Genomic DNA, 230686 nt, shown 5'->3' on the forward strand with positions numbered 1-230686 from the left:
GGTGTAGGAGATGCCGTGCTCGCTCTGGAGCCGGTTGCGGACCGAGTCCCGGGCGACCATCTGGTTGACGGTGACGTTCTTGCCCACCCCGCGCAGGAAGTCGACCAGGGTCAGGTCCTTCGTCCAGTCCCAGTTGTCGACGAAGGTCGTGCCGTGGGTCCCGTCGGGGTCGACGATCCGGGCGATCTGCTCCTTGATGGCGGCCACGTTGGTCCGCAGGGTGTCCTCGTCGAGGAGGTTCCGCTCCTCGGAGCGGCCGCCGGGGTCGCCGATCATGCCGGTGGCCCCGCCGGCCAGGCCGATGACGTGGTGCCCGGCGTCCTGGAGGCGCCGCAGGACCAGCAGCCCGATGAGGTTGCCGAGGTGGAGGCTGTCGGCGGTGGGATCGCAGCCGTAGTAGGCGGTGATGGGCCCCTCGGCCAGCCGGGCGGCGAGGGCGGCCCGGTCGGTGGTGTCGTGGACGAGGCCGCGGGCCTCGAGGTCGGCGAGCACGTCGGCGGTCACCGGGCCAGTCTGGCCGCCGGCGCCCGTCTGGACGCACGGCGACCGCCCGGGAGAGGCTGGGCCGGTGACCGCTCCCGCCGAGGCCCCTCCCCGACCCGGGTCGCCCGGGCCCGACAGCGGCCGGTTCCACACCGCCTGGGTGGTCGCCGGCGTGGTCGTGATGCTCGCCATCGTCCTCATGTGGGTCTGGATCTTCAGCGGCGCCCCCCGGAAGCTCAACCCCGACCGCGTCGCCGACCGGGGCTGGGCCGAGCGGGCCGAGGAGACCTGCGCCGCCACCCAGGAGCGGATCGAGGAGCGCTCCGCCGCCGCCGGGCGCCAGGACACCTCCGCCCGGGCGGACGCCATCGACGCCTCGACCGACGACCTCGAGGCCATGCTCGCCGACCTGGCCGACCCGATGCCGGAGACCGCCGAGGACCGGGCCGTCGTCGAGCCCTGGCTGGCCGACTACGCCCAGCTCCTCGAGGACCGGCGCGACTACGCCGACGCCGTCCGGGTCGACCCCGACGCCCGCTTCCTCACCACCGAGAAGTTCAACGACCCCCTCGACCGGGTGGTGCAGACCTTCGCCGAGGTCAACGACATGCCCTCCTGCGTCCCCGCCGGCGACGTGGGCTGACGCCCGCGCGCCGACCCGAGGCCCTACTCCCCCAGCTCGCGGGCGACGGCGAGGCCCCGGTGCACCAGCCGCCGGGTGCTGGCGTCGGCGTCGACGGCGTCGAGGTCGGCGTCCCCGGTGACCCAGGTGGCGCCGGTCGACTCGTCGTTGTGGGCGACGACGGCGTCGGCCCGGGCGAGGAGCAGGAACCGCAGGTCGTGGTGCACGTGGAAGGAGCCGTCCGGGTAGGCCACGTCGTGGACGTCGAGGTCGACGGCGGGCAGGACCGGGCGGAGGCCGGCCAGGCCCGTCTCCTCGGCCGCCTCGCGGCAGGCCGCCGCCAGCAGGTTGCCGTCACCGTCGACGTGGCCGCCGGGCTGGAACCACCGCCCCAGCTTGCGGTGGCGGAGGAGCAGGGCGCCCCGGCCCGGGGCCACGACCACCGCCGAGGCGGTGAGGTGGTCCGGCAGCGAGCGCCGGTCGAGGGGGTCGTCGGGGCCGTCGCACAGCGCCAGGACCCGGTCCCGCACCCCGTCGAGCGCGGCCGGCAGGACGGCCGCGGCCACCTGCTGGCGGGCCAGGTCCCGGTCGTCGGGTCGGGGCGCGACGCGGGGGTCGTCGGGGGCGAGGGCCTCCCAGGCGGTCTCGGTCATCGGCCGAGCCTGGCAGGTCGGGGCACCGGGCTCAGCGGGGCCGGCCCGACACGTCGGGCTGGCCCGGGAGGTACCACCGCCACGGCAGGTCGGCCCCGGCGGAGAGCCCGATCCGCGGGCTGGTGGCCGGGGCGACGGGGAGGGGGGCGCCATCGGTGGCGAGGGTGACGGACCGATCGGCCCGCACCAGGTCGGCGCCGTCGTGGGTCCCGTCGATCCCCAGCGCCTGGCAGAGGCGGGCCGGCCCGGAGGTCAGGTCCCGGTCCCGGCGGGCCTTGGGGCGGGCGGCCCGGATGGCGTCGAGCCCGGCCACCGGGGCCCCGGCCCGCAGGAGCACGGCCCCGGCCTCGCCGGCCGGGCCGCACACGACGTTGGCGCACCAGTGCATCCCGTAGGAGAAGTAGACGTAGAGGTGGCCCGGCGGGCCGAACATCACCTCGGTGCGGGGGGTCGGGCCGCGGTAGGCGTGGCTGCCGGGGTCGTCGGTGCCGCAGTAGGCCTCGACCTCGACGATGCGCACGACCCGCCCCCCGTGCACGAGCAGGGTCCCGAGGAGGTCGGGGGCCACCTCGAGGGGGTCCCGGGCGTAGAACGACCGCGGCAGCCGGCGGCGGCGGGCCACCGGGTCAGGCGTCGAGGTCGCCGGTGGTGGCCCACCAGACGACCCCTGGGCCCCGCACCCGGCACCGCTCCCGCTCGTCGGGCCGGACCAGGACGGCCCGCCCGGCCCCCAGCTCGACCCGTTGGTCGCCCACGCTGAGCAGCGCCGGGCCGCCGGTGGCGACGGCCAGGGCGGGCCCGGGCCCCACGGGGGCGGGCATGGCCCGGCTCCCCGCCTCGAGGCGGTGGAGCGTGATCTCGGGCACGGGGGGTTCGTAGCGGCGCACGCCGAGGCCCACGCCCTCGCCGGGCAGGTCGACGACGGTCGCCCCGGGCGGGGCCAGCAGGTCGACCAGGGCCGAGGTGTCGACGTGCTTGGGCGTCAGGCCGCCGCGGATCACGTTGTCGGACGCCCCCATGAGCTCCACGCCTGCGCCCTGGAGGTAGGCGTGGGGCACGCCGGCGGGCAGGAACACGCCCTCGCCCGGCACCAGCTGGCGCAGGTCGAGCAGGAGGGGGGCCAGGGCGGTGGGATCGCCCGGGTAGGTGGCGGCGAGGCGACGGGTCCAGCTGCGGGCGTCGTCCCCGGCTCCGGCCCGGGCCGCGGCCGCGGCCAGCACGGCCCGCTCCTCGTCGGGGGCGGTGAGCAGGTGGACCAGGGCCCGCCGGGCGTCGGTCTGGTCGACCACCAGGTCGGCGAGGGTCTCGGTGTCGGGGCCCAGGGCCCGGAGGCGGGCGGCGGCGTCGGAGCCGGGGCGGAAGCCGACGAGCACCCACGTCGGGACCACGGCGACCAGCACCTCGGGCTTGGCGTAGGGATCCTTGTAGCTCCGGTCGGGGGCGTCGAGGGGCCGGCCCTCGTCGTCCTCCCGGGAGTAGCCGGCGGCGGCCTGGTCGGGGTCGGGGTGGACCTGGATGCTCAGCGGCCCGCCGATGGCCAGGACCTTGAGGAGGAACGGCAGGCGGGGCCCGAACCGGGCCAGGACCTCGGGGCCGAGGAGGGCCTCCGGGTCGTCCTCGACGAGGCCGTCGAGGGGGCGGCCGTCGGCGGTCGACGGGGCGGCCGGGTGGGCGCCGATCCACAGCTCGGCCTGGGCGTCGCCGGTGCGCGGCGCCCCGACGTGGGGGGCGAGACCGTCGACCGGGCCCCAGGCGTAGGGCTGGATGCGGTTGGCGAGACCGAGCACGGGGCGAGGCTAGGGCCCCGCCGAGGCGGGGACGGGGTCCGACGGGATGGTCCATCCGGCGCGGGCGGGAGCGGGTCGGGGGCCCGGCGCGGGACGCGCCCGGTCAGGCCGGGCGGGGGACGCCGATGGCGTTGACCTCCGGCAGCATGTCGGTGGCCAGGAGACGGTCCACGACGGGGACCAGGAGGGCGTCGAGGCGGGCAACGGCCTCGGCGCCGAGGGCCGTCCACGGTCGGAGGGCGGCGCGGTCGGTGGCCTCCTCGACCTGGGCCCGCAGGGCGCGGCCGGCGTCGGTGGCGGCCCCGTCGCCGTCGACCAGGCCCCGCGCCGCCAGGTCGGCCTGCGCCGCAGCCCACTCGTCCGGGGTCCAGCCCCGGACCGCCTGGACCCGCTCGGGCGTGAGCGGGCCGTCGCCCACGGCGAGGACGCCGGCCTCGAGGCCCGTGATCCCGGCGGCGACCCACGCGGCGATGTGGCCGTCGCCCCGGTGCTCGCGGAGCAGCGTGGTCGCGTGCCACATCTCGGCGCGGACGCCGGCCGGCCACGGCGCGGCGGCGTTGGCCGCGAACAGGGCCCGCCCCTCCCCCGTCGCCGCCTCCGCGGCGGCGCGCAGCAGGGCGGTGACCTCCTCCTCGTCGGGCCCGACCGGGCCCAGGGCGGCGTCGAGGGCGGCGACGGCACCCGCGACGCGCACGGCCAGTGCCCCCTCCGGCGTGATCCGCTCCCACACCGACGGGATGGCCCGGTTCACGGGAGCGGGCGCGAAGCCGAAGAACGTCGCCTCGACGACCTCGGGCGGGCACGGGGCGAGGGGGGCGGCGCGACCGGCGAAGTAGCCCCGCCAGAACCCCGGCACCCCGGCCTGCGCCCAGGTCGTCGTCACCTCGGGGGCGAAGTAGGTGACGGCGTGGATCGGCTCGTAGAGCGTCCAGAGGCGGCGGGCGACGGCGGTCTCCATCCGGGGAGCCTGGCACCGCCCGATCGGCGCGGCGAGCAGGATCGTGCCGTCGTGGGCCCGGCCCGCCGGCCGACGCCGGGCGGTGCCGGGCGTGGTCAGCCGGGGCCGACGCCGGGGAGGTCGGGGACCACGGCGGTCCCCTCGAGCGGGGGCGCCGCCGGGCCCCGGTCGAACCGCGGGAGGGTGGCGTGGACGATCGGGCCGACGGTGAGGGCGAAGACCACGGTGCCGACGCCGACCGAGCCGCCCAGGGCGAACCCGCCGACCAGGGCGGCGAGCTCGATGGCGGTGCGCACGACCCGCACCGAGTGCCCCCGAGCGGCCAGACCGGTCATGAGGCCGTCCCGCGGGCCCGGGCCCAGGCCGGCACCGATGTACAGGCCCAGGGCCACGCCGTTGAGCGTGACGCCGACGACCAGGAACGCGACCCGCGCCACCAGCCCCGACGGCGACGGGAACACGGCGATGGCGGCCTCGATGGCCAGCCCCACCACCACGGCGTTGGCGATGGTGCCGATCCCGGGACGCTGCCGCAGGGGGATCCAGAGCAGGAGGATGACGGCCCCGACGGCGATGACGACCCACCCGAGGCCGACGCCGACCCGCTCCGACACGCCCTGGTGGAAGACGTTCCACGGGTCGAGGCCGAGGTCGGCCTCGACGACCAGCGCCAGGGCCAGGCCCAGCAGCACCAGGCCCACCACGAGCTGCCCCAGGCGCGCACCGAGGTCGGGATCGTGGCGCACCGTCCGACCCTACGGAGCCCGGTGCCCCGCCCCGCCCCCGATTGGCCCGCTGATCGGCCCGCGCCCGGCAGGATGGGGCCACCCGAGGACGAGGAGTCCCCATTGCCGGTCCTGCCCACCGCCGCCCGGTCCCCCGCGATCTGCCCCGACTCGAACGCCACCCGTGGCCCCGTCGCCGTCGCGCTCCACGTCGTCTGACGGGGGCTCGCGCCGGCCTCGCCGGACGGCCGTCCCCGTCACCGCCGGCGACGTCGGCGACGTCGAGGGCCGCAGCTTCCGCAGCAGCGGCCAGACGGTGGTGTGCGCCGTCATGGCCGTGCTCTGGCCCCTGGTCCTGTGCACCCTCGCGATCAGCGCCTTCGACGAGCCCGTCCTCGCCACCGCCCTGGCGGCGGGGGGGATCGTCGGGTGCGTCCTCTACGCCCGGGCCGCCCAGATGCGGCTCGACGTGGACGAGGAGGGGATCACCGTCGTCGGCCTGCTCCGCTCCCGCCGGGTGCCGTGGGACGACGTCGTGGGCGTGGTCGCCGGCTACGAAGGCCTCCGCGTGCTGGTCCCCGAGGGCAAGGGCCCGGTCCTGCACAGCATCAGCCGGACCCGCCGCGCCGTCACCCTCGGGGTGGCGTGCTGGGCCGACGCCGTGGCCGAGCGGCTGACCGAGGAGGCCCGCGCCCGCCAGTCGACCGCGACGGGGCCCTCGTCGGGGCGGCCGACGGGATCGGTGGGGACGTGAGCGTCGGTGAGACCCTGGGGGATCGCGTGCCGGTCGGGGGCGACGAGGATGCCGTCGTCGACACCTTCGTCGACTGGGTCACCGACCGAGGTCTGACGCTGTACCCGGCCCAGGAGGAGGCCCTCCTCGAGGTGGCCACCGGCGCCCACGTGATCGTCAACACGCCCACCGGCTCGGGCAAGAGCCTGATCGCCATCGCCGCCCACCTCGCCGCCCTGGCCGACGGGAGGCGCACCTTCTACACGGCCCCGATCAAGGCCCTGGTGTCGGAGAAGTTCTTCGAGCTGACCGCCACCTTCGGCGCCGAGCGGGTCGGGATGATGACCGGCGACGCCGCCGTCAACGCCGACGCCCCGATCATCTGCTGCACGGCCGAGATCGTGGCCAACATGGCCCTGCGGTACGGGGCGGCGGCGCCCATCGGCCAGGTCGTGATGGACGAGTTCCACTACATCGCCGACCCCGACCGCGGGTGGGCCTGGCAGGTCCCCCTGCTGGAGCTGACCGACACCCAGCACGTCTTGATGTCGGCCACCTTGGGCGACGTCACCCGCTTCGTCGACGACCTCGAGCAGCGGACGCAGCGCCCGGTCGCCGTGGTCCGCTCGGGCGAGCGCCCCGTGCCCCTGGTGCACGAGTACCGGCTGGCCCCGATCGTGGAGACGATCGAGGAGCTGCTTGCCACCGACGCCGCCCCCGTCTACATCGTCCACCCGACCCAGGCCGGCGCGGCCGAGCGGGCCCAGGCCCTGATGAGCCTCCGCCTGTCGACCCGGGAGGAGAAGGACGCCATCGCCGACGCCATCGGCGACTTCCGGTTCGCCGCCGGGTTCGGCCGCACGCTCAGCCGCTTCGTGCGCAACGGCATCGGCGTCCACCACGCCGGGATGCTCCCGAAGTACCGCCGCCTGGTCGAGCGGCTGGCCCAGACCGGCCTGCTCAAGGTCATCTGCGGCACCGACACCCTCGGCGTCGGGATCAACGTCCCGATCCGCACGGTGCTGATGACGTCGCTGTCGAAGTACGACGGCACCCAGACCCGTCTCCTCTCGGCCCGCGAGTTCCACCAGGTCGGGGGGCGGGCGGGACGGGCCGGGTTCGACACCATGGGCCGGGTCGTGGTGATGGCGCCCGAGCACGCCATCGAGAACGCCCGGCTCGAGGCCAAGGCGGGCGACGACCCCAAGAAGCGCCGCAAGATCGTGAAGAAGAAGCCGCCGGAGGGGATGGTGTCGTGGGGCGAGCCCACCTTCACCCGCCTCGTGGGGGCCGATCCCGAGCCGCTGACGTCGCACCTGACCGTGACCCACTCGATGCTGATCAACGTGCTCGACCGGCCCGGTGACGGCCGGGCCGCGCTGCGTCGCCTGATCACCACCAGCTACGAGAGCGAGGCCGAGAAGGAGGCGCACCTGGCCCGGGCGGCCGAGATCGAGGCGTCCCTCATCGAGGGGGGCGTCGTCGAGGAGCTGCCGGCGCCGGACGAGCGGGGGCGGACCGTGCGCGTCACCGTCGAGCTCCAGCCCAACTTCGCCCTCGACCAGCCCCTCGCCCCGTTCGCCCTGGCCGCCCTCGAGCTGCTCGACCCCGAGTCCGACACCCACGCCCTCGACGTGGTCTCGATCATCGAGGCGGTGCTCGAGGACCCGCGCCCGGTCATCGCCGCCCAGCGCAAGGCGGCCCGCGACGCGGCCATGACCCGCATGAAGGCCGAGGGCCTCGACTACGAGCAGCGCATGGCCGAGCTCGACACCATCACCCACCCCCAGCCCCTGGCCGAGCTGCTGGTGCCCATGTTCGCCGTGTACCGGGACAGCCACCCCTGGGTCGCCGACACCCCGCTGCGACCCAAGGCGGTGGTGCGGGAGATGTACGAGCGGGCCATGGGCTTCGGCGACTACGTCCGCCACCACGGCCTGGCCCGGACCGAGGGCATGGTGCTGCGCTACCTCACCGACGCCTACAAGGCGCTGGTCAAGACCATCCCCGAGGACGACAAGACCGAGGAGCTGGTCGACATCACCGAGTGGCTGGGCGAGGTCGTCCGCCAGACCGACTCGAGCCTGCTCGACGAGTGGGAGGCCCTGCGGCACCCGTCCGACCTCCCCGAGGGCGCCGCCCCCGCCGACCTCGTCGTCGACGAGGGCCCGCCCCCGGTGACGCGGAACCGCCGGGCCTTCACGGTGCTGGTCCGCAACGCCCTGTTCCGCCGGGTCGAGCTCCTGGCCGCCCAGCGGTGGACGGCGCTGGGCGAGCTCGACGGCGACGACGGCTGGACCGCCGACCGCTGGCACCAGGAGGCCCAGGCGTACCTCGCCGAGCACCGGAGCATCGGGATCGACGGCGACGCCCGCAGCGCCCGGATGCTCCTCGTCGACGAGCACCCGGACCGGTGGGAGGTCCAGCAGATCCTGGCCGACCCCGACGGCGAGCACGCGTGGCGCCTCCGGGCGGTCATCGACCTGGCTGCGTCCGACGCCCTGGGCGAGCCCGCCGTGCGGGTGCAGGGCCTGACCGAGGGCTGAGCAGGGCGCACGTCACCCTGAGCGGTGAAGTGGCCACACAAGGTGGCGGAAGCGCTCACGAACACCGGCGGGGGACCGATCAGGGGCTGAGACCGGCGCCAGGGATGAGCGTCCGGGAAGCCAGGAGCCCCGCCTTGTCTGCCATCGCTGCACCCCACCGCACCCGGACCGCCCTCTGGACGGCGCTGGCCCTCGCCTGCGCCGGCCTCGTGGCCTGCGAGCCGGCCCCGGCCCCGGCCCCGGCGCCCGCCCCGGCGGCCCGGGTGGCGCCGGCGGACATCGACACCTTCAGCGTGTCGGCCCAGCCCACCGCCACCCGCGGCAACGACGTCGTGATGCGGGTCATGGACAGCCAGGGGAAGCTCAAGATCGGCTACATGTCGTTCCCGGTGGCGGCGGCCGACACCGCGTCGCTCACCGCCCGCCTGTCGTTCGTGCCCCGCCAGTCCGGGTTCGCCCTCGCGTTCCACAACTCCGCCTCCTTCACCGAGAACACCACCCACGAGACCCGGCCGGTCATCGGCAGCCGGGTCGGCGCCGTCGCCACCACCGTCGCCGGCACCCGCCAGACCGTGACCCTCACCGGGGTGCGCGTCGCCCGGGGCCGGGCCTACCTCGCCGTCACCACCTCCAGCCCCTACGAGCTCGAGATCGTCTCCTCCGAGGGGGCGGGCACCACCGGCACCGCACCCACCCTCGAGGTCGGCGCCGCGACCCCGCCCCCCACCCCCGTGCCGGCGCCGGCGCCCACGACCACCCCGACCGGCCCCGACGCCTGGAACCTGTCCTGGTCCGACGAGTTCGACGGCACCCGCGTCGACACCACCCGGTGGAACATCTACGACGAGGGCACCGCCTGGGGCAGCGTCGAGTCCCCCAAGGCCTCCACCTGCCCGAAGGCGTCGAACGTCTCGGTCACCGGAGGCGTCTTGACCATGCGGACCCGCAAGGCCAACGGCGCCTGCGCCGGCGGCCAGGCCCAGACCGGCGCCGGGATGAACACCTGGGGCAAGTTCGAGCAGGCCCAGGGCCGCTTCGAGGCCCGGGCCCGCTGGTCCACCACGGGCAACAACCTGTGGGGCGGGTTCTGGACCCACGGCAACGGCGGGTACGGCTACGACAAGTCCATGGGCTCCGAGATCGACATCTTCGAGTACATCGGCAAGACCGCCGAGCCCAACATCAGCCGCTACAAGCCCGCCATCCACTTCAACTACACGTGCGACCCGAAGTGCATGCAGAACGTCCCGATCACCGGCCATGACGTGACCCAGTGGCACACCTACGCCGTCGAGTGGGAGCCCACGGTCCCCGGTGACCCCACCAGCACCCAGATCCGCTTCTACCAAGACGGCGTCCAGACGGCGCAGTTCGACCGCTTCGGCGCCTGGCAGGTGAACCCCAACGGCACCAAGGTCTTGGTGCAGCAGGGCGGGTGGACCAACACCAACGGTCCCTTCCCCACCCCGTTCGGTCCCGACCGGGCCCACCGGATCATCCTGTCGGCCTGGGTCGGGGCACCGGGCCTCGACGCCGCCACCGTCGCCCGCGGCTACGACCCACCCGGGGGCGTGGCCGACTTCCAGGTCGACTGGGTCCGCGTCTACGAGCGCTGAGTCACCCCTGCCGCGCTGACGCCGCGACGCGCGAGGCTCTCCGCCCGTGACCGGTTCACGGGTGCGGATCGAGAGGGACGACGAGCTCGACGGGCTGGTCACCGTCACGCTCGACCGACCCGAGAAGCTCAACGCCCTCGACATCGCCCTCCACGACGAGCTCCAGGAGGCCCTGGCCGCCCTGGAGGTCGACCACGCCGCACGGGTGGTCGTGCTCACCGGGGCGGGGCGGGCGTTCTCGGCCGGCGCCCAGCTCGGCGACCGGCGCCCGACCCCGCCGCTCAACGACATCGACCGACGGGCCCGCGCCCACCTCGGTGGGCGGACCTGCGAGCTGATCGACCGGCTGCCCCAGGTCACCGTGGGGGTGGCCAACGGGCTGGCCGTCGGCGGGGCCGTCGTCCTCCTCAGCTGCTGCGACCTCCGCCTGGCGGCCGAGTCGGCGTGGTTCTCCATCCCCGAGGTCGAGCTGGACCTGCCCCTCACCTGGCAGGCCCTCCCCCGCCTGATGCGCGAGCTGGGCCCGGCCCGGACCCGGGAGCTGGTGATGGCCTGCGAGCGCTTCACCAGCGCCCAGGCCCGCGAGTGGGGCTTCGTCAACCACGTCCACCCCGACGCCGAGCTGCCGGCCGCGACCCGGGCCCTCGTCGCCCGGCTCTTGTCGAAGGACCCGTTGGCGCTGGCCTCGACCAAGGCCGCCTGCGCCGCACTGGCCAACGCCATGGTGCCCAAGGAGGTCACCTGGAGCGACCCCGAGCTGATGCTGCTCGCCTACCGACAGGCGTCGCTGCGGGCCCGCTCCCCGGGCTGACGACCGTGCGACCGACCACGACACCGCGGGCCCTCGTCGTCGCCGCCGCCCTGCTGGCCGCCGGGTGCAGCTCGGCCCGCGCCGCCGAGCTCGGCGCCGTGGTGCCGGACCTGCCGGGCGCCCCGACCCTCGCCGCCGTGGCCACCGCCCGGGCCGCCGCCCTGTGCACCGCGACCGACGGCGAGGCCCCCGCGCCCCCGGCCGAGGCCTACGACCAGGAGACGTGGGCCGAGGTCGCCGAGCTCTCCGGCCGGGCCCGCGTCGGCGACGACGGCGAGGGGGCCGCCGTCGCCCGGGTCCGCGACCGATGGCGGGGCGACGCCCCCCTCGGCCAGGCGCGGTGGGACCACGTCGCGTCGGCCACCGCGACCTGCGCCGGCGATCGCCTGGCGACGATCACCGTCCTGGCCCGGGCACCCCGGGCGGCCGACGCCGGCGCGTACGGTGCGCCCCGCCACGCCGCCGACGAGGTCGAGGTCCGGTCCGGCATCCGCTACGGCGTCGCCCCCGGCCTCGACGGCCGCCCGGTCGACCTGGTGCTCGACCTCCACCTGCCGCCGGGCCGCGAGGGCGCGGCCCGGCCGACGCTCGTGCTCGTCCACGGCGGGGGCTTCGCCGCCGGGTCCCGGGCCCGCCACACCGACGAGGCCCTCGCCTACGCCCGGCGGGGCTTCGTCGTCGCCACCATCGACTACCGGCTCGACCCCGGGGCGGGCGCCTCGCGGGCGCGGCTGCGGGCGGCCTCCGCCGCCGCCCTCGACGACGGCATGGAGGCCGTGCGCTGGCTGCGCGCCCACGCCACCGAGCACGGCATCGACCCCGACCGCATCGCCGCCCTCGGCGCCTCGGCCGGTGGCCAGCTCGCCCTGTCGCTGGCCCTGCTCGAGGACCTCACGCCCGGCGGCCCGATGGCCGCCGTCTCCCCGAGGGTGGCGGCGGCCTTCTCCACCGGCTCGTACCTCGTGCCCGTCCCGGGCGTGACCTCGCTCGGCCCCGACGACGCGCCCGTGCTGCTCCAGCACTTCGCGAGCGACACGGTCACCGGCCGGTCGTGGACGCACCCGACAGCGACGTGCGCAGCCGTCCGCCGGGCCGGGGCGACCTGCGACCTCGTCCTCAGCGAGGGCGCGGACCACGTCGTCGGCCTCGGCCCCGACAGCGCCATCGCCGACGAGATCCTGGCCTTCCTCGCCGTCCACCTCCGCCTGGACGGGTGAGCGGACCGGCGCGCTCCAGCTCGGGCGGCGCTCCGGGGACGCGACCGCCCCCATCCGCCGCGAGGGGGCGAGGGGTCAGCTGATCGGCGGGTGGAGGTGGGCCCAGGGCTGGGCCTCCTCCAGCTGGGCGGCGACCCGCAGGAGCAGGTCCTCGCGGCCGTAGGCGGCGACCAGCTGGACGCCGACGGGGACGCCCTCGGCGGTGCGGTGGAGCGGCAGGCTGATCGCGGGCTGGCCGGTCATGTTCCACGCCGGCGTGAACGGGACGAACGCACCGGCTCGGGCCAAGGGGGCGATCGGGTTCGCCGGGTCGTTGGCCATCGTGCCGAGCGGCAGCGGGACCTCGCCGAGGGTCGGGGTGACGAGCAGGTCCCACCCGTCGGCCCACCACTGCTGGGCCCGGCGCCGGAACGCGGCCGAGGCGGACAGGGCGGCGGCGAGGTCGGTGGCGGAGAGGCCATTGGCGAACTCGGCCTGGACCCAGTTCACCGGCTCGACCTCGTCCTCGGTCATCGCCCGCCCGAGCAGCGACTCGCAGGCGGCGATGCCCGTCGCCATCCCCGTGGCCCAGAGGGCCAGGAACTGGGAGCTCACCGAGGGATCGGAGAGGGCCTCCGGGAAGGCGGGCTCGACGTGGTGGGCGAGCGACTCGAGCAGCGCCCCCGCCGCTCGGGCCGCCTCGGCGCAGGCGTCGTCGATCGTGCCGTCCTGGGGGTGGTGGTCGAGGAGGCCGATGCGCAGCCGACCGGGGTCGGCGCCGACCTCGTCGCCGTAGGGACGCGACGGGGGCGGGGCGATGACGGTGTCGCCCACGCCGGGTCCGTGGGTCGCGTCCAGGACGGCGGCGGTGTCCCGGACGGTGCGGCTGACGCACAGCTCAACGCCGAGGGCGGTCTCGTCGCGGTAGGGGCCCACGGTGATGCGCCCCTGGCTGGGCTTGAGCCCGACCAGGCCGCAGCACGACGCCGGGATGCGGATGCTCCCGCCGCCGTCGGAGGCGTGGGCGACGGGGACCATCCCGCTGGCGACGGCGGCGCCCGCGCCGCCGCTCGACCCGCCCGGGGTCCGGTCCGGGGCCCACGGGTTGCGGGTCGGGCCCCAGGCGACGGGCTCGGTCGTGGGGAGGCTGCCCAGCTCGGGGCTGTTCGTGCGGCCGGCGATCACGAGACCGGCGGCCTCGAACCGCTCGACGAGCGTCGTCGAGCGCGGCGACGTCGGCGCCTCGGCGCGCAGGGCGGCGTTCCCGTTGGAGAGCGGGCGCCCGACCATGTGGGCGTGGAGGTCCTTGAGGAGGAACGGCACCCCGCGGAAGGGCCCTCCGGGGAGGGCCGGGTCGGCGGCGGTGGCCCGGGCCTCGTCCGGCCAGCGGAAGGTCAGGGCGTGGATCTGCGGGTCGAGCCGCTCGATGCGCTCGAGGGCGGCCTCGAGCAGCTCGCCCGGCGTGACCTCCCCCTCGGCCACCAGGGCGGCCTGGGCGGTCGCGTCCATCCACTGGGTCTCGTCGGCGAGGCTCACCGGCGCAGTGTCGCACCAACCCGCCACCGGCGCGGACGGCCGTCCCGGCCGCCCCACGCCAGACCTGACGACCCGTCAGCAATCGGACCGCGTCCTGCCTAGGGTCCCCCCATGCGCGCAGTGCGGGTGGTGAGGCACGGGGAGCCCGGTGACGCCATCGAGGTGCGCGACGACGTGCCCGAGCCGGACGTGGGTCCGGGGAAGGTGCGCGTCGCGGTCTCGGCGGCGTCGCTCAACTTCGGCGACATCGCCCGGTGCCGAGGAGGGGTCGCGGCGGTGATGGCCGAGCCGCCGTTCACCTTGGGCATGGACGTGTGCGGGGTCGTCGACGCCGTCGGCGACGGGGGCGACGAGGGCCTCGTGGGCCGGCGGGTGGTGGGGATGGCCGACATGTCCCTCGGCGGCCTGGCCGACCTGGCCGTGTGCGGCACCGTGTTCGACGCCCCGCCCGGCCTCGACGACGTCGAGGCCGCCTCCTTCACCCTGCCGTTTCACCTCGGCTACCTCGCCCTCCACGAACGGGCGGCGCTGCAGCCGGGCGAGCACGTCCTCGTCCGCTCCGGGGCCAGCGCCGTCGGCACCGCCGCCATCCAGCTGGCGGTCGCCGCCGGGGCCCACGTCGTGGCCACCGCCGGCTCGGCCGACAAGGCGACGCTCTGCTCGGGCCTCGGCGCCGAGCGGGTCGTCGACCACAGCCGCGACGACGTCTTCGACGCCGTCATGGAGCACACCGACGGCCACGGCGCCGACGTGATCTTCGACCCCATCGGCGGCGACGAGACCGAGACCATGTGGACCTGCGCGGCCCGGGGCGGGCGCTACCTCCCGGTCGGGTTCAACGACGACCCCGAGTCCGGCCTCACCGGCCGACCGCTGCGCAAGGTCTCCATGGCCAACGTCTCGGTCGTCGGGGTGGTGCTGGCGTACCTCGACGCCCCGCTCGACTTCCGCCGGTTCGGCATCAACCCCTTCCCACCGTCCACCGGCCGGCGCGTTCACGCCGCCCTCCTCGACCTGGTGGAGCAGGGCGCGATCCGCGCCGTCGTCGGCCGCCGGATCGGGCTCTCCGAGGTGGCCGCCGCGCTGGAGGACCACGCCGCCCGCCGGACCGCGGGACGGACCGTCGCCGACCTGGCCCGCGAGGGGGCGGCATGACGGGGGCCGACGAGCTCATCGCCCGGGCGGTCGAGGCGACCGGGCTCGACGACCTGGGACCCGACGGGTACCGCGAGGGCCTGGAGACCTACGTCGCCGCCCTCGCCGAGGAGGCCCGGCTCAACGACCTCGGCCGGGTCGCGGTGGAGAGCGCCGTGGTCAACGCCCTGGCCAACCGGCTGCGCGTCGTCGCCCACGTTCGGGCCCACCCCGACGTGGCCGAGCAGGAGATCGAGTCGCCCCTCGTGGTGATCGGCATGTTCCGCGCCGGCACCACGTTCCTCAGCAACCTGCTCGACCAGGACCCCGGCAACCGGGCGCTGCTGCGGTGGGAGGCCGGCGACAGCGCCCCGCCGCCGACGCCTGCCGACCACCGGGCTGGTCCGAGGGTCGACGCCGCCCACGCCGAGGTCGAGATGCTCGAGGCGCTCAACCCCGCGGTGCGGGCGATCCACCACGAGGACGCCGACGGGCCGACGGAGTGCATCGCGGTCATGGGTCAGGACTTCAAGAGCCTGTCGTGGGAGGCCATCGCCAACGTCCCGACCTACGGCGCGTGGCTCCGGGAGGCCGACGCCCGCTCCGCCTACGAGTACCACCGGCTGGTGCTGCAGGTGCTCCAGAGCGGGGGCGTGCAGGGGCGCTGGACGCTCAAGAGCCCGCACCACTGCCTGGCCCTGGAGGCCCTCACGGCCGTCCACCCAAGCGCCCGGCTGGTGCTCCTCCACCGGGACCCGGTGGTGCTCTCGGCCTCGGTGTGCAGCCTCATCTCCACCCTGTCGGGGACCTTCACCGACGCCGACCACCAGGCCTACATCGCCGAGCACTGGACCTCGATGCTCGAGGAGTCGATCAGCCGGATCGAGGCGTTCCGCGCCGCCCACCCCGAGCACCCCGTCGTCGACGTCCACTACGCCGACCTGGTGGGCGACCCGGTGGGCACGGTGGGCGCCCTGTCCGATGCCGTCGGGACGCCGTTGTCGGCCGCCGGCGAGGCGGCGATGGCGGCCTACGTCGCGGCCCACCCCCAGGGCGCCCACGGTCGGCACGGCTACGACCTGGCCACCTACGGCCTCGACGAGGGCCAGCTGCGGGGGCGCTTCTCCGCCTACGTCGAGCGCCACGGCGTCGCCATCGAGGTGCCGGGCCGCGGTTCATGATGGTTCCCGGGCTGCCGACAGGGGCAGTCACGAGCGCCGCCCCGGCGGCGTCTGACCGACGGTGAGGGTGCCGAGCATGTACGAGGAGGGAGCGAGGTCCACCGCCGTCCCCCCGCTCGACGCCCGCCTGGTCGACATCTTCCTCGACCACACCGACGACGTCGTGCTGATGTTCGAGGGCGACGGCACGATCACCTGGGCCAGCCCGTCGTCGCAGCGCGTCTTCGGGGTCCGGCCGGCCGAGCTCCTCGGACACAACGGCATGGACATGATCCATCCCGACGACCAGGACCGGGCGTTCTCCGCCGTCAGCAGCATCCCCTCGGTGGGCGACACCACGCGGGTCGAGCTGCGGATCATCGACCCGGCGGGCCGGATCCGGTGGGTGGAGGAGGTGGTGACCAACCTGCTCGACGAGCCGGGGGTCGGGGGCGTCGTCGGCCACCTCCGCGACATCACCGAGCGCAAGGAGGTCGAGCGGGCCGTGCTGTTCCAGGCCTCCCTGCTCGACGCGGTCGGGCAGGCCGTCGCCGCCCGCGACACCGATGGCGTCGTGATCTACTGGAACGAGGCCGCCGCAGGCCTCTTCGGGTGGACCGCCGAGGAGGCCCTGGGTCGGCCCATGCGCGAGCTCATCGTCCCCGTCGACGCCCAGCGGGCGGTGGCCCAGCGGGAGGACGTCGAGCACCTGGCCGGGCGTCGGTACAGCGGCGCCGTCGACGTGATCGGCAAGGACGGCCTCCCGATCCCGATCCTCGTGACCGCCGCTCCCGTCCACGACGAGGCCGGCAGACTGGTCGCGACCATCGCCGTCGCGACCGACCTGACCGACACGATCGCCGCCCAGCGGAGGGCCGAGGAGGACCACCGCCGGCTGGCCGACGCCCAGGCCTCCGCCCACCTCGGCAGCTTCGAGCTCGACCTGGCGACGGGCGAGCTCCTCGGCTCCGACGAGCTGTGGCGCATCCTGGGGCGGCCGCCCGGCCGCCTCGACCGCCTCGAGCACGTCCACCCCGAGGACCGTGACCGCTTCCTGCGGGCCCTGGCCGAGGCGACCGAGGGCCGCAACGACGTGGCCTGCACGCACCGCATCGTCCGTCCCGACGGCGTGGTGCGGTGGGTGGTGTCCCGCAGCAGCCAGTTCCACAGCTCGGCGTCCCGGATCCTCTCCGGCACGATGCTCGACATCACCCAGCGGCACGAGGCCGAGCGGGCCCTGCTGCACCAGGCCACCCACGACCCGCTGACGGGCCTGGCCAACCGACGGCTCTTCGTCGACCGGCTCGAGGCCGCCCTCGACGCCGAGAGCGCCGGGGCCGGGGCGACCGCCGTGCTGTTCGTCGACCTCGACGACTTCGGGTCGGTCAACGAGCGGATCGGGCACGTCGACGGCGATGGCGTCCTGCGCCAGCTGGGCGAGCGCATCGCCGGCACGGTGCCCGCGGGAGCGACGGTGGGCCGCCTCGGCGGCGACGAGTTCGTGATCTGCGTCCCGTGCGGTGGCGCCCAGGCGGCCGTCGCCGTGGCCTCGGCGGTGCAGGACGCGATCCGCCGGCCGACCGTCGTCGGGGGCACGACCCTGGCGCTCGACTCGAGCGTCGGCGTCGCCCTCTCCGGCCCCGGCCGCCAGGCCGAGGCCCTCCTCCGCCACGCCGACATGGCCATGTACGCGGCCAAGCAGGCCGGGCGCGGCCGGTGCGAGGTCTTCGACGACGCCCTGCACGACCGGGAGGCTCGGCGGGCCGACCTGGTCGTCGAGATGCGGGCGGCCCTGGACTCCGGTCAGATCGTCGCCCACTTCCAGCCCGAGTTCGAGCTGGCCACGGGCACCCTCTTCGGGTTCGAGGCCCTGGCCCGATGGGTCCACCCCGAGCGCGGCGTCATCGGTCCCGACGTGTTCATCCCGCTCGCCGAGGAGGCGGGCCTCATCGGGGCCCTCGGCGGACAGATGTTGGTGAGCGCGTGCCGGGCCGTGGCCCGCTGGCGCGAGCGCCGTCCCGACCTGGCGCTGACCGTGGGGGTCAACGTCTCGCCCCTCCAGCTCGCCGACCCGTCGTTCCCCGGCCAGGTCGAGGAGGCGCTGCGCTCGTGGGGCGTCCCGCCGGCGTGCGTCTGCATCGAGGTGACCGAGTCGACGCTGATGGACGTGGCCGTGGCCTCCGACGCCCCCCGGCGGCTGACCGACACGGGCGTGCAGGTCGCCATCGACGACTTCGGGACCGGCTACTCGTCGTTCAGTCGCCTCAAGCACTTCCCGGTGCGGTTCTTGAAGATCGACCAGTCGTTCGTCTTCGACATCGGCCTGCGGCCCGAGGACGACGTGATCGTGACCACGATGGCGCGGATGGCCCGCTCGCTCGGGGTCGAGGTGATCGCCGAGGGCATCGAGACCGAGGCCCAGCGGACGTTCCTCGCCGCTGCAGGGTGCGAGTACGGCCAGGGGTACCTCTGGAGCCGTCCGGTCGAGGAGGGCGCGGCCACGGCCCTGGTCGACGCCCACCCGCGCTCCGCGGACGCCTGAGCGTCGCTGTCAGGGCGACGACAGCACGCAGAACTCGTTGCCCTCGGGATCGGCCAGGACGACCCAGCTCACGTCGCCCTGGCCCACGTCGACGCGCGTGGCCCCGAGGGCCAGCAACCGCTCGACCTCGGCGTCGCGGTCGTCGGGCCGCAGGTCCAGGTGGAGGCGGTTCTTGCCCTGCTTGGGCGGGGCGCCCTCGCCGAAGAGGAGCCCCGGGAGGCGGTCGGGCGCGGGCCGGATCTCGTAGTCGCCCCGGCGGTCGTCGACGACGACCCACCCGAGGGCGACGCGCCACCACTCCCCCAGGGCGACGGAGTCGACCGAGTCGACGATGACCTGCTCCCACTCGAGGCTCATGGACCGAGGCTACGACGACGCCCGACCCCCGCCCGTGGGGTTTGGGCCGGCGGGTCGATCAGGCGGCGCGGTCGAAGAGCGCCTGCAGCCCGGTGATCTCCAGGAGGCGGCGGAGGGTGGCCGATGTCCGGACCAGCGAGACCGATCGCACCTCGGGCTGGCGGTGCAGGGAGGCGAGGGCGTGGATGCCGGCCGAGTCGCAGAAGCGCAGGCGATCGCAGTCGAGCACGATGTCCTCGCTGCCCCCGTCGACCAGGGTGCGCCCCACCGCGATCAGGGTCGGCGCGCTGCCGGCGTCGAGGTCGCCCTCGAGGCGGAGCAGGGCGGTGTCGTCGGCCGACAGCACCCCGATCGTCAGGCTGGCGGCCGTGATCTCGACACCGGTCTGGAGGCGGGCCGTCGGGCTGTTCAGGGCAGAGGCTGCGTCCACGCAGCTCCTCTCGGGGAGGCGGAGAGCTCTGGTCTGAACCCGGACCGCCAACCTACGCCGGTTCCGACGCTCCCGACCAGCGTCCGATCGGGTGATAGCCGCCCGCCGCCCACGGGTCGGGCCCCCGTCGTCGGTGGACATCAGATACCCCTGGGGGTATGCTTCCTCCATACCCCCCTGGGTATGTGAGAGGAGATGTGGCCATGGAGCTCACCGAGGAGCTGGTCGACCCCCCGCCGGACCTGGCCCACGAGCCGCTGACCGACCCCGACAGCCCCCGCGCCCGCGGGTGGTTGGCCCGGGTCGGGCGGTTCTCGGCCCGACGCCGACGGTCCGTGCTGGTCGCGTGGGCGGTCCTGACGATCGCCGCCGCCCCCCTGGCCCTGACCCTCACCTCGACCCTCTCGGGTGCGGGGTGGGACCCCCAGGGGACCGTCGCCGGCGAGGTCCGCGACGAGCTGCGGGAGGACTTCGCCGCCGTGGGCGCCGAGGCTGCGGTGGTCGTGTACCGCCAAGAGGCGCCCATCGCCGACGACCCCGACGGCTTGGCCGCCCTGATCGCCGACCTCCAGGGCGCGCCGGGTGCGGTCATGGTCGTCGACACCCTCGCCCAGCCCCCCGAGGCGGGGCTCGTCGCCCGCGACGGCCGGACCGCCCTCGTGCCCGTGGGCCTCGAGGCAACCGAGGACGCCGAGCTGCCCGAATCGGCCGCCGACCTCATCGAGCACGTCGACGGGCTGACCCTGCCGGCCGGCGCCGAGGCCGAGGTCACCGGCGAGTGGCCCGTCTGGAGCGACTTCAACGAGTCGAACGAGCAGGCGCTCCACCGCGCCGAGCTGCTCTCGGGGATCCCCAGCCTGATCCTGCTGGTGGTGGCGTTCGCCTCGGCGATCGCCGCCGGCCTGCCGCTCTTCCTCGCCGTCGCCGGCATCGCCGTCGCCTTCGCCGCCCTGAGCCTGCTCACCGCGGTCACGCCCCTGTCGGTGTGGTCGATGAACTTCTCGATGATGATCGGCCTCGCCGTCGGCATCGACTACAGCCTGTTCATCGTCTCCCGGTACCGCGAGGAGCGCGAGGACGGGTGGGACACCGCCGACGCCCTGGCCAACACCCTGTCCACCGCGGGCAAGGCGGTGTTCCTGTCCGCCCTGACCGTCGTGCTCTCGCTGGCTGCCGTCTTCGTCGTCCCGATCATGGTGTTCCGGTCGATGGCCCTCGGGATGATCCTGTCGGTGGTCGCCACGGCCATCGCCTCCCTGACGCTGCTGCCCGCCCTCCTCGCCGCCCTCGGCGACCGGGTGCTGGTGACCCGCGGCCACGACGACCCCGACCGGGCCGCCATGGGCCGCTGGCAGCGCTGGACGGGCTGGGCCCTCCGCCGCCCGGTGATGGCCCTCGTCCTGGGCCTGTCCCTCCTCCTCGCCCTCGCCGCCCCGGCGCTGGGGATGCGGCTCGGCATGCCCGGCGCCCGGGTCGTCGACGAGGGCCGCTCGAGCCGGGACGGCTACGAGATGGTCGTCGAGTCCTTCGGACCGGGCGCCGCCGCTCCCCTGCTCATCACCGTCCCCGCCGCCGAGGCGGAGGCGGTGGTCGACGTCGCCCGCGAGGATGCCGGTGTGGTCGACGCCCGGGTCGTGGCCGAGCCGGCCGAGAGCGGGCGGACGGTCGTGCGCGTCACCCCGGCGACCGCCGTCGACGACCAGGCCACCAGCGATCTCGTCGCCCGCCTGCGCACCGCGGTGGCCGACGCGTCACCGGACTCCCTCGTCGGTGGTCCGGCGGCCCAGAACCACGACCTCACCGGCCTGCTCACCGGGCGCGCCCCCGTCGCCATCGGGATCATCATGGTCGTGGCCTTCCTCCTGCTGCTCGTGGTGTTCCGGAGCCTGCCGATCGCCATCGCCTCGGTGCTCTTGAACCTCGTCAGCGTCGCCGCCAGCTTCGGGTTCGCCACCCTCGTCTTCCAGCACGGGTTCGGGGCCGGGCTCATCGGGATCGAGCACCAGGGGTTCGTCGACGCCTGGGCGCCGCTGTTCTTCTTCGCCCTGCTCTTCGGGTTGTCGATGGACTACCAGCTGTTCCTGCTGGCCGGCATCCGGGAGCGCTACGAGGAGACCGGCGACCCCCAGGCCGCCGTGCGTGACGGCACGGCCCGGACGGGGCGGCCGATCACCAACGCCGCCCTGGTGATGATCGTGGTCTTCATCGCCTTCGGCGTGACCGGGCCCATCCCGCCGACCGAGCTCGGCATCACCCTCGCCCTCGCCGTCCTGCTCGACGCCACCGTCGTGCGCATGCTGCTCGTGCCCGCCCTCCTCGGCCGGCTCGGCCAGCGCGCCTGGTGGTTGCCCGGATGGCTCGACCGCCGCCTGCCCGTCGTCAGCTTCGACCACTAGCCCACCAGGAGATCACCGTGCTCTTCCGCCAGTACCAGCTCCCGTGCCTGTCCATCTTCAGCTACCTGATCGGGGACGAGACGACCGGCCGGGCCGTCGTGGTCGACCCTCAGCGCGACATCACCGCCTACCTCGACGACGCCCGCGCCCACGGACTCACCATCGAGCGGGTCATCGAGACCCACTTCCACGCCGACTTCCTCTCCGGCCACCTCGAGCTGGCCGAGGCCACCGGCGCGGCCATCTCCTACGGCGACGAGGCCCGGGCCGACTTCCCCATCGACCCCCTCGCCCAGGGGCAGCGGATCGACCTCGGCGACGTGGCCCTCGAGGTCCGCCACACCCCGGGCCACACGCCGGAGTCGATCTCGGTGGTGGTGTGGGAGCACGCCGACGACGACGAACCGTGGGCCGTCCTCACCGGCGACGCCCTCTTCGTCGGCGACGTGGGCCGGCCCGACCTGTTGACGTCGGTCGGCTGGACCGCCGACGACCTGGCCCGGCGCCTGTACCGCTCGCTGCACGACCAGCTGCTGACTCTCCCGGACAGCACCCGCGTCTACCCGGCCCACGGGGCCGGGTCCGCCTGCGGCAAGTCGATGTCCGACGCGGTGTCGTCGACCATCGGCGAGCAGCGGGCCACGAACTACGCCCTCCGCCCCATGAGCGAGGACGAGTTCGTCGAGGCCGTCACCCAGGGCCAGTCGGTCGCGCCCCTCTACTTCGCCTTCACCGCCGACTCGAACCGCCGCCTCCACGAGCTGCTCGACGAGGCCGACCCCCCGGCGCCCCTCACCGTCGACGACGTCGAGCGCTGCCTCCGGGACGAGGCCGTGGTCATCGACGGCCGGGCGCCCGAGGCGTTCGCCTCCGGGCACCTGCGCGGCTCGGTGAACGTGGGCCTCGACGGCCGCTTCGCCGAGTACGCCGGCGACGTCCTGCGCCCGGGGCAGCCGGTCGTGGTCGTGGCCGACGAGGGCCGCGCCGCCGAGGCCAAGATCCGCCTGGCCCGCATCGGCTTCGATCGGGTCCGGGGCGCCGTCGTCGACGTCGAGCGCCTCCTCGCCGAACGACCCGACCTGGCCGAGCGCTCCACCCGCCTCGCCGCCGCCGACATCGCCCAGTGGCGCGACGACGAGCCCGGCCTGCAGGTCGTGGACATCCGCAACCCCGGCGAGCAGGAGGCGGGCGTCGTCCCGGGCGCCATCCGCATCCCGCTGGCCCGGTTGCTCGACGACCACGACCAGCTCGACCCGGCCGCACCGACCGTCGTCTACTGCGCCGGTGGGTACCGCTCGTCGATCGGCGCCTCGTTGCTGCGCTCGAAGGGGTTCGCCCACGTGGCCGACCTCCAGGGCGGCTACGACGCCTGGGCCGCGGCCGGGCTCCCCGTCGACAAGGGTGCGGTGACCTCATGAGCACCGACGCCCTCCCCCGCGCCACCGTGACCGAGGCCGCGCACCGCCCGGCGGGCTCGGTCCTGCTCGACGTGCGCGAGGACGACGAGTGGGCCGAGGCCCACGCCCCCGACGCGGTCCACGTCCCGATGGGCCGCCTGACGCTCGACACGGTCCCCCCGGGCCGGCCGGTGTACTGCATCTGCCGATCGGGCAACCGCTCGGGCCGGGTGGTGGCCGCCCTGGTCGCGGCCGGGATCGACGCCCGCAACGTCGCCGGGGGCATGCAGGCGTGGGCCGCCGCCGGGCTGCCGGTCGTGACCTGACATGGACCTCCGCGGGCTGCTCGCCTCACCGCTCGGCTTCCTGATCGGCCTGTCGCTCGGCGCCCTCGGGGGCGGGGGCTCGATCCTGGCCGTGCCCGCCCTCGTCTACGCCGCCGGGCAGAGCCCGCGCGCCGCGACCACCACGAGCCTGCTCCTGGTGGGCATCGCCTCCATCGTCGGCCTCCGCCCCCACCTGCGGGCCGGGCGGGTCCGCGTCGCCACGGGCCTGGCCTTCGGCGCCGCCGGGATCCCCGGGTCGCTGCTCGGCTCGGCGGTGAACCAGCGCCTCGACCCCGACCTCCTGCTCCTCGGGTTCGCCGGGCTGGTGCTCGTGGCCGCGTGGCGGATGCTCACCGGGTGCCCGACGTGCACGAAGTTGGGCGAGGACCTCGCCACCGGTGCGGCCGACGCCGGCGGCGGCGTCGCCCTCGCCTCCCGCCGCGACGTCGCCACCCGCGTCGACGTCGGGAGGGTCCTCGCCATCGTCGCCGCCGGCACCGCGGTGGGGTTCCTCACCGGCCTGTTCGGCGTCGGGGGCGGGTTCGTGATCGTGCCCGCCCTGACCCTGCTCCTGCGCATGAACATGCCGACCGCCATCGGCACGTCGCTCCTCGTGATCGGCGTGAACTCCGCCGTCGGGCTGGCCGCCCGGATCAGCACGAGCTCCATCGAGTGGGGCGTGACGCTCCCGTTCGCGGTGGCCGCCATCGCCGGCGTCCTCACCGGTGGCCGTCTCGCCGGGCGCCTCGACCCCGAGCGCTCGCTCCGGTGGTTCGCCGGACTCCTGGTGGCGGTCGCCCTGTACACCGCCGCCGACGTCGTCCTCGGCTGAGGAACGGTCAGACGGCGGCGGCCATGCCGTCAGCCCACGGGGCGCAACCGCCGACCGGTGCCGGGCGCATGAGGGGATGGCCCTCGGTTCTCGGTACCGATCGTGGACGACCGCCGCGTGATCGGTACCGAGAACGGCCGGAGTGACGGTCGACCCGGTTCCTGGTACCAATCGTGGATCACGGCGGCGTGATCGGTACCAAGAACGGCACGGAGTGGTGCCTGGAGCATGATCGGAGCACGCGTCTCGCCGACCGGGGCCAGGCGCGTGATCGGGATGGGCCGTTCGTCCGGACCGAACCCGCGTCGATCAGCGCTGGCGCACCACGCCCATCCGCGCCGCCTCCAGGCACCGCGTGACGTCGCGACCGGTATCAGCCCGGCAGGGCGTCGAGCGCAGCCGTGAGCTGGGCGGCCGCCGTGGCCGCCAGCTCGGCGAAGGCCGGGTCGGGCATCAGCTCACGAGGGTCCACCACGCTGATCCGGGTGCCGCCGGACGGGTCGGGCTCGAGCACCACGTTGCACGGGAGGACCAGGGCGGCCGACGGGTCGAGCTGCAGCGCCTCGTGGGCGAAGGTCGGGTTGCAGGCACCCAGGATCTTGAGGGCGGGGCGGTCGACGTCGAGCTTGGCCTTCAAGGTGGCGGCGACGTCGATCTCGGTGAGGACGCCGAAGCCGTGGTCCTGCAGGGTCGCTCGGACGGCGGCCTCGGCCTGGTCGGCGGGGAGGGGGACGGTGGTCTCGATGGCGTGCATGGTGGTCACTTCCTGTCGACGGTCGGGGCGGGTGGTGCCTCAGCAGGTGCGGTACCCGCAGGGTCCACGGCGGGGCGCGACACCGTCGGCGGCGTCACCGCACACGAGGGAACGGCACCGCGCCCCCTCTGGACGGCGAGGAGCAGGAGGGCCGTGAGGCCACCGGCGATCCAGCCGGCGGCATCGTCGCCGACCAGCGTCGCGACGCCGAAGGCGACCACGGTCGCCGGGAAGAGTGAGGCGGGCGACCCCGCAGGTGCCCACCTCAGCGCCGAGCACCGGTGCGGGATCCGAACCACCGGCGCCGGGGCCGGGACGGGGTGCCGTCGGTGGCGCACTGGCAGCGCCCCTCGGGGGCGACGTCGCCGAGCACCTGCTCGACGTGGAGGCCGCAGCCGGCGTAGGTCGGACGGTGGCAGGTGGGGCACGTGACTCGTCTGCACATACCCCCCAGGGTATCTGGCGACGACCGCCCGCGCACCCTTTCAGCGCAGGGTGAGGAAGAGCTCCTCCATGTCCTCCACGGTCATCCCGTCGGCGGCGGCCTCGTCGGGCTGGGCCAGGCAGTGCCGCATCCCGGCGGACATGAGCCGCAGGCCCGTGCGGTGGAGGGCGGCCTGGACGGCGGCCAGCTGGGCCACCACGTCCTTGCAGTCCGAGCCCTCGTCGATCATGCGCTGGACGCCGCGGAGCTGACCCTCGGCGCGCCGCAGGCGCTTCTGCACATCGTCGGTGACTTCGTCGGGGAACCTCATGCCTCCAGGATATACCCCCAGGGGTATAAATCGGCGCCGTCCGACCGCCTTCGGTCGCGACCCCGGACCTCACCGGGGGGTGCGCCGTCCGGCGATCGCGGCGCGGAGGTCGGCGTCGGAGGGGACCCGTCCGGCGACGACGACCTCTCCGTCGATCGCCAGCGCGGGGGTCCTCATCACCCCGGCCGAGGCGATCGCCACGGGGTCGGTGACGTGCCCCACCTCGGCGTCGACGTCGAGGTCCCGCAGGGCGAGGACGACGTGCTCCTCCAGCGTGCGGCAGCGGGCGCACCCTCTTCCCAGGATGTCGACCTTGCGGAGGATGCTGACCACCTCCTCGCGCCCGATGCTCAGGCGCTCGTCCCAGGAGAGGTCGCCGGAGGCGTCGACGAGCTCGCCGTGCAGCCGGGTCTCGAACACGAAGGGCTCGACCCACCGCTCGAGCCGCAACCGGCCCAGCACGGCGCCGGCCACGACCGCGATGGCCAGCCCGGAGCTGACGTACAGGGCGGCCGCCTTCCACCCGAACGACCCGAAGAGCAGGACGACGGCGACCTCGTTCACCAGCGGCGCCGCGATCAGGAAGCTGAACGTGACCCCCAGGGGGACACCTGCGGTGACGAAGCCGATGAAGATCGGGACCGCGGAGCACGAGCAGAACGGCGTCACCACGCCGAGCCCGGCGGCACCGACGTGACCGGCTCCCCGCCGTTGACCGCCCAGGAGGGCCCGCGTCCGCTCGACGGACATGAACGTGCGCAGCACGGTGACCACGAAGATCACGCCCGACAGGAGCAGCGAGATCTTGGTGACGTCGTAGAAGAAGAAGTGGACCGACGAGCCGAGACGGGACGAGAGGTCGAGGCCGGCGGCGTCGCCCACGACCCAGTGCCAGAGCGGGGCGTTCACCCGGTAGGCCACGGCCCACGCCACGGCCGCCACCGCCACCGGGCCCCAGCGCCGGACCGCGGCCGAGCGATCGTGGCGATCCCCTTGGGGTTCACCGCTGACGGTGGGCGTGGCGTCGACGTGCTGCACGTGACCTCCGGACCTCGGTCCTCCTCGATCGTCCTCCGCCACCGGGGGGCGGACAGGGCCGAAGGTCATCGTCTCGGGTGATGGCCCGACGCGTGCCGCTCGACGCCGGGCGTGGCCTACGGTGCCCCCGTGGCCGAGGTGCACCACGGGGCCCCGACCCTCGCCCCCCTGGCCCGGGGCTCGGTGTCGCTGCGCCTCTACCCCTGCGGCGACCCGACACCGGCGGTGGTCGTCGACGAGCTCCGCCACCAGGCCGCGCTGGCCTCGGCCCACGGCTGGGACGGGGTGATGACCAGCGAGCACCACGGCGGCTTCGCCGGCTACCTGCCGAACCCGCTCCAGCTCGCCGGGTGGCTCCTCGACGCCATGCCCACCGGGTGGGCGGCCGCCTGCCCGCTGCTGCTGGTGCTGCGCCCGCCGGCGCTGGTGGCCGAGGAGGTCGCGTGGCTGGCGGCCGCCTTCCCCCGCCGCGTGGGCCTGGGTGTGGCCGCCGGGGCCCTGGCCCAGGACTTCGAGATCATGGGCACCACCACGGCCGAGCTGGGGCCCCGCTTCACCGCCGCCCTGGAGGCGCTGGCGCCGATGCTCGTCGGTCGCGCCCCGGGTGCCCTCTCCGGGGACCCGGCCGTGGCCGCCTGCGCGGCGACGCCGATCCCCCTGGTCAGCGCGGCGATGAGCCCGGGTGCCGTCCGCCGGGCGGCGCGGGTCGGCGCCGGCCTCCTCTTCGACTCGCTGGCCCCGGCCGAGCGCTGCCGCGTCCTCACCGACGCCTACCGGGACGCCGGCGGCACCGGCTCGGTCGTCCTGATCCGCCGGGCCTGGATCGGCGCCGCGCCCCGCGCCGCGCTCGACGCCCAGGTCGACGTCTACCGCAGCTACGCCCCCACGGCGGCCCAAGCGGGGTGGGACCAGGACCAGCTCGTCACCGTGGACGACCCGGCCGAGGTCGCCCAGCGCCTCGCCGACGTGGCCGCCCAGGTGGGGGCCGACGCCGTCAACCTCCGCCTCACCGTGCCCGACGTGGCGCCCGAGGCCGTCCGCGAGCAGATCGGCCGCCTCGGCGACGAGGTCGTGCCCCGCCTGCGCGCCGCCCTGTCGACGGCCGTCTGACCGTGGACGGCCCACCCGCGCTCTTCGTGGGGACCTTGGCATCGGCGCGCCTGGCCGACGCCCTCGGGGTGCGTCACGTGCTCCGCCCGCCGGCGCCACCCCCCGACCGGGGGTGGGCGCCGACGGACCACCCCCTGCTGGAGACGTGGCGGTCCGAGGTCGAGGCCGGCCCCCAGGCCGCGGGCGTGGTCGTGTGCACCTGGGCCGACCCCCCGAGCCCCGCACCGCTCGCCACCCTCGAGCCGGAGGCGTGGCGGACCCAGGTCGAGTGGCCCACATCCCTCTGGTTCACGACCGTCGTCGCCGCCGCCGGCCGCTGCCGGGACGGCGGCGCGCTCGTGGTCGTCGTCGAGCGGCCGGCGACCCTCGACGCACCGGGGCACGCCACCACGGTCGTCGTCAGCGACGGCCTGGTGAACCTGGTGCGCTCGCTCGCCGCCGTCGAGGGCGCCCGGGGGGTCCGGGTCAACGTCGTCACCACCGAGGTGCACACCGCCCCCGACCCGCTGCTCGGGGCCGCCCCGCCGCTGTCCACCTTCCCCGGCCGCGTGGGGGTTGAGGTGGCGGGGGCCGTGCGGCTGCTGCTCTCCCCCGACGCCGTCGGCGTCACCGGCACGGCCCTCGCGGCCGACTGCGGGCGGGGATGATGCCGCGGTCGATCCTCGTGACGGGGGCCTCGGGCGGGATCGGACGGGGCATCGCCCTGGCCTGCGGGGCGGCGGGGTGGCGCGTGTGGATCGCGGCGCGACGAGGTCCCGAGGCCGCCGCCGTGGCCGACGAGGTGACGGCGGCCGGGGGCGAGGGGCACGCCATCGTCTGCGACGTGACCAACGACGACTCGGTGGGCGCCGCCCTCGCCGCCGCTGCGGGCGACTCCGGCGGGCTCGACGGCATCGTCCACAACGCCACCAGCGCCTTCTCCTCCCACGCCGGACCGATCGGCGGCATCACCCTCGCCGAGCTCGACGACCACGTCGCCGTCGCCTCCCGGGGCCTGTACCTGCTGGCCCGCCACGGTCTCCCCCTCCTCGCCGCCCGCGAGGGCGCCATGGTCGTGATGACCTCGGAGGCCGGCTTCGAGGGCAAGCGGCTGCTGGCCGCCTACGCCATGGTCAAGGCCCAGCAACGGGCCCTTGTCGCGGTGCTGGCGCGCGAGTGGGGCCCGCTCGGCGTCCGGGCCAACGCCGTCGCGCCCCTCGGGTGGTCGCCGGCGATGGCCGACGCGTTCGTGACCGACCCGGCGATGGAGCAGCGGGTCAGGGGACGGATCCCGCTCGGACGGCTCGGCGACGCCACCGACGACATCGGCGCCGCCGTCCGCTTCCTCCTGAGCGACGATGCCCGCTTCGTCACCGGCCAGACCCTGATGGCCGACGGCGGCAGCTGCCCGACCTCGTGACCAGGCGGCCGCCGGCGGCGGCGTGACACAACGGTGACGCGCCGCCCCACCCGTCCGGGGAGCGCCCGGTCACCATGAACCACATCGTCAGCCGCATGCGCACCAGACCTCGGGCCGTCCTCCTCGGCATGGCCATCCTCGCCCCATCTCTGCTGGGCTGTGGGGGTGACAGCGACCCGCCCGAGACCCAGCCGGCGCCCGACGTCTCGACCTTCGAGGCCGGCCGCTTCGAGGACCTCCCCCTCCACCCCCGCTCCGACGCCGTGGGCCCCCGCAGCGAGACCGACGGCGTGATCACCCGCAGCTTCCGCACGCGGGGTGCCACCGCCGGCGAGGTGGTCGCGTTCTACGCCGACGTGCTCCCCGACCAGGGGTGGACGGCGGTCGGCGCCATCGAGGAGACCGGCCCCGCCGCGCACCAGGGGGACTGGACCACCGATGGCTGGTCCCTCCGGGTCAGCGCCACCGATGCCGAGGGCCTCGACTTCGGCGGCGAGAGCAGCACCGAGGTGGTGACCCAGTACAGCCTGGTCCTCACGCCCACATGACCACGGCCGCGCCCCGCCGCCCCGCACCCCCGAGGGCGCACTGAGGTGGCGACGCCCCCGGCCGGGCCGACCCGACGCCAGGTCCTCGCCGCCGGCTTGGGGGCGGCCGGTGCGGTGGCGACCGGCGGCGCCCTCCGCGAGGCCTGGGCCCTCCTCGGGCGGGAGGACCTGATCCCGGGCGAGCCCCCGACGCTGCGGCTCGAGCCGGAGGACTGGGTCACCACCGACGACCGGCTGTCGTTCGCCGCCATCGGCGACAGCGGGAGCGGTGGGCGCCAGGCGATGGCCGTGGCCGAGCGGATGGCCCGCACCTACGCCGTCGAGCCCTTCGGGCTGGTCGCCCTCCTGGGGGACATCTGCTACTACGGCTCGATCGAGGACCGCTTCGAGGACGTCTTCGTCCGGCCCATGGCGCCGCTGATCGACGCCGGCGTCGAGTTCCAGCTGGCGGTGGGCAACCACGACGGCGGGCTGCACTACGGCGACGAGAGCCTCCGGGAGATCGAGGCGACCCTGGACCGGCTCGGGACGCCCGCCCGCTACCACAGCGCCACCCGCGGCCCGGTCGACCTCTTCTTCCTCGACTCCAGCGAGCCCGGCATCGCCGAGGGCGGGACGCACACCCAGCTCGAGTGGCTCGACGACATGCTGGCCAGCGCGACCAGCCGGTGGAAGGTGGTCGCCCTCCACCACCCCCTCTACTCGTCGGGTCGGCACGGGTCGACCGAGCGCCTCCAGGACCTGGTCGAGCCGATCCTGGTGCGCCACCACGTCGATCTCGTCCTCGCCGGCCACGACCACCACTACGAGCGGACCGTCCCCATCGACGGCATCACCCACGTCGTCAGCGGGGGCGGGTGCAAGACGACCGGCGTGCGACCCCGGCGGTTCACCGCCGCGGCGGCGTCCACCCTCGAGTTCGTCAAGCTCGACATCGTCGAGGATCGCCTCGTGGGGCGGGCGATCCGACCGGAGGGCGACGTCATCGACCGCTTCGAGCTACGGGCTCGCGAAGGCCGGTGAGACGGTCGGTCACGACCACCGTCGAGGTCCTGCTCACGGGGCTCGACGCCGGGGTGATCCTCGCCCCCAGCCTGGTCCTCGCCGGCGCGGCGCAGTCCGGGGGGCTGCCCGACTCCCACGGGCTCGACCTGGTCGTGGCCAGCGCCGTCATCGCCTGCGTGCACGCCGCGGTGGTGTGGCGGCGCCTGCGGCGGGAGGTCGACGAGGCCGGGCGGGTCGTCGACGTCTGGATCGCCGCCCTCGACTCGGTGGTGATCCTGGCGTTCGGCACGACCCTCCTCCTGCTGCTCATCCTCGGCGGGTTCGCCGAGCAGCACGCCGCCCTCGTGAACGAGGGGTGGCCGGTGCTGGGCCTGTGGGTCGGGGTCCAGGCCCTGGCCGTGGCCATCTCCGAGATCAGCGGTCGGGCGGTGTTCCGGTGGCTGGAGCCTCGCTCGCCCGGTCCTCCATGAGGGTGACCTCGGCGGAGAGGTGGTCGACGGTCGCGTCCTCGAGGCAGCCCTCCAGCTGGCGCCGGTCGGAGCGGTCGAGGGCCGGGCGCAGGGTGAAGCGGAACCGACCGGCACCCAGCTCCTCGACACCGGCGCTCGTCACCGTGGCGGCGATCTCGGCCTCGCAGTAGCCGACGAGGGGCCGGACCAGGGCCGGGAGCGCCTTGCCGGAGCCGGGCCGGTGCGACGCCTCCAGCTCGACCCGCAGCCGGCTGTCGGGGTCCTGGGTGGTGTGGCGGCTCTTGGTGGCATCGGCCAGGGCGACCAGGCCCACGGCGACGACGAGGACGGCCGCGCCGCCGGCGACGATCCGAGCGAGGAGACGGCGGGCCACTCAGCGCACCATCCGGTCGCCGACGAGGAGGCGGAGGTCCGGATCGTCGAGCGCCGGGAGGTCGTGAGCGAGGAGCTCGGCCTCGTCGGCCACGAGGGGTGACGCCGGCAGCGCCACCGTCGCCAGCGAGCCGGCCAGCCGTCGCTCGCGGCGGGCGGTGACCGTGTGGCCCGCCACCTTGTCGATCACCCAGGCCGCACCGGACAGCACGATCCCCCCGCTCACGACGAAGGTGATGAAGACGTTGGTGCGGGTGAGGGTCTCGTCGAGCCAGCCGAAGCGGTCCTTGGGGGCACGGGTCCGGCGCAGGCGGTCGAGGACCACGGGATCCACCTGCTGCTCACGGTGGTCGAAGCGCTCGTCGAGCTGGCGCAGCTTCCGCAGCAGCACGACGCCGACGAGCGCCACCTCCGCCCCGATGAACACGAGACCGCTGAACTGGGCCCGGGTCCACTCCCAGCGGTAGAGGTACACCCCGGCGTACCCGCCGGCGCCGAGCAAGGTGGCCACCAGGGCCAGCCACGCGACCTTCTTCATCGGTCCTCCTCGTCCTCGTCGCTCGATCGCACCTCGCCGGCACCCCCGTCGACCTCGACCTCGTCGCCGTCGACGAGCTGCGCGGTGGCGTCGGCGTACCCGACCACGGTCGCCACCCCGGCCTCGCGTGCGAGGATCGCCAGGTGGGCCAGCGGGCTGCCCGTCTCGGACACCAGCCCGGCCAACCGGGGCAGGACGGGGGCGAGGTCGGGCCGCAGGGTGCCCACGACGAGGACGGACCCCGACGGGGGATCGTCGGCATCGTGCGTGACCAGGCCGCGGCCCACCCCTCCCCCGGCTCCGGTGGCCTCGCCTCGGACGCCGGGGCGGCGGAACGCGATGGGAAGGCCACGGTCCGAGAGGCGGAAGACGCCGGGCAGGGGCTCGACCTCGTCGGCCGGCTCGGGGTCCGCGTCGAGGATGTCGGCCCGGCCGAGCAGCGCCACGCTGGCGTCGGCCCACCGCAGGTGGCGGACGGCCTCGACATCGCCGATCGATCCGGCCCGGTCGAGGCGTCGCCCGACCTCCCACGCCGCCCGGGCCGAGAGCTCCTGGTACCAGCGGACCCGCAGGCGGAGCGCCTCCCGGAGGATGGCGCCCCGATCGGCCTCCTCGCCCGAGCGGGCCATGGCCGGCAACGAGGTCTCGAGCCGGGGCAGCGGCGAGCCGCCGACCCGAGGGGCGGTGAGGGCCAGCACGACGGGGTTCTCGGCGATGATGCGGCGATCGTCCCGGCCGTCGCGGCGGGCCTCGCCCAGCACCCGCATGGCGACCGACACGCCCGTGAGCTCGGGGGCGGCCGGGTCGACCACCAGGCCCATGAGGATCTCGTGGGCGTGGAGGGAGACCAGGGACGCCCGACACCGCTCGACGAGGGCCACCAGCTGGCGGTCGCTCAGCGACCCGACGCCGTCGACGGCGCGGAGCCGGTCGTCGGCCCGGTCGACCACGTCCCGAGCGAGCTCGGGCAGGGCGGCGCGGAGCCGCCCGACCCGCCAGGCCGAGGCGACGGCCCGCGTCCGCCCGACCACGTCGAGCCGGTGGTACCAGCGGCGGCGGACGGGCGGCTCGTCACCGGTCGCCTCGAGGTCGACGGCGACTCGGCCGCCCGGCGCCACGACGAGAGGGCCGTCGAGCGCGTCGCGCCTCCTCGTCCCGGCCAGCACGAGCGCCTCCCGCATCGCCTGGTCGAGCGGGGGGACCCACAGGTCCCGCTCCAGACGGCTCAACGGCTCGGGGAAGGTCTCGGCCACCGGACCCGGCCCGTACAGGGGTCCTCGGGGCACGCCCCGCACGACCGTCGTCACCGGGCGGCTCTGGAGCAGTCGCACCCGGCCGGTGCCGTCGACGAGCCACTCGACGTCCTGGGGCGCACCGAAGGCGGCCTCAGCCGCCCGCGCCAGCGCCGCCAGCTCCCGGCGGAGGCCCTGGGGGAGGGTGGCGTCGTCGCCATCGTCGGTGCGGGAGCCCTCGAGGTCGAGCTCGTTGCGGGTGCCGTCGACCTCACCGCTGACGACGGCGTCGGGGTCGTCCGCCGCCACCACGACGAGGCGATCGCTCCGACCGGTCACCGGGTCGACACCGAAGAGGACGCCCCCGGCCCGCGAGGGGGTGTAGGGCTGCACCAGCACGGCCATGGGGTCGTCGGCGCCGGCCGAGGAGTCGTCGTCGGCCACGACCTGGCGGGAGGCGAGCACCTTGCCCACGGCCGTGACCAGCTCCTGCGGGCCGGCGACGTCGAGGACCGATGCGAAGCGGCCGGCCATCGACGAGGCCGCCTGGTCCTCGACGGGCGACGAGGACCGGACGGCCAGCGACTGCTCGCCGAAGAAGGCGAGCACCTGGTCGAGCGCTGGGTGCTCGCCGAGCGCTGCCCCCCCGTCGACGTCGGCGACGAAGGTGGTCGTGAGGACCATGCCGTCGAGCACGGGCAGGCCGGCGGCGGCGGCGACCGCCAGCGCCGCGGCCTTGCCCCCGACGAGGTCGGGGTCGTCGCCTCCGGGGTCCCGCAACCCCACGACCGAGGGCCCGATCCGAAGGACCGCGGCTCGCCGAGTCCTCATCGGGCCGTCCATGGTCTCCGTGCGATGCCCCGATCGGGTCCCGCCAACCCCGGTTCGGAGCGCTGTGACCTGATCGTGACCGGGCCCTCCTGGTGCGACGACGACCGAGGGGGAGAACGCGCCCCATGTTCGAGGATGCGATGGAAGCGGTGGGCAAGGCGATGGACGCCGCGGGGGTCGCCGTCATCGTGGTCGGCGTCGTGGCGGCGGGGGCGACGTCGCTGTGGCAGCTCCGCCGCAGCACCGCCGCGGAGGTCTACCGATCGCTGCGCCAACGGGTCGGGCGGGCCATCCTCCTGGGGCTCGAGGTCCTCGTCGCCGCCGACATCATCCGGACCGTGGCCGTGTCCCCGACGCTCGAGAGCGCCGGCTCGCTGGCCATCATCGTCGCCATCCGCACCGCTCTGAGCTTCAGCCTCGAGGTCGAGCTCGAGGGGCACTGGCCCTGGCAGGCCCAGGAGCAGGGCCGACGCCCGCGGACGACCCCCTCGTGACCGAACCGTGACCGCTGCGGCCGTTACGGACCCCGCCGAGGGGCGAGGGGTCTGACGTACCCGACGAGAGGACATCACGATGGCGACGACGACACGACACCGAGAACGACCAGGGCAGGACGGGGGCCACGGTCCCGACAGGAAGCGGACGCTCCTCTGGGTCGCGATCGCGGTCGCGGCCCTGATCGTCATCGCCGTCATCGGCTTCTTCGTGCTCGGCGGGGACGCCGATGCCGACGTCGACGTCGACACCGACGCCGACGTGGAGGCGCCTGACGTCGATGTGGACGGTGGCGAGACTCCCGACGTGGACATCGACGGTGGCGACGCCCCGGACGTCAACGTGGACGACGGTGGCGATGCCGACGCCGACGCAGGCGGGTGACGGTCTGACGCCCGGCGGGTGAGGGCCCCGGTGGACCGAACGAGGCCGGGGCCCACCCGCCGGCGTGGATCGCCGCCACCCGAGCCCGACCGGAGGCCCGCTCAGTCGGTCGGGTGGCGGTCCGGCACCACCAGGACGGGACACGAGCTGCCCCGCAGGACGCGGTGGGAGACGGACGGCTCGATGAGGCGGGCCAGGGCGGAGCGGTCGTGGCTGCCCACGACGATGAGGTCCACGTCGTGACGCTCGGCGGCCGCACAGATCTCCTGGCCGGGATCCCCGATCACGACCTCGATCTCGGCGTCCGGGACACCCGCAGCCTCCGCCTCGTCGGCGAGGACGGCCGCCTCGTCGACCTCGGATGCGGGCTCGACCTCGAGCGTCAGCGGGGCGACGACCCCGAAACCGGGGGTGGACGCCAGCCACGGCACCGGCACCTCGGCGACGTTCACCACCAGGAACTCGGCGCCGCTCGGTCCCAGCAGGCGGACGGCGGTCCGCGCCGCCTCGAGCGACGTGCGGGTGTGGTCCATGGCCACGAGGACCTTCATCGTCCGGCCGAGCGGTCGGGGGCGCAGCGCGCCGGTGCAGTCATGACGCACCCCTTCCCGGCGCGGCACGTCCTCTCCGTCACACCTGGGTCACGAACGCCCGCCCATCGGCGGTGACGTCCAGCGCCCCGGTCGCGCACCCCTCGCCCAGCCTCGACCTCCACGCCACGTGAGGCCTTGGCGTCGCCGCGGCGGCCCCGCAGGGGTCAGCGGGCCGGGGCCGGCGCCCACGCGCCCCGCCCGAGGAGGCGGTTGGCCAGGGCCCGGGCCATCCCCGTCGCCCGCTTCTTCGCGATCTCGGCGTTGGGTCCGGACCAGCCGCCGTCGACGGTGTCGCGGAAGATCAGCAGCCACCGGTCGAACGCCTCGGGGGTGAGCGGCGAGCGCTCGTGGACCTTCCGGTGGGCCTCGATGGCGTCGATCTCGTAGCCCGGGGCGTACAGGAGAACGTGGTTCCAGTAGTCGGCGATCGATCCGATCAGGGCCTGCCAGTCCACGTGGCCGGGACCGATGGTGAAGGCCGGCGCCAGGAGGTCGTCCTGGACGACGTCGGCGTACTGCCGGGTGACCATCTCGAGGATCTCCTCGGGTGAGTCGAGGTCCCGTCCCCGGTGCTCCCACGGCGCGTCCCGGTACCGGGCGCGGACCGGCTCCTCGGCCGGGCCCGGCACGAGGGGCGCAGCCGGCTCCCGGTGGAACTGGACGAAGAACCGGGCGTCGGTCGACGGGTCGACCTCGTGCCCGAGCCCGGGCGGGATGACGATGTGATCACCGGCCTCGAGGCGCTCGTCGCGCCGCTCGTCCCCCTCGATGTCGGCGTAGCGGACGCTGCCGGCCTCGACGTGCAAGGTGGCCCACACCGTGGTCCGGTGCGAGCGGGCCAGCGGGCCGGGGAGCGTCTCGTCGTCGAACACCGGTGTGCGGCGGCCCTCGACCAGCCCGACCGGGAGCAGCACGGCGCTCACCAGGGCCCCGCCTCGCCCGTGACCGCCCGGAACAGCACGTTGTTCTCCAGGTGCACGTGCCGGTGGGTGTCGGCCTCCAGGTGCTCGAGGCGCTGGTAGAGCATCTGGTAGCTCGCGCACCCGTCGCTCGGCGGCTGGTACCCGGCGGTCGCCTCCCGCAGGTCACGGAGCAGCTCACCGGCCCGGTCGTGCTCGAGCATCATCACCCGCACCGGGTTCGCCAGGCTCCCGAACGGGAACGTCCGCTGCCCGTCGGCCCACTCCCTGATGGCGGGGAAGAGCACCGTCTCCTCCTTGGCGAGGTGCGGGACGAGGTCGTCGCGGATCTCGGTGACGAGGGCGGCGACGCGCTCCAGCTCGGGGTGGCGGGACCCGTGGACGTCGCGGACCTTCTCGGCCAGCGCGACCAGCAGCGGGAGCTCCTCGTCGAGGTAGCGGTGGTGGGTGGCCACGATGTGGTCGACCAGGGCGGTCGGCTCCAGGCGGTCAGCGCCGTCGTCGACCTCGGCGACCACGGCGTCGACCTCGGCGGCGACCGCCACGGGGTCGAGCCCGGCCTCGAGGGTCGCCTCGGCCAGGGTCCGGTGCCCCTGGCAGCAGTAGTCGATGCCCAGGCGCTCCAGCACGCGAGCCCGCGCCGGGCGCTCGGCCACCAGCTCTCCCAGGGGGCGATCGAGCGATCCGTGGGAGGCGTCGATGGTGGTCACAGGGCTCTCCAGTCCGAACGCCGATGCGTTCTTCTAGCGGTCAGCAGAAATACTACGGTGGCCGGGCGACCCGCCCCAGGGCCGAAGGTCCCGAGCCCCACCCACCGGGCGGGCCCGGCGGCACCTCGGGCCGCCACGGCTGTGATCGGCCCGGGGGCGATCGCTACGGTCGCCTGTTCCTGTCCTGCATCTGAACGAGGGTCGCCGCGGTGATCGACGAGAAGCTCGAAGAGGTCTACGCCGACGTCCTGCGCCGGAACCCGGGTGAGCCCGAGTTCCACCAGGCCGTGCGTGAGGTCCTGGAGTCGCTGGGCGTGGTCGTCAGCAAGCACCCGGAGTTCGCCCGGCAGAAGATCATCCAGCGCATCTGCGAGCCGGAGCGCCAGATCATCTTCCGGGTGCCCTGGCAGGCCGACGACGGCGAGGTCCACATCAACCGGGGGTTCCGCGTCGAGTTCAACAGCGCCCTCGGGCCCTACAAGGGCGGGCTCCGCTTCCACCCCAGCGTCTACCTCGGGACCGTCAAGTTCCTCGGCTTCGAGCAGACCTTCAAGAACGCCCTGACCAACCTGCCCATCGGTGGCGGCAAGGGCGGGTCCGACTTCGACCCCAAGGGTCGCTCCGACGACGAGGTCATGCGGTTCTGCCAGAGCCTGATGACCGAGCTGTACCGCCACCTGGGCGAGTACACCGACGTCCCCGCCGGTGACATCGGTGTCGGGACCCGCGAGATCGGGTGGCTGTTCGGCCAGTACAAGCGGATCACCAACCGCTACGAGTCCGGTGTGCTCACCGGGAAGGGCACGGACTGGGGCGGTGCCCTCGTCCGCAAGGAGGCCACCGGCTACGGGGCCGCCTTCTTCCTCGAGGAGATGCTCACCGCCAACGGCACCGCCCTCGACGACCGCACCTGCGTGGTGTCCGGCTCGGGCAACGTGGCCATCTACGCCATCGAGAAGATCACCCAGCTCGGCGGGCGGGTCGTGGCCTGCTCGGACTCCGACGGCGTCGTCTTCGACCCGGCCGGCATCGACATCGGCCTGCTCAAGCAGGTCAAGGAGGTCGAGCGCCAGCGCCTCACCGAGTACGCCGAGGCTCGACCGGGCGCCACCCACCAGGCCGGGGGGTCGATCTGGGACGTCCCCTGCCAGGTCGCCGTCCCGTGCGCGACACAGAACGAGCTGTCCGGTCGCGACGCCCGGATGCTGGTGTCCAACGGGTGCATCGCCGTGGCCGAGGGCGCCAACATGCCCTGCACGCCCGAGGCGCTGCGGGTGTTCACCTCCGCCGGGGTGCTCTTCGCCCCCGGGAAGGCGGCCAACGCCGGCGGCGTGGCGACCTCCGCCCTCGAGATGCAGCAGAACGCCAGCCGTGACCGGTGGACCTTCGAGCACACCGAGACCCGCCTGGCCCAGATCATGAAGGGCATCCACGCCGCCTGCTTCGAGACGGCCGAGGAGTACGGCGCCCAGGGCGACTACGTCAAGGGTGCCAACATCGCCGCCTTCCAGCGCGTCGCCCAGGCCATGGTCGCCTTCGGCCTCGTCTGATCGCCGGGGGCGGCCCGGCGGTGGGGGCCGGGCCGCCCGGAGCGGGTCACCCGTAGAGGGCCCGGGGCCGCTGGAGGCAGCCCATGCAGAGCTCGGCGTCGGGCACCAGCTCCAGGCGCTCGACGGGCAGCGGCTCGCCGCACGCGGCGCAGCTCCCGTAGGTGCCGGCGTCGAGCCGGCCCAGGGCGTCCTCGAGCGACATCCGGGCGACCCGGTGGGCGTCGGCCTCGGCGCCGACGGGCACGCCGGCCGCCTGGCGCTCGTTCGCCTCGATGGCGGCGACGAGCACCTCGCGCAGACGGATCAGGGCATCGGGCTCGATCGGTGTGGGTCGGTGGGGTGCGGTCATGGACACGGGGATGCTCCTCGGTGGTGGGATCGGGTCGGGACGGGGTGTCGACGGGGCCCGCCCCGCCGGCGGGCGGGGTACGGCACCGGTCGGAGACGAGGCCGGGGCGCTGCGTCGGCGGGACGGACCGTCTGGCTCTGGCGGCGCCGGACGCGGGCCGTGACCGCGCCCAGGGCGCCGAGGCCGGCCAGCGGCTCGTCGCGGTGGCAGGTGCAGCGGCGACCGCGGGCGACCGACCACGTCGCGGCCATCACCGTCGCCACGACCAGCAGGACGATGATCTCGTTCGGCACCATCACCGCACCGCCTCGAGGATGCGCCGGTCGGCGTCGCCACCGACGTCGGCGTCGGAGGAGCGCTCCGAGGGGGACGGGGCGGACGGGAGGGTGCGGTGGTCCGGCGCCAGCGCCGCCCGTCCGTGGTGGGCGAGGAAGCCGTCGGGGACGACCACGACGCTCCCGCCGGCCCGGGCCAGCCGGTCGGTCAGGGGGCGGTCGGGACCGGTGGCGACCTGTGGCCGGGCCCCGTCCTCGACGAGCAGGACGTGGTGGGCACCGGGGGTCGCAGCCCGCACCGGAGCCAGCCCCCGGACGGCGGTGCCCCGGTTGACGGCGAGGGCGAGGCTGACCATTGCCGACCGCTGGCGATCGTCCAGTGCCCGCCGCAACGTGCGCTGCGCCAGCGCCGCCAGCGTGGCGGCCGACGTCTCGGAGTGGTCGCCGGCCAGGGTGCCGACGACCGGGCCCCGGTGGCCCCGGTCGAGGAAGGCCCGGACGATCCGGTCGTCGCCGGCGACGACCAGCGGCGTCCGACCCGGGAGCGCCGCCCTGACCAGCAGGTCGGCCCGGGCCAAGCCGATGTGGAGCTGGAGCCCGAGCGGGTCCCACGGCGGCCTCGGCTCCCACAGCGTCGCTCCGTCGGAGCAGATGAGGCGGGCGCCGCCGGCGGTGAGGCGGAGGATGGCGAGGCGGCCGAAGCCCCACGTGGCCTCGATGATGCCCTCGTAGGTGGGCGCCGGCCCGACGATGACGCGATCGGTGACGGCGTGGTGCAACACGACGGTGCGGCCGTCGTCGCTGCCGGCGACGAGGGCCACGCCCTCACGGGCGGGCGCCCGCGCCACCCGGTCGGCCAGGGTCCAGAGCTGGCGGACGACGCGGGCCCGGGCGGGTGACGGCGGCACGGCCCGCGCCAGGCGGCGCTCGGCGCCGCTCACGTGGCGGGCGAGGCGGCGCCGGTCGCCGCTGCGCAGGTGCGCCGCCGGCTTGGTCGCCATCGCCACGGTGACGACGGGCGTCGACGGGTGGCTGCGGATCAGGGGCCCGACGACATCGTCGTCGGTCGGTCGGGGGGTGCGCGCGAGCGCCATGGCTGCTCCTCGGGACGAGACGGACACCGGCGCAGCGGGCGATGGGCCCGCGCGCCGTTCACTCGACACCGGGCGCGCCCGTCCGGCGCGCCCTCGTCGGTTCCACACCTGCCGTCGGCGGCCCTGCGGGCGGCCGACGGAGGCTCAGGTGCGGGTGGGCGGCGCGCCGAGGAGCAGCGAGCGCCAGTCGGTCCGGCGCTCGAACGCGGGGATGATGAACCCCCGATGTGAGCACGCAGCCGTCGCCGTCATGGCCTCGACCATAGCCCCGCCTCCCGCGAACGGCGCCCCTCCGCAGGATCCCGCCGCGGCGCTCACCGAGCGCGTCGGCGGATCAGGTGAGGCGTCGGTCCCCGGGGTTCACCACCCGCAGCCACCGGAAGCCGTAGCCCTCGAGCTCCAGCTCGACCCGACCCCGGGCGTCGAGCTCGGTGGCACCGTCGCAGAGCTGGTCGACCAGGCGGGTCCCCTCCGGCTCGTCGGCGAGCTGCAGGGGCACCGTGCACGCCTCGGCGCCCAGGTTGTGGACGGCGATGGTGGAGGCCCCGTCGTGGCTGGTCCGGTGGGCGAGCACCGACCGGTGCGGCTGGTCGAGCACCTCCATCGCACCCCAGCCGAGCTCGGGCGCCTCGCGGTACCGCTGGGCCAGGAGGGTGACGAACCGCAGCAGGGACGACGGGTCCCGCCGCTGGGCCTCGACGTTGACGTGCTCGGGGCCGAAGGCGCCCTCGACGACGGGTGCGGCGAGCCGGGAGGGGGCGGCCTCGGAGAACCCGCCGTTGCGATGGGTGTTCCACTGCATGGCCGTGCGCACCGCGCTGCGGCCCTCGGCCGAGAGCTCCTCCCCCATCCCGATCTCCTCGCCGTAGAACAGCACGGGCGTGCCGGGCAGCGAGAACAGCAGGCTGTACACCATGCGGATCCGGCGAGGGTCGCCGTCGAGCATCGGGGGCAGGCGGCGACGGAGGCCGCGCCCGTAGATCTGCATGTCGGGGTCGGGCCCGAAGGCGGCGAAGACCTCGGCCCGCTCGTCGTCGTCGAGCTTGTCCAGGGTGAGCTCGTCGTGGTTGCGGACGAAGGTCGCCCACTGGCAGTGCCTCGGCAGCTCGGGCCGGTCGCGCAGGGCCTCGACCAGAGGCTCGGCGTCGGCCCGGGCCAGGGCCAGGTAGAGGCGCTGCATGGTGATGAAGTCGAAGAGCATCGTGAGCTCGTCGCCGTCGTCCCCGCCCACGAACTCGTACTGCTGGTCGTGGGCGAGGTTGACCTCGCCGAGCATGATGGCGTCGCCCTGGCGGCGGCTGAGGAACGCCCGCAGGGTCTTCAGGTACGTGTGGGGGTCGGGGAGGCTCTCGTCGTGCAGCTGCGCCGTCTCGATGAAGAACGGCACGGCGTCGACGCGGAACCCCGACACGCCGAGCGAGAGCCAGAAGCCCATCACCTTGGCGATCTCGTCCCGCACCGCGGGGTTGGAGACGTTGAGGTCGGGCTGGTGGCGGTAGAAGCGGTGCAGGTAGTGCTGCCCGGCCTTGTCGTCCCACTGCCAGATGCTCGTCTCCTGGTCCGGGAAGACGATGTCGGACGGCTTGGTCGGCGGCGGGTCGTCGCTCCACACGTACCAGTCCCGGTAGCGGGAGCTCCGGCTGGCCCGGGCCGACCGGAACCAGGGGTGGCGGTCCGAGGTGTGGTTGACGACGAGGTCAACGATCACCCGGATGCCACGGTCGTTCGCGGTGCGGAACAGCTCCACGATGTCGCCGTGGTTCCCGAGGCGGGGGTCCACCCCGTAGAAGTCGGTGATGTCGTAGCCGTCGTCGCGGTCGGGCGTCGGGTAGAAGGGCATCAGCCACAGGCACGTGACCCCGAGCTCGGCCAGGTAGTCGAGGCGCTGCACGAGCCCCGCCACGTCGCCGGTGCCGTCGCCGTCCCAGTCGAGGAAGGTCTCGACGTCCAGGCAGTAGACGACGGCGGTCTTCCACCACAGGTCGCTGGTGTCGGTGATCTTCACGGGCGGGTCACCTCCAGCTCGGGGAGCACCCGTTCACCGAAGGTGTCGATGAACTCCCTCTGGTCCTGGCCCACGTGGTGGAGGTTCACCATGTCGAACCCCACCTCGGCCAGCTCCTCGATCCACGCCACGTGGCGGGCCGGGTCGCTCGAGATCAGGACGGTGCCGTGCATGTCCTCGGGCCGGATCCGCTCTCCGACGAGGTCGAAGGCCTCGACGCTGTCGGTGTCCCAGCTCACCGGCGGGCCCACCACGTTCGTCCGCCACTGGTCGTGGGCGATGGCGAGGGCGGCGTCGTCGTCGGCGGCGTAGGAGACGTGGACCTGGACGGCCATCCGACCGCGACCGCCGTTGCTGCGGTAGGCGTCGACGACCCGGCGGAGCTGCTCGACCGGCTGGTTGACGGTCACCAGGCCGTCGGCCCAGCCGGCGACCCACGCCGCCGTCTCGACCGACACCGCAGCCCCGATGAGCGCCGGCGGCTCCTCGGGGAGGGTCCAGAGCCGCGCCCGGTCGACGGTGACCAGGCCGTCGTGGCTGACCTCCTCGCCGGCGAAGAGGGCCCGCATCACCTCGACGCACTCCAGGAGGCGGGCGTTGCGCACCTCCTTGCGGGGCCATCCGTCCCCGGTGATGTGCTCGTTGGACGCCTCCCCCGACCCGAGCGCCACCCACAGGCGCCCCGGGAACATGGCCGACAGCGACGCCGCCGCCTGGGCGATGATCGCCGGGTGGTAGCGCTGCCCCGGAGCGTTCACCACGCCGTAGGTGAGGCCGGTGGTGGCGAGGGCGGCGCCGAGCCACGACCAGGCGAACCCGCTCTGGCCCTGCCGGGCGCTCCACGGGGCGAAGTGGTCCGAGCACATGCCCGCGGTGAACCCGGCGGACTCGGCCCGTTGCACCGCCTCCAGCAGCGCAGCCGGGTGGATCTGCTCGTGGGACGCGTGGAAGCCGACGATCGTCATGGGTCCTGCGACTACCCGACGATCGCCACGCTCACCCGTTCGGCCGGCGCGGGGATGACCTTCGGCCCTGCCGGGGACCCTCGGCGGGGGCCACGATCGGGGTGGAAGGAGGAGGTCGACGTGCGAGGTGCGATCAGCGCATCAGCCAGCACCATCGGCCCACGACCCCCTCGGCCGGTCCGGTGACGGCGCCCGCCTCCAGCCCGTCCCGACCCGTCGGGCGACGGACCGTCGTCATCGCCGTCGCCGTCGTCGCCGCGCTGCTCCTCGGGGCGGCGCTCGTGGTCGTGATCTCCCGGGGCGACCCCGACGCCGAGCGCACGACCCCGCAGGGCGACCAGCCGACCACGGCGCCGGCGTCGGACACGACCGAGGGGACGGTCCCGGGCCTGCGGTTCCTCCCCGAGGACGTCCCCGACGATGGCTCCCGTGCCCCGCTGACCGGCCTTCCCGTCGCCGACCCGCGCACGCTCGACCGCCCTCTCCTGGCGATCAAGGTCGACAACCTCGACGTGCCCGGGGAGACCGCCCGACCGCAGACCGGCCTGGCCTTCGCCGACGTCGTCGTCGAGGAGGTGGTCGAGGGCGGGATCACCCGGTTCGTGCTCCTGATGCACTCGACCGACCCGCCGCCCGTCGGCCCGATCCGCTCGGCCCGCACCACCGACGTGCACCTGCTCCCCGCCTTCGGCACGAGCCTCTTCGCCTACTCGGGCGGCAACCCGGGGGTGCTCGCCGCGGTCCGCGCCGCCCCGGCGATCCTCGACCGCGGTGGCGAGTCTCCTCCCGCCTACGTCCGGGTGCCGGACCGGTCGGCCCCGCACGACCTCTACCTGCGGACCGAGGTGGTCTGGGGTGACCCGGGCGTCGCCACGCCGCCGCCACCGCTGAGCGACTTCCGTCCCCGGGGCGCGCCGGTGAGCGGCGGCGAGCCGACCGGCGGCGTCGCCATCGACCACGGGGGCATGGCCTCGAGCCCGATCCGCTGGGAGTGGCAGCCCACCGTCCGGCGGTGGGTGCGGTACCAGCGGGAGTCGGTCCACGTCGACGGTGAGGGCTACGCCGTCGGTCCCCGCAACGTCGTCGTGGCCTTCACCGACTACCGCCCCAGCCCGGCCGATCCGCGGTCGCCGGAGGCGGTCACCGTCGGCGCCGGCGAGGCGTGGATCCTGATCGACGGCAAGGTCGTCACCGGCCGGTGGGAGCGGCCGACCGAGGACTCCCCGTTCTCGCTCCTCGATGCCGCCGGCCGGCCGGTGCGGCTCTCCGCCGGCCGCACGTGGATCGAGCTGGTCGAGCCGGCCGCGGCGACGCTGCTGCCGGCGGCCTGATCCCGTGTCGCGCCCCCGGCTCCCTCCTCGCTGGTTCATCCGGGCCTTCTGGTTCGCCCACCGCCGCGTCGTCCGTCTGACGGGTGGCCGCCTCGGTCTGTGGCGACCGAAGCCGGGTGGGTGGGGAGCGCTGCGCCTCACCACCGTGGGTCGGCGGACAGGCCGCGACCGCAGCGTCCGGGTCGGTTACATCGAGGATGGGCCGACCCTCGTCACCATGGCCATGAACGGGTGGGGGACGGCCGAGCCGGCGTGGTGGCTCAACCTCCAGGCCCACCCCGACGCCCGGGTCGAGACCCGCGACGGACCCCGTCTCGTGACCGCCCGGGCGGCGCACGGCGAGGAGCGGGAGCGACTGTGGTCGTGCTGGCGGGAGATCGACGAGCACCTCGATGCCTTCGCGGCGCGCCGTCCGACCAAGACCGCCGTCGTGGTGCTCGAACCCCGCGCCTGACCATCACGAGGACGACCGGCAGAGGCGCGAACCGGCGACATCTCCGACGCTGCGACGCTCAGCCAGCAAGACCCTCGTTGGCCATCGCAGGTTGCGATGGGTCGCAGGTGCGCGGCCCGCCCCCTGGGCTGGCCTCAGCGCCGGGCGGGCACCCCGGCGACGACGTCGGTGACGGCGGCCAGGTCGGCCTCGATCCGGGCCTGCGCCTCCGGGGTCAGCCCCAGCGCCGCCTCCCAGTCGTGCAGCGCCTGGTTCACGGCCTCGGCCTTGGCGCGACCGACGTCGGTCAGCTCCACGATGATGCGCCGCCGGTCGCGGGGGTCGGGGCGACGCGAGACCCAGCCGGCGGCGACGAGGCGCTCGATGGTGAGGCTCATCCCGCCGGTGGTGCGGCCGAGGATCGCGCACAGCTCGACCGGCGACGAGCGCCCCCGCCGCATGAGCGCCAGCACCAGGTAGTCCGAGACGGTGATGCCGTGGGGTTCGACCAGGTCGTCGAGGACCCGGGTCACGAGCATGTTGAGCCTCACCACCCGGGTGAGCAGCCCCACCTCGATCTCGGGGATGCCCGCCTCGGCGGACCAGGAGCTCACGGCTCGATCCCGAACCGACCGAGACCGAACGCCTCGACGGCGTTGCCGCGCAGGAAGGCGACGGTGTCGGCCTCGTCCATGCCGGCGGTGGCGCAGAGGCGGTGCGCGACCTGGCGCGAGCGGGGCCAGGTGCCGTCGGCGTGGGGGTAGTCGGTCTCGAACAGGATCGACCCCATCCCCACCGCCTCCCGGGAGCTGAGCCCGTGCTGGTCGTCGAAGATGCAGCCGTAGACGCGACCGGGCACGTACGAGCTGGGCGCCCGGGGGAGGTCGACGCCGCCGACCCCGTCGCGCCACACGATGTCGGCCCGCTCGAGCAGGTAGGGCATCCACCCGATCTGGCTCTCGGCGTACACGACCTTGAGCTCGGGGAACCGCTCCAGGGTCCCGGAGAAGATCCAGTCGCACAGCGAGCCCTGGGCGTTCTGGGCGCTGAGCGCCATGCTCACCGCCAGCGGCGCGTCGGGGGAGGTGGTCGGCATCTGCGACGACGACCCGATGTGCATCGTCACGGTCGTGGCCGTCTCCTGGCAGGCCCGCCACAGCGGGTCCCACGCCCCTGAGTGCATGGACGAGAACCCGAGCCGCGCCGGGTTCTCGGAGAAGGCGATGGCGTAGGAGCCCTTCGCCGCGCACCGGCGCACCTCGTCGGCCGCGAGGTCGGCGTCCCACAGCGGGATCAGGGTGAGGGGGATGAGTCGGTGACGGCCCGCCCCGCCCGACCACTCGTCGATCATCCAGTCGTTGTAGATGCGGATGCACCGGAGGGCGAGGTCCTTGTCCTCGCGCTCGGCGAAGCCCTGGCCGCAGAAGCGAGGGAAGGTGTTCGGGAAGTTGACGGCGGCCTCGACGTGGTTGGCGTCCATGTCGACGAGGCGGGCCGCCTGGTCGTGGGCGCCGTCGCGGAAGTCCTCGTAGATGGCGGGCACGTTGACGACCTCGGCCTGCTCCATCCCGACGGGGGCGTGGAGGCGGCCGGTGGGCATGGCGAGGTCGTCGTAGAGCCAGACGTCGCACCACTGCCCGTCGGGCGTGCCCCGCTCGAAGCCGTAGTGGCCGCCGGTGAAGGACAGCGTGACCCGCTCCCGGGAGACCCGGGGGCCGCCGTCCCGCAGCGAGGCGGGGAGCTCGCGCTGCCACAGGTCCCGGGGCTCGAGGATGTGGTCGTCGACCGAGATGATGCGGGGCAGGTCCTCGACGGCAGGGGTGACGGGCATGGTGCTCCTCGACGGATGGATCGCTATGTGCCAAGTTACTTTCCACACACCTACCTGTCACGGAGCCCCGATGAGCGACGACCGGCCCGGTCCCCTGATCTCCTCGATCGACGAGCACCCGTGGACCGAGGTGAAGGCCCAGTCCCACGACGGCCGCCGGACCTCGGTCTGGGAGAAGTTCCTGGAGTGGTCGCCGGCGCGCCTCGTCGTCTACGCCCGCTACGACCCGGGGATGGTCGTCGAACGCCACGGGCACGCCTCGGACCACTTCGTGTTCGTGGTCAGCGGCGAGCTCACCGTCGGGGACCGGGTCTGCTCGCCCGGCACCCACATCAGCCTCGAGCAGGGAGCCGTGTTCGGCCCCCTGGTGGCCGGACCCGAGGGCGCCACCCTCTACGAGATCATGTGCGGGGACCCGCGCGCCGTCCCCGCCGACCCCGAGGGCTTCGAGCGCCTGCTGGCCGAGCGCGGCATCGAGCCCCTCCCCAACCCCCCGGTCCCCTGGCCCACGTGGCTGGCCGACCGCACCGACGGCGACCCCGGCGCTCCCTGATCGGCGGAGGCCGGCCGCTCAGCCGGCGAGACGGTGGACGGTGACGTCGTTGGGACCGGTGCGGAGGAGGGCGTCGTCGACCATGACGACGACCTCGGCGCCTCCGTCGGTGGGGACGGCCGGGGCCACCGCGCCCACGACGCCGTTGACGGCGACGGCGAGCTGCTCGCCCACCAGGTCGGCGGCCACGCCCAGCCTCACCAGGGCGGGCACCCGGGTGGGATCGTCCGCCAGGTCGTAGCGGCTGGGATCTCGCAGGGTGGCCTCGACCGGGCGCAGGTCGGCGTCCGCGCCGACGTCGGTGCCGACGAGGTCGGCGTGTGGTCCGATGCGCCAGAAGCGCCCCGCCCCCGACCCCCCGTCGAGGAAGCGGTCGACGGCGGCGTCGGCCACGCTCTCCCGGCCGGTCTCGGGATCGATCGAGATGGGGTCGAGCGACGCCACCCCGAAGGCGTGGACGTCGGCGCCGTGGAAGGGCTTGGCCTCGTCGTCCCGCCCGGCGCCGAGCGCCGACGTGCCGTCGATCTCCCAGGGGATGTCGACGTCGAGGACGTCGGCGATCGTCGGGAGGACGTCGACGGTCAGGACGTTGGCGTCGCTGACGCGGCCGTCGCGCTGGCCCGGCTCCTTGACGAGCAGCGGTACCCAGGCCAGCTCGCCGAGGGTCGGCTCGGTGAGGGGCTGGCCCTCGATGCCCCGGATGGGCCGACCGGCGTGGAAGGAGATGCCATGGTCGGCGGTGAGCACGACGAGCGCCTCGTCGTAGAGGTCGCGCTCGCGGAGCGTGGCGAGCAGCTCCCCCACGAGGCCGTCCAGGTAGGCCACCTGCAGCTGGAGGCGCTGGCGGGCCAGCGTCGGGAACCACTCCTCCTCGGCCCAGTCGTCCTCGATGCGGCCCGAGTCGGCCGCCGGCGGCTCGTAGCGGGCGCCGGAGGGCAGGTACCGGTAGGGCACGTGGGGCAGGAGGATGTGGAGGTAGTGCAGGGTGGCCGAGTCGTCCTCGAGGCCGTCGAGGAGCTGGCGGAACCGGCTCGGTTGGTTGATGTGGAAGTCGGCGAAGACGTCCTCGCCCGATCCGGCGGCGTCGGCCTCTGCGTCGACGTCGGCCTCCGCCTCGGCCTCGGCCTCGGCGTCCGCTTCGGCCTCGACGAAGCCGGCGGTGACGTCGCCGGCGTCACCGGAGAGCGACAGCCGGGCCCGCATCACGTCCACGGCATCGCCGAGGAGCGACCCGGACCCGACGGTCGCGGGCGGTGCGTCGACCTCGCACAGGTCGGTGGGGCACAGGCGCGTGGTCGACTCGGTGACCTTCATGGCGTAGGTGTCACCGAGGAGGGTGAAGAGGCTCTCGGGGTGGTCCGACGCGAGGGGCGCGGCCCCGTCCCTCGGCATCGTGCCGGTGGCGATCGACGACACCGCGTAGCCCGTCGAGCTGCTCACCGCGGTGGTGTTGCGGAAGAAGGTCGAACCCGCGGCCAGCTCGGCCAGGTTGGGGTACAGCTCGTCGTCCACGGTGCCGTCGGAGCGCATGATGGCCGTGAGCGGCAGCTCGTCGAGCACGAGCATCACGACCGGGGCCGGTGACCCGACGGCGGTCCGGGCCACCTCGACGTCGTCCCCGGCGACGAGGGGGGCGGTGTCGGAGGCGAAGAGGAACAGGGCGACGAAGGCCACCGGGGCGACGGACGCGAACCGCAGCCACAGCCGGGCCGCCGCCGCCCGGGCGACCAGGACCGTGCCGAGGACGGCCCCGACGACGGCGAGCGCCATCAGCGGCCACCCGCTCACCAGGCTGCGGCCGGCCTGCACGGCGAACACCCAGACCAGCACGGCCGCGATGGCCAGGTGGACGACCCTCCGAGCGATGCCGGAGACCAGACCCACCGTCGCCTCGACCAGCCACAGCGCGAGGGGCACGGCCCCGGCGACGAGCAGCGCGAACCGCACGATGTCGGCGGCCTCGGCGTTGCGGAAGACGAACTGGCTGGGGGTGCGCCCGAACAGGTCGAGGACGGGCTGGGCCACGGCGAAGCCCGACAGGGCGAAGATCTCGACGAAGGCGGCGCCCTCGCGTCGCCACCACGAGGGTGCCTCAGTGGCCTCGGACCCGGACGGACGGAGCCCGCTCGATGGCTCGTCCGGCCCCCGGTCCGCGACGAGAGTCACCGCAGGGTGCAGCGGTAGAGCGTGCGGGTGCCCGACGGCAGCGTCTCGCTCTCGGCCACGTCGAAGCGCCGGCGCAGGGCCAGCTCCCAACCCTCCCGGGTGTAGTGGTCGAAGAGGCCATCCCGCTTGCGGGCCAGCAGCCGGGCCGCCATCGGGTCGTCGCGGTGCGGGAGCTCCACCACCAGGGGGGCGCCGAAGTCGGCGAGGAGGTCGACGATCTGGCGGAACGGCACCGTGTTGGAGAGGGCCAGGTGGTGCACGACGGCGAGGGCGAGGACCAGGTCGGGACGGACGCGCTCCACGAACGGTGGGCGCTCCCGTCCCCGCCAGCCGAGGCCGGGCGAGGGGTCGGCCAGGTCGAGGACCAGGGGCAAGATGCGGTGCTCGGCGGCGGACCGCAGGCGCCGGTAGAGGCGGTCGACGACGAGGTGGTCGGAGTCGACGGCTACGGCGGAGCGCGCCCCGGCGTCCACGGCGAGCTGGGAGAAGCGGCCGTCGTTGGCGCCGAGGTCGAGCACCGTCGCCGGGCGCTGCTGGGCGACGGTGCGGGAGACGAAGGCCTCCTTGGCGGCCAGGTCGCCGTCGGTGTAGTGCGACCGATCTCCGTAGTCCGACCAGGTGGACTCGTCGACGTCCCAGCGCAGGGACTCGACCGTCTTCTGGAGGTTGTCGAGCTGGGCGTCGAGCACCTTGGGGCCGAAGCCGGCGCGGGTCATCTCCACGTCGAGCCGGGACCCGTCGGCGTCGTGGTCGGCGTAGCGGCGCTCGGCCCGGGCGTGGAGCGACACGTGGACCGCCAGCCGCCGGTCGAGGCGCTTGCGGCCCCGGATGAGCGCCGCCACCTCAGCGGGGTGGATCCCCTCGAGCGACCCCCGCAGCCACGGCTGGAACGGGATGCCTCCCACGGCCTGGACGACGAGCGGGTTCAAGAAGAGCTCGCAGAACTGCCGGTAGCCCGGCCACGGCTCACCGGCGCGCAGCCGCTCGAACGATCCGACGTCGATGAACACGGGGCGGGCCCCGTCGAACTGGACGTTGTAGGGGGTGGCGTCCTTGGTGATGCACCCGTCGCCGAGGAGCCGGCGCGCCACCTCGATCTGCAGCACCGCGGCGTCGCGCAGCATCCCGAAGCTCCACTCGAAGGGGTAGCTGATGGGCGTGATGCGCCGGTGGTGGACGACCTCGGCCCACTCGTCGCCGAGGTCCAGGCTCCGGCGCTCCTCGGTGGTCAGCACCCGGGTGGCGACGACCTTGTGCTCGTCCTCGAGGGCGGCCAGCGCCCCGGTGGTCCGGGCCGCCGCCAGGTCCTCGGCACCGGCGGCCGTCAGGCCCCGGTAGACCTCGCCGTCGACGATGAAGACGCGCGACAGCGGGTCGCGGAACGACCCGGGATCAGCGGCGTCGCCCTCACCGGGGGGGCCGGTCAATCGGATGGCTTGGAGCCGACGAGCTCCTCGCGCGCCCGGTCCGCCTCGGCCCGCCGCTTCTTGGAGAACAGGCCGAGGAAGCGGTTGCTGTACATCCGGAAGAGGACTCCCACGCCGGCGGCGCCGCCGGCGAGGGCGGCGATGATCATGGTGCCCGCGCCGGCGTCGAGATAGCTGAGCATCACGGGACACTACCGCTGCTCGCAGCGCTGCGAGCCATCGACCGTCCGGCGCCGTCTCCCCGCCGTTCGCGCCCCGTTCACGGCACGGCGCCGGTTCAGCCGTGGAGGGTGGGCCGGTACGTGAGCTCCTGGGTGTGGCCGTCCAGGGTCCGGGTCTCGACCAGGTCGAGGTCGAAGTCGGCGGCACCCCGGAAGATCGGGTCCGTCCCCGTGGTCCCCGTGATCACCGGGAAGACGGTGATCTGGACGCGGTCGACGAGGCCGGCGGCCATCAGCGCCCGGTTCAGCGACAGGCTGCCGTGCGAGCGCAGCGGGACGTCGGACTCCTCCTTGAGCCGGGCCACGACGTCGACGGCGTCACCGCCCACGATCGTCGCGTCGGGCCAGTCCAGCGGCACCTGCAGGGTGCTCGAGACGACGGTCGCCGGCAGGGCCCTCATCCGGTCGACCCACGGGTCCCGCACCTCGGACTCCTCGGTGCTCGAGCCGATCATCTCGATGAACTGGCGGAGGGTCGTGGCCCCGAAGACCATGCGCTGCTCGGGGCCGTACAGGGCGAGGCGGCGCTCGAGCAGCTCGGGACCCTGCTTGCCCCAGTAGCCGCCCCAGTCGCCGGGCTCGCGGTACGAGCCGTAGCCGTCGAGGCTGGCGAAGACGTCGAAGGTGTAGGTCGCGGTCACGGTGATCTCCTGGTGCGCATCGGGCGGGCCCGCCGGGTGCGGTCCCTGACCTCTCCACGAACGGACCCGGCGGGGATCGACAGGTCGGATCGCCGATCATTCCCGCCGGCTGTCGATCGCGTCGATCGCGATCGTGGTGGGTGTCGTTCACCGCCGGCCTGGTCCCGGCGTCGACACCGTCTCGGTCAGCCGTCGTAGGCGGCGGCCACCTTCTTGGGAACGCACATCCGCCAGGCGTCGACGAGCAGCTCCCGCAGCTCGTCGAGGTCCAGGGCCTCGAGCCGGACGCAGACCCACCGGAACCGCATGTCCGAGGGCCGGGGCAGGAGGAACTTGCCGGGCTCGGACTCGACGAGCGCCTCGCGCTCCTCCTTCGGGAAGCCGAAGCCCATGATCGTGTCGTCCTCGTAGAAGGCGGCGTAGACGAGGCTCCCGACCCGGAACCGCACCGAGTCGCGGACGGACGCCTCGTACGAGCGAGGCAGGGTGGCCGCGATGGCCCGGGCGTCGTCGATCGTCACCCCCATCGGCGGCGCAGCACCTCGGCGGTGCGGTCGTCGGCGGGCAGGAACGCCTCGAGGTGGAGCTCGGCGAGGGTCACGTCGACCGCGGTGGCCAGCGACGTGAGCGTGGTGATGAGCCGCAGCTCACCGTCCCGGGAGGCGAGCTCCAGGGGGACCGAGAAGCCCAGCACCTCGGCCTCGGCGGCCAGCGGGGGGAGGTAGCCCTCCAGCTCGTCGAGCAGTGCCTCCAGCGCGGGATCGGGGCTGCGCACCAGCTGGGCCCGCATGCTCTCGGTGATGTGCCGTCCCCAGGCGGGCAGGTTGCGCACCCGTGCGGCCAGGCCGTCGGGGTGGAGGGCGAGCCGCCACACGTTGACTGGCGGCGCGAGCAGGCAGGGGTCGACGTCCTCGTGGAAGACCTCGAAGGCCCGGTTGGCGGTGACCAGGACGCCGTGGGGACGCACGACCATCGCCGGGAACGGGAGGTGGCCGTCGAGGATCGCGTCCAGCGCCCGGCGCACCGGACGGAGGGCGTCGTCGTCGAGCGGGGACTCGGGGAACGCGGGGGCGAACCCGGCCGCCACGAGCAGCTCGTTGCGCTCGCGCAAGGTGAGGTCCAGCGACTCGGCCAGGCGGAGCACCACGCCGCGACCCGGGCGGGAGCGACCCTGCTCGACGAAGCTCAGGTGGCGCTGGGTCGTGCCGGCGCGCACCGCCAGGTCCAGCTGGCTCATCCGGCGGGCCGTGCGCCAGCGACGCAGGACGGTCGGGAAGTGGCTCATCGACGGACGATCTTCGGCCATGGCGGGACCCGGTGCGATTCCCTCGAGGGAGTTGCTGGCCGCGACTCCCCCGCGGACGATGCCCCCATGACCGACACCGCAACCGTGATCGACCAGTACAACGCCGCGTTCCTGGAGCGGGCACCCGAGAAGCTCGTGGACCTCATCGCCCCCGACTGCGTCATGGAGGGCACGGGCCCCGCCCCCGACGGCAACCGGTGGTCGGGCTACGACGAGTGCCTCGCCGGCTGGCAGGGGCTGGCGACCGACCCCGCGATCCGGTTCACCGTCGAGGACGTCGACGTCCACGGTGACCGCGCCGTCGTCCGCTGGCGGATCGCCGGGGCGGAGGGCTACCGGGGCGTGAACCTCATGCGCATCCGCGACGGCAAGATCGTCGAGGCGCTGGGCTACGGCAAGCGGCCCTAGCCGAGCACCACGGTCACGACCAGGCCGCCGCCCGGGCGGGGGGTGAGGTCGAGGGTGCCGTCGTGGGCCGTGACGATGCTGTGCACGATCGCCAGCCCGAGACCGACGCCGACGTGGGCGTCGGTCCGGACGCGCTCGGTGCCGCGCTGGAACGGCTCGGTCAGGGTCGGGAGGAGCTCCGGCGACACGGGGCGCCCGGTGTTCTCGACCCGGAGCACGGCGGCCCCCTCCTGCGGCTCGGTGTGCACCGTGACGGTGCCCCCGTCGGGGAGGTTGTGGACCACGGCGTTCTGGACCAGGTTCGTGACCATCCGCAGCAGCAGCGCCCGGGACGCGACCGTCGGCGTGGGCTCGCCGGTGACGTCGAGCGTGGCGCCACGCTCCTCGGCGAGCGGGAGCAGCGCCTCGGCCACCTCCTCGGCGATGAGCGAGAGGTCGACCGGTTCGCGGGTGAAGCTCCGGCGGTCGCTCCGGCTGAGCAGGAGGAGGGCCTCGGTGAGGTCGATGGCCCGGGCGTTGACCGTGTGGAGGCGCTCGATGAGCTCGCCCTGGTCCCGCGTGGGGTCCTGGCGGGCGACCTCGAGGAGCGTCTGCGAGATGGCCAGCGGGGTGCGCAGCTCGTGGGAGGCGTTGGCGGCGAAGCGCTGCTGCTCGGCGACGTGGGCCTCGAGCTGCTCGAGCATGGCGTCGAAGGCGTCGGCCAGCTCGCGGAGCTCGTCGGTGCGACCCTCCAGCTGGATCCGGTGCCCGAGCGACCCGGTCGCGGCCAGGCGGGTGGCCTGGGTGATGCGCCGCAGCGGGGCGAGCATCCGCCCGGCGAGCGTCCATCCCCCGACGAGGCCGAGCACCAGGAGCAACGCCAGGGCCTGGAGGGCGCGCGGGGTGAAGGCGCGCTCGAGGTCGGACCGGCTGGGGACGTGGGGGCCGGGCCGGCCGGGCTGACCGCTCGCATCGAGCGGTCCGACGACGATCGTGTGGTCGGGCACGTAGCGCAGCAGGAACACCCGGACCACGGCCAGGAGGATGACCCCGGCGACGACGACCAGCCCGGCGTAGCTGAGGGTGAGCTTCATCCGGGCGCTGAGCCCGCGGGGCCTACCCATCGACGTCACCCGCAGTGCCGGGGGCGGAGCCGGTGTCGATCCGGTAGCCGACGCCGGGCACGGTGGCGATGACCCAGGGCTCGCCCAGGCGCTTCCGCAGGGCGGACACGGTGATGCGGACGGCGTTGGTGAAGGGGTTGGCGTTCTCGTCCCAGGCCCGCGCCAGGAGCTCCTCGGCGCTGACGACCCCGCCCTCGGCGGCGACGAGGACCTCGAGCACGGCGAACTGCTTGCGGGTGAGCGCCACGTAGCGTCCGTCGCGGAAGACCTCCCGACGGAACGGGTCCAGCCGGACGCCGGCGATCTCGCTGATCGGGGGACGGGCGTGGGCCCGCCGCCGGTCGAGCGCCCGCAGCCGCATGACGAGCTCGCGCAGCTCGAACGGTTTGGTGAGGTAGTCGTCGGCGCCGAGCTCGAACCCGGACGCCTTGTCGTCGATCCGGTCGGCCGCGGTGAGCATGAGGATGGGATGTCGTGGCCGGAGGCGACGATGTGCCGGGCGACCTCGTCACCGGAGGGGCCGGGGATGTCGCGGTCGAGGACGGCGATGTCGTAGGAGTTGATGCGGAGCAGCTCGAGGGCGGTGTCGCCGTCGCCGGCGATGTCCGCGGCGATCGCCTCCAGCCGGAGGCCGTCACGGACGGCGTCGGCCAGGAAGGGCTCGTCCTCCACGATCAGCACGCGCATCCCCGACCCTACGTAGCCCGGGATATCGCTGGCATATGGGTTCCCGCCGGTCCGCTGCGGCCCGGAGCCGGCTCACGGCTGCATCCTCGGGTCCTCGGTCGGGTCGGCGTACGTCGGGGGGCAGCCGTCGTCGACCGCGGCGGGGTGGAGCTCGAAGTGCCAGGGCTCGTTGGCGTAGGTCGGGCACAGTCCGTGGGCGGCGCCGTGGTCGGCCAGCCAGGCCGCGCCCTCGGGCGGTCCGACGTCGACCGCGTCCCCCGAGACGTGCCGCGACGTCTCCGGGGTGGCGACCCACCGTGCCGCCTCCTCGGGCGAGCCGTGCTCGTCGACCGCCTCGTCCAGGAGTCGCTGCTGGTGCTCGGCCGATCGCCAGCCGCTGTTGACCAGGATCCCGACGCCGTCGGCCTCGGCGGCCGTCGCCGCCCGCTGCAACGCGTCGAGGAGGTTCGGGTCGAGCCGGCCGACCGCCGGCACCTCCTCGTCGAACACCGAGACCGCCGCCCCGTCGGGGATGACCCCGTCAGGGTCGGCCGGCGGGGCCGGGCCGGTCGCGCGGGTGCCGCCGGTCGGCGCGCCCGGCCGCGCCGGCGCCCACACCGCAACCCCGCCGCGGCGGTCGCCGCCGCCGTCGGCGGATCCGAGCGACGGCAGGGCCACCGATGCGGCGAGGGCGGCGCCGAGGAGGGCGAGGAGGACGATCCGGGGCGCCGAGCGGGCGGGCGCGGGCGGGGCGGCGCGGTGCTCCATGCCGCCAGTGAGGACCATGCCCCGTTGCGACGGCATCGGTGGTTCTCCATACGCCGGCGATACACGCCTTCCCCGGCCAGGAGCGCGCTCCGGCCAGGAGCGCGGTCGGGGGCCACGACGGGCCAGCCCCGTCGAGGCCCGGGACCACGTGGTTCCCGGCCCAGGGAGTCGGACCGCCTGCCGGTGCCTGGCACCGGTGGGCGGGTCCACCCTCCGGCTCAGCCGCCCTGGCGGCCTCCGGCCTCGTCGGGGGCGAAGAGGTGGACCATGCTCGCGGTCTGGCTGCCGGTGGCCACGAGAGCGCCGTCGGGCGTCCAGGCCGTGAAGCGCCCGTGGCCGTAGCCGGCGGCGGCCAGCTCGCCCTGCAGGTCGAGGAGCAGCCACTCGGTCGGCGGGAGGGCGCCGAAGCGGAGGGAGTTGTCGAGGCTGAAGCCGCCGCCCATGCGGCCGACGGCGTGGGCCAGGGCCGGGGGCACCATGTCGGCCAGGTAGGCCACGCCCGCCGGGGTGAGCTCCTCGATCCCGCGCAGGCGCGCCCAGAGGCGCAGGGTGCCGGAGGGCGGCGCCTCGCCGAGCGGCGCCGCCCTCCGGTACTCGAGCCGGCGGCCCTCGCCGACCCAGTCCTCGTCGGCCGGGCCGAAGGGCATCGGGGCGCTGTCGTCCGGGGGCGAGACGGCCGGCATCGGCACGTACTGGCCGGTGAGCCCGCCGGGGCGGGGGTGGGCGGTGGACCCGAGGGCGCAGAAGGTCAGCCGGTCGCCCACGTGGGCCCGCACGTCGAGCTGGGCGATGCGCCCGCCGAGGGCCAGCTCGGTGGTCTGGAGCTCGATGACGTCGCCGACGTGGGCCGGGGCGATGAACTGGGTGACGACCCACAGGGCGTCGCGCTGGGTCGCCGCTTCCATGGCGAGGACCGACGCGGCGACGCCGGTCCCGCCGTAGAGGGCTCCGTCGACGCGCGCCAGGGCGGGGGTGAGCGTGAACGAGCTGGCGCCCGCCGTCGTCCCCGGGCGAAGGGGGATCAGCTCCTGGTCCCCCGGTCGCGGGTGGGTCGTCTCTGCGGGGGTGACGACCTCGGTCACGTGATCAGGGGGTCGCGGGGCAGGCCGAGGATGCGCTCGCCGATCTGGTTGCGCTTGATCTCCGACGTCCCCCCGGCGATCGACATGCCCCGGTGGATCAGCACCATGAAGTTGCTCATGGCGGCGGCACCATCCATGAACGGGACGTCGGCCCCGTGCAGGGCGGTCTGGATGGCGACGGCCTCGTGACCCAGCTCGGAAAGGATCAGCTTGGTCATGGCGCCCTCCGGCCCCGGCCCGCCACCGGCCACCGCCCGGAACACGCTGCGCAGGTTCAGCAGGCCCATGCCCTGCTCGGTGGCGGCGTAGCGGCCCACGCGCGCGGCGCCGCCAGCGAGGCGGTCGGGGTGGGCGTCGAGCAGGGCCACCAGCGCCGAGGCCGGCGTGGCCATGCCGCCCTGGCCGCCGCCGATGCTCACGCTCTCGTTGCCGAGCGTGGCCCGGGCGACGGTCCAGCCGCCGTCGACGGGCCCGACCACGTCGTCGTCGGGGACGAAGACGTCGTTGAAGAAGACCTCGTTGAACTCCGAGCCGCCGGTCGTCATCTTGAGGGGCCGGACCTCGACGCCCTCGGCGTGCATGTCGACCACCACCATGGTGATGCCCTGGTGCTTGGGCACGTCGGGGTCGGTCCGGACGGTGGCGAAGCCCATGCCGGCGACGTGGGCACCGGAGGTCCAGACCTTCTGACCGTTGATCTTCCAGCCGCCCTCCACCCGGGTGGCGCGGGTCTTGACGCCGGCGGCGTCGGAGCCGGCGTCGGGCTCGCTGAAGAGCTGGCACCAGATCACGTCCTGGTCCAGCGCGGGCCGGACCCAGCGGGCGACCTGGTCCTCGGTGCCGAACTGGATCAGGGTGAGGATCACCCAGCCGGTGATGCCGTACGCCGGCTTGGTGATGCCGGCCGCCTTGAGCTCCTCGGCCACGACGAGCTGCTCGACCGGCCCCGCGTCGCGGCCGTAGGGCTTGGGCCAGTGGGGCATCACGTAGCCGGTCTCGATCAACCGGGTCCGCTGGTCCTCGGCCGAGAGGCCCTTGATCTCCTCGGCGAACGCCCGCACCTCGGCGCGGATGGCGTCGGCCTCGGGGGGCAGCTCGACGGCCTTGGCCCGCGTCACGCCGGCACGGGTGAGGTCCGTCAGCTCGGCGGCGACGGCCTCGGGGTCGAGGATCGCCAGCAGGGTCGTGGCCCGGCGCATGAACAGGTGGGCGTCGTGCTCCCAGGTGATGGCGATGCCGCCGTGCACCTGGGTGCTGAGGTTGGCGCACAGGTCGGCGGCCGGGGCCGCCAGCGTGACGGCCACGGCGGCGGCGTAGGTGAGCTGGTCACCGCCGGTCGAGGCGGCCCGGGCGCCGTCCCACACGGCGCTGGTGGCCAGCTCGGTGGCGACGGCCATGTTGGCGCAGTGGTGCTTGACGGCCTGGAACATGGCGATGGGCCGACCGAACTGGATCCGCTCCTTGGCGTACGCCGCGGCCATGTCGGTGCACTCCCGGGCCACGCCGACCGCCTCGGCCGCCAGCAGCAGCCGGGCCAGGTCGACCAGGGTCCGGCGGGCGCCGGGGATGACGGTCGCCGCCGCCCCGTCGAGGGTGACGCGGGCCGACCGGCGGGTGGGGTCGAGGTTGGCCGGGACGTCGACGGCGACACCGTCGCCGACCGCGACCACGGCGACGTCGTCACCCGCCGGGATCAGCAGCACCTGGGCCAGCCCCCCGCCCAGGACGGCACCGGCGTCGCCCGACGCCGTGGCCCCGTCGACGGTCACGGTGCCACCGAGGGCGACGGCGCCGGTCAGCTCCCCGCTGACGAGCCCCGGCAGCAGCCGGGCCCTGGTGTCGTCGTCGGCGACCGCCGACAGCACCGCGCTGGCGATGACGGTCGGCACGAACGGGCCCGGCGCCACGGCCCGGCCCATCTGCTCGACGACCACGACGAGCTCCTCGATCCCGAAGCCCGAGCCACCGTGCTCCTCGGCGACGTGGAGCCCGAGCCAGCCGAGCTCGGAGGCGTCGGACCAGGACGAGGGCAGGCCCTCGTCGGCCCCGTCCAGCAGCTGGCGGGCCTCGGCCCGGGCGCCGCGCTTCTCGAGGGCGGAGCGGGTGACCGACTCGAGCTCGAGGTGGTCATCGGTGATGGCGATCGACATGGGGGTCTCCGAGGGCTACTTGGGGGCGAAGCGCTGGCCGGCGTCGAGACGGATCGTGCCGCCGTTCAGCATGGGGTTCTCGACGATGGCGGCGACGAGCTTGGCGTACTCGCCGGGCCGCCCCATCCGCTTGGGGAAGGCGGCGTCCTTGGTGAGGGCGGCCTCGACCTCGTCGGGGATGCCGGCGGTGAGGCCGGTGGCGAAGAGCGACGGGGCGATGGTGACGGCACGGATGCCGAGCGACCCGAGGTCGCGGGCCATGGTGAGGGCCATGCCGGCGATGCCCGCCTTGGCCGCGGTGTAGGCGACCTGGCCGATCTGGCCCTCGAAGGCGGCGATCGACGCCGTGTTGATGATGACGCCGCGCTCGTCGTCCTCGGGCTCGTTGCGGCTCATGGCGTCGGCGACCAGGCGGCTGATGTCGAACGCCGAGATGAGGTTGAGCTCGATGATGCGGCGGAAGTCCGCCAGCGGGTGCGGGCCCTCCCGGGTGAGCGTGCGCTTGGCGATGCCCCCGCCGGTGGTGTTCACCGAGACGTGCACGCCGCCGAGGGCCTCGACGGCGCCGGCCACGGCGGCTGCCGTCTGCTCCTCGTCCATGACGTTGCACGCGAAGAACGGTGCGTCGAGCGCCTCGGCCACCTCGGCGCCCCGCGACGTCGGGAGGTCGACGATGGCGACGTCGGCCCCCCTCTCCCGCAGCAGCTCGGCGCTGGCCTTGGCCATGCCCGAGGCACCGCCGAAGACGATGGCCTTCTTGCCCTGGATCTCCATGTCAGCGTCCCCTCCAGACGGGCGTGCGCTTCTCGACGAACGCCATCGATCCCTCGCGCGCGTCCTCGCTGGCGAACACGGAGGCCTGCAGCTCGGCGTGGCGCGCCCAGACCTCGGCCGCCGGCTCGAAGGCGGCCCGGCGCAGGAGCTCCTTGGTCGCCTGCACGCCCAGCGGCCCGTTGGCGGCCACCCGCTCGGCCAGGGCGACGGCGGCGTCGAGGACCTCGGCGGCGGGCACGGCTGCGTTGATCAGCCCGAGGCGGACCGCCTCGGCGGCGTCGATCGGGTCACCGGTGAGGGTCAGCTCCAGCGCCTTCGCCAGCGGGATCCGCCGGGAGAGGAACATGCCGCCCCCCGCCGCGAACAGGCCCCGCTTGACCTCGGGCAGCCCGAAGCGGGCGTCGGCGGCGGCGACCACCAGGTCGCACGCCATCAGCAGCTCGAACCCGCCGGCGAGGGCCGTCGCCTGGGCCGCGCCGATCACGGGGGTCGCGGCCTCGCCGCGGGACATGAAGCGCCCGAAGGTGGCCATGTGGGCCTTGTCGTCCTCGCTGGGCGCCAGGTCGCCGCCGGCGAAGGCGGCCAGGTCCATGCCGGCGCAGAACGACCGGTCCCCGGTGCCGGTGAGGACGACGGCGCGGACGTCGGGGGTGGCGTCGGCCTCGCCGATGGCCCGGCCGATGCCGGCCATCACGGCGCCGTTGAGGGCGTTGCGCTTGGCGGGGCGGTTGATGCGCACGACCAGGACAGCGTCGCGCCGCTCGGTGATGACCTCGGGCTCGTCGGGGGTCTCGGGCATAGTGCCGTTACGCTAGTCGGTACAGATCAGGGGCGTGGGGCCCCGGCATTCGTCAACTCTTCTGACGCTCGGCGGTAGCCTCGTGACGATGGCCACCGAGGGCGTCCGCCCCAGCTCCCGCGCCGCCCTGGTGGACGCCGCCTTCGAGGAGTTCTCCACCAAGGGCTACGAGGCGGCCACCGTGGCGGGCATCGCCGAGCGGGCCGGCGTGACCACCGGTGCGGTGTACGCCCACTTCTCGGGCAAGCTCGACCTCCTGATCGCCACCGTGGGCCTGGCCCCGGTCGAGGCCATCCTCCGCACCGCGGGTGACATCGCCACCCTCCCGTGGGCCGAGGCGTCGAAGGTGATCATCCGGTCGATGACCACCCGCCCCGACCGGCGCCGGCTGCTGCTCCTGGACGTCATCGTCGTCGCCCGCCGGGACCCGCAGGTGGCGGGGATCCTCCAGCGCGGCCTCGGCCGGTACCTCGACGCCATGACGACCACCAACGACGAGGCCGTGGCCCACGGCCTGATCGAGCCGGCGGTCAGCACCGACGACCTGGCCCGGGTCATGGCCCTGCTCTCCATGGGGATGCTGGTCTTCGCCGCCCTGGAGGAGGCGCCGCCCTCCGACGTCGCCTTCGCCCGCCTGGCCGACCTGCTGCTCCGATCGGCCGGGTCCGACGACGACCGCTCCCCCGCCCTGGCCCGGGTGCGGACCCGGGCGGCGGCGGTCGACGAGGCGCGCCACTCGCTCCACGCCGGCATCGCCGAGGCGGTGGCCGAGGGCCACAGCCTCCGCCAGGTGGGTGCCGCCGCCGGGATGTCCCACGAGCGCGTCCGCCAGGTGCTCCGCCAGGCCGACACCCGGGGCGACGAGCGGGTCGCGGGCCGGTCCGCCTCGCCCGGCGACGGTCCCTAGCGGACCGCAGGGCGCCGGCGGAGGTCGTCGGGCCCGATGACCGCAGGGAGCGGTGTCGGAACGACATTCCATGGTCGGGGGGCCGCACTCCTCCCCCGCTGCGGCGTCTCGAACGAGCGGGTCGGGGCCGACGGTCAGCCGACCGCCTCGCCCTCGACGAGGACCCGGCGGCGGCCGTCGCCGGGGGGCGTGACCGGTCGCGCCATGCCCGGGGCGGCGACGGCCGCGGCGACGGCGAAGGCCGCACCGACGGCGAAGGCGAGCGGGAACCGGTCGAGGTCACCGGCGTAGAGCGAGGCGAGGATCGTGATGCCGAAGACCACGCCGAGCTGGCCGGCGAGGCGCTCGGCGGCGCCGGCCATGCCCAGGTCGCCCTCGTCGACGGCGTCGGCCAGGGCGGTGCTGATCGCCGGCCGCAGCAACCCGTAGCCCGTCCCCTGGAGGACGAACCCGCCGACGACGACCATCGGCAGCGAGTCGAGCGCCGAGCCCGTCGCCAGGCCCGCCATGCCGAGGCCGAGCACGACGCAGCCGGCGAGGGCCGAGAGCCGGGCGCCGACCCGGGCCGTCACCCGGCCCCCGACGGGTGACATCACGGCGAACAGCACCGGCCGGATGCTGAGGATGGGCACGGCGCTGGTGAGCGAGTAGTCGAACTGTTGCACCACCAGGAGCGAGGCCAGGAAGAAGCCCCCCATGTACGAGGCCCCGGTGAGGAGCGTCACCACCAGGGTCGAACCGGTCGACCGGGCGCGCAGGAACGCCAGGGGCACCAGCGGCGCGGGGCTCCGGCGCTCGACGCCCACGAACGCGGCCAGCCCGGCCACCGCCACCGCCGAGAGCGCCAGCGTCCAGGGGCTGAGGATCCCCCACCGGCGTGCCTCGCTCGCCACCACCAGCAGCGGCCCGATGCCGATCGCCAGGCTGGCGGCACCCGGCACGTCGAACCGGGCCGCCCGCCGGGGCGTCTCGCGCAGGATCGCCCACGAGGCCGCGACCGGCAGCACCATCAGGGCCGCCTGGAGGAGGAAGAGGGTGGGCCAGCCCAGCACGTCGATGGCCGGGGCCCCGATGGTGAGGCCGACGACGGGGGCGCCGGCCGAGATCATCGACCACCAGCCCATGGCCTTGGCCCGGCGCTCCCCGACGTGGACCGCGTTGATCAGGGCCAACGAGCTCGGCATCGTGCTCGTGCCGGCGATCTGGCCCAGGGTCCGCCAGGCGATGAGGGCGGGAGCGCTCGTCGCCGTGGCGCTGAGGGCGGTGAAGGCGACGGCCAGGGCGAACCCGGTGAGGAAGACCCGCCGGTGGCCGTGGAGGTCCCCCAGCTTGCCGAGGATGGGCAGGGCCAGCGCCGAGCCCACCATCGGCAGGGTCAGCACCCAGGCCAGGGTCGTCTCCGTGCTGCCGAGGTCGTCGGCGATGGTCGGGATCGCCAGGGTCAAGATGGTGACCGGGAAGGTGGTGGCGAAGAGGCCCGACAGGGCGACCAGGAGCACGGCGCGGGGGTAGCGGCCGCCCTGCTCGATCCGCGCTCCGATCCGCGTCCGGACCGCCGAGGGCCGAGGGATCCGGTCGGGCCGGGGCCCTCCGCCCGAGCTCATGCGGCGGCGGCGGCTCGGCGGGAGGTCACGCTCCGACGGTACGACGCCGCCGCCGTCGCCTCCCAGGTCACACGACGCTGAGCTGCACGGTGATGTTGCCTCGGGTGGCGTTGGAGTAGGGGCACACCTCGTGGGCCTGCTCGACGGCCTTGCGGGCGTCCTCGGCGGAGGCGTTGGGCAGGCTGACGTCGAGGTCGACGGCCAGGCCGAACGGGAAGGTCTCGGTCGAGCCGAGGTGCACGGTGGCCGACACCGCGGAGTCGGCCGTGTCGATCCCTCCCTGGGCGGCGACGAGGCGGAGCGCGGAGTGGAAGCAGGCGGCGTAGCCGGCGGCGAAGAGCTGCTCGGGGTTGGTGGCCGCACCCGGACCGCCCAGCTCGACCGGCAGGCGGACCTCGGCGTCGACGAGCCCGTCGTCGGAGGCGACGTGGCCGTTGCGGCCGTCGCCGGTGGCGTGGGCGGTGGTGCTGTAGAGGACGTTCATCTCGGTCATGCCCCGCACTCTATTGTGCACAATTGGATTGCGTGCGCGATAATCTCGGCACCATGGCCCGCCACCCCCAGCTCGAGCTCGACCTCCAGCTGTGCTTCCCCCTCTACGCCGCCTCCCGCGCCCTCACCCGGGCCTACGGCCCCCTCCTCGAACCGGCCGGCGTGACCTACCCCCAGTACCTCGCGCTGCTCGCCCTCTGGTCCGGCCCCGGGAGCCAGACCGTCGGCGAGCTGGGCCGGCGCCTCCGCCTCGACTCCGGCACCCTCACCCCCCTGCTCAAGCGGCTCGAGGGCGCCGGCCTGGTGACCCGCCGGCGCGACCCCGACGACGAGCGCCGCGTGGTCGTCGCCCTCACCGAGGCCGGCGACGCCCTCCAGGACGACCTGGCCCACGTGCCCGGCGCCCTCGTCGAGCAGCTCGGGCTCACCTTCGAGGACGGCCTCGCCCTCCGCTCGCTGGTCGATCGGCTGATCGCCAACCTCGATGCCGCCGCACCGACCACCCCCGCCGACCCCCAGGACCCCTCATGAGCGACGACCGCATCCGCACGATCGGGCGGTGGGCGCTGGGCGGCGCCCTCGTCGTGGCCGGGACCGGCCACCTCACCGCCCAGCGGGAGGAGTTCCAGGCCCAGGTGCCCGACTGGTTCCCCGTCGGGGCCGACGCCGTGGTGGTCGCCTCGGGCGTCGTCGAGATCACCCTCGGCCTGGCCCTGCTCCTCCTGCGGCGCCGGCGCACCGCCGTCGGGTGGGTCGTCGCCGGCTTCTTCGTCGTGATCTTCCCCGGCAACGTCGCCCAGCTGGTCGAGGGCACCGACGCCTTCGGGCTCGACAGCGACCTGAAGCGGGCCCTCCGCCTGCCCTTCCAGCCCGTCCTGGTCGCCTGGGCGCTCTGGTCGACCGGCGCCTGGCGGGAGTGGCGCTCCACCCGCCGCTGAGCGCTCAGCGGTCGGGCGCGAACGTCGTCAGGTCGCGCTCGGCGTCACGCCGGCCGGCGTCCCGCAGACCGCGGCGTGCCGGTGCGACCCGATCGTCAGTGGCCGGTGTGTCCTCCCGCCATGTCCCAGCACGGGTCGTCGTGCGGCGCCGGCCCCCCGGCGAGGAGGCAGGGGTGGTGGTTGACGAAGACGTCGGGCTCATGGGTCCAACCGGGGACGATCCATGCGTGGACCATCCAGTAGTCGTCGAGGTGGAGGTTCACCCCGTTGAGCTGCGCGCACCCCTCGTCGGTGCGGCCCTGGCCGCGGAACTCCACGGTGTCCCGATCGAAGCAGAGACGCGGGTGGACGTGCCACCAGTCGTTGCCGCCGGCGAAGCCGGCCGGGGGGTGGCCGTCGACGGACCTGACGTACCACGCCATGCCGACCAGACGGGCGGCCGGCCCGTTCCCGTCGTACATCAGGAACTCCGGCTGGGCGGGATCGAACGTCTCGTCGATGATGCTGCCCTCGAGCACCGGCTCGAGGGGGTCGAAGTCCGGGTCGTCGAAGTGGTGGGCGCCGAAGTCCTGGACCCGCACGTGATGGGTGCCCATCCCGGCGACGTACGGGACGACCTGGTGGAAGCCGGCCGCTTCGGCCTCGCCTGCGGTGGGCCACTGGTTGACGTACGCGAGGGCGGCGTCGAGCTGCACCGAGACGGAGATGCAGTCGTCCCAGGAGAGCATGCCCTTGGTCTGACCGTCGTAGGCGCCGCCGTCGTCGTCGCCGTGGCCCCCGGCGTGGCCGCCGTCACCGCTGGAGTGGCACCACCACGGGCGGGTGTCGGGCGACGTCTCTCGGTGCTCCTGCGCCGCGACGTAGTACTGGCAGCTGGAGGCCACCAGAGCCACCGCGGCCGCCACGCAGGCGATCGGGATCGAGCGGTGGGTGCGACGTCGTCGGAGCATCGGGCTGCCCTTTCGTTCCTCGCGGTGTCGCGACGGTACCAACAGCCCGCGGGCCGGTCCACCGTCTGGGCGTTCCACGATCCGCCGTGACCCCGACCGTGACGGACAACGGGTCCCGCGGCGGTGATCGACGAGTGGGCATCGGCGACCTCCGGGGCCCTGACGGTCGGGTCAGCGGGGCCAGTCGGGGGCGCGCCGCTCGAGGAACGCGGTCATGCCCTCGACCATCTCGGGCGACCGGATGGCGTCGGCGAAGAGCCCGACGTCGGCGGGGCGCAGCTGGCCGTTGAGGTCCTTCTTGACCGCGGCCCGGGCGGCCGGTCCGGTGCGGGCGATGCCGTCCAGGGCCGCGGTGGTGGCCGCGTCGAGCTCCTCGTGGGGCACGACCCGCCCGACCAGACCCATGGCGCCGGCCTCGGCCGCGTCGACCTCCCGGGCGGTGAAGAGCAGGGTCTTGGCCCGGGGCAGCCCGACGGCGGCCACCAGCCGGGAGACGAGGAAGGGGTCGGGGATGCCCCGGAGGAGCTCGGGGGCACGGAACCGGGCCCGGTCCGAGGCGATGGTGACGTCGCAGTGCAGGGCCAGGACGAGGCCGCCGGCGTGGGCCAGGCCGTTGATCCGGGCCACCCACACCTTCGAGCACCGCTCGATGTGGCGGAACGGGAACTGCTCGGTGGGGTCCCACTCGGCGGCGAGGCCCTCGGGGTCGGCCGACTCCCCGGACATGTCGCCGCCGGCGCCGAACCACTCGTCGGTGCCGGTGAGGCAGACGGCGTCGAGGCCCGCCTGCTGGTCGGCCCAGGTCGCCGCCCGCTTCAGGGCCCGGTACATGTCCTGGGTGAAGGCGTTGCGGCGCTCGGTCCGGTCGATGCGGAGGTGCAGGACGCGCCCGTCGAGGTGCACCGCCAGGTGCGGCGAGCCGAGGTCGGGGGCGGCGAGCGGGAGGTCGGCGGCGGGGCTCACAGGCCGTAGATGCGGGCCGCGTTGGCGTGCAGGACCTTGTCGAGGACGTCGTCGGGCAGGCCGCCGAGCGCCCGGGTGGCGTAGTCGCGCGGGCGCTGCGCCGGGGTGCGGGGCCCGGGGTGCTGGCACGTGGGGTGGGGGTAGTCGGTCTCGTAGAGGATGTTGTCCGGGTAGCGGCGGAGGGCCTCGACGGCGGCCTCCTCCTCGAACCAGAAGCACCCGTAGATCTGGCGCTGGAAGTACTCGCTGGGCAGCAGGTCGTACTCGGGGTGCTCGTCGCCGACGCCGCCGTTGCGCCACTGCCAGTCGCAGGTCTCCAACATGGCGGGGATCCAGCCCACGCCGGACTCGACCGACACCAGCCTCAGGTCGGGGAAGCGGTGGCAGACGCCCCCGAAGATGAGGTCGGTCACGCAGCGGATGTTGTCGAGGAAGATGAGCGACGACACCTTGGCGAAGTTGGTCATCCACCCCATCTCGGCGACGTCCTCGAACTGGGTGCCCATCGACCCACCACCGACGTGGAAGCTGACCGAGAGGCCCGCCTCCTGGGCCGCCGCCCACAGGGGGTCCCAGTGCCGGTGGGCCAGCGGCGGCATGCCGTGGTCCGACGGCTGGTTGCAGAAGTTCACGGCGCGGTGACCCTTGGCGTGGCAGCGGTGGAGCTCGGCCACGGCCAGGTCCACGTCCCAGAACGGGAGGGCCGTCACCGCGACCAGGCGGTCGGGGGCGACGCTGGTCCAGTCGGTCAGGAAGTCGTTGTAGGCCTGGACGCAGGCCAGGGCCAGCGAGCGGTCCGAGAGCGTGGTGAAGTACCCGTTCCCGAACCCGCCGACGTTGGGGTACAGGACCTGGGCGTCGATGCCCTCGGCGTCGAGCAGGGCGACGCGCGCCTCCGGCTCGTACATCGACGGGGCGATGTCGTCGTAGGTCTCGGGGATCGACGCCGGCAGGACCCCGTCCCACCCGGCCATCGAGTAGAAGCCGGGGGCGCCGATGAAGCCGCCGTCGGCCATCCACACGTCCTTGCCGTCGATGCGCTCGATGTGGGGGACGCGGTCGTGGAGGCGGGCGGGCATGCGGGACGTCCACACGTCGGCCGGTTCGGTCAGGTGGGTGTCGACGTCGATGACGCGGAAGCGGTCGAAGAGGTCGGTCATGGGGGCTCCGGTGTCGGGTCTCGTCGGATGGGGTGGTGGTCAGGTGCCGACGGGCCGGTCGGCGATGGTGCCGTCGGCGCGCAGGCGGTCGATCTCGGCGGCGTCGAGCCCGAGGAGCTCCCGGAGGATCTCCTCGGTGTGCTCGCCGAAGCACGGCGCCGGGCGGTGGGCCCAGCGCTCGACGCCGGTGAGGCGGAAGGGCTGGGTCGGCAGCGGCAGGGGTCCGGCGACGGGGTGGTCGACGGTCTCGTGGTAGCCCCGGGCCCGGAGCTGCGGGTGCCGGGGCACGAGGCGGGGGTCGCGGGTGGGGGCCGCGGGCACGCCGACCGCGACCAGCTCCGAGACGGCGGCCTCGACCGACCGCGGTGCCGCCCAGGCCCGGATGACCTCGTCGATCCGGTCGTGGGCCACGGCCCTGCCCCGGTGGTCGGCGAGGGCGGGGTCGGCGGCGAGGCCCGGCGTCCCTCCGTCGAGCACGGTCGCCAGCGCCCGCCACTGCTCGTCGGTCTCGACCGACACGGCGAGCCAGGCGTCCTCGGCGTCGGTGGGGTACAGCCCCTGGGGCGCGGCGCCCGGTGAGCGGTTCCCGTCCCGCTGGAGGACGATGCCGTGGGCGGTCCACTCGAGCACCGGCTCGGCGGCCACGGCGAGGGCGGAGTCGAACATGGCCGACTCGACGTGGGCGCCGACCCCGGTGCGGTCGCGCTCGGCCAGCGCCGCCAGGGTGGCGACCACGGCGTGGAGCCCGCCGTTGGGGTCGCAGGGCCCCCGCTGGATCCGGGGCGGCCCGTCCAGGTGGCCGGTGAGCCAGGCCAGCCCCGAGGCCTGCTCCATGTTCTGGGCGAAGCCGGGGCGGTCGGCCCACGGGCCGTCGAGGCCGTAGGCCGGCATCCGCACCAGGATCGCCCGCGGGTTGGCCGCCCGGATGGCGTCCCAGCCGAGCCCGAGCTTGTCGAGCACGCGCGGGGTGAAGTTCTCCACCACCACGTCGACGTGCTCCACCAGGCCGAGGGCCAGCTCCCGGCCCCGCTCGCGGCCGAGGTCGAGCACCAGGCCCCGCTTGGCCAGGTTGACGGTCAGGAAGTAGTTGCTCAGCTCCCACCAGCGGTCGCGGTCGGCGAAGGAGGCACCGACCATGCGGATGCCGTCCATGCGGTCGGGTCCCTCGACGTGGATCACGTCGGCCCCGAGGGCGGCGAGGAGGGCGGTGGCCGCCGGGCCCGCCCACCAGGCGGTCAGGTCCAGGACCCGGAGCCCGTCCAGCGGGCGGCCGGCGAGGTCGGGTCGGGTCACCTCCGGGGCGCGCGACGGGGTCCGCCACGTCGGCGGCGACGCCGCTGTCGACGGGGGCGCCGGCGCCGGGCCGGGGGGCGGGGCGGGCTCGCCGTCGATCAGCCACGGCCGGCGGGGCGCCCGCCCCCGCCCGCTGGCGAGGTCGACGAAGCTCGACCGGGCCGCGGTGTGGTCGAGCTCGGTCACGGTGCGTCCGTCGCACACCGGCGCGACCGGCACCCGCCGCTCGACCGCCAGGGCGAGGATCTCGGCCGAGGTCCGCTCCCCCATCCACCCGGCGACGACCTCGTGCCACTCCTCGGCCCGGGCGAGGCGCTGGCCGATCAGCATGTACTCCCCGCTGTCGGCCAGGTCGTCGCGCCCGATCATGCGGAGGAACCCGTCGATCTGGTGCGGGGCGTTGGTGTTGAAGCCGATCCAGCCGTCCGCCGTCCGCTCGATCGACGGGATCTCCCGGTTGCGCACCGGCCCGACCGGTTCGGCCTCGGCCCCGGACTGCACGGCGTGGAAGACGTCGAGGTAGTTGCTGGCCCCGAGGTTGGCCACCTCGGCGAGCGACAGGTCGACCAGCCCGCCCGGTCCTCCCGCCCGCCGACCCCGCCAGCAGCAGAGCGCGACGGCCGCGGCGTAGGTGCCGGCCAGCCACTCCGAGGTCCGCCCGCCCATCTGGATCGGCTCCTCGTCGGCGGCGCCGCGCACGGCGAGCGCCCCGCTGTCGGCCTGGAGCGTGAAGTCCGTCGCCGGCCGATCCCGGTCGGGCCCGTGGAGCCCGTAGGGGGTGATGGCCACCACCACCAGGCCAGGTTCGCGGGCGGCGAGCTCCTCGACCACGGCGCGCTCGTCGCCCACCGGGCTGGCGAGCACGACGTCGGCGCCGAACCCGGCCATGGCCTCGGCGTCGAGGGGGCTCTCCGGGGCGACGGCTGCCTGCCCCTGGCGGAGGTACTCGAAGAGGGGGCCACAGCCGTCGACCGGCTCCGGGCCCTGCGTCCACGACCGGAAGGGGTCGCCGCCGACCGGCTCGACGTGCACAACCTCGGCGCCCGCCTCGTGGAGCAGCAGGGCGGCGTACCCGCCGGGGATGCCCGAGGACAGGGCGAGGACCCGCGGGCCGTCGCCAGCCATCACGTCGATCCTCCGGGCGTCTGCATCCGGGGTCGGACGGTACGGACCGCCAGGGTGACGGTCGACACAAACCGGGCCGTCGGTCCGCATGGTGGACCGACGCTCGGGGGCGGCTTCACTGGCGACGTGCGCAGCGTCGCCACCGCCCTGCGGATCTTCGAGGTCATCGCCCGCCGGCAGCCGATCGGGCTCAGCGCCCTGGCCCGGGAGCTCGACGTGCCCAAGTCCACCGTCCAGCGGGGGCTGGTCACCCTGGCCGACCGGCGCTGGATCGTCCAGGACCTCCTCGGCCAGGGGCGCTGGTCGGTGTCGGCCCGCCTCGCCGTGCTCGCCGAGCCGGAGCCGACCCTCCAGACCGCCCGGGCGATCGCCCGCCCCCTCCTCCCCGGCCTCCGGGACCGCACCGGAGGTCCGGCCGCCCTGTTCACCATCGACGGGGACCGCATGGCGATGCTCGACGGCTACGCGGGCATCGTGGCCGACCTCGAGTCGCAGCGGGGGCCGTTGCCCATCCACGCCAGCGGCGCGGGCCGGGCGATGCTCGCCGCCCTCCCGGTCGCCCGTCAGCGTCAGATCGTCGCCCTGCTCGAGGAGCGGGGCCTGACGGCGTACACGCCCCTCACGGTCACCGACGGCGCCACCCTCCTGGCCGCGATCGGCGAGGCCCGGCGCGAGGGGTGCGCCATCGTCGTCGACGAGTACCTGCCCCGCGTCGCCACCGTCGGCGCCGCCATGACCGGACCGGACGGTCTGCCCATCGCCGCGGTCGCCGCCATCGTCACCGCCCCCTCCCCCACCCCGGCCGAGCTCCGCGCCGTCGGCCGGGAGGTCGCCGCCGTGGCGACCACCGTCTCGCGCCAGCTCACGGCCCCGTGACCGATGAGATCGGTGCGCGGGGATCGTCCGACCCATCGCCGACCGACACGAGGAGCGTCGACGTGGACCTGACGACAGACCGCTGGCCCGTGACCCGATGACCACCGTCCACGCCAACGGCGTCGCCCTCGGCATCGAGTCGTTCGGGGCCGAGGACGACGCGCTCGTCCTGCTCGCCGGAGGGACGACGATGCTCTCCTGGCCCGACGCCCTCTGCGAGCGGCTCGCCGCCGGCGGGCGGCGCGTGGTGCGCTACGACCTGCGCGACAGCGGAGCGTCGACGACGGCGGACCCCGACGCGCCGAGCTACACCCTGCGCGACCTCGCCGCCGACGCCGCCGCCCTCGCGACCGCCCTCGGCGGCACGTCCGCGCACCTCGCCGGCATCGGCGTCGGGGGGATGGTGGCCCAGGTGGCCGCTCTCGACCATCCCGGCGCCTTCTCGGCGCTCACCCTGGTCGGCACCCGCCCGGTCGCGCCGGGGCCGCCCGACGACGACCTCCCCGACCACGACCGGGCGACGATGGGCCGGCTGTTCGCCCGCCCGATGCCGGACTGGACCGACCGCGACGCCGTCACCGCGTTCGCCGCCGCCGGCGCCGAGATCCTCGGCAACGACCCCGCCGTGGCCCGCTCCGTCGCCGGGCGCATCTGGGACCGCACGCCCGACACCGCCGGCCCGGTCCAGATGGCCAACCATCTGGGCATGGTGTTCTCCACGCTCGACTGCACCCCGCGCTGGCGCGAGCGCCTGCCCGGGATCGACGTCCCCACCCTCGTCGTCCACGGCCTCCGGGACCCGTTCTTCCCCGTCGGCAACGGCGAGGCCATCGCCCGCGAGATCCCCGGGGCACGCCTCCTCGTCCTCGAGGACGCCGCCACCGCCATCCCCGATCGGGCGGTCGGCGAGGTGGCCGAGGCGATGCTGGCCCTCGGGTAGTGCACGTCCCGCGACCGGGGGCCGGGCCGGGGTCCCGCCCGAGGGTCGATTGCCGGACCCGGGATGGCGTGGTCAACTGGAACGAGTGGGTGGATCGACCGGTGAGGGCGTGACCGCCACCGGTCCGGGACCGGTGGTGACGATCCTCGGCACCAAGCTGCACCCGCCCCGACGGCGCCCGACCCTCGTCGGGCGGCCCCGGCTCGAGGCCGCCACCTCCCGCAGCGCCCACTCTGCGCTCACCCTGGTGTCCGCCCCCGCCGGGTTCGGCAAGACCACCCTCGTCGCCGACCGTTGGGGCGAGGGCCCGAGCACGGCGTGGCTGTCGCTCGATCGCGGCGACGACGACCTCGTCCGGTTCTGGACCTACGTCGTCGCCGCCCTGGCGACGGCGGCGCCGGACCTCAGCGATGACGCGACCGGCCTGCTCGGAGCACCCGGCACGCCGATCGAGGCCGTCGTGGCCACGCTCATCAACGACCTCGAGACCGTCGCCTCGGAGGTCGTCTTGGTCCTCGACGACTACCACGTCATCGAGCAGGTCGAGATCCACGACTCGGTGGCGTTCCTGTTCGAGCACCTGCCGGTCCAGGTCCGGGTCGTGATCGCCACGCGCTCGGACCCCCCGCTCCCGTTGGCGGCGATGCGGGCCCGGGGCGAGCTGCTCGAGATCCGCGCCGCGGACCTCCGCTTCACCGCCGACGAGGCGGCGTCGTACCTCAACGGGGCCATGGACCTGGCCCTCGGGGCCGACGACATCGAGGTGCTCGGGGCCCGCACCGAGGGGTGGATCGCAGCCCTCCAGCTGGCGGCGCTCTCGCTGCAAGGCGGGCGCGACCCCACCGCGTTCATCGCCGAGTTCGCCGGCGACGACCGGTTCATCCTCGACTACCTCGCCGACGAGGTGCTCGAGCGCCAGACCCCCGAGATCCGCCGGTTCCTGCTCGAGACCTCGATCCTCAGCCGGCTCACCGGTCCGCTGTGCGGGGCGGTGACGGGCCTCGACGGGGCCAAGGCCACCCTCGACGGCCTCGATCGGGCCAACCTCTTCGTGGTGCCCCTCGACGACCGACGCACCTGGTACCGCTACCACCACCTCTTCGGCGACGTCCTCCGCGCCCGGCTGGTCGACGAGGACCCGGGCCGCGTCCCGGAGCTGCACCGCCGCGCCAGCGACTGGTACGCCGCCCACGACGAGCCCCACGAGGCCATCGCCCACGCCCTCGCCGGCGGCCGCTTCGACCGGGCCGCCGCCCTCATCGAACGGACCGCCCCGGCGATGCAGCGGGCCCGCCAGGAGGCGGTGCTGCGGCGATGGCTCGAGGCCCTCCCCCGCGAGGTGTACGCCGACCGACCGGTCCTCACCGTCTTCCTGGTGGGGGCGCGCATGGCGACCGGCGAGGCGACCGGGTGCGACGAGCTGCTCGACCGGGCCGAGGCCCGCCTCATCCGGAGCGATCCCCCGCTCGTCGAGAGCGAGGTCGAGCGCCGCCGCCTGCCGGCCATGGTGGCCGTGCACCGGGCCGGCCTGGCCCTCCTCGCCGGCGACCTCGACGGGACCGTCCGCCACGCCCGCCGGGTCCTCGACCTGGCGAGCGACGACGACCCCCTCCAGCGGGGCGCAGGGTCGGCGCTGCTGGGCCTGGCCCACTGGAGCCGGGGGGACCTCGACACGGCCCGCCAGCGCTACGTCGAGTCGGTCGCGTGCTTCGAGGCGGGCCGGTTCCTGCCCGACGTCATGGGCTGCTCGATCGCCCTCGCCGACATCCAGACCACCCAGGGCCGCCTCCACGACGCCCAGCGCACCTTCGCGTCCGCCCTCCGCCACACCGCCGACGAGCCCGGCCTCCGCGGCGCCGCCGACATGCACGTGGGGCTGAGCCTGCTCGCCCTCGAGCGCGACGACCTCGTGGCCGCCGCCCAGCACCTCGACGCCAGCGCCGAGCTGGGGGAGCACAGGGGCCTCCCCCAGCACCCCTACCGGTGGCGGGTCGCCGCCGCGCTGCTGCACCACGCCCACGGCGACGACGACGCCGCCCTCGAGCTGCTGACCGAGGCCGAGCGCCTCTACGACACCGACTACTCGCCTCGCGTGCGACCGGTCAGCGCCATCACCACACGGGTCCGGATCGCCCGGGGCGACGTCGCCGCCGGTGAGCGGTGGGCCGCCGCCCACGGCCTGAGCGCCACCGACGAGCCGACCTACCTCCGGGAGCTCGAGCACATCACCCTGGCCCGGCTCCTGCTCGCCCGGGGGACGATCGACGCGGCCGAGGAGGCCGTCGGCCTGCTCGGCCGGCTCCTCACCGCCGCCGAGCAGGGCGACCGCGGGGGCAGCAGCATCGAGATCCTCGTGCTGCTGGCGGTCGCCCACCGCGCCGCCGGTCGTCGGGACGAGGCCGTCGGTCCGATGGAGGTGGCCCTGGCCCGGGCCGAGCCCGAGGGCTACGTCCGCACGTTCCTCGACGCCGGGAGCGGCGCCATCGACGTGCTCCGCTCGCTCGACGGCACCTCCGGGCGACGAGCCGCCCGGCTCCTCGCCGGCGCGACGTCGGCCGTGACCCCCGCCCGGAGGCGGTCAGCCGGACCCGACGAGCTGAGCGAGCGCGAGGTCGACGTGCTCCGCCTCCTCCGCAGCGACCTCAGCGGCCCCGACATCGCTCGCGAGCTCCACGTGTCGCTCAACACGCTGCGCACCCACACCAGGCACATCTACACCAAGCTCGGCGCCACCAACCGGCGCGAAGCCGTGAGCCGGGCCGCCAGCCTGGGGCTGTGACCGGGACCCCGACGGGGGCCGAGGACGATCACCGCGAGGATCGCCAGATCATGTGATGTGGGCTCACCAGGCCCGTCCCTACGTTCACCCGGTGCCCCCCGATCGCCCCTCCCCCGAACCGTCATGTGGGCGACCGACTGCTGAGGACGCCCCCGCCGAGCGCTACGAGGTCCGCGTCCGCGGGCGGCTCGGGAGCCGGTGGGCGGCGTGGTTCGACGGGATGACCCTGATCGACGCCGGCGACGGCACGACCGTCATGCGCGGCGCACTCGTCGACCAGGCCGCCCTGCACGGCCTGCTCGAGAAGCTCCGCGACCTCGGCATCACCCTGCTGTCGCTCACCCGCCTCGGGCCGGACGCGCCGCCCGAGCGCCCCGCCCTCCCACCTGACCAGACCGGTCCCACCCCGCCAGGAGCAACCCCATGATCACCGTCACCGGACTCACCAAGCACTACGGCGCGCGCACCGCCGTCGACGACCTGACCTTCACCGTGGCCGCCGGCCGCGTCACCGGCTTCGTCGGCCCGAACGGGGCCGGCAAGTCGACCACGATGCGGATGATGGTCGGGCTCACCCGTCCCGACCGGGGCGAGGTCCGCTACGACGGCGTCCGCTACGCCGACCTGCGCCACCCGGCCCGGGTCGTCGGGGCCGTGCTCGACGCCCGCAGCATGCACCCCGGTCACACCGCCCGCAACCACCTCCGGGCCATGGCCGCCACCAGCGCCATCCCCGGCTCCCGGGTCGACGAGGTCCTGGCCGACGTCGGCCTCGAGTCGGCCGCGGGGCAGCGGGTCGGCGGGTTCTCGCTGGGCATGCGCCAGCGCCTGGCCCTGGCCGGCGCCCTCCTCGGCGATCCCCGGGTCCTGCTCCTCGACGAGCCGTCGAACGGCCTCGACCCCGACGGCATCCGGTGGCTGCGCCACCACCTCACCGACTTCGCCCGCCGCAGCGGCTCGGTGTTCGTGTCGAGCCACCTGATCAGCGAGCTCAGCATGTTCGTCGACGACCTCGTCGTCGTCGGCGGTGGCACCCTGCTGGCGGCCGAGACCCTCGCGGCCGTCACCGCCCGCCAGGCCGCCACCGTCGTCGCCGAGACGCCCCGCCCGGCCGACCTGGCCCGGGTGCTCGCCGGCCCCGACGTCACCATCGAGACCTCCGGCGACCGACTCCTCGTCCGGGGCGCCACCAAGGCGACGGTGTCCCAGCTGGCGTTCGAGAACGGCATCCGCCTCGTCGGGCTCAGCGAGATCGCCCCGTCGCTGGAGGAGACCCTCCTCGCCCTGACCGGGGCGTCGGCCGAGTTCGCCTCCGCCTGACGCGGCCCCGCCCCACCCAACCCACCGACCCGACAAGGACCCCGACCATGCCCACCACCACCGCACCCACCCCGTGGATCACCGCCGACCACTCGGCCGTCCGCACCCGATCCGACGACGTCCGAGCCATCCCCGCCGCCCTGCGGAGCGAGTGGATCAAGCTCACCGCCCTCCGGGCCAACACGGTGATCCTCGCCCTGACCGCGGCGATCAGTGCCGTCATCGCCGGTGTCCTGGCGTCGACGGCCACCGACCCGACGCTCACTGCCTCCGAGCTGTTCATCTACCCGCTCCCACTCGTGGCCGTCCTCGCCACCGTCACGGGGGTCCTCATGTTCACCGGCGAGGCCCAGCACGGCACCCTGGCCGTCGCCCTCGCCGCCCGCCCGGCCCGCTGGGTGATCGTGACGGCCAAGACGACGACGGCGACGGCGACCGGGCTGATCCTCGGCGCCATCGGCATGGTCGCCGGGTTCGGCGGGGCCGCGGCGGGGGGCGTCGACCTCGGGAGCGCGTCCGCCCTCGCGTCCCGCGCCCTGTGGGCCCTGCTGTACATCGCCCTGGCCGCCCTGCTCGGGCTGGGTGTGGGGATGATCGTCCGTCACAGTGCGGCCGCCATCTCCGGCCTCCTCATGTGGTCGTTCGTGATCGAGAGCCTCTTCGCCCCGGCGCTCCCCGAGGGTGTCCGCCACCTCCTCCCCTTCAGCGCGGGCTACCGCCTCCTCGACGCCGGGCCGAGCTTCGAGCCTCCCGTGGTCATCGCCACCGAGCTGGCCCGGCCGCAGTACGCCCTCATCTTCGGGGGCTACGCCGTGGCCAGCCTGGCCATCGGGACGCTGCTCCTCTACCGGCGCGACGCCAGCTGATCGCGCTGGGCCCGTTCGCTCAGCCGCGACGACCGGTGAAGTACTTCTTCCAGTTCTCGGCGGCCGTCGCCAGCTCGGGCCGGTCGGCGAAGACGGGCTGCATCTTCTCCCAGGCCTGCTCCTGCTTGTACGGGATGAACTCCCGCGGGAAGTAGCCCTCGTGGGGCCGGTAGCCCTTCAGGATGCGGCGGGCGACGGTGGCCTTGTGCACCTCGTCGGCCCCGTCGGCCAGGCCCATGGTGGGGGCCGAGGCGTACATGTCCTGGAGCGGCGTGAGGTTCGTCGTCCCCAGCGATCCGTGGATGTGGAGGGCGTCGAAGCTGATCTCCCGCAGGACCCGGGCCATGGTGAACTTCACGCCGGCGATGTCGGTCCGGGCCTCCTGGGTGGAGGTCTGGTCGATCTTCCACGCCGTCTCGAGCACGTAGAGCCGCAGCATCTTGAGCTTGACGTAGGACTCGGCGATCTTCTCCTGCACCATCTGGTGCTCGCCGATGATGGCCCCGTGCGACTCCCGGGACAGGGCCCGCTCGCACATCATGTCGAGGGCCAGGGTGCACTGGGCGATGGTGCGCATGGCGTGGTGGATGCGCCCGCCGCCGAGGCGACGCTGGGCCAGGATCTTGGCCCCGTCCTCGGGGCCGAGGAGGTGGTCGAGGGGGACGCGCACGTCGGTGTACTTGATGTGGTTGTGGTTCCGGGGCTCCGGCATGATCTCGACGCCCGGCGTCTCCCGGGGCACCACGAACATCCCGTTGGTGCACATGACGAAGAGGATGTCGGCGACCCGGCCGGCGGAGGTGAACCACTTCTCGCCGTTGATGACCCACTCGTCGCCGTCGCGCACGGCGTGGGTCTTGAACAGGTTGGGGTCCGAGCCGCCCTGGGGCTCGGTCATGGAGTAGGCCGAGAACATCTCCTGGTTCAGGAGGGGCTCGAGCCACCGCTTCTTCTGCTCCTCGGTGCCGTAGGCGGCCAGCATCTCCATGTTGCCGGTGTCCGGGGCGGCGGCGCCGAACAGCTGGGGGGCGGCCGGGTAGCGGCCGAGGATCTCGTTGACGAGCGCCAGCTTCAGCTGGCCGAGGCCGGGTCCGCCCAGCTCCTCGTCGAGGAACAGCGCCCACAGCCCCTGGTCCCTGACCTCCTGCTGGAGCTCCTTGACGTAGGCCCGCACGGCGGGGTCGGGCAGCCGCACGGCGTGGGGGAAGACGTGCCCGAGGGGCTCGACCTTCTCCTCGCAGAACTGCTGGATCCAGTCCAGCTTCTGCTGGAACTCGGGGTCGGTCGAGAAGTCCCACGCCATGGCTGCGCCTCCTGATAATGCGAGTGCATTTACCTTAGCGGCGGAGCAGGCGCTTCGTCTGGTCCGACACCGGGGCGGCCAGCAACGCCGTGACCAGGTCGGTCAGGTGGCTGGTGAACAGGCGGTGGTCTCGGCGGCCCGTCCGGGAGCGACGGGCCAGCTCCGACACGGTGAAGCGGAGCGAGTCGAAGCGCCGGTGCAGCCGGACCGCCTCGGGGCTCAGCAGCGGCTGGGCCAGGTCCCGCCACCGGCCGTAGCTCGAGCCGGCCAGGGCGTCGAGGTCGAAGGTGGGGTTGGGCCGGTTGAACAGGTCGGCGCAGAGCTGGAGGTAGCCCGGGCCCCCGTCGACGTCGAGCTCGGCGGCCAGCGGCCGGACCAGCGCCGCGCACAGGGCGCGGAGGTCGCTCCCGCCCTCGGACTCGTAGGCGTCGAGCAGGTCGTGGCGGCGGGCCTCGATGGCGACGTCGTGCTTCTCGAGCACCGCCCGGATCAGGCCCGTCCGGCCCCCGAAGTGGTACTGGATGGCGCTGGCGTTGGTGGAGCCGGCCGCGGTGTTGATCTCGCGGAGGCTGACCACGTCCGAGCCGCGCTCGGCGAACAGCCGCTCCGCCGCGCTGATGAGGTGGTCGCGGACGGGGCTGGACATGGCGCCCGTTCTACTGACTGCGACGGGCCGGGGGACGGAGGCCGGGGCCCGCGCCGTACGATCGAGCGTCATCGACGAGAGCGACACCGCCGGATCCCCGAAGCGCCCGACCCGGTCGGGTCGCTGGTGGCCCGACGACGACGTCGGCGAGGAGCCCGACTACCGGTTCTCGCTGGCGAACGAGCGCACCTTCCTGGCCTGGGTCCGGACCTCGCTGGCCCTGCTGGCCGGCGGGGTGGCCCTGCACGAGTTCGTCGAGCCGTTCTCCGTCGCCGGCGGGCGCCGGATCCTGGCCCTGACGGCGATCGCCACCAGTGCCGCCGCCGTCATCCTGGCCTACCGCCGGTGGGTCGCGTCCCAGCGGGCCATGCGCCTGCTCAAGCCCCTGCCCACCCACCTCGGGGTGCCCCTCGTCGCCGGGCTGATCACGCTGCTCGCCGCCGGGTCCGCCGCCCTGGTGCTGATCTCGTGAACCCGACGCAGCAGGCGCGCACCGTCCAGGCCTGGTCCCGCACGTGCAGCGCCACGATCGTCCTGGTCCTCGTCGGGGCGCGCCTCGCGTTCGTCCGGGGCGTCGGGCCCGGCGTCGTGGCCGTCGTCGTCCTGGTGGCGGCGGCCGCCATCGCCGAGCTCGGCCACCGCCGCGCCGGGCTCATCGTCGGCACGACCCCGCCGCCCGCCCTCCACGGGGGGACGGCGCTCGCGCTGGTGGGCACCGTGCTCGTCGCCGACGTCCTCGGGATCGTGCTCCTCTTCAGCTGAGCCGCGGCTCCGCGCCCGCGCTCCCCGGCGCCTCGACCGCAGGAGCGGCCCTCATCCCGGCCCCTCGTTCGTCGCGCGCAGCCGGCCGGCGACCCAGGTGAAGGGCTGGTCCGCGTCGCCCGGCGTGTGGTGGACCTCTCGGCGCGCGGCGACGACGTCGACGGCGGCCGGTCCACCGAGGAGCTCGACCACGTCGTCGCCGTCGTGGCGGCGGACCGGGAGGCCGGAGCAGTGGGTCGGCCCATCGGGGGCGAAGGTCCCGATGACGAACGCGCCGCCCGGCGGGAGCGAGCGGCGCATGAGCCGGACGTAGGCGGCACGGTCCGCGTCGTCGGTGAGGAAGTGGAGGACGGCGCGGTCGTGCCAGAGGTCCCATCGGCGGGGAGGGTCCCAGGCGAGGAGGTCGGCCTGGACGAGAGACACCCCGTGGGCGTGTCCGAGGCGGGCCCGGGTCGTGGCCAGGGCCACGGGCGAGACGTCGACGACCGTGACATCGCCGTGTCCCCTCGCGATGAGGTGGTCGACGAGCACCGAGGCGCCGCCCCCCACGTCGACGACGGCGGCTGCGGGCGAGGTGCTGAGGGCGTCGATCAGCTCGAGCGAGACCACCGGGACCGCCTGGTACCACGAGACGCCCTCGGCTCCCGACGATCGGTACCTCTCGTCCCAGTGCACGCTCATCGGGTCCCGCTCCCCGCCAGGGCCGGCTCCGGCCGGTCGGTGTCGTCGGCCAACCGCTCGGCATCGACCGCGAGGGCGACGATGGGGACGATCGCCAGGGCGACGACGCCCCCCAGGGCGGCGAGGAACCCGTAGGACGCGCCCGTCACGACGAAGCCCGATCCCAGACCGGCACCGGACCCGGCGACGGCGATGCACAGGTCGACCGCGCCCTGGGTGCGGGCCCGGATGGCGAGGGGGAGACCGCTGAGGATCGAGGTGCCGGCGACGAGCCCGAGGTTCCACCCCAACCCCAGGACGGCGAGGGCGATCGCCAGGCCGACGACGGAGCCGACGGGCATCACCGCGGCGAGGATCCCCGCGAGCAGGAGCATCATCCCGGAGCCGAAGCCGAGGGCCCGGGCGCCCAGCCGGTCGACCAGCGCGCCCGAGAGGGGCGAGGGGAGGTACATCCCGGCGATGTGGGCGGCGATCACCACGCCGGTCGCGCCGACGCCGTGACCGTGGTGCTTCATGTGGATCGGCGTCATCGTCATGATCGCCACCATCACGATCTGGGTGATGACCATGACCGCTCCTCCGGCGACGACGGCCCGCGCCGGCCAGGTTGCCGGCGCCGGCGCCGGCGCCGGATCGGCCGTCCCGACCTCCGCCGGCGTCGCGTCGGTGGCGAGCTGGCGGGCCAGGAGCAGGGGGTCCGGGCGCAGGCGGGTGACGAGCACCAGACCGGCGGCGCCGTAGGCGACCGCGGCGAGGATGAACGGTCCGGCCAGGCGCGGGACGTCGATCGCCTCGGCGAGGCCACCCATCGGTGTCACCAGGTTGGGGCCGACGACGGCGCCGAGCGTCGTGGCCACCAGCACCGTGCTGACCGCCCGACCGCGGCGCGCGGGGAGGGCCAGGTCGGCGCCGGCGTAGCGGGCCTGGAGGTTCGTGGCGGTGCCGGCGCCGTAGACGAGCAGGGCGACGAGGAGCAGTGGGGCCGAGTCGATGGCCGCTGCCACCACGATGACGGCAGCCCCGGTGGCACCGACCGCGTACCCGACCGCCAGCCCGGGGCGCCGTCCGTGCCGGTTCGAGATCCGACCGACGGTGACCGCCGCGGCCGCCGAGCCGATCGTGAAGAGGGCCGACGGGATGCCCGCCAGGCTGGTCGTCCCGAGCATGTCCTCGGCGAGGAGGGCCCCGACCGTGACTCCGGCGGCGAGACCCGCCCCCGACAGCACCTGGGCGAGGACGAGCGTCCTCAGGGTGTGGCGCTGGTGGGACGACTCCGACGCCCCGCTCACGCCGCCGCCCCGGGCTCCAGCGCGACACCGTCAGCCACCCACTCGGCGACACCGTCCTCCGAGGCGCGAGCGGCGAAGCCCCGATCGCGCAGCAGCCGGGCGGCGTCGTGGGAGAGGAGGCAGTGCCGCCCGCGGCAGTAGGCGACGATCTCGACGTCCGCGGGGACCTCGTCGAGGCGACCGAGGAGCTCCGCCAACGGGATCGACAGCGCGCCAGGCAGGTGACGAGCGGCGAACTCGTCGTCGGGACGGACGTCGAGCACCACGACCCGACCGGCGGCCGACGCCTCGAGCAGCTCGGAGCGCGACATCGAGACGAGGTCGTCGGACGGCAGGGCGGCGGCCACCTCGGCCCGGACCTCGGGGCGATGCGCTTCGGCGACGCGGCACAGCGTGGTCAGCAGCGACGCCACGTCGTCACCCGCCAAGCGGTAGATGACGCGCGTCCCGTCCCGCTGGGACGCGACCAGCCCGGCGGCCCGGAGCGTCTGGAGGTGGGCCGAGGCCGTCGTGAGGTTCAGGCCGGCGATCCCCGCGAGGTCCTGCACCCCCCGCTCCCCCTGGGCCAGGAGCTGGAGCATCTTCAGACGGGAGCCGTTCCCGAGCGCCTGTCCGGTGCGAGCGATCGCGTCGAACACCTCTTGCTCCACGCCCGACCTCCTTGTTCCATTGATCCGTGGATCATAGGAGGATCGGGTGGGCGTTGCGAGCGGCCGGCGACGATCACCGGGGCGCCGGCACCGGGGCTCCAGGGCTGCCGGACCTGGCCCGGTCGGGTCGACCGTCCGAGCGGTGGGGCCGGCTCGCTCGATCCCCGAGAGGGACCGAGCGAGCTCGTAGCGTTCGCCCGAGTGGAGGAGCTGCCGCCAGGCCTGTACGAGGTCCTCGTCACCAAGGGGCTGAGGGCACGCCTCGACGCGCTGGCCGACGCCGTGCCGACCGTGCAGCGCGCGCTCCACGCGGCGGAGACGCCGGATCGGGTGGCGTGGCACCTCGGCCGCGAGATCGAGCGGGCCCTGTCCGACGTTCCGGACAAGGAGCGGGCACGGGTCGGCATCGAGGTGGCGCGGGCGCTGATCGACCGGCTGGGCGAGCTGGTCGAGGTCGATCCCGGAACCGCGCCGGTCGACCCCGGGACCGTGCTCGAAGCGATCCTGGGACGACGACCCGACGGCAGCCCCGCACCCGTCCCCCAGCCGCTCATCCCCCTGCTCGACACGACCCTGCTCACGAACGCACCTGGCGAGCCGAACCTCTGGAACCAGCTGCGATCCGAGATCGCCTCGTCCGATCGGATCGACGTCGTGATGGCATTCATCCGCCGGAGCGGCATCGCACCCCTCGTCGATGCGCTGCGTCGCCATTGCGCCGAAGGTGGACAGCTCCGGGTTCTCACCACGACCTACACGGGCTCGACCGAGCAGGCCGCGCTGGAGCAGCTCATCGACCTGGGCGCGGACGTGCGCGTCTCCTACGACCTGAGCACGACACGCCTCCACGCCAAGGCGTGGGTGTTCCACCGGGTGTCCGGGTTCTCGACGGCCTACGTCGGGTCGTCGAACCTCACGCACTCGGCGCAGGTCACGGGCATCGAGTGGAACGTGCGGACCTCAGCCGCCCGCAACCCTGACGTGATCGCCAAGTTCGGGGCGGTGTTCGACAGCTACTGGGCGGGTGACGACCACCGGCGGTACGACGCCGCGGAGTTCGTCGACGAGCAGGTCCGCGCCGGGCGCACGGACTCGGGGCCCCATGTGATCCTCAGCCCCATCGAGCTGCGGCCACTCCCCTTCCAGGAGCGACTCCTCGAGCTGGTCGAGGTGTCCAGGAAGCAGGGCCACCGACGGAACCTGCTCGTCTCGGCCACCGGCACGGGAAAGACGGTGATGGCGGCGCTGGACTACAGCGGGCTCGTGGAGCGGCTCGAACGGTCGCGCCTGATGTTCATCGCCCATCGCGAGGAGATCCTCGACCAGTCGCTCGCCACTTTCCGCTACGCCCTTCGGGACCCGTCCTTCGGTGAGAAGTGGGTGGGCGGCGCTCGACCGACGCGGTTCGAGCACGTCTTCGCGTCGATCCAGAGCCTCAACGCGTCGGACATCGACGTACTGCCACCGGACCACTTCGACGTGGTGATCATCGACGAGTTCCACCACGCAGCCGCCGCCTCGTACGAGAAGGTGCTCGACCACCTCGACCCGGCCGAGCTGGTCGGCCTCACCGCGACGCCCGAGCGCAGCGACGGGCTGCCGATCCTGCACTGGTTCGACGATCGCATCGCCGCGGAGCTGCGCCTCTGGGACGCCATCGATCAGCAACACCTCGTCCCCTTCCTCTACTACGGCGTCCACGACGGACTCGACCTGCGCGACGTGCCCTGGAAGCGGGGGCGGGGTTACGACGTCGAAGCGCTGTCCAACCGGTACACGAGCTCGGACGCCTGGGCTCGACTCGTCCTCAAGCAGCTCGACCAGCACACCGACGCCGCGTCGATGCGCTGCCTCGGGTTCTGCGTGAGCGTCGACCACGCCCGCTTCATGGCCCGCCACTTCACCGACGCCGGGATCCCGTCGGTCGCCGTGTGGGGAGACAGTCCCCGGGCCGACCGAGAGGCCGCGCTGCGCGGCCTCGCCCAGGGGGCCGTGAGAGCTGTCTTCTCGGTCGACCTGTTCAACGAAGGTGTCGATGTCCCCACAGTCGACACCGTCCTCATGCTCCGCCCCACGGAGAGCCCGGTGCTCTTCCTCCAGCAGCTCGGGCGCGGGCTGCGCAAGGCGAAGGACAAGGCGCACTGCACGGTCCTCGACTTCGTCGGCACGCACCGCAAGGAGTTCCGCTTCGACCGGCGCTACCGGGCCCTGCTCGGCGGCACCCGGCGTGACGTCGAGCGAGCGGTGCAGATGCAGTTCCCGTTCCTGCCGGCGGGTTGCAACATGCAGCTCGACGAGAAGTCCGCCGAGGTCGTCCTCCGCAGCCTCCGCGAGGCGATCCCGACCCGGTGGACGGCACGGCTCGACGAGCTCCGCTCGCTCAGGCAGGTCCGCCCCGACATCGACCTCGCCGGGTTCCTCGACGAGTCAGGTCTCGCCCTCGACGACCTCTACGCCAACAACCGAAGCTGGTCCGAGCTGCTCGACGCCGCCGGAGCCCCGGTCCGGGCTCCGGGCACCGACGAGACGGCTCTGCGGCGAGCGATCGGTCGGCAGCTCCACGTCGACGATGCCGAACGCATCGCCGCCTACCGAGCGTTCCTCGCCTCCGACGCTCCTCCGCGGGCGAGCGAGCTCCCCGAGCGGACGCGACGACTGCTCCACATGCTCGTCGCGTCGGTCACCGACCAGGCGATCACCAAGGACCTCTCCCTCCAGGCCGCAGCGGAGCTGTTGTGGGCCCACCCACAGGTCGTGGCCGAGCTGGGCGAGCTGTTCGGGATCCTCGACAGCCAGGTGGACCACCTGCACGAGGCTCTCGCCACCCACCCCGACGCGCCCCTGCAGGTCCACGCCCGGTACAGCCGGATCGAGATCCTCGCCGCCATGGGCCTCGGCGCCGGCCGGGCGAAGATCGCGTCCTGGCAGAGCGGGGTCTACGAGGCGAAGCCGGCGAGCTCCGAGCTGTTCGCCTTCACCCTCGACAAGACCAGTGGCGCGTTCTCCCCCTCGACCCGCTACCGCGACTACGCCATCAGCCGCTCGCTCATCCACTGGGAGAGCCAGTCGATCACGCGCGCCGACAGCCCGACGGGCCTGCGCTACCGGAACCACGAACGCGACGGACGCACGATCCTGCTCTTCACCCGCGAGCGCGCCGATGACCGGGCCTTCTGGTTCCTGGGCCCCGCCCGCTACGTCAGCCACACCGGCGAGAAGCCCATGGCCATCACCTGGGAGCTCGACGTGCCCCTGCCCGGCGACCTCTACGCCGCGTTCGCCGCCGCAGTCGCCTGATCCGCCGGACGCCGCTCCCAGTGCCTCCGCGTGCTCCGGACGGCACCTTCGGACCAACCCGACGTCGCGAGGGTCATCGCCGACGTCGAATCGGGGCACTCGGCCCGTGAGGCGGGCAGCGACGACCACCGGCGTGCCCGAGGAGCTCGTGGCGACGCGGCCGCGGCGTCGGCACCGCCGCCCTTGCTGGGCCCGGCCGTCGGCCCTGGTCGAGAGCGGTGTGTCGGACGACCGACTCGCCTCCCACCGACACCGGAGATCGTCAGGGGAGCGGGATGTCCCGGAGCTGGCGGCGGGAGGTGATGTCCAGCTTGCGGAAGATGCTGCGCAGGTGGGCCTCGATCGTGCGCGGGCTCAAGAACAGCTGCGCCCCGACCTCCCGGGAGGTGGCCCCGGTGGCGACCAGCCGGGCGATGTGCAGCTCCTGGGGCGTCAGCGCGTCGGTCGGCTGGATCGTCCGTCGGCGCGGGTGCTCGCCGGTGGCGCGCAGCTCGTGGGCGGCCCGCTCGGCGAAGGCGTGCGCGCCCATGGCGGACAGCATCTCGTGCGCCGTGCGGAACTGGGCGCGCGCGTCCTGGCGGCGGCGTTGGCGACGCAGCCACTCGCCGTACACCAGGTGCGTGCGGGCCAGGAACACCGCCATGCGACAGCGACCGAGGCGCTCGATCGCCTCCCGGTAGTCGTCCTCGGCCGACGGACCGGGGAGGGTCAGCGCCCGCGAGCGCGCGGCCAGCCCGAGCGCCCACTCGGTGCCGCTGGACCGGGCCCGGGAGCCGAGCTGGTCGAGGGCCTCGGCCGCCCGCTCCGGCTCGTCGGCCCGGGAGGCGGCCTCCACCAGCTCGGGCAGGGCCAGCGCGGCGTGCGGAGCGTCGAGGGACGCGCATGCCTGTGCGGCTGCCTCCAGCGCCGGGGCGTAGCTCCCCAGGCCGTTGTGGAGCACCGCCAGGCAGAGCTGGGCCAGGGCGACCTCGGCGGCGTTGCCACGAGCCTCGGCATCCTGGACGGCCCCGGCGTGGATCTCGATCGTCTCGGCGCGACGGCCGCCCCACGCCGCCAGCACCAGCTCCCCGAAGCGCAACGGCAGACCCCCTGTCGCCTGCCTGATGGTGGCCTCCTCGGCGATCAGCTCGGTGGCGCGGGCCGGCTCCCCCGAGATCACCCAGACCGCCGAGAGGAACAGCAGCGCAGGCGAGAGCATGGCCAGCGCGCCCGCTTCGCGGCGGAGCTGGACGTTCCGGCTGGCGAGGGCGTGCAGGAGCTCGTCGTCGAACGTCGTCAGCGCCGTCCGGCTGGCCAGCCACAGCCAGCGGTGGTCGTCACCATCGCCCGCTCCGGTCGCCGGGTCCTCGACGCAGAAGGCCTCCATCGCCCGGCGCAGCTCGGGCACGCCTGCGGCATAGCCCTGCGTGTAGGTCGTCACCAGCCCGTCGAGCAGCAGGTCGGCCGGGCCCGACGGTGCGCCCGTCTCGGGTGCGCTCCTCGCGGCCTCGGCCAGCTCCGAGATGCTGCGACCGGGGCCGAGGCCGCCGGTGATGATGGCTGCGTCGAACGCATGCAGGTAGGTCTGGCGCGCCAGGGCGGGGTCGAGCGGGGCCAGGCGTGAGGCGACGTCCAGCAACATCTCCGGGACGTCGCTCCGGCGGGTGGACCCGAAGGTGATGTGGGCCTGCAACAGGTCGAGCCGAGCGCGTTCCACCACGTCCAGGGGCCCGGCGGCGGCGACCTCCAGCAAGCCCAGCGCAGCATCGGACGCACCCGCCTCGTGCCGGGCCTCGGCGGCCGCCAACGCCCGACGGGCCCGGGTGGCGGGGTCGGGGGTCAGGTCCGTCGCCCGCTGGAGGAACGCCGCCGCCGCGGCGCACCCGCCTCGGGCCTGGGCCCGGGCCGCCGAGTCCTCCAGCTCGGCGGCGACGTCTTCGTCGGTGCCCCGTACCGCCTGCGCCCGATGCCAGGCGCGCCGGTCGGGCTCGGTCCGTGCGTCGATGACGGCCGCCAACGCGTCGTGCGCCCGGCGCCGGTCCGGTGGGGCCGCCGCCTGGTAGACCGCCGAGCGGACCAGCGGGTGCCGGAACCGCACCCGGGGGCCCACCTCCAGCAGGCCGGCCGCCTCCGCCGGCGCCGCCGCGGCGCGATCGACCCCGAGGTGGGCGACCGCCCGCCACAGCAGCCCGACGTCACCGGTCGGCTCGGCCGCCGCCACGAGCAAGAGCAGCTGGGTCTCCTCGGGAAGGGTGGCGGACCGGCGCCGGAAGGTGTCCTCCACGCGGCTCGGGACGTCGGGCCCGTCGACGAGCTCGAACCCGCCGGCGAGATCGGCCGCCTTGACCGTCCGGGGCAGCTCCAGGAGCGCCAGCGGGTTGCCGCGCGCCTCGGCGACGATCCGGTCGCGCACCCGGACATCGAGCGGCAGCAGCGTCTCGGTGGCCATCAGCGCCCGGGCCTCGGTGTCGGCCAGTCCGCCCAGGCGCACCTCGGGCAGCCCGGACAAGGCGTGCACGTGGTCGCCGCCGGTGGTGCGTTCGGCGAACACCAGCGCCAGCCGCTCGGCGGCCACCCTCCGGGCGACGAAGGCCAGGACCTGGGCCGATGCCTCGTCGACCCATTGGGCGTCGTCGACGAGGCACACCACCGGTCCGTCCTCGGCCACCTCGGCCAGCAGGTTGAGCGTCGCCAGCGCGACCAGGAACCGGTCGGGCGGGGCGCCCGCCCGCTGGCCCAGGGCCACGCCCAGGGCGGCCTGCTGGGGGCCGGGCAGGGTGTCGACGCGGTCCAGCAGCGAGGCGACGGCCTGGTGGAGGCCGGCGAAGGCGAGCTGCGACTCGGGTTCCACCCCGATCGAGCGCTCGACCCGGAATCCCGACGCGGTGGCGGTGCGCGCCGCGTCGTCCAGGAGCGCCGTCTTCCCGATGCCGGCCGGCCCGCGCACCACGAGGGCGCCGGCTCGCCCGCGCTGGGCGCCCGCGAGCAGCCGTCCGACCGCTTCACGCTCAGTTCGCCGGCCCACGAGATCAGGCAACACCGCTCCCGGTCCACGTCCGACGGAGTCGCATCGCAGCCTAGGCAACCCTCACCGATGCGGGCTGCGGCCTCCGGGCCTGCTCAGGCGGTGCCTCCGGGCCTGCTCAGGGCGGTGCCGGGTGAGGCCGACCGGTGAAGGCACCGGGACACCTACCGATGCGGCGGCGCCGGCATCGGCGCGACCGTGACGACGAACGACACCCACCGACCACTACCCCACCACCGGAGACTCCCATGGGCACCATCACCGTCGACCACGAGAACAGCACCCCGGCCGACCTCTACTACGAGGACCAGGGGACGGGGCAGCCCGTCGTCCTCATCCATGGCTACCCGTTGGACGGTCACAGCTGGGAGCGCCAGACGGCCGCCCTGCTCGCCGCCGGGTACCGCGTCGTCACCTACGACCGCCGGGGCTTCGGGCGCTCGTCGAAGGTCGGCACCGGCTACGACTACGACACCTTCGCCGCCGACCTGAACACGCTGCTGGAGACCCTGGACCTGCGCGACGTCGTGCTCGTCGGGTTCTCCATGGGCACCGGCGAGCTGGCGCGCTACGTGGCCAAGCATGGCCACCAGCGGGTGGCCAAGCTCGCCTTCCTGGCCTCGCTGGAGCCGTTCCTGGTCGCCGGTGACGACAACCCCGACGGCGTTCCGCAGGAGGTGTTCGACGGCATCGACGCCGCCGCCCGGGGGGACCGCTACGCCTGGTACACGCAGTTCTTCTCCGACTTCTACGACCTCGACGAGAACCTCGGCACCCGCATCAGCCAGGAGGCCGTCACCGCCAGCTGGAACGTTGCCGTCGCCAGCGCCCCGGTCGCCGCCTACGCCGTGGTGCCCTCGTGGCTCGAGGACTTCCGCGCCGACGTCGAGGCGGTCCGGGCCAGCGCCACGCCGACCCTCATCCTCCACGGCACCGCCGATGCCATCCTCCCCATCGACGTCACCGCCCGCCGCTTCCGCCAGATGGTGCCCGACGCCGACTACGTCGAGGTCGAGGGCGCACCGCACGGGCTCCTCTGGACCCACGCCGAGGAGGTCAACGCCGCCCTGCTCGCGTTCCTCGACGGCGAGGCCGGACGGCCGGTGGGGGCGTGACCGGCGCCGAGCCCCCCGACGTCATCGTTCCGGACCGCTTCGCCGGCCTGCGCGCCCTGTTCGTCAACGCCACGCTGAAGCCCTCACCGGCGCTCAGCCACACCGACGGTCTGGTGACCATGAGCGCGGACATCCTGCGTCGTCACGGCGTCACCGTCGACCAGGTGCGGGCCGTCGACCACGACATCGCCACCGGGGTGTGGCCGGACATGACCGAGCACGGCGCCGCCACCGACGAGTGGCCGGCGATCCACGCCAGGGTGATGGCCGCCGACATCGTCGTCCTGGCCGGGCCCATCTGGCTGGGCGACAACAGCTCGGTGATGAAGCGGGTCATCGAGCGCCTCTACTCGGGGTCGAGCCAGCTCAACGAGCACGGCCAGTACGCCTACTACGGACGGGTCGGCGGTTGCCTCGTCACCGGCAACGAGGACGGCGTCAAGCACTGCGCCATGAACGTCCTCTACAGCCTCCAGCACATCGGCTTCACCATCCCCCCGCAGGCCGATGCCGGCTGGATCGGGCCCGCCGGACCCGGTCCGTCGTACCTCGATCCCGGTTCAGGTGGACCGGAGAACGACTTCACCAACCGCAACACCGCCTTCATGACCCACAACCTGATGCACCTGGCGGCGCTGCTGCGCGACGTCGGGGGCATCCCGGCCTACGGCAACCAGCGCAGCGCATGGGACGCCGGCTGCGGCCCCGCCCAGGCCAGCCCCGAGCACCGCTGAGCGGTGCGACCCGAAGGAGACACGTGCCCGAACCCCGAACGACCGACGGCCCGCAGTGGCCGACCCTGCGGGTCGACGACTGGACCGACACCCGCGACACCCTGCACATGTGGGTCCAGATCGTCGGCAAGGTCCGCCTGGCCCACGCCCCGCTGGTCAACCACTGGTGGCAGTCCACCCTCTACGTCAGCCCCCGGGGCCTCACCACCTCGACCATCCCCGACGGGGCCGGCGCCTTCGACATGGAGCTCGACTTCATCGATCACCAGCTCGTCCTGCGGGCGAGCACCGGTGGGGTGCAGACGGTGGCCCTGGAACCCAAGCCGGTGGCCGAGTTCCATGCCGAGACGCTCGACGCCCTCGCCCGGATCGGCCACCCGACCACCATCCGGGCCACCCCGAACGAGGTCGACCCGGCCATCCCCTTCGCCGAGGACCACGAGCACGCCTCCTACGACGCCGAGGCCGTGCACCTCTTCTGGCGCCAGCTGGTGCAGGCCAGCAGGGTGCTGGGGGAGTTCCGGTCCCGGTTCGTCGGCAAGGTCAGCCCGGTCCACTTCTTCTGGGGGGCGATGGACCTGGCCTGCACCCGCTTCTCGGGGCGGGCGGCGCCACCCCACCCCGGCGGCGCCCCGAACTGCGGGGACTGGGTGATGGTGGAGGGCTACTCCCACGAGCTGAGCAGCTGCGGCTTCTGGCCCGGCGGAGGCGAGGAGGGGGCGTTCTACGCCTACGCCTACCCCGAGCCGGACGGGTTCGCCGACCACGCCGTCGAACCCGCGGCTGCCTCCTACAGCACCGAGAACGGCCAGTTCCTCCTCCCCTACGAGGCCGTGCGCGCGGCCCCCGACCCGGACCGGGCCCTCCTGGACTTCCTCCAGACCACCTACGAGGCCGCCGCGGTGCACGGGCGGTGGGACCGGGCCGCGCTCGAGGACGACCCGGCCCGCTGGGACCACCTGCGATGAGCGACGACCGGACCACGGACCTCGTCACCCGTCTGCGGCAGGTCGGCTGCGCGAGCCTGGTCGACGCCATGGGCCGCCGGCACGGACACCGGGCCCACCTGCTCCCGATGGTCAGCCCGGACCCCGGTCGGCCGCTGGTCGGGCCGGCGGCCACGATCACCTTCCTGCCCTACCGCGACGACGTCGAGGACCCTCCCGACTTCGCCGAGCTGTTCTACCGGGCGGTGGGACCACAGCCGGAGGGCAAGGTGCTGGTGCTGTCCTCGGGCGGCCACCCCGACGTCTCGCACGGTGGCGGGACGAAGCTGTCGCGGGTGCACAACCACGGCCTCGCCGGTGTGGCGAGCGACGGCCGGCTCCGGGACTTCGCCGAGCTGGCCCGCTTCGACTTCGCCACCTGGTGCCGGGGGGAGGCCACCCGCTGGGGCGGCGACACCGTGATGCCCCACGCCGCCGGCCAGCCCGTCGCCTTCGCCGGGGTGTGCGTCGTCCCCGGCGACTACGTGTACCTCGACGACTCCGGCGGCGTGGTCATCCCCGCCGCCGACGTCGCCGAGGTGCTGGCCGAGGCCCACCGCATCGAGGTCGAGGACTCGAGGTCGACCGACCACATCCGCGCCGAACGGCCCCACGCCCCTCATCGCGGCGCCCGCTGAGCCGCGCCGCGCCTCGGCCCGCGACGGACACCTCGTTCACGATGCGTCGGCACCGGCCCGGTCGGCCAGGGCCCGGTTCATCGCCTCGAAGCCGTCGCGGGTCGGTCCGTCGAGGGATCGGCGCAGCAACGGCACCAGCAGGCCGGTGAACGTCTCGCCGTGGTCCAACCGGGTCCCCTCCGCGATCGGCGTCAGCGCGAACCGATGGTCGCCGGCGAACAGCCACGGCCCGCCGATGCGCCCCTGCCAGGCCAGGACGGCCCCGGGCTCGACGACGGTCACCCGGGGGCGGAAGCTCTGCGGCCGCCCTCCCGGGGGGTGGAGCCGAACCTGGAGGCGATCGCCGACCCGCAGCACGCCCGATGCGTCGGTGATGAACGGGTTCCACGCCGGGTAGGCGTCGAAGGCGGTCAGGTGGTGCCAGACCCGATCAGGTGGGGCCGGGATGTCGATGGACGTCAGGACCTGGTGGCGCAGCGACGATCGCATCCGACGGTCGGTGGTGTCGGCGCCCTCCGGGTCGGTCCGGTCGTGACGGGTGCGGGCCATGGTCCCAGGGTCGTTCCCGCCCCGGTGCCTTCGCATCGGTAGGAGCTCCGCTTCCCGGGCCCGTGTCGGTCGGCAGGTCGCACGTCACCACTCGGCGCACCCTTCGTGAGCGCCGTCGCGGCCGGCACCGACGCCGCAGTCGGCCAGCCCTGCCGTAGGGTCGGGCCGTGCCGCCTCCCCGCCCCGATCGACCGCTCGACCTGGTGGTCTACGGCGCCACCAGCTTCGTCGGGAAGCTCCTGACGGCCCACCTGGTCCACCGGCACGGGAGCGACGGACCGCTGCGCTGGGCCATCGCCGGGCGCAGCGCCGAGAAGCTCGACCGCGTCGCTCAGACCATCAGGACCGACGTCGAGCGCATCGTGGCCGACGCCGCCGATGTCGACGCCCTGGCCGCCATGACCGCACGGACCAAGGTCGTGGTGTCGACCGTCGGGCCCTACGCGCTCTACGGCTCCGAGCTGGTGGCGGCCGCAGTCGCGGCCGGCACGGACTACTGCGACCTCACCGGTGAGCCGCAGTGGATGCGCCGCATGATCGACGCCCACCAGGCGGCAGCCGAGGCCTCCGGCGCCCGCATCGTCCACGCCTGCGGGTTCGACTCGATCCCCTCGGACCTCGGCGTCTGGTTCACCCAGCAGCAAGCCCTCGAGGCTCTCGGCGAACCATGTCAGCGGATCGGCATGCGGGTCACGTCCATGCGCGGCGGCGCCAGCGGCGGGACCCTGGCCAGCATGGTGAACGTGCTCGAGGAGGTCGCCCGCGACCCGGAGCTGCGCACGATGCTGTCCGACCCCTACGCCTTGGCGCCGGCGGGCAGCCGTCCCGGCGTCGTCCAGCCCGAGGTCACCCGGCCCCAGGTCGACTCGCTGTCCGGGCAGTGGGTCGCTCCGTTCGTGATGGCGATGGTCAACTCGAAGGTGGTGCACCGCAGCCACGCCCTCCTCGGCCACCCCTGGGGTGAGGGCTTCCGCTACGACGAGGCGATGGCGATGGGCTCCGGCCCCCTCGGCGCCGTCAAGGCGACGGGTCTGGCCGCAGGCCTGGCCGCCGGCATGGGCGTGGCCGCGGTCGGCCCCGCCCGGGCTGCGCTCGGACGGGTCATGCCGAAGCCCGGCACCGGCCCCTCGCCGAAGGCGCAAGCGGCGGGCTCGTTCACGATCCGCTTCCACGGCCGCACCGCCGACGACCGCAGCATCGAGACCGAGGTGACCGGCGACCGAGACCCCGGATACGGGTCGACGGCCAAGATGCTGGGCGAGGCGGCGGTCGCGCTCGTCGAGCTCGAGGCCGGCGCCGTCGGCGGCGGGTTCCACACGCCCGCCTCCGCCCTCGACGACGACCTCGTGGCCCGCCTCCGAGCCGAGGCCGGGATCACCTTCTCCGTCCGGGACTGAGCGTCCAGCCGGGAGCGATCCGGACGCAGGAGGCCGATGTCCTGGTGGTGTCGGAGGGGGGACTTGAACGCCGCCCTCAGCGGTGATGGTGCGTCCCGTTGCGTGCGCGTCCGTGCAGGTCAGAGCCGGTTTTCGTGGGCCTCTCGTGCCAACGGGTCCCACCCCATACCAGCCCGTACCAACCCGTCTTCAGGGCTTTCGCGGACATCCTGATGACAAGCGAGCGGGTGTGTCGACCGTCGGGGAGGGCCCGGAGGCCGCCGTGTCGGAGGCCGGAGCGCGCGCCCGGCGCGCGACTCGAAAGAGCGCAACGTGCGTGCTCTTCCTTCGACACCTCGGCCTTGTCATCACCTGTCATCAGTTGTCATCACCTGTCATCAGGCGTCGGTTCGACGTGCTGACGCAGCCACTCCGCGACCGCCGTCTCGTCCAGTTCACCGGCCGCCACTCCGAGCATCAGGCCCACGGCGTGCTCGGTGCCGACTTCGAGGCGATGGCCGTTGAGGGCGAGGAAGATGGTGAGCGACTGCCACGCGAGGCGCTTGTTGCCATCGGGAAGTGGATGGTTCCGCGCGATGCGGACGGCGAGCACCGCGGCCTTCTCGACGAGCGAGGGGTAGAACTCCTCGTCGCCGAAGCCCGCCTGCGGAGCATGGAGCGCCGAGTCCAGCAGATCGACCCGTGAGGCACGCGACAGTGTCCGGGCGTCGATCCCGGTGACGACCTCCGCGATCACGAGCGCCTCGGACAGGCTGAGGTACCTCACTCGGCGAGGCGGTCGAGGATCTCCTTGTCCCGCTCGACGAGGGTGTGCAGCAAGGTCATGAAGTCCTCGTCCTGGCGAACCCGGTCGACCTCGGCCTGCAGCGCATCGAGGATCACCTGGTTGACGCTGACCCCCCGAGCGCGGGCGACCACCTCAGCGGTGTCTGCCAAGTCCTCGGGGAGCCGAACGGTCGTCGCCTTTCGCGTCATGACGTCATGCTATCAATGGAGTGGCCGCGTATTCGCCGGCTATCCCGACACGGTGAGGCCCACCTCGTCGAGGAGTCGGATGAACTTGGTCTTCTGGCGGTGCCGGTTGCGGAGGTTGGCGAGGTAGGCATCGAAGCCGTCGGGGTCGCCGGCTCGCTCGTGGAGCGTGCGGATGTGGGCCACGCGATCGACGGCGTTCTCGTAGGAGCGGGTCTGTTTGCGGTCGATCTGGGCCTCGACGTCGCGGGCGTAGGCGCTCGCGGCGTCGAGCGGGCGCTCGGTCTCCATCGCCGCAGCGAGCTGCAACCACAGCGGGAGCGACGCACCGTGGTCGAGTGCGATCGCCCACGCGTCGTCGAGCTGGCCGTCCCAGGCGAGCACGGCGATGAGCTCGTCGTGGGTGGTGGGGACGGGGAGGCGGGCCGAGTACCGGTTGATGGGCGTCGGCCGGCTGGCCACCGCCTCGGCCCGGGCCGCGGCCTGCGACTCGAGCACAACCATGGCCCGAGGACGGTGCTCGTCCCACTCCCCCGCTTCGCTTGTCCAGCGCTTCAGCCGCTGGTAGCTCGCCAAGGTCGGCTTCTCCATGAACCGCTTCCAGACGAGGTCGACGACATCGGCCATGCGACCGTGCTGGGACCAGCCAGCGAGGACGACGTCGTCGAGCCGGGAGTCACCGCGCATGTGGTGATCGGTGTCCTCGAAGGCAGCCAGGCCCCGCTCGGCCCAGGCAAGCGCGTCATCGGGCCGGCCAGCCTCGGTCAGCACCTCGGCGATCTGCACGTAGTGGTACGGGAACGACAGGTCGCGGGCCATCACCTCGACCCGGGCGTCGACGTCGCCTGCGACCTCTGCGAGGGTCTCCATCATTCGGGTCAGGTGGAAGTTGCCGCGGTTGGCCCGACGGCGTGGATCGGGATCGACGGGTGGGAGCTGCGCCCAGCGCTCCTCGGCCAGACGACGCATCTCGGCGAGGCCGTCATCACCGAGCAGGTCGGCGTAGCGCTGGGCCGAGTCGATGAGGATGTCCCACTCGGTGTCGACCTCCATCGCGAACAGCCTCCGCGCCAGGGCGACCGGATCCGGGCGGACCGCCTCACAGGCCGCGTGGTGCAGCGCCTCGAGATCCATCAGCACCTGGGAGAACCAACCCGAGGAGTCGTCGACGCGGCTCATGGTCACGTCGACCCTGCCGAGGGCGTACTCGGTGATCCCGATCACCTCCTCGGCGTGCCCGGCCGCTAGTAGTGCGCCGATGCTCTCGGTGACCTGGTGGACGCCCCGGGCCCAGGCCCCCGATGTGCGTGGCCCGTCCCGGCGTGCCGCGCTGCCCGACCGCAGCGCATCGGAGAACGACCGCCGGTACGACGCTGCGTCGACCGGGCCGGTGCCTGCGGACGCTGCCTCCAGCAGCAGTCGGTTCCGCAGCTCGACGTCGCCCTCGGCGAGCTCCGTAACCAGCTCGACCAGGCGCTCGTGCGACTGGGCGCCGAGATGCGTGGCCAGCTGCTCGCGCGCCTTCTTCGTCATCCGGGCCATCGCCCATTGTCTACCGGCGCTCCCGGGCACGGGGCGATCGCGTCACAGGTCCTACGTACCGTTCGGTGACGCCTGCCGAGGAGACCGCCGTGCCGGAACCATCGCTGATCGCAGCTTTCGACGCCGCCCAGCAGCGCCACACCGAGGCGGTCGCCGAACTCGTTCCGCTGCTCGTCGAGATGGCCCTCGCCACCGTCGCCGAGGCGCTCCCGGACGCCGACACGCTCGAGACCGAGGGCGAGATGAACGAGGACTGGGCATTCACGCTCCGGATCCAGCGGGTCCTCGATGCCGACGGTGGAGTCCTCTACGACGTCAGCTCCGTCCACGACGACTCTGAGGTCGAGACCACGATCGACGAGGTCGGCCTCGATTACCTCGACCTGCTCCTCGACATCACCGGAGACGACTACCTGGGACGACAGACGATCAGGCGCCGCTCGGACCTGCGCTCCTGAGGAGCTGCCCAACTCGCCGCCGGGATCAGTCACCTCGCGCGGGCGTGACCGGGCTGCGCCCGTAGTCCCACGATGGCCATGCCTGGGACTGAGCAGCCTCGATGTCGTCTGCACGCTCCTGGCCCTCGAGCGCCTCGCCGCCAGGCCCCACAACGTCAACGGGCTGCGCCATGGAGTCCGTGTCCACCACGACCGTCGCGATCTCGCCACCGCTCGAGACCTCGGCCCAGATGTCAGCTCGGTAGCGGACGAATCGCGCCCCGGTCACCAGCCCGCCACCCATCCGGGCCACACCGCGGACTCGGCGATCTGCAGCGCTTGTCGACGAACCCCCGATGGCAGGTCACCGGCGTCGGCGGTGACCATCAGTGGACCCTCGATGGCTTCGTCGTCGAGGTGGACCGAGAGAACCTCTCCGGATTCGACCTCCACCTCCGCCACGAGCGGGACCTTGTAGTGGACGTAGACGGTCATCGGGTTCCTCCTGGTCGGCTCCAAGCGATGATCGCTCGAGAACGCTCGGAACTCGAGCGATCATCGAACGATGGCGAACGACACCCGCACTTACCGCTTCACGCTCACGGTCGACGTCGAGCCCGGCCACTCTGCCTACGACGACCCCGAATGGGCCGCCGACGCCGCGTGGGGCTCGCTCACGAACGAGTACGGCCTGCGAGCCACCTATGAGTCGATCGAGGAGCTCTCGGGGGACGATCCGACCTGACCGACGGCTCGGAGTTCGGAACGGCACCATTCAAGCGCTTCGGTGCCATCCTCCGAGTTGGAGGAGCGAGTCCCGGGGCGAGGAGGAACCGGGACTCGCTACCCCGCTCAGCTACGAGGCCGCTGCGGCCTTGAACTGCTGAGCCTTCGAGCCGACCACTCGCTTGACCGACTGCCAGGTGTGATAGCGATCAGCCATGAAGGCCGTCGTGAGAGCGGTGGGACCCAGAGCGGTCTGGATCTCGTTCGCCATCCACTGGTTCCCGTTCTCCAACTGACGCACCCCGAGCACCGCTTCCAGCATCTTCTGCAGGGTGTACTCGCGGCACTTGCCCTCGATGATCCGGCGCAGGTCGTCGTCACCGTCCGGGTTCATCTCGGCGTCGATCTCGTCGACGAAACGAGTGAACCCACGGAAGTCCTCGTTCAACGCGAGCAGGCCCGCGCTCGAGGCACTCTCGCCGATCAGTGCAGCAGCTCGATCGGTCACGTCGTGCCCACCGACGATGGCCTGCTCGTTGATCCAGGCCTCGGACTTCCACTCGGCGTTCAGGCTGAGGGGCGGGTTCTCCGCCGGCTCGGCATCGTCGCCGTTGTCATCGAGGAGACCGAGAAGGGGATCTCGCCCGGGACCTGTCGGAGGGCCACCCGAAGCCCCAGAGGTCGAGCTTCCACCGCCCGTTGACCGGCCCGACCCCGAGCCCGGCACGGTCCCGGAGGCACGCACGCTCCCCCCGGCACGTCGGCGGTACTTCTGCGGTCGAAGTCGCTTCAGCATCTCCGCGATGCGCTTCATCACCTCAGCGGTGAGGGTCTGGTCACCGAGCGACTCCTCCCGCGCCTCGGCGATGACGGCCTTGACCGCCTCCGGGATCTGCTCCTTGAACTGTCGCGACCAGGTCAGGAGCGCCTCGTCGTTCTCCATCACCTGGGTCTTCGTCTTCGCAAGCATGACGTGGGCGCGGGCGAAGTCCGAGTCGACCTCGTCGTACCCCCCGACCGGCTCGATGACCAGCGACACCCTCGACTTGCCGAAGACGATGCCGAAGCGAGCGAACAGGGCGTTCGACCCGACACCCTCACGCCAGTCGTGCAGCTCACCCTGGTACATGACGGTGATGCGGCCGGGGCCCGCGGTCCGGCTTGTCACGTCGGGAGCGCCCTTCACGCGGTCGACTGGGAAGCACCAATAGTGAATGCGGGCCGGCGGAACGTGCAGGAGAGGATCGCCAGCACACTCGATGGTCCCGTGCGTGTCGTAGGGCAGGTTCCCGTTCGACCGCAGCCACTCGGATGCATCGGTCCACACGGCGCAGGTGCCTCGGATCGCAGACGGCTTGAAGTACATCGTGTCCGGATCCTTGGAGCGCCCCGAGATCAGGTCCTGGTTCACCGCGGATCCGGTGACGACATTGGATCGGCCCTGCCCGACGGGCACATCAGCCTTGATGTCGATGTTCGTGTCGAGGATTCCGTAGCGGGTGTTGAGGTACTTCTCGACCCAGTTCGAAGGCTGGCCGAGCAACGTGTCCTCGACCCCCTCCGTGCCGTGGAAGGTCACGATCGTGCCCGACCCGGCGTCGAGGATCTCCGACGGGAAGAGGTCGTCCGCGTGTCGCGAGATGTCCACGGTGCGCTCGCCGTTCGTGCCGAGCGGGAGGAAGTCGTAGCCCGTGTGCGGGTCGCGACCGAGCTTGCACATCGTCGCCTCACCGTCTCGCAGCGTCCGGATGGAGACCCCAGCCGGGTGCCGGGTCGGACCCGAGATCTTCAGGCCCATACCCTGGTTCCCGCCCTTGCCCTGGTTGTTATTGGCGCCCGACACGGCGAGGGTCTTGGCGTAGCGCTGGACCTCCTCGCGGGTCATGCCGTCGCCGTTCCCCATCACCGAGAGTCGCCAGATGGGCGTGCCCCCCTGAGCCACCTCGGCGTCGATGGTGGTCCAGTCGACACCGACCCGGATCCATGGTCGGTACGGCTCCCCCTGCTCGAGCTTCTCAGCCGCTCGGCGGGTGACGGCCTCCAACTCGTTGTGGAAGGCCTCTCGGATCTCCTGGTTGGGGAGCAACTCGGCTTCGAGCTTGTCCGCGACGAAGTCCGCGTTCTCGAAATCAAATGGCATGTCAATCTCTCCTGAAAGCGGTGGCACGGATGCCACGGGTTCGTGGTGGCCACCTCGCTTCCTCCGGTGACGCCAACAGGTGACCGCCTAGAGGCGGAGAGCTGTATGCATCGGCCGGGGTCCACTCGGGCGACCGGGAGGGAGACTACATGTCGACGATGCTCAGCTCCGCGATACCGACACCGACACCGACGCCGACGGCGAACGGCCAGTCAGATCGACGAGAAGCTGGTGTCGTACTCGTTCGCCATACGAGCGATCATCCCGTCGTAGTGGAACGGTTCACCTGGCTGCGGCGCGGGCGGGGCCGTCACGAGCCGGAACGGGCTGCCGTCGTTCGCTCCATCGATGACGACAACGCCCACCCCGTCGAAGCCGGTCTCGCGTGTGTTGGACCGGCGAGGCATCTCGGCGATCTTCTCGAGCGTGCGCACCAGCGAGCGCGGCTGCGGCTCCTCGGTGAAGACACGATCGGCCTTCGACAGGTCGAACTTGTTCATGTCCGAGGACGCGAACCGTCCCGACGCGTTGATGATGGCGAACCCGATGGCGAGCGCCTGACGGCTAGCGCCGTGCACGCAGAGGTGCGACGAATTCAGCTCGTCGTAGAGACGGGGCAGCGCACGGATGTGCGCCGTCATCGTTGCCTTGGCCTCGAGCGCGATGAGGACCGCGCCCACGGGAGCCACCGGCAGCTCCGGGAGGTCCGTGAGGATCGCCTGCTGCCGAGCCGACAAGGGAATCGTGTAGCGCTCCGCCAGCTGAGCGAACGTGACCCGTCGATCCGGCTCCCCCTCGGGGCGAGCAAGGACTAGGTCGAGATCCTTCTTCCGACCCGTGCCGAAGTCCCGCATCGTGTGGTTCACGCCAAGGATGACCTTGCCCTCGGCAACGTGTCGTCGGAGCAACGCCGACGAGCTCAGGAGGTCGAGGCCGATACCCCAGCAGGCGACCTTCGAGTGACGGTCGCTGCGGGAGTGGTACTGCCATCGATTCCCGTACTTGTCGTCGATCGTCGAGTCGCGCAGCGCTTCGACGAGAATCGAGGGCCCCTCCATCGATCGGATCGTAGGTGAGCCCGGAACCCGCTCCGGGGACCCGCCGGTGTCGCTCAGCGAACGGCGGCCTCGATCCGGTCAGCCGCAGCGACGGGGTCCTCGTGCTCCCAGATCCGGATGACCGTCCATCCCGCGTCACCGAGGCGCTGATCCGTGTCGCGGTCGCGCCGCTCGTTCGCATCGAGCTTCTCGCGCCACCACTCGCTGTTCGCCTTCGGTGAGGTGGCGTGGACCGGGCAGCGGTGCCAGAAACAGCCGTCCACGTAGACCGCGACGTGAGCCTTGGTGAACACGAGATCGGCACGCCGTCGAAGCCCGGCAAGCGGTGCGAGGTCGACCCGGTAGCGAAGCCCCCTCCGCCACACCTCGCGACGAATGGCCAGCTCCGCTGCTGTGTCCCTTCGTGCCTGGCGCTGCATCCGTGTCCGCACGACCGCCGACGAGGCGGCAGGACGACCCGGGGGGCGGGCCTCAGGCGACAGAGAGCTCCTCCGCCATGTAGGCGGCATGCTCGGCGACGTCGTCCAGGAATCCGTCGACGAAGCGCAGGCTGCCGCGCTCGGCCCGGGACAGGAATCCGGCGCTCGCTCGAGCCGACAGAGGCTGAGCCTCCTCCAGGTCGACGATCTCGTGGAGATGTCGATAGGGCTCTCGGGTTGGCCACATCGACACGTCCACCGCCCAGATCTTGCCCTTCGCTCCGAACGCTGCGGTGGGCCAACGCCCTCCGGCCTTCATCGGTTGTCCGTCGAGGATCGGCTCACCGGGGTCACGCAGCCGACGGCCGACCCAGGCCGACACGCCGACGGTGACAGCGTTGCCGGTCAGCTTCCACCGTGGACCCTTCCGACCCGGTCCATCGTCGGCAGGTGACGTCCATCCGGCCGGGAAGCCCTGCATCTGCTCGGCCTCTTCCACCACCGGCAGGACGATTCGTCGACCGAGTGGTGCGGAGGGGTTCCAAATCCCAGGTTGGGACGGGATGCCGATGGTGGAACCGCCCTTGAGCGTGGGCACTGCGTCCCGTGCCCAACCGAGGCCACGGAGACCTTCGGTCCAGTAGAAGCCGCAGGTCTCGTCCGAAAACCACTCCGGACCGGGTTCGCCCTCGTCGTCGGCGAAGAGCACGGCACGCGGATCGATGGTCCGGGAAGCCAGGAAGATCACTCGCTGGCGTCGCTGAGGCACGCCGGTGAAGCGCGAGTCGACGAGGCGGTAGGCCCACCGATAGCCGAGTGCCTCCAGCTCGTCGACGAGGTACTGCATGGCCGCCCCACCGTCGAGCACCAGCATGTTCCGGACGTTCTCGAGCAGCAGCATCGGCGCGCGGGGACGACGGATCAGGCGGAACACCTCTGAGACGAGACCCGAGGCGCGCCCGTTGATGCCGTCCATTCGTCCGGCCTGGGACAGGTCGGTGCACGGGAAACCGGCGGACACCAGATCGACCTTCGGCAGTGATCGAAGGTCTCTCACATCCTCGACGAGCGGGACGTCCGGGAATCTCGTCGCCAGCACGCGGTGGGCCGGGTCCCAATACTCGCAGAGCAGCTCGGCTTCGCCGCCGTGGAGGGCGAGACCTCGCTCGATCCCTCCGATACCGGCGAACAGTCCAGCGATGCTGAAGGGTTCCCCGGTCATGGGCGCCAAACTACATTGCTGAAACTCGGCATCGTACGGACCTCGGGCGAGAGCGATGGGATCGAACAGGCGTTCGCCACCGTAGCTCGAGTCGGACATGTGTTGCATGGACCGCTCCAGGTTCGGAGCGCCGGTCTCGGCGCTGTCATCTCCTGGGGCGGAACTCGAGCCGTCTCTGCCCGATGACCCGGGCGGCGTGCGCCCGGCAGCCGCCCATCAGGTTCGGGCGACTGAGCTGGCTCCACCATACGAGGGGAGCATCGGGATCACAGCGATAGCCCCTGCTCGGCCCTCTTCGCACCGAGTGATCTGCTCATCCCACTCGGCGCCAGTTCAGAGACGGCTCGGCTGGCCGCGTAGTACGTGATGTCGTATCCGCGCTCGCCGACGGGCGGGCAAGGCCCGATGAGAGAATCGTCAGGAAGGTCCCAGAGAGCGTGGTGCTGGGCAACCCGGCCAGCGGCCTCGATCCAGCGGCCTCGAGCTGTCGGGTCGTCGGGCACGGGGCCGAGATGGGCAACGAGGAGCGACGTCGGCTGATCCGCTGCCTCCATGCCTCGGGCACGGGCGTCGGCCTCGATCGCGTGCTCGACGCGCTCGGGTTCGCTACGTCGCACCGCCTCGTCGAGGCGCAAGGCTTGCTCTCGAGCAGATCGGGCGGCCTCAATGGCGTCGGGCAACTCGGTGAGCTCGCTCTCCAGGTCGTCGATCCATCCAGGGAGGGACTCGACCTCCCGCTTCGCGCTCGCGATCTCGGCTCGGTGGTGTCGGCGGTGGAGCGGACTGTCGCGCTCGTCGAGAGTTCGTGTCGCATCGGCGAGACGAGTTCGGGCATGGCGGATCTGGTCCTGCAGCTCGCCCTCCCGCCAGGCGAGGTCGGCGAGCGCTCGGTCATGGTCGCGGAGTCGCCAACTGATCCGCTCGGCAGTTGCACGATGAGCCGAGGCTCGACGGACGAGCGCTCGCAGCTCTCGCTCGGGGAGCGGCTCGGACGGGACGGCGTGGCACGGGCGAATTGCGGCGTCCTGGCTGCCGTCGCCAGGGCTGGCCGGCGATTTGGGTCGGTCGAGGCGCAGCGCGGTCGCGGGTTGGTCGATCCAGGTTCGGGCGACGGCTTCGGCAACGACCTCAGCGGCGGTGCGCTCGTCGTTCAGCACGACGAAGGCTTCGTTACTGGTGCGGCCACGGGTGAGCGGGACGTAGATGCCGCTGGTGCCGGTGGGTCCGTCGAGGAACAGGAAGCTGCGGTCGACGGTGCGGCCCTGGGTGGCGTGGCTGGTCTCGGCATAGGCCAGCTCGACGTGGGCGGCGACGTAGTCAGCGGGCAGGGTGACCCGGCCGGTTCGACCGGCGACGGTGAGTCCGCCGTCGTCGTGGACGGTCTCGACGGTCCAGTGGTCGCGGTTCTTGACCATGCGGGCCTGATCGGTGAGCAGCGTCCGGTCGTTGCGGCGGGTGGCGACCAGGTCACCGGCGAACGCCCTACTGGCGCCGACCTTCACCGAGCGGCTGCGGAGGTCGATCTCACCAGCAGCGATCCGCTCGTGTTGGGCCAGTTCGTTGAGCACGTCGACGCCGGCCCGGGTGGGGGCCATCATCGCCGCGGTCTCGCCGGCCTCGGTGGCGCGTCGCCAGGCTGCGACGGTGGCCTTGGCCATCTGGCGGCCGGTACCACCGTGGAAACGGTCGTGGTGGTCGTAGAGGGCGACGACGTCCGTGTCGCCTCGGCGGAGGCGGAGGCTGGCGTCTCGTTCCCAGGACGCGTCGAACCGGTGGACCCGGTCGAGCTCGACGGCCCCGACCATGTCGACCAGGTGGCCGAACATGCCGGAGCGGCCGACGGCCGAGAACTGCATCGGGTCGCCGATGAGGGCGAGTCGCCAATCGCGCCGGTCGGCCAGGTCGATCAGCTCGGCCAGACGCGGTGTGGGCACCATCGCGGCCTCGTCGACGACGACGGTGGTGCCGGTGGGGAGGTCGTAGCGGTGCTGGGGTGGACGGTCGAGGCGGTGCTCGACGAGCAGCTTGTCGAGGGTGTCAGCGTCGATGCCGGTGTCGACTGCGAGCACCTCGGCCGCTGCCGCCGACGGGGCGACGCCGAAGCACGACCGTTCCTGGGCCTGCAGGTGAGCGACCGCAGGGCGCATAGCGGTGGTCTTGCCGGTGCCAGCCGGACCGACCACCAGGACCATGCGCCGCTCCCCCGCCACCGCCCCGGCCGCGTGCTGCTGGACTGCGGACAGCTCGTCGTCGCTGTCGAGGTCGTGGACGTCGCTGCCGCCCTCGGCGGCCCACCGCTGGGTCAGCTCGAGGATGTGCTCCTCCTCGTGGAGGATCGAGCGGGTGGTGAGGATGCGGTCGAGCGCTCCCTCGGTGACCGGCCGTCCGTCGTCGCGGACGGGAACGTGGTCGGGCACGGGCTGCGAGACGTCGACGCTGATCGCGTCCTCGACGTGCGACGCGAGGCGTTGAGCGCGCCCGACGGTCTCGCCCGCGGTCCCGCCGAGTCGGGTCGGGAGCGCGGCGGCGATCTCGCGGGTGATCTCGGCGGGTCGCCACACGGACTGGGTGTCTCGCAGCGAGGACAGGGCGGCGATCACCGTGTCTCGATCGGTGACGGCGTCGCCTTCGATCGGCCGCGCCCGACCGGTGACGCGATCGAGGTAGCGCGCGGGCGAGTAGCCGAGGGCGTCGAGCTGGTCGTGCCAGTCCTGATGGAGCTCGGCCGCGTCGGCGCTGACTTTGGTGGGCCGGCTGTCGGTCACGGCCTCCCGCTCGATGCGCCAACGCTCCCGAGGGGTGGGGCGACGGCCGAGGTCATCGACGAACCGCTCGGTCTTCTCGTCGACGCGGCGGGCCATCTGCTTGGTGCGCTGGGAGAAGGCATCGAGGACCTCCTCTGGTGCGTCAGCCATCTCGGCCTGGCCGCTCTCGACCTCGTTCCAGCGCACGCCGAGACGACTGGTCAGCTCGGCTCGGAGCCCGGCGGCGTAGAGGGCCGACACGGCGCGCTGGTCGTGCTTGAGGGTGCGGGCGTCGAGCGCCAGCCACCGGCCGTCAGGGGCCATCACCCGGTTCACGATGACGAGGTGGGTGTGGACCTGGGGGTCGTGCGCTCGGCTGGTGTGCTGACGGAAGGCAGCGGCGATCAGGCCGTCGGCGTCGACGGTCCAGATCTCCCCGTCGACCCGGTACCGGCAGTGGGCGTGGTCCTCGATCCAACCGAACGCGGCGGCGACGGCTGCGTCGTGCGCGTCGAGGACGTCCTTGCGGATGCGTTCGTCTCCGATCGCGAACAGGACGGACACCGACTTCGGCGCCGAGCAGGTCACGTCGAAGCCTCGGACGGTGCGTTCGTGGTGGCTGGTGCCGAGCAGGGCGCCGTCGATCGGGTCCCGACCGTCCATGAGGGCGAGGAAGGGGTCGTCGTCGACCTGACCCGCGAGCCCCAGCGCCTCGGCGCCAAGGCCGAGCCACTGGCCAGGCGGCTCGTCGCCGTCGAGGTAGTACCCGCCGGGACCGTCGACGTAGTAGGCGCCGGCGTCGGGACCCCTGAGCGTGGTCACCCGGACGGTCACGATCGCATCCCGCACGAGCTCGTGCACTCGTCTGTCGATCGTTGCGACGCTGGCGCTTCGGTGGTGGGGTTCACGGCGTCGCTCCTTCAGCGGGAGGGGTCGGCGCGGGTGACGGAGATGCCGGTGGCGTCGAGGTGGAGGACGTAGGACGGCGGGTCCATCGGTCCGGTCGACGGGAGGGCGTCGAGGACCCCGGCCCGGCGGAGCTGGCGGAGGCGACGGTGGGCGCTGTCCTTGGACAGGAACCCGAGCTGCTCGGCCACGCCCCGGGTGCTGGCCCGCGCCACGAGTCGGCCGTCGATCACCTCAGCCCGAACCGCAAGCACGTGGAGCACCGCCAAGGCGTCCGGCCCGTGCTCGCTGAGGAACGCATGAGCCTCGGGGTAGCGGTGCTCAATGACCACCTCGCCCGGCGCCAGCGCGGTGGTCGGCTCGGGAGCCGGCGGTCGAGCCACGCTCGGTCGGCGTACCCGCGGGCGCGTCGAAGGCCGTGCCGGCACCTCGGCGTCGAGGCCCAGGAGAGGGAGCTGTTCGGCGGGCATAGCGACCTCCGGACGGGCGCGGAGATCCCGTCCGTAGGTAGGCCCCTGAGGCCCCCGAAGACCGCGCACGAATCCGAGATTCCTCACCGACTTGTTGTCCCCGATGTGCGACACTGGCCGCTGTCGGCGGTGGGACTGGTCAGATCGACCGCACGGCGCGACGATGACGACCGCACCCGCCCCGGCCGTCCGGCCCGCGGCGGACCCATCGTGACGGGGGGTCATCCGTCGCCTTCCCCACCGCTCCGACCGACCCGTCGGAGCAGTCCCCTTTCGGGAGGCGACGATGGCCGCGAGCCGCAACAACGTCCGCAAGCGCGGATCGACCTGGACCTACTACCTCTACGTCACCGACAGCGCCGGCACGCGGCGGCAGAAGTCCAAGGGCGGGTTCGCCACCCGCAAGGAGGCCGAGGCCGCCAGGGTCGAAGCCCTCGCCGCGCTGTCGAACGGGAACTGGGTGCAGCCCGACCGGCTCACCGTCGCCGAGTTCCTCACCGACGAGTGGCTACCGACCCAGCGGCCGCCGACGCTCGAGGAGAGCACCTACGCCAGCTACGCCCGGAACATCCGGCTCCACGTCGTCCCCTACGTCGGCGCCATCCGGCTCCAGCAGCTCACGCCGATGGACCTCAACGCGCTCTACCGGACGCTCCTCGACTCCGGCCGACGACCGCCGGGCTCGCCGATCCGCCGCCACGATCCCGCCGTGCTCGACCTCATCGCCCGACTCAAGGGTGAGGGCCACACGTGGCAGCAGGTGGCCGACTCCGTCGCCGAGGAGTTCTCCGACCTCGCTGGAATCACCCGCCACGCCGTCGCCTCGGCTCACCGTCGAGCCCAGGAGCCGAAGCCGGCGCCGAAGGAGCCCGGGCTGAGCAACCGGATGGTCCGGTACGTCCACACGATCATCCACGCCGCGCTGCGCGACGCCCTGCGCTGGAACCGCGTGACCCGCAACGTCGCCGCAGTCGCCACTCCCCCGCCGCAGGCATCGACCCGCCGGGGACGCCACACGACCTGGACCGGCGAGCAGCTCGGCCGATTCCTCGACTTCGTCGCCGACAGCCCCTACCTGCCGGCGTGGCTGTTCCTCGCCACCTCCGGCTCACGCCGCGGCGAGGTACTCGGCCTGAAGTGGGGCGACGTCGACCTCGACGCCGCCACGGCGATCATCTCCCGCCAGATCGCCATGGTCGACCACCGCATCGTGGTGAAGGACCTCCCGAAGACAAAGGGCGGTCACACGATCTCGCTCGACCCGGGCACCGTCGAGAGGCTCGCCAACCACCGGGAGCGCCAGGCAGAGATCAAGCGCCTCCTCAGCGGCGGCTACCACGACGACGACTGGATCTTCACCCGCCCCGACGGCGCCCCGATCCACCCCGAGCGGTTCAGCCGCGAGTTCCTCCGCAAGCAGGAGGCCTACAACAAGGCCCACCCCGGCGAGCCGCTCCCGCGGCTGAAGCTCCACGGCCTCCGCCACACCTGGGCGACGCTCGCCCTGGAGGAGGGCATCGACATCCACGTGGTGAGCGACCGCCTCGACCACAGCAGCACCCACATCACGAGCCAGATCTACACGCACGTCACCAGGCCGATGCAGTCCGACGCCGCCGACCGCGTGGCGGCGCGGATCTTCCGAGCGGATCGGGCCAGCGTTAGGCGGAATTCGCCCCGGGCGTGAGGTCGACACGGAGGCGTCCGACGATCGCCGCCAGCTCGGGCTCGGGAATCCGGCCTGCGAGGTACTTGAGCAGCTCCTCTTGGCGGGGTTGCCCGAACGAGAGCCGGTAGGTGGCAACGCCTTTAAGCAGGCGTTCGAGCTTGCTGGCATCTCGGCTGAGCGGCAGCACGGGGACGTGTCTCTCGATGCGGGCGGTGGATCCGTCGGGGTTGAACACCCAGTACGGCTCGAGCTCGCCGTCGGAGCCGGCCATGCCCGAAGCGTCGGCGAACATCGCTGACCACGGGTCACCGACGCCGTCGGTGAATGCCTCGATGCCACAGACCTGGGCGACGTTCTTGCGGATGGCGTGGCCCTTGTACCGGTGCACGCGCCCCTCGCGTTGTTCGAAGTCGACGGGATTGCTGGGGAGGTTCCAGTGCACGACGGCGTGGGAGTAGAGGTGGAAGTCCAGTCCTTCCTGGCCGACCGACGTCGTACTCAGAACGAACGGCCAGAACGGGGAGTTGAAGGCGTGACTGGCTTGTTGAGCGCGCTGCTGCTTCTGGTCCCCTTCGATTGACTGGTCGCCGAAGCGGATCGCGAAGCGGCCGCGCATCGTGTGGCGGTCGACGGTGATGCGGCCGTTCTCCGCTCGCGCGATGTCTGTCGCGTAGTTCACGGTCCGGAGGCTGAGGGCGCTGAACGCGGTCTCGGCGAGGTCGGCGACGACCTTCGGTCCCGTGTCGGTGAGGAACCCGCGCCAGTCCTTGAGCACGTGGAGGTACTCATCGAGCACCGCTTGGAGGTGCCCCTCTGCTCCGTATTCGAGTGCGGCTCGCCAGTAGACCTCGATTCCGGTCGCGCCTCGCACGACCGCTGTTGCGTCCGGGCCGCTCAGCAAGGATCGAACGCCCCAGGAGATCCGTGCCGCTGCGGCGAGCAACGAACGATCACGGCCGACCGGAACGCTGGTGACTCGGCTGAGCGAGCGAAGTGCACAGATCGCCGGACTAGCGAGCGCGGCAGCCACGAGGACTTCGATCAGGTCGTCGGGCACTCGGCCCAATGGTTCGCCGTCGTTGCCTTCAATCAGGTCCTGCGCGGCCTGGAGGTGTCGGTAGAAGGGTGCGGTCGCCGAGTCGTCAGCGCTGTCGTGGCTCCACAGGCTGGGCCATGCATGGTCCCACCAGTCAAGGGTCGCGTCGGGATCGTCAGCGTGATCGAGCAGGAGCGGCGCAGCCCAGTACCAACGCTGGTCGACCGGGCCGCTTGCCGGCCGACCTTCGAGAAGTGGCGCCAGCGCCTCGCCGAGCCGGCGTGCTGCTTCGGCTTCGACCGCCGAGCGAGTGACGGGCTGATCGTCACGGAGTTCGGCGGCGATGTGGAGTGGGTCGGCGAGCCGCGAGAGCTCGACGAAGGGCACGGCGAGGAGAAGGTTCGGCATGCCTTCGAGTCGGCCGGTTTCAGCGTTGACGCGGAAGTCGAGGCGACGATCGGGACGTTGGCTGAACTCGTCGTAGGGCCGGGTGTCGAGTTCGTCGGCGGCGGCGAAGATCGCCCGCTCGGCTTGGGCGCTGAGCATCGCGGAGATGACCTTTGGAACGAGGTGCCACGCCGAGAACACGAGTCGCTTCGTGAACGTGCGGGCTTCGGCCCGATCGAAGATCCCGCTGCCGTCGTAGTAGGGCATCGCCGGCGGGAGCCACAGCAGTTGCCACATGCCTCGTCCGATGGTGTCGGCCTCCAGCGAGCGCAGCCTGGCGTTGGCGGGATCGATCTCTCCGTATCGTGCGACCTCCTCCCAGTTGAGCAGCCCCGCGCCGTCGGCGATCAGGTCCGTCAGCGCCGACGGTGGGCTTCCGTTGCCCGTCTGTTCCTCGAAGGCGTGCTTGAGGGCGTAGCCCTCCATGAAGTTCAGGAGGTACGGGCCGGACTTCCAGAACTCGACGACGTCGCGCTGACCGAGAAGCTCGGCGGCGGTCGCCGCAGCGAGGTAGCCGTCGACGTCTGTTCGCTCGAGTTGGATCGTTCGGTGGACCGGTTGGAGCATGCCGTTTCGGTCGGGGGTGGAGGCGAGGCGTTCGGTGCGTGCCATGAACGGGCGGAGGCGGGCGGCGACCCGTTGGCACGCCGTCTCGGCAGCTTGGCCGCCGTCGCGGTCGAGCATGAGCAGAGACCGTCGAAGGTCGCGCAGGTCGCTTCGCAACGCGTCGGCGGCGAGGTCGTCCCTGAACAGGAAGCCTGCGGTCAAGACGAAGTCTTCGAAGTGCGTGTCGCCCTCGGCTTCGTCGGCGGTCGTGTAGGGCCGGTACGGGGTCGCGGAGAGGAGCAGGGTCCGGGTCGCGCGGCCGCTCGAAGCCTCCCGGTAGTCGAAGAGCTCGTGGGCGAGGCGGGTCGCCCAGGTCTGGTTGGACGGGTCCAGGAGGGAGCGGAACCGCTGAAACTCATCGAGGATGACGAGGTCGGGTTGGAGCGCTTCGATCCCGACCGTCGCGAGCGCGCGGCGGAGCTCGACGATGAACCGGTTGCGTTGATCCCGGTCCTTCTGGGTGTAGCCGTCCTTGTAGTGGAAGGTCTTGGCGAGCCGGTTGAACTCGACCTTGAGCGTCGGCCGTCCGTCGAGACGTCGCTGTTCGTTCTGTCGCCGGATCTGCGTCTTGAAGGCGCTGATGACCGAGGGGGCCGGTTGCATGGTGGCGGCTTTGGCGCGCAGCCGGCTCCGGGCGGAGCGGTCGTCGCTGATGCCGAGGTAGAAGACGCGCTCGGCCCCGCTGCCACGCATCGTGTCGTCACCCCAGACGCGTTGGAGGACTGCGTACAAAAGCGCGCGTTCGGGGAACTTGCCGGCGCTCGACCCGAACTCAAGGCTGGTGCCAGGGGTGACGGCGATGAGGTTGAGCGATCGCTTCTCGAGCCGGTGCACCTCGTTCGTGAGCATCGTGAACCGGTCAGCCTCGACGATCGCCTCGTCCGCTGCGATGTTGAGCTTGCGGAGGTTCTGACGGGCGATCGCTCCGTTGGAGCAGATGTAGACGATGTCGACTCGTTGGTCGCCGATGCTGCGAAGGTGCTCGACGACCTGCGCGATGACCCCGCGTGCGACAAGCGTCTTGCCGAGTCCGACCTCGTCGGCAACCAGGAACCGCAGGCTCGGTTGCTGGTCGTCGTAGAGGCGGGAGAAGGCATAGGTGGAGGTGCGGCGCTGGAACCCTCGCAAGCCGGCGAGAACCTCGGCTGATGTGGGAAGGCTCTCGGTCATGGTCGCCGCTCTTTGGCCGCTGCCCAGATCGGTTCCCAGATGTCGAGCAGCCCGTCGGGCAGGAGCGACTCTCCGTCGGGATCAGTTCGGAGATCGGTGATGAGCCGATCGATGTGGCCGAGTCGGTCAGGGTCACGCGCGAGAGTGCGGAGCAGTGCCTCCAGCAGCGGGAGCGAGTCCTGGGCGGTCTGCCACTGTCCGGCTTCGGAGTCGAGCGCGTCGAGCAGGTCAGCAAGGCCGTACTGGTCGACCACCTCGTCGGTGAGGAGGAGAAGGAGGTAGCGCAGGAACCGCTCGGCGTCTCCGAGGAGGATTCGCAGAAGGCGGGTGGCCCGGTTCTCCGGTGCCTCCTGCAGGTCGGCGGTGAGGACGAAGCGAGTGGAGGTGTCGCCGAGGGTGAGCTCGTTGGCCAGGAAGGCCGTGATGCCTTCGAAGGACACCGAGAACGAGGCATCCACCGCCCCCTCGACGACGCTGCCGCTGGCGTCAGCGAGGGTGATCGGCCAGCAGCGCCACTCGACATCGCTCGGCAGTGGATCCATCTCACCGTCGCTGGTGAAGCTCAACTGGAAGCGGTCGCTGGCGGATCCATCGTCGACGGCTCTGGCGATCAAGGGGATGCGGGCGACCTGTCGGCGCAACAGGTCGAGCTGGTCTTCGATGGGATCCCGCTCCTCCTCGTACTGGGCGGCGTCACCCAGGGGGAACGGGGTGAGGAAGGCCCGCAGGGTCTGCGCCTCCTTGGCTGGCTCGGCCATGAGTGCGTCCACCCCGAGTTGGCCCTTCGGTCCGACGAGCTCCGCCACGAACTCGACGTTCGGGCCGAACGCCGCGGTCGTGGCGTTCGCCGATCCGGTCAGCACAGTGGAGGCTCGACCGTCATCGAACACGAACAGCTTGGCGTGTAGCCCGTCGAATGGGATGCTCGGGTCCTCGGGCGAGATGTGCGAACGCGCGGAAGATGATTCGGTGCGCGATCCGGACGTCGGCTCGTGGTCTGTCGCCGGGGTCGCGTCGGGGTCGAGGGTGTAGATCTCCCCGAAGCGAGCGGCGATGGTCGGCGCGCACGCAGCGATCTGGTCCGGACGCGAGATGAGTACCCGACGCCCGACGGCCGGGGGGAGGCGCTTGAGGAGCCCGGCGGTGAGGAATGGAGCCATCACGGCGAACCCGTCCGCCATCGGCGGGAACGGCACCGACCCGGATCCGTTGAGCCCGAGGGGGTGGAAGCGGCCGCGGTGCACGTGGGGCGGAGGTACCCACCTGACCTGGCTGACCTCGTCGGCCAGCTCGATGATGCTCTCTCGGCGCTCTTCGTCAACCTCGCCGACGGCGAGGGTGGGCAACGCCCGGACGAACGTGGCGAGTCCGGACCCGTCGATCTCATGCCGGGCTTCATTGCTCGCGTCTGCGGCGTCGAATCGGACGATGGTGTCCCACGCGCGGTCATGGGTGAGGTTCCGCGACGCGCAGAGCATGCGGTAGGTCGGTGCTTGCCCGTCGGCCTCGTAGCGCAGGACCCAGACCTTTGGGTGGAACACCCCGCCGCCCGGTGCGGTGACGGGCACGAGGGCGCCTTCGAGATACGCGAACAAGCGCCGCTGCGCCGGCACGGCAACTTGGCCCGCCTGGAAGAACACGGTGTAGCGACCGGCATGACGTCGAATCGAGTCGAGGAGCTCGAGCGGCTCGACGTCGCGCTGTTCTGCCGCGTCTGTCGCCGCGTACAGCGCGAAGGCTGCGGGCGCGGTCAGCGCCGCATCAAGACCGAGAGAGAACGTGGTACCCACCGCGCACCCGAGGTGGAAGCCGAAAGGAGGACGGAGCGCGTCGAGCAGTGTTTGGCGGTCGTCGGGGCTCAGCACGTCAGGCGTCCTCGTGGTGGGCGAGGTCATCAAGGATCCGGCGAGCGTTGCCCCAGCGGAAGGTCATCTGACCGGGACTGAACGGCTCGCCGTTCCAGTTCTCCAGTGCCCGGGCCTCGGTCAGCCTGGCGAGCTTGCCCTTGAGACGGTGCTCGCGTTCGGTCACCAACAACGCCGCTTCCGGGCTGTCGGAGACAACGGACGGGTCGTGGAGGGCGAGGTCTGCCCAGGCCAGCACGAACCGTCTCGTGGGCGTCGGAACTCGTGACTGGCGCTCGATCACGTACCAGAAGTCCTCGCCCGTGATCCAGGAGCTCAACTCGTCTCGACGGGCGTCGATCAGTTCCGCCCAGTCCTCAAGCTCCTCCGCCAGCGTGCCAACGAGGTCCTCCTGGTCCTGGCCCAGCTGCTCCGCCGCCCGCCGAGCGAGCAACAGGTTGTGGAGCGCCTGGGCACCTTCCATCAGCTCCGAGAAGTTCCGGGCATGGACGAGTACCTCTTCGAGCCTCGGCGGTGCGTGAGGGATCGGAACCTCCCATGGCATCGCTGCGGAACGGTCGATCGAGAGGTCACGAGCCAACTCGCCGACCATGCTCTCGGGTCGACTGGTGGTCATCCGCCCAGCGAGGTAGTCGCTCTCCTCGGACGTCAGGGCCATCGAGATCGGCTCGGCAGGAAACCGCTTCGGCGCCTTCGGCAGAGCCGGGTCCCACATGTGTCGCGTCGCGGCCAGAGGTTCACCGTCATCGTCGGTCGCGATGTCTGTCCGTGGGGTTCCCCGTGCGACGAAGCCCCGGTACTCGCTTGAGGCGAGATCGAGGAGCCGGATGCCGAACACCTGAAGGCCGTTCCAGTACACGGTTGATGGCAGGCGCGTCAGCCGTCTGCGAGCCCGGTAGCCGATGACCCCCTGGTTCGCGCCCTCCTCGCCCCGGAGCGATTCGATGAGCGCCACCTCCAGCTCCCGCAGACGGTCGTTGAACCTGCCCATCGGGACGCGCTCGGCTTCGAGCATCTGGCAGATCCACGGAACGAAGAGGAAGTAGCGAGCACGGGTCTGAATCGTGCTCACGCCAGGGAACAGCTGATCCGAGATCGAGTCGCGGATGACACCGAGACCCAACGAGTCGATCGTGTCCTTGTCGTCGAACGCGGCGAATACCTCGCGCATCCGCTGCGCCTCTCGGTCGTCGTAGTCCAACCACCCGAAGAACGACGCCACGTCGCCTTCGTCATCAGACACCGATCGTCCCCCCACCATCACCACCTGGTCAGTATCGCTTGTCCGCCCTGAGCAGCCGGCCCGGCGATGATGCGATCGCACCTCACGGTAGGAGTTCGTTCGTGGCTCGCCCGACGGAGCTTCTGAATGGGGAGCGGCCCTCGCCCTGATTCGCCAGGCTCCGACAGACCCGTACGGGCAGCAGTGATGACAAACCAATGACAAGCGCCCGATTCGGGGCTCGCCAAAAACTGCGCTGACCAGCACTTTCGTGCTGGTCAGATGGTGTCGGAGGGGGGACTTGAACCCCCACGCCCTTAACGGGCACTAGCCCCTCAAGCTAGCGCGTCTGCCAATTCCGCCACTCCGACGTGGCGCCCCGGGTGCGCCCGGAGCAGTCGCTCAACGTAGCACTCGGCCTCCGTCGCGCCGAAGCCGATCTAGGGTGCCGCGGGTGGGCGCCACGCGGATCCGGCCGTACCGGGCGGAGGACCGCGAGGGCGTGCGCGCCGTGTGCTTCACGACCGGCTACATGGGCGACCCGGTGGCGTGGCAGTGGCGCGATCGGGAGAGCTTCGCCGACCTCTTCAGCGGCTGGTACACCGACCACGCGCCCGAGTCGGCCCTGGTCGCGGTGGACGAGGACGACCAGGTGGTGGGCTACCTCCTCGGCTGCCGGGACACCACCCAGGTGACGTTGCCGCCGCGGCTCGTCGCCCACCACCTCGTGCGGCGGGGCCTCCTCGTCCGACCGGGCACGGCACCGGTGGTGTGGCGCACGATCGGCGACCTCGTCGTGGCCGCGACACGGCGTCGGCTGCCGCCGTCCCAGGTCGTCGACGACCGCTGGCCGGCGCACCTGCACATCGACCTGCTGCCCGCGGCCCGGGGCGACGGGACGGGCCGCCGGCTGATGACCCGGTGGCTGGACGCGCTGCGGGAGGAGGGAGTGGCCGGGTGCCACCTGGTCACGTGGGCCGAGAACGACGGGGCCGTGGCCTTCTTCGAGGCCATGGGGTTCCGGCGCGAGGGAGCCCGGCAGCCGATGCTCGGGTTGCGGTCGCCCGAGGGCCTCCGCCACCACAGCCAGCTCATGGTGCAGCCCCTGGACGGGCCGGTGGTGTCGTGACCCCGCTCGACGAGATGGTCCTCGTGCCCCGTCCCCGTCGGGTCGAGCGGCTCGAGGGCGGCGCGCCGGTGGGCTCGCCGGTGACGACCCGGTCGGTGCCCGACCTGCCGGCCCAGGGGTTCCGCCTGACCATCGACGACGGCGTGCACATCGACCACGCGGACGCCCTCGGTCTCCGGTACGCCCAGCAGCTGCTCGACCAGATCGCCGGGCAGGCGATCGACGGCCGCCTCCCCGGGGTCCGGGTCGAGGACCACCCCGACATCGTGCACCGGGGCTTCATGCTCGACATCAGCCGCGACCGGGTGCCGACCCGGGCCACGCTCGTGCGCCTCGTCGAGCTGTGCGCCCTCGCCCGCTACACCCAGCTCCAGCTCTACATGGAGCACACCTTCACCTACCGCGACCACCGAGAGGTCTGGCAGGACGCCTCCCCCATGACACCGGCCCACCTGACGTGGCTCGACGGGCTCTGCTCCGACCACGGCATCGAGCTGGTGCCCAACCAGAACTGCTTCGGCCACATGGCCCGCTGGCTGGCCCTCCCCCGCTACCGCGACCGGGCCGAGTGCCCCGACGGATGGGACCTGTTCCCGGGCGTCACCCTCCCGCCATCGGTGCTGGCTCCGACGCCGGAGAACGCCGCCTTCGCCCTCGACCTGCTGGCCGAGCTGCTGCCGTCGTTCCGCAGCCGGCAGGTGAACATCGGCTGCGACGAGCCCTTCGAGCTGGGGCGGGGCGCCAGCGCCGACAGGGTCGCGGCCGAGGGGCGGGGCCCGGTCTACGTTGAGCACGTGACCCGCCTGGTCGAGCCGCTCGTCGACCGGGGCTACACCGTCCAGATCTGGGCCGACGTGCTGCGGGCCCACCCCGACCTGGCGCGCCGCCTGCCCCTCGGCACGGTCCCCGTGGCCTGGTGCTACGAGGCTCCGCCGTCCGACGATCGGCCCCTCGCCCTGCCCCCGGGCGTGGCCGAGGTGATGGACCGCCTCGGGACCGACGCCTCCACCTTCTCCGGCTTCGACCCGCTGGTGGCGCCCCTGGCCGACGCCGGGGTGCCGTTCTGGGTCGCGGCCGGCACCTCCGGGTGGAGCTCGCTCGTGGGCCGGATCGACAACGCCTGCGCCAACCTCGTCGACGCCGCCGAGACGGCCTCCGCCCACGGGTGCGGCGGCTACCTCGTCACCGACTGGGGCGACAACGGCCACCACCAGCCGCCGTCGGTCAGCTTCGGCCCGCTCGTCTTCGGCGGCGCCGTGGCCTGGGGGCTCGACGCCAACCGCGACCTCCCCCTCGCCGACGTCCTCGACCGGCACGTCTTCGCTGACCCCACGGGTCGGATGTCCGCTGCCCTCGACCGCCTCGGGCGCCAGTGGTCCCGCACCGGCCAGCGGGCCATCAACGGCAGCCCTCTCTCCGCCGCCCTGTTCCCCGGCGAGATGCACATGGTCTTCGGACGTCCCGACCGTGACGCCGTCCGGTCCGTCGTCGCCGAGGTGGAGACGGCCATCGCCGACCTGGCGAGGGCGGCACCCGGGTCCGACGATGGCGAGATCACCGTCCGGGAGCTGACCCAGGCCGCCCGCATGGCTCGCCACGGCGCCTGGCGCCTCCTCGGCGACGACGGCCCGTCGTCGCAGGACCTCGCCGACGACATGGCGGCGCTGGTCGAGGGCCAGCTGGTCTCGTGGATGGACCGGAGCCGACCGGGAGGGCTCTCCGACAGCCTGGCCCGCCTCGACCCCACCCTCGCGGCGAGGGTCGAGATCACGCCCGACGACGAGACCGACACCCGATAGTCACACCCCGCATCACCAAGGATCTCCTGGGTTCGACCCTTGCCGGACGAACATCCGTTCGTCTAGACTGTCGACATGGACGAGGTCGTGTGCGACGAGACGAGCGAGGCGGTCGACAGCGTCGATCTCGCCGAGCTGCTCGCCGCGGACACCGGCGAGATGAGCGACGAGGCCGTCCGCCTGCACCTGCTGGCCCTGCACCGGGTGCACGCCCGGGTCGAGGGCGCCATCACCGCCGCCACGGGCACCTTCGCGGTGCGGAAGCTCCACACCGCCGATGCCGGGCGCAGCCCGGCCGGGTGGTTGGTGGCTCGGGTCGATCAGCCCCGGGGCCGGTGCCAGGCCGAGGTGACCTTGGGCGAGCTCCTTCCGGAGATGCCCGTCGTCGCCGCCGCGTTCCGGGCCGGGCGCATCGGGCGACCCAAGGTCCTCCAGCTGGCCGAGGTGCGCACGCCGGAGCTGGTGGAGGTCTTCGCCGATCACGAGGCCTACCTGGTGTCCGAGGTCGCCCGTCTGCGCGTCGATGGCGCCGGCCGGTTCCTGCGGGCCTGGCAGCAACAGGCCCGCCTCCACATCGGCTGGATCGACCCCGACGGCCCCGACCCCGGCGACGCGCCGCGGGCCCGGGTCGACATGTCCCGCACCTTCGCGGGCCGGTGGGTCCTCGACGCCGAGCTGTGCGCCGAGGACGGCACCATCGTCCGCTCGGCGATCGACGCCGAGGTCGACGAGCTGTTCCGGGTCGGCACCTTCTCCGACCACGACGGCATGAGCCCCGCTGAGCGGCGTGGGTACGCCGTGGTCCAGATCTTCGCCCGCAAGGGCCGACCCGGGACCAAGCACGGCGCCCCCCGCCCGTCGGTCGAGGTGATCTGCGACGAACGGACCCTCCAAGGCCTGCCCATCGACGACGACGAGGACCTCCGCACCCGCATCTGCGAGCTGATCGATGGCACCCCGCTCGCCCCCGCCTCCCTCCACCGCCTTCTCTGCGGGGCCGATGTGCACCGGTTGGTGATCGCCGCCGACGGCGAGGTCCTCGACGCCGGCAAGGACATCAGGCTCGCCAACCGGGGCCAACGCCGAGCGCTCCGGTTCCGCCACGCGAGGCACTGCGCCTTCCCCGGCTGCGAGGCCCCCACCGACTGGACCGAGGCCCACCACGTCATCGAGTACGACCCCGATCCGTCGAACGATCGCGGCCGGACCGACATGGACAACCTGGTCCCGCTGTGCCGCTACCACCACCACAAGGTGCACGAGGGCGGGTTCACCCTGATCCTCACCCCCGACGGTCGGGTCCGGGTCGAGCGTCCACCCGACGCCGCCGGCCGACGATGTCGCATCACTCCGGCCCGCCCCCACCGTCGGCCCGTCGAGACCGACCCGCTGCACGCACTCGCCCGACGCCGCATCAAGGCCCTCGTCGCCGCCGCCCGCTGACTAGCCGAGGTCCCAGGTGACGGGCTCCTCGGGGGCGTAGGCGCAGAAGGTGCCGGTCCGGATCGATGCGCGCAGGTGCCGTCCGAGACGAGGGTGGGCCGCCTCGACCCGGCGGATCGTGGAGCGGACCCGCTGGGTGACGGTGGACCGGGCCCGCTCGACGGTGCTCCCCGTGCGACGGGCCCGACCGGCCAGGCCCAGGGCGACGGTCAGCTGGTCGACGAGGGCGTCCATCTCGGCCTGGGCCCGCTCCGAGCGGGCCACGTCGTGGTGGGCGTCGGCCTCGTCGAGCTCGGCCTGGAGGTCGCGGATGCGCTGCTCGTAGACCCGGCGGGCGGTCTCGTCGAGCACCTCGCCGGTGCTCCCCTGCTCGACGGCGGCTCCGACCAGCTCGAGGCAGTGCACCTCCTCGCCCGGTCGCGCCAGCAGGCACGCCAGGTCGTCCATCCCCTTGGTCGCCCGGACCGACGTCGTGCCGTCCCCCAGACCGACCTCCCAGACGTCGCCCTGGCGGCGGAACGTGCCCTCCCGCCGCCTGGGCGCGTCGTCGACCGGCGCCGGCGCGACCCCCTCGGGCGCCGTCGTCCCCTCGGCCACGGCACCGAGCTCGGCCCGGGCCAGGAGGATGGCGTCCCGCACCTCGAGGCGGGTGCCACCGGTCGGGTCGAGGGGGAACAGCTCGTGACCGATGCTGGCGGTGATGCTCATGACCGGCAGGGACAGGGCGGTGGCGGCCAGGTCGGCGGCCGGCCCCGTCCGCCCCACCCGGGCCAGGAGCGGGGCGGCGACGTCGAACACCATCCGCAGCCCGTACGTCGACCCGCGGCCCAGCAGGTGCTCGAGCAGGTCGAGGGCCGACCGGGCGGCGCCGGGGTGGTCCCCGACGCACATCGCGCCGATGGCGGCCGACCGTCGCGTGCCGAGGGAGCCGGCGCCGTAGGCGATGGCGTCGCAGCACCCGCGGGCGTCGGCGATGACGTGGCGCGCCTCCTCGACGTCGGAGCGGAGCAGGATGGACCCCTCGACGGCGCGCGCCCAGACGATGCCGATGTCGGAGCCCGCCGCCGACGCCTCGGCCCCGGCCGCCCGGACCAGGGCGAGGCCCTCGTCGACCTGGCCCAGGTCGGCCAGCACCTGCGCCCGGGCGGTGTCGGCCTCGACGGCCAGCGCCGACACGCCCCGCTCCCGCGCCGCCCGAGCGGTCGCCTCGAACCACCCCAGAGCCTCCTCGGCGGCCCCCACCGCCCGACGGGACTGGCCGATGGTGCGGGGCAGGGTGATCGGCCCGAACGGCGAGGTGGCGGCGTGGACCAGAGCCTCCTGGGCGAGGGCCACCGACGCGGCGTGCTCGCCGCGCATGTAGCGAGCGGTCGCCGCGGTGGCGGCCACGTCGGGGCCCATCGGATGGTCGGTGATCTCCCACCGCTCGAGCACCTGCTCGGCCAGCTCGCCGATCTCGTCGAGGTGGGAGTGGTGGATCACGAGCCACAGGGCGGCGGCGAGGAGGAAGGCCCGGTCGGGCGTGTCGTCCTCCTCGAGGCACCACCGGATGGCCGAGGCCACGTTGGCGTAGAGGTCGACCAGCTCGTTGAGCGCCGACGAGGAGAACGTCCCCGAGCCCAAGCCGACGATCTCGGTCACCCGCTCCACCACGTGGTCGACGAAGCGGACCTCGACCGCCCGCCGCTGCCCGGCCGCGTCCAGCCGGGCCCGGGCGAAGCTGCGCAGCGTCTCCAGCTCCCGGTACCACGTGACGGCGCCGGAGGTGTCGGCGACCACCATCGAGGCCGCCACCAGCCCGTCGAGCAGGTCCTGGGTCGAGGCCAGGTCCGTCCCGGGCCGGGCTGCGGCGGCGTGGGCCAGCTCGGCCGTGAACGGACCGGCGAAGACCCCGAGGTGGTCGAACAGCGCCTGCTCGTCGGGGGACAGCAGGTCGTGGGACCAACCGATCGCGTCCCGCAGGCTCTGGTGCCGCCGCGCGCTGCGACGGCGTGGCCGGTCGAGGACGTCGAGCCCGACGACCAGCCGGTCGAGGATCTCTCCGGGCGCCATCGACCGGGTGCGGGCGGCGGCCAGCTCGATGGCGAGGGGCACCCCGTCGAGCCGACGGCACAGCTCCGCGACTGCGTCGTCGGGCTCGACGATGCTCCCGGCGTCGGCCGCCCGAGCCACGAAGAGCCCCACCGCAGGTCCGTCGGCCGACCCCGCCGGAGGGAGGGCGAGCGGGCCGATGGGCACGACCGTCTCCCCGGGCAGCTCGAGGGCGGTGCGGCTGGTCGCCAGGACGGTCGGGGCCAGGCACGCCTCCAGCAGCTCGTCGAGCGCCTCGGCCACGGCGTCCACGACGTGCTCGCAGTTGTCGACCACGAGCAGCACCGGGCTGTCGACCGGGGCGTCGACCAGGGCCGAGAACGACGCGTAGCCGAGCTGGTCGGCCAGCGACTCGCGCACGGCCTCGGCGGTGCTCACCCGGGTCAGGTCGACAGTGCGCACGCCGTGGACGAAGCGGTCGGCGACCATCGCCGCGGCCACGCGGGCCAGGCGGGTCTTGCCGATGCCCCCCGGCCCGATGAGCGTGACGAGCCGACGGTCGGCGAGGCGATCGGTCACCAGCGCCAGCTCGGCCGCCCGGCCGATCAGCTCCATGGGGCGAGCGTAGGGCGGCGCGCCACCGGTCCGCCGAGCGAGAACCACCGCCCGGAGCGGCGCGGCCGGCTCGGGTCGTCACACCGTGAGGCGCGACATCACGCCTGGGGGGTGAGACCCCACCACGGAGGACCACCATGACCATCGACCTCAGCCAGCGGCTCTGCGACGCCACCATCGGCACGCTCGAGCTGTTCGCCGTCCACCTCGGCACCACCCTCGGCCTGTACGAGGCCTTCGACCGCCACGGCCCGCTGACCGCCCCCGAGCTGGCGGACCGGGCCGGCATCGACCCCCGCTACGCCCAGGAGTGGTGCGAGCAGCAGGCCGTCGCCGGCTACCTCGAGGTCGCCTCGCCCTCGGCCGTGGCCGAGACCCTGCGGTTCGCCCTGCCCGAGGAGCACCGCGGTGCCCTCCTCGACCCGATCGACGGCGACCACCTCGCCCCCTTCGCGTCGATGGTGGTCGGGATCGCCGGGGTCCTCGACGACGTGGCCGAGGCCTTCCGCACCGGCGGCGGCGTGCCCTACGCCCGCTACGGGGCCACGTTCCGCGACGGCCAGGGCGCCATCAACCGCCCCGCCTTCACCTCCGACCTGGTCAAGGCCTGGATCCCGGCCGTCCCCGGCCTGACCGACCGCCTCGCGGCCGGCGCCCGCGTCCTCGACGTCGGCACCGGCCAGGGCTGGTCCGCCATCGCCATCCAGACCGCCTGGCCCGCCGCCCAGGTCGTCGGGCTCGACACCGATGCCGCGTCGATCGCCGACGCCCGGGCCCACGCCGCCCAGGCCGGCGTCGACGTGCGCTTCGCCGACCCCACGGCCTCGATCGCCGACCTCGGACCGGTCGACGCCGCCTTCGTCCTCGAGGCCCTCCACGACATGTCCCAGCCGGTCGAGGTCCTCCGCGCCCTGCGCCAGGCCCTCACCGACGACGGCGTGGTCGTCGTCGTCGACGAAGCCGTGGCCGACGCCTTCACCGCCCCCGGCGACGAGGTCGAGCGGATGATGTACGGCTGGAGCGTCGTCCACTGCCTCCCGGCCTCCATGTCCGAGGAGGGCTCCGCCGCCCTCGGCACCGCCCTGCGGCCCTCGACCGTCGCCGACCTGGCCGCCCGGGCCGGCTTCTCCTCGTGCGACGTCGTCGACGTCGACGCCGGCTTCTTCCGCGTCTACCGCCTCGCGGTCTGACCCTCACCCCCTCCAGGAGATCACCATGTCCACCACCACCCGCTTCCCCGTCCGCTCCATCGAGCGCATCGACGCCTTCGTGCGCGCCGAGGCCGCCACCGTGCTCACCGCCGCCTTCCTCGACGACCCCGTCTTCACCTGGATGGAGCCCGACCGGGCCGCCCGGGCCGACACCCTGCCCGTCCTGTTCGACGCCTTCCTCGCCGCCCAGGCCCGCCACCGCACCGCCGACCTGGCCCGGGTCGACGGCCCGGCCGCCGGCGTCGCCCTCTGGGTCCCACCCGGCGTGGCGGCCGTGCACGCCGACGACGAGCCCGAGCTCGAGGCCCGCCTCGGCGTCCTGGGCCCGGCGGCCCTCGCCCGGATGGGGGCGTGCAGCGAGGCCTTCGCCGCGGTCCACCCGGCCGAGCCCGCGTGGTACCTCAACTTCCTGGCCGTCGCCCCGTCTCACCAGGGCCGGGGCATCGGGTCGGCACTGCTGCGGTCGGTGCTGGCCCAGTGCGACGTGGGCGGCGAGGCCGCCTACCTCGAGGCCACCTCGGAGCGGAACCGGGCCCTCTACGAGCGTCACGGCTTCCGCCTCATCCGGGAGATCCCCCTCCCCGACGGTGGCCCCACGTCCTACGCCATGTGGCGCGACCCGATCATGCCCCCCGGCCACGCCTGGCCGCAGCAGCGCTGACGACCCCCCAACCCCGCCCGAGACGCGAGCGCGAGGAGCGCAGCGAACCAGGCGAACGGGGACGGCGGGGTCGCCATCCCCCGGCGGCCCGGCGCAGCCGCTGGGGGGCTGCGGGGGGTCTCCCCCCGCAGAGGAGCCGTGGCCCCGACGGACGAGGGGTCCGGCTCCGGAGAGGTCTTCAGCCCCGAGCGCAGCGAGGGACCCTCAGCTCGTAGGAGTGGAGCGAGCGCCAGCGAGCGAACGACTACGAATTGGTGAGGAGCATCCCGAGGGCGATGGTGGTGAAGGCCCACACCAGGGCGACGACGACCGTCAGCCGGTTGAGGTTCTTCTCCATGACGGTGGACCCGGCGGCCGAGGCCCCGATGCCGCCACCGAACATGTCCGACAGGCCGCCGCCCTTGCCGCTGTGCAGCAGCACCAGGACGATGAGGATCCCCGACGCAGCCAGGTGGAGGGGGGTGACCAGGTACAGCACGGGTTCTCGGGCTCCTACGGCTCAGGGACGGCCCTGCGGGCCGGCGATCAGGTTAGTGGCGTCGACCGGCGGTGATGCCATCACCACCTCGGTCAGAGCATCACGCGGACCTTGGGGAAGTGGCAGGCCACCTCGTGCTCGGTCGCTCCCCACTCGCCGCTGGCCAGCGGGGGGTCCTGCTCGACGCAGGCGCTGGTGTCGGTGCCGGCGGCCTCCAGCTCGGCCTTGCGCCAGCACCGGGTGCGGAACCGGCACCCCGACGGCGGGTTGGCCGGGTTGGGCGGGTCGCCCTCCAGCACGATCCGCTGGCGGGCCCGCTGCTTGCGCGGGTCGGCCAGGGGCACCGCCGACAGCAGGGCCTGGGTGTAGGGGTGCACGGGCCGGTCGTAGAGGTCGTCGGCGGATCCCAGCTCGACGATCTTGCCCAGGTACATGACCGCGACCTGGTCGGAGGTGTGGCGGACGACCGACAGGTCGTGGGCGATGAACAGGTAGGCCAGCCCCAGCTCGTCCTGGATGTCCTCGAGCAGGTTGACCACACCGGCCTGGATGGACACGTCGAGAGCCGACACCGGTTCGTCGAGCACGAGCATCTCGGGGTCGAGGGCGAGGGCCCGGGCGATGCCGATGCGCTGGCGCTGCCCGCCGGAGAACTCGTGCGGGTAGCGGTTGGCGTGCTCGGGCTTGAGGCCGACGAGCTCCATGAGGTCCTTGACCTTGTCGGCGCCGCCGTCCTTCCACCGGTCGTGCACCCGCAGCGGCTCGCTGACGATGGCCTGCACGGTCTGGCGGGGGTTGAGCGAGGCGTACGGGTCCTGGAACACGATCTGCATGCGCCGGCGCAGGGCTCGCACGTCGCGGTTGCTGGCGCGGTGCACGTCGATGCCGTCGAAGCGGACGGTGCCGGCGGTCGCCTCCAGGAGGCGCATCACCAGTCGCCCGGTGGTGCTCTTGCCGCACCCCGACTCCCCCACCAGGCCGAGGGTCTGGCCCCGGTGGAGCTGGAAGCTGATGCCGGAGACGGCCTGCACCGCCCCGACCTGGCGGCTGAGGAGGCCGGCCTTGATCGGGAAGTGCTTGACGAGGTCCTCGACCTCGAGCAGCGGGGCGGCATCGGCCGGGCGGGTGGCCGCGGGGGCGGCGTCGTTGGCGAGGTCGATCTGGCTCACGGCGCAGCCTCCAGGGGCTTCCACTCGATCTCGTCGGTGCGGTGGCAGGCGGCGGCGTGACCCTCCACCCGCAGCGGCTCCAGGTCAGGACGGATGTCGCGGCAGATCCCCGGCACCAGCGCGTGGGGGCAACGGGGGTGGAACGCGCACCCCGAGGGCATGGCCAGCAGCGACGGCGGGTGGCCCACGATGCGGGCCAGGCGCTCGCTGGAGCGGGCGTCGAGGCGGGGCAGGGACCCGAGGAGGCCCTGGGTGTAGGGGTGGGCCGGGGTGTAGAAGACCGACTCCACGTCGGCCAGCTCGCACACCCGCCCGGCGTACATGACGAGCACCCGGTCGGCCACGCCGGCGACCACGCCGAGGTCGTGGGTGATGATCATGATCGAGCTGCGGGTGCGGTCCCGGATCCGCTCCATGACCTCCAGGACCTGGGCCTGGATGGTCACATCGAGGGCCGTGGTGGGCTCGTCGGCGATGAGCAGGTCGGGCTCGTTGACGATCGACATGGCGATCATGGCCCGCTGGCGCATCCCCCCCGAGTACTCGTGGGGGTACTGGTCGGCGCGTGACCGCGGGTCGGGGATGCCGACGATGTCGAGCATCTCGACCACCCGGTCGCGCAGCTGCTCGCCCTTCATCTCGGGCTCGTGGACCTGGATGGCCTCGGCGATCTGGGTGCCCACCTTGTACACCGGGTTCAGGGCGGTGAGGGCGTCCTGGAAGATCATGGCGATGCTCTTGCCCCGCAGGGGCTGGAGGTCCTTCTCGCCCAGACCGACCAGCTCGGTGCCTCGGAAGTCGATGCTGCCGGTGATCTTGGCGTTCTTGGGGAGCAGGCCCAGGATCGCCATCGAGGTCACGCTCTTGCCCGAGCCCGACTCACCGACGACGCCGAGGGTCTCGTTGGCGCTGAGGTCGAAGCTCACCCCGTCGACCGCCGTGACCGGACCGTCGTCGGTGGGGAACTCCACCCGGAGGTCGCGCACGCGCAGCACGACGTCGCCGTCGACCACGTCGCTCCCGCTGACCTCGAGGGTGGAGAGGTCGAGGTCCTCGTCGCCGGCGTAGGGGTTCTTCTCCAGGTCCGGGCTCATCGGCGGGCCTGGGGGTCGAACGCGTCGCGCAGGCCGTCACCCAGGAAGTTGACGGCCAGCACGGTCAGGAGGATGAACAGGCCGGGGAAGTAGAGGAGGTGCTCGTCGAAGGAGATGTTCGCTCTGGCGCGCTCGAGCATGACCCCCCACGACGTCTCCGGTGGTTGGACGCCGAAGCCGAGGAAGCTCAGCGTCGACTCGGTGACGATGGCCACGGCGATGGCCAAGGTGGCGTTGACGACGATGGGTCCGATGCAGTTGGGCAGCAGGTGGCGGGTGATGATCCGGAAGTTGGAGGCGCCGACGGCGCGGGCGGCCTCGACGAACTCCTTCTCCTTCACCGAGAGCACCTGGCCCCGTACGATCCGCGCCACCGGCATCCAGCCCAGCATGGCCAGGACGAAGATGATGATGGAGTCGGTGCCGAAGCGGGGCTCGCTGCCGTTGCCGAGGACGAACCGCCCGACGGGGTTCTGGTCCGACTGGGCGAACTTGACCGCCACCGCGAGGACGGCGATCCCCGGCACGATGAGGAACAGGTCCGTGATCCGCATCAGCAGCTGCTCGACCCAGCGGCCGAAGAACCCGGCCAGGGACCCGGTGATGGTGCCGATGATGGTCGAGATGAGGGCGACGGTCAGGCCGATCTTGAGCGAGATCTGACCGGCGTAGATCACCCGGGCGAAGTAGTCCCGCCCGTTGGCGTCGGTGCCGAACCAGTGCTCGCTGCTGGGCGGCTCGACGCCGGCGAGGATGTCCTGCTCCCGCGGGTCCTGGGGGACCCACAGGTCGGCGGCGAAGATGGCCACGCACAGCAGGACCAGCAGCACCAGGCCGAGCATGGCCAGCTTGTGGCGGAAGAACCGGCGCCGGAACAGCTGCCACTGCGAGCGCGGCGGGGCGCTGTCGATCTCGGTGCCGATCTCCTCGGCCGCGACCTCGTCCTCCAGCAGCTCGACGTAGTGGGCCTCGGGGTCACCCGGGCGGGGGCCGCCGGCGGTCGGCTCGTCGTCGTCGGTCATGAGAGCCGGATCCGGGGATCGAGGATGCTGTAGAGGATGTCGGCCAGCAGGTTGAAGGCGATGACGAAGATGGCCACGACGACCATCCACGCCTCCAGCACGGCGATGTCGCCCTGGAGGAGGGCCTGGACGAACATCCGGCCCATGCCCGGGATGGAGAAGATCGTCTCGGTGACGAGCAGCCCGCCGAAGAGCAGGCCGATGTCGATGGCCATCACCGTGACCAGCGGGATGAGTGCGTTGCGCACCCCGTGCTTGAAGACCACCTTGCGGCGGGGGACGCCCTTGGCCCGGGCCGTGCGGATGTAGTCGGCGCTCATCACGTCGAGCATGGCCGAGCGCTGGTAGCGGCTCCACGCCCCGACGATCTGGACGCTCAGCGTCATCACCGGGAGGATGAGGTGGCGGATGTAGTCCTCGGCGTACTCGGCCCCGCTGAGGGTCTCCTTGGCTCGCGCCCGGTGGAGGTTGACGAAGTCGACCTGGCGCTTGTCGAGGCCCAGGAACGAGATGTCGTTCTTGATCGCCCACTCCGGTATCCGGAAGGCGAACACGTTGATCGCCAGCAACCCGAACCAGAACGGTGGCATGGCGATCGCCAGGTAGCTGAACCCGGTGAGCACGTAGTCCGGTAAGGAGTACTGCTTCAGCGCCCCGAACACCCCGATGGCCACCGCCAGCGTCGCCGAGACGATCACCCCGAAGAAGATCAGCTGGATCGTGTTCCACAGCGCCGGGCGGACCATGCCGGTCACCGGCTGTCGGGTGCGGGCGCTCTCGCCCCAGTCGCCCTGGACGAAGTCGCCGAGCCACTTGGTGTACTGCACCGGGACCGGGTCGTTGAGGCCCAGGCGCTCGGTCTCCCGGGCGATCACCGCAGGGTCACGGACGTTCCGCAGCCGGGCGGTGGGGTCGAACGTCTCGCGGACGAACCAGAACAGCAGGAACGAGGCGATGAGGACGACGGGGATCGAGATCAGGATCCGCCGCAGGACGTAGATCAGCATGGGGCCACCGGGAGGAGAGGGGGGAGAGACCGGGGGCCCGGCACGCGCTGCGTGCCGAGCCCCTGGTCTCAGATCACGGGGTTGGCGTCAGCGCCTAGGCGGCCAGGCCCCACTCGTGCATGTTGCTGAACGGCCCGAGGATCGGGTTGTCGGCCACGTTGCCCAGGATGTCATCGCTCCACAGGAGGATGTTGGGCAGCGGGTCGAGCGGCAGCGACACGACGTTCTCGGCCAGCAGGGCGGCGGCCTCGGCGCCGTTCTGCTGGATCTCGTCGGGGTCGGTCGAGGTGTCGAGCGACGCCATCAGCGGATCGGCCTCGGGGATGTTGACCCGCTGCCAGTTCTGACCGCTGAAGTCGTTCTCCTCGCTGGGGATGTTGTCCGAGCAGAACAGCGTGCACGCCGCCGGGCGCAGGCTGGTGGCCACCTGGGCGTAGAGCCCCATCTGGTAATCGCCGTTGGGGAGGGTCTCACCGAAGAAGGTGCCCGCCTCCTGGTTGGCGACGGTGACGTTGAAGCCGGCCTCGCCGGCCTGCTCGATCACGATCTCCTGGGTGCGCTCACGGCGGGCGTTGCCCGAGGTCGTGATGAACTCGATGTCGGCCTGCTGGCCGTCCTTCTCCCAGAACCCGTCGGCGTTCTTCTCCCACCCGTCGCCGGTCATGAGCGAGTCGACCTGCTCGAGGTCGAGGGTGTAGTCGGCGAAGGCCTCGGTGTCGGTGAAGGCCGACAGGATCGGGGCCTCGAGCGTGTTCAGGGCCTCGGTCAGGCCGATGCCCCCGAAGAGGGCCTCGACGATGGCGTCACGGTCGAGGCTGTAGGCGAAGGCCTGGCGCACGGCGACCGAGTCGAAGGGGAACTCGGAGTTGTTCATCCACAACGCCTCCATGTTGCCCGTCTGGTCGGAGAAGCTGCTGTTGCCCTCGACGCCGGCGTTGATGCTCTCGATCACGTCGAGCTGCGGCTGCGGGTAGATCGCCGAGACCTCACCGGCCTGGTAGGCCTGGAACTCGGCGGCGGTGTCGGTGACGAACCGGAAGGTGACCGACTCCAGCTTCGGCTGGGGGCCCCAGTAGTTCTCGTTGGGGACGAGCACGACCTCGGAGCCCTTGGCCCACTCCTCGATCATCCAGGGGCCACCGGAGAAGTCGTAGCCGTTGGCCATCATGGCGTTGCGGTCCTCGCCCTCGAGGATGTGCGACGGGTAGATGCCGTAGCCACCGCCGAAGAGGCCCTTCCAGTCGGAGAAGGGCTCAGAGAAGGTCACCACCGCGACCTTGGGGTCGCTGTCGTCGACCGACTCGATGTTGGCGTAGCCGGTGGTGTCGTAGATGTCCTCGCCGTTGGCGATCTGGTCCCACGTGTACTTGAAGTCCGTGGACGTGATCGGCTCGCCGTCGCTCCAGACCGCGTCCTCGCTGATCGTGTAGGTCACGACCTGCTGGGGCTCCTCCTCGAGCTCGGGCTCACCGTCGAGCAGGATGCTCGGCTCGTAGACCCACTCGTCGCCGTCCTGCACCACGTCGAAGGTGCGGGGCATGGTGTTGACGTTCATGGTCCAGAAGCCCCAGCTGGCGCCGGCGCAGCTGGAGATCCAGTCGACGCAGTCCGGCTCCTGCTCGGCACCGAGGACCAGGTTGCCGCCCTCGGGGATGTCGTCGGGGTTGACCGTGGTCTCGGTCTCATCACCCCCACCGTCGCCGCCGGCGGTGTCGTCACCCCCCTCGTCGTCGCTCCCGCCGCACGAGGCGGCGAGGAGGGCGAAGCCCAGGATCAGGGCCAGGAAAGAGAGCAACCGTCGGCTGCGAACCATGTGTGTCTCCTCAGTGGGATGCGGGGTGACCGGGCGGTGGGACCGAGGTGGCGCGCCGCCGGTGTCGGTCGCCGGTGGGGGGTTTGGCAGGTGACCCGGCGATCGGTCGCGCAAGGTAGCACAGGACTGGTCACATGGGTCACGATGGGACCGAGGTGAGGCGCACGATGCCCAGGCCCGAGCGTGACGCCGGTTACGCCGGCGTTTCGGGGCGCTGACGCGTCAGTGGCGGACGATGCCGGCGAAGTCGGCGGCATCGAGCGACGCCCCACCCACCAGGGCCCCGTCGATGTCGGGCTGGGCCATGAGCTCGGCGGCGTTGGCCGGCTTGACCGAGCCGCCGTACTGGATGCGGACCGACGCGGCGGCGTCCTCGCCGGCCACCTCGGCCACGGTGCGACGGACGACGGCGCACGTGGCCTGGGCGTCCTCGGCGCTGGCGGTGCGGCCCGTGCCGATGGCCCAGATCGGCTCGTAGGCGATCACGAGCCCGCCGACCTGGGCCGGGCTGACGCCCTCGAGCCCGGCCCGGACCTGGCCGGCCACCTTGGCGTCGGTCTGGCCCGCGTCGCGCTCGTCGAGCGTCTCGCCGCAGCACATGATCGGGACCATCCCGTGGGCGAGGATCGCCAGGACCTTCTTGTTCACCCACTCGTCAGACTCGCCGAAGAGCTCGCGCCGCTCGGAGTGGCCCACGATGACGTAGCGGACGTTCAGCTTGGCCAGCATCGCCGGCGAGACCTCGCCGGTGAAGGCGCCCTTCTCCTCCCAGTGGCAGTGCTGGGCGCCGAGGACGATGGGCATCTTGTCCTGCTCGATGGCGGTCTGGAGGGTGCGCAGGTCGGTGAACGGGGCGTGGACCGACACCTCGACCTGCAGGTCCTCCTCCTCGCCGAGCAGGTAGTTGAGCTTCTGCACCGTGGCCAGGGCCTCGAAGTGGTTGTGGTGCATCTTCCAGTTGCCGCTGATCAGCGGCGTGCGCGTGGCCATGTCGTCGTCGTCCTCGGGGTCGGTGGGGTTCAGGAACGCCCGGCGCGCAGGGCCTCGAGGCCGGGCAGGTCACCCTGCTCGAGCAGCTCGAGGCTGGCGCCGCCGCCGGTGGAGATGTGGTCGATGCGGTCGGCCAGGTCGAACTGGGCCACGGCGGCGGCGCTGTCGCCCCCGCCCACCACGGTGAAGCCCCGGCACTCGGCCACGGCCTCGGCGACGGTGCGGGTCCCGGCGGCGAAGCGGGGGTCCTCGAACACGCCCATGGGCCCGTTCCAGAGGACCTGGCGGGCGTCGAGGATCACGTCGGAGAACTCGGCGGCGGTCCCGGGTCCGATGTCGAGGCCCATCCAGCCGTCGGGGAGGTCGCGACCCATCTGGCGGACGTCCCCGCCGGCCGCCGGGTCGCCGATCTTCCCGCCCGGGCCCAGGGCGGTGATGTCCGACGGGAGGTGCAGCGGGGCGCCCGAGTCGAGCAGCTCCCGGCACCGGTCGACCTGGTCCTCCTCCAGCAGGGAGGATCCGACCTGGTGGCCCTGGGCGGCCAGGAAGGTGAAGCACATCCCCCCGCCGATGATCAGGCTGTCGCACACGTCGAGCAGGGCCCCGATGACGCCGAGCTTGTCGCTGACCTTGGCCCCGCCCAGGATGCCGACGAACGGCCGCCGGGGGTTGGTGCGACAGCCCAGCAGGACGTCGACCTCCTCGGCGAGCAGCCGGCCGGCGGCGCTGGGCAGGTGCTGGGGCGGGCCCACGATCGAGGCGTGGGACCGGTGCGACGCCCCGAAGGCGTCGTTGACGTAGCCGTCCTGGCCGGCGACGAGGCGCTCGACGAAGGCGGGGTCGTTCGCCGTCTCGCCGGCGTCCCACCGCAGGTTGTCGAGGACCTCGACACCGCCGATCAGCTCGCCCAGGCGCGCTCGCACCGGCTCGATGTCGGACTCCGGGGTCGGTGCGCCCTTGGGTCGGCCCAGGTGGGAGCAGGCGGTGACGTGCGCGCCCCGCTCGGTCAGCCACCGCAGGGTCGGCAGGGCGGCCCGGATGCGGAGGTCGTCGGTGATCTGGCCGTCCCGGAGGGGGACGTTCAGGTCCGCCCGGACCAGGATCCTCTTCCCGTCGAGCCCGCCGAGGGCGGCCTCGAGGTCCTCCAGCCGCGGGACCGCGGCCGGGTCGGCGGTGGTCACTTGTTGGCGGCGCCGACGATGAGGGCGAGGTCGACGATGCGGTTCGAGTAGCCCCACTCGTTGTCGTACCAGCCCAGCACCTTGACCAGGTTGCCCTGGCTCATGGTGAGCCCCGAGTCGAAGGTGACCGAGTAGGGGGTCTGGACGATGTCCGAGCTGACCAGCGGCTCGTCGGAGTACTTGAGGACCTTGGAGAGCGGCCCGCTCTCGGCCGCGGCCTTGAAGGCGTCGTTGACCTCGTCGACGGTGGCCTCGGTCTTGATCAGGCCGGTGAAGTCGGTGATCGAGCCGGTCGGCACGGGGACCCGCAGCGAGGTGCCGTCGAGCTTGCCCTGCATGGCCTGGAGCACCAGCCCGGTGGCCCGGGCGGCCCCGGTGGAGGTCGGGACGATGTTCACCGCCGCGGCGCGGGCTCGGCGCAGGTCCTTGTGCGGCCCGTCCACCAGCTGCTGGTCGCCGGTGTAGGCGTGGATGGTGTTCATCAGGCCCTTCTCGACGCCGAAGGCGTCGTCGAGGACCTTGACCATGGGGACGAAGCAGTTCGTGGTGCAGGACGCGTTCGACACCACGATGTGCTTCTCGGGGTCGAAGGTGTCGTCGTTGACGCCGACTACGAAGGTGGCGTCGGCGTTGGTGGCCGGGGCCGAGACGATCACGCGGGGCGCACCGGCCTCGACGTGGGCGGCGGCAGCGTCGCGGGAGGTGAAGAACCCGGTGGACTCGATGACCACGTCGACGCCGAGGTCGCCCCAGGGCAGCTTGGCCGGGTCGCGCTCGGCGAGGATCTTGACCGTGTCACCGTCGACCTCGATGCCGTCGTCGACGACCTTCACGTCCCCGGGGAACTGGCCGCCGATCGTGTCGTACTTCAGGAGGTGGGCCATGGTGTCGACCGAACCGAGGTCGTTGGCGGCCACGAAGTCGATGTCGGCGCCGGATGCCTTCACCGCCCGGAAGATGTTGCGGCCGATGCGACCGAAGCCGTTGATGCCGACACGGATGCTCATGCTGGGCAGACCCCTTTGAGGTGGAGCGGACGTCGCCTCGGACCGTAGCCGAGGGCCGCCCGGCGACCTCCCCTCAGCGGCGGCCGACCAGGTCGGCGAGTGCCGCGGCCAGACGCTCCGGGTCGTGCACGGCGGCGTGGTCCGCGCCGACCGGGCGGACCACGACGTCGGGCGCCGGGGTCGGGGCGAACCGGGGGTCGGCCAGCACGACGTCGAAGGGCAGGCCGTGGGCCCGGGCCACGCCCAGGTGCTCGTCGGGCGAGAGGTCCTCGGTCTCCCCCACCTGCGGGCCCAGGTTCAGCACCAGGACCCGGGTGGCGGCGGTGGCGGTGAGGGCCCGGGCCACCCCGGGGACGATGGCCGCGGCGAGGACGCTGGTGAAGAGCGAGCCCGGGCCCAGAGTGACCAGGTCGGCCTCGGCCAGGGCCCGGCCGACGGCGGCGGGCGTCGCCGGGTCTGCCGGCCGGATCGCCACCCGCCCGACCCCGCACGCCTCCTGCACCTGGACCTGGCCCTCCACCGGCGCCACCCCCCGCCGCATCCCCACGAGCGTCACCGGCTCGCTGGCGGCGGGGAGCACGGTGCCCACGGCGCCGACGAGCCGCCCGACCTCGGCGAGGGCGTCCTCGACGGGGAGGCCGTGGTCGATGAGCCCGGCGAGCAGGAGGTTGCCCAGGGCGTGCTCCTTGAGCTCGCCGTCGGCGAAGCGGTGCTCGAGGGCACCGCCGAGGGGCGACGCCGGGGCGGCGAGGGCGCTGAGGCACCGGCGCAGGTCGCCGGGCGGGAGGATCCCCAGGTCGTCGCGCAGCCGGCCGCTGGACCCGCCGTCGTCAGCGACCGACACGATGGCGGTGAGGGCGCCGGCGAAGGTGCGGGCCGCCGCCAGCGTCGCCGCCAGGCCGTGGCCCCCGCCGACGCACGCGATGGCCGGCCTCACTTGGTGATGTCCCGGTGGGAGATGGTGGGGTCGAGGCCGTGGGACCGCAGGCGCCCGGCCATCTCCTCGACGACGGCCACGGAGCGGTGGTGGCCGCCGGTGCAGCCGAAGGCGATGGTGAGGTACGCCTTGCCCTCGGTCTCGTACTCGGGGACGAGCAGGGCGAGCAGCCCCTCGACCTGGTCGAGGAAGGGCACGGCGGCGGGGTGGTCGAGGGCGTAGTCCCGCACGTCGGGCTCGCGCCCGGTGCCGCCCCGCAGGCCCTCGACCCAGTGCGGGTTGGGGAGGAACCGGCAGTCGAACACCAGGTCGGCGTCGGTCGGCAGGCCGTGCTTGTACCCGAAGGACATGAGCGAGACGGACATGCCCCCCGGGAGGCTGGTCTCGATCAGCTCCTCGATCCGGGCCCGGACGTCGTGGACCGAGAGGTCCGAGGTGTCGATCACGATGTCGGCCTTGTCGCGCAGGCGGTCGGCGAGGCGCCGCTCCCGCTCGATCGACTCGGCCAGCGACGTCCCGCCCATCGGGTGGCGTCGCTTGGTCATCTCGTACCGGCGGACCAGGGCCTCGGTCGAGGCGTCGAGGAACAGCACCCGCACCGTGCCCGACCCGACCCGGAGCGGGGCGAGGAGGGCGTCGGGGTCCTCGAACATGGCCCCGGGGCCGACGGCCAGGGCCACCTGGTCGTGGGTCGAGCCGGGGGCGGCGGCCAGCTCGACGACCTTCCCCACCAGCGAGGTGGGCAGGTTGTCGATGACGAACCACCCGCGGTCCTCGAGCACGCCGGCCACGGTGGAGCGGCCGGCGCCGGACATGCCGGTGATGACGACGAAGTCGGTCACGACGCGATCCTACGGTGGCCGGCGAAGGCGGCGGCTGCGCAGACCAGGCCGTAGACGACCACGGTGGCCCAGACCAGGGGGTCGCCGGGGCGGTCGAGGTAGCGGACGTAGCCGGCCCCGGCGGCCAGGGCCCCGATCGCCGTCAGCGTCGCCTGGCGGGTCGGCGAGTAGCGGACGATCCGGAGGTTGTCGAGGACGAAGTCGACCACGGCGGGGAGCGGCAGGAGCGGGATCAGCACCGGGTCGAGGTCGCGGGGCCACCAGGGTCCGACGGCGGCGACGACGGCCGCCACCAGGGCGATCGGGTACATGAACAGGCAGCGCCGGCACACGTGGCGCCCGGCCACCACGGCGCAGCGCTCGTAGCCGTCGGGCCAGTGGTGGCTGAGCCACATCGGCGTGTCGGCCACCGGACCCTCCGACGCCAGCGGCACGTACGGCGGCAGCGGGTCCTCGTCGGTCACGGGAGGGGGCGCAGGCCGGGCACCTTCTCGGCCACCAGGACCAGGAGGCGGGGGTAGTCGGCGCCCTGCGGGTACTCCGGCGAGCGGGCCAGGAACCCCGGCGGCGGGGCGGGCTCCTCCATGTGCCGGAGCAGCAGGTCGTTCGCGGCCATGGCGTTGACGTAGCGGCCGAGGGGCCGGTGCACGAAGGGGATGCGGATGCCGGGCTCGACCTCCTCCAGCGTCAGGTCCTCGTGGAGGTAGGGGCCGATGCGCCAGTACTGCTCGGGCGGGTCGAGCACGTGGTCGTCGATCCAGCCGCTGTTGGGGGTCTGGAGGAGCGGGTGGTTCAGGAAGAAGGCGAAGCGGCCCCCGGGGCGCAGGACCCGGGCCACCTCGCCGAGGGCCTCGTCGACGGCCACCACGTGCTCGAACACGAGGCAGGCGACCACGGCGTCGAAGGCGGCGTCGGCGAAGGGCAGGGCGTGGGCGCCGCCGAGGGCGTAGGCGGGGCCGCCGGCCCGGGCCGCGGCCTCGACGATCTGGGCCCGGGTGGGGTCGATGCCGACGACGGTGGTCGCCCCCCGGTCGACGCACTGGCGGGCGACCTGGCCCTCGCCGGTCCCCACGTCGAGCACCCGGTCGGCCCCGTCGAGCCACCGGGCCGCCAGGGGCATGATCTGCTCGACGTACTCCTCGTCGGCCCCCTCGGTGAACCCGTCCTGCCACCAGGCCGCCTGCTCCTCCCACAACCCGGCAGGCATCTCCGGCAGCTCACGTGTCACGCCGGTGACCCTAGGGTCTGGTCAGCGGTCGGCCCGCTCCCCGGGCCTGGTCAGCGGGCGGCCCGCTCGGCCCGGGCCCACATCTGGAGGTAGGCCTCGGCTCCGTTGGCCAGGTCCTCCACGATCTGGGGGCCGGCGATGACCCGGAGATCCTCCACCCAGTCGGGGAACAGGCCGTAGTGCGCGGCCCCGTCGGTGTTGATGTCCCACACCCGCGTCCCGGAGCGGTGCCGGTCGACGACGGTGCCGCCGTCGAAGGTGCGGAACGGGTAGCGGACCGGGTTGGCGGCGTTGCCGGGGCGGACGTCGGCCTGGGCCCCGAGGCCGTTGGTGTCGGTGCCGTAGCCGATGCCGAAGAGGCCGGGCGCCCGGGTGGCCCGCGCCCGCCGCCAGTCCTCCACGTAGTCCGACGAGGTCACGGCGTAGGGGGCGACCACGCCGCCGAGGTCCTGGAGCCGCTCCTGGCTCGTGCCGTCGCCCCAGCTGTGGCTGGTGATGAGCCCGGAGTAGCCGCGCCGCTCGAGGATGGCGAGGGTCTCCTGGCGCGCCTTCACGCTCAGGTGGTCGGTCTCGATGATCATCCCCCGGTCGGCCAGGGCCTCGATGGCGTGGCGACCCAGGTCGGTGAGGCCGCGCGGGTTGCACAGCGGGCCCATCGGGTAGGCGGGCAGGTCACCGCCGAGGAGCGGTCGCACCCCCTCGCCCAGGACCGCCGCCAGCACCTCCTGGTTGCCGTTGAGGTTCGTCGGCTCGTTGTCGTGCTCGGCGGCGCCGGGCGCGCACTGCTCGGGGGACCACCACTCGCCCGTGGCCCACCTGTTGCCCACGTTCACCAGCAAGCCGGTGGCACCGTCGTCGTAGGCGGTGCCGCCCAGGGCGTTGTCGAACTTGTGCACCGGGAACAGCGAGCGCACGCCCAGGTCGTGCAGCTCGTCGAGGCCGTCGTCGATCATCTGCTCGGTGCAGTGCGGCGTCTGGCCGGTGCGCCCGCAGTCGAGGACCTCGGACACCTCGACGCCCAGGACCACCGCCAGCTTGCCCTCGTTGATCACCCGGCGGGCCTCGGCCGAGCTGGTCACGATCCGGAAGAACCCCTTGCCCGGTCCCTTGAACTGGGCGTCGATGTAGTCCTGGAGCGCGTACATGTCCGCCGCCTGCATCCGCACGCTGTCCATCTCGTTGCAGCTCGTCCCCGCCTTGAGCGGGTAGATCTCGCACAGCGCCCCGTTCTCGACCAGGTCGTTGACCATGATCCGCAGGCCGCCCCGCCAGGCCCGCTCGATCCAGCGCCAGTAGGTGCCCTCGTGGGTCAGCGACTCGGGGCGGGGCCAGCCGGCGAAGGTGGGCCAGCCGTCGGGGTCGTGGGTGCCGACGGGCGAGCCGGTGGCGAGGAGGTTCTCGGCCGCGGCGGCGACGCCCATCCCCTGGTGGTCGAGGCAGTCCTCCAGGGCGACGGTGACGCCGTAGGGGCTCCACGGCCGGCCGCAGTGGAAGCGCCCGCCGAGGAACCGGAAGGCGCTGACGTGGGTGTGGGCGTCGAGGAAGCCCCGGACCCGGGCGGTCGGGCTGGGGCCCCGGAGCGGGGTCCCGGTCATGCCCGGGTCGATGTCGGGGAAGGCGGCGCACCCGGTGGCACCGACCAGCTCCCAGCGGGCCTCGACCAGCGTCGAGTGGGCGACGCGCCCGGAGCGGTCGACGGTCAGGCCCCGACCGTTGGTGAGCGCCGCGAACGACACCTGCGCCCCCGACGCCGTGATGGTCCAGTCCGCCGGTGGTCCCGGGGTCTTGGTGGTCGTCACGGTGCCGAGGGGCGCGACCTGGAGCATGCGGCCGTCGGGACCGAAGAACAGGTAGCGGCCGAGGGCGGTGGCCTGCATGCGGAACGGCGTCGCCCGCGCCGCGTCGGCGACGGTGGTGGCGCCCAGGGCGTCGAGGCGCACGACGCGGCCCGTCGTCGCGTCGCGGAGGGCGTGGCACCCGCCGGCGAAGGAGTAGATGTCGACCGGTGTCGGGGGCACCGGCTCGCAGGCGGTCAGCGTCCCGACGGTCGCCACGAGGGCGACCACGACGGCGGTGGTGGGGCGGCGGAGGCGGCGGAGCACCCCGAGGGTTTCGTCAGACGGGGTGCGAGTTCCTCCCCGGACCCTCCACCGGGCGGGGCGAGAACCATCCTCGGTCGTCGGGCCGCCGCAGGGGGTGGTGGGTCAGGTACTGCGCCAGCCGGGGGCGGTCCGAGCGGTTGGCGCTGGCGCCGTGGGGGATCTCCTGGCGCCAGATCACCAGGTCCCCGGCGTCGGCCGGCACCGGGACGGCCTCGTCGGCCAGGGCCACCAGGCCCTCGTCCGCGCCGCCCACCTGGTCGAGCCAGCCGGCGGCGAGGCGGTGGTGGAACCCCGGCACGACCCGCAGCGCACCCTGGTCGGCGGCGGTGTCGGTCAGGTAGAGGATCCCCTGGGTCTCGAACGGGATGGGCGGGACGAGGCTGGTGTCCCAGTGCAGGTGGGGGCCGGGGAAGGTGTACCCGTCCCGCTCGGGCGGGTTGAGGCTCAGCCGGTCGACCGAGGCCACGAGGTCGGCGTGCCCGTGGAGCTGGGCGAACGCCTTGGCGACGCGGGCCGACCGGCGGGGCACGTCCATCGAGGGGTGCTGGAACTGCTGGACCATGATCCCGCCGGGGCGGGGACGGGACCAGGTCGAGGGGTCGTCGGGATCGGCGCCGACCGTCGCCCACAGGTGGTCGGCGATCGCTGCCGCCTCGTCGCGTCCGATCGCCTGGGGCAGCACGACCACCCCGTCCCGGTCCCATCGGACCATCTCGTCGGGGGTCAGCACCGGGTCGGCCGCCATCACCGCCGCCTGCCTCTCGACCTCGGCCTCGGGGGGCGGCCGGCCGTCGCACCAGGCGTCCCAGCGGGCGAGGCGAGCGGGGTCGGGCCGGCCCGCGGTCGCCACGATCCACGCCGCGAAGGCGTCCCACTCGGGCCGCTCGCTCCCGAGGAGGGTGATGGTCTGCTCGAGCCCCAGGCCCAACGTGTCGAGCAGGAGCCGCACGGGGACGGTCGGCCCGTCGGAGGGGCGGGCGTGCTGGGTCGTGGCCGCCCACAGGTCGTGCAGCCCCGGCACGCCGCGCAGAGCCTCGCCTGCGCCATCCACGCCCGAACGCTACCCCCGGTCGGAGTGGGTCAGACCCACTCCGACCGCGTGATGTCACACCCCCTCGTCACCATGGCCCCATGCCACGCGGACCCCGACGTGGATCGGCGAGCGAGATCCACCACGTGATGAACCGAGGAGTCGATCACCAGCCGGTCTTCCTCGCCGATGAAGACCGGCTCGAGTTCGGCCGCCAGCTCGCCCGGGCGCACGACGAGCTGGGCGTCTCGACGCTGGCGTACTGCCTGATGGGCAACCACTTCCACCTCTTGGTGCGGGCGCCGGGGGAGACGCTCTCGACCGCCATGCAGCACGTCATCAGCGTCTACACCCGCCACACCAACGACCGGGTCGGACGGGACGGCCCACTGTTCCGGGGGCGGTTCCACTCGATCCCTGTCGAGACCGACGCCTACCTCCTCCAAGCGACCCGCTACATCCATCGCAATCCCCTGCCTCTGCGGGGGGTCGACTCGCCGGCCGAGTACCGCTGGTCGAGCTACCGGACGTACCTCGGGCTGCGACCCGCCCCTGCCTTCCTGGACATCGCACCGGTCACGGCGCTGCTCGGCGGACCGGACGCGGTGGCCGCGTTCACCGAGGGCGAGGTCGCCCCGACCGGGCGATGTGCCTCGGTCCGCATCGAGGACCTTCGGCAGCTCATCGATTGCGCGATCGCTGTCGATGACCTGACCCACCGAGAGGACGAGGGCACCCGCCGATGGCTCGCCCGAACCGTGCTGCTCCTCTTGGGGGACCGGTCCTCCGACCCCATCCTCCGTGAGATCGTCGCCTCCGAGCTGGGGCACCCGTCGCCCGAGGCGGCTCGCTCGGCGCTCCGCCGCGCCCGCCAGCGGCAGGTTGCCGAGCCGATGGTCGGGCGTGTGCTCGCCTGGGTCGAGGCGGAGCTGGCCCGGTCGGTGTGGGTCTGACCCACACCGACCGGTCAGAGCTTGATGCCGATGTACTTGGTCTCGAGGTACTCGTCGATGCCCTCGGGGCCGCCCTCGCGGCCGAAGCCGGAGTGCTTCACGCCGCCGAAGGGGGCCGCCGGGTTGGAGACGATGCCCTGGTTGAGGCCGACCATCCCCGTCTCCAGCCGCTCGCACACCGACACCGCCCGGCCCAGGTCGTTGGTGTACACGTAGGCCACCAGCCCGAAGGGGGTGTCGTTGGCGGCGGCGACGGCCTCGTCGTCGGTGCTGAAGGTGGTCACCGGGGCGACGGGGCCGAAGACCTCCTCCTGGAGGATGCGGGCGTCGACGGGGACCTCGGCCAGGACCGTCGGGGCGTAGAAGTACCCCTGCTCCCCCACCCGTCGGCCGCCGGTGCGGACGGCCGCACCCCGGTCGGTGGCGTCGCCGACCAGCTCGCTCACCTTGTCGAGGGTGGGCCGGTCGACCAGCGGGCCCACGTCGACGCCGTCCTCGCTCCCCCGCCCCACGGTGAGAGCACCCATGCGCTCGGACAGCGCGGCGGTGAAAGCCTCGGCGATCGACTCGTGCACCAGGAAGCGGTTGGCCGCCGTGCAGGCCTCGCCCCCGTTGCGCATCTTGGCGATCATGGCGCCGTCGACGGCGGCCTCGACGTCGGCGTCGGCGAACACCACGAACGGGGCGTTGCCGCCGAGCTCCATCGAGACCCGCAGGAGCTGCTCGGCCGACTGCTCGACGAGGCTGCGCCCCACCTCGGTCGACCCGGTGAAGCTCAGCTTCCGCAGCCGGCTGTCGCGGATGAGCGGCTCGACGACCTCGCCGGTCGAGGTGGTGGTGATGACGTTCAGCACGCCGTCGGGGAGCCCGGCCTCGGCCAGGATCTCGGCCAGGCGCAGCATCGTCAGCGGCGTCGACCGGGCCGGCTTGACGACCATCGTGCAGCCGGCGGCGATGGCGGGGCCGATCTTCCGGGTGCCCATGGCCAGCGGGAAGTTCCACGGGGTGATGAACAGGCACGGCCCGACCGGTTGGCGCATGGTGAGGAGGCGCGTGTCGCCGGCGGGGGCGACGGACCACCGACCCGAGATGCGGACCGCCTCCTCGCTGAACCAGCGGAAGAACTCGGCGCCGTAGGTGACCTCGGCCCTGGCGTCCTTGAGGGCCTTTCCGTTCTCGAGCGTCATCAGGAGGGCGAGGTCGTCGGCCTGGGCGGTGATCAGCTCCCACGCCCGGCGCAGGATCTCGCCCCGCTCCCGCGGCCCGGTCGCGGCCCAGTCGCCCTGGGCGGCGACGGCGGCGGCGAGGGCGGCGTCGCCGTCGGCGGCGGTGGCGTCGGCGACGGTGGCGATCACCGCCTCGGTCGACGGATCCTCGACGTCGATGGTCGCGTCGGTGGAGCGCCACGACCCCCCGATGAGCAGCCCGGTGGGGACGGCGTCCACCACCTCCGCCTCGTGACCGGTGAGTGCTGCCATGGGGACCTCCAGGGGTGGGACGTCGACGACCGTACCGTCGGACACCCTGCCTCCGTCTCGCCCTGCTCACCCGGCAGGTCGTAGGTTCGCCCTGACGCTGACCGCCTCCCAGGAGACCCTCGTGCGCAGCCCCAAGGACTTCTTCCGCCCCCTCGCCGTCGGCGCACCGGAGCCGGTGCGCGAGATCCCGGTGCGGCCGTCGCGGATGATCCACTTCTTCCCGCCCCACCTGGAGAAGGTGGTGGCCAAGCTGCCCGAGATCGCCGCCCAGGCCGACGTGGTGCTGGGCAACCTGGAGGACGCCATCCCCTCCGACAGCAAGGAGGCGGCCCGGGCGGGGCTGGTCAAGGTGGCCAAGGAGGTCGACCTGGGCGAGGCCCAGCTCTGGACCCGGGTCAACAGCCTCGACTCGCCCTGGGTCCTCGACGACCTGACCACGCTCGTCACCGAGGTCGGCGACAAGCTCGACGTGATCATGATCCCCAAGGTCGAGGGGCCCGAGGACATCCACTACGTCGACCGCCTGCTGGCCCAGCTCGAGGCCCGGGCCGGGCTCACCGAGCCGCTGCTGGTGCACGCCATCCTCGAGACGGCCCGGGGCGTGGCCAACGTCGAGGAGATCTGCGCCGCCAGCCCCCGCATGCAGGGCCTGTCGCTGGGCCCGGCCGACCTGGCCGCCAACCGGCGCATGAAGACCACCCGCGTCGGCGGCGGCCACCCCGGCTACCTCGTCCGCCAGGACCCCACCGGCGAGGACCTCACCGAGGGCCGGGCGACCTACCAGCAGGACCTGTGGCACTACACGATCGCCCGCATGGTCGACGCCTGCGCCGCCAACGGGATCCTCCCGTACTACGGCCCCTTCGGCGACATCAAGGACACCGTCGCCTGCGAGGACCAGTTCCGCAACGCCTTCCTCCTCGGCTGCGTCGGGGCGTGGAGCCTCCACCCGGTGCAGATCGCCATCGCCAAGAAGGTCTTCTCGCCCGACCCGGCCGACGTGGCCCACGCCCGAGAGGTCATCGAGGCCATGGGTGACGGCACCGGTGCGGTGATGCTGAACGGGAAGATGGAGGACGACGCCTCGGTCAAGCAGTGCCACGTGATCATGGGCCTGGCCCGCGAGCTGGCCGACCGCGACCCCGACCTGGCCGAGGCCTACGGCTTCTCGTCGACGGAGGCCTGATCGTGACGAACGACGCTGAACTCCGTCCCCGTCGGTCCGTCCTCTACATGCCGGGCGCCAACGAGCGGGCCCTCGAGAAGGCCAAGGGCCTCCCGGCCGACGCCATCATCTTCGACCTCGAGGACGCCGTCGCCCCCGACGCCAAGGCCGAGGCCCGCGACCGGGTCTGCGCCGCCGTCGGCTCGGGCGAGTACGGCGGCCGGGAGCTGACCATCCGGGTCAACGGCCTCGACACCGAGTGGCACACCGACGACCTGGCCGCGGCAGCAGCCGCCGGCCCGGCCGCGGTGGTCGTCCCCAAGGTCGGCTCCGTCGCCGACGTGCACGCCATCGAGAAGGGCCTCGAGTCCGCCGGAGCTCCCGACCACACGGCCATCTGGGCGATGGTCGAGACGCCCGCCGCCATGTTGGGCGCCCTCGACATCGCCTCGGCCTCGGAGCGCCTCACCGTCCTGGTCATGGGCACCAACGACCTGGCCAAGGAGCTCCACGCCGAGCACGTGCCGGGCCGCCAGCCGCTGCTCACCGGCCTGGGCCTGTGCCTGCTCGCCGCCCGGGCCACCGGGAAGGTCATCCTCGACGGCGTCTACAACGACATCAAGGACCCGGAGGGCTTCGAGGCCGAGTGCGTCCAGGGGCGCCAGATGGGCTTCGACGGCAAGACCCTGATCCACCCGAGCCAGCTGGAGCCGGCCAACCGGGTGTGGGCCCCGGCCGAGGACGCCGTCGCCGACGCCCGGGAGCTGATCGCCACCTTCGAGGAGGGCGTCGCCGCCGGCAAGGGCGTCGTCACCCACAACGGCCGCATGATCGAGAACATGCACGTCGACAACGCCCGCCGCCTGATCGCCCTGAGCGAGGCGATCGCCGCCCTCGACACCTGACGCGCACACGTCGCCCCGCAGGCGGTGTGCCTACGCGGCGGCCTTGGCGTTGTGGCCGAGGGTGGTGGCGGCGGCGCGGCCGTCGAGGAGGTACTGGGCGCCGGTGAAGAGGGTCAGCCCGACGGCGACCCACAGGGTGGCGTCGGCCAGCGTCGGGTGGTCGACGGTCCACGGCAGCAGGGCGAAGGCCACGGCGAACTCCTGCACGACCGTCTTGACCTTGGCCAGCGGGCGGGCGGGGACGGCGAGGCCGGATCGCCCCAGCCGGGTCCGGTAGGCGGAGATCGCCAGCTCACGGATGGCGATCAGCACCACCGGGAACCACATGAAGCGGCCCGCCGCGACCAGGGCGACGAGCGCCCCGAGCACCAGGACCTTGTCGGCCAGCGGGTCGAGGAACGCCCCCGAACGGGTGGTCCCGTGCTTGCGGGCCAGGTGCCCGTCGACGCCGTCGGTGAAGGCCAGGACGGTCCACATGGCGAACGCACCCCACGAGGAGGGCTCCCGCACCACGAGGACCAGCAGGGCCGGCGAGAAGAGGAGGCGGATGATGGTGACGGCGTTGGCCGGCGTCAGCAGCGCCGAGGGGCCGTAGCGGTCGACGTCGAGGAGGATCGGCTCGGGTCGCGGCTTCATGGCTGATCCCCCTTCATGATCCGTCGATCCTGCCACTCGGGCACGGCCAGCACTGCCCTCCGACCGGCTGTCACACCCCCGGGTTACCTTCGTCCCGTGCAGAACGGTCTCTACCTGGCCCCCTTCGCCGAGATGTCCGAGCCCGCCGCCGTGGTCGAGGTGGCCCGGGCCGCCGAGGCCGCCGGGTGGGACGGCCTGTTCCTGTGGGACCACGTCCTGCGCCCCGTCGACGAGGTCACCGACATCGCCGACGTGTGGATCACCCTGGCGGCGGTGGCGGCGGCGACCGAGCGCATCCGGCTGGGCCCCATGGTCACGCCCCCGTCGCGCCGCCGCATCGGCCCCCTGGTCCGCCAGACGACGACGCTCGACCGGCTGAGCGGCGGGCGCCTCATCGTGGGCCTGGGCCTCGGGGTCGACAGCGGCGGCGAGCTGACCCGCTTCGGCGAGGTCATCGACCCGCGTACCCGCGCCGCCATCCTCGACGAGAGCGCCGAGGTGCTGGCCGCCGCCTGGGCCGGCGAGCACGTGGTCCACCGGGGCGAGCACCTGACCGTCGACGGGGTCACCTTCGCCCCCCGGCCCGTGCAGCAGCCGCGCATCCCCCTCTGGTTCGCGGCCCGCGGGTCGGCGCTGCGCCCGGTGCGGCGGGCGGCCCGCTACGACGGCCTGTTCCTGATCGAGGCCACGGTCGAGGACCTCGAGCGGGCGCAGGCCGAGGTGCGGGCGGTCCGGGGCGGCCTCGACGGGTTCGCCATCGCCGTCAGCGTGTCCCCGCTCGACGACCCGGCCCTGCGCGACGTGCCCGGCGTCTCCTGGGCCATGCACTCGATGGCTCCCGTCGAGACGCTGGCCGACCTCCTCGAGATCGCCACCGCCGGCCCGCCCTGATCAGGAGGAGAGCCGCTCCTCGTGGACCGGGTCGAGGAAGGCCCGACCGCCGGGGGTCCGCCGGGACCGGGCGAACGTCACCGTGGCGGCCCGCCCGTCGAGGACCAGGGTCGCCAGCCCGTTGCCGAACCACGGTCCGCCCGTCAGCGACCACCGCACCGGGTCCCGGCCCGGCGCCGCCGTCAGCCGGACGATCCTCGCCCCCCAGGCGCCCACCCGGCTCGAGGCCAGCTGGAGCTTGCGCCGCAGCCCCTTGGCCACGCCGTGGCGGAACGGCGAGCTGACCAGCTGGACCACGGCGGTGCTGCCCTCCACCTCGGCCGGGGCGAGGTAGCTGAAGTGGACGTCGCCGGACAGGACGAGGGCGGTGGCCGGCGCCGGGCCCTCCTCGCCGGAGCCGACCGATCGGAGGAGGGCGGCGAGCTGGTCGAACGAGCGGCCGAAGCTGGGCCAGTGCTCGGTGTCGTTGCCGGCCCGGAAGCGCTCGGCGAAGCGGCGGCCGGGTCGGCCCCACCGGCCGGCGCCGAGGGCCTCGCCCCAGCGCTCCAGGTGGTGCACGCCCACGGGCAGCAGCCACGGCAGCGACGACCCGAGGAGGAGGTGGTCGACGCCGTCGCGGTCGACCCGGCACCGGTCGGCGACCCAGCCCATCTCGACCTCGTCGATGACCGCCCGCTCCCCCTCGACCAGGTGCCGGCTGTTCCGGGTGTCGGCCAGCACGAGGCGGGCGGAGCCGGTGCCGACCAGGTCGCGCGTGGTGCTCCAGCGCTGGGTGGTGGGGTCGGCCCGGTCCAGGCGCCACCCGTCGACCTGGTCGCCGAGGAGGTCGGTGGCGTCGTCGCCGGCGGCCACGGCCAGGGCGAGGACGTCGTCCTCCAGCTGGCTCGGGGTCAGGTTCCCCCAGTGCTGGTAGACCCAGTACGACACCAGCCCGCCGGTGATGCGGGCGTCCCACCACGGCTGGCGGTCGATGTCCTCGAGCCACCGGGCCGAGAGGTTCCAGTCGTCGATCACGTCGTGGTCGTCGAAGATCATCGCCGTGGGGACCGTCGACAGGAGCCAGCGCACCGGGGGGTGCCCCCAGGTCCGGTGGTACACCCGGACGTAGTCGGCCAGGTCGGCCAGGCTCCCCGGCGGCGGGGCGTCGGGCCCGTCGTGCACCGGCGGGTCGTGGACCACCAGGTCGGCGTAGAGCTGGTCGCCGAGCAGGGCCAGCAGGTCGGGCCACTCCCCCACGTCCGTCCCGGCGACCTCGGCGGCCAGGGCCTCCAGGGCGTCGACGCCGTGGCCGGGCTCGGGGTCGTCGGGACCGTGCTCCCAGACGCCGTCGAGCGGGGCCTCGAGCCGGCACGAGCCGAACACGACGCGCAGCGGTCGGGTCGCATCGGCGGTGCGGATCACGCTCGGCGGGTACCCGTCGACGCCGATGCCGGAGCGGGGCCAGGCCTCGGCGCCGTCGAGCGCGACCCGGTAGGGCGTGGCCGTTGCCGGGGGCAGGCCGTCGACGACGACGAGGGCGTAGTGGTGGCCGGCCACGGCGGTGGTCCGCGCCGCCCCGGACGCCTCCCCGGCGGCGACGGTGACCTCGCAGGCGGCGTCGGTCTCGACCCAGACGGTGGCCCGGGCCCCCTCCACGCTGCGCAGGATCGGGCCGAGGACGAGGCGGGGCATCCCCCGATCCTGGCCCACCCCCACGGCCGATGCGGGCTCAGGCCCCCCGGGCCGCCAGACGGCCGGAGATGTCGGCGCACTCCTCGCAGATCGCCTCGGGGACGAGGCCGAGGCGCATCAGCCCGGCGAAGGCCCGGCAGCCGAGGCAGAACCCGAGGACGGACTCGAGGGTGGCGGCCACGGTGACGGCCCCGACCAGCAGCCGGGGGACGACCGACGCACCGGTCACGACGAGCACCGCGACGGCGGTGACGGTCAGGGCCGCGCCGATGCCCTGGGCGAAGCGCTTGGGCGGTCCCGCCGTGAGGCGGGGCTCGACGGGGAGCCGGGGCCGGAGGACCCGGGTGACGAGGCGCCCCCAGGGGCTGAGGGTCGGGCCGGTCAGGACCCGGGCCACGAACCCGTAGGCGAGGACGGCGAGCAGGGGCCACCACCCCATCGCCACGTAGGCGGCGCTGAGGACGACGACGCCGCCGGCCACCATGCGGGCCGACACCTCGTCCACCGGGTTGGGGAAGCCGATCACGCTCACCCGGAAACCTTACCGGGACGATCAGGTATCCACGCCGTCCCTAGGCGCTCGGCGGCTCGGCGGGCGCGCCCTCGGGTCCGGCGGAGGGGCCGGGACCGGGGCCGGACCCGGGTGCGTCGTCGTCGCCCCCGCTCCCGCCGTCGAGCTCCTCGACCGTCATCAGCACCTCGCGGGCCTTGGAGCCGACCGATGGCCCGACCACGCCCCGCTCCTCGAGCAGGTCCATGATCCGCCCGGCCCGGGCGAAGCCGACCTTGAGCTTGCGCTGGAGCATCGACGTCGAGCCCAGCTGGCTCCGCACGACGAGCTCGGTGGCCTGGGCCAGCAGGTCGTCGTCGTCGCCGTCGGTGCCGCCCGACGACGAGCCCCCACCGCCGGAGGATCCGGTGGAGCTGTCGGTGCCGAGGACGGAGTCGTCGTAGACGATCTCGGGCGATTGGCGCTTCCAGTGGCCGGCGACCGCCCGGACCTCCTCCTCGGTGACCCAGGACCCCTGGACGCGGTGCGGCACGGAGGACGACGGGCCCAGCAGGAGCATGTCGCCCTTGCCGAGGAGGCGCTCGGCGCCCTGCTGGTCGAGGATGACCCGGCTGTCGGTGCTGCTGGACACGGCGAACGCCCACCGGCTGGGGACGTTGGCCTTGATGAGGCCGGTGATCACGTTCACCGACGGGCGCTGGGTGGCGATGACGAGGTGGATGCCGACGGCCCGGGCCTTCTGGGCGATGCGGGTGATCGACTCCTCCACGTCGCGGGCGGCGACCATCATCAGGTCGGCCAGCTCGTCCACCACGACGAGGATGAACGGCAGGCGGGGGTAGGTCGGGTCCAGGTCGGTCTCGGGCTGGAGCTCGCCCCGGTCGAAGGCGGCGTTGTAGCCGGTGATGTCGCGGAAGCCGACGGTGGCCAGCAGGTCGTAGCGCCGCTCCATCTCCCGGACGGCCCAGGCCAGGGCGTTGGCCGCCTTCTTGGGGTCGGTGACGACCTCGGTGAGCAGGTGGGGCAGCCGGTTGTACTGGCCCATCTCGACCTGCTTGGGGTCGACGAGGATCATGCGGACCTGGTCCGGGGTGGCCCGCATGAGGATCGACGTCAGCAGCGAGTTGATGCACGACGACTTGCCGGCGCCGGTGGCGCCGGCGATCAGGACGTGGGGCATGCCCGCCAGCCCGGCCATCACCGCCTTGCCGTCGATGTCGCGCCCGACGGCCACGTCGAGCGGATGGGTGGCGGCCCGGGCCTCGGGGCTGGCCAGGATGTCGCCCACCGTGACCAGCTGCTTCTTGACGTTGGGGATCTCGATGCCGATCGCCTGCTTGCCCGGGATGGGGGCGAGGATGCGCACGTCGGGCGTGGCCATGGCGTAGGCGATGTCGCGGTGGAGGCTGGTGACCCGGGCGACCTTGACGCCGGGACCCAGCTCGAGCTCGTAGCGGGTGACCGTGGGGCCGACGGTCATGCCCACCAGCCGGGTCTCGACGCCATGCTCGGCCAGCGCCCGCTCGAGGTGGTGCCCGACCTCCTCGACGGCCTTGCGGTCGACGGCCTGGGCCCCGGCCCGGGTGAGGAGCTTGGCCGGCGGCAGCTTCCACGCCGACGGCTCGGCGCCGGGGCCGAGGTCGATGGCCAGCTGCTCGGGGTCCTCGACGGGCTCGGGCAGCTTCGTCTTGCGGCGCCGGCGAGGGGCGGGGCCGCCACCGGCCTCGGCCTCGAAGTCGTAGATGGCCGGGTCGTCGGGGTCGGCGGCACCGGCCTCGGTCAGGTCGACCACGTCGCCGGGCACGCTGACCTGCGGGGCGGTGATCCCCGTGTCGTCGACCGGGGGGATGACGTCGCCCTTCTCGCGGTTCAGGTGGAAGAGCGAGCCGAAGGCCCGCACCCCCCCGGAGGCGGCGGGCCGGACGCCGGCCACGGCCCGCTGGGCCGCGGTCCGCAGGGTGAGGTCGAGGACGAGCACGACCCCCGCGACGAGAAGGAGCACCAGGACCGCCAGCGCCCCGCTCGTGGCCACGAGGGCCTGCAGGGGCTCGCCGATGAGGGCTCCCACGATGCCGGCCGCGTCGACCAGGTCGTCGCCGGGGCCGTCGATCGCGGGGGCGCCCTGGGCCAGGTGGAGCAGGCCGAGACTGGCCACGCCGAGGAGGACCCCGCCCAGCGCCCGGCGCGCCGGCCCGTGGGCCGCGGCCGGGATCTCACCGGTGTCGGGGTCCGGGACCGGCGGGGGCGCGGTGCGGCCCCGGATGAGCAGGACGCCGGCGACGAGCAGGGCGACGGGGACGAGGACCCGGGCGCCGCCGACGAGGAGGCCGACGAGGCGGTCGGCGCCCCGGCCCACGGGGCCGCCGGTGTCGCCGCCGTAGACGCCCAGGCCGCTCAGCACCGCCAGCAGGATCAGCACCAGCCCGGCCAGGTCGGCCCGGTGGCCCTCGGTCGCCCGCGACGTGGCCCGGGCCACCTTGACCAGGGTGGTGTCGGTCGGCGGGGTCGGGGGTCGGCGCCGGCCGGAGGTCGCCGTCGTGCGGCCCTTGGTCGTCGTGCGGGTGCGCGACGCGGGGGCCTTGCGGGTCGTCGAGGAGCCGGACGAGCGACGGGTCGGCTGGCGCGAGGACCCGCCGCGGCCCTTGGGGCGCGGGCTGCGGTTGGTGGCGGTCACGGTCGACCCAGGCTACCGCCCGACCCCGGCCCGCCCGGGGAGCCCCGGCCGGCCCGGAGGTCAGCGGGGGACGATGCCCGCGGCCCGGGCCGCCACCAGCCAGTCGGGGAACTCCCCGAGGAGGCGGCGGTAGAGCTCGGCGTCGTCGACGGCGTCGATGTCGTCGACGGCGAAGAAGCCGACGTTGTCGACGACCCGCCCCTCCAGCTCGTCGAGCCGCTCCAGCACCCCGTACTTGGCCTTCCCCAGCCCCACGAACTGCCAGAACGCCGGCCGCGACGAGGCGGTCCGCACCAGCTCGGCGATCTCGGCCCGCTTGGCGAAGCCCCCGTCGGTGAAGAACAGGACCAGCGTGGGGGTGGGGTCGTCGGGGCGGATGTCGTCGAGCACGGCCGTCATGATGGGGATCTCGTCGTTGCCGTGGCCGATGGCGTTGTAGTCGACGCCGCCGACGATGCCCTTGAGGTGGAGGTGGGTGTCGGCCCAGGTGTCGAGGTCCGCGACGTGGAGGTCCGGCAGGCGCATGTGGCCCCGGGCGTAGAGGTAGGCCTCGAGGGCGCCGTCGTCGTCGAGCTGCACCGCCACCGGCACCATCCGCTCCACCACCCGGTGGATCGCCTTGGTGGCGTACAGCTCCTTCATCGAGCCGGTCTTGTCGATCACGAGGATCACCCGGGCCCGCTGGGTCGCGGCCCCCTTCTCCAGCAGGACCTTGTGCACCTCCCGCTTGCGGAGGTCGAGCCGCTGGCGCTTCTCCAGCGACACCCTCTCCTCGCCGGGGACCGACCGGGGGCCGTCGGTCGGCGGGGCCGGGGGCGGAGGGGCGGGAGCGGCGGCCGCGGTCGGCGTCGCCGGCTCGTCGTCGGCCACGGCCACGCCGAAGTGGGTGACCAGCGAGGCCAGGCCTTCGGCCCAGCCGGCCGAGACCGAGCGCACCTTCCAGCCGTCGCCGCGCCGGTACACCTCCACCAGGAGGGCGGCCCGCTCGGCGCCCAGGCCCGAGGCCGGGGCGGTGTGGGTCGCGGCGCCGTCGGTCACCGTCGCGCCCAGCCCGGCCACCTGGCCCAGCGGGTGGGCCACGCCGTCGTCGAGGGCGACGGCCACGGCCAGCGTGGTCACGTCGGCCGGCACCGCGGCCAGGTCGACCCGGACCCGGTCACCGCCCACCAGCTCGACCGCCCCCTCGGGCGAGCGGGGCTGGTTGAAGAACACGAGGTCCTCCTCGCGCCGGACCGCTCCTTCGGCGCCCAGCTGGAAGACCAGCAGGTCGACAGTGCCCGGCTGGACCCCGGCCACGGAGATCTCCAGCGGTCCGCCGCTCAGCCCGGTGTTCGCACCCCGCCCGAGGTCCACGGCCGTCCCTAGGACTCCATCACCACGGGGACGATCATCGGCTTGCGGCGCGTGCGGGCGTTCACGAAGCGCCCGGTCGAGCGGCGCACCACCCGGGCGAGGGCCTCCACGCCGCCGGTCGGGTCGTCGACCAGCGCCTGCTCGAGCTCCTTGGCCACGACGGCACGGCACTCGTCGAGCAGATCCTCGGCCTCGGCCGCGTGCACCCAGCCGCGGGTGATGACCTCGGGGCCGACCACGATGGTGGCGGCGTCGAGGTCGACGCCGGCGATGACCACGACGACGCCCTCGTCGGCCAGGACCTTGCGGTCGCGCAGCACACCGTGGCTCACGTCGCCGATGCCGAGGCCGTCCACGTACAGGTAGCCGGCCGGGACCCGACCGGACCGGGTCAGCCCCTGGTCGGTGAGGGTCACCTGATCCCCGTCCTCGCACAGCAGCACCCGCTCGTCGGGGACGCCCATCTGCCGCCCGATGGCGGCGTGGGCGACCATGTGGCGGTACTCGCCGTGGACGGGGATGAACCACTGCGGCTTGGCGATCGAGTGGTACGTCTTGAGCTCGTCGGCCTTGGCGTGGCCCGTGGCGTGGACGTCCTCGACCCCGGAGTGGATCACCTGGACGCCGAGGCGCATGAGGCCGTCGATCACCTTGGTGACGTTCATCTCGTTGCCCGGGATGGGGTGCGAGCTGAGGATCACGGTGTCGTGCTCGTCGAGCTTCAGGAACCGCGACGACTGGTTGGCCATGAGGGCCAGGGCCGACATGGGCTCGCCCTGGGAACCGGTCGAGATCACGCAGACCTTGCCGGGCTCCATGTCGCCGACCTCGTCGATGTCGCGGAGGTGCGAGTCGGGGATGCTGAGCAGCCCCATCTCCCGCGCCAGGCGGACGTTCTTCTTCATCGACATGCCGAGGGTCGCCACCGTGCGGTCGAAGGCGATGGCGGCGTCGGCGACCTGCTGGATCCGGTGGATGTGGCTCGCGAAGCACGTCGTGACGATGCGCCGCCCCTCGTGGGCGTGGAACAGGTCGTAGAGGACCTTGCCGACCGAGGTCTCGCTGCGGCTGTGGCCGTGCTGGTCGGCGTTGGTCGAGTCGGCCAGCAGCAGCCGCACCCCCTCGTCCTCGGCGATGGCGCCGATGGCCGACAGGTCGGTCAGGCGGCCGTCGACGGGCGTGAGGTCGAGCTTGAAGTCGCCGCTGTGGAGGATCACGCCCTGGGGGGTCCCGATGGCGGTGGCGAAGGCGTGGGGCACCGAGTGGGTGACGGGGATGAACTCGCAGTCGAAGGGGCCGAAGCTCCGGCGCTCCCGGTCGCCGACGACGATCATCTCGGTGCGGTCGAGGAGGCCGGCCTCCTCGATGCGGTTCCGGGCCAGGGCCAGGCTCAGGGCGGAGCCGATGATCGGGAACGACAGGTCCCGCAGCAGGAACGACAGGCCGCCGTGGTGGTCCTCGTGGCCGTGGGTGACGATGCAGCCGACGATCTTGTCGCCGCGCTCGCGCAGCCAGGTGAAGTCGGGGAGCACCAGGTCGACGCCGGGCATGTCGGCGTCGGGGAACATCAGCCCGCAGTCGATCAGGAGGATCTTGCCCTCGGTCTCGATGGCGGCGCAGTTGCGTCCGATCTCCCCCAGTCCCCCGAGGAAGGTGATCGTGACCGGGGGTGCTGGGCTCATCGTCCCCCGACCCTACTGGGGGCGGGAGGGCGCTCCTAGACGAGCAGGCGCAGGTCGCGGGCGACGGCGCGCGCCGCCGCGGCGGTGCCCTCGGGGGCCGGCCCGAGGGGCAGCCGGCACTCGCCGATGGGCACACCCAGCTCGGCCATCATCACCTTGACGGCCTGGGAGAACACGCAGGTCTCGCTGTTCATGTAGGCGTAGCTGGGCAGGAGCCGGGCGTTGACGGCCCGGGCCCCGGCGGTGTCGCCGGCCTCGAAGGCGAAGAACATGTCGACCTGGAGCGCCGCGGTCCAGTGGCTGGCCACGCCCACGACGCCGACGGCGCCGTAGGCCAGGAAGGCGAGGGTGAGGGGCTCGTCCCCGCTGTAGACCTCGAACCCGGCCGGGGCGGCGGCGATCAGCCGGCCGGTCTCGGCCGGGTCGCCGCCCGCGTCCTTCAGGGCGACGATGGTGGGCACGTCGCGGGCCAGCCCGAGGATGGTGTCGGTGGCGATCTTGCGCCCGGTCCGGCCGGGGACGTCGTAGAGCATCACCGGCAGGTCCGACGCCGCGGCCACGGCCTCGAAGTGGGCGACCAGGCCGCTCTGCGGCGGCTTGTTGTAGTACGGCGTCACGGCGAGGACGGCGTCCACGCCGACCTCGGCCGCGGCCCGCGTGAGCTCCACGCTGTGGGCGGTGTCGTTGGTGGTCGTGCCGGCGACGAGGGGGACGTCGACGGCGGCGCGCACGGCCCGGAACAGCTCGATCCGCTCCTCGTCGCTGAGGACCGGGCTCTCGCCGGTGGTCCCGGCGACGACCAGGCCCTCGTTGCCGTGGTCGACCAGCCAGCGGGCCAGCTCACCGGCCGCCTTGGCGTCGAGCGAGCCGTCGGGGGCGAACGGCGTCGCCATCGCGGTCAGGACTCGTCCGAAGCGCGCCATCCCGGCGACCCTACCTCCCGACCTGGACGCGATCCCGCTCCCGTTCTGTCAATCCCCATGCGCCGTGGAGGCACATGGGGATTGACAGAAAGCGGACGGGTCAGGCCTTGGCGCCGGAGTTCACCTCGCCCTCGGCGAGGGCGAACATCTCGTACTCCTCGCCGGTGTCGGCCATGTCCTCGAACTGGATGACGCCGATCTCGCCGAAGCGCTCGCGCAGCCAGCCGTCGCCGGCGTCGAGCAGGCCCAGCTTCTTGCAGTTGGGGACGATCTTGGTGAAGAGCATCTGCTGGAAGAGCTGGCGGGCGGGCAGGTCCTTGATCACCGGGACGACCTCGGACGGCTTCATGCCCATCCGCTCCCACACCTCCTGCTGGAGGAAGCGGTCCCGCATGCGGAGGGCGGCCTCGAAGGCGAACTCCTGGCGCTCGCGCAGCTCGGCCGTGGTGAGCTCCTGGTAGTACTCCTTCAGCGTCAGCACCCCGAAGGCGACGTGGCGGGCCTCGTCGCTCATCACGTAGCGGAGCAGCTGCTTGAGCAGGGGCTCGGTGGTCATCTGGTGCATGAACCCGAAGGCGGCCAGGGCCAGGCCCTCGACCATGATCTGCATGCCCAGGTAGGTCATGTCCCAGCGGCTCTCCTCGACGATGTCGTCGAGGAGCAGGCCGAGGTGGGCGTTGACCGGGTAGGTGCCCGAGAGCTTGTCGTTGAGGTACTGGGCGAAGACCTCGACGTGGCGGGCCTCGTCCATCACCTGGGTGGCGGCGTAGTACTTGGCGTCGATCCACGGCACCGTCTCGACGATCTTGGCCGTGCACAGCAGGGCGCCCTGCTCGCCGTGGAGGAACTGGCTGAGCATCCAGTTCTGGCTCTGCACGCCGAGCTCGGTCCACTCCGTGTCACCCCACTTCTCGAACGGGGTGCCGGTCAGGTCCTGGTTCTCGTCGAGGCCGAGACCGGCGGCGGCGTTGGCGGCCACCACGGCCTCCTGGTCGACGTCGATCGACCAGTCGAGGTCGGTCTGGCCGTTCCACTGGGAGGTCTTGGCCTTCTCGTAGAGCTTGTCGAGGGGCTTGCGCTCGCCCTTGGTGTAGTTCCAGGTGAAGATGGCATCGGCGTTGTCGGCGACGGCGCGGATCGTGGCGTGCACGTCGGTGTTGCTGATGGCGAGGATCTCGGCCAGGTCGTTGGCGTCGGCCCGGCCGATGATCTCCTGCATCGAGGACATCTCGACGGCGTCGGGGGTCGGGTCGGTCGTGGTCATCGGTGCTCCAGGGAGGGGGTCTCGGACGGGTCCGTGGTGGGGGTGGTCAGGGCGGGGGCGAGGTAGCGGTCGACCAGGCGGGCGCACACGGCGCGGTCGCTCAGGTCCCACGCGGGGGTGGGGTTGACGAGGGCCGAGAGGAACAGCCGGGCGCCCCACTCGGCGGCCCACGCCGGGCCGTCGACGTCGTCGGGGCCGAAGAAGCGGACCAGGTGGGGGGCGGCGGCGCGCTGGACGACGCGCAGGAGGCGGTCCATCTCGCCGAAGCCGAGGACGGGGACGGCCAGCTCGGGCTCGTGGTCGAGCACGAAGCGGATGGCGGCGTGCCCGTCGAGGTGGACGGCCGCGGCGTGGAGGCCGTCGGTCAGGGCGGTGGCCAGGTCGGGGGCGGCGTCGGCGGCCTCGCCGACCACGGCCAGGAAGCGGGCCACCTCGCGCTGGGCCAGCAGGCCGAACAGCTCGTCCTTGCCGCCGGGGAAGGTGCGGTAGAGGGTCGCCCGGCTCATGCCGGCGGCCCGGGCCACGTCACCGAGGGTGGTCTTGGTCACGCCCCAGCGGGCGACGAGGGCGACGGTCGCGTCGAGGGCCCGCTCCTGGGCGGCGGTGGTCACCGCCGCGGTCTCCGTCATCGGTGAGACACTACGACCCTTCCTGTCTCACTGCAACGACCCCGGCGCCACGATGCCGGCGAGCAGGTTCCCCCGGACGAGGCGCCGGACGGCGTCGGGGTCGTCGAGGTCCCAGGACCCGGAGGCCATCAGGAACGACAGGACGTTCCGAGCCAGGAAGTCGGCGGCGTCCTCGGGATCGGTCCCCGGGACCAGGTCCGCGGCCTCGATGTAGGGGCGGAGGTGGTCCCGCACCGTCGCCTGGACCAGCGGAGCGCTCTGGCTCAGGTGCGGGAGGAGGCGCTCGGGCTCGGTGTCGACCACCTTCTGCAGCACGGCGTGCTCGGCCATCAGGGCCCGGCCCCGGATGATCCCCTGCTCGAGCCGGGTCGCCAGGTCGTCGATGCCCTCGAGCTGGCCGACCAGCACGATGAAGTAGCGGGCCACCTCCCACGTCACCGCCTCGGAGGTCAGCTGCTCCTTCCCGCCGGGGAAGTGCCGGTAGATGGTGGCCCGCCCCACGCCCGCCCGCCGGGCCACGTCCTCGACGCTCAGCCGGCCGAGCCCGACCTCCCCCGCCTCCTCGACGGCCGCGGCCAGGATCCGGGCCCTGACCTCGGTCACGGAGCGATCGTGTCGAGGCGGGGGTCGCCGGCGCGGGGCTCGTCGTCGGGGTCGGGGTCGTCGAGGCCCGGGGCGTCGTCGGGGTGGCGGCCGGAGCGCTCGCGCGCCGCCCGGCGCAGGATCATCGGGTAGCCGACCAGGGCGATGACCGTGAAGATCCCCCACTGCACGGCGTAGCTGAGGTGCGAGCCCTCGTCGTCCACGTCGGGCAGGCCGAGGGGCGTGGGCGAGGGGTCGGGGGCTCCCGGCTCCGGCGTCGTCAGCTGCACCCAGACGGGCAGGAGGTCGCCGTCGACCTGGGCGTCGAGGCGGTCGAGGTCGATGCGGGCCAGGCTGGCGAGGCGGCCCTCGTCGGGATCGGTGGCCCCCAGGGTGCCCCGCTCCTGGGAGGTGTGGAGCAGGCCCTCGACCTCGACCTCGCCGGCGGGCACCGCCCGGTACTCCTCGGGCACCTCGCTGAAGCGCCCGTCGTTGCGGATCCACCCCCGGTTGACGGCCACGACCCGTCCGTCGTCCAGCTCGAGGGGCACGACCACCCACGACCCGGGGGCGTCGTCGAGGCTCCGGCCGCGGATGAGGACCTGCTCGTCGGGACGGTACGTCCCGGTCGCGGTGACCCGCCGGTCCTCGGCGGCGGCCCCGTCGGCGTCGTCGCCGGCCGGGAGCAGGGTGGCCACGTCCACCGGGTCGGCGGCGATCCGGGCCGCGAGCTGGGCGTTGCTCTCACGCACCTCGTCGAGGCGCCGCAGCTGCCACAGGCCGAGGTTCACGAAGGCCACCACGATGGCCAGGACCACGACGTGGGAGACGATCCACCACGGGCGCAAGGCGAACCGGTACACGGGCCGAGGATACGGAGCGCCGGGCGAGGGCTCCACTCGGCGCCCGCCCTGCCATGATCGGTTGCTTGACCGCCGACGCCGAGGACACTGCCGACCCCGTCCGGTCGGCGCGGCCGCAGGGGCCCCCGAACGACACCACCCGCAACCTCGTGGTCGGCGCGTGCATCGCCCTCTTCGTCGTGTCCCTCGTCGGCGACTCGTTCCTCTCGGTGCTCTACGACCGCCAGCCCGAGCTGTTCATCGCCCTCAACTCCCGCAACCGCAACCTGGTGCTGGCCAAGCCGTACCTCGCGTGGTGGGCCTTCTTCGGCATCGGCGCCGCCCGGCTGCTGCTGTCCGACCCCCTGTTCTTCGTCCTCGGACGGTGGTACGGAGACGCCGGGATCCGCTGGCTCGAGCGGCGCAGCGCCACCTACGGCCCGATGGCCCGGGCCGCCGAGCGGTGGTTCGGCAAGGCGTCGTACCCGCTGATCGTCATCGCCCCCAACAACTACATCTGCCTGTTCGCCGGGGCCTCGGGCATGCCCGTCCCCGTGTTCGCGGTGCTGAACGTCGTGGGCACGTTCGGACGGCTGACCGTGCTGTGGTTCGTGACCGACTCGGTGTCGGAGCCGCTCGACTGGCTGCGCGAGCTGATCTCCGAGAACCGCCTGCCGTTCTTCGTCCTCAGCGTGGCCCTGGTCGGGGTGTCGCTGTTCCTCGACCGTCGCGCCGGCGGGGGCGAGGTCGACGGCCTCCTCCACATGGACGAGGAGATCAGGGAGATGGAGGCCGAGCGCGGGGCCGGCCCCGACGACGTCTAGGCCGACGGCTCCGTCAGCCCCAGGAGGCGGTCCAGCCCGACGGTGACGCCGGGGTGGTCGGCCACCCGCTTCACCGCCAGGACCACGCCGGGCATGAACGAGCTGCGGTCGTAGCTGTCGTGGCGGATCGTGAGGGTCTGGCCCGTGGTGCCCAGCACGACCTCCTGGTGGGCGACGGTGCCCCGCAGCCGCCGGGAGTGGACGTGCACCCCGCCCACCGTCGCCCCCCGGGCGCCGTCGCTCACGACGTGCGTCGTCGGGTCGGCGGCCCAGTCGGCCGACGCCGCGACCATGCGCTCGGCGGTGGACATCGCCGTCCCCGAGGGGGCGTCGATCTTGCCGTCGTGGTGGGTCTCGACGACGTCGGCGGTCTCGAACCACGGCGCCGCCAGCTCGGCCATGTGCATCATCAGCACGGCCCCGATGGCGAAGTTGGGGGCGATCACGCAGCTGCTCGTGGTGAACAGGCCGCGGGCCCGGTCCACGTCCTCGTCGGTGACTCCGCTCGTGCCCACCACGGCGTGGACGCCGTTGGCCGCGCACCAGGCCATGTTCTCCCGGGCGGCGTCGATGAGGGTGAAGTCGACGGCGACGTCCGCCCGGGCAGTGGCGATGTGGCCGGCGTCGGGCTCGACGACCAGGTCGGTGTCGAGCCGGGTGACCTGGCGCAGGTCGATCCCGGCGTGGTGCGGGTCGATGGCCGCCACCAGCTCGAGCGCGGGATCGTCGATGACGGCCCCGCACACGGTGCTCCCCATCCGGCCCGCCGCCCCGAAGACGGCGACGCGCAGACGGCTCATGCTGCCGGACGCTACCGGACGCCCGCCGTCCCGTCCTCGGTGGGGCCCCGAGGCGGCAGGGCCGGGCGGCCCCGGCGGCGAACCCTCCGCCCCGCGCCCCCGACGACCTACGGTGACGCCCGCCACATGCCCACCTTCCCGACCCTGCTGCGGAGTCGGGCTCCCGAGTCGGACCCGTCCCGACCGGCGCGCCCGTCAGACCGCGCCGACCCCGCGTCGGCACCCCCCCGGTTGCGCCGACGTCCGCTCCTGGACGGCCTCCGGGGGCTCATGGTCGCGGTCACCGTGCTCTACCACCTGCACAGCGGGTCGTGGCTGCGCGGCGGCTGGCTCGGGGTCAGCGGGTTCTTCGTCCTCTCGGGGTTCCTCATCACCAGCCTGCTCCTCGTCGAGCGCCGCCAGAACGGGTGGGTGTCGCTCCCCCGCTTCTACGCCCGCCGGGCCCGGCGCCTGGCGCCCGTGCTGCTGGCGGTGGTCGCCGGGACGGTGGTGGCCGTCCAGCTGACCGGTGCCACCCTCGACCGGGCCCGGTTGCGGGGCGACGCCTGGGCGACGCTCGGGTACGTGGCCAACTGGCGGTTCATCCAGACCGACCAGTCCTACTTCTCGTCGTTCGAGCCCTCGCCGCTCCGGCACACGTGGTCGCTGGCGATCGAGGAGCAGTACTACCTGGTGTGGCCGCTGGTCCTGATGTTCCTGGTGTCGATGGTCGGCCGCCGGTACCTCCCGCTGCTCCTGGCCGCCGGCGCCGCCGCCTCGGCGTGGTGGGCCGGGCACCTCGTCGCCACCGGGACGGCGATCTCCCGGGTGTACGACGGCACCGACACCCGGGCCCAGGAGCTGCTGGTGGGCGGCGTGGCGGCGGCGATCGCCCTGGAGGTGGGCCCGCCGGCGACCGGGCCCGGTGGAGCCGCCCGGCGCCGCCACGCCGCCACCGCCCTCGGCCTCGGGGGTCTGGCCGTCTTCGTCGGCGCCGCCGTCGTGCTCCGACCGACGACGCCCGCCACCTACACCCGCGGCCTGATCCTGCTCGTCGCCGTGGCCGTCGCCGGTGTGGTGGTCGCCTGCGCGACCACCGACCGGGGGCCCCTGGCCACGGTGCTCGGGGGTCGGCTCATGCGGGGCCTGGGGGCCCGTTCGTACACCCTCTACCTGGTGCACTGGCCGGTGATCGTGCTGCTGGACGAGCCCCGGGTGACGTGGGCCCCGCTCGCCCTCGACGCCGCCCGGGTCGTCGTGGCCCTGGCCCTGACCGAGGTGCTGCACCGCGGCATCGAGGTCCCCTTCCACGAGGGCCGGGTCCGCCTGGCCCGCCCGGGTCGGATCCTGGCCGAGGCGACCGTGGCGGCCGTCGTCGTGGTGGGCGTGGCCACGTGGGTGCCGGTCAGCCGGTCGGAGACCGAGGAGCTGGTGATGGCCGAGCCGTCGGTCGTGACCGCCCCCCCGACCTCGGCGGCCACGCCGGAGGCGCCCCGCGTGCCCCGGATCGTGGTCCTCGGCGACTCGCAGGCCTACCCGCTCCTCCGTCGGGCCCCCACCGACGGCGTCGTCGTCGCCGGCGCCCACCACGGTGGCTGCGACATCGTCGGCGAGGTCATCTCCGTGGGCGACGTGCCCCTGGAGTCATCCGACGGGTGCGAGGAGTGGCCGAGCCGGTGGAGCGAGGCCCTGCGGGGCGGCGCCGACTCCGTGGTCGTGACGCTGGGGCTGCGCCAGGTGTTCGACCCGGTGGTCGCCGGCGAGCGCGTCCCGCTGGGCAGCCCGGAGTGGGAGCGGCTCTACCGCGACGGCGTCGACCGGGCCGTCGCCGTGATCCGGGCGAGCACGGCGGCGCCGATCCTGTGGTTCGACGTGCCGTGCTACCGCTGGTACCTCACCGCCGGCGAGGAGAACGACGCGACCCGCCTGCGCACGGTCAACACGGTGCTGGCCGACCAGCTGGCGCACCACCGGGGGGTGACCGTCGCCCCCTACGCCGCCCAGGTGTGCGCGGGCGCCGACGGGACCGAGCTGATCGAGGGGATCCGCCCCGACGGGGTGCACCTCGACGAGGCGGCCACCGACCAGGTGTGGGGCTGGATCCGGGGCCAGCTGGCCCTCGACGGCCCGACCCGCTGACCGCCTACCGGCCGATGTCGACGCGAGAGGCGACCCGCGCCGGGCTCGTGACCCAGCGCACGGCACCGCCCACGGCCAGGCCCACCAGGAACCCGGTGGCGATGGCGCCGCCCCACAGCTCCTTGACCCAGACCAGCTCCTGGCGGCCGACGGCCTCGATGGTGGCGAACATGGCCGCCCACATGGCCGCCACGGCCGTCCCGGTGGCCAGTGGGTGGGGCTGCTGGTGGGTCCCGCCCAGGTCGGAGACCAGGCCGTAGACGAACAGGGCGATGGTCAGCGGCAGGGCATCACGGCCGCTGGCGACGAGCGGGGCCACGCCCAGCAGCCCGAAGGCCACCGTCCAGGTGCCCGAGACCGGGGCCGACCGGGCGCGGACCAGGACGACGACGAGGCTGACGAGGACGCCGAACCAGAGCGTCTGGGCCAGCCCCCGGGACGTGTCGTAGTCGAGGTAGCTGGTGCCGACGAGGGGCTCGAGGTAGGCCCCGGCCTGGAACCGGCTCCCGCCGATCAGGGGCGTCAGGTACCCGGTGAAGAGCGAGATGACCACGAGCAGCGACGTCACCGACAGGGCCAGGATCACGGACCGCAGCACGTCGAGCGGCACCGACGGACCGTCGGCGACGACGCCGATGGGCGTGGCCATCAGCAGCACGAGCCCGGCGAAGACGAGCAGGTGGGGCGGGCTGACCAGGGCCTGGAACGACGCCTCGATCCCGAAGGCGTCGTGCCAGACGCTGTCGGCGATGCCGCCGGCGGTGAGCGCGGCCAGGCCCGCGCACGCGCTCCGGAGCAGGGTGAGCGGGGCGCGGGGGCCGTGCACCAGGGCGAAGGCCCCGAGCACGAGGGCCACCCCGGCCACCCCGCCGTAGAGGACCAGGTGCCAGCTCGACAGGAAGTCGCTCTCGCCGACGGTGAACCCGAAGGTCACGTGCCGGGCGATGTCGCCGAAGAGCCCGATGGCGGCCACGGAGTTGGCGACCATCAGGGCGAACAGCCAGACCGGGGGGACCCGGCCCGCGACCCTCGTGTCGGCCATCACACCTTGGCGATGACGGGCGTCTCGACGTCGGAGTAGTCGACCTCCACCGCCAGCACCTCCTTGGCGATGGTGGCCCGGTGCGGGTCCAGGTCCTCGTCGGCCACCGGCAAGGTGAGGGCGATGCGGTCGGTGAGGGCCAGCCCGGCGTCCTTGCGCATGCCGTTGACGTGGTGGATGAGGGTGAGGACGCGCGACTCGGTGCGCAGCTCGTCGTCGAGGGCGGTGTCGAGGGCCAGGGTGACCCCGTCGGCGGCCGCGACGGCCCAGCCCTCCACCTCGGTCCGCTCGACCAGGACCTCGTCGGCGCTGAGGGTCCGACCGGCCACGTCGACGCCACCGTCGTCGCGCGCCACGAACTCGCCGGCCTCGAGGGCCTGGCGGACGGCGACGACGTCCTTGCCCAGCTTGGGCCCGAGGACCTTGAGGTTGGGGCGGACCTTGAGCCGGGTCGCCTCGACCGTGCCCAGCACGACCTCCTTGACGCGCAGCTCGGAGCCGATCTCGTCGAGGTGGCGGGCGACGCGGGGCTCGCCCTCGACGACGATGCGGCGGAGCGGCTGGCGCAGGCCGATCTTCACCTTCTCCCGGGCCTGGCGGCCCAGCTCGACCACCCGGCGGACGGCGGCCACGTCGGCCAGCAGCTCGGCGTCGGGCGCGGCGACCTCGGGCCACCCGGCGAGGAACACCGAGGCGGGGACGGCGTCGTCGTCGAGGGGATCGACCACCAGCCGCTGCCAGAGGTGCTCGGTGAGGAACGGCATCACCGGGGCGATCGTGCGCAGGGCGGTGGTGAGCGACGACCACAGCACCCGGATGGCGACGGGGTCACCGTCCCAGAAGCGTCGGCGGGAGCGGCGGATGTACCAGTTCGACAGGTCGTCGACGTAGGCCTCGAAGGCGCGGATGACGTTGACGGTGAGGTAGTCCTCGTAGCCCTGCTCGGTCTGGGCGACGAGCTGGGCGGTGCGGGCCAGGGCCCAGCGGTCGAGGTCGGTCAGGCCGTCGTCGCCGGCGTCGAACCCGTCGAGCAGCGCCGGGTCGGGCGCCACGTCGGCGATCACCGCGTACTGGACCAGGAACGAGGCGCTGTTCCAGAGGGTGAGCAGCTTGCGCTTGATGTCCCCGGCGGGGCCGAAGCCGAAGAGCAGGTTCTGGTTGGGCGGCTGGGCGCAGCCCTGCCAGCGCATCACGTCGGCGCCCATCTCGTCGAACGCCTGCTCGGCGCTGATCATGTTCCCCCACGAGCCGTGCATCTCCCGGCCGGTCTCGTCGAGCATCTTCTCGTAGCCCAGCACCTTGCGGTACGGGGCCCGCCCGGTGAGCACCACCGACATGAACAGCTGGGAGTAGAACCAGAGCCGGATCTGCTCGCGCATCTCCGAGACCCACTCGGCGGGGAACCACTCCTCCCAGTAGGCGTGGTCGGGCAGGTCCGCGGTCGTCAGGCCCTTGGCCGCGCCGGTGGCGTAGCCCTCGGGGACCGCCGTGGGGTTCTGCCAGCCCAGGGTCGAGAAGGGGACGATGCCGGCGTCGAGCCAGACGTCGCCCACCTCGGTGACCCGGGTGACCACGTCGCCGCACTCGGCGCAGCGGATCCGGACGTCGTCGATCCACGGTCGGCGCAGCTCCTCGAGCCCGTCGAGGCTGTCGACGGCCCGCTCGGCCAGCTCCTCCTGGGACCCGATGACGGTGATGTGCCCGCAGGTGCAGGGGTAGAACGGCAGCGGCAGCCCGTAGTAGCGGCGGCGGGAGATGTTCCAGTCGCCCATGTTGACCAGCCAGTCGTCCATGCGCTTGCCCATGTAGGCCGGCGTCCACTCGACGGTGGCGTTGGCGTCGCGGAGGGCCCGGCGCAGGTCGTCGTCGACCCGGATGAACCAGTCGTCGGAGATGCGGAAGATCAGGGGCGTGTGGCACCGCCAGCACTCGGGGTACCGGTGCTCGATGGTGCCGGCCTCGACCAGGCGGCCCCGGGCCTCGACGTCGGCGATGATCTCGTCGGCCGCGGCGCGGGCGCCCTTGCCCGCCAGCCAGCCGAAGTCGTCGTAGAAGAGGCCGGACTCGTCGACCGGCGTGATGACGGGGAGGTCGTGGACCTGGCTGAGGCCGAAGTCCTCGGTGCCGCAGCCGGGGGCGATGTGGACGATGCCGGTGCCGTCGTCCATCGACACCTCGTCCCACGGGATGACCCGGTGCTCGACGGCCCGCTCCGCCCGCAGGTCGTCGTAGGGCCCCTCGTAGCGCCAACCGACCATGTCGGCCCCGGTGACGATCTCGTCGAAGGCGTCGTCGGGGAGGACGGCACCGTCGACGAGCTGGCGCTCGACGGCCCGCCACTCGCCGTCCCGCAGCCCGTAGCGGGCGGTGGGCGACACCGCGGCGGCGACGTTGGCCGGCAGGGTCCACGGCGTGGTGGTCCAGATGACGACGGCCTCGCCGGGCCGGTCGAGAAGGGGGAACCGCACGTACAGGGAGGGGTCGGTCTGGTCGACGTAGCTGCCGACCAGCTCGTGGGCGCTGATCGAGGTGCCGCAGCGGGGGCACCACTCGGTGGACCGGTGGCCCCGGTACAGCCGCCGCTGGTCCTGGACCTCCTTCAAGAAGCGCCAGATGTAGGAGATGTTCGTGTCGCTGAACGTGTAGTAGCTGTTCTCCCAGTCCATCCACTGGCCGAGGCGGATGGAGCCCTGGGTGAGAGAGGCCGAGGACCGCACCACGACCTCGCGGCAGCGGCGGGCGAACTCGGCCAGGCCGAACTCCTCGATCTCGCGCTTGGAGTTGAGGCCCAGCTCCTTCTCGACGCCGACCTCGATCCACAGGCCCTGGCAGTCGAACCCGTTCTGGTAGCGCTGGTGGAAGCCCTTGAGGGCCTTGTAGCGCTGGAAGACGTCCTTGAGCGTGCGACCCCACGCCGTGTGCACGGCCAGGTCCTTGTTGGCCGTCACCGGGCCGTCGACGAAGCTGAACCGGGGGCCGTCGGCGTTCTTGGCGCGCACCGCGTCGAAGGTCCCCTGGGCGGCCCAGAGGTCCAGGATCTGCTGCTCGATGGAGGGGTGGTCGGGCTTGTCCGGCAGCGGTGCGAACATCGGGTTGACGCTACCGGAGGGGTTCATCGCTCCCCCAAGGCTCGCCCGACGTCACCAGGGTCCTCCCGGCGGCGTCAGGCCGGCGGTGCCGGTGGCCCAGAGATGACCGGCCAGGTCCAGGAGGCTGACGGCGAGCGGGGCGGCGGAGGGGCCGACTGCGAGCGGGGCGGTGTCGCTCGTCATCCGCACGAGGACGACGGCACCGGTGGCGGCGGCGCCGATCAGCATGTGGCCGTGTGGGTCCTCGTCAGGGTCGGCGACACGGGCGGTCGGGCCGTCGACGACGACGTCGACCCCGGTGGGGCCTCCGGGCGGGACGGCGTCGACCACCCGGGCGAGTCGGAAGGTGCGGCTGGCGTCGGCCCGGGCGCCGTAGAGCGCCTCCAGGGCGGGCGCGGTGAGGACGTCGTCGGCCAGGCCCTCGGCCACCAGGACCTGCACGAGTCCGACGTGGGGCAGGTCGCCGTCGACCGGGAGGGCGCCGAAGCCCCCCGACAGCCGGGCGTTGACCTCGGTCGCGACCCACCCGTCGGCACCGGCGATGCCGTCGATCGCGAAGGCGCCCCGGTACCCGACCCGCCTCCGGAGCTCCTCCCCCACCCGGCGGGCGGCGTCCTCCATGGCGCCGCGCACCGCCGGCGGCGGGTCGTAGGTCGTCGAGATGCCGGCGTAGAGGAAGCCGCGGCCCCGGCGCAGGTTGAGGTTCTCGACCGGGCGCCGCACGGCCACCCCGTCGCCGGTGACGAAGGCGCCGATGCTGCAGGGGACGCCCTCGACGAACGGTGCCACCCGGACCCGACCCACCCCGGCGCCGCGTGCCCACGTCGCCCGGGCCACCAGGTCCTCGGCCACCGCCGCGGCCTCGGTCGGGTCCACCCAGCGGACCATCTCGGCCCCGCCGTTGCGCCCCCCGGCCGCCACGACCACGCCGTCGCCCCGGTCGACGCGCCTCGCCGCCGCTCCTGCCTGCGCGGGGGCGACGACCTCGTGGGCCGGCACCGGCACCCCCGCCGCGACCAGCAGGTCGTCGACGGTGGCCTTGTCCTCGACGGCGGCCCAGGCCGGGCGGCGCTGGCCGACGATCGGCCGTCCGCCCAGGTCGGCGCCCACGACGAAGGGGTTGGCCAGCACCAGGGCCTGCCGGTCCGGGTCCCACGCGTCGATGGCGGCCAGGGCCTCGGGCTCCAGCCCCTCCAGGAGGCCCTCGAGCGCCACGACCTCCTCGGACATCGTCCCGGCCCGGCGCGGGGCCAGCACCGTGGTGACGTCGTCGGGCCGGTCGCCGGTGCCCTCGCCGGTCCCGAGCACGAGGACCCGGGCGGCGCCGTGCGACCGCACCGCCTCCACGAGCGGACCGACCCCCCGCACGGCGTTGGTGGTGAGGACGACGTCGCGCCCCCCGACCAGCCGGTCGATCGCCCGCGCCACCTCCCCTGCGCCCATGCCCCAGTGTGACCGGCGCCGCCCCCTCCCCCCTCCAGCTTTGTCCGGAAGTCCCCCTCTGTGGCCGGGTTCCGGACAAGGTTCGCGGGGTCACCAGGGGTTGAGGCCCTCCAGGAACTCGAGGAGGGTGGCGTTGACCTCGGCGGGCTTCTCCTGCTGCACCCAGTGGCCGGCCTCGGGGACGATGACGGTGCCCCGGTCGTCGGCCAGCCAGCCGTCCTGCACCGAGGGGGGCGTCATCATCAGGACCGGGTCGAGGGCGCCGCCGACGAAGCGGGCCGGGGGCTGGACCTCCTGCCCGGCGTGGGGCTCCATCAGCTCCCAGTTGCGGTCGAGGTTCCGGTACCAGCTGATGCCCCCGGTGAAGCCGGTGCGGGTGAACTCGGCGACGTAGTGCTGGACCTCCTCCTCGGTGATCCAGTCGGGCACCTCGGTGACCTGCGGGAGCCGATCGACGAACCCCCGCCCGTCGTTGGCGAACATCGCCGTCGGGTCGACGGACTCCCGCGCCGCGGGGGACATGCCGAGCAGCATCCCCCGCATCGTCCGCTCGGGGTCGGCGGCCAGGTCGGCGTCGGCCACGCCGGGCTCCTGGAAGTAGAGCATGTAGAAGAAGGCGTCCCCGAGGAGGTGGCGCATGGCCGCGGTCGGCGGGTGGTCGCCCCGCGGGACGAACGGCACGCTCATGCCGACCACGCCCGCGACCCGCGAGGGGTGGCGCTGCGCCGTCCCCCACACGACCATCGAGCCCCAGTCGTGGCCCACGATCGCCGCCGTGTCGCGGCCGACGTCGTCGATCAGGGCGACGATGTCGTCGGTCAGGTGGACGATGTCGTAGGCCTCGACCGCCTCCGGACGCGACGACCCGCCGTAGCCCCGCTGGTCGGGGGCGAGGACGTGGTACCCGGCCTCGGCCAGGGCCGGGATCTGGTGCCGCCACGAGTACGCCAGCTCCGGGAACCCGTGGGCGAGGACGACCGGCGGGCCGTCGGCCGGTCCCGCCTCGACCACGCGGAGCTCGACCCCGTCGGGACGGGTGATGGTGCGCTCCGCCATCACGCCATCCCCGCCGGGACGGGCGCGGCGCCGGGGCGGCGGGGGCCGGACGCCCCCCCACGCCCGGCCCGGATCAGCCCTCCGGGCCGCTCGCCGGTGGCCTGGTCGTCCTCGCGCACCACCACCCCGGACTTGATCGTGGCCCCGTAGCCCCGCGCCCGCTGGATCAGCCGCTTGCCCCCGGCGGGCAGGTCGTAGGCCATCTCGGGCGGGTCGAGGGCCAGACCGTCGAAGTCGATGACGTTGAGGTCGGCCAGGTACCCGGGGGCGAGCACGCCCCGGTCGGCGAAGCCGTAGAGGGCGGCGGTGCGGCTGGTCTGGTGCTGGACGATCTGCTCGACCGCCATGACCGGGCCCCGGTCCCGGTCGCGGGCCCAGTGGGTGAGCATGAACGTCGGGAGGCTGGCGTCGCAGAGCACGCCGCAGTGGGCGCCGCCGTCGCCCAGGCCGAGGACGGTGCCGGGGTGGCGCAGCATCTCGTCGATCGCCCACAGCCCGCCGTTGGCGTACCCGAGGATCGGCAGGTAGAGGAGCTCCTTGCCGCCCCGCTCGAGCATGAGGTCGTAGGCGACCTCCAGCGGCGAGACACCGTGGCGCGCGGCGATGGCGCCCACGCTCTCCTCCGGCGACGGCTCGTACTGCGGCGGGTCGCCCAGCGGGAACAGCTTGTGCATGTTCCCGTAGAGGAAGCCCTCGGAGCCGGTGAAGGTGCGCTCCTCGGACAGGATCGCCTGCCGCACCTCGGGCCGATGGAGGGCGGCGAGGCGCTCGTCGAGGGGCAGGTCAGCCAGGGGTTGGTAGGCGGCGTGCTTGGTGAAGGGGTGGAAGCTCGACTCGAAGCCCACGAGGATCGACGCCGGCTTCCCGGCGACCTGGGGCACGAGCCAGGCCCCGGTGCGGTTGGCGGCCAGGCCCCGGTCGATCCAGTCCCGCCACATCTCGGGGGCCAGATCGGTCTGCAGGGTCTGGAAGGTCACCGGGACCCCCGCCCGGCGGGAGATCTCGGCCATCCAGGCGATCTCGCCGTCGAGGTCGAGCATGTCGCTGGCGACCGAGAAGACCCGGTGGCCGATGCCGGCCAGGGCCTCGCCGATGCCGATCAGCTCCTGGGCGGCGGCGGTGGTGCCGGCGGCCAGCTCACCGTCCTTGGCCCGGTGCAGCAGCGTCCGGGTGGTGGAGACTCCGACGGCCCCGGCCACCAGCGCCTCCCGGGCCAGGTCGCGCATGGTGGCGATCTCGGCCGCGGTGGCGACGTCGTTGCCGCGGCCCTCGCCCAGCACGTAGGCCCGGAGGGCGCCGTGGGGCACCAGGGCGGCGACGTCGAGCACCCGGGCCATGCTCTCGACCTCGTCGAGGTACTCGGGGAAGCTCTCCCAGGCCCAGGTCATGCCCTCGGTGAGGGCGGCGCCGGGGATGTCCTCGACGCCCTCCATCAGCTGGACCAGCCAGTCCCGCTGGTCGGGCCGCACCGGGGCGAAGCCGACCCCGCAGTTGCCCATCACCACGCTGGTGACCCCGTGCCAGCTCGACGGCGACACGTCCGGGTCCCAGGTGACCTGGCCGTCGTAGTGCGTGTGGATGTCGACCCAGCCGGGGGTGACGAGGCGGCCGTCGGCGTCGATCTCCCGGTGGCCGGGGCCGACGTCGGTGCCGACGGCGGCGATGTGCTCGCCGTCGATGCCGACGTCGGCGACGGACGAGGGTCCTCCCCTCCCGTCGGCGATGCGTCCGTTGCGGATCACGAGGTCGTGCACGTCGGGTGCTCCTTGGGTCTACGCGCTGAGCAGCGCGAGCAGCTCGGTCCGGGTGGGTCCGGGCGGAGGGGGCGGGACGGGGTAGGTGTCGGGGTCGCCGAGGATCGTCATGGCCTGCGCCGTGAACTCGGGGTCGGCCATCAGGTCCGACGGGGTGGCGAGCAGGTTCATCAGGCGCATCAGGCCGCGACCGACGACGGGGTCCTGGCCGCCGGCGGCGAAGACCCGGGCGATGGCCCGGTTGGCGTCGTGGGCGGCCGACTCGGCCACCGCGTCGGTGCCCGTGGCGGCGATGTTGCGACCGTTGGGGTCGCTCCCCATGGCGTCGGACTGGACGGAGATCTCGAACCAGGGCACGACCTCGCGGGTGCACGCCGCCTCGTAAGCGCGGGCCCGGGCGTCGGCGTCGTCGGCGGTGGCCGCGGGGTGGGCGGCGATGGCGTCGGCGAGCAGCCCGGCCTGGACCACGGCCAGCGAGCAGCCCCGGCCGTAGAGCGGGTTGGTGCAGGTGTGGGCGTCGCCCACGGCGTGGAGGCCGAGGGCGACGGGCTGGCCGTCGGGCGCGAGGAAGCGCCGCCGCCGGTTGATGAGACCGCCCATCGGGAGCACGTCGGTGACGGGCTCGACGTCGCCCTGGTCGAACAGCGCCCGGGCCCCCTCGAACAGGGCGGCGGCGGCGTCGAAGCGGTCCTCGTTGGCCAGCAGGGCCCGCATCTCGGCGTCGCTGGTGCGCAGGGCGAGGGTGATGGAGGCGACGTCGCCGTCGCCGGGGATGGCGAGGTACTTGAGGAAGCCGTGGTCGCCGCCGGCCTTGGCCTCGCCGTGCACGGCGAACCCGCCCGGTCGGCGGTACCAGCGCGAGAGGTAGACGAGGCCGCTCTCGTGGACCTCCTCGGGGACGTCGGCGCCCACGGCCGCCAGCCAGGCCGGGACCGGGCCCCGCCGGCCGGTGGCGAGCACCACGACGTCGGCGTCGAGGGCGGTGCCGTCGTCGAGCTCGACGCCGGTGATGGTGGGGGCGCCGCCGGCGGCTTCTCCGGGCTTGGCCCGCAGGCCGGTGACGCCGCGGTCGCTGCACAGCTCGACCGACGACTCGGCCGCCCGGCGGCGCAGCACCCACTCGACGGTGGAGCGGCGCATGGTGAGGACGACGAGGTCCTCGTCGCCGGGGCGGTCGTCGGCGAAGGCGCGGGTGAGGGGCAGCGGGACGGCCCCGGCCGCCACCAGCTCGTCGTGGATGTCGGGCAGGCGGTGGCGGAGCTCGAGGACCAGGCGGGCGAGGAAGCCGTGGGTGTGGCGCGTCTGGGGCGCGCCCCGGCGGTCGGCCCCGAAGGCGGCGTCGACGTCGGCGGCCGGCGCCATCCCGTCCCGGTCGACCACCGTGACCCGGTGGCCCTGGCGTCCGAGGATCAGGGCGGTCGCCAGCCCGCCGATGCCACCGCCCACGACCACCACGTGCATCGAGCCGACCCTCCAGCCATCGTCCGGCGCGGTCACATGGGGTCTGACCCCGTGTGGTCGCTTTGGCAACGGGCGTTGCCAGATGTGACGGTACCCCATGGCAACGCCCGTTGCCAGCATCACCTAGCGTGGAGCCCATGCCTGCCGCCCCCACCGCCGCCGGGGCCCACCGCTGGGTGGGGGTGCCCCCGGCCGAGCGCCGCGCCGAGCGCCGGCGGTTGCTCGTCGAGGCCGCCTTCGAGCTGCTCGGCACCGAGGGCGACGCGGCCACGACCGTCCGGGCGGTCTGCGGGGCGACGCGCCTCAACCCCCGCTACTTCTACGAGAGCTTCGCCGACCGCGACGCCCTGCTCGTCGCCGTCTACGACCAGCAGGTGGCCGAGCTCGGCGCCCTCCTGGCCGCCCGCCTGGCCGACGTGGGCGACGACGAGGAGGCCTTCACCCGCACCGGCGTGGAGACCGTCGTGCGCTTCGTGGCCGAGGACCCCCGCCGGGCCCGGGTGCTCTACACCGAGGCCCTCGGCAACGAGGCCCTCGCCCGACGCCGGCTCACCACCCTCCACGACGTGGGCCTGGCCCTGACCGAGCTGGGTCGGGAGCGCCACGGCCCCCCGCCGCCGGGGGAGACGATCGGCCTGGTCGCCGCGCCCATGCTCGTGGGCGGGCTGACCGAGACCATCGTGGCCTGGCTCGACGGTCACCTCGACGTCACCCTCGACCAGCTCGTCGCCGACACGACGGCACTGTTCACCGCGACCACCGCCGCCACCCGCCAGATCACCGCCCGACGCCGGTCGTCCTGACCGGCATCCGCCCCCGTGTGGCGGAGGTCACCTACCCTCGGGGCACGGCACGACACCACGCCCCGCGGGTCGGACTGGCCCTGGCCCTCCTCCTCGGCGCCTGCGGGGCCGAGGCGGGGACCGACGCCGCACCCCCACCCCCCTCGTCGACCACGCCCGTGGTGGCGGTCGACGACGGCGACCCGGCCACCCCCGAGCCGCCGACGCCCCCGCCCACCACCGGGCCGACCACGGCCCCGCCCACCACCGCCCCGCCCCCGGAGGTCGTCCGCACCCTCGCCTTCGGCGGCGACCTCCTGACGCACATGCCGCTCGTGGCCGAGGCCCAGCGCGACGGCGCCGCCGCCGGGGCGCCCTACGACTTCGGGCCCATGCTCGCCCCGCTGGCGCCGATCGTCGGCGGCGCCGACCTGGCCCTGTGCCACCTGGAGGTGCCGCTGGTGGGCGACGGCCAGCAGGTCACCGGCTACCCGTCGTTCCACGCCCCGCGAGAGCTCGCCGGGGCCGTCGCCGGCGCCGGCTACGACGGCTGCTCGACGGCGTCGAACCACAGCCTCGACGGAGGGCGGCCGGCCATCGACGCGACCCTGGGCACCTTCGACGCCCTCGGCCTGGGCCACGTCGGCACGGCCCGGTCCCCCGAGGAGGACGTGGCGCCCCGCCTCTACTCCCTCGACGGCGTGGTCGTCGCCCACCTCTCCTACGCCTACGGCTTCAACGGCTACCAGCCACCGGCCGACGCCCCGTGGATCGTCGACGCCCTCGACCCCGCCGTGGTGGCCCGGGATGCGGCCGCGGCCCGGGCCGCCGGGGCGCAGCTCGTCGTCGTCAGCGTCCACTGGGGCACCGAGTACCAGCACGAACCGGACGCCTACCAGCGCGACATGGCCGCCGCCGTCACCGCCATCGCCGAGGTCGACCTGGTGGTCGGCCACCACGCCCACGTCGTCCAGCCCATCGAGCGGGTCGGCGACACCTGGGTCGTCTTCGGCCTCGGCAACCAGCTCTCCAACCAGTCCCAGGACGTGCGGCGCGACGGCCTGACCGTCGTGGTCACGGTGGCCGGACCGGCCGGCGGCCCGCTGGCGGTGCGGACGATCGAGGCGGTGCCCACCTTCGTCGACCTCGGCACCTACGAGGTGCTGCCCACCGCCGCGACCCTCGCCCGCCCCGACCTGGACCCCGGGCTGCGCGCCGCGCTCGAGGCCAGCCAGGCCCGCACCATGGGGGTCGTGAACCGCAGCGGCGCCGGCATCGCCCTCCGCCCCTGAGGCCCCTCAGGGCCGGGTGGCCAGCACCACGAGCTGGTCGCTCGACCGCACGCGCTCCGTGCGCACCGCGACGTCGGTGAACCCGGCGTGGCGGCAGGCGACGGCGAAGGCCTCGGCCTGGGCCGGGACCCAGCCGTGGCTGGCCCGGCCCTCGGCGCCGGCGACGGTCCGCCGCTCGACGGCGAGGAGGCGGCCGCCGGGAGCCAGGACGCGGTGGGCCTCGGCCAGGCCCTGCTCGACGTCCTGCCAGTGGTGCACGGTGGCCATCGACCACACCACGGTGGCCGCCCCGTCGGGCACGGGGAGATCCTCGGCCACCCCGGGCGCCCATCGGATCGGCCGCCCCGGCCGGGTGAGGGCCCGGGCCACGCGTCGCATCACCGGAGCGGGGTCGACCCCGACCCCGGACGCGCCCCGTCGGGCGGCGATCCGCAGCGCCGTCCCAGGCCCGCAGCCGACGTCGACGACGTGGTCCCCGGGGGCGACGTCGGCCAGGTCGGCCGCCACCCGGGCGGCGCGTCCCCGCCCGACGGCGAAGACGAGGGCCAGGACGGTTCCGCTGATCCCGGAGAACCCGGGGTGGTCGGCGTGGTGGTTGGGGACGCTGAGGTCGGTCGGGGCGAGGATGGGCTCGGTCATGATCCGACCTTGACGGTTGAACCCGGGTTCACGTCAACTGCCGGGATGGACGATCTCCTGACCATCGGCGAGGTCGCGGCCCGGGCCGGGGTGGCCACCTCCGCCGTCCGCTACTACGAACGGCGGGGCCTGCTCGCGCCCGACGCCCGGGTCTCGGGCCAGCGTCGCTACCGCACCGCGACCCTCCGCCGGCTGGTGTTCATCGGGATGCTCCAGGACGCAGGGTTGTCGCTCGACGAGATCGCCGGGGTGATCGGGGCGGCCGACATCGACGAGTGGAAGGCGATCGCCCGGCGGCGGCTCACGGTGCTCGACGAGGAGATCGCCCGCCTCCAGCACGCCCGCAGCTACCTGCACGGCACCCTCGGCTGCCCGCATGACCACCCGATGACCGAGTGCGAGACGATGGGCGCGGAGATCACCCGACGCCTCCGGACCCCGGCCTGACCCGCCCGGGCTAGAGCCTGGTCCGCCTCGGGACGGGCCCGACCGCGACCACGGTGGGGTCGCCGGCCAGGCGGCGGGCGACCTGGCGCACCTGGTCCACGGTGACCCGGCGATAGGCGTCGATCCACTCGGTGGCGGGCCGGGCGCCGCCCCGCTCGAGCTCGCCGATGGCCGCCCACCACGACCGGGTGCCGGTGTCCTCCAGGGCGAGGGTCGACGACCCGGCGACGTAGCCGACGGCGACCTCGACCTCGCGGGGGGTGGGGCCCTCGGACGCGAGCCGCTCGACCTCGGCGGCGATGGTCGCCCGCACGGGGGCCACGGCCTCCGGTGAGCAGGCGGCGAAGGCGGCGAGGTGGCCGACGTCGGAGTAGAGGGCGAGCGAGGCGTCGACGGCGTAGGCCAGGCCCCGCTCGTCGCGCACGGTGCGGAACAGGCGGCTGGCCGGGCCGCCGCCCAGGATGTGGGCCAGGACGGCCAGCGGGAGGCGCGTTGGCTGGTCGACCGGTCCGAGGGGCCAGCTCAGCACCAGCGTCACCTGCTCGCCACCCTGGCGCACCACCTCGGTGGTGCGGGGCTGCAGACCGGGGACGCCCCGGGGGGCGAGGGCGCTCGGCGGGTGGGGCGCGGCGCCGTCGTCCCACCGGGCGACCATCTCGACGACCTCGTCGTGGACGACGGCCCCCGCCGCGGCCACCACCATCGCCCGCGGGTGGTACTCGGCCCGGTGGAAGGCGCCGATGGCGTCGACGCCCAGGGCGTGGAGCGTCCGGCGGTCGCCGATGATCTCGCGGGCCAGCGGGTGATCGCCGTACAGGGCGGCGTTGGTGAGGGTGTGGGCCCGGTCCTCGGGGTCGTCGAGGGCCTGGGCCAGCTCCTCGAGGATCACCCGCCGCTCGACCTCGATCTCGTCGGGGCGCATGGCCGGCCGGAGGACGAGGTCGCCGACCAGGTCGACGGCGAAGCCCAGGTCGTGGGCCGGCACCCGCAGCTGGACCGCGGTCCGCTCGCGGTCGGTGAAGGCGTCGAGGTCGCCGCCGCGGGCGTCGACGTCCTCGGCCACCACGTCCGAGGCCCGGGTCGTGCTGCCCTTGCAGAGCAGGTGCTCGAGGAAGTGGGACACCCCGGCCTGGGCGGCCGTTTCGTCCCGTCCGCCCACGCCCACGAGGGCGAGGACGTTGACCGACGCCGCACCGGGGACGCGGTCGGTCACGACCCTGCGCCCGGAGGGCAGGGTCGTGACCGCCAGGTCCGTTCTGTCAATCCCCATGGGCCTCAGGAGCGCATGAGGGTTGACAGAACCGGTGGGGGTGCTGGCTCAGCGGCGCCGGCGCCGGGAGCGGCCGCCCTCGGCGCCGCGCTCACCACCGCTGCCGCCGCCCCGGGGGCGGTCGTCGCCGGCCGGGCCCAGGTCGCCGAACTCGGCGGCCACCTCGGCGTCGAAGGCGTCCTCGAAGGACACGACCTCGGCCTCGGGGGCGGCGGTGGCCACGGACCCGCTGTCGGAGTCGCGGGCACCGCTGCGGCTGCTGTCACGGTCACGGTCACGGCCACCACGGCCGCCGCGATCGCCCCGGTCACCACGGTCGCCGCGGTCCCGGTCGCCACCCTCGCCGCGGGGCTTGCGCTCCTCGACGGGCTGGTCGGCCGGGGTCAGGCTGACCTTGCCGTTGGGGTCGACGTCGTCGACGCGGACCTCGATCTCGTCGCCCAGGCTGACCACGTCCTCGACCCGGTCGATGCGCTTGCCGCCACCGAGCTTGGAGATGTGGACCAGGCCGTCACGGCCCGGGAGGATGTTCACGAACGCACCGAACTTGGTGATGTTCACGACCCGACCGGTGTAGACGGCGCCGACCTCGGCGGTGGGCGGGTCGAGGATCAGCTTGATCTGGCGCTCGGCCTCGGCGACCGCACCGCGGTCGGTGGAGCCGATGGCCACGGTGCCGACGGTGCCGTCGTCGTCGACGGAGATGTCGGCGCCGGTCTCGGCCTGGATGGCGTTGATGACCTTGCCCTTGGGCCCGATGACCTCGCCGATCTTGTCGATCGGGATCTCGAAGCTGATCATCTTCGGGGCGGTCTCGCCCACGTCCGAGCGGGGCTCGGCGATGGTGGCGTTCATGACCTCGAGGATCTGCATCCGGGCCTCGCGGGCCTGGTCGAGGGCGGCGGCCAGGACGTCGGCGGGGAGGCCGTCGATCTTGGTGTCGAGCTGGAGGGCGGTGATGAACTCCTCCGTGCCGGCGATCTTGAAGTCCATGTCGCCGAAGGCGTCCTCGGCCCCGAGGATGTCGGTCAGGGTGACGTAGGTGTCGCCCTCCTTGACCAGGCCCATGGCGATGCCGGACACCGGCGCCTTGATCGGCACGCCGCCGTCCATCAGCGACAGCGACGAGGCGCAGACCGAGCCCATCGAGGTCGAGCCGTTGGACGACAGGACCTCGGACACCAGGCGGAGGGCGTAGGGCCACTCCTCGAGCGACGGGACGACCGGCAGCAGGGCCCGCTCGGCGAGCATGCCGTGGCCGACCTCGCGGCGCTTGGTGCCGCCCATGCGCCCGGTCTCGCCGTTGGAGTAGGGCGGCATGTTGTAGTGGTGCATGTAGCGCTTCTTGTTCTGCAGCGACAGCGTGTCGAGCAGCTGGTCCATGCGGGGCATGCCCAGGGTGAGCACGTTCAGGACCTGGGTCTCGCCGCGCTGGAAGAGGCCGGTGCCGTGGGCCGTGGGGATGACCCCGACCTGGGCGGTGACGGCCCGCAGGTCGCGGGGGCCACGGCCGTCGATGCGGACGCCGTCGGTGACGAGGCGCTTGCGGATGACCTTCTTGGTGGTCGTGCGCAGGGCGTTGAGCACCTGCTTGGCCTGGCCGGCGAAGTCCTTGCCCTCGGCGGTCAGGTCCTCGAGGATCCGGTCGCGGAGCGCGGTGGTGGCGGCGTTGCGCTCGACCTTGTCGGCGCCGCTGTTGGCGGTGGCGATGTCGGCCTCGTAGGCCTGCACGGCGGTGAGGATCTCGTCGGTGTAGTCGGGCTGCGCCTCCCACTTGAGGGCGGGGCGCACGCCGGCCTTCTCGACCAGCTCGCGCTGCAGCTTGATCGACTCGCCGATGTAGGTCTTGCAGGCGTCGAGGCCCTCGGCGATGACGGCCTCGGTGACCTTGGGGGCGCCGGCCTCGTAGAGGCTCCACGCCTTCTCGGTGCCGTTGCCCTCGACCATCATGATGGCGACGTCGTCCTCGCCGACCGAGCGGCCGGCCACGACGAGCTGGAAGGTGGCGTCCTCGAGCTCCTCGAAGGTCGGGTGCGGGACCCAGGCGCCCTCGGTGGAGTAGGCGAGGCGGACGGCGCCGAGCGGGCCGTCGAACGGCAGGCCCGACAGCATCAGGGCGGCGGAGGCGCCGTTGATGGCGACCACGTCGTGCGGGTTGACCTGGTCGGCCCCGATGATGGTGGCGACGACCTGGGTCTCGTTGCGGTAGCCGTCGGCGAACGACGGGCGCAGCGGGCGGTCGATGAGGCGGCAGGTCAGCACGGCCTCGTCGGTCGGGCGGCCCTCGCGGCGGAAGAACGAGCCGGGGATCTTCCCGATGGCGTACATCTTCTCCTCGACGTCGACCGTCAGGGGGAAGAAGTCGATGCCCTCGCGGGTCTTGTCGTCGCCGTTGGCGGTGACGAGGGCACGGGTGTCGCCGATGCCGGCGACGACGGCGCCCTGGGACTGCGGGGCCAGGACCCCGGTCTCGAAGGTCAGGGTCTTGTCCGTGCCGGAGACCGGCGCGGACACGGTGATGGCGTCAGCCATGGGGTGTCTCCTCTCGAGGCGCTCGGCGCCTCGCGTGGTGCCCCGGCCCGGCCAGCTCCCAGTCGGCATCCCCCCGAAACGGTTCCGGGATGAAGGCGACCGGCAACTGATCCGAGGATCCGGTGCACGGGTTGGGTTGTCAGGTGCCTCCCGGGAGGCATGCCTTCCGAAAAAGGCGATGAGCGGCCGAGGAGGCCGCTCATCAGGGGATCTCTATCGGCGCAGGCCGAGCTTGGCGATGATCGCTCGGTACCGCTCGACGTCGTTCTTGGCGACGTAGTCGAGCAGCCGGCGGCGACGACCGACCAGCATCAGGAGACCGCGCCGGCTGTGGAAGTCCTTCTTGTGGACCTTCAGGTGCTCGGTGAGGTGGTTGATGCGCTGCGTGAGCAGGGCGATCTGCACCTCGGGCGAGCCGGTGTCGGTGTCGTGGAGGCGGTGCTCCTCGATGACGCCGGGCTTGGCGCGGTCGGTGATCTCGGACATGCGGTGTCTCTCTGGTTGGGGCGGGACGCAACGCGCCCCGTGCGGGTGTCGGACCCAGCTCCCGTGACCGTGTACTGCGTGTCTCTCGACGTGCAGCCGCGACGTGTCGGGGGGCCGATGCTCGGGCACGCGCGAGCGTGCTCGGAGCCAGGGGTCAGGCTAGCAGCGCACCCGTGACCCGGTGCACATCCGCTCAGGCACGCAGGCGGGTCACGTTGGCCGGCAGGTCCTCGACCTCGAGGGAGGCGGGGGCGACGTCGTCGAACGACCATCGGTACCGGGGCCGGTCCTGGCGGGGCATGGTGTCGGGCCGCTCGAACGGGGGCGACAGGTCGAGCACCGGGGCGTCGGGCTCGAGGTACGCGGCGTCGACCTCGTCGAGCGAGGCCTCGTGCAGGAACCCGGGGCTGTCGTACCCGAGGTCGTGGGCCACCCGGTGGGCGATGGCGTCGCCCACCGAGCTGGCGATGAGGGCCTCGAGGATGGCGGGCAGGGTCCGGGGGTCGCGCAGGAGCCAGGAGTGCCCCGCCTTCTGGACCGTCACCAGGGCGCCGTGGCCCCGCCGGGCGGCGTCGCGGGCGGTGGCCATCGGGACGGCGACGTCGCGCTCGCCGTGGATCACGATGAGGGGGATCTCCTCCTCGGCGATGCGGTCGAGCATCCAGCCCGAGCCCCGGGACCGCATGATGGACACGCCCGGGCCCATCATCCGCCACGGTCGGCGCAGGTGGCCGGCGACGACCGGCGCCAGCAGCCGGCCCAGCTTGCGGGCCTGGGCCGGATCCCGGAAGAGGGGCAACGTCGTCACCGTGTCGATCGCCAGCGCCGTGCCCACGCCGGCCAGGAGCGGCGGTGCCACCCGGAAGAGGTTGACCATGCGGTCCCAGGTGTCGCCCACGATGGCGTCGAGGAGCACCACGGCGATGGCCCGGTCGGGCTCCTGGGCGGCCAGCTCGGTCACCAGGCGCCCACCCATCGAGTGCCCGGCCAGCACGGCCCGGCGGATGCCGAGCTCGTCGAGCACCCGCCCGAGCAGCCGGGTGTAGTGCTCGAGGTTGGCGCCGCCGGTGGGCAGGCCGAGCGTCCCGCCGTGGCCGGCGGTGTCGATGGCGATGACCCGGAAGCCGGAGCCGACGAGCCGGGACAGCGTCTGGGCGTAGAGCATCCCCTCGGCCGTGAAGCCGTGGACCAGCACGAGCGGCAGCCCCCGCCCGCAGACGGCGACGCCGACCTCGTGGCCGTCGGACAAGGTGATGGTGTGGCGGGCCAGGCGGGGGAGGCGCCGGCTCCTGATCTGCTCCGGGCGGTCGGCCGGGCCGATCACGGGGGCGGTGTCGGCGTCGGTGGTGACCCCGGTGATGCGGGCCCGCCGGAGGGCCTCGTCCCGTGTCCCTCCCCGGCGCCGGGTGGCGGTCATGGCTGCCAGCATGCCAGGCCGAACCCCCGGCCCCGCGCCATCGTTCCTGGTCAGCGACCGTCCGGGTCGGGCACCCGCCCCCGGTGCGGCGAGACGCCGAGGATGCGGCGGGTCTCGACGACGTCGGCGGCGATGCCCGCGACCAGGGCCTCGACCGAGGGGTACTTGACCTCGCCGTGGAGGCGGGCCACGAAGCGGACGGCCACGTGCTCGTCGTAGAGGTCGCCGTCGAAGTCGAGCACGTGGGCCTCGAGGAGCGAGGCGTGGGCCTGCTCGTAGAAGGTCGGGCGGCGCCCCAGGTTGATGGCCGTCGGCAGCACCGTGCCGTCCTCGCGCACGAGCCAGCCGGCGTAGATGCCGTCGGCGGGCATGAGGATCTCGCCGGCCACGGCGACGTTGGCGGTGGGGAAGCCCAGCTCCCGACCCCGCTTGTCCCCCGGTGTGACCAGCCCCCGCACCTCGTGCGGACGGCCCAGCAGGGCCGAGGCGACGCCGATGTCGCCGGCGACGAGGGCGGCGCGGATGGCGGTCGAGCTCACCTTCTCCTCGGGGGCGTCGGGGTCGGCCGCTGGCGACGCCTCGGACCCGATGGCCGCCGCCTCGCCGCCGACGTCGCGGGCCGACCGCAGGCTGAGACCCTCGACCGAGAACCCGAGCTCCTCCCCCATCCGCCGCAGCAGGCCGACGGTGCCCGACCGGCGGTGGCCGAAGTGGAAGTCCTCGCCGACCACCACCTCCTGGGCGGCGAGGCAGCCGACGATGACCTCGCGCACGAAGTCCTCGGCGCTCTCGGCCGCCCGGGCCTCGTCGAAGCGGACGACGAGGGTGACGTCGATCCCGGTCGAGGCCAGCAGCTCGAGCTTCTGGTCGAGGTCGGTCAGCAGGCGGGGGGCCGACTCGGGCCGCACGACCATGGCGGGATGGCGGTCGAAGGTGATGACCGCGCTGCGCAGGCCCCGCTCCTCGGCCCGGTGCCGCACCTCGGCGATGACGGCCCGGTGGCCGAGGTGGACCCCGTCGTAGGCCCCGATGGTGACGGCCGCCCCGATCTCGGGTGCCGGGCACGGGCCGTCGGCCCGGATGATCTCCACCGGCGGGAGGCTACGGCACCCCCGCGGACCGGCGACATTCCCCCGCCCGGCGCCGGCCCATCGGGATCCAGCCGGCCGGGCGGGGCCGGGTTCAACCCAGCGGGACCGTGGCCCGGGTCTCGTAGCGGGCGCCGGCGGCGCCGGTGATGCTGCGGACCAGGGCGACCTCGTCGACGGACCAGGTGACCGGTCCCCCGGCGAGGCCGAGGCCGACCAGCGCGTCGGGGACACCCCGGCCCCGGGCGCGAGCCACCGTGACGTGGCCCACGAACGGGTCGGATCGAGGATCGTCGCCCGCCGGGGCCGTCGCCGACCGGACGAGGCTCGCCAGCCGGTCGAGCCCCGCCACGCGCACCACCAGCACGGGGCCCAGGCGGGTCGTGGCCGCGTCCAGCGTCGCCGGCTGCGGCCCGTGCCCCGGGACCTCGGCCCGCAGGGAGTCGACGACGGGGTCGGGGTCGGCCACCTCGCCGAGGAAGCGGAGGGTCACGTGCCAGGTGTCCTCGGGCATCCACCGCACACCGGGGAGCGTGGGGCGGGGGATCGACCGGAGGGCGTCCCGCACCTCGCCCGGAGGCCAGGCCGCCACGAACAGCCTCATGGCCAGGGGGCGTCAGCTCGGGCCGGCGGGGGCGGCGGCGATGCGGGCCCGCAGGAGGCCGAGGGCGGAGATGGTGGCGAACTGGCGGACGCGCAGCCGGTCGCCGGGCAGCTGGAGTCGCACCGACTCCACGGCACCGGAGATGTCGAGACCGACGAACACGGTGCCGGGCCGCTCGCCGTCCTGCTCGTCGGGGCCGGCCACCCCGGTGAGGGCCAGGCCGACGTCCGCACCGAGGACCCGGCGGGCGCCCGTCGCCATGGCCTCGGCCGCCTCCGCCGACACCACCGGTCGGACGGTCACGCCGAGCACGTCGTCCTTGACCTCCGTCGCGTAGGACACGATCGACCCCCGGAAGGCCTGCGATGCCCCGGGCACGTCGGTGATGCGGGACGAGACCAGGCCGCCGGTGAGGGACTCGGCCAGCCCGAGGGTCAGGCCCCGCTCGGTCAGCAGGTCCAGGACCACGCTCTCCATGGTCTGGTCGTCGATGCCGAACACCAGGTCGGGCCCGAGGACGGCGCGCACCTCGGCCTCTTCGGCGGCGAGCAGGGCGGCGGCGGCCTCGGCGGTGTCGGCCTTGGCCGTCAGACGGACCTTGAGCCCCTCGATGCCCGAGGCCAGGAAGGCGATGGTGACGGCACCGTGGGCCTCGCCCGCGGCGGCGGCCCGGTCCAGGGCGGTGATGCGGTCGGCCAGCTGCTCGGCCAGGCCCGACTCGCTCTCGCCCCAGGTGCGGAGGGTGCGGCTGCGGATGACGGCGGTGATGCCGGCCCGGCGCTGGAGGTCGGGGAGGATCGCCTGCGAGACGATCTCCTTCATCTCGTAGGGCACGCCGGGCACCGCGTAGATGACCTTCTCGACCGGCTCGCCGTCGGGACCGGGCCGGGTGAGCGGGCAGATCAGGCCCGGGGCGGTGCCGGGCTGGGGGTCGGCGATGGCGGTGGCCCCCACGGGCACCTCGGCCTGCCGCAGGTTGTTCATCGGCATCCGGCGCCCCCGCCCGCCGAACATGGCCTCGATGCGGCCGACCACCCCGTCGTCGAGCTCGAGGTCGACCCCCATGACCCGGGCGATGGCGTCCCGGGTGATGTCGTCCTGGGTCGGTCCCAGCCCGCCGCAGACGATCACCGCGTCGGCCCGGTCGATGGCCTCGCCGATGACCTCGACCATCCGGCCCAGGTTGTCGCCGACCTTGGTCTGGCGCAGGGAGTCGATGCCGACCAGCGCCAGCTGCTCGCCGATCCAGGAGGAGTTGGTGTCGGTGATCTGCCCCAGGAGGAGCTCGGTCCCGACGGCGACCACTTCGCAGCGCACGGCGGCAACCTAACCGGACCGACGACGAGCTCTCGCGGCAGACGGGCGGCCGCGCCCAGAGGTGACGCGAGAGCGCGTGAGGTCAGCGCAGGGCCAGGGCGACGGTGACCGGGCGGTGGTCGGAGACGCCCTCCTCCCCCACCTTGGCGCCCCGCGCCTCGACGTCGGGGCTCACGAGGACGTGGTCGATGGTGCGCGCCCCGAGGGTGGGGGCATCGGGATCGGTGGCCGGGCGCAGACGGGTGCCGGTGCCGGCGAGGGCGGCGGCCACGGCGGCGGCCTCCTGGTTGAGGTCGCCGGCGACCACCACGGGCCCCTCGACGGTGGCGACCAGCGCGGCGAGGGCACGGGTCTGGTCCCGCTGCTCGGTCGATCGCCGGGCCGTGGCCAGGTGGGTCGCCACGACGGTGACGGCGACGCCGGCGACCTCGGTCCGGGCCCGCAGGGCGATGCGCCGCTCCCCGTTCCCGGGCAGCTCGACCACCTCCACCTCGGTGAGCGGTGCACGCGACAGCAGGGCGACGCCGAAGGCGCTGCCGCGGTCGGCCCAGAAGGCCTCGTCGAAGCCGGCCCGCAGCCGGGCCCGCCCGACGACGGCGGCCATGGCGTCGCGGTCCAGGGCGGCGGCGAACCGCGATTCGTACTCGAGGTCGTGGTCGTCGCGGAGGTGGGCGACGATCACCGGCAGGTCGTCCTCGTGGGCCTCCTGGAGGGCGACGACGTCGGGCCGTTCAGCCGCGATGGTGGCGGCGACCCGGTCGAGCGTCGTGGAGCGGGCGCCGCGATCGCCCTGCGCTCCCCGCCCGATGTTGTAGGTGGTCACCCGGACCCCGGGCGGCAGCACCTCGGGCGGCAGCCAGCCCCGCCGGCGCAGCCACGCCCGGACCACCCAGAGGGCGCGCCGCACGGCCGTCATCGTCACGGCTCGTGGACCTTGGCGTGCACCGCCTCGGCCACGGCGTCGGGCAGCCACGACAGGGCCTTGAGCTCCTCGAGCGACGCGGTCTGGACCGCCTTCACCCCGCCCATCTCCTTGGTGAGGCGCTTCTTGCGGGTCTCGCCCAGGCCGGGGATGTCGTCGAGGACGGACTTCGTCATCCGCTTGCCGCGCAGGTCGCGGTGGAACGTGATGGCGAAGCGGTGGGACTCGTCCCGGATGCGCTGGAGCAGGTAGAGGGCCTCGGACTGCCGCGACAGCCGCACCGGGTCGGCCGTTCCCGGGAGGTAGACCTCCTCGAACCGCTTGGCCAGCGAGGCGGTCGGGATCTCTTCGTCGAGTCCCAGCTCCTGGAGGACCCGGACGGCGACGCTGAGCTGGCCCTTGCCCCCGTCGACCAGCAGCAGCTGGGGCGGGTAGGAGAAGCGGCCCTCGCGCTCGCTGACCGGCTTCTCCCGCTCGACCAGGTAGGCGGTAAGGCGCCGGCGCAGCACCTCCTCCATCGCCGCGAAGTCGTCGTTGCCGGCGACGGTCTTGATCTTGAACTTCCGGTACTGGGACTTCTTGGGCAGGGCGTCCTCGAGGACGACCATCGAGCCGACGTAGTCGGTGCCCTGCAGGTGGCTCATGTCGTAGCACTCGATCCGCAGCGGCGGCATCGGCAGCCCGAGGGCCTCCTGGAGCTCGTTGAGGGCCTTGGCCCGGCTGTTGTGGTCGCTCGCCCGCTTGAGCCGGTGGCGCACCAGCTCCTCGTTGGCGTTGCGCGTGACCGTCTCGGCCAGTGCCCGCTTGGGGCCGCGCTGGGCGGTGCGGATCGTGACCCGGCTCCCCCGCTGCTCCTCGAGGAAGTCCTCGTACAGGTCGAGGTCGTCGGGATCGTCGGGGACGAGGACGGTCTTGGGGAACCCCATCGGCGGCGGCTCCTGGTAGAGCTCGCCCAGCACCCGGCCGATCAGCTCGCCCTCGGCCAGGTCCTCGACCTTGTCGATGATGAAGCCCTTGCGGCCCAGCACCCGGCCCTTGCGGACGAAGAACACCTGCACGGCGGCCTCGAGGTCGTCCTCGGCCATGCCGATGACGTCGATGTCCTCGCCCTTCTCGACCACCATCTGCTGGCGCTCGATGGCCTTGCGGACGGCGACGAGCCGGTCCCGCAGCCGGGCGGCTCGCTCGAACTCGAGGTCGGCCGCGGCGACCTGCATGTCCTTCTCCAGGCGGCGGACGACCTCGTCGGTGTCACCCGAGAGGAAGCGCAGCAGGTCCTCGACGTAGCCGTCGTAGTCGTGGCGGCTGACCTCGCCGACGCACGGCCCCGAGCACTTCTCGATGTGGAACTGCAGGCACGGCCGGCCGAGCTTGCGGTGGCTCTCGAACTTGTTGTCCGAGCACGTGCGGAGGGGGAACGTCCGCAGCAGCAGGTCGAGGGTGTCGCGGATCGCGTAGGCGTGGGCGTAGGGGCCGAAGTAGCGCACGCCCTTGCGGCGCTTGCCCCGCATCACCATGGGCCGGGGCCACTCGTCGCCCACCGTGACGGCGAGGAACGGGTAGCTCTTGTCGTCGACCAACCGGACGTTGAAGCGGGGCCGGTGCTGCTTGATCAACGAGTACTCGAGCATGAACGCCTCGACGTCGTTGGCGACCTGGATCCACTCCACGGTCTCCGCCGACGCGACCATCTGGGCCGTCCGGACGTGCATGTTCTTCGGGTTCTGGAAGTAGTTCGACAGGCGCTGGCGCAGCGACTTGGCCTTGCCGACGTAGATCACCCGTCCGTGGGCGTCCTTGAACTGGTAGGAGCCGGGAGCGTCGGGGATGGTGCCGGCGGGGGGACGTTGGACCACGTCCCTAGGGTGCCCGATCCTCCACCGGATCGGCGGCATCGACGGGGGTCCGGTCGACGAGCCAGGCCGTGGCCAGGAGCCCGGCCAACATCGCCAGGTAGTTCCCCTGGAACGTGCGGGCCGGGATCAGCAGCCCCGCGACGACGAGGGCGGCCGCAGGGGGCAGCGTCATCGGGTGGTGCGGCCAGCGCCGCACGACCTCGCGCGCGGCAAGCACCCCCAGGACGGCGAAGCCGACCGTGGCCAGCGCCAGCACCGGGCCCCGCACCATGTCGGGGGCGACGGCCGCCAGCCCGAAACCCGAGCTCGGGTACGGCTCGTCGTTGCGCCCGAGCCAGAAGAGCAGCGTGTCGTTCAGGAAGTCCGCCGGCGACCACAGGAGGAACGGGAGGCACGTCGCCACGAGGACGGCGGGGAGCGTCCAGAGGCGCTGGATCTGAGCCCACCCCTCGCGCCGCCACCGCCATGCCAGCCAGAGGGCCACGGGTGGCAACAAGAGGAACTTCACCGAGATGGCCAGCGCGAGCAGCAACCCGGCGAGCCGTGGGCGCCGCTCGAGGGACAGCGCGGCCAGGACGAACAGGCTGGCCGCCCAGGTGTCGTTCGTGCCGTAGCCCAGGTGGACGGCCACGATCATGCCGCTGAAGGCGGACAGGGCGGCGGCGCGCCGCCAGGCGTCGGTCCGCCGGAGGGCGATGGCGACGCACGCGGCCACGAAGGTGGCGAGCATGACCCACCGGGGGTCCCCCAGGTCATCGGCCCCGGACACGGCGGCCAGAGGGGTGAGGGCAAGGAACGCTCCCGGCAGGTACGGGTAGACCGAGCGGATCGGGTTGTCGAAGCTGTCGATGCCGCGCACGCTCAGCCGCCGCCACACCTCGGGCAGATCGTCGCTGAAGTCGGCGGCGTAGGGGTTGCGGCCGGCGACCACGTCCTCGGCCGCGGCCCGGGTCACGATGACCCCGCCGTCGTGGGCGGCCAGCTGTCCCTCGGGCGGGTCGATGACGTTGGTGACGGTGCGGGCGGCGGGCATCAGGACGGCGAGGACCAGGACGAGGCCCAGGCCCACCGTCCCCAGACGGGGCCGGAGGGCGGCGAGGGCGAGGGGCACCGCGACCCCGGTGACCAGCCACAGGGCGCTCAGCCCGGAGATGGCCCCGGGTGCCAGGCCGGCCAGCACCACGCCCACCAGGGCCACCAGCACGGCCAGGAGCAGGAGTCGCCGACGATCGGGCGCCTCCCGCGCGTCGGCGACGACGGCGCTGGGCGACGGGGCCGCGACCCGGACGGGCGCGGTCGACGACGGAGAGGCCACGGGCTCCCATCGGCACCTCCCACCAGCGTGTGAGCGTGAGCTCGGGGCGGACGCTGACCGGGAACAGACGTGCCGGTCGCCAGGTTGGCGTCAGCAGGACGTACACTCCGTCCCACATCGGCCGGCCTGGTATCCGGCTCCATATCGGTTCCGAGACCGACATCCCCGTGGCGAGGCGACCAGGCTGTCCCCACCGGTCACATCGGAACCTCTTCCCGGAGGTCCCAACCTCATGATCCGGATCCAGACCCCGCTCCCCGAGCGGTACACCACTGCACCCATCGACGAGCTCCACGAGCGGATCGGGGCGGCCAAGGCCACCCTCGGCGACCGGCTGTTCATCCTCGGGCACCACTACCAGCGCGACGAGGTGATGCGCTGGGCCGATGCCCGGGGCGACTCCTACCGCCTCTCGGTGCTGGCCCAGCAGCGGCCCGAGGCCGAGTACATCGTGTTCTGCGGCGTGCACTTCATGGCCGAGTCGGCCGACGTCCTCACCGGCGACCACCAGCAGGTGATCCTCCCGGACCTGAACGCCGGGTGCTCGATGGCGGACATGGCCGACCTCGACGAGGTCGAGGAGGCGTGGGAGGCCCTGGCCGCTGTGGTCGACATCGAGCAGGTCGTGCCGATCACCTACATGAACAGCTCGGCCGACCTGAAGGCGTTCGTGGGCCGGCACGGCGGCGCCGTCTGCACCTCGACCAACGCCCAGGCCATCCTCGAGTGGGCCCTCACCAAGGACGCCACCCCGGTCCCCGACCTGAGCGTGGCCGACGCCGAGGTGGCCTCGATCGTCGCCGACGCCCGGGCCCGGGGCCGGAAGGTCCTCTTCTTCCCCGACCAGCACTTGGGCCGCAACACCGGCATCACCATGGGGTTCACCCACGACGACATGCGGGTGTGGAACCCCCGCTTCGAGCTGGGCGGGCTCACCGAGGCCGACTGCAAGGACGCCACCTTCCTCCTGTGGAAGGGCCACTGCTCGGTGCACCAGCGGTTCCGTCCCGAGCACATCGAGGCCTTCCGGGCCGAGCACCCCGACGGCATCGTCGTCGTGCACCCCGAGTGCAGCCACGACGTCTGCGAGATCGCCGACCAGGTGGGCTCGACCGACTACATCATCCGGGCCGTGGCCGCCGCGCCCCCCGGCAGCACCATCGCCGTGGGCACCGAGATCCACCTGGTGCAGCGGCTCGACGACGAGACGCCGGACAAGACCATCGTGTCGCTCGACCCGCTGATCTGCCCCTGCTCGACCATGTTCCGCATCGACGCCCCCCACCTGGCCTGGGTCCTCGAGAACCTGGTCGACGGCACCGTCGTCAACCGCATCGACGTCGACGCCGACACCCAGGAGTGGGCCCGGGTCGCCCTCCAGCGCATGCTCGACATCACCGCCGCATCGACGGACCCAAAGCCCGTCCCGACCGCGCCGGGCCGCCCCACTGGCGACTGAGGGACCTTGGGCGAGCACCGACCAAGCCCTGCGCATACATGAAGGTCACCCATCTCATTGCGCCAGTCGCCTCCGGCGGAGGAGAGGCGCTTCTTACTGATCTGTTGCAGACAGGTGCGCCGGTTCTCGACGCCAAGGTGATCACTGTGGGCGACGCACCCGCGCTCCGTGACGATCTGGCATCGTCAGGTGTCCCATGCATCTCGCTCGGAAGCCGAACGGTCGGGCAAGAACGAAGGGGCCGTGCCAGAGAGTTGGCTGGCTCGTTCCCCGTCGTCCGAGAACTACGTCGGCTATTGGTTCAGGACCCACCCGACCTCCTGCACTCGCACGGCTTCCCCCCATCGCTGCTCGGTGTTCTCACTGCCCCGCATGGCTCACGTCGGGTCTACACCCACCACTACGAGCGCCGACCTCCCGGGCGCATCGAGCATGAAGCGCTCCGGCGGATGTTCGATCGCTACGACGCTCTCACGACCCCAGCCGTCCACCTCACTGCTGCCATGAACCAGCACTTCCCCACGCTCCGGCGTCCCTTCACCACGTTGCCGATCGGCGTCGACGACGCGTTCGCCCATGGTCGCCCGGATCCAGTCTGGCGGTCGCGGCTCCCGGACGGCGCTGCGGTGGGGGTGTGCGTCGGACGCCTCATCGCATCCAAGAACCAGGCAGCGGTGATCGATGCAGTCGCCTCACTCTCAGCCGTCGATCGAGATCGTCTCGGGATCCTGCTTGTCGGCTCTGGACCGGCCGAAAGGGAGCTTCGTCAGCGGGTGGCCGATGCGGGCCTCGAAGACCGGGTCGTGCTCGTCGGACAGATCTCACGTGCTCGGATGCCTGACCTCTTAGCGAGCGTCGACTTCGGTCTCTTCCCCACCTTGTCCGAAGCGTCGAGCGTTGCCGCCGCTGAGGCTCTCGCCGCCGGGCTACCGATCGTGCATCTCGACATCCCTTCCATGCGGGAGACCGTCGACGACGCCGGGATCATCGCCGCACCGGGGGGCCTCGCGACCGCCATGCTCTCGATGGCCGACCGCCACGCCGACCTGGCGCCAATCGCACGCCGGCGCGGCGCCGGGTCGCTGATGTCGGTCGTGCGAGAGTGCTGGATGGACCTCTACTCGGGCGTTGTCGCGGGCGACCCTTGACCGATCCCGACGACGTCGAGCGCAGCCTCACGGAACCGCTGGTGGGCAGCCTCGACCGCCTCTCGGCCTGCACGGCTCACACGCTCCCGCACCGCTGGGTCCTCAGCACGTCGCAGGGCCTCCCGCCAGGCTCCGACATCGGCGCCAGGCTCAACCAGGAACCCGGTCACGCCGTCCTCGATCTGCTCTACGATGCCGTCCACGGCAGAGGCAATCGGTGGAGCGCCGCACATTTGTGCGAGTACCACTGCGCCGCTCTGCGTGGCGTGGTGGTACGGAAGGATGGACGCGTCCGCCCCGGCCACCGTCGCCACCAGATCCCCCGGGTCGAGGAAGCGGTCGACGGACTGCGCAGCTGGCACCTCGGGTGCGCCGACGCCTGCGAGGGCGAACACCCAAGTTGAGTCGTCGATCGCGGCTAGCTCGGCCATCAGCGCGGTGCCCTTGTACGGCTTTCGGAGCACACCGAACTGGAGGGCGAGCAGACGACCAGAGGGGTCGGCAGCGATCACGCTTTCACCACTGTGGGCCAGCATCCCGACGGGCTGGGGATGGGGCACCACCCGGACATCGTTGCGATCGATCCGGTCGGCGACCGCCGCAGTATGGGCCACCACCGTGTCGGCCCGACGCACCAAGTGGGACAGGCCGATGTGACTGCCTTCACCCCGGTGGTGAAGGCGGTGGTCATGCACAATGAGGATCAGCCGGGCGCCCACACTCCGCGCGGCCCGGTGCACTGCTTCCTCCAGCAGAGGAACCACGTAGTTCTGGACCACGACCACGTCGGGGCGGCGCTCGCGGATCAGGGCCGCAGCCCGGCGGCACAACCGTGCGTGGACGAGCGCGGCCGGCCCCCCGTCCGGCGAGCTGACCACTGGCACGGGCCCGTCGCCCAACTCCCGCCCCTCACGTGTGACGACGGTTGTGGCCGAGCCCGCCGCCCCGATCTCAAGAGCCCAAGCCTCGGTGGTCTGGGCGATGCCGCCGCGCCCGAGCCAATCGACGAGCAGGACATCGATCATCGGTCGTCTTCCAGGGCGTCGTCCGACCACCGCGAGACAGTGGCGACGGCCGTCAACGCGAGCAGTGTCATGCTCGCCACGGTGGCCCACGCTGCTCCCATCTCGTCCCACCCTGGGACCAGGACGAGGTTGAGCACCAGGTTGACCACCAACGCTGAGCCCATGCAGGCAACCAGGGCCCGGCGGGCATGGATCGCCATCACTGGTGTAAGCCCGACCCCGATGGCGGCGGGCACCGCAGCTAGGGCGAGCACTGCCAGCACATCGCCATCTGCGGAGTAGGTCTCGCCGAACGCAACGCGCAGCAGGGGACCCGCCACGAGGGCTACAGCGCCGGCGCCGGCGCCGACGAACCCGGCCAGCGCAGCGACGTAGGCGAGCGCTCGACGACCCCGCTCGAGTCGCGTGGAGGCGGCGCTGGTCAGCGGCAACACCAACGCACCGCCCACTGCTGCTGGCAGCAAGAGGCCCTCGGCGACTCGTGCTGGAACTGCGTAGTGCGCGGTTACCTCGGTGCTACTGATCCACGCCAACAGCCACACATCGATCCTCGTGTGCAGCGACGATACGAGGAGGGCGAGGCCCATCGGGGCAAGCACTCGGATCGAGTAGATCTCTTTGGGGATGGCAACGTCGCGCGTGTGGACCACTCGTCGCGCCCACCGGGTGAGCACGAGTGCGGATGCCACGTCGGCGACGGCGAACACCGACGCTGCCGCTGCAAGTCCCGCCCCGTTTGCCAGCAGGAGGCTGCCAAGACCGAGCACAAGGAGGCGGGAGCCGACCTCGTTGACGGCGTCGGGCACGACGTGACCAAGTCCACGGAGGGCGGCCGTGACCGTGCTGTGGATCGAGGTGCTGACGAGGCCGAACCCCATGGCGACCGGCACCACGAGTGTGTGCTCGCTCCCCATCCGGTAGAGCACGACCATCACGAGGCTCACGACGGTGCCGGCCACAACTCGCACCCGCACGACGTCGCTTACGAGCGATCGGGCCTCGGCCGGTCGCCGGGCCACTCGGTCGGCGACCACCATTGGCAATCCGAGGTCGGCAAGCACCGACAGCGCGCCGAACAACGTGAGTCCAAGGGTTAGCGAGCCCACCTCGCCGGCATCCAAGTGCCGGGTCACAACCGCCATCCAAACCATCGAGAGGGCGGCAGCGATGATCCTGCCGCTACTGAGAATGGCGGTCCGCCCGGCCGGTCTCGCCGTTGGGTCGATCCGGTTGGCCGTCAGATCCGAGTCGAAGGACGACGCGACGGCGGCGCCGGCGGGGTCGAGCAATGCCGCGCCCCTCACGGCGCGTGCCGCACGACAGCGGCGCGACCCAGACCCACCAGGAAACCCGTGCCCCAAGTGAGGTGCATGATCGGCAGGGCGGCGATGAAGGCCGGAGCCGAACGTCCGAGCTGGCGTCCGTCACGCAGCACCGCCGCACCCACTGCGAGCGTGTACGCGCCCGCCACCCACCGGCGGGCAGGCGACGCGAGCCCGATCACCAGCGCTGGGGCCGCCAGCTGGCGGGGTTGGACGGATGCCGGATGGCGCACGGCGGTGAGAGACCGTCCCCATCCGTACCGGAGGAACTGACGGCCCACGGCGGCCAGCGAGGACCGAGGTGTGTAGGTCGATCGGATCGTCGGGTCGAAGCGCACACCGCCGTGGGCTTGCATGCGGTGGGCAAGCTCAGCGTCCTCGTTTATGACGATGCCGTCCGCGTACCCACCGACGCTCCGCACCATCTCGGTGCGGTAGGCGCCGAGGTACACCGTGTCGACCCAGGCCGCCTCGCCTCCGGTGTGGAAGCGCGCCGGCCCGGCGCCGAAGGGCGACGCCATGGCGGCGGCGATGCCCTCCTGCACGGCGCCCGTGGCCACCGGGGTCATCGCCCCGCCGACCATCGCCGCTCCGGTCTCCTCCAGCACGGCCACGCACCGCTCGACGTAGTCGTGGGCGATCAGGCAGTGGCCGTCGACCCGGACGATGACATCACCCTTGGCTGCCTCGATGGCGATGTTGAGGGCGGCGGACTGGATCCGACGCGGGTTCTCGAGGACCGTCGCCCCCGCATCGGCGGCGAGGGCGGGCGTCCCGTCGTCGGAGCCGCCATCGACCACGAGCACCTCGATCACCTCGGGGTACGTCTGGGCCGCCACCGCGGCCAGGCAGTCCTGGATGGCCTCGGCCTCCCGGTAGGTGGGGATCACCACCGACACCGTGGGCCGCACACCAGCGGTCATCGCCCGCGCCCCTCGCTCCCGAGCACGCTGCGGAGCGTACGACCCACCACGCGGAGGTCGAGGGAGATTCCTTGGCGGCGGAGGTAGAAGAACTCGTACTGCAGCTTCTCGAGCGCGTCGGACTCGTCGCCCGCGTAGCCGTAGACGACCTGGGCCCATCCCGTGAGACCAGGCCGCACGAGGTGGCGCAGTCCGTAGAAGGGCAGCTTCTCGGTCAGCTCCTCCACGTAGTGCGGCTGCTCGGGTCGAGGTCCGACGACGGAGAGATCGCCCCGGAGGATGTTGATGACCTGAGGCAGCTCGTCGAGGTGGGTCCGCCGGAGGAAGCGGCCGAACGGCGTGATCCGCGGATCGTCGACGACCGTCCACTCATCGACCAGCTGGCCCCGGCCGGCCGGGGTCATGGTCCGGAGCTTCAAGATGGTGAACGTCTCGTCGAAACGACCGACTCGCTCTTGCCGGTAGAGCAGGGGGCCGCGGTTGGCGATCACGTTGCCCACCACCACGACGGGAACGGCGAGGGCGAGCGGCACGAGGCCGATGAGGCCGAGCACCACGTCGAGCACACGCTTGACCCGGCCGTAGCGGGCCCGGTGGAGCTCGCCGATGTCGAAGAACAGCGAGACGCGCTCGAGCTCGGACACCGGCAGCTTGCCCAGCCATTCTTCGTAGAACAGCGACAGGGTCCGGACCCGGATGCCGCGCTCGTGGAGATCGGCCGCCTGGGCGACCACCCAATCGTCCTGCTGGGCCTGTCGGTCGAGGACCACCAGCGTTGCGGCGGCCTCGTCGGCGGCGTCGAGGAGGGGGCGGCGTCCGTGCATCCCCGCCACGTCGGGGTGGACGTGGGCGACGATGGACGCGGGCCGCACCGGAGACCCGGCCAGCTCACCCCGGAGGACGTGGGCCTCCTCAGCCGGGGCGACGAGCACCACGCGCTCGCGCTGCTCGGCCCGGCTGGAGCCGGAGCGGCACAGGGCGTTGGCAGCCACCCCGAGGGGGACGACGACGATGCTGGAGCCGAACACGACGAAGCGGGGCAGGAGGGCGTCGCCCACGAGCAGCTGGACGAGCGACATCCCGACAGCCGCCGCCGCAGCGGCGCCGATCGCCGTGGCGAGGGCGCTGCGGCGGGTGCGGGGAAGGTCGGGCAGGCCAACCCCGTAGGCCACGACCGCGAGCAACGAGACGAGGGCCAGCGACCAACCCAGACGAGCCGAGTCGGTGTAGTCGTAGACCGGCGTGGCGACCCACGCGGCGTGGACCTTGCTCAGGCCGACGACCGTGGCGAGGACGCCGGCCAGGTAGCCCCAGCGGGCCAGCCGGGTCACGGGTGCGGTCCCGTCGCCGGTGGCGGGCACGAGCCGGCGCGGCGCTCGCGGAAGGTCACGGGCCACCATCGGCAGGCGCTGGCCGGCCGTGAACAGATGGGCGGATCTCGCCGACTGTGATGGACGAGGCCAGACATGATCACGCTGGGTGCGCGCGGAGTCGTTCGACGCTCCGCTGGTCGGTGTCGCGGCGGACGTCGGAGGTCGTGAAGTCCCTAGGGCCCCCGCGTCAGGAGTGCGACAGAGCCGCCCACCGCCGTGCTCCTCGTTCCCGGGACCGAGACGTCCCGTGCCCCCCGGCCGACGACGGCCACCCGGCCCGCGCCCCCGGCGAAGGCCCGCTCGACGGCCGCGTCGAGCCCATCTCCGTCGGCACGCACCCACGCGGGCGACGCCCCCCTCAGGTCGTAGCGGGCGACGAACGAGCCCTTGGCCGCCACGGCGACGTCGGGCGACGCCGCCCGGACGTCGGCGAGGATGGCATCGACCTCGCTGCGCGCGTCGCCAGTGGCGATCAACCCCAGCACGGCCACCGCGACGGCGGACATGACGACGGCGCCGACGAGCCCTCGACGGCCCTCCAGCGATCCCTCCGGCGTCGAGGAGACGGCTCCCACGAGCCCGAGCGCGGAGAGCACGGCCAGAGGGACGGCCACCGGGGCCATGAACCGTCCGCCCCAATCGATGCCACCTCCTGTCGGGTACTGAGTCGCGAGGACCAACGCGGTGTAGATCAGACAGGTGATGGCGAGCGCGCGCACCTCGGGGCGGTGCCCGGTGCGGCGGCCGACGAGCACGACCAGGCCGGCGACCAACGCCGGCCACGCCGGAACGATCCCCGACACCAGCCCGAGCGAGCCCCACCCGGCGAGGATGAGGGTCAGCAGGACACCGGCCGCGACGCATGCCCGAGGCCAGAGGCCGCGGTGCGCCCACGTGGCGAGGCCGACAACGACGAGGCCGGTCGCGGCCCAGAGGACGAGCTGATGTCCGGATGAGCCCGGGCTGTGGGCGCCGAAGGTGTGCCACGCTCCGCTCACCCGGCCGTCCAGCCACCCGACGGGACGATCCGGGGGCTCGGTCGAGACCAGCTGACCCTCGACGAGCGACGCCACCCACGCCTTCTCGGCGACGTAGGCCATCGCCGGCAGGGCCAGCACGATGATCGGATCGAGCCAGCCACGAGCCGCGGCCCGTTGACCGATGCGAGCGATCACCAGGGCACCCGTCAGCGCCGCGACGAGGAGAACCCCTTCCGATCGCACCAGGACGAGGGTCGCGCCCACTGCGCCGAGCAGGGAGGCGGCGACCAGCGAGGGGCGACGGGCAAGGCCGTACAGCAGCAGTGCGGCGATCCCGCCGAGAGCTGCCGCGACGGTGTGAGCCCAGTAGCCGAGACCGATGATCGCGAGCGGCCCGAGAGCGACCAGCCAGAACGCCAGCGGCGACGCCGCGATGTCGAGGCGGCGGCTGAGGCGCCAGGCGAGGGTGGCCGCCACCGCAACGGCGGCCAGGCCCGGGATGACGAGACCCCAGACGTCACCGAAGGCGGTCGTCGACCCGACGAGGGCAAGGATCCATCCGGGGTGCTTGACGTAGGGGAAGGCTCGTCCCGCCTCGTCGACATCGCTCAGGGCCAGTGGGTAGCGCCCGGGGTGCTCGACCAGGTCGAGCTCCGGCCTCTCCTCGTACCAGCGGCCTTCTTCTCGCACGAGCCGCACTGCGTGGTGATAGGCGCCGTCGTCGGCGCTCCACGGCTGGTCGGGGGGGACGAGCAAGGCGAGGCCGCCGAGCACGAGGAGCAACAGCCCGAGATGCGGAGCGATCCGGGGTGCACCAGCGCCGGACGTCGAATCAGTGACGGGGTCTGACGTGCCGAGGGCGGCTTCCTCGGTGCAGCTCACCAGGGACCATCGCCCGAAACCGTCCCGGTTTGAGGGGCCGCCCCAACGCAGTTGCGGAACCTCATGCGGAGGACGCCACAGCCGACGAGGTGCGAGTGCCCGTGACGACGCTCAGGCCGCCCGATGCGGCTTGCCCACCCGCCCGGCCCGTCACTCGCCGTCGGCGGCGACTCGGCGCGGAGGCCGCCGTCCTCGTGCTCGGGGCGACGACCGCCATACCCGCGATCGCCCGTCCGGCCCTCTGGTTCGACGAGGCCGCCAGCATCGGCGCCACCCACCAGCTGGGACTCACCGCCCGAGAGTCCGGCGGGACCATGGCGCCGTACTACGTCCTCCTGCGCGCCTGGAGCTTGGTGAGCAGCGATCCTCGATGGCTGCGCCTACTGTCACTCGCCCTAGGTTTGAGCGCCGTCGCGCTCTTCATCCGGGTGAGTGAACGGTGGGTAGGGCGCTCGGTCGCCTTGGCCTCGAGTGCAGCTCTGGTGCTCTCCTACCTCTGGGCGCAACTCGCTGGCGAGGCCCGTTCCTACACCCTGGCCCTGCTGCTCACGGTGGCGGCCTGGGATCGGCTCGACCGTCTGATGGGTGGACCGGCGACTGGTGCGGCGACCCTCGGGTACGGCGTCATATGCGTCCTGCTCCCCCTGACGCACGGTCTCGCCGCGCTTGTGGTGGGCGCTCAAGTGGCGGCCCTGCTATGCGCCAAGGTCGAGCCGGCCGTGTGGCGTCGGGTCGCCCCCGGCGTCCTGGGCGGCACGCTCGTGACCGTGGCGTGTGCTGTCGGGGGTGGGTCAGACGTGACCGACTGGGTGCGCCCAACGACCTGGTCGGACCTCTATCGGCTCTGGCGGCACATGACCGCCGTGCTGCCGGCCCTCGCCTTCGTGGTGAGCGGTTTGGCCGTGGTGACCATTGCCGGCGCCAGAGCTGATCACCGCACGTCGTCCACGACCCTGGGAAGGTTCCGCGCCGTCGCCCCGACGGCCTGGGCGGCCGTCCCGACTGTAGGGCTCATCGCCTTGTCGCTCGTCCACCCCACGCTCGTCTCTCGATACCTCTTCGTCGTCGTGCCCGCATGGGCGCTGCTGGCCATGCAGGGTGTCGCCCGGTTGGTGCGGGTGATGCACGCGAACCCGACGAAGCAAGCCGTGACGGCACTGTTGGCGATCATCCTGCTTGCGTGCGCAGCGACGACCCAAGCTGCGTCGTGGAGCCAACCGGTGGATGAGTGGGACCGCGCCGCCGCCGTCGTGGCCGAGGGGTTCGAGGGCGCCGATGCGGTGTTGATGCCCGAAAGACGCAACCGGATGCCGTTCGAAGCTGCGTGGGCTGATCGCAACCCGCCAGTGGACCCGACGCTCCTCGACTTCGAACGACCGCTGGGCACCCCGCGCTACGTCGAGAGCGCCAAGACGTCGGCTGAAGCCCTCCGTCTCGGCTCGAGGCACGAGCGTATCTGGGTCGTGTACCAGTACGTCTTCGCTCCCAGCAGGACCGCCTACCGAGCTGCTGTGGGATCAAGCACTCTGACCGAGGACTTCAGCGTGGTGGACCAGTGGACGTTCGATCGGGAGCTGAACATCGTGTTGTACGAGCGCGGCGCCGGCTGAGGGACGGTCAGCGACGTCCGGCGAGGAGCTCGCCGAGGAAGCGGCCGGTGTGGCTGTCATCCACCTCGGCGACGGCTTCGGGTGGGCCCTCGGCGACGACCCGCCCTCCCCCGCTGCCGCCCTCGGGTCCGAGGTCGATCAGCCAGTCGGCCGTCTTGATGACGTCGAGGTTGTGCTCGATGACCAGGACGGTGTTGCCCTGGTCGACCAGCCGGGAGAGAACGGTGAGGAGCCGCCGGATGTCCTCGAAGTGCAGGCCTGTCGTCGGCTCGTCGAGCAGGTAGATGGTGTGGCCCGTGGACCGCTTCGAAAGCTCCGACGCCAGCTTGATGCGCTGGGCCTCGCCGCCCGAGAGGGTGGGGGCCGGCTGTCCGAGGCGGATGTAGCCGAGGCCGACGTCGACGAGGGTCTGCATGTGGCGGGCGATGGCCGGCTGGTTGGCGAAGAACTCCAACGCCTCCTCGCATGGCAGGTCGAGCACCTCGGCCACGTTCTTGCCCTTGAAGGTGATGTCGAGGGTGTCGCGGTTGTAGCGGGCCCCCTTGCACACCTCGCAGGGCACGTAGACGTCGGGCAGGAAGTGCATCTCGATCTTGATGGTGCCGTCACCCGAGCACGTCTCGCAGCGCCCACCTTTGACGTTGAACGAGAACCGGCCGGGCAGGTAGCCCCGGACCTTGGCCTCCTGGGTCTGGGCGAACAGCTTGCGGATCGCGTCCCACACGCCGGTGTAGGTCGCCGGGTTCGACCGGGGAGTGCGGCCGATCGGTGACTGGTCGATGCTGATGACCTTGTCGAGCAGCTCGATGCCGTCGATCCGGCGGTGCCGACCCGGCGGGGTCTTGGCCCGGTAGATCTTCTGCATCAACGACCGCAGCAGGATGTCGTTGACGAGGGTCGACTTGCCCGACCCGGACACGCCGGTGACGGTGACGAAGAGCCCGAGCGGGATGTCGACGTCGACGCCGTCGAGGTTGTGCTCGCGGGCGCCCTTGATCTTGAGCCAGTCGCCGCTGGGGGCCCGTCGCTGCTCGGGGATCGGGATCGAGCGCGCCCCGGTGAGGTACTGGCCGGTGACGGATCGCTTGTTCTTCAGCAGCTGCTTGTAGGTGCCGGAGTGGACGATCGACCCGCCGTGCTCCCCCGCCCCGGGACCGACGTCGACCACGTGGTCGGCCACGGCGATCGTGTCCTCGTCGTGCTCGACGACGATCACGGTGTTGCCCAGCTGGCGCAACCGCAGGAGGGTCTCGATCAGGCGTCGGTTGTCGCGCTGGTGGAGGCCGATCGACGGCTCGTCGAGCACGTACAGCACGCCGACCAGGCCCGATCCGATCTGGCTGGCCAGCCGGATGCGCTGGGCCTCGCCGCCCGAGAGGGTGGCCGTGCCCCGGCCCAGCGACAGGTAGTCGAGGCCTACGTCGAGCAGGAACCCGAGCCGGGCCTTGACCTCCTTGAGGACGGCCTCGGAGATGAGGATCTCGCGCTCGGTGAGCTCAATCTCATCGACGACCGTGGCCAGCTCGCGGATGGAGAGCATCGACAGCTCGGCGATGTTCCGGCCGGCGACGGTGACGTTGACGGTGAAGGGGTTGAAGCGGGCGCCGTCGCACTCGGGGCACGGCACCTCGCGCATGTACCCCTCGAACTGCTCCCGCTGGGTGTCGCTGTCGGTGTCGGCGTGACGCCGCTGCAACCACGGGATCACACCCTCGTAGGCCGCCTTGTAGGTCCGCACCCGGCCGTAGCGGTTCTTGTAGCGGACCTCGACGCGCCCGATGCCCTTGCCGTCGAGGAGCGTGCGCTGCTGGGCCGCCTTCAGCTTCGACCACGGGACGTCGAGGGGGATGCCCTTCTCCTCGCCGACGGCCTCCAGGATGCGGTGGAACCAGGTGGCGTGGCCGCTCGACCACGGGTGGATGGCGCCCTCGGAGATGCTGAGGTCGGGGTCGGGGACGATCAGCTCGGGGTCGACCTCGAAGCGGGTGCCCAAGCCGTCGCAGCGGGGGCAGGCGCCGTAGGGCGTGTTGAACGAGAAGCTCCGGGTCGTGAGCTCCTCGAAGCTCTCACCGTCGACCGGGCAGGCCAGGTGCTGGCTGAAGGTCATCGACTCGGGCTCGTCCTCACCCTCGCGGGGGACGATCTGGACCTCGGCCACGCCCTCGGCCAGCCGCAGGGCGGTCTCCAGCGACTCGGTGAGGCGCCGCTCGATGCCGTCCCGCTTCACCAGACGGTCGATGACGATCTCGATCGTGTGGTTCTCGTACCGGGCCAGGTCGATCTTCTCCCCCAGCTCGACGACCTCGCCGTCGATGCGGGCCCGGGAGAAGCCCTGCTTGGCCAGGTCGGCCAGCATGGTCTCGTAGTTGCCCTTGCGACGCCGCACGACGGGGGCCAGCACCTGGAACCGCGTCCCCTCGGGCAGCTCGAGGATGCGGTCGACGATCTGCTGCGGCGTCTGCCGGGTGATGGCGGCACCGTGCGTCGGGCAGTGGGGCTGGCCGATGTTGGTGAACAGGAGGCCGAGGTACTTGAGGATCTCGGTGATGGTCCCGACCGTCGACCGGGGGTTTCGCGACGCCGACTTCTGGTCGATCGAGATCGCCGGCGACAGACCCTCGATGAAGTCCACGTCGGGCTTGTCCATCTGGCCCAGGAACTGCCGGGCGTAGGACGACAGCGACTCGACGTAGCGACGCTGGCCCTCGGCGTAGATCGTGTCGAACGCCAACGACGACTTCCCCGAGCCCGACAGCCCGGTGAAGACGATCAGCTTGTCGCGGGGAAGGTCGAGGTCGACACCCCGGAGGTTGTGCTCGCGAGCGCCGCGGATGACGAGGGTGTCCGACACGAAGGACCACTCTACCGGGCGCGCCAACCTGGCGAACGTCTGTACGTGGGCGAGGTCGGGCACCTCAGTGTCGCGACGATGGCGCCGATGATGCCCCATGACGGCGGCCCCGCCCCTCTGCGACGCCGAACCGGACACGGCCGTCGTGGCGCGCCCCGAGCGCTGGCGCCATGACCAGGTCGGGATGGCCATCGGGGCCGCCATGGCGATCGCGTTCTTCGTCCCCGGCTACCTCCGGTACGTCAACCGCTGGGCCGTCCTCGACCTGGCCTTGTTCGACCAGGCGGCCTGGCTGCTGTCCCAGGGACGGGCGCCGGAGCTCACCGTCCTCCGGGAGAACCTCTTCGGCGACCATGTCAGCGTCGTCGTGGTGGCGTTCGCCCCCCTCTACCGGATCGCGGCCACCCCGGTCTGGCTGATCGCAGCCCAGGCCATGGCCCTGGGATGCTCCGTCCCCGCCCTCCGAGCCCTCGCCCGCCAGATCGGCGGGAGCCAGGGCTGGGCGACGCTGGCGACCGTCGGCAGCGCCCCCCTCTGGGCGGCGGCGACGTTCGACTTCCACCCCGTGGTGATGACGGTGCCCATCACCGCCGCAGCCCTTGCCGCCGCCCGGCGTGACGACACCCGGGCCGCCACGGTGGCGGGGATCCTGCTGGCGCTGGTGCGAGCCGACGCCTGCGTGATGCTCCTGGGCGTCGCCGTCCTGGCCCGTGGTCGGACCCGCCGACGGCTGGTCGCGGTGGCCGGGCTCAGCATGACGGTGGGGGTGGCGGTCCCGGCCCTTCTCCACAGCGAGCAGACCTTCGCCCGCTACTGGGGTCACCTGGGCGAGAGCCCGCTGGACGCCCTCGCCCACCCCTGGCGCGCGATACCTGCTGTGGTCGCCCCCTCGGTGCTCGAGACGGCCATCATCTGGCTCCTGCCCGTCGGCTTCCTCGTCCTCGCCAGGCCCCGATGGGCGGCAGCGGTGGCCATCGCCGGGCTCCCGCTCCTGCTGTCGAGCGCGGCGGCGACGTCGGTCACGTGGTTCCACCACGCCGCCGCGCTCGTCCCCTTCACCGTCGGCGGGGCCGTCGCCGCCTTGGCCGGCCCACGACGTCGACTCGAGCATCCGGCGCTCCTCGTCACCGGTGTCGTGGCGGCGCTCCTCGTCGGCAGCCCCTTCGCCCCTGGCCACCCGCCCGAGCTCCGCCTGACCGACATCTCCCGGCCCCGTGCCGTCCCCGGCCTCGACGCCGCCCTGGCCCAGGTGGAACCGGACGACGGCGTGGCCGTGGAGGTGAGGCTCCTCCCTGCTGTGTCTCGCCGCACGACCGCCATCGACATCTCCGCCGCACTCGACGCAGGCGACCCCACGTCGGCGCTGGCGGACGTCGATGTCATCATCGTCGGACCCGAGCGTGTGGACGAGGTCACCGATCTCGGGTGGGAACCGGCCGGTCCCACCGCCCACCCGCACGACCTCGTCGCGCTCAGGCGAGACGACGGGTAGAGCCGTCCCGCTCAACCTCGGGGCCCCCCCGCCGATCCTCCGATGGTGACCGTCCCCGCTGTCGAGACCCGCTCGGTCGCGGTGCACGCTCTCGTCGGCACGATGCTGTTGGCGCTGCTGGTCCTGGGCGACGTCCAGCGCCTCGGCGGCCACCCCCTCGGGCTCGTCCAACCAGGGGAGCGGGGACCGGCCGCCGAGCTGATCCACGACGACTTCCCCGACGTCGAGCTCCCCGACAGCCTCGGCCTCGACGGGCAGATGACCTATGCCATGGCCCGCGACGCCTGGTCGGTCGACGCCCCGTCGGACTCCCTCGACCGACCCCGCTACCGACTCCAGCGGCCGCTGCTCTCGTGGGTCGCCGGCACCGTGCACCCCGGGCCGGGCATGGGGCTGGTGTGGACCCTCTTCGGGCTCGGGCTGACGGCGGTCGCCGCCGGCGCCTGGGCCACCGGGAGGCTCAGCGTCTCCTGGGGCGGCCCGCCGTGGGTCGCGGCCCTCTTCCCTGTCCTGCCGGGCACGTTCATGGCCGTGCGGGTGACCACCTCCGACGCCGTCGGGGTGGCCCTCGCCCTGCTGGCGGTCGCCCTCGCGGCCCGGGGCCGCACCACTCTCGCCGTCGGCATCGGCGTCGCCGCCGTGCTGGCCAAGGAGCCGACGTTGCTGGTGCTGGCCGGGTGGGCCCTCGCCCACCGGACGCCCCGCCACATCGCCGTGGCCGTCGTCCCGGCCGCGGTCGGTGGGGCCTGGATGGTCGGCCTGCGCATCCTCGTCCCCGGGGCCGAGGGGCTGAACGGCGACATCGGGCTGCCCTTCGTCGGCCTGCTGGGAGCGGCGATCGACATCTGGTCCGAGGGCCGCGAGCTGTGGGGGCTGGCCGGAACGGTCCTGGCTCTGGTGCTGGGCATCACCGCCCTCGCCCGGCGTGGCCTCCGCCACCCCCTCGGGGCAGCCGTGGTCCTCCACCTGGCGTTCCTCCTCGTCGCAGGGAGCAACCCGCTGGGGACGAGCTTCGGGGGGACCCGCACAGGCCTCGCCCTCACCGCCCTGGCCATGATCGCCCTGGCCACCCCCGACGCTCCGCCGGTCCCCGGCCTCCGGCGGGCTCCGGGCGGCAAGGCGTCGGCGACTGCCGGCACGGCGCCGACCGCGGACGATACGGCCGCTGTCTCGCTCCCGGCGGTCGCCGTCAGCGGCGGACGCTGAACTCCTCGTCCTCGCAAGGGGCGACCGGTCGCTCCGGGCCCGGTGCGGCCGACGGTGGCTCTCGCAACCGGTAGACGAGCGTGCTCCCGCCCCCCAGGGTGCCCACCGGGCAGTAGGCCCGGAGCCAGGCGAGGTCGTCGCGGTTCACGACGGTCAACGAGGTGACGCCCACCGCCAGCCACCCCGTCACCTCATCGAGGTCGGCGCCGACGAGGCGACGCGTGCCGGGCCCGGGCGCGAGCCCCCGGGGGCTGATCACTGCGACCCACGGGTCGTCGCGGCCCTCGGCCCAGTCCCGGACCCGCCAGAGGTCCTGACCGAAGTCGATGTTGGAGTCGCTGACCCAGCGGTACCCGGGGCGGAAGGCGAGGGGTCGCCACGCCAGGGCGTGGCTGCTGGCGCTGAGCAGCACCCCGGCCTGCACCAGGGCGACGAGCGCCAACAGGATGCGGCCCGGGACGACCGCGCCGGGCCATCGAGCGCGGGCCGCGCAGACCGCGTGACCGGCACCGGCGGCGGCGACCACCAGCCACAGAGCCAGCGACGGCATGGCCAGCCGCAACCCGAGGTTGAGCGGCTGCAGCGCCGTGAAGGCGAACAGCGCCAACCCCGGGAGCGCCACCAGCGCGAGGGGCCGGCGCTGCTCGCGAGGACCGGCGACCCAGCCCAGGGGGCCGGCCACGAGCAGGCCGAGGACCGGGAAGGGCACGGTCGCGACGAGGGCACCGGGGAAGTACCACCAGCGCGATCCCTCCCACGCCCGGCCGAGGAGCCACGCCGGGCGGGGGTCGGACGTCACCGTCAGGTGACCGAGCCCGACCCGCCACTCCTGAGGCGCCGGGACGATCAGCGCCAGCCGGGCCAACACCGACCGATCGCCGGCTGCGGCCACCAGGGCGTCGAAGCGCTCCCCCGGCGCGCCGCCGGGGGAGGCGGGGTCGAAGCCGCGGTAGACGAGCCACAGGCCGACCCAGCCGACCAGCCCTGCCACCCCCACGTGACGCAGGCGTGCGGCCCGGTCGCCCGGGCACGACACCGCGACGGCCACGAGCGCGACGGGCACCAGCACCAGCGCGCTGTGACGGGTCACCAGCGCCACGGCGAGGACCACCCCGACCAATGCGGCCGACCTCAGGTCGGGCCGATCGTGGTGGCGGACGAGGGCGGCCACCACAGCCAGGGTGGCCACCGTGAAGGCGATGTCGATCGACTGCACCGCCCCGAGCCCCAGGACGACGGGCGTCGTGAGCCAGGCGCCGGCCGCGACGAGGCCGGCGCCGTCGCCCGCCAGCCGCCGGGCGAGGTGGTGCACGAGCAGACCGGCGACGAGGGCGAGGGCCAGGGGCACGAGGCGACTCAGGAACACCACTCGCCGCAGATCTCCCTCAGCGTCGTTGGCGGCGAGGACGGCGTCGGTGTGGTCGAACCAGTCACCGTCGTCCCAGTCGGTGCCCTTGGGCACGATCGGCCCGGCGGCCAGAGCGGGGGCCGCGGAGACGAGCTTCGGGAGCACCGGGTGCTCGGGGCTCATCCGCAGGTCGCCGTGGACCCAGTACGACAGGCCGCTGGCCAGACCCACGCCCTCGTCCACCGTCGGCGAGTCGGCCCACGCCTGGCGCAGGCCACTGACGGTGAACACCACGGCGAGCAGGCCGACGACGAGGCGGCCGACCACCCGAGCGTCCATCGCTGCCATGGTGGTCGACGGACCCTGCCTCCATGGTGATCATCGGGTGGCGGGGGCGTTGCCCGGGCAGCTGGTGCCCCGTTGCCGTCCGCCTGCACCCTCCGACCCGGACGCCGCCCAACCTTGGACGGCAACCGCATCATGCTGCGGCGTTCCGTCCAAAGTTCGGTGGGGGTCAGCCCACCTGGCGGAGCTCCCGCTTGAGCTCCTTGATCTCGTCGCGGAGGCGGGCGGCGTACTCGAAGCGGAGGTCGGACGAGGCCTCGTGCATCTCCTCCTCGAGGGTGTGGATGAGCCGGGCCAGCTCCTCGCCCGGCAGGCCGGCCAGCTCCTCGCGGCGCTTCTTGTCGGCCGCCCGCTCCTTGCGGCTGCCGCCACCGGGCATGGGCGCCTTGTCCTCGGCCGGCCGGATCAGGGCCAAGATGTCGGTGACGGCCTTGCGGATCGTCTTCGGGTCGATGCCGTGCTCGATGTTGTAGGCCTGCTGGAGACCCCGGCGACGGTTGGTCTCGCTGATCGCCTTCTGCATCGAGGGCGTGACGGTGTCCGCGTACATGATCACCTGGCCCTCGACGTTGCGGGCGGCCCGGCCGATGGTCTGGATGAGCGACGTCTCGCTGCGGAGGAACCCCTCCTTGTCGGCGTCGAGGATGGCCACCAGCGACACCTCGGGCAGGTCGAGGCCCTCCCGCAGGAGGTTGATGCCGACCAGCACGTCGAACTCGCCCAGCCGGAGGTCCCGCAGGATCTCGATGCGCTGGATGGTGTCGACCTCGCTGTGGAGGTACCGGACCCGGACGCCCAGCTCGAGCAGGTAGTCGGTGAGGTCCTCCGACATCTTCTTGGTGAGGGTCGTCACCAGGACGCGGTCGCCTCGCGAGACCCGGTCGTTGATCTGGACCATCAGGTCGTCGATCTGGCCCTTGGTCGGCTTGACCACGATCTCGGGGTCGATCAGCCCGGTGGGCCGGACGACCTGCTCGACCACGCGCGTGCTCTTCTCCAGCTCGAACGGGCCGGGCGTGGCCGACAGGAAGACGACCTGGCCGACCTTGTCCATGAACTCGTCGAAGCGCAGGGGCCGGTTGTCGGCCGCCGACGGCAGCCGGAACCCGTGCTCGATGAGCTGCTCCTTGCGGCTGCGGTCGCCCTCGTGCTGACCGTGGAGCTGGGGCACCGTCTGGTGGCTCTCGTCGATAACCATCAGGAAGTCGCGCGGGAAGTAGTCGAGCAGGGTGTTCGGCGTCTCCCCCGGCCCCCGCCCCTCGATGGGGGCCGAGTAGTTCTCGATCCCGTTGCAGAACCCGACCTCGGCCATCATCTCGAGGTCGTACTGGGTGCGCATGCGCAGGCGCTGGGCCTCGAGCAGCTTGCCCTGCTCCTCGAACTCCTTGAGCCGCTCCTGGAGCTCGTGCTCGATGCGGACGATGGCCCGCTGGAGGCGCTCCTCGCCGGCGACGTAGTGGGTGGCCGGCAGCAGGACGAAGTCGTCGTGGGTGCGGATCTTCTCCCCCGTCACCGGGTCGAAGGTCGCCATGGCCTCGATCTCGTCGCCGAAGAGCTCGATCCGCAGGGCGGTCTCGTCGTAGGCGGGGTGGATCTCGATGGTGTCGCCCCGGACCCGGAAGTTGCCGCGGGTCAGGTTCATGTCGTTGCGGTCGTACTGCATGTCGACGAACCGGCGCAGGAGCAGCCGCTGGTCGAGCGTCTCGCCCTTGCGCAGGACGAGCAGGCTCTCCTTGTACTCCTCCGGTGACCCGAGGCCGTAGATGCAGCTGACCGAGGCCACGACGATCACGTCGCGCCGGGTCAGCAGCGACGCCGTGGTGGAGTGCCGCAGGCGCTCGATCTCGTCGTTGACCGAGCTGTCCTTCTCGATGTAGGTGTCGCTCGAGGCCATGTACGCCTCGGGCTGGTAGTAGTCGTAGTAGGAGACGAAGTACTCCACCGCGTTGTGGGGGAAGAACTCCTTGAACTCGTTGGCCAGCTGGGCCGCCAGCGACTTGTTCGGGGCCAGGACGAGGGTGGGCCGCTGGACCTGCTCGATGGTCCAGGCGATGGTGGCGGACTTGCCCGAGCCGGTGATGCCGAGGAGCGTCTGGAACCGCTCCCCGCCGAGGATGCCCTCGGCCAGGCCGGCGACGGCCTTGGGCTGGTCGCCGGCCGGCGAGAAGTCGGACACCACCTCGAAGGGCCTGGCCAGCGATGTGGTGACCGGGGTGATGTCGGTCATGGGGGAACCCTACCGACCCCCTGTGACAGTGGAGCCGAGGCCCTGGTCAGAGGGGTGTCAGCCGGTGGGGGCCAGGGCCCGGATCTGCTCCCACGCCGCGGCGACGCGGGCCTCGAGGTCGGCGCGGGTGCCGCTGTTGTCGATCACGATCGTGGCCCGGGCCAGGCGGTCCTCCCGGGATGCCTGCCGGGCCATCCGGGCCCGGACATCGTCCTCGCGCATCCCGCGCTGGGCCACGACCCGCTCGACGGCGACCTCGGGATCGACGTCCACCACGACCAGGGCGGCCATGTCGTCGCGTCCGCTCTCGACGAGCAGCGGGACGTCGAGGATCACCACGGCATCGGTGCCGGCGGCGGCCTCCAACCGACGGGCGATCTCGGCGCCGACGGCCGGGTGGACGATGGCGTTGAGGTCGCGGAGGGCCTCGTCGTCGCTGAACACCAGGTCGGCCAGGGCCTGCCGGTCGAGCGACCCGTCCGGGGCCAGCACCGTGGCCCCGAAGCGATCGACGATGGCGGCCAGGACCGGGGTCCCGGGGGCCTGGACGTCGCGCACGATGGCGTCGGCGTCCACCACCACCGCCCCCCGCTCGGCCAGCAGGGCCGACACCGTCGACTTCCCGCTCCCGATGCCGCCCGTGAGCCCGACGAGGATCATCGCCGCACCGTAGCCAGACCCGGCCGCCGCTCCCCGCCGGCCCAGCATCCCGGGCCCGGCCACCACCGCCGGTAGCATCGGCGCCATGGCCGGTGAGCGGTCCTCCACGACGGCACCGCTGATCGACCCCTCCGACGGGACGGTCATCACCGTCCCGGGGACGACGATGTCGGACGAGACGGGCTCGTTCCGTCCCGCCATCATGGGCGTCCGGGGCGCCACCACGGCCGTGACCGTCGTCCTCTGCAGCAGCGCGCTGGCCAACGGGGAGCGGGACGTGATGGCGGCCGCCGTGGTGGTCATCACCTACAACGTCGTCCGCATCCTCAAGCCCGTCGAGGTCCGCGACGACGTCCGCAGCCTGCTGCGGGTGCTGGCCGAGGTGGCGATCCACGTCCTGGCCGTGGCCGGCACCGGGTACTGGGACTCGCCGTTCGTCTTCTCCCTGCTCACGGCCATCATGGTGGCCGGGTTCGCCCGGGGCTTCGGGTTCGCGGTGCGGGTCGGGGTGGCCTCGGTCGTCGCCGTGGCCCTCCCCCACCTGATCGTCAACGGGCTCAACGAGGAGACCCTCCGCACCGCCCTGCAGTGGACGACGCTCCTCCTGCTGGTGGCGGCCGTGTCCGGCTACGCCCGCCACATCAACGTCGAGGCGGACCGCCAGCACTCCCTGGCCCTCGACCGCCTGGGACGGCTGTCCGACGCCAACGCCCTCCTCTTCGCCCTCCACCGGGTGGCCCAGAGCCTCCCCAGCTCCCTCGACCTCGACGACGTGCTCGACACGACGATGCGACGGGTCGACGACCTGTTCACCTACGACCTGGCGACCGTGCTCGTCTCCGACGCCAGCGGCGGCGGCTGGGTCGCAGCCCGCACCGAGGGCGGGCGCCTGACCCGGGCCTGGCCGGTCGACGCCCTACCCGGCCCGGCCCGGACGGCGGTGTCGACCGGGCAGCTCGTCGTGGAGCGGGACCTGGCCCGGGCCGACGGCTCGGGCCTCGGCACCGAGAGCCGCACCGGCCTCTACGCCCCCCTCGTCGGGCGCGAGCGGGTCGTGGGGCTGGTGGTCGTCGAGCGCAACACGGCCGGCAGCTTCACCGACCGGGAGGTCGAGCTGCTCGAGGGCTTCGTCGAGCCCGCCGCCCTGGCCGTCGACAACGCCATGTGGTTCAGCCGGCTCCGGACCGTCGGGGCCAACGAGGAACGGACCCGCATCGCCCGCGACCTCCACGACCGGATCGGCCAGTCCCTCGCCTACCTCTCCTTCGAGCTCGACCGCATCGTGAAGGCGAACGGCCGGGGCGACGACGTCGGCCCCGCCCTCGATCGCCTGCGCGACGACGTGCGCGGCGTCGTCGGCGAGGTGCGCGACACGCTCTACGACCTGCGCACCGACGTGTCGGAGTCCTCGGACCTGCCGACGACGCTGGCGGCCCACGTCGAGCGGGTGCAGGCGCGGAGCCGGGTCGAGATGCGCCTCGACCTCAAGGGCGAGGTGCGCCTCCCCCTGCGCCAGGAGCGGGAGATCTTCCGCATCGCCCAGGAGGCGCTGGCGAACGTCGAGCGCCACAGCGGCGCCGACCGGTGCCTGGTGCGGTGGTGGTGCGAGGAGACGGGAGCGCTCCTCGAGGTCCGCGACGACGGACGGGGCTTCGCCTCGGGCCGGGACGGCCGGCTCGACAGCTACGGCATCCTCGGCATGCGCGAGCGGGCCGCGAGCATCGGGGCCACGCTCGACGTCGACAGCATCGAGGGGGTGGGCTCCACGATCCGCTGCCACCTCCAGCCCTCCCCCCAGGCCAGCGGGACGGCGAGCCCCGCCGGCCGGCGGTAGCCTCCCGCACCGATGTCCGCCGTCCGTCTCCTCCTCGCCGACGACCACCCCATGCTGCGCGACGGCCTGCGCCGCTCGCTCACCGAGGAGGGGTTCGAGGTCGTGGGCGAGGCCGGTGACGGCTTCGAGGCGATCGACAAGGCCGGCGAGCTGCGGCCCCAGGTCGTCCTCATGGACGTCACCATGCCGAGCTGCGACGGCGTCGAGGCCACCCGCCAGATCCGGGCCACCCTCCCCGACGTCCGGGTGGTGATGCTCACCATGCACGCCGACCAGGACGTCCTCCAGCGGGCGCTGGAGGCGGGCGCGTCCGGGTACCTGGTGAAGGACTGCTCGCTCGACGAGATCGCCGACGCCGTCCGGATGGCCGCCGACGACGCTGTCCTGTCACCGTCGCTGGCCAGCTCGATGCTCGCCGAGGTGCGCCGGCTGGAGGAGCCCGACGCCGATCGCGTCGTCACCAAGCGCGAGGAGGAGGTGCTCCAGCTCATCGCCGACGGGTGCAGCACCGGCGAGGTGGCCGAGCGCCTCTACATCAGCCAGAAGACGGTCAAGAACCACCTGGCGTCGATCTACCAGAAGCTCGACGCCCGCGACCGCACCCAGGCCGTCCTGCAGGCCGTGCGGATGGGGATAATCCGCCTCAGCTGAGGCTCGACCAGGGCGTGCGCGACGAGGGCCGAGTCGTGCCGGACATCTCCTCGGCCGAGCCTCGGAGAACAGGGCGCTGTGCGTCTGGGTCGCCTCGCCTGACGGCTCGACTCCTCAGCAACCCGGGGGCGGGGGCTGGCCGTCGTAGGCCGCCTCCATGCAGCTCTTCGAGTTGTCGAGGCTGTTCCCGCTGCCGGTGCCGAAGTAGGCGAGGGCCCCGAAGCAGGCGATGGCGATGAGCGCCACGAGCAGGGCGTACTCGATCAGGCTTGCGCCGCGCTCGTCCTGCCGCCAGCGGCGGGCGAGGGAGCGGAGCGTGGTGGTCAGCCCTGCGAGCATGCGGAACCCTTTCGATCGGTCCCCACCCATCGGTCACTCTTCGTGGTCCCCCATGGGCCGGACGGCCCAATGTCGTACGGGACGTGGTCAGGCCGGGACGGACACGACCCAGTCGCCGTCGCGGTGGACGGGCGTCCAGCCCGGGGCGTCGGCCAGCGCCCGGCCCAGGTCGGTGTCGGCCCGCCAGAGCACGGCGGTGGCGTCCCAGCGGTCGAGGACCTCGGGCCAGCCCGGCTCGGCGTGGAGCAGCACGCGGTAGTCCCGGATGACCTCGATCGGGTACATGTCGACCCGATCGTCCAGGAACACCCGGGCGTCGCGCCCGGCCTGGGCGGTGCGGAGGTTGCCGACGTAGTCCGGGGCGACGACCCGGCTCCCCGGCCCCCACAGGCCGGTCTCGTCCATCCAGGTCGAGGCCTCCTCCGGGTACGCCCCCAGCCCCACGTCGGGGCGCTGGAGCGACACCAGGGCGAACACCACCACCAGGGCGGCGACCGCCACCCGGGCCGAGCGGAAGATGGCCCGGCGCAGGTCGGCCACGGCCGGGCCGACCTCGGGCAGGGCGCCGGCGGCGATCGGGACCAGCACGACGAGCAGGACCACGAGGTTGCGGGCCGACGTCAGCCCCAGTGCGGCGAACACGACCAGGGGCAGGGCGTCGCGCCAGCGCCGGGCCCGCAGGACGACGACGGCGGCGGTCAGCACCAGGGCGGCGAGGACGGCGACCTGGTGCCAGAGCGAGTAGTCCGGGGGCCTCCACTCGGCGACGGCCCGGAAGGCCTCCGTCTTCTGCGCCAGCAGGGTCGGGTACAGCAGCAGGCGGAGGCCCAGGGGGTTGACGACGCCCACGGCCACGCCGGCGACGGCCCAGGCGCCGACCCGCACCTCGGGGCCCCACGCGCCGTCGTCGAGGCGCCGGCCCACGGCGAGCAGGGCGACGAGGACGATGGCGAAGGGGAACGAGCCGTGGGTGTTGACCCACACCCAGCCGACGGGCACGAGCCACCGTGGGTCGATGCGACCGTCCAGGGCCAGGAGCACGAGGGCGAACCCCAGGAGGCCGAACAGCAGGGGCCGCTCCGGGAGCATCTCGCTGGCGATGGCCAGGGCGGCGAGGGTGACGGCGCTGCGGACGACGGCGGAACGGCTGCGGGCGGTGAGGTGCCAGAGGGCGACCCCGATGGCGGCGCACAAGACGCCCCCCAGCAACCGGACACCGGCGAAGCCGGCGACCTCCTCCACCGCGGCGTAGATCGTCGACGCCAACCAGCTCTGCACGACCCACGGCTCGCCGGCCGCGGTGAACGAGTACGGGTCGACCCGGGGCACCCCCCCGTCGGCGAGGATCAGCCGGCCGGTGGCCAGGTGGGTCAGGAAGCTGTTGTCGTGGAGCGTCCCCGATCCGATGATCATCCCGACGAGGGCGGCCACGGCGCCGAGCACCCAGCCCAGGTCCGGGCCGGTGCGGGCCGGCGGGGCGGAGGAGCGGACCGCCGAGGCGTCCTCGTCGATCGGGGCCTCCACGCCGACCATCATCGTCGGCTCAGCCCCCGCCGCCGAAGGCGTCCATGATGTTCAGGATCGCCGGACCCAGGACCACCACGAACAGCGCCGGGAACACGCAGAACACCATGGGGATCAGCATCTTGACCGGGGCCTTCTGCGCCTTCTCCTCGGCCAGCTGCTTGCGCTTGAGGCGCATCTCCTCGGCCTGGGCCCGCAGGACCCGACCGATCGAGACGCCGAAGGTGTCGGCCTGGATGATCGCCAGCACGAAGGACCGGAGCTCGGGCACGTTGACCCGGTTCTCCATGTTGCGCATGGCGTCGACCCGTGAGGCGCCGGCGCGGACCTCGCCCAGCATGCGGGCGAACTCCTCGGTGAGCGGCCCCGGCACGGCGTCGACGCAGCGGTCGAGCGCCTGCTCGAAGCCGAGACCGGCCTCGACCGAGATGACGAGCAGGTCGAGGACGTCGGGGAGCTTGATGCGGATCTCGTGCTGGCGCTCCTCGACCTTGCGCTTGAGGACGGCGTCGGGCCCCTTCACCAGGACGAAGACGCCGATGGCGCCCGCGGCCAGGGTGAGCATCCCGCCCGGCTTCCACACGGCGAGGACGAAGAACAGCCACGGGACGGCGAGGACCTGCAGGACCACGCGCAGGGCCATGAAGCGGTCCCACGCCACCGTGTTGGTGTGCCCCAGCGATGCGAACATCGCCTTCGACTTCTCCATGTAGCCCATGGGCGTGAACCGCTTGCCCAGGCCCAGGAGACCGGTCAGCACGGGCTGGATCGCCCGCTCGCTGACCGGCTTCAGGAGCTCCTGGTCGCGGACGTTGGCGACCTCGTAGCCCTCGAGCTGGCGGAGCGAGGCCCGGACGGTGGCCTTCTCGTCGGCCTGGGACAAGACGTTGACGAGGCCGACGACGACGGCGACGAAGACGAGGGCGAGCCCGATGGTGAGCATGGTGGGTCCTCAGCTCTCGAGGGGGGCGGAAGGGTGGGCGGCGAGCACGGCGGGGGACGACACGGTCAGACCTCGATGGTGATGCACTTCTTCATCCACGCGAAGCCCACGAGGCACATGAACACGCCGGCGCCGAGGAGGATCTGGCCCAGGGTCTTGGAGAACAGGGGGGCCATGTAGCTGGGGTTCATGACGTACATGGCCAAGCCCAGGAGGAGGGGCATCAGGCCGAGGATGATGGCGCTCATCTTCCCCTCGGCGGTGAGGGTGGCGACGTCGCGGCGGAGGCGCTCCCGGTCGACCATGGTGTCGGCGACGGTCATGAGCAGCTCGGACAGGTTGCCGCCGACCTCGCGCTGGATGCGGATGGCCATGATGGCCCACTCGAAGTCCTTGCTCTGGACCCGCTCGGCCGACGCCTCGAGGGCGTCCTCGAGCTCTCGTCCGAGGCGGGCCTCGGTCATGACCCGGCGGAGCTCCCGGCCCATGGGGCCGTCGACCTCGGCCGAGACGGCGTCGACGCCCTGGACGAGCGAGTAGCCGGCTCGCAGGGAGCCCGAGAGCAGCTGGAGCATGTCGGGCAGCTGGGTGTTGAACTGCTTCTGGCGCCGTCCGCCCAGGAAGTTGAGGATGGCCATCGGGAGCCCGAAGCCGAGCAGGGCGCCGAACAGCAGCCCCATGAGCCCCATGAGGACCAGGCCGAGGACGGTGACCACGAGGGCGCCGGCGACGTAGAAGAAGATCGCCTCGGCCGCCCGCAGCGGCAGGTCGGCCCGCTCCAGCTTCTTCTCGACCTTGACGAGCAGGCCCTGCTTGGCCGCGATCTCCTCGGTCAGCTCGACGGCACGCTGCACGAAGGCGGTCTGGGCCAGGCTGTCGTCGTCGACGAGGTCGGCGTGACCGGGTTCGGTGTACTGCTGGAGCATCCGGTCGAGGGAGTGGTCCTCCTTCGACGCGATGGTGGCGATGGCGACCACGGCGAGGACGACGGCGAGGCCGCCGACGCCGGCCACCACGATGAGACCGGCCGTGCCCCGGACGAACGAGGGCACGAGGCTCTTGGATGCGGCGGGCGGGGCCAGGTTGGCCTGGCCTTCGGCGACGGCACCCGACACGAACGTGGTGGTCACGCTCTCGTTGCCGATGGTGACCTCCAAGTCGGAGGCACCCTGGGAGCCGCTGCTGGCGAAGGTGATGCGGTACTGCTCGTCCAGCGACCGCTGGGTCTGGGTCAGGCCCTCCTCGAGGTCCTCCTCGCCGGGGGCGGGGATCACCGCACCGCCGACCCGATCGACCAGGGCGGTCAGGGAGTCGGTGTCGACCTGGTCGACGGCGTCGTAGGCGAGGGCGAACACGGCGGCGCCGGCCCGGGCCACGTCGGAGTAGGCCTCGCCCGCCTCGACCTCCGAGGCGTCGTCGTAGCCGTCGGTGATGAGGATGATGTTGGCCTGGAGGTCCTCGACCTCGGCGAACAGGGACGAGGCCTTGCGCAGGCCGTCCCACATCGCCGTCTTGCCGTCGGCCGGGGCGACGAGCTCGTCGGTCGCCTCGAGCAGCGTGCTCTTGTCGCTGGTGATCTCGGCGTAGACCTCGACCTCGGTGCCGAAGCCGACGATGCCCATGGCCTCGTCGCCCTCGAGCGCCTCGATCATGGTGCGGAGCGTCTCCTGCGTCTTGCGCACGCCGCCGTTGCGGGCCATCGAGCGGGAGGTGTCCACGGCGACGACCATCGCCGTCTCGACGCCGGCGGCCGACAGCGGCTGCGGCGGCTCGTGCTCGCGCTCCTGGCCACCCTCGCGGATCGTGGCGTTGGTGACGGCCTCGCGGTCGCCGGTCCAGATGACGTCGACGTGGACGGCGTCGGGGTCGGTGGCGTCGACCTGGCGCACGCTGAGCGGCGACATGTCGGCCTCCTGGCCCACGACGGCGGGGCCGACGGCGACGATCAGGAGGGCGACGAAGATGGCGGCCAGGCCGCCGAGGCGCCGGGTCATCGGGCACCGCCGGCGCGCCGGGCGAACTGCTCGGGCTGGAACACCTCGGGTCCGAGGCGGATCCCGAGGTCCTGGAGCTTCTCGGCGAAGCGGGGCCGGGTGCCGGTGGCCTTGAGGTGGCCCCGGAAGCGGCCGTGCTCGTCGACGCCCATCCCGTAGTCGAACATGAAGATGTCCTGCATCACGATGGTGTCGCCCTCCATGCCCTGGACCTCGGCGATGCTGACGACGCGACGGGTGCCGTCGCGGAGCCGGCCGATCTGGACCACGGCGTCGACGGCCGAGGCCACCTGGTGGCGGATGGCGGCGATGGGCAGGTCGTAGCCGGCCATGAGGACGAGGGTCTCGAGGCGGGCCATGCAGTCCCGCGCCGTGTTGGCGTGGATGGTGGTGAGCGAGCCGTCGTGGCCCGTGTTCATGGCCTGGAGCATGTCGAGGGCCTCGCCACCACGGCACTCGCCGACGACGATGCGGTCGGGGCGCATGCGGAGGGTGTTCTTGACGAGGTCGCGGATGGTGATGGCGCCCTTGCCCTCGATGTTCGGGGGCCGGGCCTCGAGGGCGAGCACGTGCTCCTGGTGGAGCTGGAGCTCCTTGGCGTCCTCGACGGTCACGATGCGCTCGTCGCCGGGGATGAACGACGAGAGCACGTTGAGCATCGTCGTCTTGCCGGTGCCGGTACCGCCCGACACGATGATGTTGAGCTTGCCGAGCACCATGGCCTGCAGGAAGCGGGCCGAGCTGGCCGACAGGGTGCCGAACCGGATCAGGTCGTCGATCTGGAACGGGTCCTTGGAGAACTTCCGGATGGTGAGGAACGGCCCGCCGATGGCGAGCGGGTGGATCACCGCGTTGACGCGGGAGCCGTCGGGGAGGCGGGCGTCGCAGAGGGGCGTCGACTCGTCGATGCGCCGACCCACCTGGGCGACGATCTTGTCGATGATCCGGCGCAGGTGCTGGTCGTCGACGAAGGTGGCGTTGGTCTTCTCGACCTTGCCCTTGCGCTCCACGAACACCATGTCCGGCCCGTTGACCATGACCTCGGTGATCTCGTCGGAGCGCAGGAGGCGGTCGATGGGCCCGTAGCCGAGGATGTCGTCGGAGACGTCCTGGATGAGCTGGGCCTTGTCGGCCGCCGAGAGGGGCGCCCGCTCCTGGGCCAGGGCGGCGTGGAGCTGCTCGTGCACCCGGCGACGGAGGTCGTCCTCGGTGAGCCGCTTGTCGTACAGGATCGGCCCGAGCTCGTCGATCAGGTGGTGGTGGATCTTCTGCCGCAGCTCGTCGATGACCGGGTCCCGGCGCTTCGCCGCGGTGAGACCCGCGGACTGCGGGTTGGCTTCGTGGAGGCGCTTGTAGAGGGACATCGAGGGTCCATCGGCGCGCCCGAACCCATGTTGAGATCACCCGAGAAGGTTCACCCTGCGTGGTGCCGGCACACGTCCCCCCAACGACGAACTCGGTGGGGGACGTGCCCCTGCGGGGCAAGTCCCCCACCGAGTTCGGCGGGCTCGCGGACGTCGAGCGGGTCGCGCTAGCGACGGCCCTTCTTGCCGCTGGGGGCGGGGATGTAGCGGTCGGCGAGGGTCTCGAAGGCCTTGGCGATCGACGAGCGGGGGGCGTCGATGACGACCGGGGTGCTCTTGTTGATCGACTGCGGGACGACGATGTCGCTCGGCAGCTGGGTCTCGGCCTTGATCTGCAGCGTCCGCTCCACCTCGCTGACGTCGAGGCGCACCTTGGTGTTGGCCCGGTTCAGGACCAGGTGGATCTTCGAGGTCGGGGTGTCGAGCATCCGCATGGTCTGCAGCCCGATCTTCACGTTCTTGATGTTGGGGATGTCCATCCCCGCCACCAGCAGGATCTCGTCGGAGTCCTCGATCAGGGTCAGCACCTTGTCGTCGAAGTAGGACGGGGTGTCGACGATGATGTACTTCGCCACGCTCCGCAGCCCGGCGATGATGCTGCGGATGTGCTCGGCGGTGATCTGGTCGGCGAAGGCGGGCTCGAGCGGGGCGGGCAGCACCTTGAGGCCCGACGGGGGGTGCGTGACGAGGAGGTTCGTCAAGAACCCGGAGTCGAGCCGGTCGATCGAGTTCACGGCATCGACGATCGTGTGCTGGGGCGCCAGCTTGAGCATCACCGCCACGTCCCCGAACTGCAGGTCGCAGTCGACGAGGGCGACGGTCTCGGTGGTCCGCATGGCCAGGGCCACGGCCAGGTTGGTGGCGACGACGGACTTGCCGGCGCCTCCCTTGGTCGAGAAGACGGTGATGACCCGACCGCCCTCGCCGGGGTCGCCGTCATCGCCGATGATCGGCGGCAGGGTCCGACCGAGCGACCCGACCGACTCGGCCACCCGGCGGCAGGCCTCCTGCAGCTGGGCGGTGTCGACGGGGGCGGCCAGCACGTCCTTCACGCCGGAGCGGATGGCCTGCTGGAACACGTCGGTGGACAGCTCCTCGGCCACCAGCACGGCCCCCACCTCGGGGCGGGGCTGGAGGACGGCGGCGAGGGTGGAGAGGTTGTACGGGTCGGCGCAGGACGGGCCGAGGACGACGACGGTCGGGATGCCGGACAGCTGGGCGGCGAAGTCGTCGAAGTGCTCGAAGTCGAGCACCCCGGACCCCAGCTGCATCGCCAGCCGCGCCCGGGCCGACGGCTCGGACTCCACCACGGCGACGTGGAGGGGTGGGGTTGGGTTGGACGATGACGCGCTCACCTGGTGTGAAGCCTCCAGGGACCTGTGATCCCAGCTCCCGCTCGAACTGCCGTCGACAAGGTAACTCGTCATCTTCGACTCACTCGCCTCCGGGACCGTCCGGGCCGTACGGCGTGAGCGCGTCCGGGTCCTCGGCAGCGAACGGCTCCGTCGGGTCGATGACCTCCTGGGGCACGGGCTCGTAGTCCCGGGGCACCAGCGTCAGGTAGAAGCGCTCGGGCTCGATGGAGGCCACCACCTGGGCGGCCCGGGCGGGCACGATCAGGGTGATCAGGCCGGAGCTCAGGGCGGGCTCGGCGGCGACGGCCTCGCCCTCGGCGGCCGTGGTGGCCTCGCCGGGGAGCTGCACGGGCGTCTGGTCGATGGCCAGGATCTGGACCTTCTGGTAGATGTAACGCGCCTGGCTCCCGAACAGGACGTCGTCGCCGTAGAGGCAGTCGGCGCCGGAGCTCGGCTCGGTCGCCTCGTCGGCGGGCTGCTCGGGGGCCGGGGTGCTCCCGTCGTTGAGCCCGTCGCCCGCCAGCTCGCAGACCTGGGTGGCCATGATGTTCACGAAGTCGCCGGGCTGCAGCAGGCCGGCGACGCCGCGCACCTGGTCGACCTGGATCGTGATGGCGACCTGGTCCTCGTCGTTGATCTTCTCGAGCCGGTCCGAGAAGGTCGTCTGGACCGTGCTCGGGTCGGCGAACATGTCGGTCGTGACGACCTGGTTCACGGCCAGGTCGCCGACGGCGACCTTGCCGGCGATGTCGTCGAGGCTGCGGATGGCGTTCTCCGGCCAGAAGCGCTTCGGGATCTCGTCCTCGGCCACGAGCGTGCTGGCCGAGGCCTCCTCGCCGTAGGTGCCCTTGGGCACCGTCTGCTTGACGACGAAGACCTTGACGCGCTCGGCGTCACCGAAGGCCTCGTCCTTCACGGAGCTCACGTAGCCGTAGATCAGGAACACGGCCATGGCGCCGACGGCCAGGGCGGCGATGGTGATGAGGGTGCGGCGAGAGCCCACGGGGTTCCCCTTGTCGTGAATCGCGGAGCTGGTGGTGGCGGTCGCCACCCATCCGTGGGTGACCTGTCGGCGGCGCAGGCCGTCCTGACAAGGGTTTCGGGACAGAACTTCCGTCGGGCGGGCGGGGCCGGGCGCGACGACGGCGCCGGGATGTCCCGGCGCCGTCGGCGGAAGGTCTGCCGGCTGGGGTCAGGCCGGGTCGGTGGGCTCCTCGGCCGGAGCGGCCACGGCCTCGCCCTCGACGAGCGGCGGCTCCTCGGTGGGCACGGGGGCCTCGCCGGTGGCGAAGCCCTGCTCGGCCTCGTAGCTGGCCCAGGCCTCCTCGACGGCGGGGTCCTCGGCCCACTCGGTGCCGATGTAGTTGCCCTCGTTGTCGTAGGCGTGCTCGCCGAAGTGCTCCTGGTACTCGGCCGAGACGACACCGCCCTCGGCGGCCTGCTTGATCGACAGGCTGATGCGCCGCCGCTGCAGGTCGAGGTCGATGATCTTCACCCACAGCTCCTCGCCGGGGGTGACGACCTGCTCGGGGAGGTCGACGTGGTGGGCCGACATCTCCGAGATGTGGACCAGGCCCTCGATGCCGTCGCCCACCTGGACGAAGGCGCCGAAGGGCACCAGCTTGGTGACCCGGCCGTAGACCAGCTCGCCCACGCGGTGCGAGGTGGCGAACTCCTGCCACGGGTCCTGCTGGGTGGCCTTGAGCGAGAGGCTGATGCGCTCGCGGTCGCGGTCGACGTCGAGCACCTGGACCGACACCTCGTCGCCGACGGCGACGACGGAGCCGGGGTGGTCGACGTGCTTCCAGGACAGCTCCGAGACGTGGATCAGGCCGTCCATGCCGCCCAGGTCGACGAAGGCACCGAAGTTCACGACGCTCGACACCACGCCCTTGCGGACCTCGCCGGGCTTGAGGTTGTCGAGGAACTCCTCGCGCTGCTCCTTCTGGGTCTCCTCGAGCCAGGCCCGGCGGGAGAGGACGACGTTGTTGCGGTTCTTGTCGAGCTCGATGATCTTGGCCGTGAGCTCCTTGCCGACGTAGGGCTGGAGGTCGCGCACCCGGCGCAGCTCGACGAGGGAGGCGGGGAGGAAGCCGCGGAGGCCGATGTCGATGATGAGGCCGCCCTTGACGACCTCGATGACCGGGCCGGTGACGACGCCGTCGCGCTCCTTGGTGGCCTCGATGTCGCCCCAGGCCCGCTCGTACTGGGCCCGCTTCTTGGACAGGACCAGGCGGCCGTCCTTGTCCTCCTTGGTGAGGACCAGGGCCTCGAGCTCCTCGCCCAGGCTGACGATCTCGGCCGGGTCGACGTCGTTGCGGATCGACAGCTCGCGGGCCGGGATGACGCCCTCGGTCTTGTAGCCGATGTCGAGGAGGACCTCGTCCTTGTCGACCTTGACCACCTTGCCCTCGACGATCTGGCCGTCCTCGACGCTGACCATCGACGCATCGATGGCGGCGTCGAAGTCGATGTCGAGGTCGTCGAAGGCGATCGTGCGGGGCACGTACTCGTCTTCGTCGGCGGGGGTGAGGGTGGCGGTCTGGTCGGACACTGAGGGTGCTCTTCTCGGAGGGACAGGAGTCGATGGACAAGATGGGCGGCCGTCGGTCGGCGCACCACGAGCACGCCCGATCGGGCGCACGGAGGGACAACGCTACCTGGGTGGCCTCTGCGCCACCAACAGGTGCTCGGGGTGGTCGATGTCCGGGGCTCGTCGGGCGTAGCGGCCCGGTTCCACAGCCCAGACGTGCTCGGGCTCGAGCCCGACCGACCGGGCCAGGAGGCGCAGCTCACGGGGGGTGAAGCACGTGGTCCACAGGTCGGTCTCGGCGTCCCTGCCCTGCTCGTCCTTGATGGTCGTGCGCTCGTGGGCGACCCCGGCGTCGACGTCGAACGTGGTGCCCGCGACCAGGTTGGCGACCTGGAAGTAGGACGAGAAGGCGCTCACCGCGACCCGGCCCCCGGGCCGCAGGGCGCGGGCGATGCCGGCCAGGACAGGCGCGTCACCGGTCCCCGCCTCGGTCTGGGCCGGCCCGCCCTGGAGGCCGAAGGCGCCCTGGCAGAGGGAGATGGCGGCGTCGAACTCGGCGTCGAAGCGCAGGTCACGGGCATCGTGGCGGGCGAAGGTCACCCCGTCGGGGGCGTCGCGCCGGGCGATCTCGACGAAGCGCTCGCTGATGTCGATGCCGTGGACCTCGATCCCTCGCCGGCCCAGGGCGTGGGCGTGGCGGCCGGGCCCGCACCCGACGTCGAGGACGCGCATCCCCGGCCGCAGTCCGAGGACGTCGACGAGGAACGCGACCTCCTGCTCGGTCCCCTTGGTGAACGAGTACCGCAGGTACGCCCGCCCGAGGTGGTCGGCCAACCCCTCGAACCAGTGGTCGGGCTCGCTCACCACCTCATGATGTCCCGTCAGGGGGCTCCGGCCGCAGCCAGGTACTCGTCGGTGGCGGCCAGGGCGACGGCGAGGTCGCGGTCGTCCAGCCTGGTGAGGCGGCCGGCCCACAGGTCACGCTCGGAGGCGGTCGGGGTCCGGTCGAGCAGCAGGTCGTACTGGACGACGGTCCGCCGGTGGCGCGACTCCAGGCCGCCGTGGACGGCCCGGGCCAGCGCCGTGCGGGAGGTGCCCCGTTGGAGGGACGCCACCTGCAGCCAGCGCTCGGTGGCGGTGGGCGCCCGGCCGAGGACCGCCAGGAACACGGCCTCCACGAACCCGACCTGCGTCCCGCCCGCCCGGGCCAGGAACTCCGGCGACCCCATCAGACGGATCGGCAGCTCGGACACGGACAGCCCGGTGCGGACCCGCTCGGACCAGTAGGCGAGGCCGCCGGGCTCGGCCGGTCGCCCGAGGTACGTGAGGTAGGCGCGCCCCACGACGAGCCGGGCGTACTCGCCGCTGCGCGCCACCTTCCGGGCGACCGTCGCTCGGGAGTCGAGACCGTCCAGCAGGCGATCGCCCCAGAAGGCCAGACCGCTGGCCTCGGCCGGGCGCCCGAGGAAGTCCCGGTAGAGGGCGTCGACGAAGGCGTCGGTGGAGCGCGTGACCGTGAGGGTGACGGTGGCCGCCCCTGACGGCAGGTCGCCGTCGCTGGCGCGGTAGGTGAAGGTGTCCTCGCCGGTGAAGCCGGCGTCGGGCGTGTAGGTGAACGACCCGTCGGCCTGCAGGGCGAGGGTGCCGTGGTCGACGTCGTCGCCCAGCGCCGCAGTCAGCGCGTCCCCGTCGGCGTCGGTGTCGTTGCCGAGGACCCCGGGTGCGGCATCGGTCAGGGTGGTCTCGAAGTCGACGTCGTACTCGTCGGGCTGAGCGGCGGGCGCGGCGTTGGGCTCGGGGCCGACGGTGATGGTGACCGTCGCGGCGGGCGATGACAGCTCGCCGTCGGAGGCGGTGTAGGTGAACGTGTCGTCACCGCTGAAGCCGGCGTCGGGCGTGTAGGTGAACGACCCGTCCGCCTGGAGGGCGAGCGTGCCGTGATCGACGTCGTCGCCCAGCGCCGCGGTCAGCGCGTCACCGTCCTCGTCGGTGTCGTTGCCGAGGACCCCCGGCGCAGCAGCCGTGTAGAGGGTCTCGTAGGCGGTGGAGTAGGCGTCGGCCACCGCGACGGGGGCGCCGTTCGGCTTCTCCCCCACCGTGATCGTGACCGTGGTCGTGGCCGACGCGAGCCGGCCGTCGCTGGCGACGTAGGTGAAGGTGTCGTCGCCGGAGAACCCGTCGTCGGGGGTGTAGACGAACGATCCGTCGGGCGAGAGGCTCAGCACCCCGTCCTCGACGTCCTCGACCAGCGTCGCCGTCAGGGTGTCGTCCTCGGCGTCGGTGTCGTTGCCCAGGACCCCGGGGGCGGCGACCGTGAGCGGCGTCTCGTAGGCGGTGTCGTGGTCGTCGGCCACCGCCGTGGGCGCGGTGTTGGGATCGGGGCCGACGGTGATCGTCACCGTGGTCGCCGGCGACGACCGCTCCCCGTCACCGGCGGTGTAGGTGAAGGTGTCGGCGCCGGTGGATCCGGCATCGGGGGTGTAGGTGAACGACCCGTCGGGCGCCAGGGCCAGCGTCCCGTCGTCGACGTCGTCGACGAGGCTCGCCGTGATCGGGTCCTCGGTCGGGTCGGTGTCGTTGCCCAGCACACCCGGGGCGGGAACCGTCAGCGGCGTCTCGAAGGCGGTCGCATAGGTTTCGGCGACCGCGGTCGGGGCCGCGTTGGGGAGGTCGTCGCAGAGCGCCTCGGCGATCGACAGGCTGACGTCGCGCAGGATGCCGGTGTCCTGCTGTTCGGCGTCGGACATCGTGAGGGTCCACGTCCCCGCCGCGGCCTCGCCGTCGAACGCCGACAGCGGCTCGGCCGGCAGGAAGGTGCCGGTGTAGGGCGCCGATGACGGCGGGGCCGACGCGAACGGATCGGTGGCGTCGTCGCTGAACGTGGTCTGGCACAGGTTGTTGCCGCTGTTGTCCCGAGGGGCCATCAGCGTCACCGTGGTGCCCGCCGGCGACGTGAGGGTCGCCCGGAGGTCGCCGACGTAGCTGTGGGCCAGCCCGACCGTCGTGGACCCGACGGTGGCGTCGCAGGCCGACCCGCCGATGGTGAGGGTCAGGTCGCCGACCGTTCCCGGGTCGTCGACCTCGATGGTGGCGGTGACCGGCGTCGGCGCCGTCGGGTCACCCGGGGCGGGGCCGTCGGGGATGGAGATCGCCGGGCCCGTGTACGCCGTGGTCGCCGCGGCCGCCAACGACCCGAAGACGTCCCAGGTGAAGGTGTCGGTGCGGCTGCCCACCCCGCCCCCGGACCAGGTGGTCGTCGCCGCGAGGGTCAGGGTGGTCCCGCACTCGCAATCGGGCGAGATCCGCACCCGGAACGTGGCTTCGCCCGTCGCCCCCGCCGCCAGGGTCGTCGGTCCGGCGGTCAAGGAGCGCACCGTGGCGTCCGCCGACGCCGAGGTCAGGGCCACGACGACCTCGGTCGCCGGGATCCCACCCGAGTTCTCGACCGCCTGGGCCACGTCGAACACCTCACCCGGCTCGTAGGCGGCGTCCCCGTCACCCGCGACCTCCGTGACGGTGCGGCCGGTCGGCCGCACGTTCGGAGCCTGGTCGAGCCCGAGCAGGGCGATCAGAGGTGGTGCGGTGACGATCCCCGCACCAGTGGTGACGTCGGGCCCGGGCACCTCGATGTCGATGGCCGAGGCTGCCAAGGCGGCCTCGATGGCGTCCGGGGTCAGGGTCGGATCGCCTCCGAGGGCCAGGGCGGCGACGGCGGCAGCGTTGGGGGCGGCCGCCGAGGTGCCGAAGAAGGGGATGAAACCCGGTGTGGTGGTGGTGGTGCCGTCCGCCGCGGTGAGGTCGACGCCCTGGTGCACGACGCCCCCCAGCGAGGTGAACACGCCCGGGGTCAGCGGGGTGCCGTCCGGCGCGAAGAACTGGCGCACCGGTCCGTCGCTGGTGAAGGTCTCGCTGAGGTCGCCGGCGGAGTGGGTCCCGGGGAACGGGCCCGTGGGGGCGCCGGCGGTGAAGGCCCCGGCGGCCGGGGTGGCGGCGGTGCTGATGGCGTCGACGCTGGCGTTGTGGCCGAAGGTGGCGCCGGCGGTGGCGAAAGCCAACCTCCCCCGCGAGGTGTGGACCGCCAGGAACCGGCTCTCGCCGGAGTACTTCGTCACGATGAGGCGCTCGCCCTCGAACACCTCGCCGACGATCTCCACCGGATCGTCGTTGCCGTCCTGTGTGTTGGTGCTGGCGTCGACGATGGCCGTGCCGGCGGCGTTGACGACGTAGAGGTCGTAGTCGTTGGTCGCGCCGCCGAGCGGGTCTGCCCACTTCAACATGGCGACCGACGCCCTCGCCAGCACCGTGTTGTGGCCCACACCGGTGCCCCAGCCGTGGACGGAGCCGGCGGTGGCCAGGAGGCCGGATGCCGGGCCGACGTCCTGGAAGTCACCCTGCCAGGTGCCCGAGGTGCCGTCGGCCAGGTTGCCGCTGTTGGAGGCCGATGTGAAGAACAGGGCCCCGGCGGCCCGGACGGTGCTGACGGCCTGGGCCACGATGCCGTCCTGGAACACGGCCTCGGCGAAGTAGGTGATGTCGTCGACGATCACGTCGCACCCGGAGGCTCGGAGGCCGAGGATGTTCTGGGCGAACTGCGCCTGGCTCGGGAGGGCGGTGGCGAACCCCAGCTCGGCCCCCGGCGCGATGTCGTGGACGAGCTCGAGCATGGCGGTGCCCTCGTCGCCGTCCCCCGCCTGGCCGGCGAGGACGTCGACCGCGGGCAGGTCCCCGGAGCCCTGACGGGCGGCGAGGCTGTCAACGCCGTCGGACAGCACGCAGACCTTCACCCCGGTGCCGTCGAGCCCGTAGGTGTCGCGCACCTGGGCCGCACCCATCGTCACGTCCGCCTCGTTCGACCCGAGGCCGACGCTGCTCGTGGTCGCGCCGGCCGTGGGCGCGACATCGCGGTTGAGCTCGAACCCACCGGCGGCGGCGATGCTGTCGACAGAGGGAAGGGCTGCGAGCCCGGTGACCTCGTCGACGGGGACGAGGGCCCGCACGGCGTCGAAGCCGGGGACGGCCGCGACCACCTCGCCACCGACGTCCTCGATCCGGTCCAGCAGGGCGGGCTCGACGGTGCCGGCGATGTCGACCTCGGTCCGACCGTCGCCGTCGACCTCGGCTGCGCTGCGCAGGCGGGGCGCGCCCTCGACCGCCACGCCGTCCCTCTCCTCGGCCACGGCGTAGAGGAGGTCCGACGAGACCTTCCGCTCGGTGCGGGTCCGACCCGCCTTGTCGGCGGCGATGGCCTCGACCTGGGATGCGGCCGCGGCCGACAGCCCCGAGTCCGGCGGGGCGGGGGCGGGGTCGGGGGGCTGCTGGGCGCTCGCCGGGACGGCGACGGCGCCGACGGCCGTCACGGCGATGAGAGCGCTGAGGACCAGGCGCCGGCCGACGCCAGTGGATGAGGTGGTCGGCACGTGCTGCCTTCCGTCGCGCCGCGGCGCGTGTCATGTCGGCCCCGCCCCCGGCGCAGCCCGCCGCCACCCTCCGGTGGGTGGCCCTCTGAACGTAGTGCGCGGCCGGGCGCCGCCCGGACACGTCGGCCCCGGTCAGCCCCCAGCGGCCTCGTCGTTGGCGTCGACTGCCGGTTCGTCGCCCAGGGCGGCCTCCTCGGCGGCCTCCAGCTCGCGCGGCGCGGCGACGGCCTGGGCCTGCTCCTCCTCCGACAGCGGGGGGAGGCCCTGCTCGTCGCGGATGACCGCGTCGAGGGCGGCCCGGTAGGCGGCCTCGGCCTCGGCCCGGGCGGCACCCGGTACGTCGCGGCGCCGGACCTCCTTGAGCCGGGCGGCGGCGGCGTCCTTGGCCCGGTTGAGCTCGCGTCGACGGTCCTCGCGCTGTTGGGCCTCGCGCCGGACGCGTGCGGCCTGGCGCTGCTCCTCGCGCTCGGCCTCCCGCCGCTCGGCGAAGATCTGGGCCGCGCTCCTCTGGGCGACCTTGCGACCGGAGCGGGTGCCGAGGTCGGGCTGGTCCCCCACCCCTCCGGGCTTGTGGCGCTTGCGTGCCGGCATGTCGTCCCTCCTACTTGGCGTCGGCCCAGGTCGCCCCGAAGGCCAGGTTGACCTCGAGGGGGACCCGGAGGTCGGCCGCGCCCCGCATGACCTCGAGGGTGAGCGCGGCGATGGCGTCGTGCTCCTTCGGCTCCACGTCGAGGATCACCTCGTCGTGGACCTGCAGGATCACCCGGCTGGCCGCCCCCTGGTCGGCGAGCGCCTGATCGAGCCGGACCAGGGCCACCTTGAAGATGTCGGCGGCCAGGCCCTGGATCCCGGCGTTCATCGCCTGGCGCTCCCCGGCCATCCGGATGCCCCGGTTGCGGGACTGCAGCTCGGGGATGGGGCGGCGCCGGCCGAAGAGGGTCTCGGTGTAGCCCCGGTCCCGGGCCTCGGCGACGGTGCGGTCCATGTAGTCCTTCACCGCGGGGAAGGCCACGAAGTAGGCGTCGAGGATCCCCCGCGCCTCCTCGACCGAGATGTTGAGCCGCTGCGAGAGCCCGTAGGCCTCCATGCCGTAGGCCAGGCCGTAGCTGACCATCTTGGCCTTGGCCCGCTGGGAGGGCGTGACCTCGGAGTCGGGCACCCCGAAGACGCGCGCCGCGGTGGTCGTGTGGATGTCGGTCCCGTCGGTGAAGGCCTGCACCAGGCCCGGGTCCTCGGCCAGGTGGGCGATGCAGCGCAGCTCGATCTGGTTGTAGTCGGCCACCAGGAGCTCGCAGCCCGGGGCCGGGACGAAGACCGTGCGGAACGCCCGCCCCTGCTCGGAGCGGACCGGGATGTTGTGCAGGTTCGGGGCGTCGGAGGAGAGCCGGCCGGTGCGGGCCACCGTCTGGTTGAAGGTGGCGTGGATGCGGCCGTCGGGGGCGATCTCGGCCAGCAGGCCGGTGCCGTAGGTCGAGCGCAGCTTCTCCACCTCTCGGTAGGCCAGCAGGGCGTCGACGACCTCGTGCTGGCCGCGCAGCTTCTCCAGCGACTGGGCGTCGGTCGAGAAGCCCGTCTTGGTCTTCTTCTGCGGCGTCAGCCCGAGCTTGTCGAACAGGAGGGTCCGCAGCTGGGGGGTGGAGTTCACGTTGAACTCCTCACCCGCGATCTCCCAGATCTGCTGCTGGAGCCGGATCACCTCGTCGCGCATCTTGTCGCTGATCTCGACGAGCAGCTCCTTGTCGACGCCCACGCCGACGATCTCCATGGCCGCCAGCACGGCGACGATGGGCGCCTCGATCTCGTCGTGCAGGGTCCGCAGCCCCTGGGCGTCGAGGGAGGCGAACAGCGGCTCGGCCAGGTGGGCCACGCCCAGGGCGGTGCGGCAGGCGACCCGCATGGCCCGGGCGGTGAGGTCGTCCTCGGGGGCGACGAAGTCGAGCTGGCCCTCGGGCGGGGCGTCACCGTCGGTGGCCAGCTCGGCGTGGGCGTGCTTGGCCAGCAGGGGGGCCAGCTCGTAGCGGCCCTCGGCCGGGTCGATCAGGTAGGCCGCCAGGGCGGTGTCGAGACCGAGGGAGCACACCAGCGAGGCGGGCTGGCCGTGGGGGTCGGTGCGGGCCAGCCAGCGGAGGAGGGGCTTGGCGTCGTGGGCGACGACGGGGCGGGCGTGGGGCCCGGTGAAGACGTCGGCCAGGGCGGACCGGACCTCCGGGTCGCCGAGGTGGTCGGCCGACAGCCACAGGACGTCGCCGGCCTCGGGGTCGAGCACGAGGGCCACGCCGAGCGGGTCGGAGTCCCAGCGGGGTGTGCCGTCGAAGGCGGCGGCGACCCCGATGGGCTCGCCCCGGCCCTCGCCGGCGACGGCGCCCAGCCGGGCCAGGGCCTCGTCGGTCGACTGCGGTTCGACCACCTCGGCGTCGAGCACCGAGGTCTCGGCCCCGAGCGATCCGAGGTCCTGGCCGAGGGCCTCGACCAGCCGGTCCCAGAGGGTGCGGAACTCGAGGAAGTCGAAGAGGCGGCGGACCTCGTCGACGTCGGGCTCACCCATCTTGAGCGTCTCGATGTCGACGTCGAGCTCGCAGTCGCGCCGCAGCACCATGAGCTCGGCGTTGGCCCGGACCTGGGCCTCGTTGGCGGCCAGGTTCTCCCGGAGCTTGGGGGTCTGGTCGTCGACGTGGGCGAAGAGCTCGTCGAGCGTGCCGTAGGCGTTGATCAGCTTGGCCGCCGTCTTCTCCCCCACCCCGGGCACGCCGGGCAGGTTGTCCGACGGGTCGCCCCGCATGGCGGCGTAGAGCACGTAGAGGTCGGGGCGGACACCGGTCCGCTCCTCGATGCCCTTCTCGTCGTAGTTCGCGTAGTCCGAGACGCCCCGCTTGTTGTAGATGACCCGGATGTGCGGGTCCTCGACCAGCTGGTAGGCGTCCCGGTCGCCGGTGACGATCAGCACGTCCCGCCCGGCATCTCGGGCCCGGGTGGCGAGGGTGGCGATGATGTCGTCGGCCTCGATCCCGATCTGCTCGATCGAGGGGATGGCGAGCGATTCGATGACCTGGCGGACCAGCGGCATCTGCTGGCGCAGGATGTCGGGGGCCTTGGAGCGGTTGCCCTTGTACTCGGGGTTGATGTCGTGGCGGAACGTGGGCTCGGGTCGGTCGAAGGCGACCGCCACGCCGTCGGGCTGGTGGTCCTTCAGCAGGTTCACCAGCATCGACGTGAACCCGAAGACGGCGTTGGTGACCTGGCCCGAGGCGGTGGTCAGGTCCGGGGGGAGGGCGTGGAACGCGCGGTAGGTCAGCGAGTTCCCGTCGATCAGCATCAGAGCCATGTAGGCGTCACCATAGACAGGGCGCGCGACACCGCGGCGAGGCCTCGCCGCACGGTCGAGCCGTGCGAGACTTCCCCGGTGCTGAGACGCTTCGTGGCGGGGACGAGGGCTGCGCTCAGCCCGGCGAACATCAAGGCGGCCATGCAGGCGGGGTTGGCCGCCGCCGCCGTCATGCCGAACGGTCGGGAGGTCCACCAGGCCCGGAGGATCGCGGCCGAGCCCCCGACCCCCGAGGTCGAGGCGGCGGCCGCGAGGGCGGCCGCCCTCGCCCGACACCGCCACCCCGGGTCCCGGCCGATCGCCATCGACCGCTTCACCGTCCCCGGGCCCGGGCTGGAGGGGGCGCTGGCCGTGCTCTCCGAGTCGGGGCTGGCCGGGCGGACCCACGAGGTCTGGGGGTGCTACCCGTCGGCCGCCGTGGTCCGGCCGCTGGCGATGGTGGACGGACGCCTCGGCCTCCCCGCGAGCACGCTCGGCCCGTGCACCCTCCCGTGGGTCGAGTGGACCGTCGTCCACGCCGGCGGCCCCGAGCTGAGCGCCGGTCTCTCGGCCGCGGCCGCCGCCGTCGCCGCCGGGGCCCAGCCGCCGCACTACGTGGCCTCCGTGCGCCTCGCCCGCGGCGAGAGCTGGCTCGACCGACCGCGCGCCGACCCGCTTCCGTTCGACGAGGACCTCGCCGCCTTGATGGCCCACCACGGCGGGGTCGACCCGGCCTACTGCCTCGGCGTCCACCGGGTGCTCGACTGGGGGGTGTTCGGCCCACCCCAGCAGCGCTCGGTGATGGTGGAGCCAAGCGGGGTCCAGGTCCTCGGGCGCAACGACGCCGGGCTGCGCGAGGCCCGCTCCACGCT

198 protein-coding genes, 1 tRNA gene and 1 pseudogene (2 of these 200 running past the window's edge) are annotated in these 230686 nt (G+C 73.1%); 68 read left to right on the forward strand and 132 right to left on the reverse strand.

The genetic code is table 11. The features are described from left to right. Positions 1-504, reverse strand: the 5' portion of a protein-coding gene (tyrS, locus tag HC251_RS12455; protein ID WP_219940938.1) for a tyrosine--tRNA ligase. Its footprint begins 777 nt before the window's first position; the window shows 504 of its 1281 coding nt (coding positions 1-504); its start codon is at positions 502-504; the stop codon falls past the left edge of the window. A 64-nt stretch (positions 505-568) separates the two neighbouring features. Between tyrS and HC251_RS12460 the strand changes: the two genes are divergently transcribed. Next, positions 569-1126, forward strand: coding sequence for a hypothetical protein (locus tag HC251_RS12460; RefSeq protein WP_219940939.1), 558 nt, complete (start codon positions 569-571; stop codon positions 1124-1126). 23 nt (positions 1127-1149) lie between these two features. On the opposite strand, the gene HC251_RS12465 is transcribed toward HC251_RS12460, so the two are convergent. The 5 genes from HC251_RS12465 to HC251_RS12485 all read right to left on the reverse strand — a co-directional run bounded on the left by HC251_RS12465 (position 1150) and on the right by HC251_RS12485 (position 5249). Then, positions 1150-1758, reverse strand: a complete 609-nt coding sequence (locus HC251_RS12465; RefSeq protein WP_219940940.1) for an NUDIX domain-containing protein — start codon at positions 1756-1758, stop codon at positions 1150-1152. A 31-nt stretch (positions 1759-1789) separates the two neighbouring features. Continuing rightward, positions 1790-2380, reverse strand: coding sequence for a DNA-3-methyladenine glycosylase (locus HC251_RS12470; protein ID WP_219940941.1), 591 nt, complete (start codon positions 2378-2380; stop codon positions 1790-1792). A 4-nt stretch (positions 2381-2384) separates the two neighbouring features. Beyond that, complete coding sequence (gene manA / locus HC251_RS12475; RefSeq protein WP_219940942.1) at positions 2385-3545, reverse strand: mannose-6-phosphate isomerase, class I; 1161 nt, start codon at positions 3543-3545, stop codon at positions 2385-2387. A gap of 103 nt (positions 3546-3648) precedes the next feature. Next, complete coding sequence (locus HC251_RS12480) at positions 3649-4503, reverse strand: hypothetical protein (RefSeq protein ID WP_219940943.1); 855 nt, start codon at positions 4501-4503, stop codon at positions 3649-3651. Positions 4504-4598: 95 nt separating this feature from the next. Next, on the reverse strand, positions 4599-5249 hold the full coding sequence (locus tag HC251_RS12485; RefSeq protein WP_219940944.1) for a YitT family protein: 651 nt from the start codon (positions 5247-5249) through the stop codon (positions 4599-4601). 163 nt (positions 5250-5412) lie between these two features. Between HC251_RS12485 and HC251_RS12490 the strand changes: the two genes are divergently transcribed. From HC251_RS12490 to HC251_RS12510, 5 genes are all read left to right on the forward strand, one after another. After that, the gene (locus HC251_RS12490) at positions 5413-5982 is read left to right on the forward strand and encodes a PH domain-containing protein (RefSeq protein ID WP_219940945.1); all 570 of its coding nucleotides are present in this window, start codon (positions 5413-5415) and stop codon (positions 5980-5982) included. Next, the gene (locus tag HC251_RS12495; protein WP_255566390.1) at positions 5979-8507 is read left to right on the forward strand and encodes an RNA helicase; all 2529 of its coding nucleotides are present in this window, start codon (positions 5979-5981) and stop codon (positions 8505-8507) included. Before HC251_RS12490 ends, HC251_RS12495 begins: the two co-directional genes overlap by 4 nt. A gap of 134 nt (positions 8508-8641) precedes the next feature. Beyond that, the gene (locus HC251_RS12500; protein WP_219940946.1) at positions 8642-10123 is read left to right on the forward strand and encodes a family 16 glycosylhydrolase; all 1482 of its coding nucleotides are present in this window, start codon (positions 8642-8644) and stop codon (positions 10121-10123) included. Between the two features lie 46 nt (positions 10124-10169). After that, a complete protein-coding gene (locus HC251_RS12505; protein WP_219940947.1) occupies positions 10170-10934 on the forward strand; it encodes an enoyl-CoA hydratase/isomerase family protein in 765 nt (254 codons plus the stop codon). Positions 10935-10939: 5 nt separating this feature from the next. Beyond that, a complete protein-coding gene (locus HC251_RS12510) occupies positions 10940-12151 on the forward strand; it encodes an alpha/beta hydrolase (protein ID WP_219940948.1) in 1212 nt (403 codons plus the stop codon). A 75-nt stretch (positions 12152-12226) separates the two neighbouring features. Here the strand turns inward: HC251_RS12510 and HC251_RS12515 are convergent, their stop codons facing one another. Then, positions 12227-13666, reverse strand: a complete 1440-nt coding sequence (locus HC251_RS12515) for an amidase (protein WP_255566391.1) — start codon at positions 13664-13666, stop codon at positions 12227-12229. A gap of 111 nt (positions 13667-13777) precedes the next feature. On the opposite strand from HC251_RS12515, the gene HC251_RS12520 reads away from it, so the two are divergent. The 3 genes from HC251_RS12520 to HC251_RS12530 all read left to right on the forward strand — a co-directional run bounded on the left by HC251_RS12520 (position 13778) and on the right by HC251_RS12530 (position 18502). Further along, positions 13778-14821: a zinc-binding dehydrogenase gene (locus HC251_RS12520; protein WP_219940949.1), complete on the forward strand. Its 1044-nt coding sequence runs from the start codon at positions 13778-13780 to the stop codon at positions 14819-14821. Then, the gene (locus HC251_RS12525; RefSeq protein WP_219940950.1) at positions 14818-15981 is read left to right on the forward strand and encodes a sulfotransferase; all 1164 of its coding nucleotides are present in this window, start codon (positions 14818-14820) and stop codon (positions 15979-15981) included. Before HC251_RS12520 ends, HC251_RS12525 begins: the two co-directional genes overlap by 4 nt. Before the next feature lie 76 nt (positions 15982-16057). After that, positions 16058-18502, forward strand: a complete 2445-nt coding sequence (locus HC251_RS12530; protein ID WP_219940951.1) for a bifunctional diguanylate cyclase/phosphodiesterase — start codon at positions 16058-16060, stop codon at positions 18500-18502. 9 nt (positions 18503-18511) lie between these two features. On the opposite strand, the gene HC251_RS12535 is transcribed toward HC251_RS12530, so the two are convergent. Both HC251_RS12535 and HC251_RS12540 read right to left on the reverse strand, forming a co-directional pair. Continuing rightward, complete coding sequence (locus HC251_RS12535) at positions 18512-18859, reverse strand: VOC family protein (RefSeq protein WP_219940952.1); 348 nt, start codon at positions 18857-18859, stop codon at positions 18512-18514. Positions 18860-18917: 58 nt separating this feature from the next. Further along, entirely contained in the window at positions 18918-19289 is a 372-nt protein-coding gene (locus HC251_RS12540; RefSeq protein ID WP_219940953.1) for an STAS domain-containing protein, read from the reverse strand. 203 nt (positions 19290-19492) lie between these two features. Between HC251_RS12540 and HC251_RS12545 the strand changes: the two genes are divergently transcribed. The 4 genes from HC251_RS12545 to HC251_RS12560 are packed head-to-tail and all read left to right on the forward strand — an operon-like array spanning position 19493 to position 24240. Next, entirely contained in the window at positions 19493-21685 is a 2193-nt protein-coding gene (locus HC251_RS12545) for an MMPL family transporter (protein WP_219940954.1), read from the forward strand. Between the two features lie 17 nt (positions 21686-21702). Beyond that, positions 21703-23103, forward strand: a complete 1401-nt coding sequence (locus tag HC251_RS12550) for a rhodanese-like domain-containing protein (protein WP_219940955.1) — start codon at positions 21703-21705, stop codon at positions 23101-23103. Then, positions 23100-23408 (forward strand): rhodanese-like domain-containing protein, encoded by a 309-nt coding sequence (locus HC251_RS12555; protein WP_219940956.1) that lies wholly within the window; start codon positions 23100-23102, stop codon positions 23406-23408. The genes HC251_RS12550 and HC251_RS12555 overlap by 4 nt, the downstream gene beginning before the upstream one ends. A gap of 1 nt (position 23409) precedes the next feature. Further along, positions 23410-24240 carry a sulfite exporter TauE/SafE family protein gene (locus HC251_RS12560; RefSeq protein WP_219940957.1) on the forward strand — a complete coding sequence of 277 codons (831 nt, stop codon included), beginning with the start codon at positions 23410-23412 and terminating at the stop codon, positions 24238-24240. A gap of 373 nt (positions 24241-24613) precedes the next feature. On the opposite strand, the gene HC251_RS12565 is transcribed toward HC251_RS12560, so the two are convergent. The 4 genes from HC251_RS12565 to HC251_RS12580 form a co-directional block, all read right to left on the reverse strand. After that, positions 24614-24994 (reverse strand): DUF302 domain-containing protein, encoded by a 381-nt coding sequence (locus HC251_RS12565; RefSeq protein ID WP_255566726.1) that lies wholly within the window; start codon positions 24992-24994, stop codon positions 24614-24616. Between the two features lie 265 nt (positions 24995-25259). Then, on the reverse strand, positions 25260-25439 hold the full coding sequence (locus HC251_RS12570; RefSeq protein WP_219940959.1) for a hypothetical protein: 180 nt from the start codon (positions 25437-25439) through the stop codon (positions 25260-25262). A gap of 40 nt (positions 25440-25479) precedes the next feature. Beyond that, a complete protein-coding gene (locus HC251_RS12575) occupies positions 25480-25749 on the reverse strand; it encodes a metal-sensitive transcriptional regulator (protein WP_219940960.1) in 270 nt (89 codons plus the stop codon). 69 nt (positions 25750-25818) lie between these two features. Then, a complete protein-coding gene (locus HC251_RS12580; RefSeq protein WP_219940961.1) occupies positions 25819-26787 on the reverse strand; it encodes an MTH895/ArsE family thioredoxin-like protein in 969 nt (322 codons plus the stop codon). A gap of 129 nt (positions 26788-26916) precedes the next feature. On the opposite strand from HC251_RS12580, the gene HC251_RS12585 reads away from it, so the two are divergent. From HC251_RS12585 to HC251_RS12610, 6 genes are all read left to right on the forward strand, one after another. Then, positions 26917-27897, forward strand: a complete 981-nt coding sequence (locus HC251_RS12585; protein ID WP_219940962.1) for an LLM class flavin-dependent oxidoreductase — start codon at positions 26917-26919, stop codon at positions 27895-27897. A gap of 2 nt (positions 27898-27899) precedes the next feature. Beyond that, positions 27900-28544, forward strand: coding sequence for an SDR family oxidoreductase (locus HC251_RS12590; RefSeq protein ID WP_219940963.1), 645 nt, complete (start codon positions 27900-27902; stop codon positions 28542-28544). Further along, complete coding sequence (locus tag HC251_RS12595; protein WP_219940964.1) at positions 28541-29296, forward strand: SDR family NAD(P)-dependent oxidoreductase; 756 nt, start codon at positions 28541-28543, stop codon at positions 29294-29296. Before HC251_RS12590 ends, HC251_RS12595 begins: the two co-directional genes overlap by 4 nt. 95 nt (positions 29297-29391) lie before the next feature. After that, positions 29392-29844, forward strand: coding sequence for a hypothetical protein (locus HC251_RS12600; protein ID WP_219940965.1), 453 nt, complete (start codon positions 29392-29394; stop codon positions 29842-29844). A gap of 45 nt (positions 29845-29889) precedes the next feature. Further along, on the forward strand, positions 29890-30867 hold the full coding sequence (locus HC251_RS12605) for a metallophosphoesterase (protein ID WP_219940966.1): 978 nt from the start codon (positions 29890-29892) through the stop codon (positions 30865-30867). Continuing rightward, on the forward strand, positions 30864-31319 hold the full coding sequence (locus tag HC251_RS12610; RefSeq protein WP_219940967.1) for a hypothetical protein: 456 nt from the start codon (positions 30864-30866) through the stop codon (positions 31317-31319). The genes HC251_RS12605 and HC251_RS12610 overlap by 4 nt, the downstream gene beginning before the upstream one ends. Here the strand turns inward: HC251_RS12610 and HC251_RS12615 are convergent. The 3 genes from HC251_RS12615 to HC251_RS12625 are packed head-to-tail and all read right to left on the reverse strand — an operon-like array spanning position 31264 to position 34241. Beyond that, positions 31264-31692 (reverse strand): hypothetical protein, encoded by a 429-nt coding sequence (locus HC251_RS12615; RefSeq protein ID WP_219940968.1) that lies wholly within the window; start codon positions 31690-31692, stop codon positions 31264-31266. The genes HC251_RS12610 and HC251_RS12615 overlap by 56 nt on opposite strands. After that, the gene (locus tag HC251_RS12620) at positions 31693-32229 is read right to left on the reverse strand and encodes a hypothetical protein (RefSeq protein WP_219940969.1); all 537 of its coding nucleotides are present in this window, start codon (positions 32227-32229) and stop codon (positions 31693-31695) included. Then, complete coding sequence (locus HC251_RS12625) at positions 32226-34241, reverse strand: PEP/pyruvate-binding domain-containing protein (protein WP_219940970.1); 2016 nt, start codon at positions 34239-34241, stop codon at positions 32226-32228. The genes HC251_RS12620 and HC251_RS12625 overlap by 4 nt, the downstream gene beginning before the upstream one ends. Before the next feature lie 176 nt (positions 34242-34417). Here HC251_RS12625 and HC251_RS12630 point away from each other — a divergent pair, with 176 nt between their 5' ends. Further along, the gene (locus HC251_RS12630; protein ID WP_219940971.1) at positions 34418-34786 is read left to right on the forward strand and encodes a DUF1622 domain-containing protein; all 369 of its coding nucleotides are present in this window, start codon (positions 34418-34420) and stop codon (positions 34784-34786) included. Between the two features lie 79 nt (positions 34787-34865). Then, the gene (locus tag HC251_RS12635; RefSeq protein WP_219940972.1) at positions 34866-35171 is read left to right on the forward strand and encodes a hypothetical protein; all 306 of its coding nucleotides are present in this window, start codon (positions 34866-34868) and stop codon (positions 35169-35171) included. Positions 35172-35272: 101 nt separating this feature from the next. Here HC251_RS12635 and HC251_RS12640 read toward each other — a convergent pair whose 3' ends face one another. The 3 genes from HC251_RS12640 to ric form a co-directional block, all read right to left on the reverse strand. After that, positions 35273-35722 carry a universal stress protein gene (locus HC251_RS12640; protein WP_219940973.1) on the reverse strand — a complete coding sequence of 150 codons (450 nt, stop codon included), beginning with the start codon at positions 35720-35722 and terminating at the stop codon, positions 35273-35275. A gap of 206 nt (positions 35723-35928) precedes the next feature. Continuing rightward, positions 35929-36687, reverse strand: coding sequence for a DUF1971 domain-containing protein (locus HC251_RS12645; RefSeq protein ID WP_219940974.1), 759 nt, complete (start codon positions 36685-36687; stop codon positions 35929-35931). Next, complete coding sequence (gene ric, locus HC251_RS12650) at positions 36684-37394, reverse strand: iron-sulfur cluster repair di-iron protein (RefSeq protein WP_219940975.1); 711 nt, start codon at positions 37392-37394, stop codon at positions 36684-36686. Before ric ends, HC251_RS12645 begins: the two co-directional genes overlap by 4 nt. A 209-nt stretch (positions 37395-37603) precedes the next feature. Between ric and gdhA the strand changes: the two genes are divergently transcribed. Beyond that, positions 37604-38944, forward strand: a complete 1341-nt coding sequence (gene gdhA, locus HC251_RS12655; RefSeq protein WP_219940976.1) for an NADP-specific glutamate dehydrogenase — start codon at positions 37604-37606, stop codon at positions 38942-38944. Between the two features lie 46 nt (positions 38945-38990). Here the strand turns inward: gdhA and HC251_RS12660 are convergent, their stop codons facing one another. From HC251_RS12660 to HC251_RS12675, 4 genes are all read right to left on the reverse strand, one after another. Continuing rightward, positions 38991-39293: a TraR/DksA C4-type zinc finger protein gene (locus HC251_RS12660; RefSeq protein ID WP_219940977.1), complete on the reverse strand. Its 303-nt coding sequence runs from the start codon at positions 39291-39293 to the stop codon at positions 38991-38993. Positions 39294-39588: 295 nt separating this feature from the next. Beyond that, a complete protein-coding gene (locus HC251_RS12665; RefSeq protein WP_219940978.1) occupies positions 39589-40662 on the reverse strand; it encodes a hypothetical protein in 1074 nt (357 codons plus the stop codon). A 334-nt stretch (positions 40663-40996) separates the two neighbouring features. Then, a complete protein-coding gene (locus HC251_RS26020) occupies positions 40997-42667 on the reverse strand; it encodes an alpha-amylase family protein (protein WP_219940979.1) in 1671 nt (556 codons plus the stop codon). Continuing rightward, entirely contained in the window at positions 42664-43632 is a 969-nt protein-coding gene (locus tag HC251_RS12675; protein WP_219940980.1) for a TIGR03885 family FMN-dependent LLM class oxidoreductase, read from the reverse strand. The genes HC251_RS26020 and HC251_RS12675 overlap by 4 nt, the downstream gene beginning before the upstream one ends. A 182-nt stretch (positions 43633-43814) precedes the next feature. Here HC251_RS12675 and HC251_RS12680 point away from each other — a divergent pair, with 182 nt between their 5' ends. Together HC251_RS12680 and HC251_RS12685 are read left to right on the forward strand one after the other, a co-directional pair. Further along, entirely contained in the window at positions 43815-44963 is a 1149-nt protein-coding gene (locus HC251_RS12680) for a DUF3048 domain-containing protein (protein ID WP_219940981.1), read from the forward strand. Beyond that, positions 44872-45417, forward strand: a complete 546-nt coding sequence (locus HC251_RS12685) for a nitroreductase/quinone reductase family protein (protein ID WP_255566392.1) — start codon at positions 44872-44874, stop codon at positions 45415-45417. The genes HC251_RS12680 and HC251_RS12685 overlap by 92 nt, the downstream gene beginning before the upstream one ends. Before the next feature lie 134 nt (positions 45418-45551). Here the strand turns inward: HC251_RS12685 and HC251_RS12690 are convergent, their stop codons facing one another. Beyond that, positions 45552-46010, reverse strand: a complete 459-nt coding sequence (locus HC251_RS12690) for a MarR family winged helix-turn-helix transcriptional regulator (protein WP_219940983.1) — start codon at positions 46008-46010, stop codon at positions 45552-45554. After that, on the reverse strand, positions 46007-47227 hold the full coding sequence (locus tag HC251_RS12695) for an amidohydrolase family protein (protein WP_219940984.1): 1221 nt from the start codon (positions 47225-47227) through the stop codon (positions 46007-46009). The genes HC251_RS12690 and HC251_RS12695 overlap by 4 nt, the downstream gene beginning before the upstream one ends. A gap of 70 nt (positions 47228-47297) precedes the next feature. Here HC251_RS12695 and HC251_RS12700 point away from each other — a divergent pair, with 70 nt between their 5' ends. Further along, positions 47298-47780, forward strand: a complete 483-nt coding sequence (locus HC251_RS12700; protein ID WP_219940985.1) for a hypothetical protein — start codon at positions 47298-47300, stop codon at positions 47778-47780. Positions 47781-47798: 18 nt separating this feature from the next. On the opposite strand, the gene HC251_RS12705 is transcribed toward HC251_RS12700, so the two are convergent. From HC251_RS12705 to HC251_RS12730, 6 genes are all read right to left on the reverse strand, one after another. After that, positions 47799-49946: a sulfatase-like hydrolase/transferase gene (locus HC251_RS12705; RefSeq protein ID WP_219940986.1), complete on the reverse strand. Its 2148-nt coding sequence runs from the start codon at positions 49944-49946 to the stop codon at positions 47799-47801. Beyond that, positions 49943-51373, reverse strand: coding sequence for a methyltransferase domain-containing protein (locus tag HC251_RS12710; protein ID WP_219940987.1), 1431 nt, complete (start codon positions 51371-51373; stop codon positions 49943-49945). The genes HC251_RS12705 and HC251_RS12710 overlap by 4 nt, the downstream gene beginning before the upstream one ends. After that, positions 51370-51555, reverse strand: a complete 186-nt coding sequence (locus tag HC251_RS12715; protein ID WP_219940988.1) for a hypothetical protein — start codon at positions 51553-51555, stop codon at positions 51370-51372. The genes HC251_RS12710 and HC251_RS12715 overlap by 4 nt, the downstream gene beginning before the upstream one ends. A 95-nt stretch (positions 51556-51650) precedes the next feature. Beyond that, positions 51651-52235, reverse strand: a complete 585-nt coding sequence (locus tag HC251_RS12720; RefSeq protein WP_219940989.1) for a dihydrofolate reductase family protein — start codon at positions 52233-52235, stop codon at positions 51651-51653. Positions 52236-52420: 185 nt separating this feature from the next. Next, positions 52421-52762 (reverse strand): MmcQ/YjbR family DNA-binding protein, encoded by a 342-nt coding sequence (locus HC251_RS12725; protein WP_219940990.1) that lies wholly within the window; start codon positions 52760-52762, stop codon positions 52421-52423. Beyond that, entirely contained in the window at positions 52753-53520 is a 768-nt protein-coding gene (locus HC251_RS12730) for a helix-turn-helix domain-containing protein (RefSeq protein ID WP_219940991.1), read from the reverse strand. Before HC251_RS12730 ends, HC251_RS12725 begins: the two co-directional genes overlap by 10 nt. 87 nt (positions 53521-53607) lie before the next feature. Between HC251_RS12730 and HC251_RS12735 the strand changes: the two genes are divergently transcribed. Then, on the forward strand, positions 53608-53949 hold the full coding sequence (locus HC251_RS12735; protein WP_219940992.1) for a nuclear transport factor 2 family protein: 342 nt from the start codon (positions 53608-53610) through the stop codon (positions 53947-53949). Here the strand turns inward: HC251_RS12735 and HC251_RS12740 are convergent. The 7 genes and pseudogenes from HC251_RS12740 to HC251_RS12770 all read right to left on the reverse strand — a co-directional run bounded on the left by HC251_RS12740 (position 53946) and on the right by HC251_RS12770 (position 61291). Further along, the gene (locus HC251_RS12740) at positions 53946-55052 is read right to left on the reverse strand and encodes a HAMP domain-containing sensor histidine kinase (RefSeq protein ID WP_219940993.1); all 1107 of its coding nucleotides are present in this window, start codon (positions 55050-55052) and stop codon (positions 53946-53948) included. The genes HC251_RS12735 and HC251_RS12740 overlap by 4 nt on opposite strands. Then, positions 55045-55739, reverse strand: a pseudogene (locus HC251_RS12745) (response regulator transcription factor). The gene HC251_RS12740 and the pseudogene HC251_RS12745 overlap by 8 nt, the downstream one beginning before the upstream one ends. Before the next feature lie 72 nt (positions 55740-55811). Then, on the reverse strand, positions 55812-56522 hold the full coding sequence (locus HC251_RS12750) for a M15 family metallopeptidase (protein WP_219940994.1): 711 nt from the start codon (positions 56520-56522) through the stop codon (positions 55812-55814). Between the two features lie 182 nt (positions 56523-56704). Next, positions 56705-57568: an acyl-CoA thioesterase II gene (locus HC251_RS12755; protein ID WP_219940995.1), complete on the reverse strand. Its 864-nt coding sequence runs from the start codon at positions 57566-57568 to the stop codon at positions 56705-56707. Beyond that, entirely contained in the window at positions 57565-59718 is a 2154-nt protein-coding gene (locus HC251_RS12760; RefSeq protein WP_219940996.1) for an acyl-CoA dehydrogenase, read from the reverse strand. The genes HC251_RS12755 and HC251_RS12760 overlap by 4 nt, the downstream gene beginning before the upstream one ends. Positions 59719-59733: 15 nt before the next feature. Next, positions 59734-60492 (reverse strand): SDR family NAD(P)-dependent oxidoreductase, encoded by a 759-nt coding sequence (locus tag HC251_RS12765; RefSeq protein ID WP_219940997.1) that lies wholly within the window; start codon positions 60490-60492, stop codon positions 59734-59736. Position 60493: 1 nt separating this feature from the next. Further along, positions 60494-61291 carry an enoyl-CoA hydratase-related protein gene (locus tag HC251_RS12770; RefSeq protein WP_219940998.1) on the reverse strand — a complete coding sequence of 266 codons (798 nt, stop codon included), beginning with the start codon at positions 61289-61291 and terminating at the stop codon, positions 60494-60496. Positions 61292-61379: 88 nt separating this feature from the next. On the opposite strand from HC251_RS12770, the gene HC251_RS12775 reads away from it, so the two are divergent. Then, positions 61380-62198 (forward strand): TetR/AcrR family transcriptional regulator, encoded by an 819-nt coding sequence (locus tag HC251_RS12775; protein ID WP_219940999.1) that lies wholly within the window; start codon positions 61380-61382, stop codon positions 62196-62198. Between the two features lie 134 nt (positions 62199-62332). Here the strand turns inward: HC251_RS12775 and HC251_RS12780 are convergent, their stop codons facing one another. Together HC251_RS12780 and HC251_RS12785 are read right to left on the reverse strand one after the other, a co-directional pair. After that, positions 62333-63697: an MFS transporter gene (locus HC251_RS12780; RefSeq protein ID WP_219941000.1), complete on the reverse strand. Its 1365-nt coding sequence runs from the start codon at positions 63695-63697 to the stop codon at positions 62333-62335. 172 nt (positions 63698-63869) lie between these two features. After that, a complete protein-coding gene (locus HC251_RS12785; protein ID WP_370651296.1) occupies positions 63870-64286 on the reverse strand; it encodes an organic hydroperoxide resistance protein in 417 nt (138 codons plus the stop codon). Positions 64287-64327: 41 nt separating this feature from the next. Between HC251_RS12785 and HC251_RS12790 the strand changes: the two genes are divergently transcribed. Both HC251_RS12790 and HC251_RS12795 read left to right on the forward strand, forming a co-directional pair. Beyond that, positions 64328-64825 carry a MarR family winged helix-turn-helix transcriptional regulator gene (locus HC251_RS12790; protein ID WP_304608271.1) on the forward strand — a complete coding sequence of 166 codons (498 nt, stop codon included), beginning with the start codon at positions 64328-64330 and terminating at the stop codon, positions 64823-64825. Then, positions 64822-65232: a hypothetical protein gene (locus HC251_RS12795; protein WP_219941002.1), complete on the forward strand. Its 411-nt coding sequence runs from the start codon at positions 64822-64824 to the stop codon at positions 65230-65232. Before HC251_RS12790 ends, HC251_RS12795 begins: the two co-directional genes overlap by 4 nt. Positions 65233-65327: 95 nt before the next feature. Here the strand turns inward: HC251_RS12795 and HC251_RS12800 are convergent, their stop codons facing one another. The 4 genes from HC251_RS12800 to HC251_RS12815 all read right to left on the reverse strand — a co-directional run bounded on the left by HC251_RS12800 (position 65328) and on the right by HC251_RS12815 (position 70723). Then, positions 65328-66182 carry a hypothetical protein gene (locus tag HC251_RS12800; RefSeq protein ID WP_219941003.1) on the reverse strand — a complete coding sequence of 285 codons (855 nt, stop codon included), beginning with the start codon at positions 66180-66182 and terminating at the stop codon, positions 65328-65330. A 171-nt stretch (positions 66183-66353) separates the two neighbouring features. Next, complete coding sequence (locus tag HC251_RS12805; protein ID WP_219941004.1) at positions 66354-67145, reverse strand: enoyl-CoA hydratase/isomerase family protein; 792 nt, start codon at positions 67143-67145, stop codon at positions 66354-66356. Beyond that, positions 67142-68305 carry an amidohydrolase family protein gene (locus tag HC251_RS12810; RefSeq protein ID WP_219941005.1) on the reverse strand — a complete coding sequence of 388 codons (1164 nt, stop codon included), beginning with the start codon at positions 68303-68305 and terminating at the stop codon, positions 67142-67144. Before HC251_RS12810 ends, HC251_RS12805 begins: the two co-directional genes overlap by 4 nt. 39 nt (positions 68306-68344) lie before the next feature. Next, complete coding sequence (locus HC251_RS12815) at positions 68345-70723, reverse strand: CoA transferase (protein WP_219941006.1); 2379 nt, start codon at positions 70721-70723, stop codon at positions 68345-68347. A 54-nt stretch (positions 70724-70777) separates the two neighbouring features. On the opposite strand from HC251_RS12815, the gene HC251_RS12820 reads away from it, so the two are divergent. The 6 genes from HC251_RS12820 to HC251_RS12845 all read left to right on the forward strand — a co-directional run bounded on the left by HC251_RS12820 (position 70778) and on the right by HC251_RS12845 (position 77504). Then, a complete protein-coding gene (locus HC251_RS12820; RefSeq protein WP_219941007.1) occupies positions 70778-71599 on the forward strand; it encodes an IclR family transcriptional regulator in 822 nt (273 codons plus the stop codon). 97 nt (positions 71600-71696) lie between these two features. Further along, positions 71697-72539, forward strand: a complete 843-nt coding sequence (locus HC251_RS12825; protein WP_219941008.1) for an alpha/beta fold hydrolase — start codon at positions 71697-71699, stop codon at positions 72537-72539. A gap of 109 nt (positions 72540-72648) precedes the next feature. Then, positions 72649-75318, forward strand: a complete 2670-nt coding sequence (locus HC251_RS12830) for a LuxR C-terminal-related transcriptional regulator (RefSeq protein ID WP_219941009.1) — start codon at positions 72649-72651, stop codon at positions 75316-75318. Between the two features lie 91 nt (positions 75319-75409). Beyond that, positions 75410-75745, forward strand: a complete 336-nt coding sequence (locus tag HC251_RS12835; protein WP_219941010.1) for a hypothetical protein — start codon at positions 75410-75412, stop codon at positions 75743-75745. Further along, entirely contained in the window at positions 75742-76638 is an 897-nt protein-coding gene (locus HC251_RS26025) for an ABC transporter ATP-binding protein (RefSeq protein WP_219941011.1), read from the forward strand. The genes HC251_RS12835 and HC251_RS26025 overlap by 4 nt, the downstream gene beginning before the upstream one ends. 47 nt (positions 76639-76685) lie before the next feature. Next, positions 76686-77504 (forward strand): ABC transporter permease subunit, encoded by an 819-nt coding sequence (locus tag HC251_RS12845; RefSeq protein WP_219941012.1) that lies wholly within the window; start codon positions 76686-76688, stop codon positions 77502-77504. A 19-nt stretch (positions 77505-77523) separates the two neighbouring features. Here HC251_RS12845 and HC251_RS12850 read toward each other — a convergent pair whose 3' ends face one another. Beyond that, positions 77524-78807, reverse strand: coding sequence for an acyl-CoA dehydrogenase family protein (locus HC251_RS12850; protein ID WP_219941013.1), 1284 nt, complete (start codon positions 78805-78807; stop codon positions 77524-77526). Between the two features lie 34 nt (positions 78808-78841). Continuing rightward, positions 78842-79453, reverse strand: coding sequence for a helix-turn-helix domain-containing protein (locus tag HC251_RS12855; protein ID WP_219941014.1), 612 nt, complete (start codon positions 79451-79453; stop codon positions 78842-78844). Between HC251_RS12855 and HC251_RS12860 the strand changes: the two genes are divergently transcribed. Both HC251_RS12860 and HC251_RS12865 read left to right on the forward strand, forming a co-directional pair. Next, entirely contained in the window at positions 79452-79925 is a 474-nt protein-coding gene (locus HC251_RS12860) for a YidH family protein (RefSeq protein WP_219941015.1), read from the forward strand. The two genes, HC251_RS12855 and HC251_RS12860, sit on opposite strands and share 2 nt — an antisense overlap. Then, on the forward strand, positions 79922-80215 hold the full coding sequence (locus tag HC251_RS12865; RefSeq protein WP_219941016.1) for a hypothetical protein: 294 nt from the start codon (positions 79922-79924) through the stop codon (positions 80213-80215). The genes HC251_RS12860 and HC251_RS12865 overlap by 4 nt, the downstream gene beginning before the upstream one ends. A gap of 51 nt (positions 80216-80266) precedes the next feature. On the opposite strand, the gene HC251_RS12870 is transcribed toward HC251_RS12865, so the two are convergent. Genes HC251_RS12870 through HC251_RS12880 form a run of 3 tightly spaced genes read right to left on the reverse strand, consistent with a single transcriptional unit; the run spans position 80267 to position 82835 of the window. Beyond that, positions 80267-80896: a trans-aconitate 2-methyltransferase gene (locus HC251_RS12870; RefSeq protein ID WP_219941017.1), complete on the reverse strand. Its 630-nt coding sequence runs from the start codon at positions 80894-80896 to the stop codon at positions 80267-80269. After that, positions 80893-82185 carry an MFS transporter gene (locus HC251_RS12875; protein ID WP_219941018.1) on the reverse strand — a complete coding sequence of 431 codons (1293 nt, stop codon included), beginning with the start codon at positions 82183-82185 and terminating at the stop codon, positions 80893-80895. Before HC251_RS12875 ends, HC251_RS12870 begins: the two co-directional genes overlap by 4 nt. Beyond that, a complete protein-coding gene (locus HC251_RS12880) occupies positions 82182-82835 on the reverse strand; it encodes a metalloregulator ArsR/SmtB family transcription factor (RefSeq protein ID WP_219941019.1) in 654 nt (217 codons plus the stop codon). The genes HC251_RS12875 and HC251_RS12880 overlap by 4 nt, the downstream gene beginning before the upstream one ends. 201 nt (positions 82836-83036) lie before the next feature. Here HC251_RS12880 and HC251_RS12885 point away from each other — a divergent pair, with 201 nt between their 5' ends. Continuing rightward, on the forward strand, positions 83037-86132 hold the full coding sequence (locus HC251_RS12885) for a DUF3427 domain-containing protein (protein WP_219941020.1): 3096 nt from the start codon (positions 83037-83039) through the stop codon (positions 86130-86132). Between the two features lie 262 nt (positions 86133-86394). Here HC251_RS12885 and HC251_RS12890 read toward each other — a convergent pair whose 3' ends face one another. Continuing rightward, entirely contained in the window at positions 86395-89136 is a 2742-nt protein-coding gene (locus HC251_RS12890) for an AAA family ATPase (protein WP_219941021.1), read from the reverse strand. A gap of 248 nt (positions 89137-89384) precedes the next feature. Between HC251_RS12890 and HC251_RS12895 the strand changes: the two genes are divergently transcribed. Genes HC251_RS12895 through HC251_RS12910 form a run of 4 tightly spaced genes read left to right on the forward strand, consistent with a single transcriptional unit; the run spans position 89385 to position 92609 of the window. Next, entirely contained in the window at positions 89385-90251 is an 867-nt protein-coding gene (locus HC251_RS12895; RefSeq protein ID WP_219941022.1) for an alpha/beta fold hydrolase, read from the forward strand. Next, positions 90248-90985: a flavodoxin family protein gene (locus HC251_RS12900; protein ID WP_255566395.1), complete on the forward strand. Its 738-nt coding sequence runs from the start codon at positions 90248-90250 to the stop codon at positions 90983-90985. The genes HC251_RS12895 and HC251_RS12900 overlap by 4 nt, the downstream gene beginning before the upstream one ends. A 23-nt stretch (positions 90986-91008) precedes the next feature. Next, positions 91009-91953, forward strand: coding sequence for a DUF5996 family protein (locus tag HC251_RS12905; RefSeq protein ID WP_219941023.1), 945 nt, complete (start codon positions 91009-91011; stop codon positions 91951-91953). Continuing rightward, positions 91950-92609 carry an RraA family protein gene (locus HC251_RS12910; RefSeq protein WP_219941024.1) on the forward strand — a complete coding sequence of 220 codons (660 nt, stop codon included), beginning with the start codon at positions 91950-91952 and terminating at the stop codon, positions 92607-92609. Before HC251_RS12905 ends, HC251_RS12910 begins: the two co-directional genes overlap by 4 nt. Before the next feature lie 36 nt (positions 92610-92645). On the opposite strand, the gene HC251_RS12915 is transcribed toward HC251_RS12910, so the two are convergent. Continuing rightward, the gene (locus HC251_RS12915) at positions 92646-93158 is read right to left on the reverse strand and encodes an SRPBCC domain-containing protein (protein WP_219941025.1); all 513 of its coding nucleotides are present in this window, start codon (positions 93156-93158) and stop codon (positions 92646-92648) included. A gap of 167 nt (positions 93159-93325) precedes the next feature. Between HC251_RS12915 and HC251_RS12920 the strand changes: the two genes are divergently transcribed. Then, positions 93326-94555 carry a trans-acting enoyl reductase family protein gene (locus HC251_RS12920; protein ID WP_219941026.1) on the forward strand — a complete coding sequence of 410 codons (1230 nt, stop codon included), beginning with the start codon at positions 93326-93328 and terminating at the stop codon, positions 94553-94555. Positions 94556-94922: 367 nt separating this feature from the next. Here HC251_RS12920 and HC251_RS12925 read toward each other — a convergent pair whose 3' ends face one another. The 3 genes from HC251_RS12925 to HC251_RS12935 are packed head-to-tail and all read right to left on the reverse strand — an operon-like array spanning position 94923 to position 97060. Then, the gene (locus HC251_RS12925; RefSeq protein ID WP_219941027.1) at positions 94923-95321 is read right to left on the reverse strand and encodes a type II toxin-antitoxin system death-on-curing family toxin; all 399 of its coding nucleotides are present in this window, start codon (positions 95319-95321) and stop codon (positions 94923-94925) included. Continuing rightward, the gene (locus tag HC251_RS12930) at positions 95318-95530 is read right to left on the reverse strand and encodes a ribbon-helix-helix protein, CopG family (protein ID WP_219941028.1); all 213 of its coding nucleotides are present in this window, start codon (positions 95528-95530) and stop codon (positions 95318-95320) included. Before HC251_RS12930 ends, HC251_RS12925 begins: the two co-directional genes overlap by 4 nt. Positions 95531-95569: 39 nt before the next feature. Next, entirely contained in the window at positions 95570-97060 is a 1491-nt protein-coding gene (locus tag HC251_RS12935; RefSeq protein WP_219941029.1) for a DUF6880 family protein, read from the reverse strand. A gap of 74 nt (positions 97061-97134) precedes the next feature. Between HC251_RS12935 and HC251_RS12940 the strand changes: the two genes are divergently transcribed. Beyond that, positions 97135-97527, forward strand: coding sequence for a hypothetical protein (locus HC251_RS12940; protein ID WP_219941030.1), 393 nt, complete (start codon positions 97135-97137; stop codon positions 97525-97527). Positions 97528-97791: 264 nt separating this feature from the next. Here HC251_RS12940 and HC251_RS12945 read toward each other — a convergent pair whose 3' ends face one another. Next, positions 97792-98001 (reverse strand): hypothetical protein, encoded by a 210-nt coding sequence (locus HC251_RS12945; protein ID WP_219941031.1) that lies wholly within the window; start codon positions 97999-98001, stop codon positions 97792-97794. 70 nt (positions 98002-98071) lie between these two features. Here HC251_RS12945 and HC251_RS12950 point away from each other — a divergent pair, with 70 nt between their 5' ends. Further along, the gene (locus tag HC251_RS12950; protein ID WP_219941032.1) at positions 98072-98251 is read left to right on the forward strand and encodes a hypothetical protein; all 180 of its coding nucleotides are present in this window, start codon (positions 98072-98074) and stop codon (positions 98249-98251) included. Between the two features lie 111 nt (positions 98252-98362). Here the strand turns inward: HC251_RS12950 and HC251_RS12955 are convergent, their stop codons facing one another. From HC251_RS12955 to HC251_RS12980, 6 genes are all read right to left on the reverse strand, one after another. Then, positions 98363-100372 (reverse strand): hypothetical protein, encoded by a 2010-nt coding sequence (locus HC251_RS12955; protein ID WP_219941033.1) that lies wholly within the window; start codon positions 100370-100372, stop codon positions 98363-98365. A gap of 212 nt (positions 100373-100584) precedes the next feature. Next, positions 100585-101430, reverse strand: a complete 846-nt coding sequence (locus tag HC251_RS12960) for a hypothetical protein (protein WP_219941034.1) — start codon at positions 101428-101430, stop codon at positions 100585-100587. Positions 101431-101483: 53 nt separating this feature from the next. Next, a complete protein-coding gene (locus tag HC251_RS12965) occupies positions 101484-101849 on the reverse strand; it encodes a very short patch repair endonuclease (protein ID WP_219941035.1) in 366 nt (121 codons plus the stop codon). A 52-nt stretch (positions 101850-101901) separates the two neighbouring features. Beyond that, a complete protein-coding gene (locus HC251_RS12970; RefSeq protein ID WP_370651297.1) occupies positions 101902-103071 on the reverse strand; it encodes a DNA cytosine methyltransferase in 1170 nt (389 codons plus the stop codon). Between the two features lie 266 nt (positions 103072-103337). Beyond that, positions 103338-106637 (reverse strand): MobF family relaxase, encoded by a 3300-nt coding sequence (gene mobF, locus HC251_RS12975; RefSeq protein WP_219941037.1) that lies wholly within the window; start codon positions 106635-106637, stop codon positions 103338-103340. Positions 106638-106735: 98 nt separating this feature from the next. Continuing rightward, positions 106736-107104: a hypothetical protein gene (locus HC251_RS12980; RefSeq protein WP_219941038.1), complete on the reverse strand. Its 369-nt coding sequence runs from the start codon at positions 107102-107104 to the stop codon at positions 106736-106738. Between the two features lie 373 nt (positions 107105-107477). On the opposite strand from HC251_RS12980, the gene HC251_RS12985 reads away from it, so the two are divergent. Further along, positions 107478-108878 carry a site-specific integrase gene (locus tag HC251_RS12985; RefSeq protein ID WP_219941039.1) on the forward strand — a complete coding sequence of 467 codons (1401 nt, stop codon included), beginning with the start codon at positions 107478-107480 and terminating at the stop codon, positions 108876-108878. Here the strand turns inward: HC251_RS12985 and HC251_RS12990 are convergent. The 4 genes from HC251_RS12990 to HC251_RS13005 all read right to left on the reverse strand — a co-directional run bounded on the left by HC251_RS12990 (position 108853) and on the right by HC251_RS13005 (position 115577). Then, positions 108853-112119, reverse strand: a complete 3267-nt coding sequence (locus HC251_RS12990) for a DEAD/DEAH box helicase (protein ID WP_219941040.1) — start codon at positions 112117-112119, stop codon at positions 108853-108855. The genes HC251_RS12985 and HC251_RS12990 overlap by 26 nt on opposite strands. Further along, positions 112116-113984, reverse strand: a complete 1869-nt coding sequence (locus HC251_RS12995) for a phospholipase D family protein (RefSeq protein ID WP_219941041.1) — start codon at positions 113982-113984, stop codon at positions 112116-112118. The genes HC251_RS12990 and HC251_RS12995 overlap by 4 nt, the downstream gene beginning before the upstream one ends. 1 nt (position 113985) lies before the next feature. Beyond that, positions 113986-115227, reverse strand: coding sequence for a DUF6361 family protein (locus HC251_RS13000; protein ID WP_219941042.1), 1242 nt, complete (start codon positions 115225-115227; stop codon positions 113986-113988). A gap of 262 nt (positions 115228-115489) precedes the next feature. Beyond that, a tRNA-Leu gene (locus tag HC251_RS13005) sits at positions 115490-115577 on the reverse strand. 83 nt (positions 115578-115660) lie between these two features. Here HC251_RS13005 and HC251_RS13010 point away from each other — a divergent pair. From HC251_RS13010 to HC251_RS13020, 3 genes are all read left to right on the forward strand, one after another. After that, on the forward strand, positions 115661-116335 hold the full coding sequence (locus HC251_RS13010; protein ID WP_219941043.1) for a GNAT family N-acetyltransferase: 675 nt from the start codon (positions 115661-115663) through the stop codon (positions 116333-116335). Next, the gene (locus HC251_RS13015; RefSeq protein WP_219941044.1) at positions 116332-118134 is read left to right on the forward strand and encodes a glycoside hydrolase family 20 zincin-like fold domain-containing protein; all 1803 of its coding nucleotides are present in this window, start codon (positions 116332-116334) and stop codon (positions 118132-118134) included. The genes HC251_RS13010 and HC251_RS13015 overlap by 4 nt, the downstream gene beginning before the upstream one ends. A gap of 75 nt (positions 118135-118209) precedes the next feature. Next, complete coding sequence (locus HC251_RS13020; protein WP_219941045.1) at positions 118210-119577, forward strand: HNH endonuclease signature motif containing protein; 1368 nt, start codon at positions 118210-118212, stop codon at positions 119575-119577. Here HC251_RS13020 and HC251_RS13025 read toward each other — a convergent pair whose 3' ends face one another. Further along, entirely contained in the window at positions 119578-122223 is a 2646-nt protein-coding gene (locus HC251_RS13025; protein ID WP_219941046.1) for a hypothetical protein, read from the reverse strand. It abuts the gene before it with no gap. A gap of 137 nt (positions 122224-122360) precedes the next feature. On the opposite strand from HC251_RS13025, the gene HC251_RS13030 reads away from it, so the two are divergent. Together HC251_RS13030 and HC251_RS13035 are read left to right on the forward strand one after the other, a co-directional pair. Next, entirely contained in the window at positions 122361-123413 is a 1053-nt protein-coding gene (locus tag HC251_RS13030) for a bifunctional 2-polyprenyl-6-hydroxyphenol methylase/3-demethylubiquinol 3-O-methyltransferase UbiG (protein ID WP_219941047.1), read from the forward strand. Between the two features lie 25 nt (positions 123414-123438). Then, positions 123439-124095: an N-acetyltransferase gene (locus HC251_RS13035; protein ID WP_219941048.1), complete on the forward strand. Its 657-nt coding sequence runs from the start codon at positions 123439-123441 to the stop codon at positions 124093-124095. A gap of 244 nt (positions 124096-124339) precedes the next feature. On the opposite strand, the gene secG is transcribed toward HC251_RS13035, so the two are convergent. The 15 genes from secG to HC251_RS13110 form a co-directional block, all read right to left on the reverse strand. Then, positions 124340-124573: a preprotein translocase subunit SecG gene (gene secG, locus HC251_RS13040; protein WP_255566396.1), complete on the reverse strand. Its 234-nt coding sequence runs from the start codon at positions 124571-124573 to the stop codon at positions 124340-124342. 92 nt (positions 124574-124665) lie between these two features. Next, the gene (locus tag HC251_RS13045; RefSeq protein WP_370651298.1) at positions 124666-125733 is read right to left on the reverse strand and encodes an ABC transporter ATP-binding protein; all 1068 of its coding nucleotides are present in this window, start codon (positions 125731-125733) and stop codon (positions 124666-124668) included. Positions 125734-125738: 5 nt separating this feature from the next. Further along, on the reverse strand, positions 125739-126836 hold the full coding sequence (locus HC251_RS13050; RefSeq protein WP_219941049.1) for an ABC transporter ATP-binding protein: 1098 nt from the start codon (positions 126834-126836) through the stop codon (positions 125739-125741). Continuing rightward, the gene (locus HC251_RS13055) at positions 126833-127858 is read right to left on the reverse strand and encodes an ABC transporter permease (RefSeq protein WP_219941050.1); all 1026 of its coding nucleotides are present in this window, start codon (positions 127856-127858) and stop codon (positions 126833-126835) included. The genes HC251_RS13050 and HC251_RS13055 overlap by 4 nt, the downstream gene beginning before the upstream one ends. Next, entirely contained in the window at positions 127855-128865 is a 1011-nt protein-coding gene (locus HC251_RS13060) for an ABC transporter permease (RefSeq protein WP_219941051.1), read from the reverse strand. The genes HC251_RS13055 and HC251_RS13060 overlap by 4 nt, the downstream gene beginning before the upstream one ends. Positions 128866-128959: 94 nt before the next feature. Further along, entirely contained in the window at positions 128960-130678 is a 1719-nt protein-coding gene (locus tag HC251_RS13065; RefSeq protein WP_219941052.1) for an ABC transporter substrate-binding protein, read from the reverse strand. 222 nt (positions 130679-130900) lie between these two features. After that, positions 130901-131668 (reverse strand): triose-phosphate isomerase, encoded by a 768-nt coding sequence (gene tpiA / locus HC251_RS13070; RefSeq protein ID WP_219941053.1) that lies wholly within the window; start codon positions 131666-131668, stop codon positions 130901-130903. A gap of 29 nt (positions 131669-131697) precedes the next feature. Beyond that, positions 131698-132849, reverse strand: a complete 1152-nt coding sequence (gene pgk / locus HC251_RS13075) for a phosphoglycerate kinase (protein ID WP_255566397.1) — start codon at positions 132847-132849, stop codon at positions 131698-131700. Further along, positions 132846-133856, reverse strand: a complete 1011-nt coding sequence (gene gap, locus HC251_RS13080; protein ID WP_219941054.1) for a type I glyceraldehyde-3-phosphate dehydrogenase — start codon at positions 133854-133856, stop codon at positions 132846-132848. Before gap ends, pgk begins: the two co-directional genes overlap by 4 nt. 73 nt (positions 133857-133929) lie before the next feature. Next, positions 133930-134793: a uridine diphosphate-N-acetylglucosamine-binding protein YvcK gene (gene yvcK / locus HC251_RS13085; protein ID WP_219941055.1), complete on the reverse strand. Its 864-nt coding sequence runs from the start codon at positions 134791-134793 to the stop codon at positions 133930-133932. Further along, positions 134790-135635: an RNase adapter RapZ gene (gene rapZ, locus HC251_RS13090; RefSeq protein ID WP_219941056.1), complete on the reverse strand. Its 846-nt coding sequence runs from the start codon at positions 135633-135635 to the stop codon at positions 134790-134792. The genes yvcK and rapZ overlap by 4 nt, the downstream gene beginning before the upstream one ends. Beyond that, positions 135632-136099, reverse strand: coding sequence for a hypothetical protein (locus HC251_RS13095; RefSeq protein WP_219941057.1), 468 nt, complete (start codon positions 136097-136099; stop codon positions 135632-135634). The genes rapZ and HC251_RS13095 overlap by 4 nt, the downstream gene beginning before the upstream one ends. Further along, positions 136096-136863, reverse strand: coding sequence for a bifunctional 2-polyprenyl-6-hydroxyphenol methylase/3-demethylubiquinol 3-O-methyltransferase UbiG (locus HC251_RS26030; protein ID WP_304608273.1), 768 nt, complete (start codon positions 136861-136863; stop codon positions 136096-136098). The genes HC251_RS13095 and HC251_RS26030 overlap by 4 nt, the downstream gene beginning before the upstream one ends. 50 nt (positions 136864-136913) lie before the next feature. Then, on the reverse strand, positions 136914-138965 hold the full coding sequence (locus HC251_RS13105; RefSeq protein ID WP_219941058.1) for a membrane dipeptidase: 2052 nt from the start codon (positions 138963-138965) through the stop codon (positions 136914-136916). A 13-nt stretch (positions 138966-138978) separates the two neighbouring features. Next, entirely contained in the window at positions 138979-140016 is a 1038-nt protein-coding gene (locus HC251_RS13110) for a phytanoyl-CoA dioxygenase family protein (RefSeq protein WP_219941059.1), read from the reverse strand. Between the two features lie 128 nt (positions 140017-140144). Here HC251_RS13110 and HC251_RS13115 point away from each other — a divergent pair, with 128 nt between their 5' ends. Continuing rightward, on the forward strand, positions 140145-140948 hold the full coding sequence (locus tag HC251_RS13115) for a transposase (protein WP_219941060.1): 804 nt from the start codon (positions 140145-140147) through the stop codon (positions 140946-140948). A 14-nt stretch (positions 140949-140962) separates the two neighbouring features. Here the strand turns inward: HC251_RS13115 and HC251_RS13120 are convergent, their stop codons facing one another. Then, on the reverse strand, positions 140963-142426 hold the full coding sequence (locus HC251_RS13120) for an NAD-dependent succinate-semialdehyde dehydrogenase (protein WP_219941061.1): 1464 nt from the start codon (positions 142424-142426) through the stop codon (positions 140963-140965). Between the two features lie 121 nt (positions 142427-142547). Between HC251_RS13120 and HC251_RS13125 the strand changes: the two genes are divergently transcribed. Both HC251_RS13125 and HC251_RS13130 read left to right on the forward strand, forming a co-directional pair. After that, positions 142548-143612 (forward strand): CoA ester lyase, encoded by a 1065-nt coding sequence (locus HC251_RS13125; protein WP_219941062.1) that lies wholly within the window; start codon positions 142548-142550, stop codon positions 143610-143612. Positions 143613-143614: 2 nt separating this feature from the next. Then, positions 143615-144496 carry a CoA ester lyase gene (locus HC251_RS13130; protein ID WP_255566398.1) on the forward strand — a complete coding sequence of 294 codons (882 nt, stop codon included), beginning with the start codon at positions 143615-143617 and terminating at the stop codon, positions 144494-144496. A 30-nt stretch (positions 144497-144526) separates the two neighbouring features. On the opposite strand, the gene HC251_RS13135 is transcribed toward HC251_RS13130, so the two are convergent. Further along, the gene (locus HC251_RS13135) at positions 144527-145132 is read right to left on the reverse strand and encodes a CDP-alcohol phosphatidyltransferase family protein (protein WP_219941063.1); all 606 of its coding nucleotides are present in this window, start codon (positions 145130-145132) and stop codon (positions 144527-144529) included. A 96-nt stretch (positions 145133-145228) separates the two neighbouring features. Between HC251_RS13135 and HC251_RS13140 the strand changes: the two genes are divergently transcribed. Next, the gene (locus tag HC251_RS13140; RefSeq protein ID WP_219941064.1) at positions 145229-146023 is read left to right on the forward strand and encodes an LLM class flavin-dependent oxidoreductase; all 795 of its coding nucleotides are present in this window, start codon (positions 145229-145231) and stop codon (positions 146021-146023) included. Here the strand turns inward: HC251_RS13140 and HC251_RS13145 are convergent, their stop codons facing one another. The 10 genes from HC251_RS13145 to HC251_RS13190 form a co-directional block, all read right to left on the reverse strand. Next, entirely contained in the window at positions 146024-147694 is a 1671-nt protein-coding gene (locus tag HC251_RS13145; RefSeq protein ID WP_219941065.1) for an alkaline phosphatase D family protein, read from the reverse strand. Between the two features lie 37 nt (positions 147695-147731). Beyond that, the gene (locus HC251_RS13150; RefSeq protein WP_219941066.1) at positions 147732-148226 is read right to left on the reverse strand and encodes a DUF4395 domain-containing protein; all 495 of its coding nucleotides are present in this window, start codon (positions 148224-148226) and stop codon (positions 147732-147734) included. Between the two features lie 40 nt (positions 148227-148266). Beyond that, positions 148267-150879, reverse strand: a complete 2613-nt coding sequence (locus HC251_RS13155) for a DNA translocase FtsK (protein ID WP_219941067.1) — start codon at positions 150877-150879, stop codon at positions 148267-148269. Positions 150880-150939: 60 nt separating this feature from the next. Further along, complete coding sequence (locus tag HC251_RS13160) at positions 150940-152232, reverse strand: VWA domain-containing protein (protein WP_219941068.1); 1293 nt, start codon at positions 152230-152232, stop codon at positions 150940-150942. A gap of 8 nt (positions 152233-152240) precedes the next feature. Further along, the gene (locus HC251_RS13165) at positions 152241-153914 is read right to left on the reverse strand and encodes a ribonuclease J (protein ID WP_219941069.1); all 1674 of its coding nucleotides are present in this window, start codon (positions 153912-153914) and stop codon (positions 152241-152243) included. 35 nt (positions 153915-153949) lie between these two features. After that, a complete protein-coding gene (gene dapA / locus HC251_RS13170; protein WP_219941070.1) occupies positions 153950-154837 on the reverse strand; it encodes a 4-hydroxy-tetrahydrodipicolinate synthase in 888 nt (295 codons plus the stop codon). 100 nt (positions 154838-154937) lie between these two features. Further along, a complete protein-coding gene (locus tag HC251_RS13175) occupies positions 154938-156101 on the reverse strand; it encodes a ferritin-like domain-containing protein (protein ID WP_255566399.1) in 1164 nt (387 codons plus the stop codon). After that, positions 156098-156730 carry a TetR/AcrR family transcriptional regulator gene (locus HC251_RS13180; RefSeq protein ID WP_219941071.1) on the reverse strand — a complete coding sequence of 211 codons (633 nt, stop codon included), beginning with the start codon at positions 156728-156730 and terminating at the stop codon, positions 156098-156100. Before HC251_RS13180 ends, HC251_RS13175 begins: the two co-directional genes overlap by 4 nt. Positions 156731-156757: 27 nt before the next feature. Beyond that, entirely contained in the window at positions 156758-157333 is a 576-nt protein-coding gene (locus HC251_RS13185) for a TetR/AcrR family transcriptional regulator (RefSeq protein WP_219941072.1), read from the reverse strand. Further along, the gene (locus tag HC251_RS13190; RefSeq protein ID WP_219941073.1) at positions 157330-158175 is read right to left on the reverse strand and encodes an SURF1 family protein; all 846 of its coding nucleotides are present in this window, start codon (positions 158173-158175) and stop codon (positions 157330-157332) included. The genes HC251_RS13185 and HC251_RS13190 overlap by 4 nt, the downstream gene beginning before the upstream one ends. Before the next feature lie 65 nt (positions 158176-158240). Between HC251_RS13190 and HC251_RS13195 the strand changes: the two genes are divergently transcribed. Further along, entirely contained in the window at positions 158241-158978 is a 738-nt protein-coding gene (locus HC251_RS13195) for a DedA family protein (protein ID WP_219941074.1), read from the forward strand. Here the strand turns inward: HC251_RS13195 and dapB are convergent. Then, complete coding sequence (gene dapB, locus HC251_RS13200; RefSeq protein WP_219941075.1) at positions 158975-159778, reverse strand: 4-hydroxy-tetrahydrodipicolinate reductase; 804 nt, start codon at positions 159776-159778, stop codon at positions 158975-158977. The two genes, HC251_RS13195 and dapB, sit on opposite strands and share 4 nt — an antisense overlap. Before the next feature lie 126 nt (positions 159779-159904). Here dapB and HC251_RS13205 point away from each other — a divergent pair, with 126 nt between their 5' ends. Beyond that, a complete protein-coding gene (locus tag HC251_RS13205; protein ID WP_255566400.1) occupies positions 159905-161896 on the forward strand; it encodes an acyltransferase family protein in 1992 nt (663 codons plus the stop codon). A 4-nt stretch (positions 161897-161900) separates the two neighbouring features. Here the strand turns inward: HC251_RS13205 and HC251_RS13210 are convergent, their stop codons facing one another. The 6 genes from HC251_RS13210 to HC251_RS13235 form a co-directional block, all read right to left on the reverse strand. Further along, positions 161901-162938: a hypothetical protein gene (locus tag HC251_RS13210; RefSeq protein WP_219941077.1), complete on the reverse strand. Its 1038-nt coding sequence runs from the start codon at positions 162936-162938 to the stop codon at positions 161901-161903. Beyond that, positions 162938-166027 (reverse strand): class I tRNA ligase family protein, encoded by a 3090-nt coding sequence (locus HC251_RS13215; RefSeq protein WP_219941078.1) that lies wholly within the window; start codon positions 166025-166027, stop codon positions 162938-162940. Before HC251_RS13215 ends, HC251_RS13210 begins: the two co-directional genes overlap by 1 nt. Positions 166028-166078: 51 nt before the next feature. Further along, on the reverse strand, positions 166079-167470 hold the full coding sequence (locus tag HC251_RS13220) for an ATP-grasp domain-containing protein (RefSeq protein ID WP_219941079.1): 1392 nt from the start codon (positions 167468-167470) through the stop codon (positions 166079-166081). A gap of 90 nt (positions 167471-167560) precedes the next feature. Further along, on the reverse strand, positions 167561-168526 hold the full coding sequence (locus tag HC251_RS13225; protein ID WP_219941080.1) for an alpha/beta fold hydrolase: 966 nt from the start codon (positions 168524-168526) through the stop codon (positions 167561-167563). Beyond that, positions 168526-170280: an amidohydrolase family protein gene (locus tag HC251_RS13230; protein ID WP_219941081.1), complete on the reverse strand. Its 1755-nt coding sequence runs from the start codon at positions 170278-170280 to the stop codon at positions 168526-168528. Before HC251_RS13230 ends, HC251_RS13225 begins: the two co-directional genes overlap by 1 nt. A gap of 18 nt (positions 170281-170298) precedes the next feature. Further along, entirely contained in the window at positions 170299-171741 is a 1443-nt protein-coding gene (locus HC251_RS13235; protein ID WP_219941082.1) for an NAD(P)/FAD-dependent oxidoreductase, read from the reverse strand. Between the two features lie 137 nt (positions 171742-171878). Here HC251_RS13235 and HC251_RS13240 point away from each other — a divergent pair, with 137 nt between their 5' ends. Together HC251_RS13240 and HC251_RS13245 are read left to right on the forward strand one after the other, a co-directional pair. Beyond that, the gene (locus tag HC251_RS13240) at positions 171879-172544 is read left to right on the forward strand and encodes a TetR/AcrR family transcriptional regulator (RefSeq protein WP_219941083.1); all 666 of its coding nucleotides are present in this window, start codon (positions 171879-171881) and stop codon (positions 172542-172544) included. A gap of 17 nt (positions 172545-172561) precedes the next feature. Further along, the gene (locus HC251_RS13245) at positions 172562-173815 is read left to right on the forward strand and encodes a CapA family protein (protein ID WP_219941084.1); all 1254 of its coding nucleotides are present in this window, start codon (positions 172562-172564) and stop codon (positions 173813-173815) included. 6 nt (positions 173816-173821) lie between these two features. Here HC251_RS13245 and HC251_RS13250 read toward each other — a convergent pair whose 3' ends face one another. Then, a complete protein-coding gene (locus tag HC251_RS13250) occupies positions 173822-174454 on the reverse strand; it encodes a class I SAM-dependent methyltransferase (protein WP_219941085.1) in 633 nt (210 codons plus the stop codon). A gap of 45 nt (positions 174455-174499) precedes the next feature. Between HC251_RS13250 and HC251_RS13255 the strand changes: the two genes are divergently transcribed. Continuing rightward, positions 174500-174901, forward strand: coding sequence for a MerR family transcriptional regulator (locus HC251_RS13255; protein WP_219941086.1), 402 nt, complete (start codon positions 174500-174502; stop codon positions 174899-174901). 10 nt (positions 174902-174911) lie between these two features. Here the strand turns inward: HC251_RS13255 and HC251_RS13260 are convergent, their stop codons facing one another. The 10 genes from HC251_RS13260 to HC251_RS13305 form a co-directional block, all read right to left on the reverse strand. Then, positions 174912-176114, reverse strand: a complete 1203-nt coding sequence (locus HC251_RS13260; protein WP_219941087.1) for a pitrilysin family protein — start codon at positions 176112-176114, stop codon at positions 174912-174914. A 105-nt stretch (positions 176115-176219) separates the two neighbouring features. Further along, positions 176220-178703, reverse strand: a complete 2484-nt coding sequence (locus HC251_RS13265) for a polyribonucleotide nucleotidyltransferase (RefSeq protein WP_219941088.1) — start codon at positions 178701-178703, stop codon at positions 176220-176222. Positions 178704-178916: 213 nt separating this feature from the next. Then, positions 178917-179189, reverse strand: a complete 273-nt coding sequence (gene rpsO / locus HC251_RS13270) for a 30S ribosomal protein S15 (RefSeq protein WP_219941089.1) — start codon at positions 179187-179189, stop codon at positions 178917-178919. A 193-nt stretch (positions 179190-179382) separates the two neighbouring features. Then, positions 179383-180606 carry an alpha/beta fold hydrolase gene (locus HC251_RS13275; protein ID WP_219941090.1) on the reverse strand — a complete coding sequence of 408 codons (1224 nt, stop codon included), beginning with the start codon at positions 180604-180606 and terminating at the stop codon, positions 179383-179385. Between the two features lie 50 nt (positions 180607-180656). Further along, positions 180657-181697 carry a bifunctional riboflavin kinase/FAD synthetase gene (locus HC251_RS13280; RefSeq protein ID WP_219941091.1) on the reverse strand — a complete coding sequence of 347 codons (1041 nt, stop codon included), beginning with the start codon at positions 181695-181697 and terminating at the stop codon, positions 180657-180659. Positions 181698-181788: 91 nt separating this feature from the next. Continuing rightward, a complete protein-coding gene (thpR, locus tag HC251_RS13285) occupies positions 181789-182298 on the reverse strand; it encodes an RNA 2',3'-cyclic phosphodiesterase (RefSeq protein ID WP_219941092.1) in 510 nt (169 codons plus the stop codon). Between the two features lie 12 nt (positions 182299-182310). Next, the gene (locus tag HC251_RS13290) at positions 182311-183615 is read right to left on the reverse strand and encodes a CinA family nicotinamide mononucleotide deamidase-related protein (protein WP_219941093.1); all 1305 of its coding nucleotides are present in this window, start codon (positions 183613-183615) and stop codon (positions 182311-182313) included. Between the two features lie 82 nt (positions 183616-183697). Continuing rightward, entirely contained in the window at positions 183698-184531 is an 834-nt protein-coding gene (locus HC251_RS13295) for an endonuclease/exonuclease/phosphatase family protein (RefSeq protein ID WP_255566729.1), read from the reverse strand. Between the two features lie 2 nt (positions 184532-184533). After that, on the reverse strand, positions 184534-186393 hold the full coding sequence (uvrC, locus tag HC251_RS13300) for an excinuclease ABC subunit UvrC (RefSeq protein WP_255566401.1): 1860 nt from the start codon (positions 186391-186393) through the stop codon (positions 184534-184536). Positions 186394-186397: 4 nt separating this feature from the next. Then, the gene (locus HC251_RS13305) at positions 186398-187708 is read right to left on the reverse strand and encodes a glycosyltransferase 87 family protein (RefSeq protein ID WP_219941096.1); all 1311 of its coding nucleotides are present in this window, start codon (positions 187706-187708) and stop codon (positions 186398-186400) included. 232 nt (positions 187709-187940) lie between these two features. Here HC251_RS13305 and HC251_RS13310 point away from each other — a divergent pair, with 232 nt between their 5' ends. Beyond that, entirely contained in the window at positions 187941-189167 is a 1227-nt protein-coding gene (locus HC251_RS13310; RefSeq protein ID WP_219941097.1) for a quinolinate synthase, read from the forward strand. 449 nt (positions 189168-189616) lie between these two features. Then, a complete protein-coding gene (locus tag HC251_RS13315) occupies positions 189617-190315 on the forward strand; it encodes a glycosyltransferase (protein ID WP_219941098.1) in 699 nt (232 codons plus the stop codon). Here the strand turns inward: HC251_RS13315 and HC251_RS13320 are convergent. The 5 genes from HC251_RS13320 to HC251_RS13340 all read right to left on the reverse strand — a co-directional run bounded on the left by HC251_RS13320 (position 190285) and on the right by HC251_RS13340 (position 196721). Beyond that, entirely contained in the window at positions 190285-191340 is a 1056-nt protein-coding gene (locus tag HC251_RS13320) for a glycosyltransferase family 4 protein (protein ID WP_219941099.1), read from the reverse strand. The genes HC251_RS13315 and HC251_RS13320 overlap by 31 nt on opposite strands. Then, positions 191337-192629 (reverse strand): oligosaccharide flippase family protein, encoded by a 1293-nt coding sequence (locus tag HC251_RS13325; protein ID WP_219941100.1) that lies wholly within the window; start codon positions 192627-192629, stop codon positions 191337-191339. Before HC251_RS13325 ends, HC251_RS13320 begins: the two co-directional genes overlap by 4 nt. An 11-nt stretch (positions 192630-192640) precedes the next feature. Beyond that, positions 192641-193585 carry a glycosyltransferase family 2 protein gene (locus HC251_RS13330; RefSeq protein WP_219941101.1) on the reverse strand — a complete coding sequence of 315 codons (945 nt, stop codon included), beginning with the start codon at positions 193583-193585 and terminating at the stop codon, positions 192641-192643. Then, entirely contained in the window at positions 193582-194916 is a 1335-nt protein-coding gene (locus HC251_RS13335; RefSeq protein ID WP_219941102.1) for a sugar transferase, read from the reverse strand. Before HC251_RS13335 ends, HC251_RS13330 begins: the two co-directional genes overlap by 4 nt. 215 nt (positions 194917-195131) lie before the next feature. Beyond that, on the reverse strand, positions 195132-196721 hold the full coding sequence (locus tag HC251_RS13340) for a hypothetical protein (protein ID WP_219941103.1): 1590 nt from the start codon (positions 196719-196721) through the stop codon (positions 195132-195134). 194 nt (positions 196722-196915) lie between these two features. Between HC251_RS13340 and HC251_RS13345 the strand changes: the two genes are divergently transcribed. Continuing rightward, positions 196916-198430 carry a hypothetical protein gene (locus tag HC251_RS13345; protein WP_219941104.1) on the forward strand — a complete coding sequence of 505 codons (1515 nt, stop codon included), beginning with the start codon at positions 196916-196918 and terminating at the stop codon, positions 198428-198430. Between the two features lie 7 nt (positions 198431-198437). Here HC251_RS13345 and uvrA read toward each other — a convergent pair whose 3' ends face one another. After that, positions 198438-201281, reverse strand: a complete 2844-nt coding sequence (gene uvrA, locus HC251_RS13350; protein WP_255566402.1) for an excinuclease ABC subunit UvrA — start codon at positions 201279-201281, stop codon at positions 198438-198440. Positions 201282-201378: 97 nt separating this feature from the next. Between uvrA and HC251_RS13355 the strand changes: the two genes are divergently transcribed. Together HC251_RS13355 and HC251_RS13360 are read left to right on the forward strand one after the other, a co-directional pair. Beyond that, positions 201379-202773 carry a DUF2079 domain-containing protein gene (locus HC251_RS13355; protein WP_255566403.1) on the forward strand — a complete coding sequence of 465 codons (1395 nt, stop codon included), beginning with the start codon at positions 201379-201381 and terminating at the stop codon, positions 202771-202773. A gap of 45 nt (positions 202774-202818) precedes the next feature. Next, complete coding sequence (locus HC251_RS13360; protein WP_219941106.1) at positions 202819-203979, forward strand: hypothetical protein; 1161 nt, start codon at positions 202819-202821, stop codon at positions 203977-203979. On the opposite strand, the gene HC251_RS13365 is transcribed toward HC251_RS13360, so the two are convergent. From HC251_RS13365 to coaE, 3 genes are all read right to left on the reverse strand, one after another. Next, complete coding sequence (locus HC251_RS13365) at positions 203963-205666, reverse strand: glycosyltransferase family 39 protein (RefSeq protein ID WP_219941107.1); 1704 nt, start codon at positions 205664-205666, stop codon at positions 203963-203965. The two genes, HC251_RS13360 and HC251_RS13365, sit on opposite strands and share 17 nt — an antisense overlap. Before the next feature lie 175 nt (positions 205667-205841). Then, positions 205842-207899 carry an excinuclease ABC subunit UvrB gene (gene uvrB / locus HC251_RS13370; RefSeq protein WP_304608274.1) on the reverse strand — a complete coding sequence of 686 codons (2058 nt, stop codon included), beginning with the start codon at positions 207897-207899 and terminating at the stop codon, positions 205842-205844. A gap of 57 nt (positions 207900-207956) precedes the next feature. Then, the gene (gene coaE / locus HC251_RS13375; protein ID WP_255566404.1) at positions 207957-208559 is read right to left on the reverse strand and encodes a dephospho-CoA kinase; all 603 of its coding nucleotides are present in this window, start codon (positions 208557-208559) and stop codon (positions 207957-207959) included. 85 nt (positions 208560-208644) lie between these two features. On the opposite strand from coaE, the gene HC251_RS13380 reads away from it, so the two are divergent. After that, positions 208645-210393, forward strand: coding sequence for a GAF domain-containing sensor histidine kinase (locus HC251_RS13380; RefSeq protein WP_219941108.1), 1749 nt, complete (start codon positions 208645-208647; stop codon positions 210391-210393). A gap of 12 nt (positions 210394-210405) precedes the next feature. Continuing rightward, the gene (locus tag HC251_RS13385) at positions 210406-211044 is read left to right on the forward strand and encodes a response regulator transcription factor (protein WP_219941109.1); all 639 of its coding nucleotides are present in this window, start codon (positions 210406-210408) and stop codon (positions 211042-211044) included. A 114-nt stretch (positions 211045-211158) separates the two neighbouring features. On the opposite strand, the gene HC251_RS13390 is transcribed toward HC251_RS13385, so the two are convergent. The 12 genes from HC251_RS13390 to polA form a co-directional block, all read right to left on the reverse strand. Beyond that, complete coding sequence (locus tag HC251_RS13390; protein WP_219941110.1) at positions 211159-211383, reverse strand: Flp family type IVb pilin; 225 nt, start codon at positions 211381-211383, stop codon at positions 211159-211161. Between the two features lie 87 nt (positions 211384-211470). Then, positions 211471-212907, reverse strand: a complete 1437-nt coding sequence (locus tag HC251_RS13395) for a hypothetical protein (RefSeq protein WP_219941111.1) — start codon at positions 212905-212907, stop codon at positions 211471-211473. Positions 212908-212926: 19 nt separating this feature from the next. Further along, positions 212927-213850 (reverse strand): type II secretion system F family protein, encoded by a 924-nt coding sequence (locus tag HC251_RS13400; RefSeq protein WP_219941112.1) that lies wholly within the window; start codon positions 213848-213850, stop codon positions 212927-212929. Positions 213851-213915: 65 nt separating this feature from the next. Further along, a complete protein-coding gene (locus tag HC251_RS13405) occupies positions 213916-215844 on the reverse strand; it encodes a type II secretion system F family protein (RefSeq protein WP_219941113.1) in 1929 nt (642 codons plus the stop codon). Continuing rightward, positions 215841-217208 carry a CpaF family protein gene (locus tag HC251_RS13410; protein ID WP_219941114.1) on the reverse strand — a complete coding sequence of 456 codons (1368 nt, stop codon included), beginning with the start codon at positions 217206-217208 and terminating at the stop codon, positions 215841-215843. Before HC251_RS13410 ends, HC251_RS13405 begins: the two co-directional genes overlap by 4 nt. Before the next feature lie 167 nt (positions 217209-217375). Continuing rightward, on the reverse strand, positions 217376-218563 hold the full coding sequence (locus tag HC251_RS13415) for a P-loop NTPase (protein ID WP_219941115.1): 1188 nt from the start codon (positions 218561-218563) through the stop codon (positions 217376-217378). 79 nt (positions 218564-218642) lie between these two features. Further along, on the reverse strand, positions 218643-219566 hold the full coding sequence (gene cpaB / locus HC251_RS13420; RefSeq protein ID WP_219941116.1) for a Flp pilus assembly protein CpaB: 924 nt from the start codon (positions 219564-219566) through the stop codon (positions 218643-218645). Positions 219567-219755: 189 nt separating this feature from the next. Beyond that, positions 219756-221117, reverse strand: coding sequence for a 30S ribosomal protein S1 (gene rpsA, locus HC251_RS13425; protein WP_255566405.1), 1362 nt, complete (start codon positions 221115-221117; stop codon positions 219756-219758). Positions 221118-221219: 102 nt separating this feature from the next. Further along, positions 221220-221960 (reverse strand): class I SAM-dependent methyltransferase, encoded by a 741-nt coding sequence (locus HC251_RS13430; protein WP_255566406.1) that lies wholly within the window; start codon positions 221958-221960, stop codon positions 221220-221222. A 17-nt stretch (positions 221961-221977) separates the two neighbouring features. Continuing rightward, the gene (locus HC251_RS13435) at positions 221978-226513 is read right to left on the reverse strand and encodes an Ig-like domain-containing protein (RefSeq protein WP_219941117.1); all 4536 of its coding nucleotides are present in this window, start codon (positions 226511-226513) and stop codon (positions 221978-221980) included. A gap of 132 nt (positions 226514-226645) precedes the next feature. After that, a complete protein-coding gene (locus HC251_RS13440) occupies positions 226646-227104 on the reverse strand; it encodes a hypothetical protein (RefSeq protein ID WP_219941118.1) in 459 nt (152 codons plus the stop codon). A gap of 10 nt (positions 227105-227114) precedes the next feature. Continuing rightward, positions 227115-229835, reverse strand: coding sequence for a DNA polymerase I (polA, locus tag HC251_RS13445; RefSeq protein ID WP_219941119.1), 2721 nt, complete (start codon positions 229833-229835; stop codon positions 227115-227117). A gap of 78 nt (positions 229836-229913) precedes the next feature. On the opposite strand from polA, the gene HC251_RS13450 reads away from it, so the two are divergent. Continuing rightward, a protein-coding gene (locus HC251_RS13450) for a hypothetical protein (protein WP_219941120.1) crosses the window boundary here: on the forward strand, positions 229914-230686 show its 5' portion. It continues 562 nt past the right edge of the window; the window shows 773 of its 1335 coding nt (coding positions 1-773); its start codon is at positions 229914-229916; its stop codon lies beyond the right edge, outside the window.

This window comes from Iamia sp. SCSIO 61187, assembly GCF_019443745.1.
GTDB lineage: Bacteria > Actinomycetota > Acidimicrobiia > Acidimicrobiales > Iamiaceae > Iamia.

What these genes read in the sequence shown, in the direction of transcription:
- HC251_RS13440 (WP_219941118.1), bottom strand. Translation starts at nt 227,104, where the DNA reads ATGCCGGCACGCAAGCGCCACAAGCCCGGAGGGGTGGGGGACCAGCCC.
- HC251_RS12950 (WP_219941032.1), top strand. Translation starts at nt 98,072, where the DNA reads ATGGCGAACGACACCCGCACTTACCGCTTCACGCTCACGGTCGACGTC.
- HC251_RS13030 (WP_219941047.1), top strand. Translation starts at nt 122,361, where the DNA reads ATGACCATCGACCTCAGCCAGCGGCTCTGCGACGCCACCATCGGCACG.
- HC251_RS13035 (WP_219941048.1), top strand. Translation starts at nt 123,439, where the DNA reads ATGTCCACCACCACCCGCTTCCCCGTCCGCTCCATCGAGCGCATCGAC.
- HC251_RS12465 (WP_219940940.1), bottom strand. Translation starts at nt 1,758, where the DNA reads ATGACCGAGACCGCCTGGGAGGCCCTCGCCCCCGACGACCCCCGCGTC.
- HC251_RS13175 (WP_255566399.1), bottom strand. Translation starts at nt 156,101, where the DNA reads ATGACCACGACCGACCCGACCCCCGACGCCGTCGAGATGTCCTCGATG.
- HC251_RS12760 (WP_219940996.1), bottom strand. Translation starts at nt 59,718, where the DNA reads ATGTCGATCGCCATCACCGATGACCACCTCGAGCTCGAGTCGGTCACC.
- HC251_RS12870 (WP_219941017.1), bottom strand. Translation starts at nt 80,896, where the DNA reads ATGAGCGTGCACTGGGACGAGAGGTACCGATCGTCGGGAGCCGAGGGC.
- HC251_RS13115 (WP_219941060.1), top strand. Translation starts at nt 140,145, where the DNA reads ATGAACCGAGGAGTCGATCACCAGCCGGTCTTCCTCGCCGATGAAGAC.
- HC251_RS12600 (WP_219940965.1), top strand. Translation starts at nt 29,392, where the DNA reads ATGCGCACCAGACCTCGGGCCGTCCTCCTCGGCATGGCCATCCTCGCC.
- HC251_RS12750 (WP_219940994.1), bottom strand. Translation starts at nt 56,522, where the DNA reads ATGCCGTCGCAACGGGGCATGGTCCTCACTGGCGGCATGGAGCACCGC.
- HC251_RS13410 (WP_219941114.1), bottom strand. Translation starts at nt 217,208, where the DNA reads ATGTCCCTCTACAAGCGCCTCCACGAAGCCAACCCGCAGTCCGCGGGT.
- HC251_RS13020 (WP_219941045.1), top strand. Translation starts at nt 118,210, where the DNA reads ATGGACGAGGTCGTGTGCGACGAGACGAGCGAGGCGGTCGACAGCGTC.
- tpiA (WP_219941053.1), bottom strand. Translation starts at nt 131,668, where the DNA reads ATGGCCACGCGCACGCCGCTGATCAGCGGCAACTGGAAGATGCACCAC.
- HC251_RS13135 (WP_219941063.1), bottom strand. Translation starts at nt 145,132, where the DNA reads ATGAAGCCGCGACCCGAGCCGATCCTCCTCGACGTCGACCGCTACGGC.
- HC251_RS13330 (WP_219941101.1), bottom strand. Translation starts at nt 193,585, where the DNA reads ATGACCGCTGGTGTGCGGCCCACGGTGTCGGTGGTGATCCCCACCTAC.
- HC251_RS12730 (WP_219940991.1), bottom strand. Translation starts at nt 53,520, where the DNA reads ATGAGCCACTTCCCGACCGTCCTGCGTCGCTGGCGCACGGCCCGCCGG.
- HC251_RS12785 (WP_370651296.1), bottom strand. Translation starts at nt 64,286, where the DNA reads ATGAACGTCCTCTACAGCACCACCGCCCACGCCACCGGCGACGGCCGC.
- HC251_RS13205 (WP_255566400.1), top strand. Translation starts at nt 159,905, where the DNA reads ATGCCCACCTTCCCGACCCTGCTGCGGAGTCGGGCTCCCGAGTCGGAC.
- HC251_RS13315 (WP_219941098.1), top strand. Translation starts at nt 189,617, where the DNA reads ATGTTCGATCGCTACGACGCTCTCACGACCCCAGCCGTCCACCTCACT.
- rpsO (WP_219941089.1), bottom strand. Translation starts at nt 179,189, where the DNA reads ATGTCCGAGATCACCGACCGCGCCAAGCCCGGCGTCATCGAGGAGCAC.
- HC251_RS12815 (WP_219941006.1), bottom strand. Translation starts at nt 70,723, where the DNA reads ATGGCTGGCGACGGCCCGCGGGTCCTCGCCCTGTCCTCGGGCATCCCC.
- HC251_RS13320 (WP_219941099.1), bottom strand. Translation starts at nt 191,340, where the DNA reads ATGATCGATGTCCTGCTCGTCGATTGGCTCGGGCGCGGCGGCATCGCC.
- HC251_RS12915 (WP_219941025.1), bottom strand. Translation starts at nt 93,158, where the DNA reads ATGGCCCGCACCCGTCACGACCGGACCGACCCGGAGGGCGCCGACACC.
- HC251_RS12770 (WP_219940998.1), bottom strand. Translation starts at nt 61,291, where the DNA reads ATGCCCGAGACCCCCGACGAGCCCGAGGTCATCACCGAGCGGCGCGAC.
- HC251_RS12635 (WP_219940972.1), top strand. Translation starts at nt 34,866, where the DNA reads ATGGCGACGACGACACGACACCGAGAACGACCAGGGCAGGACGGGGGC.
- HC251_RS12910 (WP_219941024.1), top strand. Translation starts at nt 91,950, where the DNA reads ATGAGCGACGACCGGACCACGGACCTCGTCACCCGTCTGCGGCAGGTC.
- HC251_RS12525 (WP_219940950.1), top strand. Translation starts at nt 14,818, where the DNA reads ATGACGGGGGCCGACGAGCTCATCGCCCGGGCGGTCGAGGCGACCGGG.
- HC251_RS13025 (WP_219941046.1), bottom strand. Translation starts at nt 122,223, where the DNA reads ATGGAGCTGATCGGCCGGGCGGCCGAGCTGGCGCTGGTGACCGATCGC.
- HC251_RS12620 (WP_219940969.1), bottom strand. Translation starts at nt 32,229, where the DNA reads ATGAAGAAGGTCGCGTGGCTGGCCCTGGTGGCCACCTTGCTCGGCGCC.
- HC251_RS13225 (WP_219941080.1), bottom strand. Translation starts at nt 168,526, where the DNA reads ATGGCGGAGCGCACCATCACCCGTCCCGACGGGGTCGAGCTCCGCGTG.
- HC251_RS12775 (WP_219940999.1), top strand. Translation starts at nt 61,380, where the DNA reads ATGGCCACCGAGGGCGTCCGCCCCAGCTCCCGCGCCGCCCTGGTGGAC.
- HC251_RS13120 (WP_219941061.1), bottom strand. Translation starts at nt 142,426, where the DNA reads ATGGCAGCACTCACCGGTCACGAGGCGGAGGTGGTGGACGCCGTCCCC.
- HC251_RS12695 (WP_219940984.1), bottom strand. Translation starts at nt 47,227, where the DNA reads ATGCCCGTCACCCCTGCCGTCGAGGACCTGCCCCGCATCATCTCGGTC.
- HC251_RS12985 (WP_219941039.1), top strand. Translation starts at nt 107,478, where the DNA reads ATGGCCGCGAGCCGCAACAACGTCCGCAAGCGCGGATCGACCTGGACC.
- coaE (WP_255566404.1), bottom strand. Translation starts at nt 208,559, where the DNA reads ATGATCCTCGTCGGGCTCACGGGCGGCATCGGGAGCGGGAAGTCGACG.
- HC251_RS13215 (WP_219941078.1), bottom strand. Translation starts at nt 166,027, where the DNA reads ATGTTCGCACCGCTGCCGGACAAGCCCGACCACCCCTCCATCGAGCAG.
- HC251_RS12665 (WP_219940978.1), bottom strand. Translation starts at nt 40,662, where the DNA reads ATGGCGCTCGCGCGCACCCCCCGACCGACCGACGACGATGTCGTCGGG.
- HC251_RS13055 (WP_219941050.1), bottom strand. Translation starts at nt 127,858, where the DNA reads ATGACCGACGACGACGAGCCGACCGCCGGCGGCCCCCGCCCGGGTGAC.
- HC251_RS13405 (WP_219941113.1), bottom strand. Translation starts at nt 215,844, where the DNA reads ATGACCCGGCGCCTCGGCGGCCTGGCCGCCATCTTCGTCGCCCTCCTG.
- HC251_RS13065 (WP_219941052.1), bottom strand. Translation starts at nt 130,678, where the DNA reads ATGGTTCGCAGCCGACGGTTGCTCTCTTTCCTGGCCCTGATCCTGGGC.
- HC251_RS12990 (WP_219941040.1), bottom strand. Translation starts at nt 112,119, where the DNA reads ATGACCGAGAGCCTTCCCACATCAGCCGAGGTTCTCGCCGGCTTGCGA.
- HC251_RS13240 (WP_219941083.1), top strand. Translation starts at nt 171,879, where the DNA reads ATGCCTGCCGCCCCCACCGCCGCCGGGGCCCACCGCTGGGTGGGGGTG.
- HC251_RS13255 (WP_219941086.1), top strand. Translation starts at nt 174,500, where the DNA reads ATGGACGATCTCCTGACCATCGGCGAGGTCGCGGCCCGGGCCGGGGTG.
- HC251_RS12930 (WP_219941028.1), bottom strand. Translation starts at nt 95,530, where the DNA reads ATGACGCGAAAGGCGACGACCGTTCGGCTCCCCGAGGACTTGGCAGAC.
- HC251_RS12965 (WP_219941035.1), bottom strand. Translation starts at nt 101,849, where the DNA reads ATGCAGCGCCAGGCACGAAGGGACACAGCAGCGGAGCTGGCCATTCGT.
- HC251_RS12855 (WP_219941014.1), bottom strand. Translation starts at nt 79,453, where the DNA reads ATGTCCAGCCCCGTCCGCGACCACCTCATCAGCGCGGCGGAGCGGCTG.
- HC251_RS13400 (WP_219941112.1), bottom strand. Translation starts at nt 213,850, where the DNA reads ATGCTCACCATCGGGCTCGCCCTCGTCTTCGTCGCCGTCGTCGTCGGC.
- dapA (WP_219941070.1), bottom strand. Translation starts at nt 154,837, where the DNA reads ATGGCGCGCTTCGGACGAGTCCTGACCGCGATGGCGACGCCGTTCGCC.
- HC251_RS12845 (WP_219941012.1), top strand. Translation starts at nt 76,686, where the DNA reads ATGCCCACCACCACCGCACCCACCCCGTGGATCACCGCCGACCACTCG.
- HC251_RS13165 (WP_219941069.1), bottom strand. Translation starts at nt 153,914, where the DNA reads ATGAGCCCAGCACCCCCGGTCACGATCACCTTCCTCGGGGGACTGGGG.
- HC251_RS12825 (WP_219941008.1), top strand. Translation starts at nt 71,697, where the DNA reads ATGACCACCGTCCACGCCAACGGCGTCGCCCTCGGCATCGAGTCGTTC.
- HC251_RS12895 (WP_219941022.1), top strand. Translation starts at nt 89,385, where the DNA reads ATGGGCACCATCACCGTCGACCACGAGAACAGCACCCCGGCCGACCTC.
- HC251_RS12640 (WP_219940973.1), bottom strand. Translation starts at nt 35,722, where the DNA reads ATGAAGGTCCTCGTGGCCATGGACCACACCCGCACGTCGCTCGAGGCG.
- HC251_RS12765 (WP_219940997.1), bottom strand. Translation starts at nt 60,492, where the DNA reads ATGGAGATCCAGGGCAAGAAGGCCATCGTCTTCGGCGGTGCCTCGGGC.
- HC251_RS13060 (WP_219941051.1), bottom strand. Translation starts at nt 128,865, where the DNA reads ATGCTGATCTACGTCCTGCGGCGGATCCTGATCTCGATCCCCGTCGTC.
- HC251_RS13235 (WP_219941082.1), bottom strand. Translation starts at nt 171,741, where the DNA reads ATGCACGTGGTGGTCGTGGGCGGTGGCATCGGCGGGCTGGCGACCGCC.
- HC251_RS12565 (WP_255566726.1), bottom strand. Translation starts at nt 24,994, where the DNA reads ATGCACGCCATCGAGACCACCGTCCCCCTCCCCGCCGACCAGGCCGAG.
- HC251_RS13275 (WP_219941090.1), bottom strand. Translation starts at nt 180,606, where the DNA reads ATGACCGCCACCCGGCGCCGGGGAGGGACACGGGACGAGGCCCTCCGG.
- HC251_RS12555 (WP_219940956.1), top strand. Translation starts at nt 23,100, where the DNA reads ATGAGCACCGACGCCCTCCCCCGCGCCACCGTGACCGAGGCCGCGCAC.
- HC251_RS12960 (WP_219941034.1), bottom strand. Translation starts at nt 101,430, where the DNA reads ATGGAGGGGCCCTCGATTCTCGTCGAAGCGCTGCGCGACTCGACGATC.
- dapB (WP_219941075.1), bottom strand. Translation starts at nt 159,778, where the DNA reads ATGAGCCGTCTGCGCGTCGCCGTCTTCGGGGCGGCGGGCCGGATGGGG.
- polA (WP_219941119.1), bottom strand. Translation starts at nt 229,835, where the DNA reads ATGGCTCTGATGCTGATCGACGGGAACTCGCTGACCTACCGCGCGTTC.
- HC251_RS13390 (WP_219941110.1), bottom strand. Translation starts at nt 211,383, where the DNA reads ATGCTCGCAGGGCTGACCACCACGCTCCGCTCCCTCGCCCGCCGCTGG.
- HC251_RS12530 (WP_219940951.1), top strand. Translation starts at nt 16,058, where the DNA reads ATGTACGAGGAGGGAGCGAGGTCCACCGCCGTCCCCCCGCTCGACGCC.
- HC251_RS12675 (WP_219940980.1), bottom strand. Translation starts at nt 43,632, where the DNA reads ATGACGATCGTCGGCTTCCACGCGTCCCACGAGCAGATCCACCCGGCT.
- HC251_RS13310 (WP_219941097.1), top strand. Translation starts at nt 187,941, where the DNA reads ATGATCCGGATCCAGACCCCGCTCCCCGAGCGGTACACCACTGCACCC.
- HC251_RS13365 (WP_219941107.1), bottom strand. Translation starts at nt 205,666, where the DNA reads ATGGACGCTCGGGTGGTCGGCCGCCTCGTCGTCGGCCTGCTCGCCGTG.
- HC251_RS12970 (WP_370651297.1), bottom strand. Translation starts at nt 103,071, where the DNA reads ATGACCGGGGAACCCTTCAGCATCGCTGGACTGTTCGCCGGTATCGGA.
- HC251_RS12725 (WP_219940990.1), bottom strand. Translation starts at nt 52,762, where the DNA reads ATGGGGGTGACGATCGACGACGCCCGGGCCATCGCGGCCACCCTGCCT.
- HC251_RS12955 (WP_219941033.1), bottom strand. Translation starts at nt 100,372, where the DNA reads ATGCCATTTGATTTCGAGAACGCGGACTTCGTCGCGGACAAGCTCGAA.
- HC251_RS13050 (WP_219941049.1), bottom strand. Translation starts at nt 126,836, where the DNA reads ATGAGCCCGGACCTGGAGAAGAACCCCTACGCCGGCGACGAGGACCTC.
- HC251_RS13385 (WP_219941109.1), top strand. Translation starts at nt 210,406, where the DNA reads ATGTCCGCCGTCCGTCTCCTCCTCGCCGACGACCACCCCATGCTGCGC.
- HC251_RS12935 (WP_219941029.1), bottom strand. Translation starts at nt 97,060, where the DNA reads ATGACGAAGAAGGCGCGCGAGCAGCTGGCCACGCATCTCGGCGCCCAG.
- HC251_RS12810 (WP_219941005.1), bottom strand. Translation starts at nt 68,305, where the DNA reads ATGACCGACCTCTTCGACCGCTTCCGCGTCATCGACGTCGACACCCAC.
- thpR (WP_219941092.1), bottom strand. Translation starts at nt 182,298, where the DNA reads ATGAGGCTGTTCGTGGCGGCCTGGCCTCCGGGCGAGGTGCGGGACGCC.
- HC251_RS13180 (WP_219941071.1), bottom strand. Translation starts at nt 156,730, where the DNA reads ATGACGGAGACCGCGGCGGTGACCACCGCCGCCCAGGAGCGGGCCCTC.
- HC251_RS12570 (WP_219940959.1), bottom strand. Translation starts at nt 25,439, where the DNA reads ATGTGCAGACGAGTCACGTGCCCCACCTGCCACCGTCCGACCTACGCC.
- HC251_RS13380 (WP_219941108.1), top strand. Translation starts at nt 208,645, where the DNA reads ATGGCCGGTGAGCGGTCCTCCACGACGGCACCGCTGATCGACCCCTCC.
- HC251_RS13295 (WP_255566729.1), bottom strand. Translation starts at nt 184,531, where the DNA reads ATGACGGCCGTGCGGCGCGCCCTCTGGGTGGTCCGGGCGTGGCTGCGC.
- HC251_RS12945 (WP_219941031.1), bottom strand. Translation starts at nt 98,001, where the DNA reads ATGACCGTCTACGTCCACTACAAGGTCCCGCTCGTGGCGGAGGTGGAG.
- gap (WP_219941054.1), bottom strand. Translation starts at nt 133,856, where the DNA reads ATGAGCATCCGTGTCGGCATCAACGGCTTCGGTCGCATCGGCCGCAAC.
- HC251_RS13145 (WP_219941065.1), bottom strand. Translation starts at nt 147,694, where the DNA reads ATGCCCCGCCTCGTCCTCGGCCCGATCCTGCGCAGCGTGGAGGGGGCC.
- HC251_RS12520 (WP_219940949.1), top strand. Translation starts at nt 13,778, where the DNA reads ATGCGCGCAGTGCGGGTGGTGAGGCACGGGGAGCCCGGTGACGCCATC.
- HC251_RS12575 (WP_219940960.1), bottom strand. Translation starts at nt 25,749, where the DNA reads ATGAGGTTCCCCGACGAAGTCACCGACGATGTGCAGAAGCGCCTGCGG.
- HC251_RS13220 (WP_219941079.1), bottom strand. Translation starts at nt 167,470, where the DNA reads ATGGGCGCAGGGGAGGTGGCGCGGGCGATCGACCGGCTGGTCGGGGGG.
- HC251_RS13210 (WP_219941077.1), bottom strand. Translation starts at nt 162,938, where the DNA reads ATGGCCGACACGAGGGTCGCGGGCCGGGTCCCCCCGGTCTGGCTGTTC.
- HC251_RS12715 (WP_219940988.1), bottom strand. Translation starts at nt 51,555, where the DNA reads ATGCTCAGCTATCTCGACGCCGGCGCGGGCACCATGATCATCGCCGCC.
- HC251_RS12535 (WP_219940952.1), bottom strand. Translation starts at nt 18,859, where the DNA reads ATGAGCCTCGAGTGGGAGCAGGTCATCGTCGACTCGGTCGACTCCGTC.
- uvrB (WP_304608274.1), bottom strand. Translation starts at nt 207,899, where the DNA reads ATGACCGACATCACCCCGGTCACCACATCGCTGGCCAGGCCCTTCGAG.
- HC251_RS12630 (WP_219940971.1), top strand. Translation starts at nt 34,418, where the DNA reads ATGTTCGAGGATGCGATGGAAGCGGTGGGCAAGGCGATGGACGCCGCG.
- HC251_RS12545 (WP_219940954.1), top strand. Translation starts at nt 19,493, where the DNA reads ATGGAGCTCACCGAGGAGCTGGTCGACCCCCCGCCGGACCTGGCCCAC.
- HC251_RS12740 (WP_219940993.1), bottom strand. Translation starts at nt 55,052, where the DNA reads ATGGGTAGGCCCCGCGGGCTCAGCGCCCGGATGAAGCTCACCCTCAGC.
- HC251_RS26025 (WP_219941011.1), top strand. Translation starts at nt 75,742, where the DNA reads ATGATCACCGTCACCGGACTCACCAAGCACTACGGCGCGCGCACCGCC.
- HC251_RS12560 (WP_219940957.1), top strand. Translation starts at nt 23,410, where the DNA reads ATGGACCTCCGCGGGCTGCTCGCCTCACCGCTCGGCTTCCTGATCGGC.
- HC251_RS12685 (WP_255566392.1), top strand. Translation starts at nt 44,872, where the DNA reads ATGCCGCCGGCCGGCCGGTGCGGCTCTCCGCCGGCCGCACGTGGATCG.
- HC251_RS13250 (WP_219941085.1), bottom strand. Translation starts at nt 174,454, where the DNA reads ATGACCGAGCCCATCCTCGCCCCGACCGACCTCAGCGTCCCCAACCAC.
- HC251_RS13355 (WP_255566403.1), top strand. Translation starts at nt 201,379, where the DNA reads ATGACGGCGGCCCCGCCCCTCTGCGACGCCGAACCGGACACGGCCGTC.
- HC251_RS12850 (WP_219941013.1), bottom strand. Translation starts at nt 78,807, where the DNA reads ATGGCGTGGGACTTCTCGACCGACCCCGAGTTCCAGCAGAAGCTGGAC.
- HC251_RS12595 (WP_219940964.1), top strand. Translation starts at nt 28,541, where the DNA reads ATGATGCCGCGGTCGATCCTCGTGACGGGGGCCTCGGGCGGGATCGGA.
- HC251_RS12735 (WP_219940992.1), top strand. Translation starts at nt 53,608, where the DNA reads ATGACCGACACCGCAACCGTGATCGACCAGTACAACGCCGCGTTCCTG.
- HC251_RS12795 (WP_219941002.1), top strand. Translation starts at nt 64,822, where the DNA reads ATGAGCGACGACCGCATCCGCACGATCGGGCGGTGGGCGCTGGGCGGC.
- HC251_RS12660 (WP_219940977.1), bottom strand. Translation starts at nt 39,293, where the DNA reads ATGACCGCACCCCACCGACCCACACCGATCGAGCCCGATGCCCTGATC.
- HC251_RS12860 (WP_219941015.1), top strand. Translation starts at nt 79,452, where the DNA reads ATGGCGCCCGTTCTACTGACTGCGACGGGCCGGGGGACGGAGGCCGGG.
- HC251_RS12800 (WP_219941003.1), bottom strand. Translation starts at nt 66,182, where the DNA reads ATGCTCCGACGACGTCGCACCCACCGCTCGATCCCGATCGCCTGCGTG.
- HC251_RS12480 (WP_219940943.1), bottom strand. Translation starts at nt 4,503, where the DNA reads ATGGAGACCGCCGTCGCCCGCCGCCTCTGGACGCTCTACGAGCCGATC.
- HC251_RS13265 (WP_219941088.1), bottom strand. Translation starts at nt 178,703, where the DNA reads ATGGCTGACGCCATCACCGTGTCCGCGCCGGTCTCCGGCACGGACAAG.
- HC251_RS12700 (WP_219940985.1), top strand. Translation starts at nt 47,298, where the DNA reads ATGAGCGACGACCGGCCCGGTCCCCTGATCTCCTCGATCGACGAGCAC.